We start from the raw sequence: 230686 nt of genomic DNA, 5'->3' as shown, positions 1-230686 counted from the left end.
AAAATTAAGATCAATCTCATCCAGGATCGCAGGCTCTCCCTTAGTAATGCTGCCTGTGGTGGATGAAATAATAAGATTGATGGCATTCAAATTATCGCTGTTTATTCTAAATGTCCCCTCGGAACTCTCTGCCACGCATACGTCTGCTTCGTTGCACAGCACAAACAGATCCACCTTAAACTCTCTGAGAGTGTTGGACATATTCAGCATGTAGATAATAAGCGCAAGGCACATCGCAAAAGCCGATATAAATACCACCGCAAAAACTACACCCTTATTCAAACCTTTTTTCATAAAAATCTCCCTTTTGAAGTACTCCCCTCACTTCGAAAAGCCGGAAAATCCGGTATAGAAACCCATAGCTAATTCTTAATGCTATGGCAATAATAATGTGATTACATATAAGACAGGCTGATGAAGCAGATAGATGAAAAGTGAATGCCTGCCAAGCCATGAAAGCGGCTTAACATTAATATGAAAAATCTGTAATTTAAAATACGACCTTAGAATTCCATAAAGGAAATATCCTGCCATGAAAAGGAAAAACCATGGCATAAGTGAAAAATAATCGGATGAATAAAATCCGTCCTGCATAAAGCCAAGGTAGGTCAGGTATGAACGTCCCATTCCGTCAGCTCCGCCGCCCTGATAAAGTGATGCCGGCAGATCAAACTTAATAAAGGCAAGCTTAAGTACTCCGTAATTGATTCCCTTGGTAAGTGCAAATAAAAGAGCGCTTATCATAAATCCAAATGCACTTACATTCTTATCGGGCTTATACTTATGCTCTCTGCTCTGGGCCGGAGTAAGACCATTAATCTTGTCATAGATTTTCAGATAAGCTCCCATCAGCATCATGGATGATCCAAGAAGTGTCAGCACTCCAAAATGCACCGGTGCTTCTGGAAGAAAAATCTCTGTAATGCAGGTCACTATAACTCCAAACAGGAACACGATCGCACCATTTCTAAGGGGCGACCTGGCAAAGTGCATACAAAATCCAGCCAGCAAAATAAATGTCCAACAGATACTTTGCTGCCAGAAATGTGCTCCCGCACTGACGTACCATTCCATGTCGAAACCCTTGATATACTTAAGGTCCCAGCAAAAATGGTACAGAACCATGCTTATAATTGTAAATCCTCTTAATGTATCTATAGTTGCTAGTCGTTTTTTCATACCCAACTATTATACGTTATTTGTAAAAAATTTGCTCGGATAAATTATCCTTTTTTATACTTAAATACCGCTTCTTTTGCTCCGGCACTCTTTAGTTTCCTGACAATCCTGTTATAGGTCTTCTTGTTTTTGCATACAATGGTGATCTTAGCACCTTTCTTGATGCCCTTGAAACTGCCGCTTCCAACGGATTTCAGATTCTTTCCATTGATTGTTATTTTGCCAAGGTTCTTACACCCGTTAAAAGCGTTCTTTCCTATTTTCTCTACATTTGAGCCTATTGAAACCTTTGTAAGCTTTTTATTCTTTTTGTAGGCAGAGCTCTCAATCTTAGTTACTTTGTAGGTTTTGCCATCTATCACAACGCTGTCGGGAATTACGACAGACTTTGTCTTAGTGCCGGCACCTTTGACTGAAACAGCATCCCCTGACTGGACTTCATACTTTACGTTTTTAACAGTCTGAAGGCTTCCTGTCAGATCTTCTTCCTCATCTTTTAACCAGTCTGCCACATCTATCCTTGTCAGCTTTATGGACTTTCTTAGCCCTGTAGGAAAAAATCTGTATTCATTTCCGTCTTTATCTACGTACACGCCGGGCAGATACAGATTCATATCCGCAGGTACATCAATAGGCGCATAAATGTACTTAATGCTATTGCAACCCCTGATACCGATATCCTGACCTGATATGTGCTTAGAATTAAAAGACTTAAAACTGCAACCGGACAGATCCAACGTTTCAAGTGATTTACAGCCTTCACACATTGCATACATATATGTCATGCTGGAAAAATCAAGGCCCTTTAAATTAAGTTCCTTTAAATTCGGGCATGAAAGCACAAGGCATTCTATACCTGTAACAGGATTTGATGCCTTTCCCTTTATGTCAAAATCGCCCCAGGTTATTTTCTTTAAGCTCTCATTATAGGAAAGAAGATGCTGCGAGCAGGATATGATCTCATAGCTTACTCCCGTTAAGTCAATCTCCTCAAAATCACACCTGGTGAAGGTATGGCTACCTGTTATGGAAACACCTCTCTCAAAAGAAAGCTTTTTAACATTAGTGATCTGGCACCTGTTAGCAATTTCCGTAACATAATCCACACCATTTATAGTGGCCATACTTGGAATAACCAAATTCGTAACAGCAGGTCCTTTGTACTTTGTTAAACTTATTGCTTTTTTGGTATTTCTTCCCACTCCATAACTTTTAAGACTATATGTAAAATCATTCTGCCAGGTAGTATCATCAGGCGGATTAAGGATTGCTTCTGCCTCTTCTGAATTATCTTCGGAGTATAACAAAATACTCTCTGTAAGATTTGCAGGTAAATAGTCGTATTCATTGCCATCTTCATCAACAAAGGTTCCGGGAAGCTGATACTTACCTGCTGCAGGTACATTGATGGGCGCATAAATATACTTGAGATTCTTACAATCCTTTAGCCCAATATTTGTAAAAATAGCATCGTCAATTCTTAAATTTGAAAAATCGACACCGCTGAAATTAACCAATTCAAGCCCCGTACATCCGGAACATAAATTTGATATTTCTACAAAATTACTGATATCAAAAGAACTAAAATCAAATTCCTTTAGATTTGGACAAAATGCCACCATATATTCGGAAGATTTAACAGGGTTACCAGGATAACCTTTAATATCAAAATCGCCCCAGGTTATCTTCTTAAGCTTCTTATTGTAGGAAAGAAAGTGCTGCATTCCCTGTATAATTCTGTTATTTACACCTGTGAAGTCTATCTCCTCGAATTCACTTTTGGTAAATGTCCAGTCTTTGGTTATCGTTACGCCTCTTTGAAATGACAGCTTCCTAACACCTGAAATGTAGCAATAATCGCCAATGCAGGTGTAATATGTATCATCATCAATAGTGAAACTTGAAGGAATTTCAACATCCCCGCCATCTCCAAGATAGCTTGTAATAGTAATTTTATTATTTTGAGGATTGTTTTCCTTTGTCAGAGAATAGGTATATTTGCTTAGAGGCCCGATTCTACTAATAGTAATCAGCTTTGATGTTACGCCGTCATCCCCGTAAGGCATCCTGGTATAGCTATTTCCGGAGCCGTCAACGTATTTCCATGGTCTGTTTGGAAGTGTCCACTTATAATATGTGGCATCCTTAAGTCCAGTGGGAGTCCATATTTTCTCAAGTCTGTTACAGCCATCTGTAGCCTGCCAATAGCCGTTCTGTCTTCCGCTTGCATTAGTAAGATCAAAGGTAGAAAGATTCAGTTCCTTAAGGTTCCTGCAGTTATTAAACATGAGGGCAAAGGTTTTAAGAGAAGTAGTATCAAATGCGCGAAGATCAAGGCTTTCAATACTTGTACATGCAGAAAACATGTAATCCATGTTTGTAACCTTAGAGGTATCTACACCTGTAAAATCAATAGTTTTAAGATTTTCACAACCGGAAAACATGCTTTTCATAGTAGTCATGCGTGAAGTATCTGCCCCGGCAAAGCCAAATGCTTCCAGACTTTTGGCGCTGCTAAAAGTAACTCCGTCAGCAATTTTTACGCCTCGTTCAAACTTGATGCTCTTTACTGCAGATTCTACATTAAAGCCTTCGACTACGGTGGCGTATGTCTTGCCATCAATTACAGCTTCAGATGGTATCCTGATTTCCTCAGCTTTCCCAATATACTTATAAATACTTATTTCATGAGTTTCTTCGTCAAGATCATAATTGTATTGTGAGTACCAGTTAGGATCGGCATTACCGGAGGCTGCAACATCCATGCTATTTCCCGGTAACAGCCAAAAAGAAATAATGATCATTATGATCGCATTTATAATTGTATAAGAAAACGAATTGGTACTTTTCATAAAATCCTCTGCTATACAAATCACATCTCAGCGCATATATACATTATTGTAGCACATTATGATTTTTAAAGATATTTAATGAAAAGGTATTTTCTATGAAATTAATCTAAAATAGCCGGAAGAGCTTATTTGTTTTCAGCTCTCCCGGCTATTAAAAATTTTCCTGCTATTCAATCTGACCTGTCAGTTTATCAAATCACTTCGATAGCTTTCTTCGGGCACTTCTCTGCGCAAAGTCCGCAGTGTGTGCACTTTTCCTGATCGATTGTAGCTACATTGTTCTCGACGGTAATAGCACCGGAAGGACAATTCTTCTCGCAGATGTGACATGCGATACAACCAACCTTACAGTATTTGTTAACTGCCTGGCCCATATCCTGGGACTTGCATCGTACAGATTCTGTAGCGTCATAAGGAATGAGGTCAATAAGGTGACGGGGACAGATCTCTGCACATTTACCGCAGGCTTTACATGCATCTTTGTCTACTACTGCGATTCCGTTAACTACGTGGATCGCGTCAAACTGACATACACTTACGCAGCTTCCGCCGCCAAGGCATCCGAAGGTACAGGTCTTGGGACCTGCGCCGGGAACCTGATTGATAACACGGCAATCATCTGCGCCAAAATATTCATATCTCTGGGTTGCCTGCTCGCAGTCGCCGCCACAGTGTACATAAGCAACCATGCGCTTTGCTTCGCCGGCATCAACACCCATAATCTCAGAAATTCTTGCTGCTACCGGAGGTCCTCCTACAGGACACTGGCTTACTGCAGCCTCTCCTTTTGCTATAGCAGCCGCACATCCTGAACATCCGGGGAATCCGCATCCACCACAGTTGTTGCCAGGAAGTGCTTCCAAAATAGCCTGTTCTTTCTCATCTACATCTACATGCAGCTTCATGTCAGCCACGCCGAGGATTATTCCTATGATTATTCCGACGCCTGCAACCACTGCTGTAGCAATGAGTACACCACTAATCATAATTGTCTCCTTTTAAAATGAAGTTCTGCTCTCACTTCGTTCGCCAGAACACGTTCGAACCAAATTCGAAAATACCTCATTAGGTTCTCTCAGCTCTGCTCCAAGCTCATCTTAGTGCAGAAAAACCGGTGAATGCTATTGCCATAAGCGCTGATGCAAGAAGTACCGTAGGCATTCCGCGGAAGGGCTTAGGAATATCATTGAACTCGATTTTTTCACGAATACCTGCAAGAATTACGATGGCAATTGTGAAACCAACTGCTGTAGCAAAACCGCAGATTGTACTCTCAAGCAAGCTGTATCCGTCAGTTACGTTGTTAAGTGCAACACCAAGCACCGCACAGTTGGTTGTGATCAGCGGAAGGTAAACACCCAGTGACTGATACAGAGAAACAACGAACTTTTTAAGGAACATCTCAACAAACTGAACCAGCATGGCAATGACCATGATGAAAACGATGGTCTGCAGGAAAGAAAGATCCAGCGGATGCAGTATGAATTTATAGATTGCATTAGTTACAAGGGATGCCAGCGAGATAACAAACACGCAGGCCATACCCATACCAAAAGCCGTCTCAGTTTTCCTGGAAACTCCAAGGAAAGGACAAAGTCCAAGGAACTGACTAAGTACTACGTTGTTAACAAGTGAGGCGGTTATCATGATGGACAAAAGTCCTACTATTGTATTTGTCATTTGTTCTCCTCCTTACTGTTAACCGGCACAGGTTCTTTATCTGCTGCTTTGAAATCAGGCTTAATTGTCTCTTTTGCTTCAAGAGCTGCCTTTTCTTTTGCAAGAAGCTCTTCCTTAACCTTGTGGGGATCCTTTATCTCTACATCGCTGCAGCATCCGCCAACGCCGAATTTGGAAGTATCCTTGCCCTTTTTCTCAAGGTTGAATTTTACCTGGTTCATAATTGCGATCAGCACTGCCAGCACAATGAACGCACCTGCCTGCTGAATGAAAATACGAATCGGCTGATACTGTGAAAAGAAGTATCCAACCGGTCCGGGAACAACTGAGCCTTCACCGAATATCTGAACATCGAACATTGTGCCGCCGCCTATAAGCTCACGGAAAAGTCCGATAACAGTTATCGCACAGGTAAAGCCCAGGCCCATTCCGATTCCATCAAAGAAGGAAGGAATGATGTTGTTCTTGGAAGCGTATGCCTCGGCACGACCAAAGATGATACAGTTAACAACTATAAGCGGAATGTACACGCCAAGTGCTTCGTACATCTTGGGAACGTAAGCCTGCATAACAAGCTGAACCAGTGTAACGAATGATGCGATTACTACTATAAATGAAGGAATTCGAACCGTGTCCGGAATAACCTTTCTAAGTAGTGATATAACCGCATTACTGAGTGCAAGTACAAATGTAGTTGCAAGTCCCATTGTGAGACCGTTTATCGCCGACGTTGTGACCGCAAGTGTAGGACACATACCAATCATGAGTACCAGCGTCGGATTCTCTACGATAAGTCCGTTAAAAAATCTTTCTGCAGGAGTATCCTGTTTAAAACCAAGGGCTCCTTTTCTTTCTTCACTCATCAGTGCCCCTCCTTACTGTAATGCAGCCTGAAAATATTCAACAGCTGCGTTTACGCCGTATGTAACGGCTTTTGATGTAATAGTTGCTCCGGAGATTGCTTCGATCTCGCTGTCGGATGAAGCTGCATTCTTGGTTACTGAGAAAACAGTTGCAGGTTTTCCGGCAAACTGAGGAACTATTACCTTCTCGGCATTCATTCCAAGTCCGGGAGTCTCGTTAATGGATATCAAAGATATACCGTTAACTGATGACTCATTGGTTATACCAACGGTGAATACGATCTTGTCGCCGTAGCCGCCGCTTGTAACCTGGATTACATAGCCAAGTGCGTTTCCTGATGCATCAACTGCCTTTTTTACACTGGTAAGCTCTATCTTGCCATAGTCAGCACCTGATAAAACCTGGGCAGCCACCGCTTCATCGAGAGCTTCGTCTGTGAAATCCGCTGCATCCGGGAAAACCGCCTGATTAGCTTTTACCTGTGCAAGCCTCTCCTGCTCCACAATAGGATCCTTTGTCACCTGGTATACGAAGCCAAGTGAAACTCCGGCTACCAATGTGATAACGAAGAGAACCAGTGCATTTTTTATCAGAGTTTTAACGTCTCTCATGCTTTCTCCTCCTTCTTCGGTGCCGGTTTGATTCCGAATGCTCTCGGAATTGTGTACTTTTCAATAAGCGGAACGATCAGGTTGCCAATGATGATGGCATAGGATACGCCCTCTGCGGAAGCGCCGAATACACGGAAGATTCCGGTGAGGACTCCGAGGAATACACCGTAAATGTATTTTCCTTTGGTGGTTATAGGGCTTGTTACATAGTCGGTTGCCATGAAAAATGCACCGAGCATAAGTCCGCCACCTGCAAGCTGAGCTGAGATGTAGGTTCCGTTAAGTCCGTGTCCTCCAAAGAGGATGATGAAGATAACGAAGGAAACGATGTATGTTCCGGGAATTTTGAGATCGATGATACCAAGCATTATAAGAATGCAGGCACCGATCACGATTGCGATCATGGAAGTCTCACCGATGGTTCCGGGGATCTTACCGATGATCATATCGATAACCATAACGTCTTCGCCGTTTTTAAGTGCTGTAAGAGGTGTAGCTGATGTATAGACATCAGTTGTGAAGTTGGTCATCAGTGCCGGGAATGAGATCAGAAGGAAACATCTTGCTGCAAGAGCAGGGTTCATGAAGTTCTGACCAAGTCCGCCAAAGAGCATTTTTACAACAAGGATTGCAAAGATGCCACCGATGATGGGAAGCCACCAGGGTGCTGTGCATGGAAGGTTCATTCCAAGCAGAAGTCCTGTGACAACCGCAGAAAAATCACCTATGGTGACCTTTTTATTCATTAATTTCTCATAGATAAATTCGGTAGCGACTGTTGAGCCGACTGAGATCAAAAGTATGATCAGTGCATCGATACCGAAGTTGTAGACGCCAAAGCCGGCTGCGGGAAGAAGCGCTATAACCACCCACATCATAATGTTGGAGGATGTGACGCCGCTTCTGACATGCGGATTTGACGATACTTTCATCATATCGCTCATTGTTACTCTCCCTTTCTTTTACTTCTTCCGTTTGCCAAGCTGAATCTTACGCATACCCTTGATGAGCTGCGTGAGCTGTCGTCTGGCCGGACATATAAAGCTGCAGCATCCGCATTCGCAGCACTCCATACCGTACTGAGCAAGGAATCTCTCCTCCTGACCATTCTCAACCGCATCTGCGAGATTCTTGGGAATGAGTCTCTCGGGACAAACTTCCACGCACTTTGCACAGTTGATGCAAGCGCTGGGTTCCATTGCAGAAACCGCATCCTCTGTAAGACAGGTAAGAGCTGAAGCTGTCTTGGTAGTAGGAACATCAAGATCAAACAGAGCAAATCCCATCATGGGACCACCTGAAATGATCTTGGCAGGTGACTTTACAAAACCACCGGCATCCTCAAGGAGTTCTCTGTAATTGGTACCGATGCGAACCTTGTAGTTCCTGGGATCCACAACCGCATCACCGGTAATGGTTACGATTCTCTCCATGAGAGGTCTGCCCTCAGTAACTGCCCTGTATACAGCACAAAGAGTATCAACGTTATCAACGATACATCCTGCATCTGCGGGAAGCATTGATGAATTGATCTCTCTCTTGGTGCAGGCATAAATGAGCATACGCTCAGCACCCTCGGGATACTTGGTCTGAAGCGCTTTGACCATTATCTTGTCGTCGTCCTTGGTAAGCTCGCGGAATTTTGCGATACAGTCGGGCTTGTTGTCCTCAATGGCGAGAATTCCTCTGGCATTGGGGAAAAGCGAAACCGCAACTCTAAGGCCGCCCAGTACGAGCTCAGGCTCCTCGATCATTCGACGATAATCGCTGGTCAGATAGGGTTCGCACTCAGAACAGTTCGCGATAACATATTCAATTTTCTCCGGTTCCTTGGGTGAAAGCTTCACTGCTGTAGGGAACCCGGCGCCGCCCATTCCGACTACGCCTGCTTCTCGTATGAGATCGATTTTTTCCTGAGTGGTGAGTTCTTCAAGAGGTTTTACGGGCAGCATTGGAGCTTCCTCGTAGAGACCGTCATTTTCTACGATAATGCTGTCGCACATCGCCCCCGTAGCCAGTCTCCTTTTTTCAATCCCCTTGACAGTTCCTGATACCGATGCATAGATCGGCGCTGAGACAAATCCTCCCGCTTCGGCAATCTTCTGCCCTACCAGCACATGGTCCCCCTTTTGGACGATCGGCTTTGCAGGTGCCCCGATATGCTGAGATACCGGATAGACAAGATCACCTTTCGGCAGGACTTCCTTGATGGGCTTATCCTTGGAAAGCTCTTTGCCTTCGTAAGGATGCACTCCGCCAACAAAAGTTAATTTAGCCATTTCCTACCTCTTCCTTTCGTAAAGAAAATACATAAAAATATTATACACCAAAGTTGATCGATTAGTCAGATTATTCTAGAAAACTTATGGGCAATTTATACATTTTATGTGGTATCATATTAATGTTTTAAGGATTTGAATGAATTGTCAGTTTTTTGCATAAATTTTTTAATGTATTTCTTTGGGGTGTAAGGTATGAAAATCATAGATGAGATCATTAACTTAGACGCAGATTATCCTTTAGAGAGAATATGTAAGGATCAAAAAGACATTCTGTTTTTCGACATCGAGACCACCGGTCTTTCTCCGAAAACCAGCTCCCTCTACCTTATCGGATGTGCTTACCATGGTGGTGACGGCTGGCATCTTCGCCAATTTTTCGCCAATGAAAAAAATGAAGAATTTGAAGTAATAAAATGCTTTATGGGATTTGCGAAGGACTATAAAGCCCTGATTCATTTTAACGGCAATCGCTTCGATCTGCCCTTTATCAAATTCAAATGCGACAAGGTCAATATGACAGATGTCCTTGAGAACATGGAATCTATAGATCTGTACAAGCGAATCAGTCCCTACAAAAATGTTCTTGGAATTCCGGATTGCAAGCAGAAAACCATCGAGCTTTTTCTTGGAATTGACAGAAAAGATGAGTACTCGGGTGGCGAGCTTATAGAAGTTTACAGAGAATACCTGAATAATCCTACAGAGAAAGCTTATAATCTTCTGCTATTGCACAACGCAGATGATGTTCGTGGAATGTTCGCTCTTTTGCCGTCCCTTTACTACTATGATCTTTTTACAGCTCTCTGCGAGCAGAATGTGATTTTGTTTAATACAGAGGCTGATGAATTTCCTCAGGTCAGAAGCGGTTTCCTTATGGATGAAGGTTCGGAAAACGAGGATCCGGATGCTGTGATTGATCTGCCTATCCGTGCCATGAAGGTGCAGGCAAATTATTATAATGATTATGAAGGGAAAACCCGTGAGGAGATAATCATGAAGGTATCTCTTCCGGATTATCTGCCCTCTTCTGTTGGTGGAAGCGTTGATGGCTGTTATTTCAAGGCTGAAGGAAGCAGCGCTTCGATCCGCATGCCGCTTTTGGAAAAAGAGCTTAAGTATTTCTACGATAATTATAAGGATTACTACTATCTGCCAGGGGAAGATCAGGCGCTTCACAAGTCTGTTGCCCAGTTTGTCGAAAAGAGTCACAGGGAGCAGGCAAAGGCATCAAACTGCTATACGAGAAAACCGGGTCAGTATCTGGTTCAGTGGGATGCTGTTTTCTCTCCTGTTTTCAAGGAAAGCTATGAAGATAAAAAGCTCTACTTCGAGCTCACCGATGAGCTGAAGCAGAGCCGTAGTGCAATGAGTTTGTACGCGCTGCATGTTATGGCGCATATAATTGAGAATTGTTAGTTGCGAAGGGCCTGTTCGATATCTGCGATCAGGTCTTTTTTATCTTCAAGGCCACAGGAAATTCTGATAAGGCCAGCGGGAATTCCTGCTGCATTAAGCTGTTCGTCTGTCATCTGACGATGTGTTGATGTAGCCGGGTTCAGGCAACAGGTTCTTGCATCAGCAACATGAGTTTCAATTGCGCAGATTTTCAGCTTGCCCATGAATGCTTCCGCAGCTTCTCTTCCGCCTGCGATTTCAAAGGATACAACACCGCATCCGCCATTTCCCATATATTTCATAGCTCTGTCATAGTAAGGATCAGACTTAAGTCCGGGATAGTTGACCTTAACTACCTTCTCGTGCTGTTCAAGAAACTCAGCAACAGCCTGACCGTTCTCTACGTGCTTGGGCATTCTTACATGAAGTGACTCAAGACCAAGGTTCAGATAAAAGGCATTCTGAGGTGACTGGATGCTACCAAGATCTCTCATAAGCTGTGATGTAGCCTTGGTTATAAATGCACCTTCTTTTCCGAACTTTTCAGCATAAACGATACCATGATAGGATTCATCTGGAGTTGTAAGTCCGGGGAATTTATCTGCGTGTGCCATCCAGTCAAATTTTCCCGAGTCTACGATAGCACCGCCCACTGCTACGCCGTGTCCGTCCATATACTTGGTTGTTGAATGTGTAACGATATCTGCTCCCCACTCGATAGGTCTGCAATTAACAGGTGTAGGGAATGTGTTATCGATGATAAGCGGAACACCGTGGTCGTGAGCTGCCTTTGCAAATCTCTCTATATCAAGAACTGTAAGTGCGGGATTAGCGATGGTCTCACCAAATACTGCTCTGGTGTTATCCTTGAATGCAGCTGCAAGCTCTTCCTCTGTTGCATCAGGAGATACAAAAGTGGTCTCAATTCCCATCTTTGCCATTGTTACTGCAAGAAGGTTAAAGGTTCCGCCATAGATAGAGCTTGATGCTACGACGTGACTTCCTGCTTCGCAGATATTGAAAAGTGCAAAGAAGTTGGCTGCCTGACCTGAAGATGTAAGCATAGCTGCGCTGCCGCCCTCAAGCTCAGCAATTTTTGCTGCAACATAGTCATTTGTAGGGTTCTGAAGTCTTGTGTAGAAATAGCCAGAAGCCTCCAGATCAAAAAGTTTTCCCATATCGCTGCTGGTAGCATATTTAAAAGTGGTAGACTGTACTATCGGAATCTGTCTGGGCTCACCGTTTCCGGGTGTATAACCGCCCTGCACGCATTTGGTATCCATAGAATAATTACTCATTATCTAAATCCCTCCCTTGTTTAGTTTCAAAAATAAGCACTGCATTAGCACTATTCTATTACAAAGCTTCCCATAATTAAAGGAATAATTGTATAGGGAACGATTATTATTTTCTCAAAAACTTCTCATCTGCTTCATATTCATCACTGACAAAACGTTCAACTGTCATATGAAGATCATATTTTTCACGAAGAGCTGCCAGCTGTCCCATCATCGGGGATGCATGATGTGCATCAATCGCAGCCTGATCCGTCCAGGAATCTATGAGCAGAACTGTCTCAGGATCATCTAAAGGCTGAAAGTACTGGTAACGAAGATTACCTTCCTCGTTTCTTATTGCAGCCGCTATTCCCGACGATTCCATCTCCTGGACAAATGCACGGGCATTTCCATCTTTTCCTTTGTAATAGAGATTAACTGTTATCATATGATTCTTCTATCCCTCCATTTTCCGCTCCTGAAACGCCATATATCAAGAGCTGCCTTTATACACCAATCCAGCACCATTGCAAGAGCTATTCCGATAACACCCATTCCCATCCATAAAGCCAGAATGAACGACAGGACTGTCCTGCATACAACTGTGGCAAATATTGATGCCCACATTGTAAATTTTACATCGCCTGCTGCCCGAAGACCGGATGAAAGCGGTCCGGAAAAGGGCTGTACCAATGCAGAAAACAGATTATGTATAGCAACTATAATAAGAATCAAACGCTTAGTCTCGTCCGAGAGATTATATAAAGTAAGCAAAATCGGAGTCAGCGCCATTACTATCACATTCCAGATGGTCGCCAGTAAAAGCGACAACCTCGTGAGCTTTTTAATATTCCACTCAGCCGCCTCATAGTCACCTGCTCCTACGCACTGCCCGACCACAGTGATAAACACAGTTCCCATTGACATGCCCATACATGCAGCCAGTGACCAGAATGTCTGTCCTGTTGTATTTGCTGCTATCTGCGAGGTACCAAAGGTTGCAGTAAGCATACCAAGGACAACCTTGGCCACCTGAAAAAGTGTATTTTCTATAGAATTTGGAATAGCCACCCCCAATATGCGACCTGCCATAGCTGTGTTAAGTCGAAGTGATTCTTTAATTCTAATACTGATTCTCGGAGTGCTAAGCGCTTTAAGTTTTCTAAGAAGCTCATCAGATGCCCCTGTCTCAAGGCAAAGCGCCGTCATGATAACTGCTGCCACATACCATGAAATCGTAGTCGGCCATGCAACTCCGGCAGCACCGGCTTTCAGTACAAATATACCTATTGCATTTCCTACAACGTTAACCAGATTTGCTATAAACGAAACCCACATGGTCACTCTGGTCTGACCCATTGCGCGAAAAACTGCAGTACCTGCATTATAGATAGCATTTGCAGGAAAAGACCAGGCCACGATCCACATGTATGTCTTGCAGGCTGCCATAGTATCTGCTTCTGCCTTAGGATACATTGTCTGAAGAAGTGATGATCCGAAAATGAGCATGATCACCATACATACTAAAGAAAGTACTCCGCCTATAAAGAATATCTGTGATGCGGAAACATCAGCATTATCCTTTTCCTTACTTCCTATGTATTGTGATACAACTACCGATCCTCCGGCAGAAATGGCGGTAAACAGGTATATAAATATGGTGTATACCATTGTATCAAGTCCTACACCGGCAACCACAGCTTCTCCTGCATAGCTGACCATCATCGTATCCGCCAGTCCCACCACCATCTGCAATAGCTGCTCTATAAGTAGTGGCACGATCATGGCTTTTAACGCTGCATTATCAAAACGTTTACGATCATCAGGTAAATATTCTTTTGGTTCTATTATTTTCCCCAGCATAGTCATTCTTTATTTTTGCGGCTCCCTATACTTAATTATGATTTTATTATTGCAAAATACCGTACTTTTCTCAAGCCACATATCGTAGTACGCTGCTGAGAAAAATTGAGCAGATAACTTGAAAGATTCCCTTCACTATTATAAAATCGCAGATGTACAGATTTCTGTTTTTCTGAGGAAAAACAAAAACCTATAGTGAATTAAACGAATATAAATATAGAGGTGCATTTATGGCAATTTTGAAATTAAAGGCTCCTACAAAGGATTATCTTTGGGGCGGCAACAGACTTGTAAATGAATATGGTAAAGAGTCCGCAGGTGCGGTAACTGCTGAGAGCTGGGAGCTGTCATGTTTTCCCGGAAGTGAATCTGTGATTGAAAACGGCGAGTTTGCAGGCAAGACTCTGACACAGTATATAGAAGAAAACGGAAAAGAAGTTCTTGGAACCAATTGTGAAAAGTTCGAGGACTTCCCCATTCTTATAAAACTCATTGATGCAAAAAAGGACCTGTCACTTCAGGTACACCCTTCCGATGAATATGCAAGAGTACATGAAAATCAGTATGGGAAAACTGAAATGTGGTACATCCTCGATGCTGAGGAAGGTGCATTTTTATATTATGGTTTCAACAGAGAAGTTTCTAAAGAAGAGTTCGCTAGAAGAATCGAAAACGAGACACTAACTGAAGTTTTAAATCCTGTTTATGTAAAAAAGGGTGATGTTGTTTTCATCGAATCAGGTACTCTTCACGCAATAGGCGCAGGAATTCTCCTTGCAGAGATTCAGCAGAATTCTAACGTAACCTACAGAGTATATGATTACGGAAGACGTGATAAGGATGGTAATCTTCGTGAGCTCCATGTTGAAAAGGCCCTTGATGTTACAGATACTGATCCGGCTCCCAGGATTCCAAGACCTGAGCCTCACATCGGTCAGTGCAAATATTTCACCGTTGATAAGGTGGCACTCTCCGGCTCTCTTACAGATACCTTAAGCGGTGAGGTTACAGCTGAGAGCTTCCTCCACATATTGGTTCTCGAGGGTGAAGGCGTTATTACAAACGGGAATGACAAAGTAGATTATAAAAAGGGTGACAGTCTCCTGCTTCCTGCAGGCAGCGGTCGCTACGAGATAAAAGGTCAGCTTGAAGCAGTGATGACCTACGAATAATTCATACACAGCGTAAAGGAAAAAAGTATGTATCAGGGTTCCAACAAAACAGCTCTTAGCTCGCAGAAAAGTATAGCCCAGGGTTTTACAGAGTTAATGCATGAAAAAGAATATTCCAAGATCAGTATAAGCGAGATCTGTCAGCGCTCCGGCGTGTCCAGACAGACCTTCTATACTCTGTTTGAATCCAAGGAAAACATCGTAATTTTTATCCTTGCAAAAAGCCATGACTTTAAGCCGGACAAAGACTGCGAATGTCAGGGGCCTCCTACTCTTGCGCAGCTGGCTGAAGGATTTACGAAATACATTTTATCTAAAAAGGAAATCCTCGAGCTGCTTGTAAAAAACAATATCATCTACATGATGATGTGGTCTTTGTACAAATCCTTTACTGAATGTAATGATCCAAAAGATGAGTATGATAAAATCATTTCCAACATGACTGCGGATTTTATTGCAGCAGGTCTTACGACCATTGCAAAGCACTATGTAATGAACAGCGATAAGATATCGGAAGAACAACTTAAACAACTTATATATGATCTTTTTAACGGTTCTTATTTCCCGACTGAAAAGAAGTAATATAAACTCCTGTCACATATCAATAACTGAATGTGCAGGAGTTTTTTCTATATATACACATATAAATTTATATATTTTTTATTTGAACTCTGACCGCTAAAGGTCAAAAATTATAGTATGAGAAATTATTGCCTAAAATTCTTCTTAATTACATATAGCATACTGATACTGCTCTTTTCATCGGTGCTGAAAGTCAGCGCAGATGGCGATAGCGAGCGTCAATATCGCATTCTTTTCATATCCTCATACGGTTTTTCCAATCCTGCAGTTCCATCGCAGCTTCAGGGTTTTGAGGACGGACTTGGACAGGTTAATGTCGATATCAGTTATGAATTCATGGATGCGGATAAATACTATGGCGGACTTGATCTTATGAATTTTGATAAATATATCAGGTACAAGGTGTATTCAATTCGCTCTTTTGATCTGTTGGTCGTGGCAGACGACTCTGCCCTGCGATATGCCATCAACAATAGGAACGAGTTATTCCCGGATACGCCGATGGTTTTCATGGGAATAAACAACAGAACAGAGGCAATCACAGCTTCTGCAATGAAAAACGCCACCGGTATCGCCGAGAATCTTGATTTTGAAGGCAATTATGAGCTTATGAAGGAGCTTTTCCCTGACAGAACACATCTGTATGTGATAGTGGACTCTACTATCGCAGGGTTGGCCGATTATGTTGAGTTTATGAAATTCAGGGATGCACATCCCGAAATGAAAAGCACTGTCATCAATGCATCATCATATACCAGGAATGGACTCCGGGAACTTTTGGGAACTTTTGAATCAGATGACATAATACTCTTCCTGGATTTTTCACTGGATGGTGAGAAAAATGCTTATTCTCTGCAGAACGCGGCAGAATTCATCTCCGAGTATGCTCCGGATATACCCATAATCAGGCTTACTTCCACTGATATAGGATATGGAGTACTTGGCGGAATATCCTACTCTTATTATGATGCCGGTAAAATGGCCGGTGAGATTTCCGCCAAGATACTTTCAGGCGAAAGTGCCGACAGTATACCTCTTGTTACTTCTGCTGTCACTGCTACATATTTTGAACAGCACTCCATGGATAAGTTTGACTTAAAAAATTCACAACTTCCGAAAGGTGCAACAATTATAAATGAGCATCAGACCTTTGCGAAATTTTATCGTGAAAACAAACTTATCAGTAACCTGATGATTGTAATATTGCTTCTTTTGATTGTCATAATTGTTCTTCTTAATATCGCTAATAACAAACGCAAAAAGTTGATAAAGATGGACTTCATGACACAAATGCCCAACAGAAAAAAGATCATGGAGGATATCGTTCAGGCGGTTACTGCGTCAACACCTTATGGAATAATAATGCTCGATGTAGACCGCTTCAAGAGCATAAATGATACCTATGGTCATAAAGTAGGGGATGAAGTGATCGTAGCTGTTGCAGAAAAGTTAAAAAAGCTTTCAAAGAAAAAGCTGTCCTTCGCAAGACTTGGTGGAGATGAGTTCTCCGGAATTTTTATGGAACCTTCTGAAGACAAAGCCCGCAAGATATGCGAATCAATCATAAAGAGTGTAAAAGATCCAATAAAGACTTCCGCCGGTGACCTTAAGATCACTGTCAGCATAGGCTGTGCAATGTATCCACTTGACACAAAGAATTCCAAGGACGTCATGGAATGTGCAGATAAAGCACTATATGAGACTAAGGAAAACGGCAGAAACGGATATACATTATTTGACAGCATAAATAAGTCCGGCTGAGTTTCGACTGTAGTACCCCGTATCAAACAATTCTTCCTCAATATTGTCCAGTGTGATAGTAATGGGCTGTAACAGGTATGATGATACTACTCTCACACCGTTGTCGTAATCAGTGGTATTGTAATCGCAGGGAAAATCCCAGTTCGACGTATCAATAAGATCCGCATCAGGTTTACTTCCTGATAAAATGGCTAATCCAAGATCGGCAGTAACAACAGATTCATTATCCATAGCCTTGAATACTGTCATGCTCTGGACTCCATCAAAAATATTATAAATATTGGCAATATCGCCATCCTGCCCGGTTAACACAACCGGGTTTTTCTCTGAGTAATCTGCTTCCAGTGCTCTTGCTGCGCCAAGGGCAGTTGAGTCATTGGCACAAAGCACCGCATCGAGAATAGTCCCACTTGGATAATAGGAATTAAGAATAATCTGAAGCCTTTGCTGGGCTAAATCTGTCGACCACTGAGCAGTGGAGGTCTCGTAAAAACCGGTCTGGTTAGACATTACGTTCAAAGTCCCTGAATCAATATAAGGCTTAAGTGTGTCCATGGCACCGCCATAGAAGAACCTGGCATTATTATCCACCGGATCGCCTGAAACAAATTCAATATTAAAGGATTTTTCTGCAGAATCCAGTGACAGAGCATCTATCACATAGTTGGCCTGAAGGACGCCTACCTGATAATTGTCGAAAGAGACATAATAATCCACAGCTTCTGTATCCATTAGGAGTCTGTCATATGCAATTATCTTTATGTTTGCCTCAGCTGCTTCATCAAGAATATCTGATAAGGCGGCACCATCCACAGCAGTGATTACCAAAAGATCCGCACCGCTGTTTATCATATCGCGAAGGTCGTTTACCTGTGTATCTATCAGATTATTGGCATAACGCAGTATGACTTCACAGTCATTTTTTTCAAACTGTTCTTTTAAGAATAATCCGTCACGATTCCAGCGTTCAAGCAGCATATCAGGCATGGAAATACCCACTACTGTCCTGCCGTCATCAGAATGTGTATCTTCTATTTTAACCTTCTGTGTATCGTTCCGGCCAACATCTGTATTAGTTTTTTTCGAGCTGCATCCTGCTATGATCAGGAAAAACAGTAATGAAATTGCAAATAACCTCTTAGTTTTCATCATAGCGTTATGTATCCTCAAATTGGTCACTTAAATCTCAACTTCATCCTCTTCAGGCAGATGTACTTTGGAGATAACTACAATTGTATCCCCTGCTCGTAGTTTAACCTGCCCTTTTGGGACAACTGATTTGCTGCCTCTTTTTATTGACAATAATATGGTCTGTCTCGGGAAATTCAGGTCCTTAATAAATTTATCACACCAGGGATGAGTATCTCCCAAAGTAACTTCCTTAAGGTGCATGGGCACATCATTTTTGATGGCCTGAGCACCAATAATTATCTTATCTCCCGCTTCGAGAACTATGCTTCCGTTTGGAATAATCACGTTGCCCTGACGTTGTATCATTGCAATAATTGCACTATGGGGAAGGTCGATATCTCTTATTTTTTTATCTACCCATTTATCATTCATTGAGAGCTGAACCTTGATAAAATGCATATCAATACTCTTTGAATAATCTCCCATGTGCTTTAATTTGGTGTACTGTTCAACGAATCCTGCGGAAATAATACCTGTAGGTATGGCTACAATTCCCACCCCAAGGAACGCCAGCAGAATTCCAAAAACCTTTCCAAGAAAGGTTATAGGATATATATCTCCATACCCTACTGTCAGCAGCGTGGATGCCGCCCACCAGATTCCGGAGAATGCATTTTCAAAAACCTCGGGCTGTGCTTCATGCTCTAATGAATACATGCAAAGACTAGCTGCCAGCATCATAATTGCAATTATGAAAACCGATGACAGAAGCTGCTGTGCTTTGCTTTTGATAACTTCAGTGATTACATTAAGTGAGTCATAGTATGCATTGATCTTGAAAAGTCTGAAGATCCTCGCCACTCTGAACATTCGAAATGCCGCTGCGCCTGCAGGGAAAAACACCGGCAAATAGAATGGTAAAAAGCTGAGAAGATCTATGATTCCAAAGAACGAAATGACATATCGTAAAACTGCCACTCCCTCTGATTTATCAGGGAAAAGGCATTTTGACGTAATAAGCCTTAGAACATAATCAATTGCAAAAAAGAATACGGTGACATTTTCTATCATGTCAAAGACTTTTCCACAACCGGCATTTAGTTCTGAAAAAGTCGCTAAAAACGCCACCGTAAGATTCAAAATCAGGGCGATAGTTCCAACAATGTCATAGATAACGCTTGGCCAATCGCCCAAATATCCAACAGAAACTATTTTAAAAAGCTTCTGCCTAAATTCATCAAAACTTATTTTCTTTTCAGACATATTCCCCAACCCCAACTAAACATTTATTTATCCGAAACATCAAATACAATGGCTTCTTCAGGACTTATCGGCTTACTGAAGTAGTAACCCTGAATGATATCGGCCTTGAATTCCCTGAGTTTTTCATACTGCCACTTTTCCTCGACACCTTCGATGATCATCAGCTTATCAAGATCGTGTACCAGCTGGATGACATCTCTGATAAATGAATCCTTGCCCCCAACAAGGTACGCATCAACAAGGGATTTATCGAGTTTTACCACGTCCACAGGAATGTATGTAAGATATCCAAGTGAAGAATAGCCGGTACCAAAATCATCCATAAGTATCTTAATTCCAAGTGCTTTGAGCTGTGCAAAAAGACTCTCCGCCTTCTCGGTTTTTTCAAGGAAAAGACTTTCCGTAACCTCTATCTCAACGAACTGTCCTGATATATTATACTCCTCTAGCAGCTCTTTTAAAAACTCAACATATCCGATATCGCTGAGCTGGTTACTTGAGTAGTTAATGGAAACAGGATAAAGCATGTATCCTGCATCTCTCCATGCCGCCAGCTGCTTGATAACAAGCTCTGTAGTGATTCTTCCGATTCTGGCAATCCAGCCACTTGCCTCAGCTATAGGAATAAATACGCCGGGATACATTCCTTCAGCCTTCATTCTGACAAGAGCCTCAAAGCCACAAAGCTTCTTGGTCTCTGTATTGATCTGAGGCTGATATACCATGTAGAATCCGTCATTATCCATAGCATCGAGGATTTTGGCCTTAACCTTGTTCTCCTCGCGAACCTTTTTCTTCATGTCATCGGAGTACAGGAATGCCTTATTTCTGCCTCTCTGCTTAGCCTCGTACATAGCTATCTCAGCATTTATGATGTGCTGATCAGGGGTTGTCACGCCGTCGGATAATGATACGCCCATACTACAGGACATGATTATGGTCTCATCACCCATGCTTATGGGATTTCTGAATATTTTCATTATCTCCTGAATAGTGGAACTATCCTCTGTCACACGCTCACCTGAGAGCATCATAAGGAATTCGTCACCGCCGTATCTTGCCAGCATCCAGTCTCTGGTTTTGGCAAGGTTTTCAAGCTCATAAGACAAGTGCTTTAAAACTTCATCCGCAACCTGATGGCCATAGGTTTCGTTGACATCTTTGAAGTTATCAATGTCCACCATTATTATCGAGAATACCTTATCGGGAATCGCATGTCTTCTCAGATATTCTACTGCGGTTCTTCTGTTAAGAATATCCAGGAAATCGTCATGCTCTGCCTGATAGATAAGTCTTTTCTGGGATTTTTCAAGTTCTTCCTTGGATGCAAGAAGCTCTCTGTTGGATTCTCTGCCAAGGAAAACCGTGGCATTTACTGACTGCAAAAGCATTATCATCGCAAGGAAAATAAGTCCTGCTGAAGGAAGAATTGCTCCATACACATCAATGAATGAAACGGGCTTATTGATGATTATGGTCTCTTCCGGAAGCATCTTCTCTGTGATGCCGTATCTGGCCATAACGTTGTAATCAAACTCCGTTATACTTGGAGTCTTCAGGGCCATGTGAATCCTGCTGATATCGGCGCCATCAAGAACCTTTACCATGGTCTCACCGGCATTTTTTGCCTGCTGATAGAATGACATACCAATCGATCCAAGAACACCGTCACCCACTGCATCTTCGTAGCAGCGAACTATAGGCGCATTGGAATACTCCTTGAAGAAATTGGTCATCTCATACTTAGTATGTGTGATTCCATCCGCATCAGAAAAGCAGGTCATGTAAATAATAATCGCATCATCCGGCACTTGCTTAATGACCTCAATGAGCTGTTCCTTAGTGTAGTTTGTGACATTTATCGTCTCAAATTCGTATCCGGTAAGCCTGGACATAATGATGGTAAATCTTGCACCATCAGTTTTTCCTGCGGCTGATTCATCAAAAAAGCCCACGTATTTTGTGCGATTAGGGAAAATCTTCCTGGTCAGCTTCAGAGTTTCTTCAAGATAATCATTTTCGTAAAAGCCTGTAATATTACTGCGGGTACATGCTTTTTTTGCCAGAGTCAGATTATTTGCACCTATGAAAACAATGGGAATATCGCCGAATATCTTTTTTCCGTAATCACACATAAACTCCAGAGCTTCATCGTCCACAGCTATTACACCATCGTACTTCTTACCGTTTTCCATTCTTGATACAAAGAAATTGTAAAAAGCGCTCTGATCCTCACTTGTTCTGTAGTTTTTGGCGTCCATAAATATGACGTCGTACTCAACGCCATTGGGATACAAAGAGTCGTGGAAACCTTCTATTTGGTTGGCATAAGTGTAGTATTGGGAATTATACGAGCAGAATAAAAGCACCCTGTGTCTTACGTCCTCCACATACTGGAAGGCAGGGTCCTCGGTCTTTTTCCCTTTATTGATGACCATGATTTGCAGAAAAATCACGGCCAAGATAAGGCAAACAACACTAAGGACGAGCCATACAGTCCTCAGTGTTCTGAAAACCGCCGTTTTTTTCATGCTTTTCTGCTCCGTTAAACGATTATAATACTCTTTAATCATAGCATTAAAAGGGCATTTGCATTATTAATTTAGTCTTTTATACATATAGAAACTAGAAAGAAATTCTTAAAAAAAAATAAATACCGGTCACAAGCCTTTGATGCTTCTGCTGTGACCGATATTTATTAAATTTCTATTAAATCGTAAATGGATTATAGAATCTGCTTCCGTCGTAGTAAGTAAAAATAAGTGCAGCTGCAGAAAATGCCACTATGAATATCAAAACTGCAAAATCGGCGGCTGTTAGCTTTTTCCTGGAGTACCAGGTTCTCGTCTTTTTCTTGCCAAAACCTCTAAGCTCCATGGCATTACTTACCACATCTATTCTCTCCATGGATGAAAACAGGAGCGGAAAAATTATGGCCGCAGTGTTTTTTATTCTGGATAACAGTTTTCCCTTGGAACTCATCTCGATTCCGCGGGCTTCCTGAGCGTTCCTGATTCTGTGAAACTCATCCTGTATGTCCGGAATGTATCTTAGGGTAATCTCCAGCGCGTATGAAATCTTGTAAGGCACTCCCACACCGTTAAGGCTTGAGGCCAGTTCGCTGGGATCAGTGGTTGTAAGGAATATGAACACCGATGGAATAACCGTAAAGTATTTCATCAATACGTTTAGCTCATAAAAAAGCTGCTGTTTTGTGACGGTGTAATTTCCAAACAGATGAAAAAGGTCGCTCCTGCTGTCGTAAATCCTGCAGCCCTCGTAAGGTGCAAAGAAGAAAATGCAGGTAAGGTTAATTACCATAAAAAACATGACCGCTGTGAAAATGGCGCTTACCTGTTTCCATTTTATTTTGGCACTTAAGTAAATCGAGATGCCCAAAACCAGCATTATGGCAAGGATTCTGGTGTCAAAGGTAAGGGCACTTGTAAGGCACCATATCAGGAAAAATACGAGCTTGGTAAAGCCGCTGAGCTTATGCACAAAGGTGTCTTTTTTCTCATAGGATATCAGTCTGTTCATGGCTGACCTCCTCTCCCGGCTCTCTCATGATCAATGAATCTGGCTGCAAATTCTGAAGGTGTATCTATGCCGCATTTAAGAGAAAGGTCATAGAGTGATGTTTTCTTAAGATATGCCTTGTCACAAATGGCTTCATCAGTCAGAACCTCTGAAGGAAGTGCATTCATAAGGAGCTGTCCGTCTGTCAGAACCAGCGTCCTGTCAGTATACTCAAGCATCAGATGCATGTCGTGAGTGATCATCATGATAGTCTTACCCATGTCATCGCGAAGCTTAACAAGGAATTCCATGATCTCTGTATAGTGGCTGTAATCCTGGCCGGCTGTAGGTTCATCAAGAATTATCAGCTCAGGACTAAGTACCAGAATTGATGCAATGGATACACGCTTTTTCTGTCCAAAAGAAAGGGCTGAAACAGGCCAGTTTCTAAAGGGATAAAGTCCGCAGATTTTCAATGCATCATTTACTTTTTCCTTGATGACATCTTCCGAAACTCCCCTGGCAATAAGGCCTAGTGCCACTTCATCAAATATCATAGGCTTACTTATCATCTGATTTGGGCTTTGCATAACATAGCCGATTTTCTCGCCAATTTCTTTGATGGAAAGACAGGACATATCTTCGCCGTTAAAGAGGATATTTCCGCTCTGTGGTTTGTAGAAGCCGCAGATTAGAGAAGCTAGTGTAGATTTTCCTGCGCCGTTTCGACCTACAAGGGAGATCATCTCTCCTCTTTTTATCTCGAAATTAACGTCCTTCAGAATCTGTCTTCCATCCTCATAGCCAAAGCTTAAGTTATTTACACTCAAAAGTGTTTCGGAAGAGCTCTGCTGCTGATGTTTTGGAACCGAGTGGTACCAGTTCTTCACCTGATCCTTATATTTTGTTACATCCATAGACTCTATGTGCTGCGGATGAGTATCTGCGCTAAGCTCACAACCAGCTGCTTTCAGCGCAGCTATATAGAGCGGTTCGCGGATTCCGTGCTGAGGTAGAAGCCCTGTGCACAGAAGTTCATCGGGATGCATATCAGCAATTATCTCGCCGTCTCCCATAAGGATCACTCTGTCCACATCGCGGTAAAGCACATCTTCTATGCGGTGTTCAATAATGACAACCGTCATATCCTCGCGCTTCATGATCTCATCAATAAGAGCTATGGTGCGCTTTCCGGTGGCAGGATCAAGATTGGCCAAAGGCTCGTCAAATAAAAGGATTTTTACATCACATGCCATAACACCGCCAAGGGATACTCTCTGCTTTTGTCCGCCTGAAAGTTCTCCCGGAGCGTGATTTAGAAAGCTTTGTAAGTCAAGCTTTTCAGCAACCTCATGAACTTTGTCAAATATCTTGTCCTGAGGGATGTTGTCGTTTTCAAGAGCAAAAGCTATGTCCTCGCCCACAGTAAGGGCTATAAACTGCCCATCAGTGTCCTGAAGCACTGTGCCCACTATCTGTGACATGCCAAAAACTCCGAGTTCACTGGGAGTCTTCCCGTCAACCCGGAGTGTTCCGCTCATCTCGCCTGTAAAAGAACAGGGTATCAGCGCATTCAGGCAATGTGCCAATGTGGACTTACCCGAGCCAGATTGTCCTGCAATGAGGATTTTCTCACCCGGGTAAATCTTTAAATTGATGTTTTTAAGTGTAGGTTTTTCCTGCACTCTGTACTTGAATGTTACATCTGAAAACTCGATGATTGGGGTCTTTTCCAAAAAATCAATCCTCCGCCTTGAGGCCTGATGACTTACCTGCAATCTTAGAATATGCTGCAAGAAGGATAGTTCCGAGGATTGCGATAATTACGATGTTACCGATAAATGCAAGGGCGCCCTGAGCGAATACCTTGTTTGCAGGCTCTGCATAAACGAGGATATCAAGAACCGGAGCAAGACCAATCCATGCTACAGCGTTTGCAACTACCTGAACTACGTTAAAAAGAATAATGCTATTCTTAACACTGAAGCCGCCCTCTTCTATTGCGAACTTCTTGGAAAAGAGACCGATTGCTACACCAACAACAGCTTCAGGGAATACCCAGCTCCACCAAACTGATCCATAGAAAAATGCATCGCCGAGAGCGTGTCCGAGAATACCTGCAACACCACCTACGATAGGTCCGAAAACAGCAGAAATGAATGCAAGGATTGCCATTCTGGGCTGAAGTGCTGTGTTAGGAACAATAAAAAATGGAACCTGTACTGTCGTAAGAACGACGAACAATGCAGTTCCAATACCTAATGCTACAACTTCTCTGATACCAAACTTTAATTTCATACCAAATTTCCTCCATATTTTAAGTAAAAATTTTAGTTCCCCATAGAAGGTATTATACACCTAACCTTGAAAGTATTGCACTTCAATCTACATGTATTTCAAACATAAATAATCCACTCAGCTGACGCTTTCGCTCAGGCTAAAAAAAGCATCGCCCAACTATATTGGATAGCTGGGCGACGTAAACGACTCAATTTATTTTGTTAATAGTTGTTATGGAGTAAAAAGCTAATTATTTAATTAGCAAATGTGTGCTCGTGATAGAGGGCTGGTGTGTTAGCCTTCGATCATTATAAGCTTCTTCTCAGGAACTTTAGGCTGTTCCTTCTTAGGAATCTCAAGACTCAAAACACCATGTCTGAAGGCTGCCTTGATATCTTCCTCGGTAAGATTCTCGCCAACGTAGAAGCTTCTCTGCATTGATCCGCTGTAACGTTCCTGTCTGATGAGTTTACCCTTGTGGTCCTTCTCATCCTTATCAAGTCCCTTAGCAGCGCTGACTGTGAGGTATCCCTTATCAAGCTCAAGTGAGATCTCTTCCTTCTTAAATCCGGGAAGGTCTATATCTACTTCGTAGTGATCCTCGTTGTCATGTACATCCGTCTTCATAAGTCTGTCAGCATGTCTGCCGTACAGCTTCCTCTCGGTGTTATCAAAGTCATTAAACATCGGGAAATCAAACCAATTATCAAATAAGTTCTCTTCAAAAATACTAGGCATCAACATAATAATTACCTCCTTATGACTATATATTTTTGTATTTGAGCATCGGAACCGGAGTCATTACTTTGTTATTTGCTCCCTTTATTTCTGTTCCCTTGTTCTATAACTGTTATAACACTTGTTAGCACTCTTGTCAAGTGAGTGCTAATTATTTTTTATAAAAAATGCAGGCACACGAGAAAGGCCTGCATTTATGCGCGTTACTTCATACCGGATAGTCTCTCTTCAAATTGAGCATAGAAGCTCTCTTCCACATTGTAGGGCTTTATGAAAAACTCCTGCAGAATTCGCATGTTTATAGACTTAAGTTCCTCCTCCGGCATTTCCGGGGCTTTGTCAGAGATTTCTTTTAAAAAGTAGTGCCACTTATCTATGTAGGCTTCATAGCTTGATAGCTCTGGTGTATCCAGCCATTTCTTAATCTTTATCTTGGTCTGCCTCTCCTTATGGCATTCATGAATCTGAAGGAAATATTTGTGGGTGTTATCTTCAAATATTCTGCCTAAAGGGAAGAGTCTGCAGATACCTGGTCTGTGCGGATGAATACTGCATCTCCCCTCTCTGTTAAGGAAAGTGCACTTCTCGTCACCGTCCATCTTTAGGCATGGAAGAATGATTCCATCTGCTACTCTAAGTTCCAGATTTTCAGAAAGTAATATTTCAAAGCTTTTACCAAGACCCTTTTCAAGTCTGTAAACATCATAAGGATCAAGAGTTATGGAATCTCCCATACCACAACAGCATGCATGGCAACCACTGCAGTCATCCACACCGAGTTTTGCCATATCGCCTATATCGTAAAGCTTGCCGTCTGAAATTTTCTCTAAATCAACATCTCTTATCATGTATTAACCTCTCGGAAAATCATCGTGGACCAATCCTCTGTCATCACCATAATCGTCAAAAGGATCATCCATATCTTCTGCGTCTCCCATCTGAGATGCATATTTCGGATCCATAAGAATAGCCCTAAAAAGGCCATGGCATCCCTCTGAGCAGTCGCGCCAGGTATCATCAAAATTCCCGGTATACCAGGGATCTGCCACATCTCCGCTTCTATCGGCAAACTCCAGCATCTTGTATACCTTATTTTCAGGATCTCCACTGAAGAGCCTATTAAGATCTCTGATATTTGCACTGTCCATCCCGATTATGAAATCGAACTTGTCATAATCTGTCCGTGATGTAAGTCTTGCTCTTTTTTCAGAAACTCCCAGCTCATTGTCCGGAGTTCCGATTCCGTACTCCCTAAGCTTAGCCCTCGCCGGCGGATAGACAGGACTTCCCTGTCCGTTCCATATTTCGTCAGTGTGTGTCGCTGACGACTCTATATGGAAAAACTCATCCAAATGCTGCTTATGCACAATGTCTTTCATAATAAATTCTGCCATTGTTGATCGACAGATATTGCCATGGCAGACGAATAAAATCTTAATCATTGCTCTAAGGCCCTCTGTTTCTGCGGTTTCCCGCATTTCATATTTTTGTTGTTTTGTGGTTTACACCGCATAAGATGGCATATCTTGGTGTAAAGTAGTCAGCAAAAAGGGTAAAAAACAGGGTAAATTTCCAAAGCTTACCCTCACTGTTTGTGCGCATTTTGAATAAAAAAGCTTGACTTAGCCATTGTATTTGTTAATGTATAGCTAGGAGCAAAGCTCTAGGTGCGCTGACACCTTAAAAATCTGATAGTTTAGCTACACATATCGGGTAGCAAGTTGGCAGGCAACAGAAAAAACTGCAGTTTCAGTCGCACAAGTCGGGCGGCAAGTTGGCAGACAACAGAAAAATCAGCGTTATCTTTTGGCTATATATTTACAACAATTATCAGTGCGCATATAATAACAGTGATCAGGTTGCAGAAACTTGCGATGCCTGCGACCGGAAGAAGGACCAATGGGCCCTTCTTTTTTATTATAACGAAAAGACATCCCATATCTGGAATGTCCTTCTAACAAGAACGCCGGACCGGACAGCTTAACATCTGCCTTACATCCTCATGCAGTTTGCGACGATTTACCTCGCTTATATAACCATATCATGAATTATCCCAAAGCAAAAGTACATCATTCTCCATTTTCATTATCATTTTCATACTCGATATCTATAATGTTCTCTATAAGCCCAACAACAGCATCATTAAGTTGCATCGCATTCTGACTTGTGATGACGGGCTTACCGGTTTCTGCCTCAATATTCTTTCTGGCATCTCCAGCAATCTGTCCGCCTCTTTTTGCTATCGTTTTGTTTTCATCAAGTCCCTGCGGATTATGTACTTTAGTTAGCTCAGTAGTAGTTGCTTCTGCCAACATATTTAATGCAAGCTCAAGAGTACTCATGTTATCTCTTAGGTTTTCTTTTTTGAGTCCCTTAAGATTCTTATACTGCCTTGTTGACATGCCTGACCAGGCTCTGGTAACTTCATCTGTCAAAATAGCAAACTCTTTTCCCTGCTTAACACCATGACCTTTCCACTGATCCGTTAGCTCTTTTCTTGCACGAATTGTCTGAAGTCTTTGATTAATCCAGTCTGCGTCATATCCAAGTCTTGCATATGTTTCCAAAGCGCGATCTATCGTAAGCTCAGGGTCTATCGTCTCCTCTATTCTTTCACGGCCAACCTGTGCAAGCCACATCTTAAATGGTTCAGCCTTCTTGGAAGGAATTGACTGGATAATTCTTAGAAGTTGTTCAGTATTTGCTACATCAGTAAATCGCTTTCTCCCATCTTTAGCAGTCATTTTCAAAGCGTGACAATTTGTCACGCTTTCATTTCCTTCTTCTTTCAGTCTTTGCTTTAGTTTCCTCCAATATGTAGTCGGATCCTTACTTTCAGTTAAAACACCCGCCACATCAACTATTGAGAAATACCACTCCTCTTCATCTTCTACCCATGCGGTTCTAATAGGTTGATTTTCAAATAATTGTACTTTATCTGTCATCATCGTTGTCCCCATTTTTCTCTACATTTTTACTTCCCACCAGTTTTTCCATTTCGATTTTATACGCCATCAATCTCAAAAGATAATCTGGCATTTTCCTATTTCCCAATTCCCAATCCTGCAGTGTACGATACGGAATTTCAAAATACGCACAAAACTCTTTTCTCGACATTCCAGTACTGTTTCTTAATTCTATCAAATAATCTCTGCTATCCATGCAAGTCACCCCGTTCATTCAATGCCTTTATACTCATTGCGTATTATCAGTATACGCATACGCGATGCGTACTGTCAATAAAATAATGTCGATCAACTATACAGTCAACCGACATTTTTATTATTGTTGTTTACCCGATTACCCTAACGACAAGTTGCAATTCAAAATATTAGATAATCAAAGCACTTTCTAAAAAAACAAAAAGGGTAAATCGAGGGTAAACATTATAATCTCTTAATAGAATGTTCTCACCACACGGCTTTGCTACATTTTGTTAGTACTATGCCGTGGCAGACAAATAAAATTCTTATCATCTTAATAAAAAACCTCTATTCTCACGTATTTACTGGCTTTAAGCCTATTTTTGTCCAACGTATTTTTCTCATTTTCGTGGCAATCCTTGGCAATATTTGGCAAAGTTTGACCGGCAAAAGGTGCAAATCAGGGTGCAAAATCACTTGCATTGCACTGCCAAATATTTTATTTCCCAAGTACCCTCATAAATATAGCAAATCCCTATTTTTTTCTGCTTTGTTTCTTTGCTTCTTTGGCAACAACCTTTATACTCTTCATATACTCTTCTTCAACAGGCGAAAGGGTTGTCTCCTGGTATTTCCTGTATTCTTCCTTTGCTTTACTAAGAGCCTTTTCATGACTAACTTTCCCTGGTCCACTTAATAGTTTTCTATTTCCAGAAGTCAATATCGAATCAAGTTGATCAACATAATCACTCATGTACATAGGTTTATGCTCTATTGCATTAATCTCCGCCAAGTCAAAATAACCGGATACAAGATTATTTAAAATTTTTAGTTCATCCTCTTTCAGATAATTCTTTGCGATTCCAATATCCTTAAGTGCGGGCAACTCACCCGCAAATGAAGTTAATCCCATAAATGGCTTTTCAGCATCTGCTCTTTCATAAATCACTTCAGCTGCTGTATGACCATGTGCTGCATAGTGTAATTTATTCTGAACAATTTTGAAGAATTGGATTGACTCGTCACTTCTTGGATTGTAATCCACGCTGGTTGCATAAAGATCTAGAACCTGCCTATAAAGAACTTTTTCCGATGAACGGATATCTCTGATTCTATCTAATAGTTCTTTCCAATAATTCCCACCGCCATTACCTTTCAGGCGCTCATCGTCCATTGCAAATCCTTTAATGATATACTCCTTTAGTACAGAATTTGCCCAAATTCGGAACTGTGTACCGCGCTTAGATTTAACCCTATATCCAACAGAAATAATAACATCCAGATTAAAATACTCTATATCTCTTTCAACTTTTCTTCCACCTTCGATTTGAACTGTTGCAAAAAATGCAACAGTTGCCTCTCTAACCAACTCTCCCTCTTTAAAAATCTTATTTATATGTCTTGAGATTGTTGATTTATCTCTCTGAAACAATTCTGCCATTTGATCGATAGTAAGCCATACTGTTTCATTTTGAAGATTTACATTAAGTTTCGTTAAGCCATCATCTGTTTGGTAGATGATAACTTCCCCATATTCATTCACTATATGAATACCTCCAACTAATATGTTTAAACAAATAAAAAAGTCTTTATCATCAAAACAAACTCATCTGTCCGTTCATGATTTTATAGTAGCCATGCTCTATCCTCTCATTACCCTCATGCGTCATTATTTCGAAGTTTGAAAGGTTCTGTGCCTTTATAACAAGCTTGATAACGCAATCAAAGCAGCCGACAACATCACTCTTATTGATATCTGACAGGCAAATCAACTGTACATTGAAGTGCTTTGCTATATCAAACATCGGCTTCAAAAGATGCGCTGAGGTTATTTTTCCAAAAGGATTATCAAGGATCAGCACACTCCCCACGTTTTTGCTGACAAGCCCTGCTGATGACCTGGTATAATTCATGAGTGTCAGTACCACTGAGAAAAATACCACAAATTTCTCAGCACCAGAACTCTGTGTCAGTGTCTCCTCCCAACCCTTGTATACAGAGTTTGCACTGTTCATATCAATCTTATAGACCCTGATCTTTATGGATTCCTGGCGTATGTACTTATGAAGAAGCCTTTCACTTGAGACTAAAGCTCTGGCGCGCTTCTGGATCTGCTTTTCATCAGCGCCGCTTCGAAGGAGCTCTTTTATCTCATTAGCCCCCTGCTCAATCTCAGTCTTTATCGAAACCCTTGATGCTTCCTCAGATATCTCTTTTTCCTCAGGAAGATCCATCTTTACCATCTGCGTCTGAGGCTTGCCCGCAAAAATATGAGCCTTTGAACTGGCTGCTATCATACGAAGGTCAAGATACATCCTCTTCCCCTGATTCATACACTGGTCTACGATGTCATTAAAGTCGTTCTCAATTTCTCTTAGATCAGTCTCAATCCTGCTGTTAATCTTCTCTATGGAAGCTGTCATTGTACTGATGCTCTCACTGACCGTATAAAGCCGGTCTCCCTTCATCCCTGAATCATCAAGCATCTCACCGATGGCAGCAAGTTTATTCACTATTTCAGAAAGTGCTATGTCTTTAAACTCATCTACTGTTGTTCTTATGTTGCTCTTAAGCTTTTCTTTCTGATCCTGGAAGGTTTTCTCTACATGGATGAGATTTTCATGTATAGACTCCCACTGAACATCCGGTCTTTCGGAAAGAGTAACTGTCTTTATTATGTTTCCAAACTGAATAGGCTTTAAGACGTCTCCTACTCGATCAAAGATTCTCTCCAATGAATGCTTTTCTTGCTCGAGTGAATCTTTCCTTTCGTTTAACTGCTTTATCTCCTGTTTGGCGGCCTTTACTCTGGCTTTGAAATCCTCTCCTATCTCATTTTGTGGAAGAGCTACACCGTCAAAATCTTCAAGTGCTTTCCCAGCTGCATCATATCTCTGCTTGGCAGATGCCTCTTTCACATTACATTCTCCAAATATGGACCTGGCATTCTCCATTTTCTCTGAAGCTGCTCTCACTGCATCCTTGGCATTCTTGAGGGCTTCAGATGAAAAATGGACCGCTTCATATTCGGCCTTTTCACACTCATAATCACCAAGTTCTTTTTCATATTCAGCTTTGTCCTGCTGCGATTTATTAAGGCTGACTCTGAGATTATCCAGACTTTCACTGAGACTCCCCAGAAGAGTCTGGTACTGAGAGTAGAGTTCTTCCAATGATCCTTCAACGATTTCTGCTTCCTTTGCACTACCCGTATTCTCTAAAACTGTGCGGACGCGATCCAAGTGATCAGCCTGCTGCTTACGTTCATTTTCAAATGATGTCAGCTCATCCTGGCACTTAGCCACCGTATCACATACCTTTTTATATGAGCTTTCTGCATCTTTCAGGGCAACATATGCTTTCTGTGCTTTTGTATACCACTCATTTTCCTTGGCAAGCATTATACTGAGTTCAGCAAATGACTCAAGCCACACGGTAAGGTCATGCAAACGCTTTTCTTCACGATTCAGATCATCCTTAAGGGCATCAATTTTTTCCTTTATCCTCCCCTGTTCTTCTTCCAGTTCTTTCCTTCGGCCCTCTAAAGAAAATATTTTCTCATGTAGCCCGGCAATAGCTTTTTCCTGTAACGAGCTCCAGTCCTCAGAATAATCAAACTTTTCTACGAGTTTCTTCTCTTCCTCACTGTCCCGCAGCCTTTCGTTAAGACGCTGCAACTTTTCCTCTTTGACTCTTATTTCATCTTCCAATCTGCCATAATAACCTGATCTGTCAGCAAAATATTCTTTGTCATAAGCAGCCAGGTGAGAAGCACTTTCCATGTTCCCTGACATAAGAGAATTCACCTGTTCCATAGTAAAAAGCGGAACAGAGGCAGGGAGCCACTCCACATTCCCCGCCGCCAGAAGCTTTTCCATATCTTTTTCATTATTGAAAAGAAGTGAAAATGCAAATTCCGGGTGTCGCTCCATAATATCCTTGGCTTTTTCCTGCGAAATGGCAGCATTTTCTAAAAGACCTGTAATATATTCTTCACCGGTCTGACACCCCACTCCTGTGGACACCACATATTTCATGATATCCGGCAGAATATGAACATGACCTTCTTTCGCTGCCGTAAGCCTTTCTTCCAAAGACTGCTTGTCCTGCCCATGCTTTCTGATCTTTGCGCCGGTCATTTCTATTTCTTCCTGCAGTACACTTTTTAGACGACCGGAAAAAATAGTGCTATTTTCAAGGCTATATTTGCTGCAGATATGTATAAGTGAATCCAATAGTGTTCTGTATTCTGAAAGCGCATCCTCTGCGGCTTTCTTCTCTTCTGACAACCTGCCAAGTTTAAGCTTTACATCAGCCAGTTCATCAGGGATTTCATTTTTCCTGTCATCCATAGCATTTATTTCATTTTGGATTTTTGCTATGGAGACGGCAGTTTGCTCACGATTAGCATCCTGCTTAATCCGCACATCTTCTATATCTTTTTCAGAGTAGAATCCGTCCAGCATTCTTACCGCTTCGATTTTTAATGCATTAACTTTGGCATCAGTATTATCTTTTGAAGCACTCAGATTGGCAGTAAACTGCGCATGTTTCTCCTTCGCATCACTCCATAGCTTTTCAGACTTTACCATTTCATCTTTACTATCATTGAGCTCATCATTTTTACTCTGAATCTGTTCATCCTTTTGGGCAATACTCTGTGACAGGTTTTCGCTTTCACTTTTGGCCTTCAACTGGCAAGAGTATTTCAGCTTTGCTACAGTTTCCGCATCCTTAGAATTGTTTTCTTTTTCCTCAATAAGTTTCTTATATGCCGTTATCTGGCTGTCAGCCTCTAAAATCTGCCTGTAGAGCCTTGCTGATTGCAGTATTTCTTCAGCATGCTTTTTTACTCTTGTTTCTTCCCTGGATTGATCGAGAGCTTCTTTTGCATCCGAAAGAGCATTAGCAGCTTCCTCATATTCACCACTGGCTTCGTAGTATTCTTTGGATTTTTCCTCATGTTCTATATGTCTGATCTTGGAATCTACACTATGGATCTCCTTTGCAGTTCCATATATACTTTCATCTATGGTCCCGATTTTCCTGCCAATGGAAGCCTTAAAACCACAGACCTCACCTATACTATCCGATAATTTTTCCCCCGCATTATAAAGATTGTCGCTCATCTCCCCAAGCTCTGATAAATCTGTAATCAACCTTCTGTTAGTATCTCTTTCCCTGATGACAACTTCTTTTTCTGAGATTCTTTTTGCATAGTTGATAAGCATGGTTTCAAGGGATGAATCCATCCCGTTTGAAGCCACACTTTTCATTTTATTCTCAATGGCCGGAATAAAGAATTTGGCGATCAGTTTGTCAGATGTTTTTGCATCATCAAAATACTGGTTCAGTCCACCTTCATCCTTGTTGAGAGCCTCTATTACCGTCTCCCACTCAGATCTGTAAATGCCATATTCGGAAAGCTCTTTCGTCCATTTAGTACTTTCATCGGATGAATAAACTTCCAGAATACCTCTACTGGCCTTAGCCTTTTCCCTTACATAGGCAAAAGGTGCAGGTACATACTTCCCGTTCTCATTTTTGGAAAGCTCCAAAGCCGCTATACTGTAGGAAGAATAACTGTTTTCATAAACAGTCTTAAAGGTGTAGTACCTGATGCTATTTCCCCTCAGGCTCTCATCAGTGTTCTCGCTGGCACTTCCGGCTATGGCAATACCTGTCAATAGCTTGTCATCACTTCCGTCCAGATTCCATTCTATAAGTACAAAAGAATGATCTCCAGGGCGGCCAAAATAATCCTCAATATGTCTTCCACCTGCCATTGCCCTGGGGTGCACAGGCTGCATCATAAGCTGTACCAGGACTGTCTTACCGCCACCATTATTCAGGTTAAACAGTGAATTAAGCGCCTCTCCCTTATCTGAGGAAAGATCATATAATTCATCAGGGATAAAACGGTTGCCATCATTATAGTTAAAGTTTACAATCCTGATCTTATTTATCTGCGGCATGTTTGTCCCCCTCAATCCATGAGTTTATCATCTGAACACGCTCTTTCCTGAGAACATATGGCATAAGATCCTTTGTTTTCTTAGTAGGAGCCACTCTTCCATCATCGCCCTCTACAAAAAGATCATCTGCCCGAAGCTTAAGAATAATTTTATTTACAACACCATAACGGTCATCTACTCTTCTGCTTGTCGGATCCCCTTCCTTTTTACCGAGCCAGTCCTCAGCCAGCATGTAAAAGCTCTCACTGAAGTCTTCTGCCTTATCCTCACCATCTACGCCCTTCTGAGTTACGCTAAGACAGTGATCGGTAAACTCCTTTATAAGCTCTTCTTTTGTGATGAAGTCTCTGACAAGTGCCTCTGAGCCCTCACCCTTGAAGAATATATACAAAATGTAAATAGCAAGATAATTTAGCAGATACAGGTCCCTCGTCCTTACATCATTGCCTGCCTTGATATCAGACCTGTAATCAATATTGTTTTTAAGAAACAGATCATTGTCCTGGGTTGGGACCATATATATTCTGTTCTGTGCAGGCATTATTTCAAATCCAAGTTCTGCACCCATCTGATCGAGTTCATCCCTTGCTTCCGGATCCTCTACAAAGCTCCATAATACGCTGTTTTCATCGCGGTCAATCCAGCCTTTTTTCATAAGCTCATGATAAAGCTTAAGCGCATTTTTATTCATCGTTCTACCTCAACTGTAAAATTAGTCATTTCTATTGTCACCTGCGTTTCCCCATCATCCACAGTAAACTCGCATTTCTGATCAGATGTAAAAAATGTTATTTTCTTCATGTTCAGATAATTCTGTGGCATATTGCTAAGAACCCAGAGAAGGTCGAACTCGCCAAGTGGTTCTTTAGCAAACAAACTCTCATCGCCATGGAGCGCCTCAAAATCAATCTCTCTTTTCTGATATATGGTCATAAGTGTATTAGGAAGAGCGCTTTCCTTATTCCATTTCATAAGTTCATCCATTGAAAGCGTCCTTATGAACTTCTTTATCTCAAAAGAGCTTTCTTTCTGAAGAAATGCAAAAAACGCTGTGCATATCTCCATGTATATTTCATTTCTTTTCCTGCCCAGTTCCTCAGCTTTTATGTCAGCATCATCTATGCTGAGCCCCTTGTCTTCTTCCTCATTACTTATGGTTCCGCAGGCTGCATAGAAGTTTTCTATACTGAATTTCTTATCAAACTCCGGACTGAGTAGCGGCTCCATGATTGTATATACTGCATCCCCCAGTCCATCTCCCATTTTTCGGAGTTTCACCATAATGTCCTGCTCAAAGTTCATACGTTCAAAGCTTTTTATAACAAAGCTGTCCCGCAGCATCTGCTTATAGCTTTCCGAAACAGAGCTTTTGGCATTAATAAGGGACCGCTGCTCCAATATGGTAATATCCAGATTCTTATTGATCTCATTAAGAGATTTCAGATTTTTCCTGGCTTCTTCAGTATCAGCACCATTTTCAAGTGCGCTCCTTATGGCCTCTGCCTCCTTGCGGGCATTCTTCTGAATCTCTTCCAGTTCCTTCTGCTCATCATACATAAGGTTTCTGAACTGGCCCACTATTCTCTCGTATTCATCAACTGTTATCTTTGCAATGTTTTCCCGGCATCGCATTATGAAATCATCCATGCTGTGACTCATGTTTCGGAGCCTTGCAACCAGCTCCCTGCTCTGGGAAAGTGCCTCGGAATAATTCTTACGCTTCATGTATTCCTGCATCTTAAAGCGGGTTACAGAATAATCCAGTTCAGACTCTATTTCTTTAGACCTGTAAAGGAAGTCAAAAACATCATCTGTCAGATGATAAGAACCCTTTTCCTCATTGACAAGGCGAATTGGCATCTTCTTAAAGCTTTCTGAATCTGCGTAAAAAGTATTATATTCAATGAGCTTTCCGTTATTCTGAAGAACATTTACAACAATAAAACCGGCAAGTTTATAAGTGTCAATTTCATATTCTTCAGGAACAATCTGAATTATGCTGTCAAGAAATCCTGCAATATCCTTAAGTGTACAGGACTGTCTGTCACTCAAAGTACGTTCCTTGATATACAAAAGAACAGCAACTACTAGGTTGTTTATATAATCATAATCTCCACCGAACATCTTCTTTATATCATCCGGATAGCTTGTAACAGTGATACTCCTGACGATATCAATAAACTTCATTCTGTTCTGAAAATCCGAAAGCATCTCTTTTATGTCAGAACGAAGCATCAATCTTCACCTCCATTTCATTACGGATACAGTCTCTCATCAGCTCGTGACTCGCTGTGGTCGACTAGCAACCTTCTTCCAAATACTTGTATGATATTATCTCCTGTGGAATAAGCTTATTATTCTCAAATATGTCCGATAGAAGGTTCCTTTCATCATCGGAGAACTCATTGATAAGATCATCGAAACGCATGCCCTGCTTCTTGGAAGACGGACTATCCTCCAGTTCAATATTCTTTGCTCTTTCTATCATTTTCTTATATCCGGGCACGAATAAAGATATATCAAGCCTGTCATTGGCATCTTTAGTCCTTCTGAATATGTCAAAGCCCTCTCTGTCAATGTCTCCCCAGTACAGGAATTTCACATCAGGCTCACCCATGAATTTAACATACTCTTCAAGTGCTCCTGTTCTGTCAGAAACCTTGTTACCTTCGCCATAAACAACTCCATCAATTGGTATCCCAAACAGGCCTTTTACGCCGTCCTCAAACATACGCCTTCGGATATTAAACCAGATATCCTTATTCTCGCAGATTAAAAGCATCATGTGCTCCTTTCTGACCGGAATATAATCATGAAAGCAGTACTCGGGGGTATCATAGAATCTCAGCTCCGACTCTGTAATCTGCAGCTTTCGTAAAAGAGCTTTGACCATGCTGTCATCAAGCGTTTTTTCATGTCCAAATATCTCAAAGGAACGCTCTTTCCTGGATACAAAAATCTCGTCCTTATCCACGAACAAGAAGGCACTAAGCCCTTCGATAACAGCTCTGTTCCTTTGAAATTCCATTGGGTTAGCCGACAGATAACCGCTCTGCAGTAACAGAGGATGGAGCCTCTTTATTTCATCGATGGCGTCCTTATCAGCCTCTTCTTTTATCAAAATCCTGTATTTTTTATATAACGGATAGCATATATTGCCGTTTTTGCCTGACGACTTGACCGGTTTAATAATCTCTTCCATTATCATTTCTGAAATCTGTTCATACGCACTCTGTTCATCCATTATGCTTATTTTCATAATAGTTTTAATCTCTTCCAATGTTATTGTTTTCTTACCATGCCCCAGTAACTTTTCCTTGATATTCAAAACTCCCCTCCAAAAATAATTACTCTTCTACATCATCTATAAACTGCATGACTTCGATCTGCTTTTCCTCTGATAAAGCCGCAAATCTCTGATAATACTCCATCAGCCTTTTTCTATTGCTATCACCGTTTTCATACAAAAGTTCGCTAACATCAACTTTGTATAACTCGGCAAATTGTACCAATTCATTCGCTGTTACTTGTCTCTTACCAGTTTCAATAGCACTGAGCGTGGGTCTCGACATTTGCATACTCTCTGCAGCAACAGCTTGATGCATATGTATATTATTTCTTGCTTCTCTTAGCCTTTTTCCCAAATTGTTCATTCGACAAACCTTTTTCCCAAAACTATGGTTGACAATACTTTTTTATGATAACATTCTACGAAAGCGCCCCCAAATACCATTCCAAGACTTTTGTTGGAATTCTGCCGTGGCATTCTTATATTTGTCAATATCGCTTTCTGAAATATCTAAATACTCATGAACAATCCATCAATGCTATTAAGTTAAGAGCCTTCGAGCATCTTGGCTTTCTAAATTAGCGAAAAAACCGCCAGGCGCCTATATTGACATAATCCCTGTATTTGATATTATCTAATTGAGCTGACCACAACGGTCTTTGGTTCACCGAACGGCAGGGAATATTACCCTGCCACGTTTATTTCATGGATCATATTATGAGTAAAAGTTTTACAAAAAGAGGGCCACTTTTCCTTTTACAGAAAAGTTGTCCTCTTCGTTTTTTCGTTAAGATTATCTTAACCTAATAGCATTGAACAATCCATCCGCTTTTATTTTTTTTCAAATAATTATAAGCTCTCCATCTTTGATTTGATTCACAGTTTTAAAACTGCAATAACTTCCTCGCCGTCCATTTCCCCAGTTTCCTTGAAGCCAAAAGAACTATATAAAGAAGCAGCTACTTTGTTTTCCGGTTCATATGAAAGCCAGCAATAATCAGCTTCACCACAAGGTTTTGTGCTAATAAAATCCAAAGCCAGCTTTATTGCTTCTCGTCCGTATCCTTTGCCCTGATACTGTTTATCGATCATCAAACGCCAAAGATTATAATTACCATAAGCAATCTCTGGTGCATCCTGCCAATAATCATCGCTGTCAAATCCAATCATTAGAAAACCGACCGGTATCTCTCCATCATAGATACCAAAAGGGAACGCGTATCCGTTTCCAGTAATTGCTGTATAAGCCTCAATGATGCTGATATCATTAGCTGCCACAAAACTTTTCTGATTATCTGATACCTGTAAGTTCAACAATTCCCAGACATTTTTCCCATTGACTTTTTCTAATCTCAACATATTATTATCCCGATAGTTTCCTCTTTACATAACTAAACAACAATATATATTGTACTAGTAACGAGAGGGCACTGCAATTAAATAATTGCCGGAAACATGCTGTTTTATGCCATTTAAAGCCTTATAAATAATTTAGAGGCTGCCCTAACAGGACAGCCTCTTCAAATATGTCATATTCTCTTTTTACTTATACCTTTAATAAACGTCTTCTTAAGCTCGTTGGGCTTATAGAAAAATTGCTGTTCGCCCTTGCTTAAGCGTTTTTCATCCCTTTTGATTTGAAGAAGATCGATAGTACACAAAAAATCTGCAGCCTGCAGGAGACGATATTTTTGTGGCTCTGCTTTTCTAAATACAACATTTGATAACTGAATAGAGAAAATGGCATTAAGAATTGAGCCAAGCTCTCTCTGACCATTATCATAATAAACGATTACCTTATCATATTCATTAAGATAATCCATATGCTCAGCAAGCATAGCATTTATAGCCTTTCCAAGTTTACCAGATAGCTGAACTCTGTCATTTGCTTCTTTTCTCTTGATGACCACGGTGCAAAAATTTATAGGGCACCTCATTACAAAATTGAACATTCTATAAATCAGCTGCCTTCTTTCATCTAAAGAATAATCTTTGAAAATTCCTTCCTTACGAATAACTGGGCCAGTATGAATATACTCAATATCCAATCCTGATTCTTTAACGCTATTTTCAAGCTTAATTGTATTCTCTGTAATATCATTAGCTTGATCATGGAAAACAAATGTCACCAGATAATAATCTCTTATGTCCCTTGTTTCTCCAAAATCACCTGACTCATCAATAAAAATGCTAAGTTCTTTCATAGTCATTAACTCCAAAAAAAATGACGGGAAATTCTTCCCGCCTGCGGTGATCCAAAGAGCTTTCGCTCAGATCACTATTATAGTACCATAAATCGGCTATATTTTCAACAAATTTAAATAGAATCAAATACTATTCATTAAGCATAGATACTACGTGCCTTAGTAGTAAGTTCGGTAGTATCTCTCTTTTTATCTGCCATAGCCTGCTAAACTTTGCCCCATTATGCAAAAGCTTGCATTATCATCCCTTCGGAGTGCCATGACAGACGAATAGTATGCGTATCATTGCTCTTTCCTCCTATCTGGATATAACAAATCTCTCCATGCTCAAAAATCTACTACAACTGCCTGAAATAAATAACGTTATTGTCTGGATTGTAAAAGCTCATATTTACAGCACACCAATGGCATTATTCTTTTTGGTTCCGTCATTATAGATAGTCAGCTGTGTCCCTTCTGAGAAAATAACTGATGAGTGTCATCATTGCTGTTATTTTCTACCCCCAGCAGCCTTTTATAAAAATCTGCCAGTCTCCGTACATCGTTTGTCAGCAGGCACACTTTCCCAATGATCATGATTTACAACCTCTCATTAACACCATCAAATAAATCCCGCATATGGTATATGCTTTATCAGACACTCTGCGGCATCTTCGATATCTTCAGGATCAAGTTCTTCTCCTTCATGCGCACTACACTCAAATTCGTCAACTATGTTCTCAATCAGCACCATATCAATGAACAGCTGTAGCTTAGAAACTTCCTCGTCAGAAATATCAGTCTCGCTCCTGTATCCGTTCAGTACTGTGTCAAAATAGCCTTTCATCCCATCCATGCGTTTTCTGGGATCCGGCTCATTTTGAAACCATCCGGTTCCGTGGATCCAGAGATTAGCCAGATCAAACATGTACCAGCAATACATACAGTTATCAAAATCAAATACCGTGATGTCGCCGGTATTCATATCAATATGGTAATTTCCATCACTAAAATCAAAATGCACAAGTCCATAAACACTCTCATTCACAGTAAGCTTGTGAAAATCTTCCAGGCGCTCTCCGATCGCTATTTTGAGATCCTTATATTCATCAGGTATCACTTTTTCGATATACCCCTGATTGTATTTATCAAAAAACTCCGTTCTTTTGTTCACGGGCTTATATACCTTCGAAAGTCTGTGAATTGCGCCAAGCGTTTTACCCGTGTTGTAGAAGTACTCATCAAGTGGTGCCCCTTCTCTGTACCTGTATCCATTATCTGAAATCAGCATTCCTTTAGCAAAAGAAAACAGCATTACGAAGCACTCTTTTCCATCCTCAGTGAAAGACTCAACAAGATTTTGGTTTAAAGAAGAAATCACATCCGCCACAGGAGCTCCTGCTTCTGCAAGATAATGAACAAACTCTGCCTCTGCAAAATAATCATTCTTTTTTCTGTCACCAAGCACTGAAAAACGCAAAACATATTCCGGTATTCCGTTTCTTTTGCAAATATAAATCTGATTCCTTCCGCCTTCATGGCCAGGGACTCTACTTAGTTCATATTCTTTTAGGCCATACAGATTCTTTGCATTGCCAAGAAATTTGTCCAATATTAACTCTCCTTTCGCAGATTTTGGTCCAGGGGGACGGGTTCATTTCTCATAACAACACTTGTATGTGGATACGGTATCTCGATACCTGCATGTTCAAGAGCCTCGAATACTCTTGTATTTATGTCGTCCTTTAAAACCTCTGTAGCTGTACCCGGTTTATAATACACAGTTACTTTCATGTTAAGTGAGCTATCATCTATGGCTATGAAATAAACGGGAGCGTATATCATTTCACCGTTTTTTGACTTTTTGCCGGGATAAGAATATGGGCTCTCCTCTATGGCATCAAAAATAACCTGCTTGGCTTTCTTGATGTCAGTTTTATAATCTACAGGGAAACTAAACTGCACGGATCTTGGAACATAATCATAACTGTAATTCTTTATTGTTTCGGTATTTATGACACTGTTTGGAATCATCAACACGATTGTATCTATCAATCGAAGTTCTATATGACGCATAGTGATTCTTTCAACTATACCTGATGTCCCGTCTGCTAGTTCAATCCTGTCCCCAAGATCAAAAGGCTTATAAACACTTATCTGAATACCTGCAAGAATATCCTTTATTACATCCTGCGCAGCGAAGCCTACTACAGCAGCCAAAACAGCAGCACTTCCAAGTAGTGAGTGCCCTATTTTGTCTCCGCCAAGAGGAATTACAATAAATATAATAATAATGGCAAGCTTGACCAGACTCTCTGCAAACTGAAGATGTATCTTTTTACCTTTCTTTTTTTCTATGGCCGCAAAGATCTTTTTACTGATTTTTAAACATATCCAGCCAATAAGAAAATAGAACCCCAAAATCAAAACTGTAATCAAAATAACTATGATCATAGACCAAATAAACGTACCGGGATTCTCAGACATATACTGAACTATCTCATCTTTATGGCTTTCCAAAATATTATTTATTAAAGTGTTCATTTTAATTCCTCATAACTGACTTTTTTGAATATGGCTCCCATGTCTTTTTATTCAGAAGCCATTTCAGCACAAGAAAAAAGATCACCAACTGAACAACCAAAACTAAAATCATATTAAATTCCTCCCTCATAAAAACAATATGGGTAAATTTTACACCATTAACAAAACCTAAAATATAAAAATATTATAAACTATTCTCTTTTGCTTAGCATTTCTCTTACCTTCATCGCAAGATTATTCTCCTCAGGTGAAATTCCTAAAGCACAATCTCCGGCGTAGATCATCCTGTAATATGCGCCAAATACAACTTCAAGGTCACCTCTGACATCCTCCGGCGCTTTTTCCAGATAATCAGATAAAAGACCACGGTCTTCGAAATCATCCTCTGCCTTTTTCTTAATGATCTTCTTTATGGCTTCAACATCCATGAAAAGCTTTTTCTCCGGGGTTCCATACTTATATTTAAATCCGGTTATGGCCGAGTTCCCTGCAACCAGCAGTATCAAAAGAAGAACAATGCTAAGCGCGACAGGCCATGCTATCTTAAATATACTTACAGCCAGCTTCTCTTCCACTACTTCGACGTCTTCTCCCACCTCCAATGACGCATCCACTTCAGGAATTGCAGGAAGTTCCATTTCAGGATATTCAAAGCTGTAAGCATCTGCTATCTCTATTTCAGGCTCTTCCTTTGCTTTTCTGTGCCATGTGTGATCAATTGCTGTACTGTACGCACTCGTTGGCTCAAATGGAACCCATCCTACATTTTTTAAATATGCTTCAGGCCAGATATGAGCATTATTGCTGCTGACCACATATTCATCCTGAGCATCAAAGGGAAATGCATATCTGTAGCCAACACATGCTCTTGCAGGAATCCCTAAAAGCCGCAGCAGCATTATCATAGAAGCAGTGTAATGAACACAGTACCCCTGCTCCGTCTCGAACAAAAATCTGTCCGCTATGTCACTCATGCCTTCAGAAGTACTCATATCCGAATCAGGGTTATGTCCACCGACCGCATTTGTACTGTAGGTATACTGCCTCAGATAACCTTCGACTGCTTTACATTTATCGTATTCATTAGCCGCAGCCGATGTGATCTCGTCAGCAAGCTTAATCATTCTGTCACTGGCACCATCTGTTTCTAAGCAATATGAATACTCAGCTCTGTTATTATGCTGCCCACCTAAGGTCTCGCCTTCAACATAAGACATGCCATCTGCATTTATCTCAGTAATAATCTCATCAAACTCCTGCCTGTCAACAAATCTGTCAAAATGTGTTCCATATAGCTCATTCACATATTCACAGGCTACATCATAGGTAAATTCTAAATTTGAAACATCACTCTCACTATCTCTAAAAAGTCCAATAAGGTAGGGACTACCATAATCAATATCGATAAATCTCGAACTCAGACTGTATCCTTTTTTATGTTTGGACTTACCGGTACCGCCATCAACGATACCATCTTTATTGCTGACCTCAAATGAATTCCCCGGCACTATCTCATCTGTGGTATCGAGATATGCATACTCAATATCTATGTGTGATAGCTGCGAAAAAAGTCCCGCCATTTCTTTATTTACGCCTTTGTCATACAGGAACTTTATGAAGCTTACAAGCTGCTTTTTATCTGCGCCCCGACCGCCCTGAAGGTACACAGTACGACGCATTTTCATATTAACTGTGCTTTCATCATCGGTATAAAAATAAAAAGGCTTCTCTTCTGTTCTCAGAATAAGCTGATCCTTCTCTGATTTTGCAAGACTGTTACCTGTGACATTTAGTGAACTGTAGCCGGCAACATATGAGCCTTCGCCAAAGGAAAAGGACAGGTAATACGCCACATCATCCGCGGCGTTCCTTACGTTCTTTACAAGTCTCTCTCCTGCATTAACAACAGGAGTCCAGTCAATTGGCGCATCTCCCATAGGTATCGCAAGAACTATAATTCCCAATAAAGCGAAATAGTAAAAAGGAAAAGCTTCCTCCTTCCATGCATAGATAAGCTTTTGAACTGCAGCCAGAGTCATTACGACAAGACAGATAAAAAGCAGTTTATCCGTGTAATTTTTCCCTCTAAATGCTCTCCACACAAAGCGCAAAAGCAATGCTGCCACATTCAAAACAAAACTTCCCCATAGAAGCACATACTCTCTTTTCCACATAAAAACAAAAACTATTCTCAAAATGGCAGCCACAATTACCGCCACATCAAGGTAAGGCCATGCCTCCATATCCCTTAGAAGCAAATATAAAAGCATTGACGGAAGGAGCGGAAAAACAGATGCTGCGCTACTATTTACGAATATTCCAAAGAGATACTCAAGCACAGTAAAAAATGCGAAAAACGAAAATACAGACATGACAAAGAAGCCTCTATCAAGGTCTACTGTGTCGCCCTTTAGAAGCAGAAAAATCTCTGTAGATATTATGACCAGAGAGAGCACAAAAAGATGAATCTTTAATTCATCCGCAAATAACGTAGTTATCTTCTCCCGGCCCCGGATCTTCTCTGATGATGATCCTTGTGTCGTAAGCATAACTGCTACTCCTTTGATCCTCTGCCATATTCATGATCTCATCAAATTCTTTTTTTGATCTGTAAAAAATACCATCTGCAACTTTACCGTAAAACTCCAAAAAACTATCATAGGAATCCACTGTGGTGGTGACGATTGCTCCTGAAGGATATATCAGCCTCACAGGAACACCCTGTTCCCCGAAGTGCCATGCAGCAGATACGGCAAACTCAAGGAAGTAATCCCTCTTTTTCAAAAACTCCGTATCCTGCTCCCTCTCGGGAACATCTGCAGCCTGCATCAAAATAGTAACCCGTCTTTTCTCAATTTTGTCAGGAACTCTGGACATAAGAGTTCCAAGCCTTGCAGATACCTTCCAGTTGATCGCGGCAGGTGCGTCTCCCCTCTGATAAGGTCTAAAATCGCTTCCTGGCGTATCTTCATAGATCCTGTTACTCTTAAGTCCCGTACTGTTTATGAGATTCTCAAGTTCCAAAACAGGATTTGCCACATCAGTTATCTGAGGACTGACAACAGCCCTGAAGGTATATGGGATATCAAATTCAGCAGTAAAAATATTAAAGGGATCCGTAAAAGCAACGCGTCTTATTCCCACATCATAGGAGCCTGCATATTTGCAGCTGATTCCCGAATTCAGTTCTTTCTTTTCATGGATATCGAGAGATAGTTTCTGACCGTCTTCTATCTCATAGAGATTGCACCTGTCGTCAAAAACAAACATGCGCATTTTATGAATCGGGAGAAATCCCGCGTTTTCTATGGTGGCACGATAATTATGGTCTTCACCTTTGGTTAGTTTATGAACTTCTATTTCCTGGAAAATACGTAAGAATTTGTAATTTAGAAAAATATATAATGCCGAAAAAGGCACAAGAAATAATACCGCATAGAGCAATGCATAAGAAACCGGGCCTCCGTAAAAACTGGCAAATACAATGCTCGCTGCGACAACAAGTAGATGTATGATCACACCCTTTTTATTCACAGTAATATTCATGGCACCTTCACTTGTTCAAGAATCTTCCTGACAAAATCTTCCTTGGTTATACGACTGAGTCTTGCCTCAGCTGAAAGCATTAGTCTGTGAGGTATAGTAAGTCCTGCAGCCCCTGCAATATCCTCAGGGATGCAGTAATTCCTGTCATTTATATATGCTATTGCCTGTGCGCATCTTAGCATGGAAAGCAGAGCTCTCGGGGATGCTCCGCATGAAATCTCAGCCTTGTTCCTTGTTGCTTCAACAATACTTACAGCATATGCTCTGAGGTTCTCATGGATAGATACCTTTTCCACTTCTTTTTTCATGGCAATAACTTCATCCCCCGTAAGTACAGGATGAGTCTCCTCATGAAGTTCTCCCTCAAGGAAACGTCTCGCCATATCCTCAGAAGCCGTGGCATCCGGATATCCAACAGAAAGCCTCATCATGAACCTGTCCATCTGGGACTCTGGAAGCGGATAGGTTCCTGCCATTTCTGCGGGATTCTGAGTTCCTATCACCATAAAAGGCTCAGGGACCGGAATCTCTTTACCATCAATTGTAACCCTGTGCTCCTCCATAACTTCAAGAAGCGCAGACTGAGTCTTAGGGGATGTTCTGTTAAGCTCATCAGCAAGAATAATGTTATTTACTACTGGTCCTGGAATGACCGAAAAATTACCATCAGCAGGGCTATAGACAGAAAGTCCCGTAATATCTGATGGCGTAGTATCAGGGGTACACTGAATCCTGGAAAAAGAAACAGATAGCGAATCAGCAAGCGCTTTTGCAAGAGATGTTTTACCAACACCCGGTACATCTTCAAGCAAAACATGACCGCCGGCTAAAACTGATATGATGATCTTTTCGATCACATCACCTTTACCGACAATTCGCTGCTCCATGCTATCTTTAAGTCTCTTTGCCTTCTCGTTCATAAGTTCCCCATCCTTTTCCCAAAAAAGCTTCAATATTCAAATATCATCTATAAACCGGCTTCTGATTCTTCAGCTCCTCGTAGATCATCCTGTAGTTATCATATCTGACTCTGGAGATCTCACCATTTTCCAAAGCGGTCTTCACTCCGCAATCAGGCTCAGCAATATGACTGCATCCGCCGAATCTGCAAAACGGTTCATAGGGCTCAAATTCAGGATAATACTGAGGAAGCTCTTCTGCTGTGATATCTTTTAATGCAAGAGATGTAAATCCAGGTGTATCCAGGATGTAGGTCTTTTCCTTATCATCGGAAAGTGCCGATACGAAAAACATCTCTGAATGCCTTGTGGTATTTCTTCCTCTTGCAATTTTCCTGCTAAGTTCTCCAGTCTCCATCTCAGCTTCAGGATGAAGCTTATTTAGAAGAGATGACTTGCCAACACCGCTGGGGCCTGCCACAACCGATGTTTTACCACGGAGCTTCTCGCAAAGCACATCCAGTCCAGCCCCTTCATGAACGCTTATGAAAATTACTTCATAGCCGCATTTTTCGTATGCATCCATAAGCTCCTGCTGTTCCTCTTTGGTGGCAATATCCTGCTTATTAAAACAGATAATTACAGGCAGATTATTGCGTCTCATCTGAATAAGGAACTTATCAAGTACATTATAGTTGGGATCCGGTTTTACTATTGCAAACAGAACAACCGCCTGGTCGACATTAGCGACCGGCGGTCTTATAAGCATGTTACGGCGAGGCAAAATCTCAGTGATATTGCCAATTCCACCTTCCTCATCAATTATCTCAATATTTACATCATCCCCAACGAGAGGCTTGATACCGTCTTTTCTGAAAATACCCTTCGCTTTGCATTCATATACGCGCTCGCTTCCGGTATTCACATAATAAAAGCCGGCTATTCCTTTTACAATTCTCCCCTGCATCAATTCTCCTGAGTAAATGTAACTGCTCTTGTTACTGTGTATTCCTGCGTTGTTCCCTCGATGATATTACCTTCAGCATCGGTAGTTGCGGGAGTAGACGCCAAATACTTAAATGTTATAACACCTGTAGGAGACGTAAGTCCTGTTCTGCTGACTCCTGCTATCGGGAAAGAAGCAGTCTCAGTATCAAGAAGAGATGTTCCATCAGCTGTTACGAAAGATACATGAACGCTGATACCGTCAGTGTAATTCTGACCTTCCGTAGGAGCTGCAATGTCTCCTGAAAAAGCGTATGTTGTAGGACTTGAAGGTCCCTTTGATTTTTCCATATTGATCTTGGTGCCCTTCTCAAGAGTTGCACCAACAGGCTGGCTCTGAGCTGTGATGGTATCAACAGGATACTGTTCGTTATTAACATCAACTATGGTGCCCTGCTCAAGTCCTGCTTCAGCAAGAGCAGCGATTGCTTCATCAACTGAAAGGCCAACAAGATTAGGCATAGCTACCTGATTGGACTCTACTGTCTCCTCAGACGAAGCCTGCTCTGATGAGTCGCTTGCCTCAGTACTTGCACTGTTGGAAGCAGCTGAATTGCTCTCTCCACCTGTGCTTACAGTAATTGTAACTGTTGAACCGCTCTCAGCGAACTCCCCTGCTTCAGGCGACTGTGAAATAACAGTATTCTTAGAAGCTGTGCTGGTCTCATCATCAACCTTGGCAACCTGGAAGCCTTTACTGTTAAGAATAGATACAGCCTGAGCATAAGACATATTGCCGCTTACCACGTCAGGAACTTCTATTCCGTCAACATCATCGCCCTCCTGATAATCACCTTCAAAAATTGTAACAGCGGGATTATCATCAGATCCGAATATACCAATTCCCTTTCCGACAAGGAAAATTACAATTATTCCAACAAGCACTGCTGCAACAATAGCAAGGCCAATGGTAATCTTCTCCATTCGGTTACCATAGGCTCCGGAACGTCTGTCATACTCGTCCTCGTCATCATCATAATCGCCATTGTCATAGCCTCTTGAAGAACCGCGTCTCTTCTGCTGCTCATACTCGCGCATTACATCAGCATTAAGTCGCATCTGCTCTGTATCGGACATTCCTCCAATACTCTTTTGCTCTGCTTCTGTAGCAACTCTGGTAGCGCTCTCTTCATCAGGATCTACGAGATTAACAAAATCATCATCCGGTGTAATAAGTGATCTCTTAAGGTCTGTAATAAGCTCTGCAGCGTTCTGATATCTTCTGTCAGGGCTTTTCTGACAGCACTTCATTACAATTTTCTCAACACTTATCGGTATATCTTCATTAAAAGTAACCGGTGTGGGAAGGTCCTCCTGAATATGCTTAATTGCTATCGCAACAGTGGTATCTCCGTTAAAAGGAAGACGTCCTGTAAGCATCTCAAAAAGAGTGATACCAAGTGAGTAAATATCACTTTTGGCATCTGAATAACCGCCTCTTGCCTGCTCAGGTGATGTGTAATGAACAGATCCCATAACGTTGGAAGTGATGGTGTTACTGGTGGCAGCCTTGGCAATACCAAAGTCTGTAACCTTAACCTTACCTTCCTTGGAAATGATGATGTTTTGAGGCTTGATATCACGATGGATTATGTGATTATTATGTGCAGCCTCAAGTCCCATAGCTACCTGTATGGCAATGCTGACAGCTTCCTTAACCGTAAGTCTTGATTTTTTCTCGATATATCTCTTGAGAGTGATGCCGTCAACAAGCTCCATTACTATGTAATGGATACCATTCTCATCACCTACATCATAGACATTAACAATATTGGGATGCATAAGGCCTGCTGCGGCCTGGGCTTCAACGCGGAATTTGGATACGAAATTATCGTTCTCCGAAAACTCCTGCTTCAGAACCTTAACAGCAACCGGTCTGTTCAATTTATGATCTTTTGCTCTATAAACATCGGACATGCCACCGGTTCCTATTTTCTCAAGGATCTCGTAGCGATCTCCGATCATCATTCCTATTTTTATCATTCAGCTCCTCCGTCAGCAAATGGTTCTATCAAGATAACGGCAATGTTGTCTTTACCGCCATGCTGGTTAGCCATATCAACCAACTTCTGTGCCTTCTCTATTATGTCTCTCTGCCCACTGACTATCATGCGAATCTCCTCGTCCTCGAGCATATTTGTAAGCCCATCAGAACACATGAGCACAATATCCCCCTTCTCGAGTTCGACATTAAAGAAATCCACATCAACACTATCATCCGCACCGATAGCACGGGTAATGATGTTCTTCTCAGAATGAGATCTGGCCTCATCCGGATCGAGTCCGCCGGCACGCACCATCTCCTGAACCAGTGAATGATCTCTGGTTATCTGTCTGATACTCTCTCCGATAACATAGAGTCTGGAATCACCTACATTAGCAACCTGTAAATACCTACCCATAACAGTGGCTGCTACAACTGTAGTCCCCATTCCGTAAAGATGCTCATCTTCAGCTGCTTTGATTCTGAGCTTCTGATTTGCCTTCTTGATTGCATTTTCCAAAATACGTACTGGGTTCTGTTCAAGAGACCTTTCAATCTCCTCTACCATGGTATTTACCGTATATTTAGATGCGTAATCCCCGGCGTTGTGTCCACCCATTCCATCCGCAACAATAAATACGTTAGAGAGATTGCCGATTCGTCTCTCGGAGGTAAACACGTAGTCTTGATTAAGTTTTCGTTTCTGACCTACGTCAGTTATTGAAAATGTTTTTAGCAAGGATGCCTCCGATAAATATTTTTTTGGCATATATGTTGGTAAGATTTCGTCAAAAATCAATCTATGCCAATTAAAAAATATACCACAAATATCAATATATTACAAATTTTCTTCGCTCCGGTCGTTGCTAAACCCTCGCCCCCGCGTTCGCGGGGGCTCAAGATCAAATCCCATTTTCGGTATTAAAAAATACGAGGTAGAATAAATTCTACCTCGTATTTTTTAATAGCGAGAGGGGGATTCGAACCCTCGACACCGCGGGTATGAACCGCGTGCTCTAGCCAACTGAGCTATCTCGCCATATTCAGTTCTGTCGGCTTCTCTCGTCGACCGACTAGGCTAGTATATATCTATAAGCACTATGTTGTCAACAAGAAATTTTAAAATTTTTTATTTTATTTTTTTCAGGTCGTTACTGCTCACACCCTACGGTGTGAACAGTAACTTCACGCCTCATAAGAGGCGTGAAAATCAAAGTGCAACGATTGCACAACCGATTAAAAGTAGTACTACAGCTATAATAAGCATTACTACTCCGCCTGCTTTTGTACCTACTTCTCCTGCGAAGAATTCATCTGCATGTGCATCGGAAGGTTCATCGGGATTGTAGGATACATCCACTTCTTCGCCGACCTCTTTGGATGTCATGGAAATAATTTTCTTAAGCTCATAGTCTGTACCGCCAACGTTATAGGTAACATCAAGCCTGTAGGTCTTTGTCTCATGATAGCCCAGGCCACTCTTTTTCTTGTGCTTTAGGATTTTAACATCAACGTTCGAAATTTTGCCCCTGGTCTTTCCTGTTCTGCGACTGATCTGAACTCGACTCTTGGGAAGCTTAATTACAAATGTGTACAGTGCAATACAAAGAAATACGATGCCTAAAATAATGAATGCTGCTCCTGTCATAATGAATCCTCCTTTTCAAACTCTTCACTTTGCCTTTTGTAACAGTCATTTCCCTCTTATCTTAACAGATTTAGCCAGACCTGCCTTTTGTATAAGCTTCTTTGTCTTTTTGAAATTCTTCTTATTTGCTTTTATTGTGATAACGGCTTTTTTATTTGTGCTCTTGAAAGCATTTTTACCAACCTCTGTAAGTGTACCCTTTATCGAATAGGTTTTTAGATTTTTTGTGCTCTTAAAGGTATTTGATCCAATGCTTGTGACATACTTGCCAAGGGTCATGGATGTAATTTTCTTATTTGACTTGAAAACACCATCACCTATTGAAACCACTCTGTAGGTTATGCCCTTTGCTTTTATGGTATTAGGAACCACGACCTTTTTCTTCTTGCCCTTGTAAGAGATCAGAGACACCTTATTTGAAGACAATGTTTCGAAGGTCATGTTCTCAACAGTGTCGCCGTTTTTATCTACCGAAATCACAGAAATAAGTAGGGCTCCGCTTGGGCTCTTACTGGTCTCTGTGATGGTCTCTGAGCCGTCGCCATTCTTCTGACTCTCAGAATTACCTCCGCCGTTATCCTGGCTGCCGGGATTATTGCCTGATGTAGCATTTCCGAGGGTATAATCAACTACTGCAACCGCGCCTTTTACGGTGAGCTTAGCTCTGTATTTGCCATCAGCGATAGGCGGAGCAAAAATCTCAGGATAAGAGGTACCATCTCGACCAATGTAGGTAACATTTCCATCCCAAATAGAAAGTCCTGTCACAGCATTAAAATCATTAACTCCTACAAGCTTTGCGTTGGCACTTCCTGCCATACCAGGAGTCGCAATGTCCGGAGGTTCAATACTCATCTTTACCTGATAGTTTTTATTTGCCAGCGTACAGTTTGTGTGATTTGTGCATGTAGCGATAATTGTGTTTCCACTCGCAGAATACGAAAAGCTATGATGATGCTTCTCCCATTTTGCATATAGTGTTATATCTTCGCCCAATGCGTTGGCGAAATTCCACTTATTCCCATATCTGTCGTACCAACCCGTGAAATTATAGTTAGTCTTGGTTGGATTTGCAGGTGCCGTCACCTTCTCACCTGTATAGATAGTTTGGGAAGGAACTGCGGTCCCGCCATCACTGTTAAAGGTAACTGTATGAATCTCATAATTAAGTGCTATTACAGCTTCACTACCTCGCATTCCAATTGCATAGCTGCTATTATCTGCAATAAAGTTGGTAGATGTACCTCTTCCACTTAATCCGCTTGTTATGACAACAGGATTAAAGGATGTGGGTGTAGTCTGTGTAGTTACACCTATTTTTGCACCACTCTTAAGCGCACTTGTAACGATTATCTTCTTATCACTTCCCAATAGTACATTGCATTTAGAATTGGATGAGGATGAAGGGTTGTTTTCAATTACAGCTGAGCCGCCTATCCTGAGTGCAGTGTTATTATTAGTAGGTGTGACATATATACCTCGCTGTTGGCATTCGCTAATACTTCCTCCTGTCATGGTCATGGTTCCGCCAGCCAGGTATACTCCGCCGTTACATCTACAAATGGTACCGCCTGTCATATTGAAATTACCTGTTACAACAACTATTCCGCCCGAGGATCCCAGCAGCACATTGGAATCATGAATTGATCCACCTGACATGTTAAAGGTTCCACCTGCGACTTTAACGGCACACATAGCACCGGTTGTATTGTTTTTAATTTCTCCCTTTGTAAAATTAACCGTTCCTGCTGAATTGATCCCAAAATCACAATTGGAGATAACAGTGCCATTCACATTAAGTGTCCCTCCTGCATACACATGGACTCCGGAGCTTTTCTCAGTATCATGATTCATCATGATATTAGTCACACTTCCCCCATTAAGATTCGCCACTCCTCCGCTTTGAACCTTTATGCCATAACATGTACTTTGTGAAATTGTCCCGCCATTCATATTAAAGGTGCCATAGACATCAACTCCGGCATGGTAGCCGCTTCTTTCTGTATTATGACAATTAATAGTACTTTCATTGGTCATAGTACATGTACCGGAGCCTTCTATTTTTATCCCTCTGTCAGGTGCATTAAGAATTTTCAGGTTCTTTGCATTTAGCTTTCCTCTAACGCAAATTACCTGGTTTACAAGGTTAGGGTTAAATTCACAATTGATATCATTGTAATTTATTGAAAGGTCATTGATAGTTACATTTGCTGCAGTATCTACAAGAATAGAATTCCTAAAATAGCTGCTATTATATCCTGAAGGCAAAGATTCCCAACTTTCTTTATCTACAGCACTCATCATCTTACAGTTCCCATTAATTGTGACATTACCGGACTTAATGATAAGCGTAGCCTTCTGATCAAAACTCCCCGTAATATTTATGGTGCAGTCCTGATCTACTATCATTGTGCTCTGACCATCAAAGGTTTTGGTAAGAGCCTTGGCAGAAATTCCGGGCATCAAAAATATTCCCACAATAATGGAAAGCGCTATAAAAATATTTAAATGGATTTTCCTATCACCCATAATCCCATCTCCGATAGCTGCTGCGAAAATGTCCATAAAAAGCAGAAGCCGATATATTTTTGACAGGCATATAAAAATGAATATACCTATCAAAAAATATATCGGCTTAAATAACTGAAATCATTATGTTTTTGCTTAAAAGTACCTCACCAAGTGTCTGGGGTTACATTCTATCGGGAGCGCTGAAGCCAAGAAGATCAATTCCTGTCTCCAGTACTTTAAGTGTTACGTTAAGAAGTGCGATATAACCGCTCTTCTTTTCCTCATCGGGTTCTGTGAGGATCTTAGTTGAGTGATAGAAGCTGTTAAGTGCATTTGACAGCTCATAAATATATGCGCAGATTCTGTTAGGCATAAGGTCTCTTGCAGCACTCTCTACTGCATCTGCAAATCTTGTAAGAAGAAGCATAAGATTCTTCTCATCTGCGGACTCCGCGTTTCTAAGAAGAGCAGCCTTAACATCTCCGCCTTTCTTCTCATACTTAGCAAGGATGGACTTGATACGCACCATTGTGTAAAGGATGTACGGACCTGTGTCTCCCTCGAAGGAAGTGAATTTATCAATATCGAAAATATAATCCTTTGAAGGCTGGTTGGACAGATCACCATACTTGATGGCAGCAAGTGCAACCTTGTGGGCTGTATCCTTTGCCTCGTTGTCATCGATGTCCTGATTGCCTTCTTTGATACGGCTGTACATCTGCTCATCAATCTCAGCAATAAGCTTCTCAAGACGCATTACACCGCCCTCTCTTGTCTTGAAGGGCTTACCGTCCTTGCCGTTCATGGTACCAAAGCCTACGAAATGAAGCTCTGTCTCGGGAAGAACCAGCTTGGTCTTTCTCGCACAGCGGAATACCTGTGTGAAGTAAAGCTCCTGTCTCTTATCTACAACATAGATGAGACCGTCGGGCTTAAACTCTTCCATACGCTGCTGAATAGTAGCAAGGTCTGTTGTATTGTAAAGAGATGCTCCGTCTGACTTAAGGATCATGCAGGGCGGAATCTCCTTGGTATCTGTCTCCTCTGCAACATCAACAACAAGTGCACCCTGACTCTCATGAGCATAGCCGTGCTGTTTCATGTAATCAACCATTCCGGGGATTACTTCATGAACATCTGACTCGCCTCTCCAAAGATCGAAGTTTACATTAAGATTCTTATAGTTCTTCTTAAGGTCATTAACTGACACATTCATGATGTGGTGCCACAAAGCGCGGTAACCCTTATCGCCATCCTGAAGGAGCTTTGTAGCTTCCATGGCCTCAGCCTTAAATGCCTCATCCTCTTTAGACTTAGCACTTGCTGCGGGATAAATCTCTTCAAGCTCACTGATAGTAAAGGGAGCTTCCTTGGGGAACTGTCCCTTGTGATCTTTATCAAAATAAGGAAGATCCGGCTGACGGTGCTTAAGCTCTGTGATGATAAGTCCCATCTGAAGACCCCAGTCACCAAGATGAATATCGCCGGTAATCTTATATCCAGCATACTTAAGAATTCTCTTAATACTCTCACCTATAACTGCTGAGCGAAGATGTCCTACATGAAGAGGCTTTGCAACGTTAGGTCCGCCATAGTCGATCATAAACTCAGGCGCATGAAGGGGTGTTGCAACACCGAAATGATGCTCGTGAAGCATCTTTACAATATAACCTCTTACAAAATCCTCGCTGACTTTGAGATTGAGGAATCCGGGTTTTACAGATTCTACTGATGAAAAGATCTCGCTGCCTTCAAGCTTAGCAGCAACATCATCAGCTATCATAAACGGTGCCTTACCATATTTTTTTGCACCGGCCATAGCGCCGTTACACTGGTATTCGCAAAGATCAGGTCTGTTTGAAAGAGTAACCTTTCCAAGCTCTGCATCATAGCCTGCTGCCTCAAATGCAGCTGACACCTCTTTTGAAATTAACTCTAAAATTTTCTCCAATTAATTATCCTCCTATTTACCTCAAACATTTATATCACTTTGCAACATACTCTGCAAGGAGCTTATAGGTGTTCTTAATTCCATCGATATGAGTTCTCTCATAGCCGTGGCTTGCTCTGGTGCCGGGTCCGATAGCGCCATGTCTTACATCAAAGCCTGCAACCAGTGCGGGATCTGCATCTGTTCCATAGTGAGGAGTGAAAATATCAGCCACATAATCAGCACCAGATTTTTCTCCTGCTGCCTCAAGCTCTCTTATCATATCAACATTGTAAGGGAAGCGGCTGTCCATGCAGAAAACAGAAACCTTGTGCTCTGAGCTTGTCTGCTCAGGTCCGATACATGCGATATCAAGCGCAAGGAAATCCTTTACATCCTCAGGAATAAATGATCCGCCATGGCCAATCTCTTCATAGAAAGAAATGTAAATATAAACCTTACGGTTAAGCTCAATCTTACCTTCCTTAACATCATGAAGAAGCTCCATAAGAATAGCAAGCAGTGCCTTATCGTCTATAAAGTGTGACTTGATATAACCGTTTGCGTATGTGAATCTGGGCTCAACAGCAACGTAGTCACCGATTTCTATTCCAAGCTTTCTTACATCATCTGCGCTCTTTACATCCTCATCGAGAACTACAAATGAGTTGCAGTCAAAAGAAGGAACTTCCTTATTAAGCTCATCCTCTGTAACATGAACCGATGCATTTTTTCTCTGAACGCAGCCTGTGATAACCTTGCCGCTTCTGGTGTGAATCCGTACATTCTCACGCTCTGTATGATATGCGTAAAGACCACCCACCTTGTAAACCTTGATGGTGCCATCCTCATTTATATGGCGAACCATCATTCCAATGGTATCGCCGTGGGCTGTGATAAGGAGAGGATTCCCCTCGCCCCCGATCTCAGCGATTATACCACCTTTATTTAAGGTAGAAGTTTTAAATCCAAGTTCTTCTATTTCTTTTACAAGATAATCCTGAAGCTCGTGATACTGACCTGTCACAGAATCTATTGACAGTTCTTTTTCAAGCTCATCAAGAAAACGTTTCTCATTAAGTTCGTAGCTCATTTCAAACACCTCACAATTATATTAAAGACAAGTCTGATTATAACACAAAGAAATTCCTAAAATACAGAACAGACAAACTAAAATCGAATAACGAGCATAATTATGGAGCCATCAGATTACTGATGGCTCCGTTTTTTATTCAATTCAAAATGACATATAGTAAAAGGCGCTTGGATCGACCGCATCTCCATATACACCAAATACCATGGCATAGAAAAGAATAGCCAGTGTAAAAACAACTCTGAATGCTCTGCCCTGCTCATTTAGCCACTGATCCACGCGAAGGTCTCTCTTTGCAGTTACATAATCCATACCAAATAAAATCGGAAGTGCCAGCATGAGTATCACTAACTCCTGCATATCAAGTCCCAGCGAAAACAGCTTATCCATATCAGACAGTATCCAGAAATCAGGCACTGTAAACATCTGCTTAATGTATAAAAAAGCTGCTGTTGCTGTATCTGCTCTAAAGAAAATCCATGCAAAATCCACCAGAATAAAAGTCGAGGCCGCCCGAAGGAATCTGCTTCCAAAAGGTAATTCGTTTGAATTCTTTTTAAGAAGTCCATGATCTCTAAGTAAATTCTCTACAATAACATAAATGCCATGAAGCCCTCCCCAGATCAGAAATGAAATGCCATTACCATGCCAGATACCGCTGACAATAAATGTAAGAAACAGATTTAAACACTTTCTGATTTTTCCTTTTCTGTTTCCTCCAAGAGAAATATATACATAGTCTCTTAGCCATGAGCTTAGGGAAATATGCCACTTCCTCCAAAACTCTGAGACAGAGACTGAAAGATATGGTGCTTTAAAGTTATTAATTATCTCGATTCCAAAAAGTCCTGCGACGCCAAGGGCAATATGTGAATATCCCATAAAGTCGCAGTAGAGCTGGAATCCGAAGCTGGCCGCTCCTATAATAAGAGCCACCGTTCCGAATCTGTAATACTCAGAAAAAATAAGATCCGTCACCTTCAAAAGTCTGTCTGCAATTACCAGCTTTACAAACATTCCATATATTATGACTATGGCGTAGTCACAGATTCTGCTGGGATCAAACAGTTCGCTCCTACCCATCTTATCAAGCTTTTTAAACTGCGGAATAAGGTTACCACCCCGCTCTATAGGACCTGATGTAAGTGTAGGGAAAAAGCACAGATACAAAAGCACGTAGATAGGATTTTTCTCAGCCTCTGTTTTTCCTCTATAGATATCAGTAAGATAGGACACAGCTTCCAAAACAAAGAAGGAAATTCCTATTGGTGCAAAGCCCTTAAGCCCTGTGAACTTAAAGGATAAAAGCATTCCTACCAATATGATTATGGATATTCCAAAAATTATTTTTCCTGATGTATCTGCTCTTTTCCTATCAAGTACCCTTGAAATCAGATAGGTAAAAATCGCCACCAAAGGCAGTACAAAAAGAACCTTAGTGCCGCTACAACAGTAAATGCCGAAACTTACAAGCAAAAGAAACGGACTCCTAAATCCCGATGGCATAATAAATATTAGAATTATTACAGCAATAATAAGCGGATATAAAACCGCATACGGAATAAGCATCATTATTCTCCAAGTGTATCGTAATTTATTTTATCTCTGAAAAGCTCTGTATTACTAAGATAGACATCTATACCAACTGCATCTGTCACATCATCAAGCTCATCATCATAGACCATAACGTTAAGCCCGTTTACAGCCTTTATATAGTTATCACCCCATAAATAGATACCGTCATTGTCATTCTCTGTAGGTGCGCTATCTGCAAATTCATCATTGCCTTTGTGCCTGTTTACGGAAAGACCGGCATTTTCAAATTTATGGGTAAAAGCATATACAGTTTCATCACCGGAATTATATAGAACTTTTCCGTGATCAAGTATCAGCGTCCCGCCCTTTTCATAGAACTCATCATAGTCCCCGAATTTATCAAGGATTCCTTTTATCAGAGCTTCATCTCCTGCTTTGTAATTACCTGAAAGAGTAAAAACTATAACAAAATCTTCCACATTACCTGCTACCGCATTGGACCATTCGGAAATGTCATTTGACAGGTCAAAACTCTGCTTTAGGAAATGCTTACTATATGCCAGAAGGTCCTTATCCCAGTTTTCGTAAGCAGGGTCTCCTCTGTGATTTCCCACATCATAGCTTTCCAAAAGGTACTGCCCGATATAATTCGTGATCTTTTCTGCGCCGTAGTAGTTGCAATGATTTAAATCCCTACTCTGATCTGTCTGCGGATCAAAACCGATCTCATCAAGCATGTAATCAAAATCAAGGAACGGCACTCCGTTTTCTTTTGCTATATCGCCAACGGTATTTTGCTGCGCCATTGAAATCTCAGGTGCAGGATATGGTGTATGGAAAAGAACAAGCTGAATCTTCTCTTTTTTACAGAGCTTAATAAGCTTATTTAGATATTTTTCTCCCACGTCACTAAGCTTCTCTCTTCTGTCTGTGGTGACAATAGAAATTTCTTCGTCGGGAGTGGAATACAGCGGCTCAAGATCCGTATTCACATAGGGCATGCTGATAATAAAATCATCCTTACTTAAGTCCTTATATCTCTCATGTTCCAAAGGCCATTTTAAAACAAGCTGCGCACCTTCTGTTTTTATGGGCAGCTTAAAATCTCTGATCTGACTAAGTGCCAGGTCAAGGTAATTTAGTGAAAATCTAACAGATGAATCATTGATGGTACTTCCAGCATATTCCGTATCAGGTTCAGAAATACTGTCATCCGGAATAAATGCAGTCTCAACCATAATGACCTTTGGCTTTTGATATTTCAGAAATTCTTTTATGGTAAAGTACATGATATCAACGGGCTGAGAATTGCCTGCAATTGTATAGGCAGCTATTCCGTAATCCTCCCACAGATTACGACCAAGAAGCTGACCTGCGTGACTGCTTCCTGCAAACAGCACCTCAGTATTTTTAGCATAGCCCTCGTAGACACTGTATAGTCTGGGCTCCCCCGGCGTTCCCTTAACAGTTAGAGCATTGAGGAGTCCCGTGGAAATGACCGCAAAAATAAGAAGGAATGCGATCAGTTCCAATAACCTCTTCCTTTTCATACCTATCTCCCAAAAACAATTAGTCTTTCTTTTCTGCAAGTCGCTGCAATCTTGAAAACTCGCAGCCGCAAAAATCCTGCCTGTATAAGTCAAACTTATGAGACAGTTCTATGGATCTTTTATATCCTTCTTTTTTCTTAAAATCAGATGGCAAAAAATGTGTATTATATTTCTGCGCCATCTCATTACCGATTCTGTTTAGCCTGTCGGCATCCTTAAGAGGCGATATTGTAAGTGTTGTTGTAAAAAAATCAAACCCCTTATCCGCTGCTACTTTGGCACTTTCTTCAAGTCTAAGCTCAAAGCATTTGGTACAACGATCTCCGCCTTCGGGGCAGCTCTCTAAGCCTTTAACAGCATCAAGGAAATCCTTTACCACATAATCGCCTTCAATAATATCAATCTTCCTTGCGGAAGCATCGGAATTCATACCCTCAAAATTCCCTGTTTCCACCTGCCTGTTATACTCAGCAATAAGGCGCTTCTCCTCCTCTACACGCTTTCTGTATTCAGGCTCATTCATGATATTGGGATTATAGTAAAATACCGTAATATCAAAAAACTGCCTGAGATACTCAAGACAATAGGACGAGCAGGGTGCACAGCAGGCATGCAAAAGAAGACTCGGTATCCTGCCATCTTTTTGAAATTCATCTATTTTCTTTTCAAGCTCTTTAGCGTAATTTACTTTATTCATTCTCTTTTTTCATATATACTCATAATAATGATTTTTAAGTTTCCATACAAAATTACTATATCACAAACCACTAAATCTTGCTTTGATTCTTTGAAAATCACAAGATTGTGTGTACCAAAAACATTACTTTCGGGAGAGTTTGCCATGAATTTCAGAAAAGCCACAGAAAAAGACATACCTCAGATGCATGAATTACTAAGACAGGTCAATTTGGTTCATCACATCGGAAGACCTGATCTTTTCAAAAAGGCCAATAAATATAATGATGATGAGCTTAAAGAGATTCTTAAGGATGATACAAGACCAATTTTTGCGGCAACAGATGATAACGACGTAATGCTGGGCTATGCCTTCTGCGTCCACCAGCAGCATATAAACGATCAGCTCCTTACGGATGTCAAGACGCTGTATATCGATGATCTGTGTGTTGATGAAAATGCCAGAGGTCAGCACGTAGGAAAAAGCCTATACGAATATGTCCTTTCCTGGGCAAAAGAAAATGGCTATTACAACGTAACCTTAAATGTGTGGAACTGCAATGAGAGTGCAATGAAATTTTATGAAGCACTTGGCATGAAGCCCTACAAGGTAGGAATGGAACAGATACTTTAAGAAAATGGAGCAGACTCTTAAAAAGAATCTGCTCCATCTTTTTGTCTTTAATCCGCAGGAATAAGCTGGATATCAAGATCCACCATTCCGGATATACCGGGCACTTTTCCCGTATTTGAATATTGCCAGTAAGAGAAATAATAAGGTGTCTGAGGTTTCTCCTCGTAATCGGCATACCAAATGGGATAGTCCATAAGCTGGCTAAGATCAAGCTTGTAGGCTTCCCACAGCATATTGCAGTAGATCATGGGCTTATATCCCGCATCCTCGATCATCTTGCAAAATGCAAGGGTATTCTCAGTAAACTGCTCCGCTGATACATAATCAGTTCTTGCATTGGCATCAAGAACGCTCTCGGGATCATAAACAACAGGCAGATCGATGTCGTAGTCTTCTATGGCATCAAGCACCAGCTGCGCTTCCTCTTTGGCTTCGTCTGTATTTATAGCCTGTGAGAAAATGTAAACTCCCACATCAAGGCCTGCATCCTGGGCTGCTTCTATATACTGTCTGTAATTATTATCTTCCCTCAGATGTCCTTCTTCACCGTAGCCTCTGTAGCCAACTCTGATGATTACAAAATCAATCCCTGATTCCTTAACGGCATCAAAATCTATCTCGCCGTCGTGATGTGATACATCAATTCCAAGGCGGTATCTGTAGCTTTTATCACCTTCGTATTTGATGTATCTGCCGTTTTCTTTAAAACAGTCAAGGATATAGTCGTGCTTCCTGATATCAGGATTAATTTCCACCTGATACTGTTCCTGATAGGCATCAACAAATTCCAAAATCTCAGGTTCGTCTGTCCTTGCCTGAGCTCCCATAGCGATATCATCATCCTTTGGAGGCTTCTCACCTTCATTGCCATCGGAAGCTTCATTTGCATTATCATTTTGCACTGGTGCTTCAGCATTTAAAGTATCATCCTTGCTGGCATCAGCATCTGCCTTATCAGCTTCGCCATCAGACTCACCGGCTCCCGCAGCATCTGCATTTTCTTCATCAGTAGCAGTTTTGTCCTCTTCCGGCTCTTCTTCCTCTGTGACATCTTCATCCAAAGTAATGGGCTTTTCTATATCCTTTTTGGGAGTAACCACAAATGGATTCTGAATCTCAGGAGCTTCTCTTTGCTCCGCTGTTCCGTCCTTAATAACGCCCTGTGAATCACCCTTTATGATATCCTCTGTCTTGACCGCGAGGCTGTCTCTGATATCCTTTTCCTGCTCCTCTACTTCTACCTCTGCCACATCCTGAGTTTTTCTTTTTGCCTTTGTGTGTTCAAAAACACCAATCCCTATACCCAATATTATCAGTACAAGTATGAGACCGACATAAATTGTAAAAAGACTCTTTTTCACATTCATTTCCAGATGTCCCCCCATATCTCATTGCACAGATTAACAAGGTACTCTTTGGAGAATGCAGAATCCTGAGCTGTAATCTCATTACTTGCTGCCATATCTTCGGTGTAATCAGAAAGTGGATAAACCGTTACATTTTCAGGGCCGCTCTGAACATGGCATACAACTGCCTGAACTGAGTAATCGGATACAGCAATGTCGCCATTTTCATCCCTTGAAAGTGTTACACCCGCCATTCCACCAAGCATTCTGTTTGCTGTTCCATCTCCTGTTCCCGATGTCCAGTTAACAAAATTGCCAAGGGAGTAGTAAACAAGCATATCTCCGTCGCAGTGATTATTGGTGATTCCATCACTGTCATCTGTAATAAATTCTATAGGTTCTATTACATGAGGATGGGTTCCGAGAACGAGGTCAGCACCATTTTCTCTGAAAACATCCGTCCACTTCTTCTGGCTCTTATCTATTCCAAGGTTATACTCAGTTCCCCAATGAGGACATACAACTGTGAAATCTGCATTATCTTCAGCGTACTTAAGATCTGCTACAACCTTGCTCTCATCAAGGGTATCAACTATATGGGGCATATCGGAGGGAGCTGATATGCCGTTTGTTCCAAAGGTGTAATTCAAAATCGCAATCCTGATACCATTCTTTTCAATGATATCTATATCCTCATACTCATCCTCAGTTTCGTTTATTCCGACAACTGTTATCTCAGGATGATTTTCCTCCCAATAATTTGTGGTATTCAGGATTCCTTTTTTGCCCTTATCAAGTGCATGGTTTGTGGCATGACAGATTACATCAAAGCCCGCATTTACAAGAGCATCACCTATGGCATATGGAGCATTAAAAGCAGGATATCCGGAAACGCCAAGCTCCTCGCCGCCAATAATAACTTCCTGGTTAACCATAGCGATATCGGCTGCACTTATCTCGCCTTTAGTATGCTCGAAAATAAAGTCGAAGTTGTAGTCGCCATTTGAGTTTTTAGCTGCTTCCTCTACAGGTGTATGAAGGAGAATATCTCCCACCATGAGAAGAGTTACACTATCCTGGGAAATTGCAGCAGCTTCTTCCTCCGCATCTTCTATGACATAGGAGGCCTCGTCATTATTATCCGCTTTATCCTCACTGTCAAAGAGGTCTTTTACAGAATCAAGAGGTGACTTTTTGCCTGCATCCATAGGAGCTTCATTCATGGCATCGCCTGTCATGGCACCATTAACCTCTGACTCTGAAATATCAAAGGAAGGCTCGTATGTCGCACTGCTATCCTCAGTAGCTTCTGTTTCATAAGCTGCATCATCCGACAATTCAGCACTTTCCGTCTCGTATGTCGCCTCTTCTTCCCAGGCTGCAGTTTCTGTTTCCTCTGCGGTAGCTGCCTCCTGATATGTGGCTGACTCCATGGTGGATGTGTTCTTAAGTCCAACGGTCCTTATTACGCCGTAAGCGCCTGCTGCCACCAATGCAAATACTGCTGCCTTTGTGGCAAAGCCCGTAACAAACTTAAGGATCTTAGCAGCATCCGGCTTTTCCTTTTTATCGCCGCCGGAGTTCTTATCTCCTGCATCCTGCTCCGCCTGACTGCTATCCTTAAATATAGGTCCCTGATCTGCTGCCTTCGCCTGCTCTTCAATATTCTTAAGGATTCGGCTTCGCATCTCGTCTGAGACTTCGATGTGGTCCATGATTTCATTATACTTACTCAAAATCGTACGCCTCCTTCAGAATATTTTTCAGCTGCTGTCTGCCTCTGTTCAGGTCAGATCTGACAGTAGACTCGTTCCTTTTAAGAATCTTCGCTATATCTTTTGCCTGATACCCCTCCTCGTAAAAAAGATGAATTACTTCCCTATATTTGTCAGGGAGCTGTTTTACCGCATCCCAGATAAAGCCCAGGTCTTCCTTATTCTCAGCTACAAGCTCTTCTGAAAGCTCGTCTGCTTTTCTGATATTAATATAATCAATCTTATTTTTACTGAGATTGGCTGCTACTGTAAGGAGCCATGCCTTCTCGTGCTTTTCATTTTCAAATGCAGGTGTGGTTTTGATGTATCTGATGAGGGTTTCCTGAAGAATATCCTCAGCATCACTCATGTTGTGAAGATATGAATATGCCAGCCTCAGAATCGCATTGCCGTATTTATCAAGATATTTTCCGGCGTTCTGCGCTGCTTCCTCACTGCTAATGGTGTCGGTTTTGGTACTTTCAAAAGAGTCCTCTGCCATAAAAAGAATATGGCCTATCCTCTTTTTCAGATTAACTGCTGCCATTTTCAGTGTGTAGCTTGCGGCATCTATGATCTCAAATATGACATTTCTATGCAGTACGCATGTCCCCATGTTAAGTCTCCCCTAAGGAAAGGCAGCTTTTCCCCGTAGCTGCCCTTCCGTATAATTCCACTGCATAGTATACCATATTCTTTAATGTTATTCAGAGCTCCGCATATCATATATCAGGATCTTTTAGCCATCATTCTTACCAGCTGGTTGAACTCATCCCTGTACTCATCTCTTGTGGAGAGCTTCTTGTAGTTATCAAGGATGTCATCATAGGTTGCTGTTCCCTTGAACTCGCTGTCACCAAGGATCATTGCAAACTCTGCTACCATTCCGGCAAATCTGATGTTCTCGCTGCCTTCTGTGTCGTAAGCGCTGTCGTTTACTACGATAGAGAAAAGCTTGGACTTATCAGCATCGGGCTCCTTGTAGCGAACACTTACTGTTGCATACTCGTCGCTGAACTCTGTAGCACATGTATCAACATTCTGTTTTCCATTCTGGTACTTAAGCGAAATCTCACTCTTGCTGCCTACAGGGATGATCTCATAAAGAGCTACTACGCTGTGGCCTGCTCCGATCTCGCCGCCATCCTTTGTATCATCATTAAAATCAGCATCATCCATAAGTCTGTTTTCATAGCCGATAAGTCTATAAGCATTTACTCTTCCGGGATTGAACTCTACCTGGTACTTAACATCCTTTGCAATTGTTATAAGTGTTGATCCCATCTCATCTACAAGAACCTTTTTGCCCTCATAGAAGCTGTCGATGTAGGAATAGTTACCGTTACCGCAGTCAGCCAGCTTCTCAAGTCTGTCATCCTTATAATTGCCATCGCCAAAGCCAAGAACTGATAAGAAAACACCATCATCCTTTTTGCCTTCGATGAAACGCTCAAGTTCTGCAGGGCTTGAAATACCTACATTAAGGTCACCGTCTGTTGCAAGGATTACTCTGTTGATTCCATTCTCGATGTAGTTGTCTTTAGCGATCTCATAAGCCTTCTGAATACCTGCTTCACCATTTGTGCAGCCATCAGCTACAAGGCTGTCGATGGCCTTCTTGAGCTTTTTCTTATTGGACATGCTCTCACCTGAAAGAACCACCTTCTCGCAGCCTGAATAGGTTACGATTGAGATTGTTCCTTTGTCAGGAAGATTATCAACCAGTTCCTTGAAACTCTTCTGTAAAAGAGGAAGCTTGTTCTCATCGCTCATGGAGCCTGATACGTCAATAAGGAATACCAGGTTACTCATGGGTGCTTCTTCAAGGTCTATTTCTCTTGTTTTCATGCCCACAAACATAAGCTCATGATCTTCGTTCCAAGGACACTTTGAGATCTCGGTTGTGATACCGAACTTCTCGCCTGCTCCCGGGTTATTCAGATTATATGAAAAGTAGTTGATGAACTCCTCAGGTCTTACTGCCTGGGTATCTATCTCATTAAGTGTGTATCCGTCTTCTATCATTCTGCGGATATTGGTGTAGGATGCTGTATCAACATCTGCCGCAAAGGTTGAAAGAGGATTGGTTGCTACAAGGTTGTATCCGTTCTCTTCAGGCTTGTCATAGGATTCTGTGTTAGGCTCTGTGTAAAAATAATCAGGATAGCAGCCATAAACATCTGCGCATTCCTCGGCATCTTCGTAGACAAAGGTCTCCTCGTTATTGTTGCCAAAAATATTTTTGGAGCTGTTTACAGGTACATAGGAATCTGAAGGCTCTGCTTCTGTGCAGGCATATTCATCGACATTTCCATCATAGCTCTGTGTTGTTGTCTCAGAAGCTGTAGCCGGGCTCTCTGTAGCAGCGGTGTCAGATGCATTTCCGCAGCCATAAAGGCTTCCTGTCAAAACTGTTCCACATAAAATAACCGGTGCAAATCTCATTTTTCTACTCATAACTTTCTCCCTCCGTTTAGAGCTTTATTTTTGCTGTTCTACTCTATATACAGATGGGCATCGAAAAATGTTGCACCGGTTTTAAAATTTTTTTGATTTTTTGTTTTCTGCGAAAACACGCGGCTTTTAGGGCTTTTATTTATCCTTTCTTGAATTTGAAGGTGGCTTTTTTAGCTCCTGCCTTCTTAATAAGCTTAACTACTCTGTCGTAGGTCTTCTTATCCTTACAGATAACAGTGATCTTGGCTTTGCTGCTTATTCCGCTAAAGCTCTTTGAGCCTACGCTCTTTAAGTTATTGCCGTTAATAGTTATCTTCTTAAGGTTCTCACAACCACTAAAGGCACCTGCGCCGATCTTCTTAATGCTTGAACTGATCTTTACGGTCTTAAGATTCTTGCATTTTTTGTAGGCGTTCTTTTGAATCTCAGTTACCGCATAGCTCTCACCATCATAAGAGACATCACCTATTGTTACCGACTTAACCTTCTTATTGTTATTCTTGGTAACCTTGGCTGTGCCATCCTCTGAGAGCTTAAAATCGCTATCGCCAACTGTAAGCTTTCCTTCCGGGGGAAGCTCTGCAGCTTTATCCTCCTGCTGTCCCTTCTCCTGCAGCTCCTGATTACTCTGGTCACTGCTATGACTCTGATCATCTGACTTATTCTTATCATCTTCAGGTGCCGGCTGAGGCTGAGGTTCTGGCTGCGGCTGTGGTTCAGGCTGAGACTGTGGCTCAGGCTCCGGTTCAGGTTCGGGCTCAGGATCAGGAAGCTTAGTCCAGTGCGCATACAGGGTATGATCTGCAGTATTAGTCACTTTTGTTCTTGTCGTAACCTGGCTTCCTGCATCTGCCTGGGTGAACCATCCATCAAAGCTGTATCCTTCTCTTTCAGGAGCCTCCACGTTACTAAAGACATCACTGTACTTTGCATTATAGGTGACTGTGCCTTCAGAAATAACACCTCTTCCATCATTTGCATCAAACGAAACGTTATAGCTTGCAGCTGTCCACTTGGCATATAGATTATGTGAAACGTTGGATGTAACCTTGGTATCTGCTGTTACCTCGGTAGTATATTTATCATCAGTAAACCATCCGCCAAATTCATAGCCTGTTCTTGTAAGGCTTTCCGGAAGATTCTCGTATTTTCCGCCACGGGTTACTCTTATGGAGGAATCACCTGTAGCAGACTTTAAATATACGGTGTAAGTATTGTTGCCACTTCCCGATGTCCAATGTGCATAAACAGTAGCAGGTCCGGTAAATACAGTTGTTTCATCTACTACTGTGCCGCCCTCTGCTTTTGTATACCAGTTATCAAAGGAATAACCGCTAAGACGCATCGATGTGGGCATAATAACAAGCTTGCCCTCATAGGTCAGGGTTCTGTCGTATGGAATGTAATAATATGCTGAGTCATTTACCTTATCAAAGGTTATATCAAATACCTTCTTAGCATTTATGTAGCTGAATTCCGTTCCATTAGCCACAGGCGCCTTAAGATATCCAAGATAATCCTTGTGAGTAACGTGAGTGGTGGTCTTTGATTTAAATCCGGGAACTGAATGGTCATGGCTGTTAAAATCTGCTGTTGTGCAGTTAAAATAATCATGAGTCAGATAGAAATAATATGGATGATCCTGAAAAGATTCCGTATCATTCCATGTGGCATCTACTTCGTACAGATCACCCCAGATGTCAACCACGTTCCAGGCATGTCCGCCGCCGTTACCTAGTCCTGCTACGACGTAGGACTCAATTCCTGCTTTCTGCAAAAGAAGCTTAAATGCCTTGGCGTAGCCATCACAAACCGAAGCACCTTCCACCAGGGCTCCATAAGCAGTATGGCCATAGTGATAACCAAGGTTGTTATCGGATACATTGTGGTCGTACTCTACATTATTTAAAAGTGCATCATGAAGCGCAAGCTCCTTAGAAAAATCATCTCCGGTAGGATTAGCCTTGGCATATATTACGTCGCGGGCTGCCTTAAGCTCAGTCTCCATCTTGGTAACTTCAGCTCTTGAATATCTTTCTACTGTAAAATAAAGATAGTAATCGTACTTAACTACCTGCTGAGCACTGTTTCTTGTGGTGAGTTTACAAATGCTTGGTCTGAAAAGTGTTGCCTCAAGCTCTTCAGGGTGGTCATATTCCAGAGCCCTTGTAAAAGAAGTATAGTCATAGCTAAGAGCCTTCTCACCGCTATAAATAAGTCTTCCATACTCTTTTAGAATGGTTCCTGTCAACGTGCCATCAGGAACTGTATTCATGTTAGCTTTGGATGCCTCATAAAATGCCTTATAGCAAAGCTTATCATCTTCATTTAACTGATTATAATAATAGAAGTCATAAACATTGACCTTAGCATTAAATGTAGCAGGAGCAGGTGACACGGAAAACTCACCCTCATTAGAATCCTCCGTAACTACAATCTCAAGCTCTTTAGTAGCCTCTAATTTAAGCAGGTCCCCTGTTGGATTTGTAACACTTAATTCCTCCGCATCAGCGCTTAATTTCGCCGCGGGAGAAATCACAAGTCCCAGGGAAAAAGCCAGAGAAAATAATAAACCTTTAACACATTTCTTCATTAAAAAAATTCCTCAAAAATAAAAATCACTCTCTTAATAAATCACATATTTATCCACAATATACAATTATACATTAATATTTGATTCGCCGTCAAGCTCGGCTCCCGTCAGCTTATCACCGTCGTAAGTCAGCTTAAGAGAAAAGAAAGGCTGATCAGGGTCACTGATAAGCTTTAAAAATATCAGATCGCCTTCCCAGAGATTCAGCTTACGTACATCCTCCATTGGAACCCAATCAAGAGTACCCTCATCGCAATCCTTTAATGTGCCCTCAAAATCATCCGATGTAAAAAGGCACATATACTCTGTGATATCTCCTGCACAGAAGGTCACAATCGCTCTAAACCTTGCTGATCTGAGAGTCAGTCCCGTCTCTTCAAGGACTTCTCTTTTTACGCAGTCATCAGGGCTCTCACCCTTTTCAAGATGACCTCCCGGGGCTATCCACTTGCCCACATTTATATCGTTCTTTTTCTTAACACGATGAAGCATTAAATATTTTCCTTCATGCTCGATGTAACAAAGAGTTGTGATTTCCATTTTGATCTCCTATAAAAAACGCCACAGACAGTTTAACTATACTATCTGTGGCAACAATAAACAAATCAAAAACTTATAAGTCCAAGAACAGATGCAACTGAACTGAACAGAATAATTATTACGAAGAGTGGACAAAGGTATTTGATCATAAATCCAAATATCGCTCTGCGTCTGAAGGGATGTCCATTCTGCATAACCTCTTCATCAATCTTACTAAGTCCCATGTGATAAACAACCAGAATACAGGTCGCAAATGCTGCAATAGGCATCATCACAGAGTTTGTAAGGAAATCAAAGAAATCAAGGAACTGCATACCAAATATAGTCACATTAGCAAGAGGACCGTTTCCAAGTGATGAAAGACTTCCAAGTATGATCATGACAACTGCCATTACAACTGTGCCCTTTCTTCTGCTCCATCCAAACTCATCGGAAAAAGTAGAAACGCAGCTCTCTGTAAGAGCGATGGCACTTGTTACAGCTGCAAAAAGTACAAGGGCAAAGAAAAGAACTCCTATATATTTTCCAAAGCCCATGCTTGCAAAAATCTTAGGCATGGTAATGAACATAAGTGAAGGGCCTGCCTTAAGTGTCTCCGGATCGCCACCTGAAAAAGCAAATACAGCAGGGATGATCATAAGGCTGGCAAGTATAGCGATGGCAGTATCGAAGAATTCCACCTGTCTTGTTGAGTCCTCAATGCTTACCTCATCTTTTACATAAGAACCAAAGGTAATAAGGATACCCATGGCAATTGAAAGTGAGTAAAACATCTGTCCCATGGCAGAAACCACTGTCATCCATGAGAAGTTCTGCATGTTAGGTACAAGCATGTACTTAACGCCTTCAAGAGCTCCGGGACGTGTAACGGAATACACGCAGATAACAATTGCCAATACCACAAGTATAGGCATCATGAATTTTGATACTCTCTCAATACCGTTTCTAACACCCATGAAAATAACTATTAGAACCATGAGCATGAAAACAATAAACCAAATCTCAGCTTCTGCACCGTTTGAGATAAAGTCCACAAAAAATGTGTCAGTAGCAATGTCCTTCGCTTCACTTCTGAAGTACTCAAATAAGTATTTGCAAACCCACCCGCCGATAACCGAGTAGTAAGGTACGATCAGCATAGGGATTATAGCATTCATCCATCCGCCAAGTCGCATTGCATTAGTTCCGCCAAGGGATCTGAATGCACTTACAGGACTCTTTTTCGTAGTGCGTCCTATGGCTGTCTCAGCGATGATCATTGTGTAACCAAAAGTAAGTGCAAGAACTATATATACGAGAAGGAAAATTCCTCCGCCATATTTTGCACAAAGATAAGGGAATCTCCAAATATTTCCCAAACCTACAGATGCTCCCGCAGCAGCGAGCACAAAACCAATTTTTCCTGAAAATGAGCTGCGATGTTCGTGTTCCAAAATCAAATGTCCTCCTGTCAAAAACAATATCGGATAACATTATATCAGATAGCGTTTCTTTTTCATAGAAAAATATAGTTTAGTATATATTTCAAAGAAAAAGAGGGCTTCGCTCATTATCTAAAGCAAATACCCTCTCTTTTTATCACTTAGTTTCTATTGTCACGAGAATATACTAAGCATTTTAATTGTCTTTAATTACTTGGTAATCTTTGAACCATTGTCTCTCTTACCCTTTAAGAGCTTGGTGTAAGAAGAAAGCACTTTCTTCGGAGCCTTGAAGGATGCACCCTTCTTAATCTTCTTAAATGCCTTGGAACCAACCTTCTTTACCTTGTTGCCTTTGAAGGTAACCTTCTTAAGCTTGGAGCAGTTATAGAATGCTTTTTTGCCAATCTTAGTCACATTCTTACCTATTGCAGCCTTGGTAAGACTCTTGCAGCCCGAAAATGCATTATCGCCAATCTCAGTTATGCTGCTGCCTATTGTAAGGCTCTTTATAGCACTTCCCTTAAAGGCGTTATTTGCTATCTTTGTAACAGCGTAGCTCTTACCACCGATAGTAACATTAGCAGGGATACTGAAGTTACCTGTTGCAGTACTTGCTCTCGAAAGAGTTGCATTTTCTCCATCAATCTTATAAGTTGCGTTGTTTAATGTAACCTCTGTCTCTGCTACAGGATCCTCAACCTTTTGGGTTTCTTCCTGCTTCTTAGCAGATTCTTCCTGTTTGTTCTGCTCTGAAGTTTCTGAAGCCTGCTTCTTAAACTTGAATTTAAGAGGAGTGTAATATCCGTCACCATCATTTTCAGCAAATTTTTTTGCTTTTTCATTCAGTTCAAGAGCAAATTCATCTCCACAATCACAGGTATCAAGCTGACTGATTATAAGTTTATTATTCTTAATCGCAACTGCGATATCATACTTATCATCGTTTGAATTTAAATTGTAGAATACCAAATTGCCTTCAGAAACTTTCTGATCTGAAAAGGAAATCTGCTCAGGTAAACCATAATTTCCCCTATCTGATGCTAATACGAGCGTATCATACAGAAACAATGCATAAGCGTACTGTGTGTCGTTATTAAGATTAAATAAAAAATCACCTTTATTAAAATCGATTGATAATTCACCCATGTTATATGATGACAGTTCATACATATATATGTATACTGTGCTATAATACTCGCTTCCAGCCTCATCTAAAGCTTGCTTTTCGTCCCCTGTCAATTCCAAAGTCCAACCAGTTGAATCAGTAAGGGCATAAAGTTCACTGAATACATAGTAATTATCGTACTTTGTTACAGTAAAATCATACTTATTATCCCTATCCATATCGAAAGACATCTCTACAACCTGACTGCCGGAAGAAGTATATTTTTTAACTTGTGAGCCTATCCTGCCTGCATCGGCTGCGGCATTTAAGGCATTTACAATTCTCTCTGCGATTACTTTTTCCTCATCGCTTTTATACTCTACATCACCCACAGTTAAGTCTAAAGTACACTCGCCCTGATCCTTGGATTTTGCAAGTTTATAACTATAGTTGAAGCTTTCACCATTATTTACACCGATGGGCGACATGGGTAAAGTTATACAATCTTCTCCCTCTCGTGGAATTATGGTTATATTAACCCACGGCATTTTATTTTTTCCATTATCCGTAAAAGCACTCACCGTAACCTTACAGCTATAGGCTTTACCACTCTGAAAAACTCTTGTTGGCGCCATCTGCTTGTTTTCGTTATATGTAGCACCTTCATAAAACCTGAATTCAAAATCCACAACATATGTAAATTTTCCAGACTTTTTCGCACATCTGGCTTCAATCCTGTCATTATAAGGTGTATATGTTACAGTAGTATCAGTGGTGCCCTTTACCACCCTCTCTACATAGGACTGAGGCATTTCCCCGCTCTTGAATTTATAAAGAGACATTGTAATTTCATTTCTATTTGCATCTATAACCACCCCATCATCTGCTGCATATGCCCTGATTCCCACAGTGCAAAATAGCAGCATAAACACTAATGACAAATACAACGACAATTTTCTTAACATAACCCTTCCTCCTAACTAATTCACTTAATTAATTTTGGAACCTGAATCCCTCTTACCCTTCAAAAGCTTGGTGTAAGAAGAAAGCACTTTCTTCGGAACCTTGAATGATGCCCCTTTCTTTATCTTCTTGAAGGCCTTGGAACCAACCTTCTTTACCTTGTTGCCTTTGAAGGTAACCTTCTTAAGCTTAGAGCAGTTATAGAATGCTTTTTTGCCAATCTTAGTCACATTCTTACCTATTGTAGCCTTGGTAAGACTCTTGCAGCCCGAAAATGCATTATCGCCAATCTCAGTTATGCTGCTGCCTATTGTAATACTCTTGATTGCACTTCCCTTGAAGGCATTATTTGCTATCTTTGTAACAGCGTAGCTCTTACCACCGATAGTAACATTTGCAGGAACACTGAAATTCCCTGCTGCAGTGGTTGCTGCTGTAACAGTAGCATTTTCACCATCAATCTTGTAGGTTGCATTGTTTATGGTAACTTCTGTTTCAGCTACAGGCTCTTCAACTTTCTTCTGTTCTTCCTGCTTATTGGGCGTTTCAACGGGTTCATCTGCAGGTTTTTCTTCAGGTTTTTCAACGCTTAAAACAAAGGTCAAAGGATTAAAATACTGCATTCCTTTATTGTCATAGTCTTTTGCTGCATGACTGTTTATCTTAAGTTCTACACTGCCTTTGCAACTACAGGTATCAAGTTTTTTAAATTCAAGACCTATACTCTTCCTGGTAATGCCGACGTCATATTTTCCATCATTATTTAAATCAACCTTTATAGGCAGACTGTTCTTTATATCTGTGGTTTCTTTATCAAATCGGATCTTATCAACATTATTAAGTGTATTAACAACACGTTCTCCTTCTATAGGTGCAAAATGATCGGAGCTGATGAAGGTAAAGTTTTCTTCGCTGAGATCCATAGTGTAAGCCCCTTCACACATTGGTGATCTTGTGTTATCAGGAACAGTGAAGGTAAAATAGAAGAATATTTGATAATTCTCATTTTCATATATTTCCTTGGCATCAAAAACAAGGAATCTGTTATCCTGATCACAGAACTTAAGTGTACAATGATCCCATATTTCAGAGTCTCCAACCGGGTAGCCCCATTCATCTAATTTACGTGTCTGAGCAATAATTTGGATTCTGCCGGTATAAGTCTGACCTGCTTGAAGCGTATCTATTTTATTTCCATTTTCTCCATAAAAATATTCTGTGTCTTTTCCCACACTAAGATCTAAATAAACTGTACATGTCCCTTCCAGTCCATTTTCCTTATAATCCACTTTAATAGATTTGCCCAGTTCAGTATTACCGGCAATCAGATCGTTTATTCGCATACCTTCCTGAGGCTTAAGTAGTGGCAAAGTCACAACCTTATTAACAAAATCCACCTTAAGCTTATCTCCTTCTGCGGCGTGAGTGGTAACAGAAACTGTCGCGAATAACATAAAGAACGATAACAAGAACATTAGTGAAAACTTTTTCAAACCAGACATATTATAATACCCCCTTTTCCAATATGAATTATAGCCGAAAAAGAAGGGCAAAAAGACACGAATTATGAACAGATTCGTGCATAATCCGTACTTGACAAGATCTATTTTTCATGATTTTTTATATATCTAATTATCAATATGTATTTTGAGTTGAAAATTTGCCTATAAAACACATTATTTATTTATAATTTTAGTCAAAGTGACACCTGAGAACAATAGTCCTTAAAAATATCATTTATGTAGGCTTTATTCAGTCCTTCTCCTATGATAATAAGAACATTTTTGCTGCTGACAATGGGTGTAATGCTAAGCTCTTTTTCAGTGGCATTAAGCTCTGCCTGAGAGTTCTCACCGGTTTTTACAAAGCCCTTTATTCTGATTACGTGTCCTGCCTTTTCATCCTTAAACAGAGATGTAGCTGTTTCTCTAAGCTTATCCTCAGGCATCGCCACATCAAAATAAAACAGAGGATTATACTGCTCATCTTCTATAGGAAGCTTTACATAGGAGGCGTGTCTGTATCCGGCTTTTTCTATGTTTTCAAAATCAGAATCTGTCAGGTCAGAAAAGCTTTTAGCAATGAAGTGTTTTTCCGGCGAAAACCAAAATTCGTCCTTATCGCCTATAGACTCATTAGCAGGAGCTTTGGATTTACCGGAGCATCCAAGTCCAAACTCAGCCATGATCTCATTTATTTTGCCCATGACATTTTGGGCATCAGTATCCTGTGAAAGCTTACTGAGAACTATTTTCCCTGCGCTGGCGATCTCAGACATGAACAGATATCTTGATACACCAGAAAGCTCGCTTACACTCTTAGCATCCACGATAGAGATAACGTTGCCAATCTCATACCATCTATCAAGGGGTTCATCGTAGAGTACGTCAAAGAATTCATCCACGTCATAGATTCCCGAAGGCTCGATTATCACTCTGTCGTAGCCGCTCATACCCATGGAGATTAGCTTGGTTCTAAAGCGCCTTCTGTGAGCCTCTTTTCCATCGCCGCCCACTATCATCTCCAGATTGCAGTTATCTCCATAAAGGTCCTGAAGCAGCACCATATCTACATTCACTGCGCCGTAGTCATTTTCTATGATGCAGATTTTCTCACCCTTATTAAGAATATACCTGGCATATTCCCTTATGAAAGTAGTTTTCCCTGATCCGAGAAAACCTGTTACCAAATCTATTTTTACCATCAGATGCTCTCCAGTACTCTCATTACATTTTCGCTAGCAAACTTATCAAGAACTGAGGAAGACAGCCCCTTCTTTGAAAGAATATCAAATAAAAGCTCCATTTCCTCAGGATGCTTTATCTCGATGTCGCCGTGTATCCCGTCAAAATCCGTTCCAAGAGCTATGATATCTTCACCGCCTATCTTGTACATATGAAGCACGTGAGATGCGATAAATTCAGCTCTGGACTTGGGATCCTCATCTCCTATATTTACAAACTCCGGTGCAAAATTAACTCCTGCTACGCCTCCCTTTGAGGCTATGATTTTTATCATTTCATCAGTCAGATTTCTTTGATGGTCTGTCAGCACTCTGCAGCTCGAGTGAGATGCTATAAAGGGCTTTTTGCAGGTCTTTGCAACGTCAAAGAATCCGCCGTCCGATAAATGTGATACGTCCACAAGAATGCCAAGTCTGTTCATCTCTTCCACTGCTTCAAAGCCAAAGGTTTTAAGCCCCTTTTCCATAATGCTCTTATCTGCAGAGTTGGGATATCCAAGACAGTTCTCACCGTTCCAGGTAAGTCCGATGGCACGAACGCCGTCGTCATAGACACTTCTTAGCTTATCAAGACTTCCGTTTAAAAATCTTCCATCCTCCAGGGTAAGCATGGCTGATGCTTTGCCTGCTGCCTTGTTTTTCCTGACATCATCTGCACTTAATGCAATCGCTATTGAATCTGAATGCTTCTCTACCTGTGAATAGAGAATGCTTTTAAGCTCGCTGTAATACTCATCATCAGAGGGAATCTCTCTGGTAAATCCCGCCTGCTTTTTAGTCTCCTCATCAAGCTCCGGTATAAAAAACACAGCAAAAAATTGCAGCAGCTGACCTGCCTTGATCATATTTGAAATGCTCTGCATTCCCTGACCCTCAAAGAGCCTCTCCTCCCCTTCAAAAAAGGCTTTCATCAAAGTATCGCAGTGCATATCCGCATACGCTCTCATACGCTCCTCCATCTGGTTATATTAAATTAGTTTGATTTGGTTATGTTTATAATACCAATTTTGGAATATATTATTACCTAACCTACACAACTTCTATAATACTACATCACTTCAGTAGGAACATCACAATAAAAAAGGAAAAACATCATGAATTTTGAAGAAATTACAGCCCAGAGCAGACAGGCAGTTACAGAAATACTTGAAGCAGCTAACCTTAAGAAAGGTTCCATTTTTGTCATCGGTTGCTCATCCAGCGAAGTCCTTGGCGATCAGATCGGTACCGCCACAAACGTGGATGTGGCAAATGCCGTATATGACGGAATAATCCCCGTACTTAAAGAACACGGAATATATGCAGCTGCCCAGTGCTGCGAGCATCTAAACAGAGCTCTTGTAGTTGAGCGAAAGACTATGGAAAAATATGACTTTGAGCAGGTAAATGCCATCCCTCAGCCAAATCACGCAGGCGGTGCCCTGGGAACAGTATGCTATCAGAGATTCGATGATCCGGTTCTTGTTGAAAGCCTTAACTACAAGGCAGATGCAGGAATTGATATTGGCGGTACCATGATAGGAATGCACATGCACAGCGTCGTAGTACCCATGCGCATCTCTCTTCGTAAGATTGGCGCAGCGCCTATAATCTGTGCCCGTCACAGGCCCAAATATGTAGGTGGTCAGAGAGCCATCTATGATGAAAATCTCATGTGAAAATTAAAGAAGGGTGCAACCTTCAAGGTACCTAAGAAAGTGCTCTCCTCTTACACCAAACTTCTTAAAGGTAAGAGAGACAACGGATTGAAGGTTACTAAGTAATACTTTAAACATGTGCTGAAAGGGTCATTTAAAAATGGAGACTGCAATTTGCAGTCTCCATTTGCTTTGTATATAATAGGATGCTATAATATATAAAACTATTGTATATTATTGATATTTATATCGCAACATTTCCAGGAGGAACCAAATGACCATAAAACAGATGCGTGAGATTAAGGAAACCAGGGGATACAGCTATAGCCAACTCTCAGAATATACAGGAGTGCCATCTATCACACTCCAGAAGATTTTTACAGGCAAAACCAAGAATCCTCGTAAGGCTACTTTGGATGCTATAGAACGGGTTCTTTCAGGCAATGAAGCTACTTATCAGGGCAAAGCTTATGAGTATGGTTCGTCAGGATTTAGCGGAAATACCGGCGATACTTTATTTGATCTACAAAATACTAATAGCTCCATGCTGATGGAGGGAACTCCTGCTTTTAGCTCTGATGAAACAACAAATGGCGACAATACTTTAAGGCAGCCCACACCCGAAGGTATAAAATATGGAAGTCCCTATAAGAAACAGGGAGAATTTACTCTTGAAGACTACTATGCTCTTCCTGATGAGCAGAGAGTTGAGCTTATTGATGGAGTGTTCTATGACATGCCATCACCTAGAATTGTTCACCAGGATATCTCCTATGTAATTCATTCCGCCATAGCTGATTTCATTAAGAAAAACAAAGGAAAGTGTAAGGCATTTTCTGCACCAGTTGATGTACAGATAGACTGCGACGATAAGACTATGGTTCAGCCCGATGTTCTGGTTATCTGTGACAGAAGTAAAATAAAGGTTTTTGGCGTATATGGTGCCCCGGACTTTCTTGTGGAAATACTTTCAAAATCCACCAGAAAAAAGGATATGACAATCAAGCTTGCAAAATATGAGGAAGCAGGTGTGCGTGAATATTGGATAATTGATCCGCATAAAAAGTGCCTGATAAAATATAACTTTATGGATGAGGATTTTATTCCTGAAATAATGCCTCTTAAAGGGGAAGCGCCTGTTGCTATCTATGATGGTAAGCTTAAAATTAGTTTGGATGAAATAGCAGCTTCCATCGAAGAATTTGGTGAATGAGAATAAATCTGAAAAAGCAGCAGCGAAGTTCATCGCTGCTGCTTCTCATTTCATTATATCTTTGCAATATCTACAAGCTCTAAAGTGTCTTCTTTATATGCATCCTCCAAGCTTGTTACAAGTGCTCTTGCTGTATCAAGGGCTGTAATTACATTAACGCCTGTCTCGATTGCTGTGCGGCGGATCAGGAATCCGTCACGGGTCTTGTCTCGTCCCTGAGTAGGTGTGTCGATTACAAGGTCTATTCTGTGTCCAAGGATAAGGTCGATGACTGTAGGTGATTCCTGACTGATACGGTTGACCTTACGGGCTTTTACTCCATTCTCATTAAGGGTATCTGCTGTGGAACGTGTAGCGTAAATTATATAGCCAAGCTTTTCAAAGCGTCTTGCTATATCAATTACTTCACCCTTATCAGAATCCTTAACGGTGATGATCATCTGCTTATGCTTGGGAAGCTTTATGCCTGCTCCAAGGAAAGCCTTATAAAGAGCTTCACTGTAGGATTTGCTAATACCAAGACACTCACCTGTACTCTTCATCTCAGGTCCAAGGCTTATCTCCGCTCCTCTGATCTTTTCAAAGGAGAATACCGGCATCTTGATGGCGATGTGCTCAGCTTCAGGCTGAAGTCCCGGTGTGTAGCCAAGGTCTGTGAGCTTTTTGCCCATCATTACCTGCGCTGCCAGATCTACAATCGGAATACCTGTAACCTTACTGATGTAAGGAACAGTTCTTGATGATCTGGGGTTAGCCTCGATGATGTAAACCTCATCTCCCACTGCTATAAACTGTACATTTATAAGTCCGATTACATGAAGAGCCTTTGCAAGTCTCTCTGTATAATCAGCGATAGTCTGCTTAACCTTATCGGAAAGTGACTGCGCAGGATAAACAGAGATTGAGTCACCTGAGTGAATACCTGATCTCTCGATATGCTCCATGATACCGGGGATAACGATGTTCTCTCCGTCGCAAACCGCATCAACTTCAGTCTCAACACCCTGAAGATATTTATCTACCAGGATGGGGTGATCCTGAGCAATTCTGTTGATGATGTTAATGAACTCTTCGATCTCCTGATCGGAAAGTGCTATCTGCATGCCCTGTCCGCCAAGTACGTATGAAGGTCTTACAAGTACGGGATAGCCAAGTCTGTTAGCTACTTCCTTTGCTTCCTCCGCGGTGTAAACAGTAGCACCCTCTGCGCGTTTAATTCCTGTCTCTTCAAGGATTCTGTCAAAGATCTCTCTATCCTCAGCAGCATCAACATCCTCTGCTTTGGTTCCGTAGATCTTAACACCCATTTTCATAAGGTCCTGAGTGAGCTTGATTGCTGTCTGTCCGCCGAACTGAACCACAGCTCCGTCGGGCTTTTCAAGTCTTACTATATTCTCGACATCCTCAGGTGTAAGAGGCTCAAAGTAAAGCTTATCTGCTATATCAAAGTCAGTTGAAACTGTCTCAGGGTTGTTGTTGATGATGATGGTCTCATAGCCTTCTTTTTCAAAAGCCCATGTAGCATGAACTGAGCAATAGTCGAACTCGATACCCTGACCGATTCTGATAGGGCCTGAACCGAGAACCAGGATCTTCTTTTTGCCTGATCCCTCTCCTGCTGCTTCATTCTCCTCATCACTGTCTCCGTAAACTGAGTAGTAGTAAGGAGTCTCAGCTGCGAACTCTGCGGCGCAGGTATCAACCAGCTTGTAGGCAGCCTTAATTCCATAGAAATCTCTAAGACCTTTGATGGTCTCTACCGAGAATCTTGTAAGTCTGCTTATTACTTTATCCGGATACTCAAGTCTCTTAGCCTTAAGAAGAGTGTCATAGCTTATGATCTTCTTAGCTTCTTCGAATTCAGGTACGTTTTCTTCAGAGACCTTATGTCTTGCTATGGTGCTCTTTTCACCGAGTCTTAAAAGCTTAAGCTCCATCTTTACCAGTGTGTGGATCTTGTCGATGAACCAGTGGTCGATCATTGTGATCTCGTGGATCTCATCATGGCTCATGCCGCGGCGAAGTGCCTCAGCGATAACCCATATTCTCTGGTCATCCACAACTGTAAGACGATCTTTTAATTCATCATCATCAAGATCTGAAAAATCGTAGCTTGTAAGGCAGTCCACATGCTGCTCCAGTGAACGGATTGCCTTCATCATTGCACCTTCAAAATTGGTGCAGATACTCATTACCTCACCGGTAGCCTTCATCTGAGTTGTAAGGGTACGCTTAGCTGTAATGAATTTATCAAAAGGAAGTCTCGGGAACTTCACTACACAGTAATCCAGTGTGGGCTCAAAGCTTGCGTAGGTCTTTCCTGTGATGGCATTCTTGATCTCATCAAGGGTATAGCCCAGGGCTATCTTTGCTGCAACCTTGGCAATGGGATAACCTGTTGCCTTAGATGCAAGAGCTGATGAACGGCTAACTCTGGGGTTAACCTCGATTACACAGTACTCAAAACTTGTGGGATGAAGCGCAAACTGTACGTTACATCCACCTGTGATCTGCAGCTCGTCGATGATGTTAAGAGCTGCGCTTCTTAGCATCTGATACTCTTTATCGGTAAGTGTCTGAGAAGGTGCAACTACGATACTGTCACCGGTGTGAACTCCGACAGGGTCGATGTTCTCCATGTTGCAGACTGTGATGCAGTTACCTGCACTGTCTCGCATTACCTCGTACTCTATTTCCTTCCAGCCTGCGATGCAGCGCTCAACAAGAACCTCGTTTGCTCTTGAAAGTCTGAGTCCGTTTTCAAGGATTTCCTCACACTCTAATCTGTTGTGAGCGATACCGCCGCCTGATCCGCCAAGAGTAAATGCAGGACGAAGAACTACAGGGTATCCGATTTTTTCTGCAAAAGCTACACCGTCATCTACGTTATGTACTACAAGAGATGCTGCACAGGGCTCGCCGATCTTCTCCATGGTATCCTTGAATTCCTGGCGGTCCTCAGCTTTCTTGATGGTCTCTGCTGTTGTACCAAGAAGCTTTACTCCGTGTGATGCAAGGAATCCTGATTCTGCAAGTTCCATACCAAGGTTAAGTCCTGCCTGTCCACCAAGGGTAGGAAGCACGCTGTCGGGCTTTTCCTTTTCAATGATCTGCTCAAGTACTTTCACTGTGAGGGGCTCGATATAAACCTCATCAGCGATATCTTTATCTGTCATAATGGTTGCAGGGTTGGAGTTAACAAGGACAACCTCAATGCCCTCCTCCTTAAGGGAACGGCAGGCCTGAGTTCCTGCATAGTCGAACTCCGCTGCCTGTCCGATTACAATCGGTCCCGAACCTATAACCAAAACTTTTTTCACATCTTTATTCTTTGGCATGTTATATCCTTTCCAAAAATATTTACCCTCATCCGGCGCTACGCGCCACCTTCTCCCTCTAAGGGAGAAGGCTTTTATTTGCGCATCATATCAATAAACCTATCAAACAAATATCCGCTGTCCTGGGGGCCGCAGCAGGCTTCCGGATGGAACTGAACTGTGAAAATATTTTTGCCCACATATTTAAGACCTTCGTTAGTTCCGTCATTTACATTGACGAAGGCCGGTACAGCGATGCTCTTATCAAGCGTATCTGTATTTACAACATAACCGTGGTTCTGTGATGATATGTAAACTCTTCCGGTTTCAAGATCCTTAACGGGATGATTACCGCCGCGGTGTCCGTATTTCATCTTGTAGGTATCAGCACCTGTAGCAAGGGCCATAAGCTGATGTCCAAGGCAGATTGCAAAAATCGGCACATCTGATGCGTAAAGCTTCTTGATCTGTTCAATGACTCCCGTGCACTCCTTGGGATCACCGGGGCCGTTACTAAGCATGATTCCATCGGGCTTATCCTTAAGAATCTCCTCAGCGGTTGTATCCTGAGGATAAACTGTAACGTCGCATCCTCTTGCTGCAAGGGATGCTGCGATATTGTCCTTTGCACCCACATCAAGAAGTGCAACCTTTAGTCCTTTTCCGTTAAGCTCTCTTACAAGGCTGGGACGCTTTTCTCTCTTGGAAAGGTCACCCTTAAGTGATGCCTCAAAGTCTTCTTTTTTGAAAACAGCGCTTCCTGAAAGAGGTCCGTTATCACTGAGGTCTTTGCTTCCTGCGATGAACTTTTTCTCTTTGCAGGATACCTTCTCAACAACCTTACCTGTGTTATATGCCTTGAGCTTCGGGATGATCTCGTCCACGTTGTAGTTCTCATTAGTGGTGATCATGCCGTTCATTGTTCCTTTTTCACGAAGGATGCGAACAAGTTTCCTGGTGTCTATTCTCTCAATTCCGGGAATGTCATATTCTTCAAGGAATTCCTGAATTGTCTCATCACATCTGAAATTAGATGCAACATCGGACAGTTCTCTTACTATCACGCCGTCAAGCCAGATTCGCTCTGACTCCATGTCGTCTTTACACACGCCGTAATTACCGATAAGCGGATAAGTCATGCAGACAGCCTGTCCTGCATAGGATGGATCTGTAAATACTTCAGTATAGCCTGCCATGGAAGTGTTAAAAACGATCTCGCTTATAACTTCCTTTTTGGCGCCTATGGCATGCCCCTTAAAAACAGTGCCATCCTCCAAAATCAAAAATGCTTTCATTCGCTCCTCCTATAATTAGCCCTCATCCGGCGCTACGCGCCACCTTCTCCCAGGGGGAGAAGGCTTTTCTCATCTGCTTTCCCCCTCTGAGGGAAGGCTTTTCTCATCTGCCTTCCCCCTCTGAGGGAAAGCTTTTCTCATCTGCTTTTCCCCTCTGAGGGAAGGCTTTTCTCATCTGCCTTCCCCCTCTGGGGGAAGGTGTCAGACGAAGTCTGACGGATGAGGGTCTTATTTGTAGTACTTCACACCACTCTCAAATATCTTCATATCCTGCTCACCGAAGATATTTACTGCTACGCCGTCGCCGCGACGCTCTGAGTGACACATCTTACCAAGACATCTTCCGTCCGGTGATGTGATACCTTCAACAGCCATGTAAGAACCGTTGATGTTCCAAAGGTTATCAAGATGTACCTGTCCATCGGGATCGCAGTACTGAGTTGCAATCTGTCCGTTCTCAAAGAGCTTCTTAAGAACGTCTGTAGGTGCTACGAAACGTCCCTCACCGTGTGAAGCGGGATTGGTGTAAACACCGCCAAGCTCAGCGCCCTGCATCCAGGGTGACTTGTTACTTACAACCTTGAGGTAAGCCATGGTTGAGATATGGCGTCCGATTGTATTGAAGGTAAGTGTAGGACTATCCGGTGTCTGACCGGTAACTTCGCCGTTAGGTACAAGGCCAAGCTTGATCATAGCCTGGAATCCGTTACAGATACCAAGTGCAAGACCGTCTCTGTTCTGAAGAAGGTCGTTAACTGCTTCCTTGATGCTCTCGTTCTGGAAGGCTGTTGCAAAGAACTTAGCACTTCCGTCAGGCTCATCACCTGCAGAGAAGCCGCCGGGGAACATGATGATCTGTGCCTGTTCGATTGACTTCTTGAACTCAGCAACAGACTCTACGATGTCCTGTGCGTTTCTGTTTCTGAAAATCTTAACTATTGTATCAGCGCCTGCTCTCTCAAAAGCCTGAGCTGAATCGTATTCACAGTTACTGCCGGGGAATACAGGTATGAAGACTGTAGGCTTTGCAACCTTGTTCTTGCATACATAAACCTCGGAAGCCTTGTATTCTTTTGTAAGTGCGCCGTCATCAAAGATGCTCTTTTTATCTGCGCTATCTGTATCATCCTCGGAAACAGGTGCAACTGAAGGAAATACTTTTTCAAGCTTGTTCTTCCAGTTTGCAAGTGCATCCTCTTCAGAGATCACTACATCGCCAATAGTGAACTTGCCATCATCTGTTACAACACCGATCTCTCTTGCTTCTCTGAGAGCAAGTACATCGCCTGCCTTATCTGCAGGAACCTCAAGAAGGATGTTACCGATTCTGTTGGTGAAGAGGTCTTCATTCTTTACACAGCCTGCGATTTTTACACCAAAGCCGTTACCAAATGCCATGCGGCTGATTGCTGCTGCGACGCCGTAGCAGTCGATAGCGTAAGCTGCTTTTACATAGCCCTTCTGCATGAGGTCGTGGATCTCATCATAGCGAGCCATAACCTTTTCATAATCAGGAAGGTCAAACTCATCTCTGTCGATAGGAAGCTCGATGAGCATATCTCCTGCTGCCTTCAGCTCAGGTGTGATTACATCCTTACCCTTTGCAACATCTACTGCGAAGGAAACAAGTGTAGGCGGAACGTTGATCTCGCCTGATGCTCTCTTTTCATCACCTTCGTAGAAGAAGGAGCCTGACATTGAATCCTTACCGCCGATTGAAGCGATACCGAATCTCAGCTGAGCTTCAAAGGATCCAAGAAGTGCTGTGAGAGGCTGACTCCATCTGGTCTTGTCAGCTGTCATTCTCTGGAAGTACTCCTGGAATGTAAGGTGGAGGTTCTTGTAGTCACCACCAGTAGCCACGATTCTTGCAACTGACTCTGTTACTGCGTAAGCTGCGCCGTGATAAGGGCTCCACTTTGAAAGATAAGGATCAAAGCCGTAAGCCATCATTGTAACTGTATCTGTCTTGCCGCCAAGAACAGGAAGTTTTGCAACCATAGCCTGTGTCTCTGTCAGCTGATATTTTCCGCCGTATGGCATTGTAACTGTGCCTGCACCGATAGATGAATCGAACATCTCAACAAGGCCCTTCTGTGAGCAGACATTCAAATCTTCCATCTCGGCAAGCCATGCCTTTTTAACATCATTCTCTGCAAGGGCCTTGGCTGCACCCTCACTTGCGATTTTATCTAAATAGTTATCTTCCTTGGAGGGAATGAGAACTTCAACTTCTGTCTCCTGGTGAGCTCCGTTGGTATCAAGGAAAGAACGCTTGATATCTACGATTTTCTTACCTCTCCACTTAAGGACAAGTCTGGGCTCCTCTGTAACAACTGCAACCTTAACTGCTTCAAGGTTCTCTTCTGCTGCGTACTCAAGGAACTTATCAACCTGAGAAGGATCAACAACAACTGCCATTCTCTCCTGTGACTCAGAGATTGCAAGCTCTGTTCCATCAAGACCTGCGTACTTCTTCGGAACCTTATCAAGATCAACATCGAGACCGTCTGCCAGCTCACCGATAGCAACGGATACGCCGCCGGCACCAAAGTCGTTACACTTCTTAATAAGCTCAGAAACCTCAGGTCTTCTGAAAAGTCTCTGCAATTTACGCTCTGTAGGAGCATTACCCTTCTGAACCTCTGCGCCGCAGGTAAGGATTGAATCTGCTGTATGAGCCTTGGATGAACCTGTAGCACCGCCGCAGCCATCACGTCCTGTACGTCCGCCAAGAAGAACGATGATATCTCCGGGATCTGAGCTCTCACGGATTACGTGTTCCTGAGGAGCAGCACCCATAACCGCACCGATCTCCATACGCTTTGCAGCGTAGTCGGGATGATAAACTTCTTTTACATAGCCTGTTGCAAGACCAATCTGGTTACCATAGCTTGAATAACCTGCTGCTGCGCCGCGAACAAGCTTCTTCTGTGAAAGCTTACCGTTAAGAGTATCAGCAACGGGAACTGTGGGATCAGCCGCACCTGTTACACGCATTGCCTGATATACATAACCTCTTCCTGAAAGGGGATCTCTGATAGCACCGCCAAGACATGTAGCAGCGCCACCGAAGGGCTCGATCTCAGTAGGATGGTTGTGAGTTTCGTTTTTGAAAAATACAAGCCAGTTCTCTTTTACAGGGCCGTTACCGTAGTCAACATCTACAGGAACAACTACTGTGCAGGCATTGTTCTCCTCAGACTCTTCCATGTCTGTGAGCTTACCATCTTTTTTCAGCTTCTTCATACCCATAAGAGCGATGTCCATAAGTGAAATGAACTTCTCGCTGCGCTTTGCGGGATCTGCGTAAACATCCTCTCTTGCGCTAAGATACTTATCATAGGAAGCCTTGATAGGCGCCTGATAAAAGCCCTCGTCGAAGCTTACACTCTTAAGCTCTGTGCCGAAGGTTGTATGACGGCAATGGTCAGACCAGTATGTATCAAGAACGCGAATCTCTGTCATTGAAGGATCGCGCTTTTCATCATTATGGAAGTACTGCTGAATCCACTTGAAATCGTTGAAGGTCATGGCAAGACCGAATGACTCGTAGAGCTTTTTAAGCTCATCCTCAGCCATATCCTTAAAGCCATCAAGAATCTTTACATCCTCAGGCTCATCAAATACATCCACAAGTGTCTCGGGCTTTGCTTCATCTGCGATTCTGGAATCAACAGGGTTCATGGTGTAATCCTGAATCTGCTTAAGCTCAGCATCTGTGATATCGCCGATAAGCATATATGTAACTGCAGTGCGGATAACAGGCTCCTCGTCACCCTTTATAAAGCGAACGCACTGAACAGCAGAGTCAGCTCTCTGGTCGAACTGTCCGGGAAGTGCCTCAACGCTGAATACTTTTGCTCCTTCCGGAATCTCGATCTCCTCACGATAAAGGATATCAACAGGGGGCTCAGAAAAAACTGTGGTGCATGCCTTTTCAAAGACCTCATCGGAAACATTCTCCACATCATAGCGGATGAATTCCCTTACCTTGGACACGCTCTTAATACCGAGATAGCTTTTGATCTCGCTCTTAAGTTCCTTTGCCTTTCCGGCATAGGGTGCCTTCTTTTCAACATAGATTCGTCTGACTTTGCTCATAAATCTCCTCCTATATTAACGCCAGTCTATAATTAACTTAGTCCGTTCGGATACGGATACAGTAACGGACCAAAATACGGTCGCTAACTGTAACCAGCTCCAGTTTTAAAAATGTATAAAAGAAATGCCTCAAGAAAAATCTCGAAGCATCAATTACCACCGGGCATTAAGCCCTCCAATATATACAAAAGCTCACGGTCAACCGCGGCCTCGCTAACACCGATAGTTTTAGCGGAAACTTTAAGACCCTCAACCACATACATGAGATTGCGGGCACATCCATAGGGATCAGCACAGATGAATTCACCTGCACGAACACCATTTTCAATTAATGTCTGAACAATCTGGATACCGGCTTCGAACTGTTTGCGAAGCGGATTGTCTCCAGCTGTTATATCTTTTTCTGCGAAATATTCATAAGAAGCAAGAACAAGACTCTTCTTGCGAAGAATCTCCTTTTTCTGCTCTTTCAAGAAAAGAGCCAGCATATCGCCGGCAGTAGCGTCTCCTGTGAGCGCTTTTGAGATAGCTTCATCATCGTCATCATCGGGTTCATCAGACAGTACGGCAAGGAAAATCTCCTCAGTGGATGAGAAATAGAGATAAAGGCCTCCACGGCTGATGTCACAAGCTTCCACGACATCCTTCATGGTGACGTTCTTAAATCCCTTTTCTGAAAATACCTCACGGGCTTTTTTCAGAATGTATTTTCTTTTCTGAGCAGACTTCTCACTCATTCAAAAGCTCCCGTTAATTAGTAAGACATCGTTCCCCAAAAATGAATCAGATCATCCATTTTAAAAACCAGTGCGTACAGGACTCCGGTGTAAACACCCTCTGCCCAAACAGTACCCTTGGTCATTCCCTCCAGAATGTATCTGGAAAGCAGTCCCGCAAGATCGTCCATATCGGTTATCTCAGCATTCTCAATGAACTTAAGCTCATCCTTATAATTGGTGATATGATTTCTTGAATACACATAGTGATAATTGCGATTCATCATACCGGTCTGCTGAGCCTGCTTGACGAAACTAAGAAGCGTCGAATCATAAACAGGAAATGGCATAGAATTGGACAATTCGCTGTTGGAATAGCTCTCTGCCACCTGCTGCTTGGTGTGTTCCTTAAGCCAGTCAATGTAAGGTGCAAGTGTTGCCACATCGTCCTTGTATCTGGCTAAAATATCCTCTACACTGTTTTCGCCGTCTTTTCCTTCAAACATGTAACCGCCCCCTCGCATTTAGTCGAAAATGTTTCCTAAATTCAAAGAAAAATCCCTTGGAACACTTTATCTCAATGAATTATAACATAAGAGATAAAAAAGTGAAGATGGCAAATTGTTCAATTAATAGTTTTATGAAATGCAGGTTGCTGACATATTTGTGCACATGGGTTTCCAGAACAAAAATGTCCTTTTTATAATAGAAATAAAGAATAAGAAGGGCATCTCAGCCCTTCTTAAACTTAAACTTCGCCTTCTTTGCGCCTGCCTTTTTGAACAACCTCACAAGCTTATTGTAAGCCTTCTTATCTTTACATACGATAGTGATCTTGGCTCCGTTTTTTATCCCCTTAAAGCTACCCTTACCGATGCTCTTAAGGTTATTACCATATACAGTAATATTGGAAAGTTTTTTGCATCCATTAAAAGCTTTTTCGCCTATGCTCTCGATGTTTGATCCTATTGTTGCTTTCTTAAGCTTCTTATTGTTCTTATAGGCGTTTTTGTTGATCCTTGTGATTCTAAAGCTGTTGTTTCCATAAGAAACATATTCTCCTGTATTAACAGAAGCAGAATTCTTATTTGTAGCTGCCGTTATGGTCGCGGTACCTGACTCTGAAAGCTCATATTCATTGCCGCCCTGCACTACTATGCCATCCTCAGGAAGGTTATCAGCTTCACTGTAATCATCTACAATGTCATAATATTTCAGATTATCAGGCTCAGCTGCGGCAGGATTTTCTCCGGTTCCATTGCCACCGGACTTACCGGTCTCCTGCTCAGGATCTTCCTCTATTACCTTCCAGACAGCATACAGATGTATGTAATTATTTGTATATACGTGTGTGGACAATCCATTTGTACTCAAATCCCTGGTCCATCCGATGAACTCAGAACCATCCCTTACAGGAACCTCCTGTGAGGCCAAGTCTATAATTGTACCATCTTCTACCTGTGTATACCTTGTTTCTCTTCCATCACTAAAGTGTCCTCCCAGTGCATCATATGAAACAGTATATGTCCTTCTGCTTTCTTCATGGCCTTCGTGACCTTTATCCTCCTTCTCCTTAGATTCCTCTGTTCCTTTAGAGCCTTCTGTTTCTTTGGATTCTCCTATCTCTTTGGATTCTTCTGTCTCTTCTGACTCTTTAGGTGTTTGCGTTAATTTTGAGTAGAAATAGTATCTTTCCTCTTTATCGAAAACACTATCACGGCTAAAGGTCTCATCTGAATTGTAGCTTGCTGTCCAGCCTTCAAATTTATAACCGGTCAAAGCAGGCTCAGTTACTTTGTCAAAGGCTTCTCCAAAAGTACTTCCCAATGCTACCGTCAAGGTCTGTAATGACGGTGTGCCTGTTGAAGAAAAGAAATAGAGATTTACTTGCTTTTGACTCCACTTAGCATAAAAATCCGTATCTTTTCTAATTGTTGTACCAAGTATATAAGATTCGCTCTCTCCTTCTCTCCAGCCAACGAAAGTAAATCCATATCTTTCAGGCTTTGGTAATTCGTAATATGTGCCTTCAACAACCTTGATTTCCTCAGTCTTTTCATCGTAATCATAGTGCAAGGTGATCGTACAATTACTCTGAGTGAATTTAGCATAGAAATTGTATGAATCTATACTATCAATGACTGTATTGCGGGACAGCACATTTTCATTATCATTAATTGCTGTGTCAGTCCATCCTTCAAACTTATAGCCTGCCTTGGAAGGTTTTGTGACCCTGTCAAAAGCTTCTCCAAAGGTACTTCCAAAATTCACGCTAATTGACTGATATGATGGCGTTCCTATTGTAGAATTAAAATGGAGGTAAACCTTTTTAGGACTCCATACTGCATAAAAATCTGTATCCTTATAAATCCTTATACCTGATGTATAAGAAGATCCGGTATCCCCATCTCTTCTCCAACCAACGAAACTGTATCCATATCTTTCAGGCTTGGGCAATGTGTAATATGTGCCTTCACCAAACGCAATATTCTCAGTCTTATCATCATAATTGTAGCGCAGGGTCACTACACATGTTTTTTTCCAGATTGCATACAAAGTCGTATCACCGGTTACTTTATAACTTGTGAGACCACTTGTTGCATCTTTTGAAGTATTCCAACCGGTAAAGCTATATCCACTTTTTGAAGGCTTTTCATGGGTTCCCACGGTAATGTAGGTATCATACTCTGAATTCTGCTTATCGGAGGTTTGACCATTTTTATAGGCTCCTCCATTGGCGTCATAGGTTACGGTATATGTATTCTTTTTCCAATGTGCATAAAAATACAAAGGTTTTGTTGAATCTATGACTGTATCAGGAGAAATAGCTTCATCAGAATCAAAGCTTTTATACCATCCGACTAACGTATGCCCCGCTTTAGTATAATCGGAAGCCAGCCTCATAGCATCGCCATAGGTTTTTCCAAAATTTGTACTTCTAACAGTTTTGCTTCCATCATCTTTATAAAAATATGCACTTACCTCAACAGGCTTCCACTGGGCATAAATATCCAGATTCGCACTTACAACTGTATTTTTATCAACTACACTTCCTCCACTTATTGAATTTGTCCAACCGCTTAAGTCGTAGCCATATCTGTAAAGAGTCGGAAGCTCCCCGATTGTACTTCCTTTAGCAATCTTCTTTATCTCTGTCTTATTATCATAATTATAATGTAGGGTAACTGTACGTAAATCTGACTGATCCGTTACAGCATCCTCTACATTATCTCCACCATTCCAGTGAGCATAAACAGTTATATCAGAATTAATAATTGTATTAGCTGTTACAACTGTTCCTCCGTCCTTTTCCGTATACCAGTTATTAAAGGAACATCTACTTAATGACATATTCTTAGGCATTTCGACAATTTTGCCCTCGTAAGTATAAGTGTATCTGTAAGGAAGATAATAATATGCACCTTTCTTAACCCCATCAAAATCTACTCTGTAGGCCTTTTTAATATTATTGTATGAATACCTGGTTCCATTAGCCAAAGGAGGATTAAGATATCCCATATGTTTACTATTCCTCAGATGTTTGGAAAGAGCATTATTAAATCCCGGAATGGAATAGTTATAGTGTGCAAAAGTATCTGTAGTACAATTAAAGTACTGGTGCGTCAGCAGGTAATTATATGGGTAACTATTATTATAATTACCATCATCCCATGTTGTATCAACTTCATAATAATCGCTGCCAAGTTTAACAACATTCCAGGCATGTCCTTCACCGGAACCAGTAACTCCAGAAACAACGTGAGTCTCTATTCCGGCTTTGTCCATAAGCATTTTAAATGCTGTGGCGTATCCCTGGCACACAGGCAGTTTTTCAACAAGTGCACCATACGCGGTATATTTTAGATATTTATTTGTTTCATCATAGTTATATTCAACAGCATCAATAAGGGCATCATGAATTGCAAGTTCCTTAGAAGCATCCTCGCCGGAAAGACTTAAACTGTTGTATAAGGAGTTACATGCACGCTTGAGGTCAGACTCCATCTGAGCAACCTGATTACCTGTATAATTTGAACCAGGTGTATTGTACATATAAAAACTATAATGCGACACCCCTCCGGAGTAGGCTGTAACAGTGCTGTATTTTTGCGAAAAAAGTATGGTCTCCAGTTCTTCCGGATGATCATACCATAAAGCGTGAATAATTGTTGACCAGTCTGGTCTTTCAAGGCTTTTTATCCCCGAATAAAAAAGTACTGCATCGCCTGCTTTATCAGTGCTAAATTCGCCAGTGATAGGACTTTTGTTTTGTCTGCAAAGTTCGAGTATTCCATCGTAATAAATCTTATCAATTTCAGTAAGCTGTTTATAATAAAAGCTGTTATTATCTGAGCTTCCTGAATATACTGGTTTCAATTCGAAACCGGCATTCATCAATTCATCAAATTCTTCTTCAGAAATCTCTATCTCATCCACCTGAGGCTCTTTAACAACAGGCATATCCCCTGCAGGCAGAGACTCGATATAATTTTCCAGTGAAATCTCATCGATAGAATCATCTATAGAAGCTGTATCAAAAGCATTTTCATAAGAAGATGCGCTTACGCTGTAAGACGCAGGCATAAACAAAGCACAGCATGCAGCCACTAAAAATGTACGACAAAGACCGGTTTTCATTTTAAATAACTACCTCTCATAAATAAATCATAATTTAATCACCATTTTCAACAGTATCACTTTATATGATTTTATACAAGTCTTATTTAACATTCCTTGAAAAATTTGCTAGACATAGTGTTTTTGCGCTATACTTGTTGCTAACATATTTGTGAATAAGATTTTTGATTGCACTGTATGTATGAAATAAGAGTTTTGATTTGGGGATTTAATAATGAAGTATTTTCTTTTATATATAAAACAAACGCTTAGATTTGTATTAAAGCCGCTGTCATTTGTACCGGCAGTCGTAATGATGATAGTGATTTTCAACTTTTCAGATCAGACTGCAGATAACAGCTCGGCTCTTAGCTATAAAGTGGGCGTTGAGGTGCTGACAGTTACAAATGATGTGCTGGATAAGGGCTGGTCCCTCACAAGGATCAGACAGATGAGTGAAGAATATCAGCATTATATAAGGAAAGCCGCTCACTTTACGGAGTACCTGATATTGGCAATAACGGTAGCTTTTCCGCTTTATGTGTACGGACTACGCGGCATTCCTCTTGTAATTGTGGCAGGGATGATATGCGCTGGTTATGCCTGTCTTGATGAATATCACCAGAGCTTCATTGATGGCAGATCACCATCCAAAAAGGACGTCGTGATCGACAGCTGCGGGGCGCTTGTCGGAATAATAATAACAAGAATAGTCAGCTGGACCGGAATGATGACCATCTTCCATCCTCTGATGTATAAAGAAGGGGAAAGACATTGAGATCTGTCTTTCCCCTTTTGGTTGTATTCTTATTTACATGTTTGGTGTGCCAAATACATATCGGTATATAGATAACGACATGTGAAATTACCTGACCGTTATAATTGCAATCCCGTGAGCCGGAAGTGTTAAGTTATCTCCTTCTAAAGCGGCTGTTTCCTCTCCTGTAAGTAAGAGGCCTGAAAGAGTCCTGAACCCGTCTGTTCTCTCATCTAAAGAGAGGTCTTCTGTCACCGTCTCATTTGAATTATTCAATGCGATTAGTATTTTATCATCAGCTTCCTTCATGCATACACCAAAATCATCAGTGGAAAGCTTATCGAGTATTGTTATTTTACCGCGAGCGATTTCAGGGAACATATTCCTTAGTCTGACTGCATTTCTATAGTAGTTATAGATAGAATAGGGATCTTTTTCCTGATCTTCTAAACTGCCGTTAGTCATCTCGATTTTTTCCATATCAGAAGGTCCCTTGCACATTCCATCTGCTGTCTGGTCCATAGTCCACTGCATAGGAGCTCGCTTATTCTCATCTTTTCCTGAGCCCTTCATACCAATCTCTTCGCCGTAGTAGATAAAGGCATTACCATTCATCATGAGGTTCAGAGCACCGGCAAGCTTAATCGAATCCGATGCGCCTTTTCCCACATAGTAGCCTGCACTTCTGGCCATATCGTGATTTGTATAGAAAGGTGCGTTGACGTAGGTCTCACTTATTCCTGAATAGAGCTCATCTTCTTTTACAAGCTCTTCAAAGAATTTGGCGGGAGCCATCTTGCCCTTGGCGCATTTCACAATCTTGCCTTCGCTTCCTGAGAAATCAAAGTCAAAGAGTGAATCAATTCCGCTTCCATAATACTGGGAATACTCAGAGGAGTTGGCCCAGGCTTCGCCTACTATGTAAGCATCAGGATTCTCAGCATAAACAGCGTCACAGAATACTTTGAGCTCGTCTGTGCTTTTACCTGTGTTATCTGTGGTATAAGAAGTAACCGCATCCATTCTGAAGCCATCGCAGCCAAGGTCAAGCCAGAACTTAGCGATATCAGCAAATTCCTTCTGAACAGCTTCGTTATCAAGATTAAGATCAGGCATTTCTGACCAGAACCTGGACTCATAGAACCATTCTGTTCCGCTTATTCTTGTATAGCCTGTCTGCTCTTCCTTTGAGAAATTGTAGTAGCCGTAATAAGGACACTCTGCAGTATCAGGTTCTGTTCCATCAGGAAGGTTTTTCAGATAATCAACAGCCTCCTTGAACCAGGGATGCTGAGAAGATGTGTGGTTCATAACCATGTCGTTGATGACTTTTATTCCGCGGCTGTGGGCTTCCTCGAGGAGTTTTTTGTAGTCGTCGATCGTGCCATACTGTGGGTCGATATCACAGTAATCTGTCACGTCATATTTATGATAAGTAGGTGATGGACAAACCGGCATCAGCCAGATCATATTGCAGCCAAGGTCTGTTTCTGTGGCATCATTACCATCATTCACATAGTCCAGCTTATCAATTACTCCCTGAAGGTCACCTATGCCATCCCCGTCACTGTCATAGAATGAATATACGAATATCTCATAAGTGGTTCTGTACTTGTCATCTATTACATTAAGAGCGCGCTGTGAGTTAATTTCATCCATTTGGGAAATGGCTGCTGCCCGGTCCGGTTCTGATGCCTTCCGGCTATCTATTGCCTGTTCTGACGTCTCAGTTGTCTCCTGACTATCAGCTTCGGTTGTTTCCTGACTGTCAGCTTTGGTTGCCTCCTGATTGTCAGCTTCGGTTGCCTCCTGATTGTCAGCTTCGGCTATTTCCTGAATGTCAGCTTCGGTTGTCTCCTGATTGTCAGCTTCAGTTGTCTCCTGATTTTCCGGCGCTGCCTGGTCTGCTTCTGTTGCTACTGACTTATCTGTATTATCAGGTCCACTTTTCCCTGCGCAACCTGTAGCTGTTGCTATTATTAAAGCCATTGCGGCTGCCCCTGCCGCAAATTGATTTTTCCTGAACATTTCCATATCCTCCTTTTGTTCCCTGCCTTACTTACGGGGATAGATAGTGTTTCTCTGTTTCATCCACGTTATCTAAGCCATTTTTCCGCTCTTTCCTACGGGGATGAATAGCGTTTTTCTGTTTCATCCACGTAATCTGGTCCATATTTCCTGCTTCTCTTACGGGGATAAATAGTAATTACCACTTCATCCACGTAATGCATCCTAAATGCAGCTGACAATTATCCAATTGTAATAAAACTGAACAGTTCTCGCGCAGAGAAATTTCCTATTTTCCTCAAAATAGTGGCGCGGAATTCCCTTTAATACTCTCCTGAACCGTTTTCAAGCAGAGAAAATTCCTTTTTTCCCCAAAATAGTGGCGTGAAAACTCTTTTGAGCAATCTCATTACCTGTGACTGCGCAGAGAAATCTACTATTTTCCTCAAAATAGTGGCGCAGCCACCTCTTGCCCTCTCTGGTATCAAACGTACTGAATTCTTCATACCCAATGCGCTGGTCAGCTTTCCTGATCTTGCCTTGGTGATTATTCTAATTACTAACTTTCCATTTAAAAATATTATCACACATTAACCTCAATACATAGCAAAAAACGTTTTCCATAAAACACTATCGCAGAAAACACCCGTACAAATCTGGGATAGAGCAAGCTCCATCAACCATATATCCCACAACTGTCTAGTACACATTAGAATTGTCCACTCACTTTTACAGCTTACTATGGAGCGCGGAATAATATATAATAGAAAGCGAAATATCATTTATCAACAACCATGCACTACTCGTTAATAGCCACGAACTATTCAACAATAACCACGCACTACTCGTTGATAGCCACGAACTATTCACCACACACTATTCGTTAGATTCATAAATATTATGGGGGAAAATAATTATGCCAATTCTAGGTGCTTTCATGGTTCCACATCCACCAATCATGCTTCCTGAAGTCGGAAACGGCGAGGAGAAAAAAATAAGTGCTACAACTGCTGCATATGAAAAAGTAGCTGATGAAATCGCTGAGCTTAAGCCTGAGACAATCATCATCTCAAGCCCGCACAGTGTGATGTATGCTGACTATTTTCATATTTCACCCGGTGAGTCTGCTTACGGAGATATGTCCAGATTCCAGGCAGGGGAAGTATCTTTTGATGCAGAATATGACACTGAGCTTGTGGATGCGATATGCAGAATAGCTGAGGATGGCGGTCCTGATGCACTAAGCCATAATAGCTCAGCTGAGGATGGCGATCCTGATGTAACAGGGCAAAACGCTACCAATGCAGATGATGAAAATGGCAATGCTTCGTCAAAATCAAAAAGAGAAGGTCACGGTGGCACTGCGCCATCTGAATTCCCGGCAGGCACCATGGGCGAGCGCGATCCCAATCTCGATCACGGAACCCTGATTCCTCTATATTATATTTGCAAAAAATACCAGGATTTTAAAATCATAAGAATCGGTCTCTCCGGTCTGCCACTGGCTCTCCACTATCAGATGGGTCAGATCATTCAGCAGGCAATAAAGGAAACCGGAAGAAAAGTTGTCTATATCGCAAGCGGCGATCTGTCCCACAAAATGAAAGAAGACGGCCCTTACGGCTTTGCTAAGGAAGGTCCTGAATATGATGAGCGAATCATGGATGTTTGCGGAAGCGGCGACTTTAAAAAGCTCTTTGAATTCGATGATGATTTCTGCTCAAAGGCTGCTGAGTGCGGCCACCGCTCCTTTGTGATGATGGCAGGGGCTCTGGATGGTCTGTCTGTAAAAGCAGAAAAGCTCTCGCATGAAGCAACCTTCGGTGTTGGTTATGGAATATGCCGCTTTGAAGTTGGCGGCCTTGATGAGAGCAGACACTTCCTGGATATATGGAGAAAAGAAAAGCTTGAAGAACTTCAAAAAAGACAGGCAACCTCTGACCCTTATGTTAAGCTTGCCCGCTACTCTCTAGAGAGCTATGTAACTGGTGGTAAGACAATTCACAAAAAAGACCTCACAGGTGATGAATGGAAGGATCTCCCTGATGAGCTTTTTAATACCAAAGCAGGAGCCTTTGTTTCTATTCATAAAAACGGAGCTCTGCGTGGATGTATCGGAACTATAAGTGCGACCTGCGACTGTGTCGCTGAGGAAATTCTCCAAAATGCCATAAGTGCAGGTACAGCTGATCCAAGATTCAACATGATAACCGCCGATGAGCTTCCCTGGCTTGAGATAAATGTAGATGTAATGGGCATTCCTGAACCAATCTCATCCACCGACCTTTTGGATGTAAAAAAATACGGCGTTATCGTTACCAGCGGAACAAAGCGGGGTCTTCTCCTTCCCAATCTTGACGGCGTTGACAGCGTAAATCAGCAGATTAACATAGCTTGTCAAAAAGCAGGAATTCCCGCAGGAGAAGAAATCTATCTTGAGCGCTTTGAAGTTGTAAGGCATATTTGATTATTGAAAAATCTATCTTGAACGCTTCGAGATTGTAAGGCATATTTGATTATTGAAAAATCCATCTTGAACGCTTCGAGGATGTACATCGCCTCTGATAAATTCGATTTTTTTAATGTACAATCGATATTATTACAAGGAGCTGCCATGCCGGTTTGTGAAGTATGTCATCATCACTGCAATCTAAATGAAGGAAATCTTGGGCTGTGCCGTGCAAGGATTTGCAAGGAGGGCGAAATTGTGTGCGCCAATTATGGCTATATCACTTCTATTGCTCTTGATCCAATAGAGAAAAAGCCCCTGAACAGATTCCATCCCGGCTCCAATATCATGTCAGTTGGAAGCTATGGCTGCAACCTTCGCTGCCCATTTTGCCAGAATCACAGCATCTCTTATGGGTATGAGATGACATCTCCGGTGAATAGAATTCTTGATGGTGAAGATAAAAACTCAAGTTCAAATGATGCAGACAAGCACATAAGCGAAAACAGCGAGAATTTTATTCCCCGCCCCGACATTCCCTTACGATATGGCACGCCTTCTGAGCTTGTTTCCCTTGCGCTCTCCTGTACAGACTCAGGGAATATCGGCATTGCTTTTACCTATAATGAGCCACTTGTGGGCTATGAATTTGTGAGGGATACTGCGAAGCTTGCCCACGAATCCGGGCTTTTGAACGTCCTCGTGTCCAACGGCGATGCATCAAAAAAGGTATGCGATGAACTGCTGCCTCATATCGATGCCATGAACATTGACCTCAAGGGCTTTACAGATGATTACTATGAAAAAATATTAAAGGGTAACAGGCAGATGGTTATGGACTTCATAGAAATGTCCGCACCTGCCTGCCACCTTGAACTAACTACACTTATCGTGCCCGGCTTTAACGATACTGATGAAGAAATCGATAAGCTCTCATCCTGGATCAGCGAACTTAACTCAGGAAAAGGATTAGAGATTCCTCTCCATATCAGCAGATTTTTCCCGCGCTTTAATCTGACTGACAGAGATGCCACGGATGTTGACCTGATCTACCATCTCGCTGATGTCGCCGGAAAAAATCTGAAGTATGTCTATACAGGAAATTGTTGAGATATTCTCTGAGATTTCTGAAAGCGCGCCAGCATTTGTGGCAGAAGGCAGTTTTACATCACTCCCGCAGGCGCAGACATAGATCAGCCCTGTCACCAGAAACATCCCCAAAAATCTTTTTAGTCTAAACTTCTTCATGCCGCTGCCTCCCTTCAATTTGCCTACCATCACGCTACTGCTCCTCTAGTTTGCCTGCCATCATGCCAAAACTCCCTTCAATTTTCCTGCCATCATGGAACAGAAAAATGCCAAAACATCGATAGCTACAATGGTTGAACCAACAGGAGTGCCAGCGAGGATTGAAATCATAATTCCCACAAATGCGCATACCACAGAGATAATTGCAGAGCAAATCGTCACTTTGAAAAAACTCCGGTAAATGCTCATGGCTGATAAGGCAGGAAAGATTACCAGTGCTGATATCAAAAGCGATCCCACAAGGTTCATGGCAAGCACAATGATAACCGCGATCATAACAGCGATCACCGTATTATATTTTCCTGCGGCCGTTCCGGTAGCTGTTGCAAAATTCTCATCAAAGGTCACGGCAAAAATCTTGTTGTATAAAAGAACGAAAGCTCCAATCACAACGACAGACAAAACAGCGCAGACCACAACTTCGCCAAGTGTCAGAGTGAGTATCGATGTGGAGCCAAAAAGTGTGCTGCACACATCTCCCGTCAGATTCGATGATGTGGAAAAAATGTTCATAAGAAGATAGCCAAAAGCCAGTGCTCCCACAGAAATCATGGCAATAGCGGCATCACCCTTAATCTTTGCATTCTGCCCGGTTCGTAAAAGAAGCACAGCGCAGACTACTGTCACAGGTAAAATAAGCGCCATCTGGTTCGCCATTTTAAGAACGCTGGCAATAGCCATGGCCCCGAATGCCACATGGGATAAACCGTCTCCTATATATGAAAACCTTTTAAGCACCAGCGTCACCCCAAGGAGAGATGATGACAGCGCAATCAGTATTCCCACAATAATCGCATATCTCACAAAGGGATATTGCAGATAAAAGAAAATCTTATCAAGCATAGCTTTTCACCTCTCTAAATGCTGGTTCTGTCTGACTAAGCCCTGTTCCCAGCTCAATTCCGGAAGCAGGAAAACCTTTATCACTCTTTATATACTCAGCCTTAGTTCCAAAGAAAACATCTTTCCCGATATGCAAGATATGGGTCGAATACTCCAGTGCTGCACCTATGTCATGGGATATCATTATGACTGTTATCCCTGAGTCATTCAGTTCTTTTATTGTTTCGTACATCTGCTGTGTCACCACAGGGTCAAGGCCCGCCACCGGCTCATCAAGAAGCAGCAGCTTTTTGGTTGCACATAAAGCTCTAGCAAGCAGAACCCTTTGCTGCTGTCCACCGGAAAGCTCTCTGTAACAGCGATTTTTAAAATCAGAAATTCCCATAAGCTCCATATTTTTAGTAGCAAGTGCCTTTTCCTTTTTCCCATAAAAAGGCTTAAGCCCCATGCTGCTCTGGCACCCGGAAAGTACTATCTCCCTCACAGAAGCAGGAAAATCCTTCTGCACCTGCGTCTGCTGCGGGAGATAACCGATCTCATCAGGCTTTAAGCCATCACTGACAGAAATCTCCCCACTTATGGGTTTTTGTAAATGAAGAAGCGTCTTCATAAGGGTAGTTTTTCCGGAGCCGTTCTCCCCTACGATGCTAAGATAATCCCCCTCGTTTACAGAAAAATTCAAATTCTCAATAACTCTGCACCCGTCATATCCAAGTGAGAGATTTTTCACAGTCAGTAATGGCATGAGTCCTCCTTCCGTGCCTAATTAAGCGCCACTTTTAAAACCTCAAGATTGTTTTTCATGATCCCAAGATAAGATGCACCACCTGCAACATCCTTTGAGGTTGTGGATTGCATTGAATCCATTGTTAAAATATTCTGATCCTTACCCTCTGTGCTGCTCTTTATGGTCTCTGCGATTCTGTGGTCAGCACCTTCGATGGTCATGATGTTTTTTAGAGAAAGTTCATCCACTTTTCCTGCAAGAAAAGCGATGGTCTCAAAGCTTGCCTCCGTCTCTGCCGAGCATCCAACAAAGGCCGCATAATAAATTAAGTTGTAGTCATCAACCAGGTATCTGAATGGGAATCTGTCTCCAAAAACAAGAGTATTCGCAGTTCCGTCCTTTACCACTTTCTCATATTCGGTATCAAGACTCTTAAGTTCAGCTATATAATTGTCCGCATTCTCGGCATATACAGCCGTATTATCAGGATCAATCATGATGATGGCATCCCTTATAGCCTCGCAAAGCTTCTCAGAATTCCTGAGAGAAAGCCAGACATGCTCATCATATTCAGGCTCTTCTTCTCCCTCTTCTCCCTCTTCGCCTTCTTCCTCGGCTTCCATACCTTCAACCACTTCCTCTTCCTTGACATCATCCCCAAGGACATCAAGGAGATTTATGACCACCATATTTTCATTTGTAGCTTCCTTCAAGGCATCCTCTACCCACTCATCAGACTCGCCGCCTACATAGATGAAAAGATCACAGGTTGCGACCTTAAGAATATCTTCCGCGGTTGGCTGATAGCTGTGAAGATCAACGCCGTTATCAAGAAGCATGGTAACCTCTGCATTTGCCGGATTATCCCCAAGAATCTCGTTTACCCAGTCATACTCAGGAAAAATCGTTGTCACTATGCTGATGGAATCATCTGCTCCCGCAGCAGCAGAAAGGGGCACTTCTTCAGATTCAATTGAATCTGTCAAAACCTCCGGAACTTCAGGATTTTCTCCCGCACTTTCACCGCAAGCGCTAAGAGCCCATACCATGACAATTGCAGCACAAAAAACAGAAATATTCCTTTTCATAATATTCCTCCACAAGTTTATATATTTAGTTTTTTAGTTAGGAAAAAAAAGATAAAAAGAGTGTCTTTAATTATTTAGACGTACCTTTTGCCTAACAAGAGTAGGCACGGCAAAGATGCGGAACGAATCCGCATGAAACTCTGATATTGAAAAAACAACTAAAAGCGCAGCCGCAAGAATTATCAGACCTGTTCCGATCTGATTAACAAAATTCTCGCTCTGAGCGATCATCTGACAGATAGGACATTCATCCCCGCTACAATCATGACCAAGCTCAGCTGCTACAAAAAATGAAGAAAGAAGCACAGCAAGAAGAAGCACTGCGCAGATAATAAGCGAAATGCCTTTTTCACGACTTTTGAAATTGTCATTGTTACTTACAAAGCTCATGTTCTGTCCTTCCTCAAAATCTTCTCCATGGTATTCGATAAAAAGTGAATTGTCAAATTTAATATCTCACAAGCAAATCGGCAGCCCTTAGGGACTGCCGATTTTAACACATTTACGTCGCTATGTTCTTCAATTATCTAAAAACAAAATCTCTAATAATTCCAAAGCACTCCCTAACCATGTTGTTGGGAATGTACTGGGGCTGCATGTAGGCTGCGATGCCGCAGACATCTGCATCTGTGAGTTTTCTTGCGATGTGGACTCCCCTGAAAACATGGAAACCGTTGGTTACAATGCCGATTTTTAAACCACTTATATTATCTTCACCAATAATCGCAAATGCATTTTCTATGTTCTGACCGGTGGTCGTGGAATCCGTTTCAGCTATAATCCTACTCTCATCTACACCAAGGGAAATCAGGTAATCTTTTCCTCCCTGGCCCTCGGAAATGCTCTCGTTACTGCCCTGAGTTCCTGTGGTGATGCAAATGGTTCCGGGATTTTCCTCAAGATATTCAGCTGCCTTCTGAAGTCTGTATCTGTAGATTACGCTTGGACCATAGTCACGCATCTGGGCTCCAAGAACCACTATGTAATCCAGATTTTCCTCACCCTTATCGAAAAAATGAGACAATATGGCAGCTTCGCAGATGATAAACACAGAAAGTGATACGCCAAGCACCGCATAAACAATATATCTAAGGAGTGCCGGAACTCTGCTCCATCTGTTTTTCCCTGCAAAGAAATAGCAGGCAGCAAAAAACGCCGCGCCTGCTACCCAGATGCTGAAAGAAAATGTTCCGCTGTGAACAAGAAACACCATAGCGGAATAAAGCAGACACAGCGCTGATAACATTGCCCATACAATGCGAATCTTTGGTTCAAAGAGGGACTTCATTTATTTGCCCTCCAGATCCGCAACTCTTACGGGCTCGCCGTTTAGAAGGATATATCCCGGCGGAAGCTTGGATGCATCAGTCATGGATGTGTAGTGCCCCTCACTGTGAACATGGGGCATTGAACCTGAAGTATTGAAAATGGACTTGCGATTAAAAGTATCATAAGTCCCTGATTCTCTATGATCATGAGGCATTGCGCCGGAATCATTCTTAGCAGATTTCCTGTTGAAGGTGTCGTAGGAACCGGATGCCCTGTGTGAGTGCGGCATTGAAGAAGACTCCCATCTTCCCGTCTGCGCATAACCGCTTCCCTTCGTCTGTCTGCTGCCCTGTGAAGCACTGCCACTCTGCATCGATCTACTTGCCTGAGCTGCTCTTGCGGCCTGCTCCTGTACATTTCGTGAAATCTCAGAAACGCTTTTCCCCCCAAGAGGACCGCCCTTCTGATTAAGCTTCTTCTTCGCTGTTTTACCAAACGCCAGCAATATAAATAACCATATGACTAAGCCAATAAGTTCTTCCATACATCCTCCTGATATATCTGGTTACGCCCCATCTAGCGCCCGGGCCGTAATATAAATCGGACCTTACAATTCTTACATAAACTATACATAATTATAAGCCATATTCCCTTTAAAATGGCGGAAAATATTAAATTTTTAAGAACAGTTCTTCCATAATCTTGTGCGCACATAGTGATTATTAGATAATGATTATATATTGTTTCTACCGTATGCGATTTAGTTGAGGAATAAAGCATGGATAGATACACATTCGATGAAAAAACTCAGACAGCCTACGAGCGGTTGCAGAATTCTATAGCGATTTTCCAGTTTCTGGATGATGGCATTGTTCCCATTGTAATATCTGACGGATATTGTGAAATGTTCGGCTTTAAAAATCAGGAGGAGGCTTATGCTGACCTTAACAAGGACATTTTCATAAATGTTCATCCGGAGGATGCCGCAAAAATCCTTGAAGAATCCAAGCTTGCTGCCAAGACTAATGGAAAATACGAGATTCTGTATCGTGCTTCCGTAAATAATAAACCGGGTCACAAGTTTATCCGTGCTGCAGGAAAATATGTGTATTTGGAGAATGATGTAAGCCTGATACACGTATGCTACATGGATGAAGGTGCCGAGGCCAGCCAGAAAATCACTGATCTTCAGGATTCTGTAACCTGGCTTCTAAATAATATGCCCGCCATGTCTTTTTCAAAGGATATAAATACAGGAAAATATCTTGCCTGCAATCAGGCTTTTGCCAATTATGCCCATAAAGAGACACCCGCAGGAGTTGTCGGGCTTACGGATTTTGAGATTTTTGATCCTGATACTGCCAGCCATTTTGTGGAGGATGATCAAAAGGCTTTTAAGATGGATAAGCCTTACATTTTCTATGAGGATGTCCCGGATGCGGCAGGCAATCAGCGAAGGTTCCAGACCACAAAGCTGAAATTCATTGATGAAACAGGAAGAGAGTGTCTCCTTGGTCTTTGCCAGGATGTTACGGATGCCATGATCATCAAGCAGGAATATGCCGAAAAGCTTGCCAAAGAGCACACCAATGCCAATATTGACGCTCTTACAGGTATAAAAAACAGAAGTGCATACCTTGAAGTAGAAAAAGGAATGAACCTGCTGATCAGTGACCACAAGCAAAATGACTTTGCAATTACAATATTTGATGTGAACGACCTGAAAAAAGTCAACGATACTTTAGGGCACAAAGCCGGTGATGAATATATCTGCAGCGCCTGCAAGATAATATGTGACATATTTAAGCACAGCCCTGTTTTCCGTATTGGCGGCGATGAATTTGTAGCAATATCCGATAATGATGACTATGAGCACATCGATGAGCTTATTGATATTTTCGAAGAAAGGAATTTCAATTCACAGCAATCAGGAGATATTGTAATAGCCTGCGGTATGGAGAAATTCGACAAAGAAAGCGACGAAAACGTAGTGTCAGTATTTAACAGAGCTGATGATAAAATGTACGCCCAGAAAAAGAAGCTTAAAGGCGAACAGTAATTTAAACAACAAAAACCTCTTAGCCATTTCGGTTAAGAGGTTTTCTTTAGCAGAGGAAGAGGGATTCGAACCCCCATGAACGGTTTTGGAGACCGCAATACTAGCCGTTGTATGATTCCTCTACATGAGACACTAAGTGTCGTCAACGAATGAAATTATAACACAGCATTTTGTGGAATGTAAATACTTTTTTATAAAAAATTATCACAAAATCCTTTTAGGCATAAAGTCCAGGTAATCCCCGGAAACAAGGCTGTACTCCACGCCCTTCACATTGCCAAGAAGGCTGTCGTGAAAACGCTCTTTTCCGTGACAGTGGGCATAGATCACCTGCTCAGCGCCGTAGGCTCTTGCCATATAGGTGAATCTGCTCTCTGTCTCCCCAATCTCTGTGGGAGGATAATGCAGGAACATAATGAATTTCTCAAAGCCGTCTGCTCTCGCTGCTTCAAATGAATTCTTCAGTCTCTTGGCTTCTCTCTCAATCAGCATATCCGCATGCTGTCTGGTATCAAGGCCCTCGTAGCAGTAGCCCTTGGTTCCGACAATGGCGTAGTCTTCATAGGGATAGTAATTATTCTGCAAAAAATAGAGCCTGTCCTTATACATATCGTTTAGGCGCTGGGTTTTCTTGGCACTCCAGAAATTATCATGGTTGCCGCGAATAAGGATTTTCCTGCCGGGGAGATTCTCTATAAAAAGAAGATCCTGCTCACAGTTTTCAAGCCCCTTCCCCCAGCTGTGATCTCCCACAAGCACAAGGGTGTCCTCATCTGTCATTATTTTGTTGCAGTTCTTTTCTACTTTTCTCTCATGCCCTCTCCAGACCTTACCAAAAACATCCATGGTCTTGTCCGACTGATAAGCAAGATGAAGATCGCCTAGCGCAAATAAAGCCATACTAATAAACCTTTCCGAAAAATCCAGTCTCTTTAAGAAGTATATCAAAAAATCTCATGTCATGTTCCATTAAAAATCTGATATACTGTTTGAGATATTTTCCGGATTAAAACCGGATGCATTTAGATTTTCCATACATTATTACATCAAGGAAAAAGACATGAAAAAATCCACTATAAAAACACTTTTATTTACGGCATGCACCGCTATCACGCTATCACTTCCTATAAATGCTCTCGCGGAGGAAACCACTGAAGCTCCCGCCGACCTTCAAGGCACTACCGAAACCGCAAACGACAGCGAAGGCCTCCCCGATGCCTCCGAAATCCACGGCATCTATGTAAGCGCCTTTGTGGCAGGCACAAAAAGCATGATGGACGAGATCGTAACAAATATTGACGATACTAACATAAACGCAGTTGTCATTGATGTGAAAAATGATGATGGAAATGTGGTCTTCGATATGGATTCAGAGCTTATAGATGAGCTGGGCGTTGAAAACATCCTCGTAAAGGACATGACGGGACTGATTGATGAACTCCATAGTCACGGTATATATGTGATTGCAAGATGCGTTGCTTTCAGAGATCCCTTTATTGACGAAGTTAAGCCTGAATGGGTAATCCACGCTGCCTCCGGTGAAATCTATGAAGACGGCAAGGGCTTTACCTGGATGGATCCCACCAATGAAGAGGTGAAAGCTTATCTCATCGAAGTGGCAAAGGGCTGCAAAAAGGCAGGCTTTGACGAAGTTCAATATGACTATGTAAGATACGGCACAGGAATACAGGAGGAAGACATCAATCTTAACGGCTATGGCAGAAGGCATTCCATTCTTAAGTTCGTAAAGGAAGCATCCGCCACTTTGAAAAAAGAAAACATTCCTCTGTCTCTGGACGTATTCGGAACAATCATCAATTCCAAGGTGGACAGGGATATCGTCGGTCAGGAGTACTCTCAGCTCTCAATGTATGCTGATTACCTCTCTCCCATGATCTACCCCTCACACTACTACGACAACACCCTGGGCCTGGATCATCCGGATCTGTACCCTTACGAAGCCATAGATGCTGCCATGAAGCTCTCCGATGCCGAGCTTAAGGTAGTTAATCCCAAGGGCACAAGAACTCAGGCAAGCGTACGCCCCTGGCTTCAGGGCTTTACCGCATCCTACCTTAAGCACTATAAAAACTACGGAGCAGATGAGATAAAGGCCCAGATAAAAGCCGTAAACGACAATGGCGTAAGCTCCTGGATAATATGGAATCCATCCTGTAAATATCCCTGGGAAGCATTTAAATAAATCAAGGATCTGCCGGCATGACTGATATCATCACAATCAGTCAAAGCCGGCACTTTTTATAAAAAGCAAGAATTCATATAATTATGGTTCATTTTAATATAGAGGAAACTCCCCGCAGATAATAAGATTATTAGTGGGTAAATGCAAGCAAAAAGCTTGCTGTCAGAGAATATAAAGGGGTTCTTTGACAACTTTGGGAGGTAAAAAATGAATAATCTAATCTACGTGGTGTACCTTATCCTGCCTGTAGTTTTGCTTTGGGGAGCAAAGCCGACAAAAAGAGGAGAATGGAACACCGAATTCTTGTCCCTTGAGCAGACAAAAGCTCTTCAGGGATTTCTTGCACTGTGCATCATGCTTCATCACATCAGCCAGAAAAGATGCGCATCCTGGATATGGCCACAGAACCGTATAATCCACGGTCTTGATATTTTTGTGGACATGGGCTATCTACTGGTTGGCGTATTCCTCTTCTTCAACGGATATGGTGTTTACAAAAGCTTTCATTCAAAAGAAAACTATTTAAAGGGCTTCTTCTCAAGAAGGGTTCTGCCTGTTATCCTGTCCTTCTACACAACAGGACTTATCTTCTTTGTAGCAAGACTTCTTCTCAAAGAAAAAATGGATACACAGCTTAAGATTTTTTATCTTACAGGAATCAAGCTCTGCAATCCCAATACATGGTACGTGATCGTGCTTCCGTTCTTCTACATGGCATTCTATTTTGCCTTCAGATTCATCAAAAAGGACGGCCTTGCAACTGCTGTAACCTGCGGCTTCGTATTTGCTTACATGCTCTATGGCACAACCATCGATCACAACGATTTCTGGATCCGAGGTCAGTGGTGGTACAACTGTGTTCACCTTTTTGCTGTCGGAATAATCTTTGCAAAGTTTGAAAATAAGATCATACCTCATCTTAAAAAGTTCTACTGGGTATATCTGATCCTGGCACTGGTACTGATGATTCCTATGATCAATTTCTCAAACGGCATTTGCAACACATTCTCATACTATGGTGAGAACTGGGGCGCTCCTGATACAGTATTCAGACGCCGCGTATGCCTTGCATCACAGATGCTGCCTACCTGCAACTTCGTATTCTGCATTCTACTCCTTGGCATGAAGCTCAAAATTGGCAATAAGTTCATCAAGTTCATGGGCACGATTACCCTTGAGTTCTACCTTATCCATGGACTTTTTGTAGAGCTCTTCACCTACGAATTTGACGGAAAAGCAAAGGGAATCTATCCCATCAAGAACCTTCTTGCGTATGTAGTTGTTGTTTTTGTTCTTGGTCTTCCTTCAGCTATTCTACTTAAGAAGCTGCACAATCTTATACTTGGAAAAAATAAAAGCAATAAAAAAATAGCGGTTTCAAAAGCAGCTTGAAAAGAATAAGATATAGATAAAAAATGCGCCGGAGTGACATTCCCTTAAGTCATTCCGGCGTTTATCTTGAGTGTTTCATTCCTGATTTTTTCTTATACATTCGCTCGTCAGCAAGAAGGTAAACAGAATTCCAATCACTTCCGTTTGTCTCATGTCTGTAGGCAAATCCCGCTGCAGCGCTTCTCTCCATGGACGGGTCCTTTTTATTCATCTCTAAAAGGGCACCATCCAGCCTCTGAATAAGCTCATCCGCCATATCGAGATCATCGCCCCTTAATATGGATACAAATTCATCTCCGCCAATTCTTGCGATAAATCCGCTCTTTCCAAAGCACCCTGTAAAAGCTTCCGTAAATTCTGACAAGTACTTATCTCCTACCAGATGTCCTTTGGTATCGTTTACAGATTTTAAGCCGTTTAGATCGATACTTACAACGCAGTAATCCTCGTCAGTTTTTCCAAGGTCAGTTAAATATTTTTCATATCTTGATCTGTTTGGGATTCCCGTCAGGTCGTCCTCATAGGCAAGTCTTGCCAGCGATTGATGCTCAACTTTACTTGCATAGGAATCAGAAATGTAGATTCTGTAGTTAACAAGGGTAGCAAATACCATACATATGGCGCCCAGAGGAACAGCCTTCTTTGAAAGCATAATCTGTTCTGATATTCCGGCAACCTCCAGGTAGTAGAAAAATACATTAAAGAAAAAGGACAGCGCCAGAACAGTTTCTCCAGCCAGCTGTATGATCTGAGAATTGGTAATGCGATGATTTATGCTGTCTCTTACAAGGTACACTATCATCAGAACACACATTGCAAGCGCATTGATCTGATATACCATAAGCATCCTGTTGATATGAACAAGGCCCATAAAATGAATAGCTATAAGTGATAGTGATATTACGGTCCCTGATACCGAGAAAAATAAAAAAACCTTATCCTTCAAATAATCCTGCATACATCCCATGACCATATACATCAATGGAACAAGCAGATAAAGGGAAATGTACTCTATCTCCGTCTGGTGACCTCCGGTATCAAGGAAAATATCCATAAGCCTGAACTGTGTGAGGAACCATACTCCAAGCATTATGTAAAGAAGCGATGAATAAATCTGCATGTCCATCTCAGGAAGATCACTTCTAAATCCGATGGAAATTGCAAAAAACATAAGACCAAATATCATCAAAAATGCTGATGTCATAAACACAAACATATTACTGTAGACAGCGTATAAAAGCACATCCATATATTCACCTATAACAGGTGATTCGTAGAAATTATATGCGCTGTCTTCAGATACCAGATACTCAATAATTATAACTGAAGCCTCGGCACCTCCGCAGGATGGCAGGTTTAAAAAAGTATCCTCACATCCTATGAATTCATTGATTTCATACAGATCAAAATTGTGCTCACCAACAAGCTTACCGTTGCAGGTAACTCTCCAGGCGCTGAACCTGCTTTCAAACAAAAGCGTTGGCGCAGTATAAATGCCAAGTCCCTCCACCTTATTTTCAAGGACAATATGATCTCCTTTTTGAGTTGCAGAGCCAATAAGCCTTCGAAGTGCAGGAAGGCTTACATCCGTAAATTCCACGTCATTGTACCTGACATCCCATCCGTCAGATAAAACACTGACCTTTTCGATGCCGGATGGGCTCATCCAAAAATGACCTATCAACGTTAGCAGCAGGAATGATATGAAAGAGATTGTAAGGAAAAGTATTTTTCTACGCATGGTGTTTCTCCTTCATTTCATACATTCTTGTATCAGCCAGATAATAAATATCTTCAAAACTCCCACCCTGCAGTTCATTACTGTAGGCATAGCCAGTAGATGCAGACAGGGTAAACCGCTCTCCTTTCTGATTAAATGCAGCCAGATTTTTCTCAAGTGCGCGTATACACTTATCACAGATGTCAGCAGCAGGATTATCAAAGATAACCAAAAACTCATCTCCTCCGGTCCTGCCTATGATGCTTGCTCCAATGAAAGATTCTCTCAAAATATCCGCGAAGGCTTTGATCATCTTATCCCCTTCAAGATGTCCAAGGGTATCATTCACATATTTTAATTTATCCAGATCAAGACTCACTACAGCATAAGGATTCTCCATGGCTGCATGATACTGTGAACACTTTGCCCTGTTTGCAAGACCAGTCAAAGCATCAGTATAGGCAAGGCCCTCAAGCTGCGCCTTAACCCTTTCTGCATTCATATGGTCGATTCCATTGAGGAAATAGTAAATATACAGGCATATTATGAAAAACAGCATCCCCAGGTCGAGATAATCGATATTGGCAAAAATGCTCTCTCCGCCAAACGTTCCCTTGAATCTGCTTATGTTGTATCTGATAATCTCCAAAATTCCAAAGACCATTATTATAACGAAACCCAAAAGGAGGTAATTACCCGGCTCAAGACCTGTATAAGTATCCGATTTAGCTTTCTCATTATGCTTTTTTATCATTCCCGCTATCAATGATGGCATAATGACCATTATATCCACTACGCCGAGAAATTGAGTAGGGATCACAAACATCTCAATATGCGCAAGCTTTAATACGTGCAGTAAAATAAAACATGTTGGCATGAGAATATTTATAGCCAGTATTATACGCTGCCTTGTGGTCTCAATCTCAGGGTGAGACGAGTATAAAAGCACGCTGAATGCCAGCGGTATGAAAAATAATACGATGTATTCCAGGATTGAAAAATAATAGTTCTTATCACTGATAAAACAGAATATGTCATTATATGCATAGCAGTACACACCAAGCTGCAATGACACAAGAGCACTGAGGAATGTAGAAAGATCTGTTTTTTTATAAAGGAACATGAAAACTCCAAGAGCAAACAAAAGACAGGAATAGATAAAAAAGAATCCGCCTATAAAAATCGTAAGCCTGTGGTATTGTAAGAAATTGTGGACAAGCTCCCGCTTCGTTCCAAAATAGATTGGATATATACCATTGAAGGTGTTTTTTTCAGGAATAGTATAAGAAATGGATAATTCATGAGGGACTGTGCCATCCTCTAAGGCTATCATGTTGTACTTTTTAGGCACAAACTCTCCCGCATCGCTGTATTCTTTTCCATAGGAATACACCGGCTCTCCATCTATACATACGTCCACCGAAGCCAGACTGTTTTTAAACATGATAGTGGGAGCAATGATATTCGTGGCAGGAGTCGTGTTTATAATCGTAATGACTTCACCCTTGTAGGTGTCCCCAACAGAAAAATCTGCCAAAGTAACGTCTTTATAGATTTTATCCCCACACTGAACAGACCAGCCCGAGCTAAGCTGGCTATAATGCATGGTTCTTTCTGAATTAAGCAGGTCGCTTCCGAAAATAAGTAAAACTGTAGCAACGAAAGTCATGAGTATCGAAAGCACCATAATTTTTCTTTTCATAGATGCTTTTTTCATGAAAAACTGCCTAAACCTTCCTGTGTAAAACTACTTCAGTAGCTTTCTAAGATATTTACGAACTCCCATAAGGGCAAAACCAAGGATATTCTCGCTTTGTTTTTCTGATTTATAAGCACGCCACTGCTGCGGAGGAACTTTCAGGGTTCCATCGGGAGTGATGAGTTCACTCTCCTTCATTCCCGCTCCGTATATATCATCAAAGGGGCTTGCTTCTATGAGCACATCATCGCCGGTAGCAAGAAGTGCCCCTGCAAACTCTTCATCGCAAAGAGCCCGCATGTAAGCTCCCCGGAAAATAATCTCCTTAAAAGCTGCTCTCCATTTAGTCTCGTCATAATTCTTAATGTTACGCCCAGCCTTCTTACACTTCTGAGGATCCGGCTCTTCCATGATAATCTTATAGGAGTCAAAATCGCCAAAAAGGAGGGCCTGCTCGGATATTATGTACTGTTCCAACGTGGCGTATGTGCGTCCGTTTATTGTAATGGGCTTACCTGCATGCCAGCTTGACAGGATGCTGTTGTCACTGCCGCTGGTATCATGCCAGAAGCACACATACCTGTGGGAGTTGCCCTGTTCTTCTTCAGAAATAAGCCAGTTAATGTCATAGAGGTTCCAGTATTTAAGGTCATCCTGATTGAAAGTGGTTTCGGCTTCATCTTCAGCCTGATTTTCAGAAGCTTCTATTTTCCCTTCGGTTGCCTCTTCTTCCTCAGAAGATGTTTCTGACGCCTTCTGTACTTCCTCAGAATCAGCTTTCTCTATCTCTTCCATCTCAGGAGCAGATTCTTCTGCAGCCTGCTCTTCAACTTCCTCAGCAGTTTCCTTTACAGCCTGCTCCTCTGAATTCTCTTCGCTTTCAGCTACTTCATCAACTTCTTCAACCTCTTCTACAGTCTCCTCAGCTGCCTTAGCCTTCTTTACAGGCTTCTTCTTTGGAACAGCAGCCTTGATTTCCTCAGAGTAAGACTTAAGGCACAAATCATCGGGTACAACCCAGCATATATCATCAAAAGCATCGGGGTTCTTTTTTACATAATCGCAGACAGTGGCAACAGCTACCTTGGCGGCACGCTCCACAGGATAGCCCAGTTCCCCTGTAGAAATCGAGCAGAAAGCGAGCCTTCGAATTTTGTTTTCAGCTGCCAGCTCCAGTGCACTTGTATAGCAGGAACGCAGAAGTTCCTTTTCGCCTGCGGTACCACCCATCCACACAGGACCAACAGAATGAATGATATAATCGCAAGGAAGCTCATAACCGTAGGTCAGCCTTGAATCACCGGTTTCACATCCATTGAGTCTTCTGCACTCAGTTCTTAGCTGCGGGCCTGCAGCTCTGTGAATCAGACCATCGATACCACCTCCACCAAGAAGCGAATTATTTGCGCAATTAACAATGGCATCAAACTCCGTAACCTTGGTTATGTCATCCTTAACAACTCGAATCATCTTATCCCCCTTAAGTCGGTTGTATTAACGTAATATCATATAAACTTATTGAAATACTATTCTTATTATATACTAAAAAACGTTTTTACTACTTTTTCAAAGAATTAATTTTTTATAAAGCAAAAAATATAAAAGGCGGTAATCCCCACGGACTACCGCCAAAAAATCTCACCTTCTTTTATAAATTATGCAACGCATTATTCATAGCTATATTCACTTTTTCGTTCATACTGTCCGTAATTTGCTCCGAAAGCATATCCAGGATTCTACTGCTTCCCTTGGAAAAAGTCATAGCCGATGATTGGTCCTGCAGACTATTTTTCGCATCATCTTTGTGGTCAAACTCATATCTTGACCTCATTCCATCACTAAGGGTGCGCATTGCCTGCATTGAATCATAGGTCTTTGCGAAAACATCACCAAATTCCTCTTTCGCTTTGGAAACATTTTCACTGTTAGTGCCAGAACTCTTGGATATAGACTCCGGATTCAGGTACAGATCTGTCAACCTGCCCATAGAAGCAGCTAAATTGTAGCTCATAGGCGCCTCCCTTCGAAATCCTTTTCTATAAAATATTTTATCACATCTACAAAATTTATATCGGCAGCTACAGTCGATTTAATAATTTTTTAATCAAAATTTATAAAAACAATTCTTTTAACAGAGCATCAGTTTACAGTACATCAGAGCTTTACAAGGCTAAGCACTTCTGATAACTTAAAAAAAAGATGTATGAAAATAGTTGTTTTCCTGAGCATTTTTGCCTAATACCGATTGAAAGGGTTATATGAAAATACAGAACATAATCGTAAATGAAGAAGCCATGAAAACTCCCGGTGCTATCCTTGTGGGTCTTATGCATGGCAATATAAGTGATTCCAAATTTGAGAGATCAATGAACGAGCTTGAAGCTCTGACCGGTGCCTGCGATCTTGAGGTTAAGGGGACTATTACCCAGACACTTCCTCACCCTGAACACGGCACCTTTATCGGCAGCGGTAAGGTTGAGGAGCTTAAGAACCTGATAAATATGCTTGATGCCGATATTGTCATCTTTGGAGATACACTCTCTCCTATTCAGATCAGGAATCTGGAGAACATTCTGGATACTGAGGTAATAGACCGCACTGGTCTTATTCTTCAGATTTTTGCAAAAAGAGCAAGAACCAGAGAATCCAGAATGCAGGTAGAGTACGCCCAGCTGCAATTCATGCTTCCGAGACTTGCCGGCATGCGTACAGAGCTCAGCAGGCAGGGTGGAGGCAGCGGCAGACTCTCCAACAAGGGTGCCGGCGAGAAAAAGCTGGAGCTGGACAGACGTCGCATCGAGAAAAGAATGGCGGAGCTTCGAAGAGAGCTTGAAGCAGTCGAAAGAGAACGCGATACCCAGCGCTCCAAGAGAATGTCCGGAGATATTCCAAGGATTTCTCTTGTAGGCTATACAAACGCAGGTAAATCAACTCTCCTGAACGCTATGCTTACAAAAAGCCACGCCGATAACGCAGAGAGCAAGATGGTTCTGCAGAAGGACATGCTTTTTGCAACCCTGGATACTACAGTAAGGCGAATCGACATGCCGGGACATAAGCCTTTTCTTTTATCTGACACCGTTGGATTCATAGATGAGCTTCCCACCACTTTGGTAAAAGCATTCCGCTCCACTCTTTCAGAAGCGGTATATGCGGATCTTTTGGTAGAGGTTATAGATTTCTCAGATCCCGACTATCTGAATCAGATTGAGGTCACTGAGAAGACTCTCAGAGATATAGGTGCTGGCGAAATTCCGATAATTTATGTTTTCAATAAGGCAGATGTTGTAATCGGCAATTCAGAGCATGCTGCCATGACCATACCTCATGTGCGAAATGACAGAATCTATATGTCAGCCGAGAACATGATAGGTCTTGAGGAACTGATAACGCTCATGGAAAAAACCCTTGAGGGTGAGCGAATAAATGCTGAATTCCTTATCCCCTATTCAGACGGTCAGGCCCTCCACGATATCTCAACCCGCTCAGATGTGATCGAGACTGAGTACACCGAAGAGGGCACTCATCTTACAGTTAAATGCAGCAAGAAGATGATCATTGATTATATGTCCTATACCATTTAGGTTCCATATACATTTAACCCATAAATCAGACATCTCTATTTTTTATCCGGGACTTCCTGAGGAACTCTGCTATAGGTTGATACCAGAAGGTTGATACTTTTGGCAAGGTCCTCGGAAAGGAAGTTTGGTGTAAGTCTCCATTGCCAGTTACCCTCAGAAGTTCCCGGCGTATTTATTCTCGCTTCTTTTCCTTTACAGAGATAATCCTGCAAAGGAACAATACACAGATCCGCCACTGAACGGTATGCTTCTCTTATGATATCCCTCACAAAAGCGCCATAATCCGTATTCATAGAATTGATATAGCGCCTTGTAAAATCACGTTCTCCTTCATTTATCTCCTGAACCCAGGCAAAGGTAGGCGTATTGTCATGGGTTCCTGTATATACGACACTGTTTTTGGTATGTCTGTGGTTCACATAGATGCTGTCCCAGCTGGTAAAGCCGTACTGAAGAACCTTCATACCCGGAAGTCCCGTGTCCTCTAAAAGCTTCACATTCTCTTCTGTGGTATTTCCAAGATCTTCTGCGATCATATTCAGTTCACCAAATTTCTTTTTAAGGGTCTTAAACAGATCCATTCCGGGGCCTTTTTCCTGCTTGCCCTTCTCTGCTGTCTCATTCCCATAAGGCACAGCGTAATACTCTGCAAAGCCATGGAAATGATCGATTCTTATCACATCAAACAGCTCTCTGTTTCTCTCTATTCTCTTAACCCACCATGAATAGTCGTCCTTCTTTAGGCTATCCCAGTCATATATGGGATTACCCCAAAGCTGTCCCGTGGGCGAAAAAGCATCCGGAGGACATCCTGCCACAACAGTGGGTACCAGATCCTTATCCATCATGAATACTTCCGGATGTGACCAGCTGTCAGCGCTGTCCATCGCAACATAAAATGGCATATCACCAATTATCTTTACTTTATGAGCATGGGCATACTTCTTAAGCTTCTCCCACTGCTCCTCGAACTTATATTGAATGAAAAAGATAAATTCTATTTCATCCTTCTGATCCTTTTTAACCTTATCAAGAGCTTTCTTATCTCTGGCTTTAAGGTCATCCGGCCAGTCAAGCCAGGATTTGCCCTCCTGAAGGTCCTTTATAACACTAAATAGAGCATAGTCCTCAAGCCAGAAGCTCTCCTTCTTCTTAAATGCCTTAAAATCATCCGGAATTGCCTCTTTAAAGCGTTCAAACGCTTTTCTTAGAACAATTCCCCTATTCTCATAAAGCTTGCCGTAATCGACCTTTTCCTGGTCATTTCCAAAGTCCGTACCATTTACATCATCCCATGTAAGAAGGCCTTCTTCTATCAGTGTCTCTAATGATATAAAATATGAATTTCCCGCAAAAGCAGAAAATGGCTGATAAGGTGAATTGCCAAATCCCGTGGGTCCCAAAGGCAGAACCTGCCAATATCCCTGAGCTGCCTTTTCAAGGAAATCCACAAATTCATAAGCCTCTCTTGAAAAGCAACCTATTCCAAATTTAGAAGCCAGTGAAAACACAGGCATCAATATTCCACTTTCTCTGTTCATACCATTCCTCCTCAATAAGTCATAATGAACACAGTCATATCAAGATGTCACATAAATACGTTGTGCCCACATGAATTTTACACATATTACTATACCATAATTTGTGCAAAAACACATTTTTATAATCTGTATAACGCAAAAAGAGCATCACCGAAGTGACGCTCTTTTGCTAATTTATGAGTGGAATATTGAATTATTCATTCTCTTCCTTTTTTCTTCTGCCTATAGCCATAAGTGATACTGCTGCGCCGGCTGCGAAGACAAGAACAAGTACTCTTGCAGTATTTGTATTATCCTCTGTGCCACCACGTCTAGCACCAAGTACCTGAGCTTCTTCAGCTGCAGGAGCTTCAGGCTCTCTCTTAACACCAAGTACAGAAGGCTGAGGTGTTGAACCACCATCATCATCGTCAGGATCATCCTCTACGTTGCTGTTGGGAACTTTCTTCTCATCATCATCGTCGTCAGGATCATCATCTGTCTTCTTTTTCTTATCATCCTTATCAGGAACTTCTGTATCATTTGTTACAGTAAGTGTACCTTCAACGGTTGTGATCTCGTAGTTGCCTATATCTGTCTTAGGCTGTCCTTCTACTGTTCCATCATAAAGGGTGTAACTAAATGTGTTAGCTACTGTACCGGGATCTGTAATTGTACCTGTTACGTTGAAGTTTGCACCTTCGCCATGTACAAATCCGGTCTTCTCACCAACTTCTGAAGCTGTAACTGTCTTCTCTGTAAGAGGTGTTCCATCGTAAACCTTGCTTGCAGAACCGGATGTAAGAACAACTTCTCTCTTAAGAACGTGGAGATAACCAATAACCTCGGTAGGATCTGCCTCTACCTGAGTGTTCTCTGTGTTAGTCTCACCTGTAGCCTCATTGTTATTTGCATCTTCTGCAGGAGCATTAGCCTCATCATCAGCATTTAATGACTTAGGAAGCTGAACATCAGTCTTGTCGCCTTCCCTGACAACCTTGATCTGGAACTCATCACTTACATCATAGTTCTTGCCATCCATCTGCAATGTAACTGCAAGACCCTTTGTATGAAGAAGAATAGGATAATCACCTACTACAGTTCCATGACCACCTGTGAGGTAAAGTCCGCTAACTGTTACAGTCATCTTGTCAGTAACTTCCTTAACAACAGGATCAATAGCGATCTTCTTTTCTTCCTCTGCAGCTGATGCCTTGATCTTCAGGCTGCCAAGAATGCTGTCAACAGCACTTCCGATACCCTGTGTAAGATTTCCTAACAGACCTGCGTTCTTAGCTGCATTCTTGATAACGTCTGTGTTTACAGTAACGTCAACATTCATGTTAGCCTTCTGGTCAACACCGCTGTAGTAAACGTAAGTATCTACACCCTGTTCCTGCTTCTCAGTTGTAAGCTTAATGACAATCTCAAATCTCTCACTACGCTGAGTAATCTCAAGAGTACCCTCTGTCTTTGTGATTGAGTAGTTCTCAAAGTCTGTGTTCTCTTTTGCAGCGTAAGTGAATGCGTTAGCACTTGTACCTTTAACTGTCTGAGATCCTGTGAAGGTATATATTGCACCTTCTTCACCAACCCAGCCATCTTCTACAAGGAGCTCACCATCTTTTCCTGTAAGAACCTTTCTTTCAGCATTTGTAAGAGGCTGAGCATTAAACTCTCTTTTAAGGTCATCAGATGTAAGTGTTACAGGTTTAGGTGTAATTGTGAATGCACCATCGTGTACTCTGATCTTTGTAAATGTATCATTTACGATATATTTTCCGTCCTCTGTAGTTGAGGCATCAATCACAAACTTCTCACCGGTAACCTTATTTACAAGAGTAACCTTTGTTACCTTCTTGTTTTTCACTCCTGTTGCAGGATTCTGTCTAACGTTTGTTATACCCTCGTTATTTACTGAAGCCTCAACAGTAATGTTATAGTCCTTAGCAAGAGTGCTGTTAATGTCATAAGAACCTGTTACAGAATTCTGCTTGATACCATTGTATACAGCGGAATCTGTATCTGCATAAACATCAAGCTCTGTATCAAAGTCTGCTCTCTTGTAATATACATTAAGCACTACCTGCTTTGTAGTAGTTGTCTTAATTGTATCTTCCCACCAGTTAGCTTCACCCTTATCAACAAGTGTATACTCAACATTATTCTTGGTCTTTGTAAGAGGTCTCTGCTCAGGTTTAACTGATACCTTAACCCCGGTCTTGCTTACATATACAGGACCGCAAATAAGTGAATCGAAGTAATCTGATGTAAACTCACCCTTGTCATTGTATGAAGTATCAGCGGGCTGCTCATGTCTATACTCGTATGTTCCATCAGCTTTCTGATAATAGTAGTTGATATAGTACTTCTTGTATCCACCAACTATCTCATATACTGCATAGAATTCCTGGTCACCTTCTACTGGGGTATCCTTGATCCAATTTCTTGAATAGGTCTTGCCATCAGCTGCTTTCCAGCCAACGAACTCTTTAATTACATTTCCATCAGCATCCTTCTTAGGTTCAGGATCATCGATTGTGTATGTCTTGTCGCCATATTTCTGCTGAACCTTTGCAGAAACATTATCTCCAAGAAGAGCATGCTTTCCTTCGTCATCAGCTTCATCGAAATACTTGGTTGTGTACTCTACATCAACCCACTGTGCGTAGAAATCCATTTCATGAACAAGCAGTAATGAATCATCATTATCTACTTCAGGATCCTTGTACTTATCACCTGTACCATCTGCTTTAGTTGTCCAACCTACAAATTTCTTACCTGCAGGAGCTTTAGTAAATGTATCAGCATATTCCTGAACATCGTATGAGTTACCACTCCATAAACCTGTAACTTCTACAGGCTCTTCTGTACAGCCATCAAAGTTTGCATGGTATGTAACTGATATCTGAGCGTTCTCGATATATCCGTCAATGTGATAAGCCTTAGCAGGATTATCATTATCATATGTGTTACCTGCTGTGTTCTTATATACGTACCACTTTATATCGCTAAGTTCTGCAGGTCTTGTAGTCTTTCCGGACGCATCTTTCTTAACTCGTACATTACTAAGATATGACTCAAGATCCTCATTTATTGTTGTGCTATCAATAGACTTGATAAGTGTATTGATAATACCACTCATGGAAGGATCCCATAAGTTGTGGTGACTATCAATCTTAGACTTGATATCACTCTCATAGTTCGAAAGTGAATCAAGCGCGTACAGGTCTACAGCAGTACCCTTCCACTTCTCGTAAGTGTAGGCTGCACTATTCTTGCTGGGGAAGTACTCACTTACATCCTGCTCAGTAGAATCTTCAGGAATTGTTTTATTGGGAAGAAGCACATAAAAAGCTACATTTGCTGTAGTTGTTGAGTAATATACATTAAGTACGTTCTTTGTCTTATCAGCATCAGCAGGATCAAGAACTAATTTGCTTCCTTCTGCATTTGTATCAAGTGTATATTCTATTCCGTTATAAGTAACTGTTGTGTCAAATACAGGCTCAAACTTCTTGCCTTCAGCTGCAGTACCAAATTTTTCTTTTACAGTCTTATCACCGAGAATCTTAACCTTAGTAGTATCTTCAGATGAAAGAGTATATATAGGTGCAGCAGAATATTTTCCGGGTGTGCCTGCAAAAACGTTTATTGTATACTCAACGTCTTCAGCAAACTCTTTAAACTCAAAGTTATAGTCGAAACCGAATACATCCTGGTTGTATGCATGAGCATTTACACAATCCTCATATGCTCTTGTATTAAGTGCTTCAGATTCCTCACGTGTAATATAATCGTTGCAGTATTTTTTACCCTGATATTCAAACTCGAAATAAATATAATCCTTGGTTGTAACAGTTAATCCTCTGCTACGAAGATCAAGTCTCTTCTCAACACGATGAAGATCCTGCTCATCAACAGCTCTGTCATTCATGTCATACCATGTTCCGTTGATGTTCACACGTGCATTCTTAACATCATCGATGTTTATATCTGTGAATCCAAGATCAATGTGGTGTGTTGTTTGATACTTCACAAAACTGGAATCCTTCTCATAAACGAAGAGAAGCTCAGTATCTTCATTTATAAAGTATCTCTTATAGAAAGGATCTACATATAATACTGAAAGCCCGAATAAATGACCCCTCTTAATCTCACTGAATTCTTTTTTATCATTACCCTTAACATAATATGCAGTCTTGAACTTATAGCCATGATAAATGGGAGCCACATCACTTGCGCTCATTTTATCCTGGAAAAGTCTCCACTCGATAGCTATATTTCTAACGCTCTCGTAATCGTTAATATCTTTACCATTTACATCCACTGCGTGGATCTTAAATGTATCAGTAGCCTCTCCTAAAAAAGTTTCATGATAAAGAGTTACTGTATAAATAGAGAAATGCTCTGCATCGAATACAACTTCCTGAGCTGTCTCAGAAGCAGCATCTGCAACCTTATTAGCATCAGAAAGATCATCTGTTACATGATAAACAGCAAGGCTTACATCCTTATCTGCTGCTTCTTCAATCTTAGAGAATCTAACTTCTACAGTACCATCCTCAGGCTGTACATAGCCATCATAGCTCTCTGAATAGATATTGATATCATAAGAGAATGTCTGTGATACTTCTGCAGTCTCACCAAGCTCTTCGTCAATTGTTTCCTTAACCTGTTCCTCTTCGGAATTGTCAAGTTTCTTAATATCAAGAGTTGCATCATCGGGAAGAACTTCAGGATCAGCATAAAGAGATACGAGAATACCATCTATCTCCTTTGAAGCCTTGAATTCCTTAACTCTCTCTTCCTCCTTGGCAGGTGCCTCTTCTGTAGAAGATGTGTCTGCTGCGTTAGATGCGATCTCTTCTGTGGGAAGCTCTGCATCGGGATTCTCCTCTGTAGGTGTCTCCTCTGCAGGAGTCTCATCTGCAGGTGTCTCCTCAGCAGGTGTCTCTTCCTGAGCATCACCTGTCTCTTCTGTGGAGCCTTCGCCTGCAGCATCAGAAGCTTCCTCAGTTGAGCCCTCATCTGCTGTATCTACAGCTTCCTCAGTAGCAGGAGCATTGTCATCTGAAGCTGTCTCGTCAGCAGGAGTCTCCTCAACTACTTCTGCAGCCTCTTCTACAACTGTCTCCTCTTCCTTCTCCTCTTCAGCAGGTGTCTCTGCTTCAGTGTCAGACGGAGCTGTTTCTTCAACAGTCTCTTCGTTTGTGCCTTCTGCTGCTTCAAGAGTCTCTTCAGTAATCTCAGTTACTTCAGAAGCTCTGGCACCGATACTGTTGTAATCGGACGCAAATGTTGATGTAAGAACAACAGCTGCGAGCAGTCCGGCGAGTTTTCTTGCAATACTCTTCCTCATATTCCCTCCATAAAATATAAAAAAATTATAAAATTTTTGACAAACTTACCTTATAAGTATATGAACTAATTTTTCATTTTGCACTACCAAAAATGAAGAAATTTCTTCAAAATTCGTACTTGACAAGTAATAATTTCCATGAAACGCAGAAACCGTCTGGGTTTTCAGCCCAGGCGGCTCCAAAATTTTATTTGTCTAACTTTTGTTAAATTTTGTATTTTTTATCTTACAATTCCTTAAGTACAGCACAAAGATACTCAAAAGTTCTTCCGGCGGATGCCACACTTAATTTTTCACCGGTGGAATGGATGTCCTGCATGTCCGGTCCGATGGATACACAATCAAGATTTTCAATCTTTTCAGAGAATAATCCGCACTCTAATCCGGCATGAATCGCTTCTACTTTCATGTCCTTTTTATAGAGCTTCTTATATACATCCACCATCTTGTCGCGAAGAACAGAATCCTTGCGATAAGCCCATCCCGGATACTCTCCTGAAGTCTCGTGGATTCCATCAAAGCTTTCGATGATGATCTCCATTTTACGAAGAAGCGCTTCTTTTGCAGGTGCGATTGAACTTCTGACCGAGTAATCCAGAATGAATGCCTCATCTACGACGCCGGCACCGGTGCTTGCAGCATCTTTTCCTTCAACCGCTCCTGATTTATTTGCAACAATCTTGAGAATTCCAAGATTAAGTGATGTCTCAACAAGTCCATCGATAGAATCGCTCATGGCCTGAACTCCAAAAGGCATTGCACAAATACATCTTGCGAGTTCAATAACCTGAGTGCATGGAATGATTCCTGAGATAACTTCTCTCTTTTCATGAACCTCAGTGTATGCATCCACGCTGGAATCAAGGTTAACAGAAGCCATATGTGATACATCTGTCTTTTCAGGCGGAAGACTGCTGTCAAACACTTCCTCTACCACAATTGAAAGATCAGGATCTCTGCTTCCAAGTTCTTTTTTCAGATCTTCTTCTACTTTATATGCTATATGAGAAAGCTTTCCGTAAAGTGAGAAAAATGAAACATCCGGTCCAACTATATTTCCATGGGTCTGTGATGCAAGGCCCATAAGCAAAAGCTCAGCTTCGCAGTCTGTTGCGATAGCATTGTCTGCAACACCACCATTTAAGCTTATAAGTCCGATTTCAAGGGTATCTGTGATCTCAAGAAGAAGTCTTCCCATGATGTTATTGGCATTACCTCTGCCCTTGACTATCATCTCACCGGAATGACCGCCCTTAAGACCTTTTACATGGATTTTAACCTTAATACCACTTCTGTTCTCTCTTGTAAGAGGAAGATATCCATGGAAACGTGCGCCGCCTGCGCAGCTGACAATCATTGCACCTTCTTCTTCGTTATCAATATTGATAAGTCTCTTGCCTTCGATATCGTGGCAATCAAGTGCAAAAGCTCCATCCATACCAACTTCTTCATTTGTAGTAATTATAACTTCAAGAGGCGGATGAGGAATCTTATCGCTATCAAGAATTGCAAGGCAGTAAGCAACAGCTATTCCATCATCACCGCCAAGGCTTGTTCCCTCAGCCCAGATAAACTCTCCGTCAGTCTTAAGCTTAAGGGGATCCTTGGTCATATCGATCTTCGCCCCCTTTTCCTTAACAGCGACCATATCCATATGTCCCTGAAGGATAACGGGCTCATGATCCTCATAGCCCTTTGTGCCGGGCTTTTTGATCACTACATTGTATTCCTTGTCCTGGCGCACATAGAGGTTCCTGTCCTTTGCAAACTTAACCAGGAAATTACTGATTTTCTTAACGTTATATGATCCATGGGGAATATTACATATCTCCTCGAACCATTTAAATACTTCTGAGGGTTTTAATTTTTCAAGTGCCATATTTATGTCCTTTCTATATAAAGATTAGCCATCATTTAATCAAATACATTCTACCACATTTATGTTCAAGCTCAACTAAGCTCGTAAAAAACTCACCCTGTGCTCTAATCAAAAAAACGGTACATATCTTCAAAATGATATGTACCGCCTATATATTTATGTTTTTATATTTATAGAACAAACAGTTTCAAAAGCTCAAAACTTATTTGCCATCTTCTGAGATTGCATTCTCAATCTCGTCGATAACAGAATCCCCAGAACCGGGCTCTATGGTCTTTACGAGTTCGCAGCGAACCGTTACACGACTTGCACCGCCTATAGTACAGGTAAATACTGTGAAATCCCACTCACCTTCATCCATCTTGTCCACTTCATAGGTGCCGATGGTCTCGGTATAGGTCACTTCGTAGTAGTATTGTCTGCCGTCAATATCAGTTACTATAACTGTATCGCCACTGTTAAGCTGGTTGAGCTTACCAAAATGTCTCTGATAGTTATGACCTGCTACGATAAGATCATTCGTATAAACAGAACCTTTATATCTGCAGGGTGAAGTCCTGGCATTCTCGGAAGACCATTCACTCTGGATTGGAAGTCTGATATCAATTGCAGGTATCGTTATGATACCGATAAAGGACTGTCCGTTTACATCCACAGCCTTCATCTCTCCTGTGGGTGTTGCATCTGCAGGCACGTTCGTTATCTGCGCATCTACGCCTTCTAACAGGTTCGCAGCACTCACACCGGCTGAAAGATCCTCGTCACGATTATATGCAAAAATATAAAACGCCAGTGCAAAGCACACGAGTCCAAGTAATATGGAAACCTTACCTCTAGTAATCATTTATGACCGCCTTCCCGGGTAAACAATACTCCCGAAACAATTCAAAACAGGTCCCCCAAAACTTATCCCCTATTTTCATATAACGAGCCAAACTGTCAAGTTATCTCCCAATTATAATTTTATGCCTTACTGTTTTTTCCTTCTCTTCTCACTTCTGATTCCACGAATTATGAGAATCAGTCCAATGATAGCAAGAACCGGAATCGGCCACCAAAGCTGACCTGTCTGAGGAAGTCTTCTTGCACCAAGAACCGCAGGAAGCTCTCCAAGGAACTCTCTTACTGCGCCAAGAACTGAAGGAGTCTCACCACTCCTGTTTGTGCCTTCTACCTGACCGCTTTCGGAATTACCGCCGCCACCGCTCTCAATCTCATCCTTATGTCCGTCGACGTGTTCACCTTCCTCGTCTCCACCGCCACCTTCTTCATCTTTTTTGGTGTTAACGATTACAAAGCTTGTTTCGTTCTGTGAGTAGGATACTGAATAATTCTTCTCGTCAACTTCCTCTTCTACAGTGAACTTGTGTCCTTTCTCACATTTCCATTCATACTGCCAGTTGTTACTGTTATCAAGAGTAACTGTCTCATACAACTCGCCGTCACGATAAATCTTTACTGTAATTGACTTGGGTCTCTTCATAACTGATCCCGAATCAACCCACTGCTTGTAAACCTTAAATTCCTCAGGATCACCTTCAAGCTTACTTGCTTCACGCTTAGGAATTACAACGACGTCATAAGAAGCGTTCTGCCAGGTACCATCCCAATCATTGCTTCCTGTCTCATCCAGCATAACAGGACCGGGAACAGCTGCAAGAACATCATAATAAACATAACGAACACCATTTATTTCTACAGGATCACTGTATCCATAATAAAGACCTGTATCAACGGTACCGAGCTTTGCGAATCCATCATCTCCTGAAGTTGCTTCAGCATAGGGAGTTACATCATTCTCCTTAACATACTTAAGAACCTTATCTGTAATAGTAGTCCACTGGTCATGGGTTGAAATTGATGTCATATCCTCAATCTCAAGACCAAGCTCTGAAAAAGGATCAGCCACAGTGAAATCACCATGCTTATCTATGGAAGCAAGCTTAAATACATGTGCCTTAACACCTGCCATTTTGCCATAGCCTTCATACTCATAATAAACGCTAAAGGTACCCTTTTTATCCGGATCAAGATATCCGCCGGAGCCGGCAGAGGAAGTCTCTGAGCTCACATCGCTTTGAGCATTAACGCCTGTAGGCAAAAGCAACATTGCAACAGTACTGACAGCTGCTATGCTGCATAATATTTTCCTAAGCTTTTTTGTCGTTTTCATAACATAATACCTCAATTACTTCCCTTACTCTTCTCTCCCTTAGCCTTTTTCTTTTTCGGCTTGGAAGTGCTGGCCATGAACCAAATAAACAGGATTAGTATCATCGGCGCTGCTATAAAAGGAGCAACTACAAGATAATTATACCTTGTTGCATCCGCAGGCACGATAAGTTTTGTTTCTTCGTTATAATCAACACGTCTGGCGCGAACCAGAAGTCTGTGTGTATTAACACCATACGGAGTACAGGTAACCAGCGTCACATAATCTTCTCCGGAAGATATTCCCAGTCCGCCTGTCTCTTCAGGCAGGACGATATTGATCTGGTCAACTTCGTATGCAAATGTCTGATCCATTATATGTAGTAAAAATGTATCCCCGACTATCATCTGATCGAGGTCGGAAAACAACTTAGAAGACGGAAGTCCTCTGTGTCCCGATAAAACGGAATGTGAATTTGTGGTTCCTACAGGAAGTGATGTTCCCGGCAGATGTCCGATGCCAACCTGTAAAACTGTCTCATCGACGCCATGGTATATAGGCAAATCCACTCCGATGTTTTCTATCTCAATATGTCCCATGATGCCTGTTCCCGTAGGATCAAGCACTTCATAGTATTCCTTCATTTCTTCATCAGATAAGGCAAAATTGGATCCCTTCTGATAAAGGCTCTCATTGTACTGATAAGCTGCCTGCCAGTATTTCTCATAATCTTCCTTCGACATATTGGCGAGGGCTTCATCATAGCTCGAAATTGCTCTCGACTGGTTCTTCGAATTAATGTAATTACTTACTGACGGGTAGAAAAAAATAGCAAGCCCTGCAATGAAAATTCCCAGGAATATGAGGTTTGTTGCGTTTTTATACCACCTCTTTTGTTTCTTCATTCCGTTCCGTCCATATATCTTTCTAAATCTAAATCTTACTTCTTAACAATTTGATCACTTTTACAAAATACCCGGGCAGGCAGATGAGCCTGCCCGAGAATAATTTTTGTTTCTATATATAGTCCGCAGAAACAAGATTCAATTCAAGTAATTATATTTTGTAATTTGTTTGTATCGTTTTCTTCAAACTTTTTAGATTATTCTGCATCGCCTTTTCTGCGTACTACGAAGAATACAGCAGCTGCTACGATGAGAAGTCCACCAACGATGTAGAAGATTGTTGTACCAATTCCACCTGTTGAAGGAAGTACTACACCGGATTCATTGAGCACGTTAATTGCATCAACTGTATCATCGCCCTTCTTTACTACAGCAGCTGAGATTACCTGTCCCAGAGACTCTCCGGCCTTTGAATCAACCTGAGTCTTAGTAGCTGATTCTACAGTAAATTCAATATCATCAGCAATTTTGTTAAATCCAGCAGGCGCCTCTGTCTCTTCAAGAGTATATACGTCCGCATCTACACCCTTAACTGTTATATTACCTGATTCAGGGGTAACAAGTTCTGTTACATCACCAGTTGCGTACTCATAAACCTGCACACCATCCTCATTAACACCAAGGTCCTTAAATGTAAGAGGTGTTGTCTTCTCTGTATCTTTAGCCTTATAAACCTTGAACTTTGCTCCTGCAAGAGGTGTATTTTCACCAGTATACTTGAAGATATCAAAGCTCCATGTATATGTTCTTGTCCAATCCCATTCTGTATACTGGTTATCACCATATGTTATTCTTGACTGGTTATCGTTACCTGCTCCAAATGCATCAGAGCCTTCGCCGCTGGGAACACCTACTATTGCATTCTCAGTAAGAGTTGCTGAATATTTGATAGTTACAGTAGTATCCTGCGAAACTTTATTGAGGTACTCCTGAGTAAATGCAACGGTAAATGTATCTCCATTTTGTCCGGTTGTAAGCACATAATCAGTATCTTTTGCAAGGTTCCCAACAACGATGCTGTCCTCATCAAGATCAAGAGTATCCTTCATCTGATCGTGGAAAACAACATTTCTCTGACCGGGCTTGATAGAAACTGTACTTCTAAAGTTTACAGTCTGATTAATATCTGCATCGTTTCTGTCACCCCACTCAGCAACCCCATTAGCTCTGCTAGTATCTGCTTTAATGCTATCCTCTTCAACCTGCTTCTCACTAGTTGAAGGAACGTTCTTATCCTTAACTGTTGCTGTAGGATTTGAACTGTCGATAGATACAACAGTACCAACTGTACTTGTGAAGTACCAATAACCGTATGCAAGATCAGAGAATACTAAGTCAACTTTCTCAACGCCTTCACCACCAGTTGCTGTCTGCTCAGCTGTTTTAGCAAATCCATAGGGATTCTTTGGTGCTTCGCCATCTACTGCATCGCCATTTACCCAGCCTTTTAACAAAGCAATTGCTCCTGAGGTGAGCTCTCTTTTACCATCTTCATTCGGAGTGTATGCTTTATCTGTAGCATCGATATAACCAGCTGCATTTACCGTGAAAAAATCATTGTCAGGCATATTTTCTGTTCCTGCCCATTTGTATGTTATACCTGATGCATCAGTTGTAGCAGTGTAATCTGATGAAATAGTAGCACTGAAGATTTCATAACCCTGATACTTTTCACCAACTACAGCATCCTTAATTGTTACTGTTCCGGTCGTTGTGTCTGCCTTTGCTGTCATAGCTGTTCCAGCTGTAAGTGTCATGGACAGAGCCATAGCACCGGCAAGAATACCTGTTAATAGTTTCTTAAATCCTTTCATTTATCCCTCTCTCCTTTTCGATTGAATCTTGTCTGTTCTAGACGTTTAGAGTTGCTATATTGAAGTGCAAATGAGCACTTTGTTTTATATGCCTTTCGACATCAAAAACCTTTTGGTTTTGTGGGGATAATTTCTATCCCCACAGTTTTTAAAATTGTTAATCTTCTTCGCGTTTTTTGCGATTTACAAGTCCTGTTCCAACAACTGCTGTAGCAAGCATTACAAGTCCGCCTACTGTGAATGGCATCGTTCCCGTTGAACCGGTATCAGGAAGGACTGTTCTTGATATAAGCTCATTCTGAACAGTAACTACAATTTTCCAAGTCTGATAATCATAACTTATTCTATGTAATTTGTAGTCGTTAACCTGACTGTTCTCTGATATGTTTTCTCCGGGTTTTCCTTCCTTAACGTGATAATCAATATAATACAAGTTCCCGTTGTCTTCGTAATATCTTGGCAGATTACTCCATGTATGTTCCCAATTGCATGAAGGGGTAAGCGCTATTGTTTCTACTACCTGCTCATTCGTATTAATAATACTAGATTCCCCATCTATTTTGATTGGTCCGTTAAGGCTTACACCATCATAGTAGTTTCCGTAACCGGAAATATTCAGATCATCATTTACTGTAACGTAATAAATAAGCGTTGCTGTATAGGTACTTGGGTCATAAGAAATGTCTTCTTTCGCAGGTTCTATAAGCTGTCCTTCTGATTCAAGTTTTATACCGTATTTACTAACAATATTTCCTTTTCGTTCAGCATAAAGCTTATCAATAACCTGGTTAGATGAAAATGACTGGTTACTATCCCAAAGATTAAATCCGGTAATATCAGCAACCCGATTCTTATTAAGTGTATAAATAAACTTGAGCTTTCCACCTTTCGCAATCGAAATATAACTTGCTGCACCTCTTTGGCTAATACTATCTGATTGATAGTAATGATCTGTAAAGGTTACATTACATATTTTCTCATCTGTAGGAACACTACTATATTGCTTATAAAGAGTTACATATATTTGGGACCTGTTAGGATTATCCTCCTTTATGAACTGATTATTATCTACATATCCCCATTCCTTTTCTACACTGATATCAATGTTCTTAGGAAGATCCTTGATATATATTGTCGCTCCTTTAAATAATTCCTCTCCATGGAAATTCTCAGGTACCTTTGCTGTTGTAGAGGACAGATCATTTAGATCAATTAGCACAAAGTAATATGGATCAGCCAGATAATAATCGTCTATTGTCTCTGTTTCAGGGTTATCAGGTGCCTTTGTTTCCTTAAGTCTGTACGCATATCCTGCTTCCAAACCATCCAGTGGATAATATCCATCACTATCTGTAACAAAGTTGTACATAAGCTCATACGTTGTACCATTCCACTTAGATAGCTCAAACTCAGCATTTTCAAGGAAAATATCTTCATTTAGCTTATCGACCTTATACAGATTCACCCCGTCGATATCAGCACTCATCCTTGATCTCTGAATTTCAAAGTTACGTTTGTCACTGGATGATTTATCAGCATAGCCTTCCAAACTTGCAGTATTTTCTGCATCGATGTATAAACCTTCTGTACCATTGAAATTATACTGATATTCAATTATTAAATGCTGTTTGTCCTTGACAGCCATCGTAATAGTCTTGATTCTCTCGTAATTACGATAATAGCCGTCGCTACCAGTCGTCTTATCCTCAAGCCTTGAATCTGTAGTGTATTTATACTCAGTTCCATGCTCCAGCTCAGTAGTCGTACCATCATCATTTACTCTTGTAACCTTGAATGATCCCGGCACTAACGTTGCATCAGCGTATATCTCCTTTTGCTCGTAGGTTGAGTACTTTAATACAAGTGTATCTGTAAAGGCAAGTTCATCACTCTCAGGTAGTAAATCTTCCGCAAACTTATTAATTTCAACTTTATAGGAAACAATATTATCGTTTTCAGGTTTGCTTGATGTCTTCTTAACTATCTGATTCTGGTAAGTAACTTCCTCATAATATGAGTCTTCACTTATGATTTCATTATTTTTATCCTTTAATGAAATCTTATTATCAAATTTCTCAACTATAGGATTGCCTGATTCATCAACTCCCTTCCACTCATATTCGTTATCAATCTGTCCCTTGATGTAGAAATAGAGCTGTTTACCCATAAGTTCCCTAGTCACAGGAATCTTAATCGTAACTACATCATTTTTATCTGTCCCGTCTGTTACTTCAGCAGTAATTACAACATTATTGTAATTAATCTGTGCGCTCTTCTTCGACTCAGTAAGTCCAAATACCTGTGGATTAGATACTCTGATATCACCGGATACTGCAAGTCCATAGTCATCAAGTTTTACTGATCCAGGTAATGTATCTACTATTGTATATTCACCTTCTTCTGAGTTCTTAGGAATATTAACCATGAATCCCCATGATAAAGCACCGTTAATGTCTGTAAAGTTCTTTACATTATGCTCATTACTTGCTTTATCAATATCACCGGTCTGAACTGCAATATCATAGTCATATTTCTTTACATATGGAACTGAGTGTTCATAAGTAGCATCCTTTTTCTTATTATTTATGGTACCGGTATTTTTTATCCTTGCTTCAAACTCGCCATCTGACACTTCATAATATGACTTATATGAAAATGTCAAAGTCTGTCCTGCTGATAAATCTTTATAAAATTTGATAGTATAACCTGTAATTGCGTTTCCGGTATATGTTGGCGTTACCACTGCACTAGGATCAAAATTAGCTCGTAAATATACTTGAAGTTCACTTAGACTTTCCTGTGTAAAATATCCTTTATCCAGCTTATCCTCATATAACCAGTATTTTCTAGAGCCTTCAGTTTTATCTCTGTTTATTGCACCCTGCGCATCCACTATCCAGGTTATTTCAAGAATACTATTTTGCTGATTACCGCCCCCAACTCTTTTGTTAAAGGTTCCCTGCTCCGGGAAAATAACTTCAGTCTTCTTCTCATGTACTTCTTCATTCCCAAGCCATAGCTCTGCTCTATTATTTGCCTTATTCCTATTTCTTGAAAGCCACTCACTTGCAGGTAAATCATATGTAAATATATAGTCACCTGCCGTATATGTGCCATTCGGAAATGTGTATGGTAATCGAAGTCCTGTAGCCTGTGTTCCATTAGGGTATGTTAATGTTACATACCTAACCGTAAGTGCTGTATAACTACTTCCACCTGTTGCCGGATTTACCCAACTATCTCTAACCTGATATCCACTAAGATTCTTTCCATCACTATGTACAACTATCGTCCACTTTACAGTTCCCTCTGTACCATTATATTCGCCGTACTTATCAATTCTGGGATAAGGATTGAACTCAACCCTTCTTTCATGTGTTTTATCATCCGACCCAGATTTGGCATTAGCAGTATTTTTAACTACTATATGCTCATTCTCAGTTATATCTCTGTATTTTAATGTATACTTAAGCTCATACTTATCACCTGCAGAAAGCTTCGGCAAAGTTATAGTGAAATCTTGATAATTGTTAATTCTATATTGATTTTTTACTGATTCTCCATTATAAATAATGTCATTTAATGTACCACCATTTATATAATCCGAATATTTTACTACCGATTGATTACCCTTATAGTTCTGCTTACGTACTTCAATCTTATCATTTAGAGTGACTACATCTGTAGTACCTTTTTTACTACTTACTACAATTGTGTATCTTATCTCATTGTTCGCTTCATTTTTTTCTGCAGTCTTTTTAATAGATAAATCATGCTCTTCTTCAGATTTTTCGACAGGCACGGTTATGACTACATTGTCACTAAACTTAAATACAGCATCATCGCCTTCTTTTTCAATGGTGAATTTTCCATCAAAATAGAAATTGCTTTTAATGTTATGCGTCTCATTTTGCTTTGCAAATGATTCTGTAAAGATAACTGTGAGCTTGCCATCTAAACCAAGAGTGTATGTTCCTACTTCAGCACCGGCAGAATTTTTAACCACTCCGGTCTCTTCCGCAAGAGGCATTACACTTTTAGGTACATATCCCTCAATTGTACGTCCTTCCTTGGTCGTTGAATCGAGAGTTCCTCTTGGAACGGTATAATCCATAAAGAAGCGAAGAATATCACCATTCTTTATGCTGACGTCATCAACATTAGTTTGTTCTTCTCCTGAATCATCAGAACCAATCTCAATCCAGTTTCCATTCTCTTGTTTCTCTATCGTGACCTTATCAATAACAATCTTAACAGATTCATTAGATGCTCCTCTTGTAGCATATAGAATCACTCTCTGTTCACCATCATTTTCTGCAGCATGTACCTTTAATAAAAATACATTTGAAAAAGCTGCATAGGTGTCACGAAAAAACGGCTGCAATCCATTTATAAAAGCAGAATCACCGCTATTTGATGTTTCTTCTTCAGAATTGTTTTCCTCAATCTCCTTGATAATTTCCTCTTTTACATCATCGTTATATGTAATCTTTACCTTATTGTCTTCAGTTACTTCATATTCACCTGTATTATCATCAAGAGTATTTTTTTCAACATCAACAATTCCGTATTCCTCAGGAATGTCAAAATAAATATCCTCAGAAACCTTAGCTTCTTTGGGAAGCTTATAAACAAGTGTAATTCTTACAAGATCACCCTCATTTATTTCATTTTCTTCAACTACTTCCCACTCATCTTCTGTTCCAGTTATATGTCTCTCGAAAATAGTCTCTGTCACATACTCTGCAAGGTCCACAGACTCAGGAATTTCATCGGTGATATCGGAAGCATCTTCTGATTCTTTTACCTTACTATCTGAAGTGTCTGCGGAATCAGATGCAGCGCTCTGTGTCTCGTCAGATGTAGCAACTGCGGCATCCTCAGATGCTGTCTCTGATGTGTCACCTGCAGCTGCAGCATCTTCGCTTGTTGTAGTTGCATCGGCGCTTTCACTGCCCTCTGCAGCTGCTGCATCTTCGCTTGTTGTAGTTGCATCGGCGCTTTCACTGCCCTCTGCAGCTGCTGCATCTGAAGCTGCCTCTGAGCTATCAGCTGCTGTGGCATCTTCATTATCTGATGCTTCGCCGGCATTTTCAGTATTCTCAGCATCTGCATTCTCGCTGCTATCAGCTTCAGTATTTGATGCCGGTAACTCATCCTCAGGAATAGGCTCCCAGAAGCTTGAGCCGTTATCAGCGTTTACATCTGCGCTACCTGCGTTAGCTGTATCCATGACTACACCGATACTCTCAGCGCCGTCCTCCGTCATAGCAGTTGCCGGCTTATTGAGGATATACATAGATACCGTTCCCGTAAGAAGCGCCACACATAACATTATGGACAACCACTTCTTTTTGGTATCATGCCTTCTCAAGTATTTGTCAGCTTTAGTATTTCTTTGTCCCAACATCACTTCATACCACCCATAAATCTTTTAAACATAACAGTTACACACTACTCTTCTAAATTATTCTTCTTAATCTTTTTCTTACTCTGTCTTATCTGAAATCACAATTTTCCGAATACACCAAACGGATAAATTCTGAATACTACCTGTCCGATAAGCTGTTCAGCAGTTACACATCCTACTGTACTTGAACGGGAATCAATTGATTCTGTTCTGTGATCTCCAAGTACAAAATACCTGTTCTCCGGCACCTGATAAGGAAATTCTATCTTGTCTCCCTCACCAACTCCCGTAGCATACTTACTGGGATCTGAAACATAGGGTTCATCAAGCTCCTCACCGTTAACAAAAACGCGGCCGGAATCATCGATATTCACCCAGTCTCCGGGGCTTCCTACAACTCTCTTAACCAGAACCTTATTGTTGTAGTAGAAAGCAATCAGTTCTCCCGGTTCGAAGGTGCTGTAGTTATAAGCTATAACCAGCTGTCCGGTCTCCAGTGTAGGAGTCATGCTGTCTCCCGTAACTTTAAGCACTGTGATGAAAAAGCTTGAGATAAGAACGGAAAGTGCTGCAACCACTACTATGACTATCAGTGAATTCCTTAATGTCCTTGTGTAATCGTGCTTTCTGTACTCTCTGTTCAGCTCTGCCCTGAGTTCATCAAGTGTGGGCTTACTGTCCCGCCTTGCTTCTGCCTCGACCTCTACTGTCACACTATCTGAATTATTTAGTTCTTCTTTTTCGATCTCTATCTGATCAATCTTTTCTTCTGTACTCATACGCTCCACTATTTCTATGTGTTAACATGTACGCACGCACAGACGCGAGCTCTCTAATTATACTAAAATGACCAAGCATCAAAAGTACTGAAAATGAAAACTTTCATTCATAATTCGTACTTGACATAGCCAATCACTTATGCTTGCCGCCTTTTTTCTCAGTGATATTTGTAAACTCTTCCGCTGCTTTTTTTGCCCCGTCAAACACCCCATTTATTGACAAAAGCGCTTCAGCTAAAGATCCGGAGTTCTCAATTTTGGCAAGCTTGTCATCGACTTCAGCCCTTATGGCTGCCTTCTCTCTCTCAAGGCGAGCCCTGAAGCCCTCAAACTCTTTCTCATGCTGCTCATTGATCTCTTTTATCTCACGTTCAAAACGACCCTTAATGCCGTTTATCTCTCTCTCCTGTCTTGCCTTGAGGCCTGCAATATCGCCATTGCATTTAGCTTCATACTCTTCACGCTGCTGGTTAAACTTCGCACGCATCTCTGCCTTTTCTTCATCAAATTTGGCAAGAAGTTCTGCTCTCTCATCAGCCATCTGAGCTATAAGCTGTTCTCTCTCCCTGTCGAAGAGTTCCTGCATTTCTTTTACATGCGCTCTTGCAGCCTCTGTCTCCTCTGAGTACTCAACCATCATCTGGAGAAGCTCTTTTCTGTTAAGTTTTCTAAGTTCTTTCTGTGCCATAAATACTCTCTTTAATACAAATCAGGGTACAAAAAATAGCCCGTTTGCGGCCAAACAGGGCTACGCATCACCAAAGAATGTTATGATACGCCCCTCATATTTCCCAATTCTAAGCGCACCAGCAACTGGCTATCTATTCCCAAAACGGAAACAGACCCTTTAGCTTTGCGTCACTACCTTACGGTAGCTTTGCCCTGCATTCTTCACTTATTATCAAAAAATTCTATTACTATGATTAATGCTTTGTATAATCATAGTAGAACTTTTGAAAATAAAAATCAATACAACGCCGCAACTTAAAACATATTTTTTTACGAAAATTTTACGAAAATTTTATTTATTGTATTTCCGCCTTTTCTTTCTTACAATCTCTTCTCCAACAAGTGCCAGTGTAACCAGTGCTATTCCGCCGATTGTGAAAGGAAGTCTTCCCGATCCGCCTGTTGAAGGAAGTGAGTATGGCTGAATATCATTACGGGTATTGGTTATTGTTAACTCTCCGCTGTTTATTCCGGGGGTATTGTTCTCAGAATATTCTGCGGTGTAGTAAACGGAATTGACTTCAGTGATGTAATAGAGGTACTCGCACTTCTTTGTTACTTTTTCTCCATTCTCCTTCTTTATTTCCACATCACGATATCTGTCCAGTAAATTTCCGGAATCCCACGACCAGGTTCCATCTGCCTTAGGAGTTATTGTAATGGTCTCATGGAAATCCGTATCATCCACCACAGATGCGCTGCTGTCTGCACTTCTGAGGCTATCTGAAGAGATACTGGGATGAAGTTCATCCCATCCATCCATCTGAGTGTTGTCTCTAACCGTAACATTCAGGTCTTTATCAACAGGAATGCTGATTTCCACAAACTGCTCACCACTGGTATCAAACAATGATGAAACATCCATTACATTTCCATTTACTGTGACTGTCGGTAAATGTCCATGTGTACTGAGATTTATTCCATATATAGTGAATTTCAGAGTTGATCCCGCTTTTACAGAGGGGAATCCGGTATAATCCGTTATATTGCCATTATCCCCGCTTCTGTGATCAACATGCACCGTGTAATAGGTTCCTGTTGGCGCATCTGCGTTAACTACATACCTTCTTGCAAGCTTTACCGAAATACTGTTTGGCTTTGTAGCAGCATCAGCATCTACCCAGTTCTTGTTTATTGTGATACTGGTCTTTTTGCTTTCATTTACAAAAGGAATTTCCTGTCCCTGAGTACAAATCATTCCGCCAAGCGCCTGAAAATCTTTCGGTATGTTCAATGGGAATTCCTTCTCATCGCTTGCACTTATGTAGAACAGCAGCTCCTTATCACTCTTTAGGTATCCTGCCGGAGGCGTGATTTCAGCAAGCTTGTAGGCATTGTTAAATACAATATCCGATATAGCCATTAGGCCATCAGCTGCTGAAGTATATTCTTTTACTTCCTCCCAGGTAGTGCCATTCCACTTATAGAGTTTAAATACAGCATTTGCAAGGGCAGCTCCTGTATCCTTATCTTTTTTAAATACATTTATTCCTTTGACATCTGCATTTACGCCTGCTTTATCGATGACGAATTTTGTATCTTCCTGATCATTGTTTCCGGACACTGAAACCCCCTCCAGAGTTGCAGTATTGCTAATTTCAATTTCAGGCCAGATTTCGTCATTGGAAGCTCCTGTAAAAGTAAAGGTATATCTATACTTAACCTTCAGATGCATCTTGTCAGGTATCTTAAATACTATAGTGCCGGTATTTGAATAATGCCTCCAGTAATCCGTATATGCTGAATTTGTCGTTGTCTCATAACTGTATTTTGTTGAATCAAGCTCTTCTTCCCTTTGATTTCCCTGCTCATCAGTTATAACCTGATATACCTTTATGGAGTCATTCAAAAGAGTAACAGCTGATTCCGCAGCACACTGTGCTACAAGATTGTCTGTCAGTGTAAGTGTGTCTCCGTTTGGCAAAAGATCCGATGCATTGGGGTTAATATCAAGACTATACTCAACAGTGTTTCTGGTGCCTTCGATACCTGTAATAGCACTCTTCGTTATGAAGGATTCTGTTTTGGTAATTGTCTGAGTCTGTAAATCCGATACTATTTCGTCATTATCCTCGGTGCCTGCTTTAACCGTGTTAGTAAACACACCTTTTTTGAGTGTTGCGAAATCAAAGTCACCATTTATCTTTGCTCTGACTCTGAGATACATATCTACTGACGAACCGGTCATCTCACCCTTAAGTTTCTGAGGGTTGAAAGACACTCTAATATTTCTGCCATCCTTTTCAAGTTTTCCCTCATAGTTAGCAAGAGTGTTTTCTTCAAGCGGTCTTACATAATTGGTATTCTGGAAGCTTTCATCCTGTCCCAGTTCCAAACCATTAATGGTAATACCACTTTTTGTCACATAGCCATTCTCAATCAGTGTGACATTTTCAGGAAGAGTATCTGTAACAACCAGCTTGTCATATCTGGTATTGAGCGGGATTGTAAATTTGATTATCCAGGTAAGAATTCCCTCGTTAAAAAGTGCATCATCGTAATACTCGTATTGTGACGCTCCGGTTACGCGATTGCCGTCCTTTTTTTCTATCTTAAGCTTATCAAACCCTATGCTATCGCCAATCTCTTTGCCATATACAATTGCATTATTGTAAAATCTGATATCCTCGCTTCCATCGCCTCTGTAACCGTATGAGTAGTATGAAAACTTCACATTGGTGTTCAGATCTCCGTAGAAGTACACTTTAAACCCTTTATAGCCGCTTTTGTTTACTCCATTGCTGCCATTTACTGTGATCTGTTCACCCTTCTCAACTCTGATAGTACCTGCGTAATTTACAGCTGTCAGCGCACTCCTTAAGTTGTTCTCGATAACAGTTAACTGATCCTCTGTTATAACCTGCGCTGAATCACGTATTATATCTTCATAGGTCCAGTATTCAGATTTATTAGCTCCATCATTGTTGTATATCGGGGCAAGGAGTGATACGTTCCACTTAAGTTTTACCCAGTTATCGTTATCCCATTCGTAGCCATCATTCTTTTTGTCAGCATAACTGTTATCAGATATTCCTACCCAGCCCTGATACTCATTTCCCTGCTTATCTACATTTAATATCAATGCCTTATTATAGATACCTGAGTCCCAGGAAACATCATCATTTGTGTAGACATAGCTATATGTGAAAGTATAGGTACTATAATCATCAACCTCAAACTTATAGCCGTCCTTGAGGCTTATAGTGCTACCTTGAGTAAGTGAAGGAGTTACGCCATTACCACCAACTACTGATGTAACCGTTACATTTCCTTCATAGGGCACATACTGTATAGATGAATTCATCTTCTTATCCGATAAAGTAAATCCCTTTAGATTTCTGCCCCTGGTATTAAGCTTTATAGTCCAGGTAACAGTTCTACTGCTCTTATCTGCAGAACCTTTTTTGTATATATCAGGAAACGTTCCTACATATGTAGTATCACACTCCATGGATACTTCCTGATCTTTTCCATACTTTGCATTTGCCTTGTTATGAATTTTAAGAGCACTACCGTTATTAACGATATCGTCCGGAACTACTAGCTTATAAGTAATGGTATAGCTCTCTCCCTTTTTCAGCCCTTTAAGTGACATACTAAACTTATTACCGGAAAAGGTAGGCTGAACAGATACTGAAGAATTTTCTCCCTTCATTACAATAATTTCTTTAATAGCCTCAGCAACGTTTATTTTATTGGTAAGCTCATCGTTCTGTCCGTTATTGCCGGAGTAATCATTAAATACTGTAAGAACATCCTCCAGATTGATTTCATCACCTGACCCTTGGTTAGTTGTAAGTTTGATAGAATAATTTATAGTCTTTGTATTTGCATCAAGTGTGGCATTGCCTTTCTTTTCAATACCCAGATCATAGTTGTAAACTCTGACTATTCTTATATCAAAAGTTGCAGGGCCGCCAAAGTCGTAATGAATAGGTTTTTCATTTTCATTCTCATTAAGATTTGCCTTAGCTGCAAAGAAAAATTTACCCTCAATAGGCTGAGTATCATTCAGTTTTGCAAATTCTTCTTCAAAATCAAATGTGACAATGTCTGTTTTACTATCAATAAAGAACGTACCTACAAAAACATTATTCTTGTTGTAGATGTATCCCTTTATATCATTTTCCACATCAATTTCATGGTCTGCCAGATTATATTTAGGCACCTCACCTGAACTAAGTGTCCCTGCTCCAAGCTTATAAGACATAGTAAAAAGGAGTGTGTCACCATTTCCAACGTCAGCACCGGATGAAATAGGTGTACCTCCACTGTATGTAAATGCATTATCCAGCCAACCGGGTTGAGGATTTTTTGTAACTGAAAGTCCTGTGATCTGCATGCCGGGAACACTTGTATAAGTCGTAAACTCACCGCTGGAGGTATTTCCGGTATTACCTTCCTCGGCATGAGCCACGATTACGAACTGGTTAAAAAAACTTGAAACAAGTCCTCCCTTTGCAAAAGGATTTATAAAGATAGCACGAAAAAAGCGATTAGCAATGCCGGCGGAGTCATTGCTTTTCTTTCCATTACCGGCATTATCATCACTGTTTTCTTCTGTTGAGTCATCACTCTGGATTTTCTCTTTTATTCCCTGCTTGTGTTCATCAGAATACTGAACTTTAACCTTATTATCTTCCGATACTTCTACTGTGCCGTCTGCACCATCGATAGACTTTTCAGTACTCTCAACTGTGCCAAATTTAGAAGGAAGCTCATAGTGGATATCATCACTTGCTGAAGCTTCTTCAGGAAGCTCATACTTAATTGTTATACGGAGGCTGTCACCGGGCATAATCTGATCTTCTGTGATTTCTTCCCATTCACCATCCGGTGTCTGGCGCTCAATAACTGTCTTCGTTACGTATTTTGCAAGATCTACAGACTCGGGGATTTCTACAGTTTTATCAGTCTGTTCCTCTTCCTCAGAAACCTCTTCCTCTACCTTCTCATAAACGAATGTAAGGTTAGTGTCGAGTTTGATTTCCATAACATCTTCAGATTCATCCTCTTCAGTCTCAGGATCATCCTTGGGAACTACTTCGTAGTATTTATATCCATTATCATCAGAAGCAGTGTAAATCATAACCGTTATCTTCTCGATAGCGATCTTCTCTGTTTCTTCTTTATCTTCGTTGTAGTACTCGTAGATTACTTCCTTGAAATTGTAACCATCGATTGTTCTGGCATCATCTTCGAAGATCATGCTGTCCATAAGACTGATCTTCTTCTCATCAGCTATAGCTTCACCGTCTTCATCTTTGAGGAGTTCATCTTCTTCATCAACATAAGAAACTGTAAGCTCTACATCCTGCATAAGCTCATCTTCAATTGCTCCTGCAAGAGTCTCGTCTGTTACTTCTTCATCGAGCATCTCCTCTGTATCTTCTGATGTATCTTCTGATGTATCTTCTGTAGCTTCTTCTGCGTCTTCTTCGCTTGATTCTTCTGTTGCATCTTCTGTAGAATCATCTGTATACTCTTCTGTTGCGTCTTCAGAGGTCTCTTCTTCGTATGTATCTTCCTCGTTTGAATCTTCTGCGGATTCATCAGAGCTGTCCTCGGAATATTCTTCTGAAGCTTCTTCCTCATAAGTATCTTCTGAGCCTTCATCAGAAGTCTCTTCTGTATACTCATCCTCGCTGCCGCCTGCTTCTTCGCTTTCTGATACAGCCTCTTCATCATCGCCTGCGCTGTACATTTCAGCCAGATCAAGATCCTCTGTTTCAAGAACCATACCTATTTCATCAGCGCCTTCTTCTGTAACCGCAGATGCTGCTCTATTCATAGCATAAAGCGTTACTGTGGTAACCAGCATCGCCATTACGAGCATCACAGAGCCCCACCTTTTTGCGAAAGCATGTCTCTTAATATACTCTTCTGCTTTTCTCTGTCCTGAATTCTTTCTTGCCATATCAGGTTCCTCTCTTACTACCAGGGCGTCTTAGGCATTAAAAAGTGCCCTGTCTGAAACCGCGTCAAACAAGGCACACATGATCTATACGTTAACTGCACCACAACGTGCAGGCAGCTGGCTGTCTGCCAGGCTAGCAGACCCTATAGCTTTGCGTCACTATCTTGCGATAGTTTTGCCTTGAATAACTAACATATTCAGTTTCCAAACGCGACGTTTCATTCATAAATCGTATATGAAAATATTTTTCGCGTTTCTACCTAAAATTATGATAAAACATTTGAAAAGAAAAATCAAGTTTTATTTTTAATTTTCAAATATTTTTTCATTTGTGATTACGAGGGTAAATTATATCTACCTACCCTTACAATACTACAGTATAACGAAAGTCCTCTATTTACAATAGATTACAGACTTTTTTCCTAAAGAATTTATGCTTGTTTATACTTTTTATAATTACATTATAAGAATTTCAATTTCCGGGATTTTTGAAAGTCAAAACAGATTTTAAAGAAAAATTTCAAAACAGATCATTCATTGCAGGTAATATACATAGGAATTTCCCATAAAATATAAAAACGCATCATCCCAATACGGGATAATGCGTCTAATTCACATAATAAGTGAAAGTTATGCAATCTTCTGCTTAGCGATCTCTGTAAGAGTCTTGAAGCCTTCTGCATCGTTAACTGCCATCTCAGCGAGCATCTTGCGGTTGATATCAACACCTGCAAGCTTAAGACCATGCATAAGGTTTGAGTAAGACATACCGTTAAGACGAGCTGCTGCATTGATACGTGTGATCCAAAGAGATCTCATATCTCTCTTCTTCTGCTTACGTCCAGCGAATGCAGATGTAAGTGCTCTCATAACTGACTGCTTAGCTACTCTGTACTGCTTTGATCTAGCGCCTCTATAGCCCTTTGCGAGCTTTAAAACTCTCTTATGCTTTTTCTTGGCGTTCATGCCACCTTTAATTCTTGCCATTTTTGTTTCCTCCTAAATTATTCTGGTACTGCTCTTAAACGATAATACTTGGATTAAACGTAAGGCAGAATCTTCTTCATGTTCTTAACATTAGTAGCGTCAACAACTGCTGCCTGTCTAAGAGTTCTCTTCTTCTTTGTTGTCTTCTTTGTAAGAATGTGACGCTTGTACGCCTTGTTACGGATCAGCTTACCTGTGCCTGTTACTTTGAAACGCTTGGCAGCAGATCTGTTTGTTTTCATCTTGTGCTGCATAACTAAATCCTCCTATGCTTGTAAATTATTGCTATAGCCTGTCTAAGACAGCGTAATCATCCATGAATGTTTTTGAACAATTACTTTATATGTAACCTGCTAATGGCAGGAGACATTACTTCTTCTCAGTAAGGAACATGGTCATACTACGTCCCTCAACCTTGGGCTGCTTGTCGATAACAGCAACATCCTCAAGAGCCTTGGCAAAATCTGTAAGAATATGCACACTAGCTCCCATGTGAGCCATCTCACGTCCTCTGAAACGAAGAGTAATCTTAACTCTGTTGCCCTTCTCAAGGAACTTCTTGGCTGCATTAACCTTAGTATTAAGGTCATTTGTATCAATATTGGGTGAAAGTCTGATCTCTTTGATCTCGACATTCTTCTGCTTCTTACGGGCTTCCTTCTCTTTACGAAGCTGTTCATATTTGAACTTACCGTAATCAACTATACGACAAACCGGTGGCTTAGCGTTAGGAGCGATCTTTACAAGATCAACACCGGCTTCATCAGCAAGCTTCCTGGCATCAGCGATAGGCATAACACCAAGCTGCTCATTGTTAACCCCAATTACACGAACTTCTTTGTCTCTGATCTGTTCATTGATGAATAAATCGTTGTTGCTAATTGCTTTGTACCTCCAATAGTAAATAAAAAAGTGGACTCGCTCGGAATCCACTTAATAATCTTCAAAATCATACACAACCATGATCTAAGCTACCCGCAAGTCTGTATACATCGGATATAAAACTCATGTTATGTCTTGAAAATATTAACACCTGCCAGCTTAGCCGCAGGGTGAGAGTGGAAACCTCTGCTTTGTTTTCATACCTGTATAAGATACAATGTAAACTCATGTCTGTCAAGCACTTTTTTACAATGTAATGCTTTTTAGTTCATTCTCAGCGTACGCCAAGTGCCTGCAACTCATCTTCAACCTGTTCGTAGGTCTTAAAAACAATACCGTTCATGCCAAATTCTCTGGCTGCAATGATATTCTTCTCAGTATCATCTATAAATACGCATTCACCAGGAATAAGATCGTACCTCTTGGTAATAAGTTCATAGATTGCTCTGTCAGGCTTAATGATCTTATCTCTGTAACTGAGGATTCCGCCATCAGTCTCATCCAAAAACTCCTGCATGAACATATTGGGTTCAAGGGCCTGTTTGGAAAAATTGGAAAGAACAAGTACCTTGTAGCCCTTTGACTTAAGCTCTTTTATCCATGGAATGGTACGTTCTCTTTTTCTAAGAAGTCCTGTGAGGTCGCTGAATGCACTTCTAAGCTCCTCTTCAATCTCGGGATCGTTCTTTACAAAGCCGTCAATTATTTCCTTTGAATTAAGGACGCCTCTGTCGAACTCGTTCCAGGCCTCGGATCTGACACTGGCATTTCCCATACGCTGAACCATTTCTTCGCTGTAGCCCTTGCTTCTAAGGAAGTCATCCCAGCAAAAATCCACCAGAACTCCGCCTATATCAAAAATTATTGTTGTAATTGCCATAATTTTCCTTCGTCCGTCCAATCACACAGGCGCCATCAGCGCCTATCAAAAACTTACTTCTCGCTGTCTGTATCTTCTGTTGCCGTATCAAATTTCCCGTAAGGGTCAGGTGATGCAACAGTTCTCTTACCTGAAAGAGCAGTATAAACCCAAAGTATGAGCCACACAAGTATCGGTATTGCGACCGTTGCTGCGGCGCAAGCAAGAAATGCACTTCCGGGACCCGTCTTACCGAATAATGCCACCAAAAAGAATACCACATACACCAAAAGAAGCAAAACAATTCCAACCCATGCAATTACGCGCTTTGCAAGCGGTGTCTTCTTATTTTCATTCTCCATAATAATTCTTCTCCATAAAAAGGAATCAACATAATCTACCATAATTATAGAAAAGCCCCGCCGTAATATCAGCGGCGAGGCTATCAGTTACTCTTATTATTTGCTAAGAGGGCTCTCACGATAAATGATATCTTCACGTGAAGGACCATTGGATACCATGGTAATAGGATATCCGATCTCCTTCTCGATGAACTCGATATACTTGCGGCAGTTCTCAGGAAGTTCTTCATAATTCTTGATACCGCGAATATCGCACTTCCATCCGGGAAGAGTCTCATAAACAGGCTTAGCCTTCTCAAGAAGGTGTGTTACAGGGAATTCCTTAGTAACTTCGCCGTCAATATCATAGCCAACGCAAACCGGAATCTCATCAAGATATCCAAGTACATCCAGAACTGTGAAAGCTACATCTGTAGCGCCCTGAAGTCTGCAGCCATATTTGCTGGCTACGCAGTCGTACCATCCCATACGTCTCGGACGACCTGTTGTAGCGCCGTACTCGCCGCCGTCACCGCCGCGTCTTCTAAGCTCATCTGCCTCTTCACCAAAGATCTCTGATGTGAAAGCACCTGCTCCAACTGCTGATGAATATGCTTTGTTAACAACAACGATCTGCTTAATATCGTAAGGAGCGATACCTGCTCCGATTGCACCGTAAGCTGCAAGTGTTGAAGATGATGTAACCATAGGATAAATGCCGTGGTCGGGATCCTTCATGGTTCCAAGCTGTCCCTCAAGAAGAACAGTCTTGTTCTCTTTAATAGCCTTGTCAAGGAAAAGAGAAGTATCTGCAACATAAGGCTTAACCATATCTCTCCACTCATGAAGAGTCTCAAGAAGCTCTGCAGGATCAATCTCAGGCTTGTGATAAAGCTCTTTAAGAAGAATGTTCTTGGTTACAAGAACTCTCTCAACCTTCTCTTTAAGAAGCTCTTCATCAAATAATTCATTTACCTGGAAACCAATCTTTGCATACTTATCTGAATAAAAAGGCGCAATACCTGACTTGGTAGAACCAAATGACTTACCGCCAAGTCTCTCCTCTTCATACTGATCAAACAGGATGTGATAAGGCATCACAAACTGACAACGATCTGAAATTAAAAGATTGGGTGTAGGAACGCCCTTGTCAATAACTGACTGAAGTTCACCGATAAGAACCGGAATATTAAGAGCAACTCCGTTACCAATAATATTTGTTATATGCTGATGGAAAACTCCGGATGGAAGTGTGTGAAGCGCAAATTTGCCATACTGATTTACGATAGTATGACCTGCATTGGCTCCTCCCTGAAAACGTACAACCACATCGGCATTGTCTGCCATCATGTCTGTGATCTTACCTTTTCCTTCATCACCCCAGTTTGCACCAACTACTGCTTTAACCATATTTCCTCCATTCTGTGTTACGCATGGGTTTTTCGCAACGTTACAAACATATCACGAAAATACTTTTTTGACAATGTATTTCCAAAGAGCCTTGGTTGGCTTTGGAAGATAATGAACACCATCTCTTGTTTCTATGGTGACATGCTTCTTTGTATATTTGTACAAATCGATAGTTCTGATTCTGCTGTTTCCCTTGGCATAGTTTCTAAGAGCTTTGTTAAAATGTCCGATTACATTAACGCCAAAATAGTAATCATCTCCCTCTGGGAAATATGCGGGACTTACGGCTCCGATTGTGCAAAGTACAAGATTCTTACCTCTTTTTAATAACTTATTATAGGTCTTCTTGTACACCTTGAAATTACCATAATTATTTGCACCAAGCCAGGAAACAACAGTATCGTAATCATTAAGATCTGTATATTTATAAATCTTTTCAAGATAGCTGTTGGTAGCTCCATCAGCGGTGTAAACCACCATTCCATTTCTGACATAGCCCTCATAGGTTCCGGGAGTTCCTGTGAAAAGATCAACTCCTCGTGAATCACCAAGGAATAATGTTCTTGTAGTCTCGTCGGCAACAGAAAGAATTATCTTCAGCTTTTTGCCGGTCTTTTTCTCTTTAACATTGATTACTGCACGACCCTTCTTAACTGAATGAATCACACCGTTCTTATCAATAGTAGCAACCTTTTTATTTTCAGAAGAAAATTTACATTTGCTGGCATCAATCTGTTTTTTCCCCGAATATATGATGAGCTGCAAATCCTTTCCTAAATCCAGTTTTTTGTAGTATGGCTGATTGCTTTTCTGAACCTTGTACTCCTTGGTCAGGAGCTCTGCACCGTTCAAAGATGAAGCCTCTACATTACCAAGCTGTCTAAAGCCGATAACGTCAGGCTTAATTAGAATTACTGGCACAAGCATAAGTGCCAAAATCAAGAATTTTTTTAAAACCTTTTTCATAATACTAAATATCACTTCCTTTACGTTAAAACATTATACTCTTTTTTCCTGTAAATGGAAGAATAAATACTATTCATCAAATAACGGTGTTGAGAAATATCTCTCTGCTGTATCTGGAAGAACCGTCACAACCGTTTTCCCCTTGCCAAGCTTCTTCGCAAGCTTGATTGCAGCAGCAACATTGGTTCCGCTGGAAATACCGCACATAAGTCCCTCAAGGTGGGCAAGCTTCTGGGCGGTAGTTATTGCATCATCATCCGATACAACACAAATTTCATCATAAATATTCTGATTAAGAATGTCCGGAATTATTCCATCTCCGATACCCATCTGAAGATGTGTACCCACATTTCCTCCTGCAAGGATAGCTGCGTTTTCAGGCTCTGCTGCCCATATCTCGATTGATGGATACTTTTCCTTAAGTACTTCACCTATTCCGGTAAGAGTTCCGCCTGTTCCTATTCCGGAGCAGAAACCATCTACAGGTCCCTCAACCTGCTGAATTATTTCAAGGGCTGTGCCATTCTTATGGGCCATGGTGTTGGCGGGATTCTCAAACTGCTGTGGAACAAATACATTAGGATCCTCTTCCTTCATCTTGAGAGCAGTTTTAAGGCACTCATCGATACATTTTCCGATATCTCCATCATCGTGAATCAGAACAACCTCTGCGCCATAGTGCTTTATGAGTTTCCTGCGCTCCTCACTGACTGAATCAGGCATGATAATAATTGTCTTATAGCCCCTGACTGCACCTACAAGCGCAAGTCCTATACCCTGATTACCGCTGGTTGGTTCAACAATGATAGTGTCTTTATTTATCTTCCCCTGCTTTTCAGCTTCATTTATCATGTTGAGGGCAGTTCTTGTCTTTATTGAGCCGCCTATGTTAGTTCCTTCAAACTTAACCAGAATCTGCGCACTGTCAGAATCCGTCATGTGGTTAAGCCTTACCATAGGAGTATGTCCTACCGCCTCAAGAATATTCTCATATATCATGGAAAAATCGCTCTCCTCCGCATATTTATTCTAAACACACTCACATATTTTATACTATTGATAATCTATCAACAAGAATTTGTTTTATGAGAAGCGGATTCTCTTTTGATTCTAGTGTGGCACAAAAAATCCCTCATCAGATGGTTCTGCACCGATGAGGGATTCATTAGTTTAAATCATCTTGCTACTATTAAATTATCTCATAATTATAAGTAGAGAAATCTGCCTTAAGTGTAATACTTGATCCGTTGTTCTCCCATGTAAAGTTCATAACAGAACCATCCTGTGTGATGCTAAGCTTTGCATCAAATCCGAAAGCAGGATTGGTGTTACGAAGTCTGAGGAGTTCAAGCTGCTTCAGAACTACAGGCTTCTTCATCATCTCTTTGATTGCTTCATTAGAAAGATTTGTACGGTTAATCTCCTTATGTCCGCCTGCGCCTGCTCTCTTAACTGCTTCAAGGTCGTTCTCGCCTGCAAAGAGGTCAAGATACCAAACCTGAGGCTTGCCGGGCATGAACATCTGCACTGCTCTTGCAAAGAGCATCTTCTGCTCATCAGCGCCAAGAGCACTGTAATATGTAGCATTAACCTGATAGTACATATTCTTCTGACCGTGAAGGTTCTTTACAAGTCCGCCTCTTCCAACGATTGTCTGGATGAGACTCTCTATTTCTTCATCAGGAATAAATCCCTTAAGATCAAGAACAGGAATACCATCGTGGCAGCCAAGCATGTTGACTACGCGGATATTTTTATCCATAAGCTCGTTTGCCCATTTAGCTAGAACTTCTCCGCTATGTTTTTCCATAGCATAGATAAGAAGTCCGGGAAGGAAGAAGTCGTAGGTCATATAACCCTTGCCTGCTACCTTCTCATAGATGCCTGCGCTGTAGCTGTCATGAATCTCAGGAAGGAGTCTTACGCCGTTCTTATCAGCGATACCCTTTACTCTCTCAAGGACATCCCATGTATCGGGCTCGTTAAGGAAGTTCTTCTTGCCGGGATCCTTGGGTGCGTATGCAAAAGCATCAAGTCTTACGATTGCTGCGCCGTAGCCTGCAAGAGTCTTTAGTGTATTCTCATAGTGCTCCCAAACAAGATCAGACTTGATATTAAGGTCCATCTGTCCAAGATATTTTCTGCCGTTTGCAAGGAATTCAAGAACCGCTGCGCGATACTCTTCATACTTGCCAAATTCAATTTCCTCGGGCTTTTTGCCTTCATCAAGACCTTCGCATACGAGCTTTGCAATTCTCTCAGCGCTCATATACTGAAGTCTTCCGCCGCCCTGCTCATCTGTAGAAGCTGCAACGCCATGAGCTTCCTTATAATCCTCAACTGCTGCAATAATGTCCTGAGCATCAGGCTTTCTGTACTGAACCTCCTGATAGAAGGTGTTCCAGTAAGGAATTTCTTTTCCGTCAGGCATGCGAACCATGAGGATAGGAAGACCGGGCTTTCTGAAAAACATATCCTTAATAAGGTCTTCTCTGGGCTGAATGTAACCCTCTTCTGTCATCTCGCCGCAGCCATCCCAGAATTTATTCCAGTTGATGAAAAAGTCAGCGTACTTGGACTTTTCACCGTTTTTCAAAAGATCCTGAAACTGAGGTGAAAGAACTGATGCGTGATTCAGAATGAAATCAAGCTTAAGATCGATTCCAAGAGCTCTTAATCTGTCCAGATCTTCCTTAGAGCCAAGTTCCTTATTGATACCATAATCGATAACTGAGAATCCGCGATCAAGGTCGGTATTGTAAATGCTGGGAAGAATATAGAAAGAACTGAAGGTATCCTTAAACTCCTCTTTTTCAAGCACTGTTACAATATCATCAAGAGTACCGCCCATACTGTCGGGATAAGCATTAAGCATAGGTCCGTTATCTACAAATTTATTCATAATTTCTCCTTTAAATCCAAAAATGAAGCCGTTAACTCACTTCACTAAAAAGAACACTTCAAAACGTATTCTTACAGTCCCATAAGGGTCTTGTACTCATCATAGCTGATGATCTCACCCTGCTTACTTACGATGATCTTAGCCTTGTGAGCCTGTGCCATAAGCTTGTTCTGCTCAAGCTCAAGAACCATCATTGTGAAAGGGCTGTCTACCTTACCATCACGAGCTCTGCTTCTTCTGTGCTCAAGAGTCTCCTGAGGTGTGCTGTTAAGAAGGATCGGAATATCAACCTCCTTCATGCAATCTGTGTTACCGTGGGTCCACTCAATGATAAGAACCTGCTTAGCTGACATATCAACTTCGTCATACCAGAGTGTGCTCTCATCTCTGCCCATTCTCTTAAGCCAGAGCTTATCTGCGCCGTTCTTGAAAGCAGCAAGGATAGAATCAACTTCTGCAAAATCTGTCTCATTGGGAGTTCCAAGATATGCATCAAGTCCTTTTTTGCCTGCCTCAAGATAAGTCTCAAACCAGGGATATTCTTTTACATGCTCTGCATTGGCATCATCATTCTGCTCCTGAAAGCCTTTAACTACATCGTAATTCTCAGGGTTCATAGCACCGCCGTCAACCATTCCTCTGATTCCGCACTGTCTGAAAGTATGAAGTCTCTCAGCATCGTTATACATAGGAATTCTGTGAGGATAGTTATCACCTGACATTGTGTAGCTTCCGATTCCGCTCTGCTCAAGCATATATGAAAGAAGTGAAGCAATCTCGGATTTACCTACACCTGATCCTCCGCATACAGTAACAACAGCTCTTCCAAAAGGATTTGCAGCAGTTACCTTTGAGAGCTCTTTAAGGAGCTTAGGGAAAATAGTCTTTGCCTTTGCAATATGGCTCTCGCCAATCTCTATCTTGTCTCCGGGCATATCTCCGTGAGGTATATCAGAAGGAATTGTAAACTCCTTCACACTAAGTGTCTCAACCATTTCATCAGTCACAGGTGTCATTGGACCAATCTTACCAAAAACAGTATTCATCTTTTATTCCTTTCAAAAAAATCCTTGGTTTTAACTTTAACGCAAAAGTTTCTTATATTATGTGCATTTTCGAGTTTTTGACAGCACTTTATTCTCGTGCTATGTTAACAATATAATCAATTTGGAACTTTTGTAAAGTAAAATTTTATGACCGGGTTTTTTCATGATTACAATTAAAGAAATTGCGACACAACTAAATATGAGTACCACTACGGTTTCCAACGTTATTCACGGCAAGACCGGAGAAGTTTCTCCTGCCACGATTAAAATTGTGGAGGATTACTTAAAGAAGGTCGATTATGTTCCAAATATCAATGCAAGAAATCTTGCACAGAACCAATCGAAAATAATCGGCGTTGCCCTGAAGGCCCGTGCTGACAAGTACGAGAATCTTCTTATGGATCCTTTCGTTTCCGAACTCATCGGTGGCATCGAGGAATCCATAAGGAACGCAGGCTACTTTATGATGCTCTATATTTCAAGAGATACCAACGAAATAATGCGTCACGTATCGACCTGGAATGTGGATGGTCTCCTTCTATTCGGTATGATCGACAACGACGGAATCCGTGTCAGTGAGAGGTACAAAAAGCCCATAGTATGCATAGATACATACTCTATAGAAGGTCTTAAGCACTTCATAAATGTAGGTCTGAACGACAGACAGGGCTGCTTTGATATGGTCAACTATATGATAAAACAGGGCCATAAAAAGATAGCATTCCTTTCAGATAACATGCGAGGCGTCGACTATGAACGTTTCTCCGGCTACAAATATGCTCTTGAAGGAAACGGCATACATTATGATGAAAGCTGGTTTTTGCAGATAAAACCCAAAAACGAGGATATAGAAAAATCACTTGATGATATCTGCAAGCGCATTCCGGAATTCGACGGCGTAATGTGCGTATCCGATCTGTATGCGGTACAGCTCATGTGTGCTCTCAAGGACAGAGGCGTAAATGTTCCCGAGGATATTTCCATAGCAGGTTTTGATGATACTCTGCTGGGTCAGCTCCACAGACCTGCTCTTACTACTGTTCACCAGGATGTAAAGCAAAAGGGAATCATGGCCACGGATATCCTGCTTAAAAGAATTAAGGGAGAAAAAACTCCCAAGCAGGTTCAGCTTCCCACAGAGCTAATCATCCGAGACACAGTAAAATGCAGGCTTTAACTATACAATCTATACAATAAAAACTTTAAGAATACCGAAAACGTTTGAGCAATATGTATACAAAACATATTGCTCTTCTTTTTTCACTTTTCAAAAATTTAATAATTTTGCAAAGTCAGTGATGACGGGCTTTTGCGCGTAAGGTGTCTTAAAATCTGATAAGTTTATAAATTTTTTTCTTGATATTATTCCATTAACGTGATATTTTACTTGTAGCATAAAACTTATGCGCAAAAGTAACCACTAACCACTATGCGGGTGGCTAGCAAAGTGCACAACAAGGAGGGTAACATGAAAAAGAAAGTATTATCTATTCTTCTCGCCGGAACAATGGCGCTCAGCATGACAGCATGCGGCGGATCAACCGGCACAACTGACACAGCTGCTGATACAGCAGAGTCAACAGAGACAGCTACAGAGTCCACAGAGGCTGCTGAGTCTACAGAGGCTACTGAGTCTACAGAGGCTGCTGAGTCTACTGCTTCAGCTGGAGCAATCAGACTTCTTAATGGTAAGCCTGAGATCAACGATCAGCTTAAAGAACTCGCTGAGCTTTACAAGTCTGAGACCGGTAATGAAGTTGTTATCGAGACAATCGGTGGCGACACAAGCGCCGGTGATGAGCTCAAGAAAATGTACCAGGCTGACAACATGCCTGACATCTTCGTTATCGAAGCAAACCAGGCTGCTACATGGGACGGAATGCTTGCTGATCTCGCCGGTGAAGAATGGACAGACAAGACAGGCTTCGAGCTTGTTAATGATTCCATGGGAACAATCGGCTTCCCTTATACAGTAGAGGCTACAGCTCTTGGTTACAACGCTGACATCCTTTCACAGGCAGGCGTTGATCCTTCTACTCTTACAAGCCCTGATGCTTGGAAGGCTGCTTGCGAAGCAATCGATGCAAAGAAGGATGAGCTTGGACTTACAGCTGTATTCGCATGGTGCGCAGAGCCCACAAACCTTGGCTGGTCTTCAGGTACACACGTATTTGGTCAGTACCTTGATGCAGGTCTTAAGGCAGACGACACAACATACATCGATCTTCTTAACGACGGCGGTCAGATCGATGAGGCAAGAATGAAGAACTTCGCTGAGTTCGTTGGTATGATGAACCAGTACTCTGACAAGGATCATCTTCTTGTTGACGGAACATATGATGAGCAGGTTGCCGGATTCAAGGAAGGCAAGTTTGCTTTCATCACACAGGGTAACTGGTGTGTAACATCTCCTGATGATGTATCATTCGAAGTTGGTTTTGCTCCTTATGCATTTGAGGATGGCATTAACACAATCATCGCAGGTCCTCCGTCATACTGGGTAGCTTACAAGGACGGCAACGTAGATGCTTCTAAGGCATTCTTCAACTGGTGCGCAGGCGATTCAGCTCAGAACATCCTTGTAAACAAGGCTGGTCTTGTATCTCCTTTCGATGATTGCCAGTATGAAGCAACAAATCCTTTCTATAAGAGCATGAAGAGCTACATCGATGCAGGCAACTACAGCGGATGGCACACAATGCTTAAGAAGGACGGTCTTCAGAACGAGACATGTCAGGTATTTGCAGATTATGCAAAGGGATCAATCGCTGACGCTGATGAGTTCGTTGAGAAGATTTCATCTGTAATCAAGGGTTACTACGCTGAATAATTTATAGTCACTTTTATAAATACCGGGCAGAGCAAATGCTCTGCCCGATTTATCTCGTAATACTAACTGATTTTCAACATATTTTACTTATCAAATTATTTACTTAGCAGAGAACTTTAAATCTATTGACAGGCTTTAGGCCATAAAGGAGATTCTTGCATGAAAACACCATCTTCGACTAAAGGAGCTCTTTCCATACTTTGCCTGATCGCAGGGCTAGGACTACTTATATGGTCTCTCGCTCTGGATTTCACTAAATCGGAAGCTTCTTTCCGTGGCACTACACTTATCCTGGGTATAGTAGGCATAGTTTTAGGATTATACTTCTTCCCCACACTTAAGCATCACCGTACAATTATTAACATTCTTTTCTTATTCCCGCTGCTGTTTGCCTTTTTGGTAACAGTTATCATTCCCCTCTTCCTTGGTATTGGTTATTCCTTTACTGATTGGGACGGAATCAGAGTAAGAAATACTGTTGGACTTACCAATTACACAAGTATGTTTACACAGCCAAGCTTCCTTTGGTCTATATTCCTGACATTCTTGTTCGTTGTATGTAACATGATAATGGTTAACCTGGTAGCATTCCTTCTGGCTCTTCTTTGCACATCAAAGATCAAGGGTCTTGGATTCTTCAGAGCAGCTTACTTCCTGCCTAACCTTATCGGTGGTATCGTACTTGGTTACATATGGCAGTTCATTTTCAGTAACGTTGTTACTAAGGTATTTAACACTCAGTATTCGATGATCGCTGACACAGGAACAGCTTTCCTTGCAGTTATCATAGTTTATATCTGGCAGTACGCCGGATACATAATGCTCATCTACATCACAGGTCTTAATACTATTCCCGGCGATGTACTTGAAGCTTCAGCTATTGACGGAGCAGGTCCCATGCAGACTCTTTTCGAGATAAAGATTCCTATGATCGCTCCTACAATTACAATTTGTACATTCCTTACACTTACAAGTGCATTCAAGCAGTTCGATGTAAACCTTGCACTTACAAATGGTAAGGGATCCGTTGATATTTTTGGAAATTACCTCACAAATGGTACCGAGATGCTTGCTCTTAATATCTATAACACAGCAGTTATTAAGAACAATTACGCACTTGGTCAGGCAAAGGCCGTATTGTTCTTCATCATTTTGGCCTGCGTATCCATTTTACAGGTTCGCATATCTAACAAGAAGGAGGTTGAATTATAATGCATACCAAGGAAAAAACATCCAGCGTAATAATCCGCTTCATCATTGCTATTATAATTGCAGCTTATGTGCTGTTCCCTTTCTTCCTTGTTGTAATCAACTCCTTCAAGGATGCTAATGAGATCACTTCAAATCCTATCGGATTTAACGGCGCATCCTTCAGCAAGCTTATTAGAAACCTTGATGAAGTTATTAACAACTCAAGCTTTACATTCTGGCAGACCTTTGGTTATTCAGCACTTATTACTGTTCTGTCTCTTGGACTTCTTGCTTTGTTCGGAGCCATGGCAGCATGGGTTATCTGCCGTAACAAGACTGTATGGTCAAATGTGATCTACTTCACATTCATCGCATCCATGATCATTCCTTTCCAGGTAGTTATGCTTCCTCTTATCTCTACCTTCAGAGATGTAGGAAAGTTCATCGGTATTCCGATGCTTAAGTCCGTTCCCGGTATCGTATTTGCTTACCTGGGATTCGGTGGTGCCATGACAGTATTCATTCTCGTAGGATTTATTAAGGGAATTCCTTTTGATCTTGAGGAAGCAGCATCAATTGACGGATGCTCACCTGAACAGGTATTTTTCAAGGTTATCTTCCCTCTTCTTACACCTGTTATTACAACAGTAACAATCCTTAACGGAATGTGGATCTGGAACGATTATCTTCTGCCTTCAATGATGCTTGGTCAGAACGGTCCGGTTAAAACACTTCCCGTTGCAGTTCAGGCTTTCGTAGGTTCCTACGTTAAGCAGTGGAACCTGATTCTGGCAGCTGCACTTCTTGCAATCCTGCCTATGATCGTCCTCTTCCTTATCGCTCAGAAGCAGATCATGGAAGGTATGATCGAGGGAGCTGTTAAAGGTTAACTTTCCATTTTAATAAGCCGTCCGGTTTACTACCACCGGGCGGCTTTTATATTACATCTTTTCATTACAGCACATCGCTGTCGATATTCCTAAATTCACAACCTTCCATTTGTTTGCGATAGCGGCAATTGGCTGATACTATCAGCGGGCCACCGCGAAGCCCAAAGGGCATATTCGTCGCATTCCTAAAATGAAGCTTTTTAAGGATGTATCCATCTTCTGTCTCATCATTGACAAAGGGCACTTCCATAAGTCCGCCAAGATCTATGAATTTTGAGAAAAGAAGTCTGCAGATTCTGAGTTTTTCATCATTATCACGGGCTTCTGTATGATAATCATCTATTATCACCATGTATCCCTTTGCTTTTTTCCTAAGGTGGCAAAGCGCATAGCCCATAAGACTACCGGTCCTGGTTCTAAGTACCGACCAGAAAAATCTGGTATCGGGATTATATGAGAACTTCCACCTGTATATGTCAGAAGTATGCATGAAATGGCACATGGACTCTGCCCATAACCTTGAAATCTCAGCATCGGATATGGGCACCATGAACTTTTTGAGCTCCTTTTTGATGTTATCCTTATCCAGCTCACTGTAGCTTATTACAGGGAAAAGCTCCAGTTCTTCATTATCTCCCGGCTTAAGATTTTTTAATGAGCAAAAGCCCCTAAAACCTTTATCCAGTATCTTAGTGATCTTACCCTCACCAAATACGAATCCCCAGGGTGCTGTGGGATAAACGTAGTGACATAGCCAGACTACTTTATTGTATCCGTAATGCAAGAGCCTTGGATATGAATTCTTATTGGGAAGTCCGATGATAAAATCGCACTCCTTATTACCTTCTTCAAATGCTTTGAAAGCCTTGGAATAATGGCCCTTCCCCCTTGCATGCGGCGCAACGGCTCCGTCAACTGCCTGTGCTACATTCATAACTCTTTTATCATATATGAGCTTCATACCGATAAAAGCAGATAGTCCCGCAGGCTTATCATCCTCCCATGTAATTGAGAAAGGCTCTGATACCCTGAATGGATTACCATAATGCTCATTAGCATAAATCTCAGGATCTATTTCTATTTCATCTCCATAGACCTGATTCATTATCCCCATGGCTTCTTCTAATGACTTTCGCTGATTTTCTGTCAGTGAGTCCAAAATGCTCATGTCAATGTCTCCTCAACACTCTTTTCACATATTTAAGAGGATTCCATTCCATGTACTTAAGGTCAATTACTTCATAAGCATCATTGTGGCAATAGGAATGAACTCCATCCCCCTTAGGAGCTCCCTTTACTACTATATCATCTGCAGGAATGCGCCACTTGGCTTTATCTGCAAGAAGGATGCGCTCTTCACTGTAGGGATAAAAATCCATGGCTATTCCATAGGAAGTCTGTTTACTCTCCTGAGCAGCTACATATCTTTTGCCCTCGTAGGTAAGGATATTTCCGCCATTTCTGGATTTAAGATCATACTCCTGAGCGCTGTTGAACTTTACATCCTCTTCGATACTAAAGCCCTTCTCCTCATCGAATCTAATCTCAAATTTCTGGAATCTGCATTCATACTCTTTATAAGGGCTGACCTCACAGGTAAGTATCCTGATACTGTCAGCGGTTTTACTTATAATGGCTGTATCAACGAATTTTCTTCCAAGCTTGAATACTTTTACGGTCTCCCATTTATCAGGGAATACAACCGCCTTGTATAAGCGTATGGAATCATCTGCGCTGGTCTCAGGTATCATATAGGTCTCTCCCCTAAAGTCAAAGACCATAGGGAAGGACATGTGGAAGGGTTCACGAATGATAACTTTGGGTTTGGTCGCACCTGCCACCGTAAGCTCACACACCGCAATCCTTCCAATTACTTTTTTCTTATCAAAGGCTTCCATAAAAAGATAGGAACTGCTATCTCTAGTGTAGATTACAGGATCAGCATACCAGTATCTTTTGCTTGTGGGCACCGCATCAAATTCACCATGCCCTGTGATTCCAAGAAAGGTATCATCGCTGTATTTTCTATAACCTGTCACATACACATCATCAAAGGAAAGAAGCTTCTTTACAATGGTCTTCTTATCCATTTTTGCTATCTTTTTAAGCTTGTTTGTAATACCACTCATTAACGGCTCCAATTATTCTTCATCTTTTTTCATTAAGGCTTCAAGGCCACCCTTGAACATATCCTCAAGGTCTTTTGTAAGCTTAAGCTTAATGGATTTAAACTCAAGTCCTGCCTGTCCAAAGTAGAACTTCAGATAATAGTTAACCATAAATGACGGAGGAAGCTCAACCTCTACTGTCTGCCATTCAGTGTCCATACCTGTAAGTGTGACGGTACGGATGAGATTTCTGTCCATAAATATTGAAAGCGGAAGCTGTGCCATTGCAGGCTGATCCTTTGCTCTCATCACAAGCTCTACAGTGATGGCACCTCTTCTGGCAGTAGTGATGGCAAATGCCTTTGTTTCGCCCTTTTCTGCCTTTAAGTGCTTAGGATCAAGAACCATCTCTTCCTTATCCATAAGAACAGGAACCATACTCTTGAGCATAGCATCATCACCTGCTTCTACAGCCTTTGCAAGCTCCTTATCAAGAGCGGACTCAATACCGAGGCTATGCTTCCAAACGGGAGCCTTAAGAAGGAAATTGCAGATGTTTGCAGCACATCTTACAAGCTCATATCTTGTTACTGTTCCAAGCTTGAGGGCACCGTTAAGGTTATCCTCATTACTGTTGGCACCGGCATCGCTGTTAACCATGTTAAGGTCATTCTGAGCTCTTACCTGTGCAGCAAGATTCTTATAACTGCCCTTCTGGCCTGCTTCGTCGTTACCCATTGCCCACCAGTCAGTCATTACAATACCGTCAAATCCCCACTCACCGCGAAGGATTGTGGTAAGAAGGTCATAGCTGCTGGAGGTATAGATACCATTTACAGGGCCATAAGTGCTCATTACAGCGCGGGCATCACCCTCTCTTACTGCCATCTCAAAGCCCTTAAGATAAATCTCACGAAGGGCACGCTCAGAGATTACAGAGTCTACAAAATGACGCTTAAGCTCCTGAGTGTTGCCGCAGAAGTGCTTGATAACGCCGGTAACATCATATTTGTGCATACCTTTAAGCTGAGCAACAACCATTTTTCCTGTAAGAACAGGATCCTCTGAGAAGTACTCGAAGTTTCTTCCGCCAAGAGGACTTCTGTGGATGTTCATTCCGGGTCCAAGAAGAGCATCGATTCTGTTTCTTCTAAGATCAAGGCCTTCCCATCTGAAAAGCTCTTCGTTTATATCTTCATTAAAAGTACAAGCCAGGCAGGTTCCGTTAGGAAGTGAGAAAGCATGTGTTCCGCAGTCCATTCTGATACCGCTGGGGCCATCGGAGCAGCCGCCTACAGGAATGCCAAAGCCCTTAAGGTTCTCTGTTACGCCGCCGTATGCTCCTGCAATACCGGGGGTAACCTTTGGAGAGCACATACCCTCACCGCGCATCATAGCGCAAAGGTCATCATCTGAAAGCTGTGCAAGGAAATCCTCCATGGAAACCTTACCGTCAGCCACATCCTTAAGCTTATAGCCCTTGTCACCTGTGTATGCTTTAGCCTCTTTAAGGGCATCTTTTCTCTTCTTATTGGGATCTGAGGTTCTTGTGGGAACATCCTCATAGCCCTTTGCAAAAAGTCCGCAGGCTTCTTCGGGAACAAGGCGCTTAAAGTTCTGAACAGGAGCGTATGCTTCCTCACACTTAGCTGTAACCTTGAGCTTCTTAATCTCAAACTCTCCTACAGCCTCGGCGCTTCTTACATCAAAGCCTCCGTAAATGGTATAAGTACCCTCTTCCATTACATAGCAGGACTTATGCTTTGTTTTGCCTGAATCATCATAGGATGACATCCAGTAGTCAGGAACGTTGATCTCCACAGTCTGTGATGCGCCTGCGGGAAGAAGATCAGTCTTGGTAAAGCCCACTAGTACTCTTGCAGCCTTGCCAAGCTTGCCCTGAGGAGCCTGCATGTAAACCTGAACCGCCTGCTTACCTGCTACCTTACCTGTGTTAGTAACTGTAAGAGCCACCTTCACAGCATCCTTATCATATTTAAAGGACTTCTTCTCTATAGAAAACTCTGTATATGAAAGGCCAAATCCGAAGGGATAAAGAACCTTATCCTTAGCAAAGGTCTCAAAATAGCGATATCCTACGTAGATGTCCTCGCTCTGAAAATTCTCCTTCTCGGAGCCGAAGTTCTCGGTTGAAGGATAGTCCTCGATGCGCTCAGCGATGGTGTCTGCAAGATGACCTGAAGGATTAACATCGCCTGTAAGAACGTCAAGAACAGCGTTACCGCCTTCCTGACCGCCCTGCCATACATAGAGTACAGCTGCAGGGTCAAGCTCCTTAACCCATCTCATATCAATGATATTACCAACATTAAGCAGCACTACTGTGCGTTGGAACTTCTTAGAGATCTTAGCAATAGCATCTCTCTCGGTATCTGTAAGGAGGATACTTCCGGGCTCATTTTTGCTGTCCTGATCCTCACCTGCTGTTCTGCCTATGATGAAAATAGCAACCTCGGACTCCTTTGCAGCTTCTGCTACCAGCTTGTCTGTGAGAGGCATCTCCTCCTGGAACCAAGGCTCTGCTGCCCAGCCCACACCTGTATCAAAGGGATGTTCCTTAACGAATTCCTCGTAGGCCTTTCTCACTTTCTTGTTGAGCTTGAATTTCTTAGATTCTTCAAGGGCTTCATAGATTCCAACAACATAGTCTACATTGACCATACCGCCTGAACCTGTTCCGCTCTTGTAATAGTTCATCTGGCTTCTTCCAAAAACTGCTACCTTAGCATTTTTCTCAATCGGAAGTGCACCTCTGTCGTTTTTCAGAAGAACAATACCTTCTGCTGCTGCAGCTCGTGCAGTTTCCGCAAATTTCTTAATATCCCATGTCTTTCCCATATAAAAACTACCTCATTTTCTGTACTTGGTTGTTAGTGCATATTAAATATTATGCAACATAACATACAGAAAATGAAGTAGCGATATTTTACTTTTGATGCTCTTTTTTTGTTATTGCGATGTCCTATTTTTTACCTGTAAAAAATGGGTTCAGATATTAAACGTTAATCTCAGCTGTGAGCCCAAGATCTGCCTTGTTGGCATCGAGAATGGGATTAACAACCTCTGCAAGGAAACGCTCTACCTGGTGTGCACTGCAGCCTGTGTACTTCTTTGGATCCATGCACTCCTTAATCTTATCCTCTGTCATGTGGAAAGCAGGATCCTTTACGATCATATCAAGAAGGTCGTTGTCGAGGCCATCCTTTTTAACGTGGTCGCCGGCTATCATGGAGAGCTCTCTGATCTTCTCGTGAAGCTCCTGGCGGTTGCCGCCAAGTTTAACAGCATCCATCATGATGTTCTCAGTAGCCATGAAGGGAAGCTCTGACATAAGACGCTTCTCGATAACCTTGGGATATACCACAAGACCGTCTGTAACGTTCATGCAAAGATCAAGGATACCATCGATTGCAAGGAAGCCCTCAGCTATTGAAAGTCTCTTATTAGCTGAGTCATCAAGTGTTCTCTCAAACCACTGTGAAATCTCTGTGATCGCAGGGTTAAGTGTGTCTACGATAACATATCTGGAAAGTGAGCAGATTCTCTCACTTCTCATGGGATTTCTCTTGTATGCCATTGCGGATGAACCGATCTGCTTTGCTTCATGAGGCTCCTCAACCTCTTTAAGATGCTGAAGAAGTCTGATATCCTGAGCCATCTTTGTAGCAGATGATGCGATTCCTGCAAGTACGTTAACAACCTTCATATCGATCTTACGGCTGTAGGTCTGGCCTGAAACTGCCATGCAGCCCTTGAAGCCCATCTTCTCAGCAAGCATGGGATCAAGCTTATCAACCTTGGTAAGATCTCCGTCAAAAAGTTCAAGGAAGGAAGCCTGTGTTCCTGTTGTTCCCTTTGATCCAAGAAGCTTCATGTTATCAAGAACATAATCAAGGTCCTCAAGATCGATTGTGAAATCCTGAAGCCACAGGGATGCTCTTTTACCTACTGTGGTAGGCTGAGCAGGCTGAAAGTGTGTAAATCCAAGAGTAGGAAGATCCTTATACTCATCGGCAAACTTTGCAAGACAGCTGATAACGTTAAGAAGCTTTCTTCTAACGAGTTTAAGAGCCTCAGTCATGATGATGATATCTGTGTTATCACCAACATAGCAGCTTGTAGCACCAAGGTGAATGATACCTGCTGCCTTGGGGCACTGCTGTCCGTAAGCATACACATGGCTCATAACATCATGGCGAACTTCCTTTTCTCTGGCTCTTGCGACATCATAGTTGATGTCATCCTGGTGAGATTTAAGTTCATCGATCTGCTCCTGTGTAATATTAAGGCCAAGCTCCTTCTCAATCTCTGCCAGGGCAATCCAAAGCTTTCTCCAGGTTTTGAACTTCATATCCTGTGAAAAGATGTACTGCATCTCCTTACTTGAATAGCGCTCTGAAAGCGGGCTGGTATAACGATCTGTACTCATATGGTCCTCCTTTTAATTAACATATACTACGCTATAACGCGTGACTTCGCTTAGCTCCCGTCACGCTACGTACATTCGGAATCCGCACTAATCGTGCTACTTCCTCATGTACGTTATGTCTTCGAATTCACTCAAAAAAAATTGCCAGCAATTTTTTTGAGTAAACTCTCATCCATCTATCGCTCAAATTCGCCCCTGATATCTTCTTCCGGAGGTGCTACAGGATATTCTCCCGTAAAGCATCCCTTACAGATATCAAACTTATGTCCAACGAGTTCCTCAAGTCTCTCTTCTCTAAGATATCCCAGTGAATCAGCACCGATTATCTCGCATATCTCATCGATGCTTCTATTATATGCTATAAGCTGCTCTCTTGCAGGGACATCTGTTCCAAAATAGCAGGGCCATAAGAATGGCGGTGAGCTGACTCTCATGTGAACCTCTGTAGCTCCTGCATCTCTAAGCATTCTAACGATTCTGTCTGATGTGGTTCCGCGGACGATTGAATCATCGATCATGATAACTCTCTTGCCATCAACCACATGCTTTAGAGCATTTAGTTTAACCTGTACGCTGCTCTCACGGCTCTTTTGTCCGGGCTTAATGAAGGTTCTTCCGATGTACTGGTTTTTAACAAAGGCCTGTCCATAAGGAATTCCCGATTCCATGGAATAGCCAAGGGCTGCGCAGTTACCGGATTCAGGAACACCCACAACAACATCCGCTTCCACCGGTGAATCCTGAGCAAGGAAACGACCTGCTTTAATTCTGGATTCATATACGCTTACGCCGTCAAGAATGCTGTCCGGTCTTGCAAAGTAAATATATTCAAAAATGCAATGACCGCATTTTACGCTGCCAACCATCTGTCTGTTGGACTCAATGCCCTTCTGGGGCGAAATGGTAACAATCTCTCCGGGCTCAACATCTCTGATATACTCTGCTCCGATGGTATCAAGAGCGCAGGTCTCTGATGCCAGGATATAGCAGTTATCTCTTTTTCCTATCACAAGGGGTCTGAAGCCGTTGGGATCTCTTGCTCCGATCAGCTTCCTGGGAGACATGATAACCAGTGAATAAGCACCTTTTATCTTATTCATGGCATTAGCCACAGCACCTTCAACACTTGCTGTATTAAGTCTCTCCCTGGCGATGTGGTAAGCAATAACCTCTGAATCGATGGTGGTCTGGAAAATAGCACCTGTGTAAGCAAGTTCTTCTCGAAGCTCCGGAGCATTAACCAGATTACCGTTATGGGCCATTGCTAAAGTCCCCTTAACGTAATTAAGGACAAGGGGCTGAGCGTTCTCTCTGGTGCTTGAACCTGCCGTCGAATATCTGACGTGTCCTACACCTATATCACCGTGCATTCCCGAAAGAATGTCGTGATTAAACGCTTCATTAACCAGTCCCATGTCCTTATGACTCGTTACTTTTCCTTTGGGTCCCATTGTCTCGCTGACGGCTATACCGCAGCTCTCCTGCCCTCTGTGCTGAAGGGACAATAACCCGTAATAAATTGATTGTGCGACATCACCGCCACCGAAATCATACATTCCGAAGACGCCGCACTCTTCCCCAATCTTGTCACTTTCACTTAAAAAGTAATTTTTCATATTCCTACCTGCTACTATAAGCAATCTTTTGAAACAAGACTTATAGTAACATTACAAGGTCTATGTAAGCAATAATCCATAATAAAAAAATTGCAGCTTATCAGACAATAAATTTTGTGCAATACGCTAAGATTATTTTTATGCTTCACAATCACCATAACCAAAAGCAGGAATTAAGCTTATCAGTACAAATCGTAGGCATCGATTACAAAAAGTGAGAAAAGAGAGTTGGACCATGCAAACCACTCTCTAGTGAATTTTGCGGGATCATCCTTATGGAAGCCCTCATGCATATAGCCTGTGCCTACATCGGTACTAATTAGTTTCTCGATAAGCTCTGCTCTCTCCTCTTTATCATCGCTGGTAAGTCCCTGCATGGACAAAGCGATATGCCAGATATAATCCTTTGGCGTGTGAGGTGAGCCGATTCCCTTTGCGGCAGTTCCTTCATAATAATAAGGATTCATGCTGCTAAGGACAGCTTTTCTTGTTGCCTTATAAATAGCATCATTTCCGGATATTGATGTAAGGAAGGGAATCGACATAAGGCTTGGTACATTGGCATCATCCATAAAATTCACATTGCCAAGACCATCTGTCTCGTAGGCATAGATTGTGTAGCCCTCAGCATCCTTCATCATGCCATACTTTGCTATACCCTCTTCTACCTTTTCTCTTATAGTCTTTGCTCTTTTTCCGATCTCTCCGTCTCCTATTCTCTCAGAGAGCTTTTCAAGGTATCCGAGAACCTCAACAGCAAAGAGATTAGCAGGAATAAGATAGCCATATTTGCAGGCATCATCACTGGGCCTGAAGCCTGACCAGATCATACCGGTAGCAGCTACGGGATTACCCTTTCCTTCAAAGGGAAGGGTGTCTGATTCAGGACAGTTATCTCTCTCAAAATAGTATGCGGATTTATCGGTATGATCCTGCTCTGTCTCCATGGTATCAAGGATTTTACCGATTCCTCGTCTTACTTCCTCATCAAGTACAGACTCATCACCTGTCGCATCCACATACATATAAAGAAGCCTGATAGGATAGCAGATAGAATCCAGCTCGTATTTTCTCTCCCAGTCCCAGGGATTGTCCTCTGTCCTGTCCTTTGCCCAGCATCTGCCGTTTGCTTCTTTATTAAAAGCATTAGCGTAAGGATCGATACAGATCTGCTCAAACTGTTTTCTTATGACACCTTTAACGAGCTCACCGATTGCGCCTGTTTTATCTGTTCCAGCAAAGGGCAGATAGTGGCATACCTGAGCACTGCTGTCGCGAAGCCACATAGCTTCAATGTCACCTGTTATAAGGAAAACTTTGCCATCCTTTGTACACTGCATTGTGGTATCAGCAGTGTTCACAAAGCACTTTTTAAAAGTACTTACAAGCTTGTCGGAGGCGCCTTTTTCCTTAAGTCTTGCTGCAAGTACCTCAGAAAGCCTGTTTATACGTTCCTTTATTTCGTTTTCTCTGGTGATATCTCTTTCAAAGCTCATAATCTCATACCTCTAGATTGTTGGTCTTAGCCCAATCAATAAGTCTGTCAACAGTTGTAAATGCAAGGCCTGTCACTGTGTCTGCACATCCGTAGTAGATAGCTATTCTGCCAGTGGGTGCATCGCAAAGCGCAGCGCAGGGAAATACTACATTGGGTACATCACCGCAAAGCTCGTAGGTCTCTCTGGGTGAAAGAATGTAGAATTTGGATCTGTACTTAACCTTCCAGGGTTCGTCAATATCAAGGATCGCACATCCCATTCTGTAAACAAAGCCGTTACAGGTGTTGATAACGCCGTGGTATATAAGAAGCCATCCCTCATCTGTTTCGATGGGGCAGGGTCCGGGACCAATCTTCGTTGACTGCCATGCAGACTCATCGCCCTTGTAGGTGCCCATTACATATCTGTGGTGTCCCCAGTACTCAAGATCAGGACTCTGGCTGTAGAAAATATCTCCGAAGGGAGTGTGACCGGTGTCGCTGGGTCTTGAAAGCATAGCGTACTTGCCGTTAATTTTTCTTGGAAAAAGTACTCCATTTCTATTGTAAGGAAGGAATGCGTTTTCAAGCTGAACGAATTTCTTAAAGTCGTAGGTATAAGCAATTCCAATCGTAGGTCCGTGGTAGCCGTTGCACCAGGTCAGATAATATCTGTCCTCAATGAAAACAACTCTGGGATCATATCTGTACTCTCTTTTGGCGATCTCTCCATCCTCACACTCAAACTTAACAGGCTCGGGATTGATATCCCAGTGAATTCCATCCTTACTAAAGCCTGCAAACAGATCCATGCTGACTGCCATGGAATCACATCTGAAAACACCTGCAAATCCCCCCTCAAAGGGAACTGCAGCGCTGTTAAACACACTGTTGGATGTGGGAATAGCGTATCTCTCAATAATGGGATTCTCGCTATATCTCCATACCGGTTTGGTCTCCCCCTCCGGGCACTCCTGCCACGGGATATTCTTAAGTTCTTTGCCAATTGCCTTGCTCATAATTCCCTCCACTTTTCTTAAAGATTTATTTGCACTCCCTCAGTGCATCAGCGCATTTGCAAAGGACATCGCTCACTCTGAAAAGCTCGCTCTCTCTGCTGTCAACGCGCCATATTTTCTTATATTGATAAAGCCAGCTCTCAAGGGCTGTTGCCATGTCATCGCATTTACCCTGAATATCCTTTGCTTCTGAAAAAAGCTTTTGTCCAAGCAGGAAAAGTGCTCTGCTCGTAAGCTTTTGTCCCTCTGCAAAAAGTATCAGTCTGGACGTCAGGTAGATGCCTTCTTCGCCAAAATTCTTAGCGATAGCCCTAAGCTCATCCAGCTTTTTATCAATAAGTCCTGCATTTATCTCAGATTTTACGATGTTCAGACTCTCATAAAAACCTTTAAGCTCATCCGGCTTTGATTTGCCATCTAAATGCTCGATGAAAACAACAAACTGCCACCAGTTGTTATCCTCAAGCATTCCAAGGTCCCTGAAAATACCAAGGAGCTGCTCAGTATCATCGCCGTAGTAAAGCCTTGAGATTTTACTGTTGATCACAGCCTCAGGTACAATACCGGACCAGGAAAAAGCTGCTCCGTAGATAAGTCCCGGTATTGAAAAAGCAGGATCCTGCAGGTGTCCAAAGTCGCCCCAGTCGGTATTTAAAACACCCTCCGCATCGTATTTGAAAGCATAGCCGCACATGAGAGATATATTCTTATATGCTGCATCAAGGCGATTTATAAAATGATTCCAACCTTGAACTCCGGGACACAGATACTGTCTGACCGGCACATCATGAAGGATTCTTGTATTGTCTTCTTTCTCCTCCTCGCTGTAGCCCCAGTTTAGACAGATAGCTTCCTTTGGAAGCTGGGATGCCTTCTCTGGGGAGCCCACAATGATGTCGCCCCAGAACATAGGCTTTTTTCCCTTTTCGATGCAGTATTTCATAATCCTGTTTACAAAGTCCACATACATCTGCCCCGTGCCGATCTCTTCCGCCAGCTTTTTGCTCTTTCCTTTTCCAAGGTCAAAGGTCTCGTCAGCGCAGATATTCACATAATCTGTTCTGAAAAGAGGAAGGAATTCATCCAACTCTCTTTTTACAAACTCAAAGGATCTGTCGTCGGTGACATTAAGGGTGTGATGCTGCATCCTGTCTTCCAGAGAAAACTTCTCTTTTCTGGGATCATCAAGCTCGCAAAGATGCTGAAAGCTCTTGGTCCTAAGGACCTTATAGAGATGTCCAAAGGTTGATATGGACGGAATAAGCTCTATATGAAGCTTTGCACAGTAGTCATCAAGCTCTAAGATATCCTCTGCTGTAAGAGGAGTATCGTCCCTGCAAACCTCAGTAAAATTACTGAATAAAAACGAATGCTCAACGTAGAGCTGAAGCTGATTCAGCTTAAAATAGCTGCAAATATCGGCAAGCTTCTTATAGGAAGAAAGCTTACGGATACGGCCTCTTGAGGCATCATGGTAAAATCCTCTGTTTTGGATCTTAGGCCTATCCTTTATATGGCAGGCTTTAATCATATAGCCGCTTAGATTTATGAGCTGCCTAAGGGTCTGAATGGCATAGAGCATTCCTCTGTCTCCGCAGGCCCTTGCCACAATCTCATCCTCTGAAACTGTTAGCTCATACTCTTCATCAGATAGCCCCTCACATCTTTCCATATAAATGCATCCGGTTTTCTTTTCACCCTTTTGAATCTCCACCGGGATTCCTGTCTTATCAAAGATAGTCTCCTTAAGAAGTTTTGCAGCATCATAGTCGGTGGCAGATGCCTTATCTGAAATGATGATCTTTGTGTCAAAACAGAACCTGAAAATACCGCTTTTTGCCGATGCTTCCGCAGGAGCCGGAATTATATAATCAAGTGCTGAGTGTAACGAATTTCTAATAATTTCATTTGCCATTTATCACCTCTGAAACAAAATCACTGGATTTATCATTTTGTTAACATCAATTATCATTTATATACATAATTGTAGTATTTTCACTAATTCAATGTCAATAACCGGTTATTCATTTTCACATGAAGTTCCACCCTAAAAACGTGCATTTTATCGCGTTTTTGCGATATCCTGTTCCAAAATTATCCATAAAACTGATTTTTCCTTGGCTCTTTACATTTTGTTTTATTGTTTACATTTTATTAACATCGTGGTACTTTATATAAAAGAAACATTTGAAAGGTATTTTTATGCGTAAAGTAACAATGCAAACCATTGCAGATGAACTCGGAATTTCCAGAGTTACTGTATGGAAGGTGTTTAACAACCATGAAGGTGTATCCGAAGCTCTTAAGACGGCCGTTCTGAAAAAGGCCGAGCAGCTTGGCTACTTAAAGGGTATTCCCGAGAATTCTGCTCCTCCTGAACCCAAGAATATTGCTCTTGTGGTATCAAGACCAGAATCTTCCACATATTGGACCAGCATCATTCACAACATGGCAGAAGAATTTGCCAGAAATAATTCCAATCTGATCTATACAAGTATAGATCCCATTTTTTCAGATGGGTTCAATCTTCCGGTGGGACTTCGGAACGGATCCTGCGATCTGGCAATTGTAATGAATGTCTATGATGCTGAGATTGTAAGAAGAATAACCGATATCGCAATTCCCAAGGTTTTCCTTGATACTATTCCGGATCTCACTTCTGCTGACATACCGGGAGACCTTATTCTTATCGAAGGTTTTCACACCACATATAACATCACGGAATCCGTTATTAAAAGTGGTGCCAAGACAATCGGTTTCATCGGCGACATACATTACGCATGGACTAACGCAGACAGATTTAAGGGTTTTGGTCAGTGTCTTCTTGATAACAATATTGAGATAAAAAAAGAATTTGTTATGACTGACAGAATCGGTATTTTCTCATACAAGCAGACTTTGTATGATTACCTGGACAGTCTCCCTGAGCTCCCGGATGCTTTTGTTTGCGCCAGTGATTTCATAGCACACTTTGTACACTTCTATCTCACTGAGCACCCTGAGCGCATTCCAAATGGAATAATCGTTACAGGCTTCGATGCCAGTGAAGAATTCGCCAATGTAGAGGGTCTTATCACAACAGCAGATGCCCGCATAGATCTTTTGGGCAAGCGCCTTGCGCAGCAATGTCTCTATCGCATCGCTACCCCGGATGCACCTTATGAGCTCACTTACGTAAGACCGAAGATCATCTACAGAGATTCAAAAATTACAGTTTAATATGAGCATAAGATGAAATTTTGCTGCGAAACACTATCAAGACAGCATGGCATAAGAAAAGCCGGTAGTCACAAATTGTGATTACCGGCTTTAAATATCTTCATTATCTTTTTACTTGCGGGCTGCTTTACGCTCCGGGATATTTCTTTTCAAACTGATCAACCATATCAAGTATCTCAGCTCTGTAAACAGGATACTGTTTTACCAGATCCTGAATCTCATTTTTAGCATTTCCTGCGACAACGTCACGGTTATAATCCATCTGCTTACGAAGCTGCTGTCTCTGTCCCACAAGGGAATGTCTTATCTCAACCTCTTCGTTGTGGTCGATCAGGGCTGCTGCCTGATGAATCCATATCTCAGGATCCTTAATTCTGTACTTCCTGAGAGTGTAGATAAGGTTCTTCTGATGACTGTCAAGGTACTTGGCAGCCTCTGCATATCTTGCTCTCTCCTCTTTTTCAAGCATAAACTTGTTGTAAAGCTGATAGAGCTCCTTGGAGTTCTCAACGCCGTACTTAAGGCACTCGTAATCGATGAGATTCTTATTATTTACATATCTTATCTTAACAGTGTTCTGAATCTGAATAAGTCTTGCAATGGTATTTAGAACAACCTTCTTTTCACGCCTGTATTCCACACGCTTTTGATTGTACATAAGGAAAACAAGGGCACCTATCACTATAAGAAGCATGTAGGCATAGGAAACATCAAGTTTAAATACCACTGACAAAATCGCAAGAATAATGGTAAGAGCAATAATAACGCAGGAACCTATAATGATAATCTTGTGCCAGTACTCTGTGGCCATCTCAATCTCGGCTTTTCTGAATTCGTTAGCCTTGCGCTCACCGTCAAGTCTTCGAAGATCGTTCTTTATCTTTTTACGATACTCCTCCGCTTCCTTAAGAGCATTGGCTCCCCTTAGTACATCTCCCTGAAGCCTCTCCATTCTCTCGAATTCCCGGTCAGTCATTCGGGTTCTGCGCTTATTGAAATTCTTCTGTTTTTCCTCGCTCTCAAGAATCCTGTCTGCGATTCTGTTGATCTCTGCTCTCTGCTCCGGCGGAAGTGCATCAATCTCCTCCATATCACGAAGGTGGGATGTCACCGCCCTGTACTCAAACTGAAGAGAGTCAAGATCACGGCTGGCTTCAGCCATCTGATTGAGACAGTTCTCCACATACTCACGCCTCTGAGCCTGATCGTCCATGTCTATATTTTTCCTGGTATAGACAATGTCGTTCCAGTTCTCCAGTGCGTGCTGTTCCTGTCTCTCGGCGCGATATGTGTCTTTTTTCCTAAATAAATCCAAGAACCCCATTAAAAATCTTCCCCAAAAGTTAACTTCCCCGCTGCAAAAACGGGATATAAATTACTTCACCAGATCGCGATACTCTGCCTTCATATCCTGCGTCAGGCGTTCTACCTCTTCGTAATACTCAGTCATCTTAGCTCCTGTCCTGTACAGTTCAAGACTTCTGAGCTTAATATTGGCACTGCTTGAATCGTAAAGATCATTGGCCTCATCCATGCGCTGCTCAAGCCTTAGAGATAAATTTCTTGCATCCTTGTTCTCCCCGACAAAGGTGATGTATTCTCTCTCGCTCATGGTCATGCGCTTGCTGGCAAGATAGCACATGTAAGACTCTTCATCTCCGCCATCCTCGTATGCCTTCAAAAAGAGCTCCCCAGCTCTGTCGTACATAAAAAGATGAGCATACAGAACACCTTCATTGTGTTCTATTTTGGCTTTGACATTAACATCCATGTCAGGCGTATTTTTGAGTATGGTCTCATACTCATCAAAGGCCTGACTCACATGTCCCTGCTTCATAAGGAATTCCGCTCTGGCCATGCGCTTTTCATATATATCCATGTCAGCATTGCCACGAAGTACCTCTATGGTTTTGTCATAGTCTTCCTTGGTGGTGTAACCCACATAGTCGATTATCATTCCGAAAAAAGAAGCTGCGGAGCACTTGTGAACCACCATTTTTCTAAGCTCGTCAGCGAGCTTTTTTAGTCCAAGCTCCATTTCAATCCAATCGATCAGGTCCATATCAAAGGAATCCGTATCGATCATATATGCATTCTGAACGATGCAGTAGCAAAGCTCCTCAATGGAATAAATCCTTCTGCCTATTTTCTCTAAGTAGAAGGGCCTTATTGCATATCTGCCCGTGCACAGAAGTGGTGCGTTCATACCTTCACCTCCTCTGTCCAGCTAAGACCTGAGCTCTCATAAAGCTCGCCAAAGCCCATATCCTCTATATGAATAACTATTCTCTCTGCTGATGTCATACTTACCTTCATCCTGATCCTGGAGGTTCTTGCGGGCCTTAATGGAATATCCGTAAGCTCTATTCGCTGGATTCTCTTTTCTCCTCCGGTAAGAGGCGTAATCATGATCTCTATATAAGGCTCCTGCTCAAGAATAAGATCAAGGCTTCCGCTTACGTCATACCAGTTTTCACCGGCATCAAGAAGGGCATGATATGCTTCCTTGCCCTGCTTTCTCACCATAAGTCCCACATTGGCCTTAAGCTTATCTGCATCAAGAAGCACGTATTTTGAAAATCTATCGCTCTGTCCAACCTTCTCCCTGGCAGCTATGCTGGCACCCTTACTGAAAAGATTATTGCCCTGGAATACTCTTTTACCACGGCACAAAAACTCAAGGGACTTCTGCGTCCACTGATCCTTGTAGCCATCTCCCAAAAGGAATACCGAGCTTACAATTCTGCCTTCCATAAGTCTTTGAGAAAGTTCTAAGAGCTTATCATCCAGATGCTTTTTCTCCTCAATACGCTCAGCAGGATCCTCTGAAAATCCCGGTCTTGAAAGAGCAAACTCATCATAATTATCCTTATCGATGGTGACAACGATAGGCTGGGTCTTATGATTAAGCTTCATATCATAGACAGTAAGGCTGCCGAAATTGTAGTAATATGCAATAACCGAATGAGTCAGAAGGTCATCGGGCTGATAAAGCATGTAGTTGTAAAGACTGTCCTCATAGCTCTGATAAAAGATATTTTTAACAGGCAGTGACAAAGCTCCCGTTACCTCTGATAAAACCTCTATCATTCTGGCATCCATGGTGGATGTAGTGAAAACAATAGCATCAACCATGGTCATGGACATTTCCATAGACAAAAGAGAAAGGGTTCTTTTCACAAAAAGTGTAAGAAGAGATACCGGATCATAGCCGGTCCCGTTTACTTCTATTCTCTTGCCGTCTCTTGCCTTCTGAATCAGATTATCGACCCTTATTCCGTCCTCATGCTCTATTCTGGAGAGAGCTTCTTTCCCGTAAAACCACTGGTTTACTTCGCGTCTCTTGCACAAAACCGTAGGTATATTGTAAAGCTCGGCTCCTGCCAGCGTGGACAAGGTCTCCGGAAGATCGGAGTCCGACGCAAGGAAACTGATCTGCGAGACATCCTCTCCCAGATCGTATCCAAGCACGTATCTTCTTGTATTTTTTACCCCCCTCAGTAACGACATAACTCTCAAAATCCTTATTTCATCCTGAATAATTTATTAGTCATAAATCTCTTTTTGTAATACTCGGAAAGCAGTCTGTTAACTGTCTCATAGTCCTGCAGAGTCTTACCGATCATAATGTCATTGATGATGGAATATCTGCCGGCGATAACCTCCTGGACGATATCACTCTTGGTGAGCATTCCTGACTCCGTAAGCTTCTCGCTTCGGCCACCATTGCCCTCCTCAGTGATATAGTACTGAAGCTGTTCTCCGAAAAAGAGCACAAACGCTGCCTCATAGATGCCAGGATAAACCTCCTGCATCTCTACTGTGTGGTACTCGTCATCATCCTCAGCGCCGCCCACATAGTGAACTATGCACTTGGTACCTCTTGTTGTTCGATATTCGATGAAGGTCTTATCACAGAACATCTGCATCTTGGGAAGCTCATTGGTATAGTGCGTAAAGAACGCAAAATATATCTTCTTCTCAAGAAGGTCAGAAAGAAATCTCTTGATGATTGTACTGTTTTCCTTAAGATTCTCTCTGTGAGGCTCAGTAAATCTCTTAAGATATGCCATCTTGCAGACATCGTTAAGTTCACATCCCTGATCAGCAAGGACGCCTATGCGCTCAAAAATATAGTTGTCCGTAACCATGCTGTGAACAAAATAATCGTTGGCTTCCTGTGCAAGGAATGCTCTCTCAAGGTCATCCCCGCCGCCGGATCTCATAACGTAACCTCTGAAAATAGAGGTCTTATCTCCGATATGGGCACCTGTATAAAGCATCTGGGTCAGCATCCTGCCTGCAAGGTCATAAGAATCAATGCTAAAGGAAGCTGCTGCCTTCCAAAGGTCTCTCATCTCTCTGAGAGTTCCGTTATAATTCCTTACAAGATATGACAAAAGCTGCTCATCATACTTGGAATTCTTAAAGGCATAAAAAGCTATCAGTGAATTCTCTTCACTGTCCTCAAAGCCCTCCTTGTCCATGAGTCTGCCACACATACGCATGACAATTCTGGGATCCAGCTTGTACATGCCAAATCTCTTGCAAAGCTGATATGCCTTGTCATAATTACCGGACATAACCATCAGTTCAAACATGGCACCGCGCTCTGCGGTTGTAAGCTCGGTGAGATTAACCTCATCCAGATACTCTGAAAGCTGCCTCTCAAAGTCGTTATCATAATAGAATCTGATAAGACACTCTCTAATAAGAGTCCTGCACTTTTTCCTAACCTGTCCGGAGTCCGCAAGCTCTTTATATCTGCCCACATTCTCCATGGTGATGGTATAGGTGCTCTTTTCAAGCTCGCAAAGGAAAAGTTCAAGGCTCTCCTTACCCTTCTGAATAAAAGGCTGAACATACTGACTGATATGTCCCGCAAGCATCAGCTTCTCATTATTAAAAGGAATACCCTCTGCATATCTGTGGTCTTCACCATCCTCCAAGAAAACAGCATAGTCGCTGCCATAGAGAGGCAGAAAAGCTGCGCCGTTAACAAGGGAATATGAGAGTTCCTCTTCTAGCTTATCATAGACCACGATCACCTTCTTCATTCTGGGATCCTTGGTCTTTATCTCATTACTGTAAATTATGCGCATGACCTTTTCACAGTTGCTGGCATCAACCATTCTGTCTGTGATCATGTGCTTATAAAGATAGCCTAAATCTCTGTTTACCCTGCCTCTGTCTATCTGCTCAAGAAGGAACTTCTCGATCTGAATCCTGTAGGTATCAAAAAGATCGGGATACTCTTCCCTGTGCTCATGGACATAGCGGTACAATATGGCATTTTTCTCATATTCAAGGTCGCTCTGGTATGAGAAAAACATAAGTACCATTCGTGAAATCTCGCAGGGCAAAAGTCCATCCTCATCCACGTAAATGGCTGCCATGTAATACTCGAAAAGTCTTGTGATATGAAGCTCGGCATCAACGCCTCTAGCGTACCAGATGAAGGCTTCCTTATCTGTTCTGTTTCCCTTTATCAAAAGAGAGCACACAGCTTCAAGGGACTCTTTATCTCCCTTTAAGTCATAGCATGCCATAAGAAGCTTACACATTCTGTCGTTGTAGCTTCTCTCACGCTGTCCAAGGTAAACTATCTGCTCAATGATGGTGGGCTGAAGGAATCCCTTTTTCACGCCATATTCAAGAACATGAATTTCAAAATCTCCCATCTTGGAAAGCATGGTGGGAGTCTCAGCAATTACTCCAAGGGCCTCTAAATAGATAATGGGGCTTCTGCAGCCGTGCTCAAACTGTTCCTCCAGCATAAGCCATCTGCTGGTGGGGCTGGAGGAATAATTCTCTGATATGTAGAGAAGGAGCCATGCTATACGCCAGTTCCCTGAATTTCTTGAAAAGATGCCCTCTATCCTGCGGGACACCTCATTTATAACATCCTCTTCCCTGCTTATGAGGGTTGTGAGATACAGATAATAGCAATATAAGGTATCATCACCTGTATCCTGATCCTCAAGCATGGGACCAATGGAATCCAAAATCCATTTTCCTTCGGACTCTCTTGATGCTGTGATCAGATACTGGGCTGTATAAAGTCTGAATGCCGGATCCTTGGGATCAAGAGTGTTCATCTTATTTACAAGCTTGCCACTCTCTGTAAGCCACTCCCTGGAACCGATCTTTTTACTTCTAAAATCCTCATAGAGCTTTACAAGGCTGACAGTCAACTTCTTTTTATCCATCATCATGGTAGAAAGATGCCACTTTCCAAGATTGACTCTGACCGTTACAGGAATCTTCACCTCATTGTAGGCAGTCCTTAAAATAATGGCGCCGAAATTATTGCCGTCATGAAGAGCCGCAGCGTCGATATAGAACTTGTAGTAACAGTTATTTCCCAGGAAATCGTGATCTGTCAGTTCTGTTCTGTCAGCAGAAATAAACTCGCCGTCGAAAATGACTTTGAGGTCAGTAAATCCCCATCCGTTCCTTGCGATCATAACTGTATGCTCGGTAACGCCTGCGGGATTATCGATTTCAATCTGTGCTCTGTCGGGAATATATGAAATAGGCTGTTTCTTGCCAATAGAAACAAGAAACTCCTCCATGTTTGCTTCAGACATGGGTATAGCAGAAAGACCTCTGTAGAGGTTCTCATACTCAGTATCATTTTCTGCAAACACTTCAATAAATTCTTTGGAATAGAAAAGCTTTTTAGCTTCATCCCAGTTGGTCTTAGCCAGGTTCACAAAATGGAACATGTTCCTGATGGCACCCATACTGGACATAACGTGGCTGATTTCTACATTAACCACGAAGGGAAGCTGATATTCTCCCTGATTGGAGATGACATTGATATCGCCCTTAATGACATCACCGGGGCACAGACCTGTACCGTCAAAGCGGTAAGCCACTTCGAACTCAGCCCCTGAAAACTGCGCAGTGATGATCTCCATGCGCATTTCAAGAGAGCCCACTATCCCCTGCACCATTCTGTCAGCAGGTCCGTATAGCGTAAAGCTTCCTTCAACCACTTCCCCGGGCTTGATATTAAGTTCAAGACGAGGTATCGAGAAGCTCAGCACTCTCTCGTTATATTCAAATTGTCCCTTTAAAAGACGATCAATTACACTTTTCACGTAGAAAACCCCAAAATAAACATATTCCTAAATATTATAGCATAAGAATTTATTTATTGAGGGATTTTTATGACCGGATTTATTCGATTTCGTTTATGCTCTGTTTTCTGAATTCCGCAGGAGTCATACCGGCATGTTTCCTGAATTTCTTGCCAAAATAATCCACATCGCTGTAGCCCACCATCTGAGCAACTTCGTAGACCTTGTATTTACCGCCGGATAAAAATTCTTTAGCCTTTTTAATTCTGCACTCGTTGAGATAGTAGTTGTAGCCTGTGCCGGTGGTCCTTGTAAAAAGTCTTCCAAGGTATCCGCTGTTATATCCAAACTCTGCTGCCAGCTCCTCCAAAGTAAGTGGCTGCATGTAATTCCTGTCGGTATAGGAAATAATATCATCTATGATGTTTTCAGAGCCCACATGATCATGAAGTCTGTCCATGACCTTTCCCAGAATCTCGTTTACATACTGCATAATCTCATACAGATAAAATCTGCTCTCTATGAACTCAATAATCCCTGCATGGGAGTCAAAAATGTCAGAGAGCTTGGGATACTGCTTGGTGAGTCTGTCTTTTATCTGAAGCAAAAGCTCAGTTATATACAGGCACACATCGGAGCTGTCTATGTCCTGCTCTTTTATGTAGTCGGAAATCTCCTCAAGGATATTTATAAGCTTGGATCTGTTACCATTTATCACCGCATCAAAAATCTGATCCAGATATTTCTTAAGCTCCTGTCTTACATCCTCTTTGGCATTTTTACTTTCCGGAATGATATCGCTGTATTCGTGTGTAAAATGCGCTCCTTCCTCACAGAAAAACCGCCTTTTAGCAAGGGCCTTGGCAGTTTCAAAGGACGCATATATCTCTTCCGGAGAATATGCAATTTTTCCCATGGCAATAAAAAGCATATCCAGGGGACTGCCGGATTCTATAGGCTGCTTTTCATAGTGAGAAATGAAATCCTCAAACCTCGCGATCTGGGCCTTACCCTTTAACAGAATACAGTTATATCCTTCAGCAGGAATCACCTCGTAGCTTCCGCTTTCAAGGAAGGTGCCCAGCATATCCGTAAAGCTGTAGTCCTTTTTATCCACTTCGCCCTTGCCAAGCTTGTTGTGATAGGTTTCGTAAATAACCACCTGATAGGCATTCTGTAAAAGGCCAAGCTCTGACAGTTCTTCCTTTTGTTCTTCGCTGACCTTTGAATCTATATTGTCAAAATAAGTTCCAAGAAGAAGTTCTCTTGCCACGACACCCTTGGCTTTACTCTGCATTTTGCCGGACTTAAGATCCTCTTTTGTATTCTTATCAATTTCCTCTTTTATTCGTTTTACTGTGACATATAATTCATCTTCATCCACAGGCTTTGTGATGTAGTTTGTCACCTTGTTTTTTATGGCTTCCCTTGCATAGGAAAAATCAGAGTAGCCGGAAAGGATAATAAAATATCCCTTAAAGCCCTGCTCTCTTGCCATTTTTATAACGTCCATTCCATGGACTTTTGGCATCTGCATATCCATCACAACCAAAGAAGGCTGCAATTTCGTTATGGCCATCAGCGCCTCTTCGCCGTTTGAGGCATCTCCCACAACAGTAAATCCCAGCTCTTCCCAGTCAATAATGAGCTTAATACCCTCTCTTATGTTTTCCTCATCATCCGCTATAAGTACTGTTTCCACGCGGATTTCCTCCATTTCGTTTCCAAATGATCTACAAACAATTCTAGCATATTAACATTAGATATACTTAAAAATATGAATAGGCTTCTTTCTAAAAAGTAGGAAAAGGCTACGGCCATTTAGACCGCAGCCTCCGCCTTAAAGAGGGTTATTATTCTGCCATAGCAGCATCTTCTGCTGCTGCGCGAAGCTTTGCCTCGTTCTCCTGGAACTCGACGCACTCAGCATAGCCATATTCCTCTGCCTGCTGAATCATATCTGCTACGATAGAATCGAATTCCTCATCAGATGAAGCATAAATAGCCTTCCATGTGTTGTCCTTTACGCAGGTTGATACCTGATCCCAAACAACCTGGAGCTCATCTGAATGAACGCCGCCTGTGTACATTGTTCCGGGTGAAAGAACATAATCATATTTATCAAGGTACTCATCCGGTGTATCTGCTCCGGCAAAATCTCTCCACTTCTGTTCGATTTCAGAACCAGCCTCAGTTGAGAAGCTTGCCCAGTTTCTATAGTTGAAGGTCTCACCGTTACTGTCAGGGTTAGGAGCATCAAGTGCCCATGTTGAATTGTTCATCTTGAAGGAACCGTCATCATAAGTTCCGTCATAGCCGTTACCCATCTCTGTGGAAATATCTGTCTTGCATGCAAGTCCGATGTCTGTGAAGCAGGTCTTTCCGTTCTCATCATAGTACCAGCATACATCCTTGGGACCATACTCAGAAATCATGCGTCCCTCAGGAGTTGAAAGCCAGTTGATGATAGCCATGCAAAGCTCAGGATACTCTGTGTTTGCACCGATTGACCAGATTCTGTTTCCACCGTAAACATTAAGACCATAGCGGATAGGTGTTGCCTCTGAAGGCTTTACAGGGAACATTGCTTTTCCGTTCTCAAGGTGATCAGGTGTGTTGTAAAGAGCTGATCCCATGAAGTTAAATACGTTAAGGAAAGCTGTACCGTTCTGGTAGTCTTCCTGCATTCCGTTAAAGCCCTGTGTCTGTGAATCAGGATCAAGAAGTCCCATCTGATAGAGCTTGTTGTAGAACTTAAGAGCTGTCAGATAAGGTCCGTTCTCCTCAAGTACGGGATGGAAGGTCTGGGTGCCCGGATCGTAAAGTCCAAGACCAAACTCATCATATCCGTAATAAGCTGTTGCTGTTGACTTAACGAACATAACCATGTCGCCGTCCCAGTCATTGAAAAGAGATACACCGTATGTAGGATTGCCGTTATCATCTGTAGGGCAAACCTCTTTCATCTTTGCAAGGCAGTCTACAACGCTGTCAAAATCAGTGAGCTCAGGAGAGCCGATCTCTTCATAAAGGTCATAACGAAGATCCCATGTATACATGAATGAGCCCGGATCCTCTGCTGAACGTGTTACATCAAAACCAAAGCCGTAAAGCTTACCGTCTGAAGAAATTCCCTTATTTTTCTCCAGGGCTGCCTGCATGTTGTCTTTGATGTAAGGGCCATACTCTGTGAGAAGATCATCCTCTTCCCAGTCAAAAAGCATTCCCTTATCAACTGCCTGCTGGTAGTCATCTCCGTCCTGTCCCCAGATAACAAGGTCGCCCAGGTTACCGGACTCCATACGTGTGTCATAGACACCGTCGTTTTCAGGAATGATGTTCAGCTTAACATTGAATTTATCAAGCATAATCTTGCCAAACCAGCCTGTCTGCTCACCTGAGTAGTTTGCCAGCTGATCATAAACATCCAGTGTAACTGTCTCCTTAGGAATGATGTCAGTTAAGTCTGCCTCTAAATCCCCTGAAGCATCAGCTGCATCACCTGCATCCTCGCTGCTTTCAGCCTCATCTGCAGCTGCTTCTTCAGTTTCTGCTTCCTCAGTTGCAGCTTCAGTTTCTTCTGCGGTTTCTTCAACCACCTCTTCTGCGTCGTCAGCGTCCGCAGTATCTGTTGTCACAGTTCCTGCCGGATTGCTGGTACCACAGGCTGCCATTGACATAGTCATAGTCGATGCCATCAGTAGTGCTAAAACTTTCTTTGATTTCATTTCACTAACCTCCCTTTACTTGTTTTTGTTATATGTTTTTACTTCAAACGCTTCGAAGCAAAATCATCACTTAAAGTAGTGAATGTATTTCAATGTCCTGGCAGAACCAGAATACATATATGTTGTGTGAAGCTGCGTGTAAAAACGTTGGTTCTTAAGTGGTGTTCTTTACCACTTTAGAACCACTACGTTTTTAATCGAGCGAAAGCGTCAGCAGAACACAATATGTATGTATTATTGGTTCGACAGGGCATGAAATACAGCTCAGCCTTTCACAGCCCCGATCATTATGCCCTTCTCGAAGTAGCGTTGCATGAAAGGATATACTAACAGGATCGGAATGATTGTTACCATTGCTATTGTGTATTTGATTACCTTACCGTTAAGTGCTGAATCCAGCACACTCTTACTGATTCCTGATGTACTTCCCGCGCTCATAAGTGCTGCCAGGTTACTGGTGGTATTAAGGTAGATGTACAGTCTGTGCTGCAATGTATAGAGCTGCGGCGCTGACTGCATCAGGATCAGCGAATCCTGGAATGAGTTCCAATGACCTACCGCACCAAAAATTGCTATGGTTGCCAGAATTGGTTTTGACAGCGGCAAAATTATGGTCCAGAAAATCTTCAAATGAGATGCCCCGTCAAGGGCTGCACTTTCCTGAAGCTCTCCCGGAATTGCAGACTCTATGTAGGTTTTCACCAGGATAATGTTGTAAGGAGCAACGATACCCGGAATGATGTATGCCCAGAATTTGTTGGTAAGACCAAGCATAGCCATGTTCAGATACCAGGGAATAATTCCTGCATTAAAGTACATGGTGATTACCAGAAATCTATACCAAAAACTTCTCCCCCACATGTCCTGCTGAGTAACCAGATATCCCACAAAGGCTGATGCAAGCACCATTAGAAGTGTTCCCAGAACGGTTCTTGCAAGAGTTACTCCAAAGGATCCAAACAGGTCATTAACCTGCAAAAGACGGATGTAGTTTTCAAAATGTATTCCTCTTGGAACGAAATTTATAAGGCCCTTCCGCACCAGTTCATTGTCACTTATGGTGTTTATGAAAAGGTAATAGAACGGGAATATACATACCAGGGTAAAGACTGCGAAAACAAAGTAGTTTATCACATTAAAAACTATGTCAGAGGGCTTTTGCCTGATAGCACTTTTGTGCTTTTTCATGTACTCCCTCTCAGCTTTCGCCTCTCTTTTTGCTATTTCAGATACGCTCATTTTTCTCCCCTCTTATACAATGGTCTCTCCGCGGAGAACCTTACTGATCGTATTGGCTACATACAAAAGCGTCACACTTATTACCGACTTAAGCATTCCCACCACGGTAGACAGCGGAATTGCGCCTTTGACGATACCCATTTTATAAACGTAAAGATCAAGCACCATGATCTGTGAAGTATTGGATGAATTCTCAAATACCAGATACTGATCCATACCGTTTGACAAAATGCCTGCAACCGCCATAAGCAGAAGTACATAAAAGGTAGGCATAAGTCCCGGTACTGTTACGTGCCACATCTTCTGGAATCTTCCTGCACCGTCAACGGTAGCCGCTTCATAGAGCTGCTGGTCGATACCTGAAATTCCAGCGATGTAGATGATTGCGCTCCATCCAAGACCCTTCCACAATCCCCAGCAAAGCATCTTAATCCATGTATGGGAGCCGCTCATAAGAAAGTTTTTCCCCTCAGTCCAGATTCCAAGATTGATCATCAAAGAACTGATAAATCCGTCTGTTGAAAAAATACAGAAGGCAATAGCAAAAACAAGAACCCAGCTTATGAAATTCGGTATTGTTGTAAAGGTCTGAACGAATCTTCTGAATCTGCTGTTTTTTATCTCTGAAAGGAAAATCGCAAAAGCCATCGGCATCCAGCTTGTAGCAATTCCAAGGCCGCTCATTGCCAGGGTGTTCTTCATTACATTTATGATGTCTCTTGTAGTGGATTTATTTCGAACCAGCTGAGCGAACCATTTAAATCCCACAAAGCTGTCCATGGAAAGCGTGTCACCTGCTTTGTAATCAAAGAAGGCATATCTCCATCCCCAAAGTGGCAGGTAGCAAAATACAAATGCCAAAATAATGAAGGGAAGGAACATCAGGAAAAGCTTGAACTTTGTTTCCATTTCAAACTTCTCATCCTTAGATGGCTTTCCGACAAATACAAGCTCAAGTACGGATAAGACCACCATTACCACCAGAAGCACAAGCATTATGTAGTAGAAATTCTGAAACATTGGCTCAACCTTGGAGGGCTTTGTGGTAGCAGCAATCTGAAAATATGCTGACCATATTCCCCACATTGAAATGGCAGAAACAAGAGCTCCAACTGTACTTATAAGATTGCCCATGAACCTGCATTTTTTATTTCCAAGTGAAAGGCATGCACCTATGGCACAGGCCATTATTCCAAGACAAATAAAGAGACTCGATATATTAAGAAGATGCATGGTAGATTCCATGACCCATCCCTTTTTAAAGGCTCTTCCAAAATTCGCTATGAGATTTCCGTAAGAAAAACCTGCTGTAAGAAGCGATGTGCTTCGATTGATAAGTCCGCTTATCCTGGCTACATTAAGCCCCGGAAAAAACAGGATTATCAGAAGAAAAACAGAAATTATCCTATATGGATAGTATACGATTTTCGTAACTTTTTCCTTAGACACTATAACCCCTCCCCTAAACTGACCAGACATCAGTTATCATCTGCTACTAGTAATTCTAGAGTTTAAGAAGGATTTACAGCACCCTCAGAATCCGATTAAAAACACCCTAATTTTTGTACATGAAAATGAAGAGTCATAAAACTGAATCAAGATAGAAAGAAAAGCTATTAAGCATCATATTTGAAATGAATGATAATTTACTTCAATCACACATATAAAGCCGCTACATTTGCTTCAGGCTGAAAACAAACGTAGCGGCTTTGAATTTATAAACGTTATTTATCTTAGGTCTTTGAGTTTTTGAAGATCATGAGCATACAATTCTATATATCCACATTCAGGGCATACATGACAGTCAACCTCACACCTGACTCCTGTATCAAAAATGCTCTTTTTCTTTAGGCTCCGATTTCTATTTTCACGCAGAGAAAATCTAGTTTTCGTCGATTTCCTCTGCTTGAGTACCTCCTATCTAGGCTTGAATATCCCTTCCTGAGCAGAGATAATTCTGTTTTTGACGTTTTCCTCTGCTTGAGTACCTCCTATCAAGGCTTGAATATCCCTTCCTGAGCAGAGAAAATCCAACTTTTGACCATTCCCTCTGCTTGAGCACCTCCTATCAAGGTTTGAAGCCCCTTCCTGCGCAGAGAAAATCCAGTTTTTGACCATTTCCTCTGCTTGAGCACCTCCTATCAAGGATTGAAGCCCCTTTCTGAGCAGAGAAAATGCTTCGCGGTCCCTCAAGGCCTGACTCAAACCTTTCATTAGCGTTTATCAATCAAGAAAATACAATATTTCTAAGCTTCCTGGTAACAGTGCCTGTGCCGTAGTCGACTCTCTGTGTGAGCATCAGCACTGTGCGGCCGCTCTCTGGATCGTTGCAGAAGTAAGGGCCAAGCCAGCCATCCCAGCCGTACTCGCCTTCTCCAACCATGGTTCCGGACTTAGCTGGATTCTTCATGATTCTCATGAGGTTACCGTAGGAAAATCCGCCAAGAGTCTGCCATGAAAACATATCCTGCTGCTGTGCATCTGTGAGCTGAGGACTGGTCATGAATTTCACGGTTCTCTCAGTGAGGATCTCCTTACCTTCGAAGGTTCCGCCATTCATAAGCATTCTTGCAAAGTTAGCATAGTCATCGATAGTTGAGAAAAGTCCTGCTCCGCCTGACTCAAAGGCATTCTTTTTAGCATCATCTCTGATACCTAAGTTATTGCCACTGTAAGGTCTTAAAGTCTCCTCTCCGCAGTGATAAGCTGTAGCATATCTTGAAAGCTTCTCCTCAGGTACAAAGAAACCTGTATCCTTCATATTAAGAGGATCAAAAAGTCTCTCCTTAAGGAAATCACCAAACTTCATTCCGGAAGCCTTCTCAATTACAGCGCCAAGTACATCTGCGCTTGTTCCGTAGCGGAAATGTTCTCCCGGCTGGAAGTTAAGAGGAAGTGTTCCAAGGCGCTCTGCAAACTCCATGGTGCTCATCATGTTATCGCCTGAAAATCTGTCTATCATCTCGTTGTAGAGATCCCCTGTTCCGATTTCAGCAGGGGAATCCGTGAAGGGATAAACAAGGCCTGATGTCATATCAAGAAGGTCTTTAATAAACATGGGACGATCTTCTCTTACAGGTCTTCTCACGCCGCCTTCAACAATATCCTGCTTTTTGAAGCTGTCGATGTAGTTTCCCACAGGCTCATAGGGCTCGATTATTCCATCCTGAATAAGGAGCATGGCCGCAGCAGCGGTTATGGGCTTACTCTGTGAATAGAGCCTTACTATTGTATCTCTCTGAAATTTCCTGTTCTCCTCTATGTTGGCATAACCTGCTTCTGCGTAAAACTTCTCCTCACCGTTTTCAAGAACAAGGTAGTTAAGGCCTGCCAGTTCCTTATCTTCAACTGCCTTATTCATGCAGTCCATTAAAAGTTTCTTCTTATCTCTCATCCTCTTTTCCTCCTCTAAAATTCCGGCTTAAATCTTACCGGATTCGTCAGCTCCCAAATCTTCCTCTCGTTGTTTTATTCCCTTTCCGTCGGGAGGCAGGGCCAGCACAACACTTGTACCCTTTCCTTCCTGGGATCTTATCAAAAGACCATATCCTTCTCCGTAGTAGAGCTTAATCCTTTGATGTATATTGTAAAGTCCGATGCTTCCGGCTCCCTTTTCATCGGTCTCAGACTTCTTGATCTCAAGAGATTTATTCAGTTCATCAACCTCCTTGGGGCTCATTCCAAGGCCGTCATCATTTACGGTAATAAGGAGCTTTCTGTCAGGCTCTTCACCTCTTTCATATTCAACGATCACACTTACATGACCGTTTCTGTCCATATCCTTAAGGCCGTGACTCACCGCATTTTCAACAATCGGCTGCAAAAGAAGCGGCAATATATGGTACTGTTTTGGATCAAAATCCTCAGCAATATAGAAGTTCCAATTTACCTTTTCTCCAAAGCGGAGCCTTTGAATCTGCATGTAGCTATCCACATGCTTAAGCTCATCATCAAGAGTTGATACACTTCTTCCTGTGCTTTCTAGAACATAGTGCATTATCTTTGCAAGGAATTTCACTGAGGTGGCAACATTCTTATCTCCGCCTCTTATTGCCTGCATTCTGATAGCCTCTAAGGTATTATACAAAAAGTGCGGATTTATCTGCTCAGAGAGCATCTTAAATTCCATGTTCTGCTGCATGTTGATAAGCTGCTGCTCGCGAATTTTTGCTTCGTAGTATTTGCCCTCGTTCTCTCGGATTTTTTCCGTAGTAAGCTTAAGATCATTGAAGGTATCTGTAAGCTCATCATCTCCGGAAAGGCTCTCGATGATATCGTAGTCTCCGGTGCTTGCTCTGTGCATGGCTTCTCTTAGTGCCGATACCCTTGCGGTAAAGAACCTGGAATATAGGAAAATAGCTATAACAGGGCCCGCTATCGCAAGAAAAAGAACTATAAGGTAATTCCTCAAAATCGATCTAACGATGTTGTGAGCATCATAGTCGCCTATAAGAACGAAAAATCTGTTATCCGCTTTATATGGAACAAAGCTTGAAACATAGGTAAGGGCAACTTTTCCATCCAACATCATATCCCCGAGATAATTGTAATCATCAGGATCAGCTGTTGCAGCTTCAGGCATCTCTATTCCCTGCTCATCATATTCCGATGCAAAAAATGTGGGATAGCCTGCCAGATTAACAAGCATATAATTGTCCGTTGTTAAAAGTCTGTTTCGCAAATAATTGCTGCTGATAGTAACAACAGCGTAGGCTCTGCTTCCGCTGTTACCAGTGTTAAACCGTCTTACAAGTGTAAGCTCGTAGGCATCCTCATATTCATTAAGCGGAACATGCATGCAGGTGTATGTATCCCAGGCATAAGGGTCTATTCCGCTATACCACTCAAACCTGCTGAAGGGATCATCTGCAGTGCCACTGCCTGCCGCTTTATCGGCATCATCTCCCACGGCTTCATTTCCGCTTGGCCCAACATTTATTACCATATTCCCTGAAGGAATCGCAGGATTGTTGGTATAAACAGCTATGGATGAAATGGCTGCTGTTGTTCTTCGCAACGATGTAAGATCTCTGTTTAGAGAATCAAGCTCGTTTTGCTGTAAGCCTTCAAAGCTGCTTCCCGACAACAAATCTCTGTAGCTCTGCAAAGAAATAATAGGCTCAAGATTGGTATAAAGACTTGAAGTCACATCAAAGAGAATAGATTTAACTCTGGTATTTTCAGCCTTTATCTGTTCCTCATATCTTTGATTCATCTGCCTGACAAGCAGGACCGCTGCAATTATGCCAATGATTGCAATCGGAATTACAATGGCAAAGAAAAGCACATTGTACATCTGTCTGCCGACACTACCCCGGCGCCTCATGGTGACTCCTTTGCTGCCTGCTTTAAGACTTCATATCTCTTTTTGGCATTCTCAATATTTACTTCAAGGAAACTGTCATAATCCAGTCTTGAAAGCGTTCCAAGAAGCTCCTCTTTTAATCTGTAGAACTCATCTTCGCTTTCTGAAAAAACCATCCTCCAGGAATAATCTATTATTGTCTGTTTGCACTGCTCCTGAACCGTTTTTAAATAATCGGGATATTCATCCTGAGCCCACTCGGTTCCCGGGACTACAGTGATCATGTTGTTCTCCTCAAAGTAGCCTATGGGTGTAAGTTCAGTTCGATAGTGTGCTTTCCAGTCATCGGTTATATAAGTTGCAGTTCTATCCCTGTAATCCTGCCACATACCATAGTAATAAGGATTCCCCCGCTCATCTACTTCCTGCTTATCCAGGGGTTTAAAGTTAAACCAGGATACGCCCTCAGTCCAGGTCCCTCCGCCAAACTCTTCAGGCACCTGAAGATCAGGCTTCATATTGATAAAAGCATCAACGCCAAAATCCGTAAGCTTTGGACCGTCCTCCGTCATCTCCCAGGTTAGATTCTCAGGGCCTCTGAAATTTCCTGTGGGAGATCCGCAGCACTCTATTCCCTCAGGAGAATAGAGCCAGTCTACAAAATCAACCAGCCTTTGAGGATCCTTGGTGTTCGAACCTATCATCAGAGAAAAGCTCTGTCTTCCGTCAGGATCATTTCCCCATGTAAGATAGCTGGCATCCTCAACAACTATAGATTCAAAGCCCTTTCCCTGAGCAAGATGGTCGTCTGAATTATATAAAGAGGTTCCCATCCAGGGCCAAAATGTATACAAAACTGCCCCGTCCTTTACCTTTGATGCAACGGTTTCATAGTTCTGATAAGGCGAGTCCGGATCCACCAGTCCCATCTGATTAGCATCAAACAAAAGCTTTACCATTCTGAAATATATGGAGTCCTTATCAGCAATTGACTGGATATCTCCTGTGGCAGGATTTAAAAGGACAAAATCCTGAACATCATAGCCGTAGAGAGCGGTAAGTGCACCTGCATTCTGCATGGCTCCGCCGTCCCAGTCCCTGAAAAGACTAAAGGCATACACATCCTCTCCGGAGTCACTTTTCCCTGCAATATTCTGCATTTCCTTAAGAACAGGAAGTATATTTTCCAAAGTGGAAATCCTGGGATACCCAAGCTGCTTGTACAGATCAAATCTGATGAAAGGAGCATTTGTTGTCTCGTCATAGTCAGAGGGCTCAGAAGCTGCATTTTCCGAAATCTCGCTGGAAATAGCCCACAGGCCGTCAACTCCTGCGTAGGCAGAAGAAGCCTCCATCTGCTTTCTGTATTTTTGCAGATTCTCATGACCCTCCAGATATGAAGTCATATCCAGTACAAGCCCCTCTCTTACCATCTCGGAAAGCCTGCCGTCATCTACGTTTGTCATAATGAGATCGCCCAGCTTTCCTGAAGCTCTCATGGTCTCGTAGGTGGCTTCGCCGTTATGATCCTGATTCTGGGATATGATGTTTAGCTGCATATTGAATTTTTCCCTGACAATATGGGCAAACCATCCCCTCTGAAGTCCCTGGGTATTGGCCTGGGTATCAAAAACATCTATGGTCAGAAACTCAGGATATTTGTTTTCCCCTTCGGTTTTGCCCTGGTCACCAAAAGGCAGCCCACATCCTGTAAGGATGCAGACTGCCATAATTACTGAGACCAGTTGTGATAACTTTTTTCTCATACTCTCTTAAATACGGGAATTGACTCTATAGGTGCTGCCGCTGTAATAACGCAGCCACCGTCGTAGGTCTTTCCGTCACGAATGTCTTCCCATTTTCCTTCGGGAAGATATACTTCTCTCTCAAACTTATTGAGCTCCATGATAGGTGCAACAAGGTACTTATCACCAAACATGTACTCATCATAAACTTCCCAGCTCTTCTTATCCTCAGGGAACTCATAGAAAAGAGTACGAAGAAGAGGTGATCCGTTTTTGCTTGCTTCTTCATAAAGTGACTTGATGTAGGGTTTAAGTTCATGGCGGAGCTTCAGCTGATCCTTCATGATCTTAAAGTTCTCCTCACCATAACTCCAAAGCTCATTGTCCTGACCTGTGTGGAGATAGCCGCCACCAAAATCTCTGTTATCAAGCGGTGGAATATCATAGGGTCCTCTGTCTCCGTGCATACGAAGAACCGGTGAGAACACTGCAAATTCATACCATCTGATAAGAAGCTGTCTGAAATCAGGATCGTTTACATCATCTGTCATGAAGCCGCCGATATCTGTTGTCCACCAGGGAATACCTGCAAGACCCATGTTAAGGCCTGCTGCCAGCTGATCTTTGAATGCCTCGAAGGTACTGGGAACATCTCCTGACCATACCACGTTAGCGTACTTCTGGCTTCCTGCCCATGCAGAGCGAAGAAGGTTAACGATAGGCTTATCGGATTCTTTTTTCATATTCTCAAAGAACAATCTGCTGTAGCACTGAGGATAGATGTTGCTCACTTCAAGTGCGGGTCCAAGATAGTATCTGAGAGAATCAAAATCATACTTAACAAGATCAGGCTCTGAGTTATCAAGCCAGAACATGTCTATGCCAAGATCGTAGTAATTCTTTTTGCAGACATCCCATACGTACTGTCTTGCTTCAGGATTGGTGGCATCAAAAATTGTGCAATCGCCCTGATAGTCGTAGTTCTGGAGGCCGCCTCTCTCATTTTTCAAAAGAAGACCTCTCTCTAACATATCGTAGAAATGTACGCTTCTCTTATCAACAGAAGGCCATACGGAAACAACAACCTTGATACCCATGCTGTGGAGCTCGTCCACCATTGCCTTAGGATCAGGCCAGTAGGTCTCATCAAATACCCAGTCACCCTGAACTGTCCAGTGGAAGAAATCGATAACTATGCAATCAATGGGCACATCATTATCCTTGCAGGCATGTGCAACCTTAAGCACTTCCTCCTGGGTTCTGTAGCGGAGCTTACACTGCCAAAGTCCCATAAGATCCTCAGGGAACTCAGGTGCTCTTCCTGTTACTTCTGTGTAACTCTTAAGAAGCTCCTTGGGTGTATCTGCAACTGTGAGCCAGTAATCCATTTCCTTTGTGGATTCTGCAACCCACTCTGTAAAGTTCATACCAAAGCTTACGCGGCCAACTGCAGGATTGTTCCAAAGGAATCCATAGCCAAAGCTTGAAACCGCGAAAGGAACCGTAATCTGTGAATTCCTCTGCTCCATATTCAGAACGCAGCCCTTAAGATCTGTGTAAGGCTGCTGATACTGTCCCATACCAAATATCTTCTCGCCGTCGTTACTCTCAAACTTAACAGTGAGATGATAGTCACCGCCCACGTGGGGCCTGTAATCTCTGTTTACATATTTAAGACATCTGCTCTCCTTTGACTCTGTTCCGCCGTAGTTACGGAAATACTCTCTAAGGAAAAGAACATCATCCTTATAAAAAGTAATAACTCCCGCAAAGTTCACGGTTGCCTTAATCCTGCCGTTAGTGATCTCGGCAAAAGGTCCGTCCTCTCTGTCTGTAATGGTAACTATAGTCTTTGCTGCAGCTGTCTTCTCTGTAAGAGCCCAGTCGTTGCCTGTAAAATCAGGATACATGGTACTTCTTACGCGAAGTGAATTCTCTCCCCAGCCTTCTATGCGAAGTATCTCACCCTGTCTCTTAGCAACAAGAGCGCCGTTATCATTAGAAAAAATCATTTCATATCCTCCACATTGATTAATGATATAAGATTTCACAATGATATTATTGCATTATTCACCTCTTAAAAACAGTGATTTTTAAACCATTTATAAGTATTTTTTGTACTTTTTATTCCTGACGAAGTGCATCTATGGGATTGAGTCCCGCTGCTCTTCTTGCGGGATAAATTCCAAAGAAAAGGCCGTCTCCTATAGATATAAGAACTACAAGTATGACATCTATTGGTCTTATTACAGGCGGGAAGGACATGAAGTTCTTAACTATTGCAGTAAAGGCAACTCCACCAAGGAATCCGATAAAGCCACCGATAAGAGTAATTACCGCTGATTCCGTAAGGAACTGGATCAAAATGTAGGAGGTTCTTGCACCTAAGGATTTTCTGATACCGATCTCTCTTGTTCGCTCTGTTACCGTAACCGTCATGATATTCATAACGCCGATACCACCTACAATAAGAGAGATTGCTGCAATAAGGGCAACAACCATGGTAACTACATTCAGAATTCTGTTATAGGTATTTGCCATTGAAGCAAAAGACTGAATCTTAACGGCATTCTCACCTCTAAGATCAAGAATGTTCTCAGTTACACTTTTTACTTTAAGAGCAGATTCGTCTGCTGTTCCGGGAGATGTATAGATTTTGAAGCTGGTAAGCTTATCACCCTCCATTCCCAATTTGCTACTAAGGACGGTATAGGGAACATAGGCAGTGTACCAATAATAGCCCTGTTCACCTCTTTTGATAGCTTCGTAGGCTGACTGTATCTCCGCATCAGGGCTTGATGTAATACCAATTACTGTAAAATCGATACTTTTTGCGCCAAGATTAATTGTAAATTCTTTTTCGAGAACATCATAGGTTCCAAAGATCAAAAGCGCATCTCTTTGTGACAAAACGCATACGGCTGATCCCATCTCCACATCATCATCTCTAAAGAATCTACCTGCGTAAAAGCCCGACGTAATTTCGTTGTAAATATCTGTAGTTCCGCCATTAAGTCCTATGTAATAGTCCTGGCCCTTAATATTTACGGTACCGGTGGTACTAAGAGTAATGGTGGCGCCAAGTATATCAGGAACTGCATCCTTAATTGTCTGTATGTTTTCCATTGTGAGATATCTGTCAGTTTTTTTGGGGTCAATATTTATGGTAACACCGCCGGCTGACATATCATCCAGACTGGAATTTACGTAAGCCTTCATTCCGTTACCAATTGACAGTATTGTTATAACTGATGCAATACCTATGATAATTCCCAGCATGGTAAGGAGCGTTCGGCCTTTATTCTGTTTTATACTCGAAAAAGCACTGATAATGTATTCCAACTAATTATCCTCTTATCATGTTATTTCAGTAAAACTTACAAAATCAAAAATGTTTTGGATCTGTCCGTCAGTTTCTTGCAAGGGCATCTATAGGCTTAAGCTTTGCTGCCTTTCTTGCAGGATATATTCCAAAGAAAATTCCTATCATCATTGAAAAAAGTGCAGCTCCTATAACAATTACAGGATCAATAACCGGCTTAAGCTCAAGCAGTATGCAGCCCACATAGGCAACGCTTATTCCAAGGACTATGCCCACAATGCCTCCCATAAGTGAGATAATTGCCGACTCCGCCAAAAACTGTATCATTATCGCTTTTGTTCTAGCACCGATGGATTTTCTTATACCAATTTCTCTTGTTCTCTCTGTGACAGATACCAGCATGATATTCATAACACCGATACCGCCTACAACCAGAGATATACCCGCAACAAGAGACATGAAGGCCGTTATGGCTCCCATAATGGAGTCAACTTCTTCACTGATATCGGACATACTCATATAGTAAACTGCATCCTTGCCTCTAAGTCCCATCATATTCTCAACATATCTGACTACGTCCTTAACTATGGTTACCGGCTGATCGGAGGTCCAGAACATCTCGAAGTCATAATACTCTGAAACATCTATTCCATAAGCTTTGCCATAGGTGGTAAGAGGCATCTCGATCATGCAGGTGTAGTCTTCACCCTCCATGGCCATCATCTGTGCGATCATTTCGCTCCAGTTCTCTTTGATTCCTATGATCTCAAGCTCTACGGATTTGCCTCCCATAGATACTTCTACGGTCTTGCCTATAGCATTGGCAGTGCCAAAAAGATGCACTGCATCATCCTCCATCAAAACGCAAACCCTTGCACCCTGATCAACCTGATTCTCATTAAAGTATGTGCCCTCTTTCAGCTTCGTACCTGTGGAATACTGATAGTCAGCGCCTGCTCCGTATACATAGGCGTCAAAGGCACCCTTGTACCCCGTGGCAATACCCTGGGCAGCTTCGTAAAATGTAGTACCCCTAAGCCCGAAGTTCTCTTCTATGGTTTTGAGGTCCTCACTCGTAAAGCCCCTTTCTGCAACTGTTCTATCAATATATATCTCAGCCACATTTCCGCCGATGGCATCCACTTCATCCGATACATATCTCTCCATTCCGTTACCTATAGTAAGAACGGCAATGACGGATGCAATACCGATTATGATTCCCAGCATGGTAAGACCTGTACGCATCTTATTGCTGCGAATATTTTTCATGGCACTTTCTAAATATTCTAAAATCGTATCCATTATCTATTCCGTCAATTTGCATTTGTTTCTACTACAGCAGTACCTTCTACAAGTGAAGCGGGATCTGTTGTAACAATTCTGTCGCCTTCGCTGACACCTTCCTTAATCTCTGCATCAGTACTTGTTGTAAGTCCAAGAGTTACAGGCTTTCTTACAAGAACGCCGTTTTCAATTACGAACACAAAATCACCCTCGCCGTCTGTTCCGATATATTCATAAGGAACAACAAGAACACCTTCTGCCTTCTCAGTGTGAATCTTATTCCCTGCTTCTACGCCAAGGATAATTGAATCATCTGGATTGGTGATCTTGATCTTTGCATCAACTACAGGAACTCCGCTGGCGTTATTGACAGCCTTTCCTGCAATGTGAACAACCTCGCCTTCATACTGATTAGCGCCGATTGTAATATCAACCTTCTGACCAACCTTGATCTTACCAAGGTCAGACTTGGAAATCTGGATATCAACCCTTACGTTGTCTGTACTTTCAATAGTAAAGAGCTTTGCTCCCTGTGATACAGTTGCGCCATCCTCTGCTGCAAGCTCTGTGATAACACCTGAAAACTCAGCGGTTACTCCGCTTTCAACTTCTTCGATATCTTCGATAGTATCATTGGTCTGAAGCTCCGTAAGCTCTCTCTGAGCATCCAGTGCACTCTTTTCGCCTGATGTGAGCTTACTCATCTCTGCAGATGCCTGCTCGCTAAGGTCAGCCTTCTCTTCATTTAATGCAGTTATCTGATCATTCCAGTCCTTGATCTCGGGGTCATTTTGAAGTGCATACTGAACCTCAGATATTGCATTTGAAATCTCAAGAGACATCTGGTTACCTTCTTCAGAATTCCTCTCATTGGGAGCATTGTTATTCTGTGTCATATCATAGGAATCCGAAACACCGTTCTCATCCACATCCTGTGACACCTTCTGCAGATCTGTCAGGGTTCTGTTCATCCTTGAAGTTTTCTCTGCAATCTTATCATTGAGAGCATCAATCTGAGCTGTTATCTCATCAAGTCTTGTGTTGATGTCATGGATACTTCTACCCTCAAGCACATCGATTGTCTTGTTATTTTTCTCAATACTTCCGCTGTAGCTTCCATTAGCCTGCTGAAGATTAAGCTCAGCAGTCTTCTTGCTGCTCTCTAAAGTCTCTGTATCATAGCTATAGAGAACATCGCCCTTATTTACCCTGTCACCTGTCTCGAGCTTTGGCATCTCAATGGGTGCTGTGAGTTTGGCAAAATAAGACTTAGTTTCATCGGAAGCAACATTTCCGCTTACGGAAACGATAACCTCAATGTCACCCTTTGCTACAATATCTGTTGTAACAGGAGTGGGTGCATTCTTCGCCTTTACATTGGAATAAACCACCCATCCTATAATAAGAACTATTACCGCAAGAACTATCCACTTTACAAACCCCTTCTTCTTTTTACCGGGAGTGTAGCTCTCTGTAATCTCTGTTGTATTCTCCCCTTCTATAGCTGCCTTCTGTTTTTTCTTAAATAAACTCATCTTTCCTCCTCTTTGAAATCTGTATTGATTTCATCGCTGGCAATTTTTCCATCGCTGATTGTTATTATTCTTTTTGCCTGTTTTGCTATGCCCGGGTCGTGTGTGATAAGTATTACCGTTCTGCCCTCTGCATAAAGCTTTTTAATGGTCTGTATGATCTCTCTGCTGGATCCGCTGTCCAGGTTACCTGTAGGCTCATCCGCAAGCAGTATGGGCGGTGCCTGGGCTATGGCCCTTGCTATTGCAACTCTTTGCTGCTGACCACCTGAAAGTTCAGATGGCTTGTGGGTCATTCTTTTTCCAAGGCCCACGTGTTCAAGAGCATTTACCGCCAACTCCCTTCGCTTCTTTTTGGAAACGCCTCTGTAAATAAGCGGAAGCTCCACATTCTCAAGTGCCGTTAGTGACGGTATCAGGTTGAAGCCCTGAAATATAAATCCTATCTCGCGGTTTCTGACATCTGACTGTTCGTCGTCCGTCATGTGGGAAACATCCAATCCATGAAGTAAATATTTCCCACTGGTGGGCGTATCAAGACACCCAAGCATATTCATAAGCGTAGATTTTCCGGAACCGGACTGACCGATTATTGCGACAAACTCGCCTTCTTCTATTGAAAGACTTACATGATCCAAAGCCCTGACTTCATTTTCCCCCGGATTATAAATCTTGCAAATATCCTTTACTTCTACCAGTGCAGGCATGACTCCTCCTATAATCCATGCAATACCGAATAAATATAGAAAATATCGACACTACATTTGTTTTTGAAATTAAAGCTAATACAATAAGAACCTTATACTATAACGATTTAGAATACAAGATGTCTTCATAACTTCTTTCCAAAGTATAAACTATCATTTCTGCCTTAAACACGTTAAAAGCGCACAGATAATGGCGTATTTTACACTGTTTTGGAGGAATTAGGCAAAAATAAACTCCGCGCAGAAAAAATTGCGCGGAGTTTCCAAAAATACATATTATCAGCGAACTACAACAAATGTTTGCGGTGCCAGTGTTATCTGACTTCCAAGAGTAGCTTTTCCGATGGAGTAGATAACTTCACCATCTACTGCAACCGGTGCTGTCTGCTCCTTATTAGAAGGATTGACTGCTATGGTAAGGCTTCCTCTCTTATATACAAAGGCTTTGCCTTTTTCAGAGCAGAGGACCTTGAACTCGGCATCTGCCTGAAGGTCCTCCTCCTTATGTCTGAGAGCAAGGATTCCTTTTACCATGTTAAGAAGTGAATCGGGATCATTCTCCTGGGCTTCAACAGTCGGAGCATCTGCTGCGCTATCTACAGGCAGATACAAACTGTCTTCGCAGCCCTCGGAGAATCCCAGATTCTTGCCCTTTGTCCACTGCATAGGGGTTCTTGAACCGGTACGGAAATATCCGCCTTCCTTGGTGGGAAGCTCAAGATATCTCATTCCGATCTCGTCGCCGTAATACAGGTAAGGAACTCCGGGCATGGTGAACAGGAACGCATAGGCAAGCTTAAGTTCATCAGGTTCCAGCGTATACCTTGGACGGTTGGTGTCGTGATTGCAGGTGAGCATAGAGATGTAGCCTACCCCTTTCGTGTCCTCATACCATTTTAGATATTCATCGAGGAATCGATTGATGTCCCCGTCACCATCTTTTTTAAAGTAGGAATTATCCTCATGTTCTTCCATTCCGAATATAGCGTAGTCACGCATAAGTGTGGAATAACCTCCACCGGGAATATTCAGATAGAAATCCATGTCGTAGCCTGCTCTGAGAGCCAAAGGCGGATTACTCCACTCTGATACCATGGCTGCTTCCGGGAATTCCGCATCCAGCATCTTACGAACATCAAGCCATATTGCACTGGTTCCGGACTTTTTCTCATCATCATGCTTAACAAGTGATGATGCCATATCAACTCTGAAGCCGTCGCATCCATGAGAAAGCCAGAATCTCATAACATCCTTAAGAGCTTCTCTAGTAGCAATTACATCCGGGTGATCCATAGGAAGCTGCCAGGGCTCTTCAGGCTTAAGGAAGCCATAATTAAGTGCCGGCTGGCACTTAAAGAAGTTAAGAGCGTATGTAGCACTTCTCTCACTCTCACCGCCAACATAATTAAGATCAGCTGCTTTCTGGAAGCAGAAGTCAGTCCAGATAAAACGATTGGTGTATTCGTTTTTCTCTGCCTTCTGACTCATCTTAAACCACTCGTGCTCCTCGGAGGTATGACCGGGAACAAGATCTAAAAGAACCTTGATTCCTTTCTTGTGAGCTTCTCCGAAAAGTCTGTAGAGATCGTTATTGCAGCCGTATCTTGGAGCTACCTTCTTGTAATCCCTAACATCATAGCCTGCATCCTTAAAAGGAGAGTCGAAGCAGGGATTTATCCAAAGCGCATTGCATCCAAGATCTTTTATGTAATCAAGTTTATCTATGATTCCGTTAAAATCTCCGATTCCATCCCCATTGGTATCATAGAAGGATTGAGGATAAATCTCATAAAATACTGCATCTTTTAACCATGTTGCTGCCATTTTTAATCCTCACTTTTTCTCACTTAAAAGTTCCTGCTGTCTGTCCATAGCTGCCTTTAAAGGATGGAAGCAGTAAACACTTCTTCCGCCCTCGATAGCAACCTCATCGGGTTTATTCTGTCTGCATTCATCGGTAGCATATGGACACCTGGGTGCAAATTTGCAGCAGGTAAGTGCGTATTCCTTGCTCTCCATATCAGGCATTACAAATTCCTGATTTCACTTATCTCCTACACGAGGAACCGCTTCCATAAGAAGCTCTGTGTAAGGATGAGCAGGATAATCCATCAGCTCTTTTGCAGGTCCATACTCTATAAGGCCGCCTCTGTAAAGAGTTGCGATATAGTCTGATACGTAATAAGCAGTGGACAGATCATGTGTAATGTAAATAAATGAAATATTGTATTTGTCTTTTAGTTCCTTGAAGAGGTTTACTATGTTCATCTTCATGGAAGCATCAATAGCCGCTACAGGCTCATCAGCGATGATAAGCTTGGGTCTTGTAATAAGAGCTCTAGCGATTGATACTCTCTGAAGCTCACCTCCTGAGAACTGTGCCGAGTACTTTCCCTGAACTACAGCAAGAGACATTCCTACGCTCTTAAGCGCTTCGTCAGCCTTCTGTTTTGCCTCCTCCATATTCTTCGCTATTCCAAGCTTCAAAGCGGTGTTGTACAGATATGTATCAACAGCTTTTCTTGGAGAAAAGGATTCGTATGGATTCTGGAAAATAGGCTGTACATCAAGCTTAAACTGCTTGGGATCATAGCCGTTTTTATCGCTGTAGCTTCGTCCGTTAAGGACGATATCTCCACCGTCAGGGGTGTGGAGTTTTAGGATCATTTTACATAATGTAGATTTTCCGCAGCCTGACTCACCTACTATAGACAGAATAACGGGTTTATCTGTGCCTATCTTGAGGGATACGTTATCGACAGCAGTCATCTTTTTACCTCGGAGCATACCTCCGATTCGGAAGACTTTTGAGACTCCCTTAACCTCTAATAAATAATCGTTAGCCATCGATCATTCCACCTCCCTCTTTCAGTAAATGACATGCCGCAAATCTGCCCGGCTTGATCTCCCTGAACTGGGGAACTTCGCTTCTGCACTTGTCAGTTGCGTGGGGGCAACGGGGAGCAAATCTGCATCCCGGCGGCGGATTTTTGAGTTCCGGCGGACGTCCCGGTATTCCTACCTTGGCGCTCTTATCACCAACCTTGGGAAGAGCATTTACAAGCATTGTTGTGTATGGATGAAGCGGATCCTCGAAGATTCCTTCTGTGGGGCCCAGCTCTATCATACTGCCTGAGTACATGATACCCATGCGGTCGGTTATCTGATAATGAACACCCATATCATGGCTTACTATTACCATGGTGTTCTTAAGCTGTTTCTGCAGCTTGGTGAGCATCATGAGGATACCCCTCTGTACCACAACGTCAAGAGCTGTGGTAGGCTCATCTGCAAGAACAACATTAGGTGACATGAAGGTTGCAAGCGCGATGATAACACGCTGTCTCATACCACCTGAAAGCTGGAAGGGGAATGCCTCTAAAATATCGGGAGAAAGACTAAGCTCCTCCAGATAATTGGCTACTCTCTTAAGAGTCTCCTCCTTGGTTTCCTTCTTCCTGTCCTCCTTGGGAATGGAATCCAAAAACTGCTTTTTAAGTCTTGTTATGGGATCCAGAACCGACTGAGCTGCCTGAGGAACATAAGCGATGTTGTTCCACCAGGTTTTTCTTATTTCGCCGGATTTAAAGGAGAACTCTTTACCATCCTTTGTTCCGGAAAGAACTATCTGTCCCTTATCTATCTCAAGGGGCCACTCAATGATGTCGTAGAGTGTCTTAAGAAGGGTAGTTTTTCCGCAGCCGGACTCACCGGCAATTCCGAATATCTCATTATCATTGATCGTGAAATTGAGATCATTTAATACGTGTACGTCTCCATCGATTGTCTTGTACGTGGTAGACAGATTTTCAACTTTAATCATATTTTCACCTACCTCTCTTCATAGCAAGATAATCGTTATAGCCCGTGATAAGAAGGAAAAGACCTATGAACATCACGATAGTTGCCACGATAGGTGATCCGATCCAAAGCCACTGCTTGTTGAATATGGCATTTCTCTCTCTTGCCCACTGAATCATGTTTCCAAGAGAAACAAGGTTCGCGGGAGAAAGACCAAGAACTGCCAATGAAGACTCTGATGCAATAGCAGCCAGGGTTGCATTCATAAAGTTTGAAAGTGACCATGTGAATGCAAAAGGAAGAATCTCAGTTACAACGATCTGAACCGTGCTCTCACCTGAAAACTTGGCTGTCTGAATGAAATCACGCTCTTTTAAGGTAAGGGCCATGGACCTGATCTGTCTGCTGGGCCATGCCCATGCGAACATAGCAAGGACAAGCGCAATCAGAAAAACCGTGGATGAACCCTTCATAAGGGATGTCATCAGGATCAGAATAGGAAGTGAAGGTATAACAACGAAAGTATCTGTTATAACCATAAGTATTCTGTCCAGGATTCCGCCGGAAAATCCGGAAAGAAGTCCAACGAATACACCAACCACTGTTCCTATGGTTGCAACTATAAGTCCGATTACCAGAGAGTTGTGGATAGATTCAACAAGGAGCCACAAAACATCCTGTCCCATGGAAGTGGTTCCAAGGATATGTCCTTTACAGGAACCAAGCTTTGGATCATAGGTATTAAAAGTAAAAGGATCCGCATGGGGAATGAAATAAACCACGAAGCCGATCACTAAGAAAATTGCTGTAATTATCATTCCTGCCTTGAGAGCAAAGTTTGCATTTTTCCATAATCTTTTCATGCGACACCTCCTTATGAATATCTGATACGAGGGTCGATGAAGGGATAAACCAGATCGACAATCAGGGTTGCGGTTGAAATAGCTACGATTGAAATAGTTATACAACCAAGTATCATATTGTAGTCAGACTGCAAAATAGCCTTCTGAATAAGAGTACCAACTCCGGGATATCCAAAGATGATCTCTGTCATGATGGAACCGCCAAACACTCCGCCAAGGCTCATTGCAAGAGCTGTAACCTGAGTAAGAATGGAGTTCTTAAGAACGTATTTTGTTCCGATTACACCTTCGGAAAGTCCACGATAACGAGCATACAAAACGTAGTCCTCTTCTGATGTGGTTGCGGCAAGAGATTTCATGGAGATGATCCACCAGCCTGTACCAACAAGAAGAAGTGAAAGTGCCGGTAATATGGATGATTTTATAAGGGATGCCATGAAGACACCAAAGCCCTGGAAACTATTGATAGTTGTAGTCAGGGGAAACCATCCTAATATGTATGCAAAGAAGATCTGCAGTACCAGTGCTACGAGAAAGTAAGGAATCGGGTAAATACAGATAGCGATTCCTTCCAGAATTTTCGATGATCGTTTGTTTTTCCTGAAGCCTGCAAGAAGTCCTATCATATTACCTATTATCCATGCCAGGATTGTCGCTATCATTGACAGTCCTACGGTATAGGGAAGATATGTAGCAATAATCTTGCCTGCCGGTTCAGGGTAACTCATAAGTGAGGGGCCAAAGTCAAAATGTAAAAGTCCCTTCCATAAAAATGATGTATACTGTTCAGTCAAAGATCCTTCAAGACCAAACTGCAGTCTAAGGGATCTTCTTAAGGATTCCATCTGCTGTGGATCCATAGAACCAGAACGGGCGGAAATCTGTCCGATCATGGATTCAACAGGATCTGACGGAAACATTCTCGGTATAAAGAATATAAATGTAACGCCGATCCAAATGGTCAGCGCCCACGTCGCCAGACGCTTTAAAAAATAAGTTCTGAATTTCACGAAACCACCAACCTTTTTTCTAGAATCAGGGATACAACCTCCCTTGTTTACAAGCTACGTAAAGCCTGTTAAGAACGCACCTGCTCGTTCTTTTAGATAAAGAAGGAGGCGCACCTGCACGCCTCCCTCCACCATTATTAAATATTACTGGGGCTGAAGCTCAGCTACGATGTACTTGAAGCAGCTCCACCACCACCAAGGACCATTGTATGCGTTTTCAGCATTGGGATAATTGCCCCAATATGTGCTGTTCGTAGGAACGAACTTAACGCCTGAATGGAATGAGATGAAAGGCATATCTGTGAACTGAACCTTGATGAATTCCTGAGCGAGCTCATAAGCTTCATCAGAATCAGGAGATACCTTTGCAAGCTTGTGGATAATCTCTGTTGCTTCCTTGTTGTTCCATCTTGAGCCCTGGCCTGAACCAATCTCTCCTAAAGGAACGATGAGGTCAGCATCCCAACCATTGATCTGTGAATAGATATCCTTGGTTATGAAACCTGTCGGCCAGTAACCTGCAATATAGAAGTTACCTGTACCACCGTTAGCATCCCAAGTTGCAGAAGACTCAGAAGAAATGTTGCAGTTGAAACCAAACTTTGTGAGCTGGTCGTATGCAGCCTGAACACCACGTCCTGCCTGTGCTTCTGTGTCTGCAAGGTATGTAAGGTTAATTGTGAAAGGTTCACCATTAAAGTACCAGCCGTCATCCTTCTTCTCAAGACCGGCCTTGATGAAGAGCTTCTCAGCTGCTTCAGGATCATACTTGATGCATCCTACACCAAACATGTCTTCAAGATAAGCATCGTCGCCTGTGATACCAAGCTTCTCTGCCATACGGTTCTTATACTCAGAATCCCAAGGCTTGCATGTTGTGCCATCGCCAAGATCAAGTTCGAAGTTCTCAAACCAGTCGAGCATGGGCTTAGCATAGAGTTCCTGGAAAGCTGATGTGTTACAAAGGATACCAAACGGTGATGACCTTCCGGCACCATCGAAGATATTCATTGAAATCTCATCAAAGTTCATTGCAAGAGCAACGCCCCATCTGAAGTCAGCGCTGTCATAAGGAGCACCCTGTCCCTGTGAGAAAGCGATACCCTTTGAGCAGGGATCGTCTGATGTAGCATAAGGGAATTCGTTATACCATGCGGAGATCTTATCGTTAGAACTCATCATGGATGTAAGAATTTCGGGAGTAACTTCGCAGAGGATATCAACTTCGTTCTGGATCATAGCCATCTGTCTTGTGGTGTCATCACCAACGTAGCGAACCCAAACGTATTTAGCTGCACACTGCTTGCCTGTTACAACACCAACTGTGGTGTTTTCCCAATCCTCACGGCGCTCATAAAGAACCCATTTTCCAAGAGGATCGTAACTCTTAACTGTGTAAGGTCCAGCAACTACAGGATTCTCATCCTTGAAAGTTGAAGGATCATCAACCTGAGAATAGATGTGCTCAGGAACGATTCTAAGATCATTACCCCAGATAGTAACACCCATCTTCAGTGCAAGACGAGGGAAGGATTCCTTTGTCTTGATAACTACTGTGTAGTCATCAGTTGCTTCTACAGATTCAAAGATTGAATTGTAGTAATCACTTGATGAGATACCGGGTGTGTTCATGATCATGTTAAATGTGAAGGCAACGTCCTTAGCTGTAAGGTCTTCGCCGTCTGACCATTTGATACCCTGACGGATCTTAACTGTGTGCTCTGTGAAATCAGCGTTGGATTCAGGCATGCCATCGGCAACCTCACCAAACTGTTCACCCTTGGATGTATCCATTTCCCACATCATTGCTGACATAAGCTGATGGATACCAAATCCGGCCTGAGTACCCTGCATGTAAGTATTGAACTGTCCGGGAACGTCGGTAGGTGACTGAGTCTCAACGATAAGTGTCTCGTTTCTGGGTGTACCAACCTCAGTCATCTCACCTGTAGGAGCTGAACTCTCTGTAGCTTCAGTAGTTTCAGCTGCGTCTGATGAAGTAGCATCTCCCGTTTCCTGTGTTGTCTGTGCTGTGTCGGCTGTTCCATCTGATCCTGTTGTAGCGGGTGCTGTGCTGCCACCGCCGCAGGCCATTAAGGAAACAGTCATCATGGATGCCATAAGAATGGAAACCAATTTCTTCCTCATATAGAAAAACACCTCCTATTATAATAAGTCTTTCTTATATTCTCTGCGTTCATAGGACCTGAACCCCTTTTTACCTTATCCTTTCCTCCCTCCTTTCTTTTCGGTCTTACAAAAGCAGATGAAACCTTTTTAAACCAGTCAGCCCTTTATTCTGACTGTCTTGACTTCGAAGGCTCTGAAATCAAGAGCGAATTCTCCGTCAAATTCTCCGATACTCTCCTGCTGTTCCTCCAGCATATTGCAAAGATCTGCGCTTCCCTTAAGCATTGTCCTTACTGTAGCAGTTGTTGCGGCTCCTGCTGCCTCATAAAGTCTCATGATCACATCGCCGGAACCATCCTCTGCAGGTTTAACTGTATCTATGAAAATATTATTTTTATCTGCCTCTGCTAATGAGAAGCTTTCTGTTTTTCCTTCAAAAACATAAGGCTCTACATTAAGCTCATAGCCCTTTCTTACAACATCACTGTCTATGAAGCTTCCTTCCCATGCAGTAAATGCATAGGTGAATTTGTGATGTCCCTTGTCGGCTCTCATCTCAGGGGATGCAGCACCTCTAAGAAGTGTAAGCTCCAAAGAAGAACCGTTCATGCTGATTCCGTACTTACAATCATTAAGTACCGCTACGCCGCTGCCGCCATCTGTAAGGGCTGTATATCTGTGGTTACAAACCTCAAAACGATCCTTGTCATAAGCTCTGGATCTATGGGTAGGACGCTTTACATAACCAAACTGCATCTCGTTTATACCCTCAGTAGCATAGATCGTTGTGGGGAAGCCCACCTTGAGGAGCCTGTGGAGTTCGTCCCAGTCAACCTCAGTTTCAAATCTTATTCTGTCATCCTCTGCATCAAGAGAAATGATCTGCTTATAGGTAGAATTGCTGATTTTTCCGGTTACCAAAAGCTTTGCACAAAGGCCGCCGTCTTTTATCATCTCTACCTGAATATCTGTTGCACCTTCTATCTCCTGCTCGATGTAGTTGGAATCAATATCCCATGCATCAAAGAGTCTTGGTACATCCTTAAACAGATGGAATCTGTTCATGGGTTCCCCCGCAAACTCTTTTCCGGAAGACTTAAGAACAAAGCTTATAACCTCGCCCTTATCGTTAACTACCGCTCTAACCTTGCTGTTTTCAAGAACGAAATCAGTACCTGTCTTTAATGCTGTAGCCTTGACTTCATCCACTGTCTCATCACAGGGAAGAATTGTAACTGCTCCCATTGAAGGGATTGTTATGCGGGCTACTGTCTTACCGTCAGCTGTCTCTGTCTGAAGAGTTTCACCATCAACTGTTTTAGCACCCTTTGAAAAGCTCTCAGGAAGCTCAACAAGTCTTGTGGTCTCAAAGGAAAGAGTGTTGAACACTGTTACTGCACCGCTATCATCAGCTTCGCAAACAGATGCTGCATATTCCTTCTGCTTATCTGCTGCCTTTTCTCTTACCTTCTCCATACGCTCATTGGATTCAATGTACATCCTTGCGATTCCTGAGCCGGGAAGTATGTCGTGGAACTGGTGAAGAAGTACTTCCTTCCAGAGATCACCTGCTCCGTTAAGGTCGTAGCTTCCGCCCTTTAGAAGTGCTAAGCTTCCAAGGAATTCCATATCTCTGAGAGCAAGCTCTGCTCTTCTGTTATTATTCTTAACCTTAGCCTGAGAGGTGTAGGTACCTCTGTGAGCTGAGAAATAAAGCTCGCCTGTGTAGGTATTAACAGGGCCGCCCTTTTTATCCATGTCCTCAAAGAACTCTACAGGGCCTGCCATCTTAACCTTCGGAGCACCTTCAAGATCCTTTTCTCTAAGGGCATACTCAACATAGTCTCTGCTGGGGCCGCCGCCTCCATCGCCATATCCGTAAGGAAGAAGGAAAGCATCGAGGTCCTGAACCTGGCTTCTGCCCTTCCAAACTTCATCAAGCTGCGTGGGATCTGTTCTGTAGGTGTAGCTTGTAGGTAAGAACGCGGTGATCTTGGTTCCGTCCATTCCTTCCCAGTTGAAGTAGTGGTAAGGGAAAATATCACCTTCGTTGTAGGACCAGAAAATCTTCTGAGTAACAAGATACTTAACATCGCAGCCCTTAAGAATCTGAGGCAGCGCCGCTGTGTATCCAAAGGTATCTGGAAGCCAGAGTACTACGCTGTCTACTCCAAACTCTTCCTTGTAATACTGCTTACCGTAAAGGAGCTGTCTTATAAGTGCTTCGCCGCCGGCCATATTGGTGTCGGGCTCAACCCACATAGCACCTTCTGCAATCCACTGTCCGCCCTTTATAGCTTCCTTGATTCTCTCAAAGAGCTCCGGATAGTATTTTCTGCACATCTCATATGCAGCAGGCTGACTCTGAAGATATTTGTATTCAGGATACTGTTCAATGAGTCTTAGCTGAGCTGCGAAGGTTCTTGCTGTTTTTCTGTAGGTCTCCTGCATAGGCCAGAGCCATGCAAGATCAAGATGCGAATTACCGATTGCATAATACTCAGGCATTGTGGAGCCGTTCTTAGCTTCAAGATAAGGCTTGATTGCTTCTCTTGCCTCACGGTAGCTTGCTATTCTGGCTTCCTTGTCCTGTTCAAAATCAACTATCAGAGAAAACTGCTCAAGAGCTTTTGCAATCTTGGCTGCTCTGAGTGATGTCTGATCCAGGGTTCCAAGAAGCTGATTAAGTGTATCAACGTCCATATAAAGCTGGTAAGCATCCTCGTTCCAAATACCGAAGGTGCTGACACCAAGCGTTCTGCGCTCTCCCTCAACTGCAGGATCCTGATAACTTCCGGGAAGTACCGGTCCTGTAGCACATCCGCCATCAGGAGCTTCCGGTACATAATGTCCTGCGTAGGTCTCCATGAGAATATCAAATTTCTCACCTGGCTTACCATCTGTAGTGAGCACGTTGTCCTCGATATAGTGATGAGGCACCCAAACCCACTCTGCTCTGTGAGTTCCAAAGCTCTTACCGTTTACAAAAAGTGTGCTTTCTCCGCCGGGTACAAGCTTCATTACTATGCGCTTACCTGCTGCACTCTCCGGCAAAGTAATGGTTGAGCGAAACCAGCAATACTCCCAAAGATTACCCCAGGTGAATCCCGGCTCTACAGGAGCAAATGTCAGTGAATCCAATTTATCAAAAGGAAGCTCTTCCATTGTCCTTGCAGCTTCCCATTTGAATTCTCCTATGGGCTCATAGAAATCGTCTTTCAGAGTACGCATCCAATGTGATATTCTGCCTCGCCACTCCGAATGCATTACGTTCATAAAAAATCCTCCCTTAGCTGTCTGCTTAATCTAGTAATTTTGTTTCTATATTGTGGAATGATCTAGAATTGGGATGTGCATTTTAGATATGCACGTGATTAACAGAAATTAACATTTTTAACAATGTTAAAAACGACTCCCCCAACAAAACCTTTTTCATTCCTTCCCCAAAGAGTTTATCTCCAAACTACACAAAAACTGATGTAAAATTACCGGTTTTTTTATCAGTTTTTATAATTATAGTCTCTGCTCCAAGCGAGTGCAACGCGATTTGATAAAAATATCACATACTATTGATTGAAAAATGTTAAAAATTGTTAAATCCGCACAATTATGTTAATCACCCGTCTCCCGGAATATGCATAAACAATACCCTTGCGGGCATTGACACATGTCCAATGTGCATTTTGCACAAAATTTCGTCAACGCTAAATCGATTAAGTTTAGTAATTATGGTGGTACAATAAGTAAAGCAGCGCATAAATGCGCTGCTTTACCGTTTAATTATATCAAATTTATATTAGTGTTATTTCGTATACACTCGCTAAAGTATTTTACATTTTTTTAAACTTTAGCCCTATTTATTTTGCCAGAAGCATCATTATGTCGTTACTTCTCTGAATAAACTTAGTCATTGACTCTGCATCAAGAGGTGCATTCTGGATACGTGCAAGGTCATAGAGCTGCTCACAGATTGTATCTACGTTCTCGCCCTCTCCGTTATCCATCACATATTTAACAAGAGGATGATTTGCGTTGAGGATAAGGGTCTGGCCGCCCATTCCAAGGTCACCCATCATCATTCCGTTAGCAGCATACATCTTCATCATATCCTGCATACGACGTGTATCCTCTGATACAGTGAGCATTGATGAAATCTTCTTATCCTTAAGCTTTTCAACCTTAACAACAAGCTGCTCATTCTTAAGAGCCTTCTTCATCTTCTCACCGATAGTCTTCTCGATCTCCTCGAATTCCTTCTCAGCCTTCTTGGAAGTTTTGCTCTTGAAGGTATCTGTAAGGTCAGCATCGATTCTCTGGAAGCGGATATCCTGGTTCTTGGACTCAAGCTGCTGGATGAAAGGAACATCGATGTTGTGATTAAGTATGAATGCATCCATCTTCTGAGCCTTGAACATGTTGATGTACTGGCTCTGCTGCTGTTCATCGGTTACATAGTAGATGGTACGGGGCTCTTTCTCCTCGTCCTTCTTATCATCAGTCTTGGCATCATCACTTACTGTATTGCCATCAGCGTCTACTACTTCAGCTTCTACTTTGTTACCATTTTCATCCTTAGCTTCTTCAGCTGCTGCAGCTTCCTCAGCATCCTTGTTGATCTGGAGTGCTTCGGGAAGTGTGAGATATTTTCCGTCAAGATTCTTGAAAAGAATATAGTCGTTCATCTTCTCACAGAACTTGTCATCCTTAAGGCAACCATACTTGATGAAAGGAGAAATGTCCTCCCAATATTTGTCATAGTTCTCTTTATCTGTCTTGCAAAGACCTGCAAGCTTCTCAGCTACCTTCTTTGAAATGTAGTCTGAAATCTTCTTAACAAAACCGTCGTTCTGAAGAGCACTTCTTGATACATTAAGAGGCAGATCAGGGCAATCGATCACACCCTTGAGGAGCATCAGATATTCAGGAATAACTTCCTTGATATTATCTGCAATAAATACCTGGTTGTTGTATAACTTGATCGTACCCTCAGCAGATTCAAACTCCATGTTGATCTTAGGGAAGTAAAGAATACCCTTTAAGTTGAAAGGATAATCCATGTTGAGGTGGATCCAGAAAAGGGGCTCCTTGTAGTCGCGGAATACCTTTCTGTAGAATTCCTTGTACTCATCATCTGTGCAATCCTTGGGAGTCTTAGCCCAAAGAGGATGTGTATCATTTACAAGCTGAGGACGTCTCTTGATCTTAAGCTTCTTCTCCTCTTCCTTCTCCTCGGAAGACTCGCCCTCTGCCTTAGCGTCATCTTTTTTCTCAGGCTCGATAACCTCGATTACAACGTCATCATCACGTTTCTCAGATTCCTTAATGGTCTCTGTGCCCTCTTCATTTTCTCTTGAGATATAGATCTCATAAGGCATGAATGAGCAGTATTTCTCAACTACTTCGCGAGCCTTGTACTCGTTGCAGAACTCAAGGCAGTCATCTGATAAGTGAAGAGTGATTGTAGTACCGATCTCTTTCTTATCTCCGTCATCCATCTCGAAATCAGAACCGCCATCACAGGTCCAGTGAACAGATGCAGCATCTGACTTGTATGAAAGAGTATCAATGTCTACATAATCAGATACCATAAAGGTTGAATAGAAACCAAGTCCGAAGTGACCGATGATCTGGTCAGCATTAGCCTTATCCTTGTACTTATTAAGGAAGTCAGTAGCACCGGAGAAAGCCACCTGATTGATGTACTCCTCAACCTCTTCTGCAGTCATACCGATACCGTTATCGATGATCTTAATGGTCTTATCCTTATCGTTAAGAACGATGTCAACACGGGGCTTGTAGCCCTCAGGGAGCTCGTACTCACCCATCATGTCCATCTTCTTGATTTTAGTGATCGCGTCACAAGCGTTTGAAATAACCTCACGATAGAATATGTCGTGGTCAGAATACAGCCACTTTTTGATAATAGGGAACATATTCTCTGAGTTAATTGAAAGATTACCTTTTTTTGCCATAATTATGTGCCTCCATTCCACAAATACGAGTTTAATTCCGCCAGACACAAAAGTCAATATAAAATTAGCACTCATAACAACAGAGTGCTAACAATTGGTTTTTTGTTCATTAATTTGATATAATATGTATGTAATTATATTCAACTTTGTTTGTAATTTAGTTCTTTCATATAGGTGACCGTATGCAAAAGAATTACATTTTGGAAAACAGGAACGAATATTTATTGAATAATTTTGACCGGGCAATAGAGAATGGTTGGATTGAAATATATATCCAGCCTATAGTTCGTTCGTCAAATGGAAAAGTATGTGAAGAAGAAGCCTTGGCACGGTGGGATGATCCGGTATTAGGCGTTCTTAATCCCAAAGATTTTATTCCTGTCCTGGAAGAGGCCGGTGCTGTAAATCGTCTGGATTTGTTCATTCTGGATAAGATTCTGGAAAAGATGCAAAGACAGATTGATAATAATGTTCCGATTGTATCAACATCAATCAATTTTTCCCAACTCGATTTTCAATCTGCAGATATTATAAACATAATAGATAAGAAGGTCTCGAAATCCGGTATTTCAAAAAATCTTATTGCTTTTGAAATCTCTGCAGGTTCTACTGCAATAGAATATCATAAAATAACAGAACACCTTTCAAAATTACAAAAATTGGGATATCGGATTGAGCTTGATGATTATGGTAAAGGTGACATTTCGCTTTTGCTTGCTCAGAAGCTTCATTTTGATACTCTGAAATTCAATATGGATATTGTAAGGCAGATTCCGGATAATGATAACGCCGTTAAAGCACTGTCAAGTCTTGTAAATATGGCCACTTCATATGGAATCGAAACTGTAGCAAAAGGCGTTGAAACCCAAAAGCAAGTGGATTTCTTAAAGGAAGTAGGCTGTTCCAAGCATCAGGGATACTTCTTCTGCAGACCGCAGGCTGTACAACAGTTATTTGATAATTTCAGTGCAAACAAACATTTTTTATGGCTCGAAAGTGCCACAGAATCATATTACTTCGATGCTATTGACAGAATAAATCTCCACCAGACAATCGGCGTAAAAGATATACACGGTCAAACCAGTAAAACCGAAATTATTCCTGCAGCAGTCATGGAATATTATAATGATCAGATAACTATTTTGCGCTGTAATACCACAATGAAAGCGTTTGTATATGATAATTTCCCTGATAATAAGGAGCTGCATACATTCAGTACCGTCACCGGTGATGGTGTACCCGGATCACTTACCTTTAATGCTATAAAAAATTGCATCAATAGTGATGACACGATAATTGTAGACGACAAATTGCCTTCAGGAATAACAGTTCATCTTATGCTCCAAAAAATCGCACATAACTCTGAGACAGGCAAAACCGCCTTTTGGCTTACAATTCTTTCATCAGAGGCATCAGAGAAAAAAATAGATTTTTTATCATTTAATCAAATCATCCGTTCTCTCTCGGAAGATTATATTACTATGTACTTCGTCGATTTAGAGACGAATAATTATGCCGAATATCGTTTTGACGATTCTAATAGCAATGTAACAATTGAAAAAAGAGGTGAGGATTTCTTCTTTGACGCCCAGAATGACACAGAGGGTAAAACCTACGAAGAAGACAGAGAAATGTTTAAAACTCTCTGCACAAAGGAAAATATATTGAAGAACATACATGATAATGGAATGTTCTCTATCACTTACAGAGCCAATGACAGCTACGGCATACGGTATGTTAATTTCAAGGCTGTGCCGGAAACGAATAACAGCAATCATCTGATCATAGGTATATATAACGTCGATCCTCGAATCAAACAACTGCAAGCATATGAGAAAATTAGAGAAGAACGGGCTATTTATTCTCGAATGGCTAATTTATGCGGAAACTTCTATGCTATATATTGCATTGATCTGATTGATGATTCTTTTACTATATACAAAACCACAGAAGGCGAAGCATTTATAGGAGGAAACGCCAAGGGAACCGACTTTTTTGATGAAACCAATCGCAGAATAAAATCTGCCATTTATAAGGATGATTTAGCAGAATTCTTGCGCAAGGTAAATAAAAACAATATCCTCAGCACATTAGAAAATGACGGCATCTTCTCACATATCTACAGACTTATCATTGATGATAAGCCCACTTTCTTTGAACTCAGAGCAGTTCTGTCCAAGGAAAATGATGATTCTAAAATGATTGTCGGACTGATCAACATTGATAATCAGGTAAGAAAGGAAGCCGAATTTACAGAAGCCCTGGCAGACGCTGAAAATCTTGCCACAACCGATGCCCTGACCGGTATAAAGAACAAGCATGCTTATACTGCAGCAGAAACGACTTTAAACAATCAGTTGGCTGAAGGTAATGCTAAGGACTATGCAATCATAGTGTTTGATCTGAATAATTTAAAATATATAAATGATACATTCGGTCATAAAAAGGGTGATGAATATATTAAAAGCGGATGTAAAATAATTTGCGAAACATTCGCTCACAGCCCTGTATTCAGAATTGGCGGTGACGAATTTGTTGCAATTGCCCAAGGTTATGACTATAAGAAAATTGATTATTTGTTAAGTGTATTAGAAGCAAAAAATAATGAAAACCGGGTTAAGGGTGAAGTCACCATCGCAGTGGGGTATGCCCTCGGAGACAAAAGCTCTTCCGTTAACAAAATCTTTGAACAGGCTGACAAGAATATGTATGAATACAAACAAAGATTCAAAAATATATAACCGAAATACATGGACAATGTTCTTATAGAAAAGACCATAGTGTGGAACCTGAAAAGGAACCGCGCTATGGTCTTTTAAATTATTTCTGCATACTTCTGGGTGATACCCCATAAAACTTTTTAAAGCAGTTGGAAAAATAGCTCACATCGCTGTAGCCCACATCCTCTGCAATCTCTGCAAGCTTTTCATCGGTCTCTAAAATCAGTTTTTTCGCCTTGTGCATGCGGTACTGAGTCATGTATTCCTGAAGTGTCATATTCATCTCTGCCTTAAACATGCGCCTGAGATATGTCTGATTTACTAAAAGCGCATCGGAAATATCTGCAATTGAAAGCTGATTGTTGTGGTAATTATTCTCGATGTATTCCTTTGCTGCGACGGCAATGCTATGGGATTTGGAGTCCTCCTTGGACTTTTGGAACTCAATCCTCTTCTCATACATCTCGATTATCTTATCTCTCATGCCCTCTCTTGTGCTGATGGACATAAGCTCTTTTTCGGGAGAAAAACCCTTACCGTAGATTGCTTCTATTGAAAATCCAGATTGTATGATATTGGTCAAAAGGACGCTCACAGCCCCTGACAATATGTTTATATCTGCCATTGGTGAATCGCTCTGAGCCATCCTGTCCCATATCTCTGTAATCGCATCTCTTGCATCATCAGCCTGCAGAGTTTCAAGGTCGCGGTTCAGCCTGAAAACTGCATCCAGCGAAATCTGCTGTTTTACCTTGAATTCACCGTTTTTGCCTGCTGTCACCCTAAGATCAATAAGAGATTCCGTGGTCTTTTCAGAAAGCTTTGAAAGGATTTTCTCATAGAGATCATGTATTCCGCTGTAGCCGTTTTCAGGCTCGCTCATGCAGGTCACCATCTCCATATCCAGCTGGCTCTTGATGATCTGGGACAGATCCACAAATTCATAGCCCTTGTACTGATTTCTTTTTTCTGTGCTGTCAAAGGAAAGCAGTACCACAATATTATTCTCATAGTCGTGAAAAAGTCTGTAATCTCCATCAATCTCAATTCTGCCGCGAAGCATTCTCACAAACATCTGCTCCCAGTTCATTACCTGCTCCACTTCCATGGCGGATTTGTTCATGCTTTTTGCAAGGCTGCAAACTGCAAGAAGAGGATATTTTCCTTTAACACCAAGGTCGTCTATAATCTCATCCTCCGACTGATTCTGGGCAGAATATATGAGTTTGCGAAGCTTTTCCTGCATACCGGCATCTTCCACAGTTCCTTCACTGTCGTCATTCTCCACTGCTTTTCCAATATTGTCCTGGAGTTTAAGAAGACTAAGGATCAGTTCTTCTTTTTCAAAGGGCTTAACTATATAATCGCAGACGCCTATTTTTACTGCTTTTCTTGCGTATTCGAATTCGTTATTGCCCGTGATCAGAATCACCGCCGTGTCGGGATAATTTTTCACTATCTCCTCGGAGAGCTCAAGGCCGTTTAAATAGGGCATGGTGATATCCGTCAGCACCACATCAGGCAAAAACTCCTCCATTTTCTCAAGAGCTTCCCTGCCGTCATGGGCCTCGCAGCATATCTCAAATCCATATGAATTCCAGTCTATACAGCCTCTTAGATATTCCAGAAAAATCGGCATATCATCGACTATCATTATCTTATTCATAAAACTGCTCCTAGTAGCTTTGCAAATTGCATGTAGCATTTAGCTTGCGCCTTATGCCTTGTTTTGTGTCAGAGGAATGCTGACTGTAACAGTTGATCCTTCGCCGTAGGTGCTGTCTACAGTGATCCCGTACTCATCTCCGTAGTAAAGGCGCATTCTGTGGTCAACGCTGTACACGCCAAAATGCTTTTTATCTTCATCCTCAAGAATCTCACCGCTTTCAAGAGTATCCTGCATTTCTTTAAGGCGCTGTTCTTCCATTCCGATTCCGTCATCCCTTACCATGATAACAGCCTTGTCCTCATCGCTAATGACCTTACCAGTAATCTCTATGGTGCCCCAGTTTTCTTTATATTTAAGGCCGTGGTAGATGGCATTTTCCACAAGGGGCTGCAGGGTCATTTTGGGGATGTCCACCTGCATTATGTTTTCATCCACATCAAATCTGTATTTAAACTTATCGCCATACCTCATGACCTGAAGATCCAGATAATCTCTCGTGATCTGTATTTCTCGCTCTACGGTTACTATCTCATCACTACCGGACAGGGAATTCTTGTAGTAATTGGCAAGCTTCTGGGTAACTCTTGCCGCTTCCCTGCTTCTGCTCATCTCGATAAGCATGATGATAATATCCAACGTATTATACAAAAAGTGCGGTTTTACCTGCTCCTGAATAAGGGCTAGCTCGTATTCGCGCTTTTTCTTAGCTTCCTCATCCACCTTGATAAGAAGCTCTCTGTTGCGCTCAGTCATATAGTTAAAAATTCGTCCAAGCTGACCAATTTCATCCCTGGTCTTAAAGTGGAAACGGACGCTCATATCCCCTTCCGCTATCTGCTCTGCGCCATCGTGAAGAACCCTAAGAGGCCTTGTAACCAGCGTTACCGAGATAACGATAGAGATCAAAAGAAGAATAACCGCAATACCCGTTGTGATGCCCATAATAAAGCGAAGCTCTTCACCTGTGACATTGAACTTATTTAGATTGGTGATACCGATAAGACTCCAGTGATAATTGGTCAGTTCCGCTCTTCCGATCAGATAGGTCGCGCCGTCATAATACAAAAGTGCGCTCTCATCACTTGCACCGATCAGTTTTGAAAGCTCGGTATCATGCTCTACTACTCCGTCTCCGAAGGTGATCCTTGCATTTTTTCCATTAAAAACAAACTCAGAGTCCTCTCCCAGAAAAAGTCTGTCCCGAAGTTCCGGGCTTTGCCAGATTTCATCCTCAAAGACATCGCTTATGCAATATCCTTTTCTGTCATAGAGAAAATATGAGCTAATCTCACTTTTGGCAGATTTTACAAGGTTGGGCTTATCCATATTTATAAGGACGTAGCCCATTCCCGAACCTGTGACGGTATTGATAACTCTTTTTCCAAGAGTCACAATCTCTCTGCCCTCGTAGCTCATGGGATTATTTCCAGCATCCATGAGATAAGTTACACCGTTTGTATCCTTAAGCTGCGCAATATAATCGCTGCTTCTGATGTCAGCCTCCATTTTTTCAAGGGCAGGATCAGTAGTTATAAAAAGCCCGGTATCATTTAGGTAAACAATGGAATCTATTCCTCTGTAGATCAGCAAATCCTGGGTCATCTCCGAGAGAATCTTACTTTCCCTGGTGACACTTTTTATGGATCTGTCATTATAGTAATTACTTACAGAAATGGTGAAGTTGTTGGAACAGACCGTACCATTATCAAGCACCGCACCGATTCTGTCAGACATGATCCTGATATTTTCCTGAATCTGTCTGTTACCTCGCTCAAGTGTGGCACGGCTATAAAAGAAAACCATAAGAAGCGCCAGTGTCAACATAGGAATAAGTGCCACAAGCGCTGTAAAAAATGCAATCTTATATTTTAATGAAATATTACGAAAAGGCTTCCGCGATCTACCGTGAAGCCTTTCCATTTCCTTTACTGTCATATCACTCATGACAGTATTATATCACACAAAACTACCCATACCGAATAATAAAGAAGCCTGGGGCCCCAGGCTTCTTATATTCCGGTATGGGTAGTTTTGAATTAACCTTTAACGGCTCCGCCGATAGTCATTGCGTTCTCTACCTGTTCGGAGAAGAGGGTGTAAACGATAATTGCAGGGAAGCTGGCGATAACCATTGTTGCTCCCATGCCGCCCCAGTCGGTTGTGAACTCGCCCTGGAAGAACAGGACACCGAGAGGCAGTGTCTTGAGCTCTGCAATGCTTCCCACAACTACGTTTGCAAGAATGAATTCATTCCATGCATTTAAGAATATGTAAATAACAAGGGTAACTGTTGCCGGTCTTACAAGGGGCTCGATGATGAGGAAAAAGGTCTGGAAAATGTTGGCGCCGTCCATGCAGGCTGCCTCCTCAAGCTCGATCGGTATACCCTTGAAGAATCCGTAGTAAACCATGCAGGCAAATGCAAGGTTAATTGCCACGTAAGGAAAAATCAGGGACCATCTGGTTCCCATCATGTTAAACTGCTGAACTATTTTTACTACAGGAATCATGATTGCCTGTACCGGGATGAACATACCAAGTCCCACAAAAAGTCTTGTGAAGGTCTTAAGCTTCCATACCATTCTGCTGGTCGCATAGGAGAAAAGCAGTGCGCTTACGATTGTAATTGCAACAGTTCCTATGGAAACAATAAGAGAGTTCATAAAGTACAGCGGTACATCATATTTGGTCCAGGCTGTCACATAGTTTTCAAAGTGAAGCGGCCAGGGAAAACCAAAGGGATTAGTTACGAAAATCTCCTGGTTATTTTTAAATGAGTAAAACAGCATCCAAATCAACGGATAAAGGGAAAATGCTGCATAGATCCAGCAAAATGCCACAAAGACATAATGCCAAAATGAACGTTTCTTTTCTTCAAGCATTTCTCTTCCTCCTTGATTTTTCTTCTTCCTTTCCCTGATCCTTGTCACGGAAAATGAAGTTAATGAGAAGCATAACCATCATGCACTCAAGTACCATGACTGTGGCAGCTGCAAGACCGTAGCCGTAATCTGACTTCTTAAACGCTGCATTGTACATCATGTATGTAAGTGTATAAGTGGACTTGTTGGGGCCACCGCCTGTCAAAATATTCATCTCGGTGAAGGCTTTGATACCACCTGTAACAGAGATGATAAGGCAGAACTTGTAAGTCTCAGCAAGAAGCGGAATTGTAATCTTTCTGTGAGCTCTTACATTGGAGCAACCATCGATTTTTGCTGCTTCGTAGTAATCGCTGGGAATTGATTTGATACCTGCTACGATAAGTGCAAACTGGTATCCCATCCACTGCCATGCATTGACAAAGGAGATAACGTAAATAGCCTTATAACGATCTCCAAGCCAGTTCTGTGAGTAGTCAGAACCTGCTGCTTCAAAGAGCTTATTGAGAAGTCCGTTACCATTGAAGATTGATCCCCAAAGCTGGCAAACAACGGTTACTGATAGAATAACGGGAATGAAGTATGCAATGCGCAGGAACTTTCTACCCTTCATCTTTTTATCTGAAATGGTGATCGCAAATACAGTAGCGAACAACATCTGATAGACGGTAATTATGATCGCAAAAATAAGCTGATTGCGATTGGATGTAACGAATACTTTGTCTCCAAAAAGTTTGATGTAGTTTTTAAGGCCTGTAAAAGTAGGCATTGTGAGACCGTTCCAGTCAGTAAAGCTGTAGCCGAATACCTGAACGATCGGAATAAAATCAAATAATATAAATATTGCAAGAGCCGGAGCTATAAAAAGCAAAATGGCAAGCTTGTTGCCCATGTATTTTTTCATAAGAAATCCTCAAGTTAGTTTTAGTAGCTTGTTGTTATGAATGATACGGATTTCTACGCTTCTTCGAAGCTCTCGAAATCCTACGAACATTCGGGATCCGCGCTATCGCGCTACTCCCTCATGTTCGCTCGATTAGTAAAGTCACAGACAACCATGCAAGCATGTTGTCTGTGACCTTCCTAATCTTTAATCGTTCATATCTGCCATAATGTCAGTCATGTCTTCGATGAACTCATCTGCTGAGAACTGACCGGATACAAGCCCCTGTGTCTCAGACTGGATACCATCGTTGAATGTTGAGTTTGTAAGTCCCCATGTGAACTTTGTTGTTGATGTGATTGAAGGAAGTGTATCTGAAAGCTTCTTCATCATTGCAGGATACTCTGAATCAGGCTCTTTACCTGTGTCGATTGCAACAAGAGGATTGTGACGATACATAACCTTTGCCTCACAGTACTTCTCTGTGATGAACTCAGCAACTTCTGCAGCAAGCTCAGGGTTCTGAGAATCAGGATTTACTGCGAAACCTGAGGCACTGCCGCCGCCTGAGAATGCACTCTTACCAGCCTCGTATGAAGCTTCGTCAGCTGCAGGATAGAACATCCAGTCTACGTTGTCGCCAAGGCCCTTTGTAGCATCCTCGATGTACCACTGGCCGTTGATGAACATTGCAGCGTTGCCTGAAAGGAACATTTCTGAAGCCTGGTCGTAGTTGGTTGTTGTTGCATCCTTCTGATAAAGACCTGCCGCAACAAGCTCTTCCATTGTCTTAGCAGCGTCTACATAACCCTGATCTGTGATTGTTGCGCTCTGGTCATCAAGAGCCTTGATGCCGCCCTCAGCGTAACGAGTTGCGATTACGTCATAAGCAGCTGCTGTGTTCCAGCCTTCCTGACCAAAAAGTGCAAGAGGTGTGATGCCTGCTGCTGTGAATGTATCGATGCAGTTCTTTAAGTCATCATATGTCTTAGGAACTTCAAGTCCGTTCTCCTCGAAGAGCTGCTTGTTGTAGTACCAAAGTACATATTCCTGTCCTGAGAAAGGAAATGCGTAGATGTTACCGTCTTCTGCATAAGCAAGATCCTTGTTTGCATCATAGAGCTTATCAAGGAAGCCTGTTGACTGTGCAACATCATTGAGAACCATGATCTGGTTACTCTCACGGAATGTATTAATAAGATCTGTACTAGCCTGATAGATGTCAGGGAGCTGACCTGTAGCTGCAAGAGTCTTAAGTGTCTGTCCATCATCCTGAGCCTGAACGATGAGGTTAAGCTCAACATTGGGATAAGCTTCTGCAAGCTGCTCTACTGCGTAGTCATAAGGAACCTTGGTATCGTCATCAGCATACTGTGTGTAGATGCTAAGTGTTACCTTGTCACCTGACTCAGCAGCCTCTGTTGTCTCTTCTGTTGTCTCCTCAGCAGCTTCCTCTGTGCTCTCCTCAGCAGTAGCCTCAGCTGTCTCCTCGGATGCCTCTGTACTAGCTGTTGAATCAGCGGTCTCTGTAGTTGTAGCAGCACTGTTGCCACATCCAGCAAGAAGACCTGCAGCCATTGTAAGGCTCATCATTGTACTAATTAACTTCTTTTTCATATGTAACCTTCCCTTCTTTAGCGCATTTTTGTCAGATAGTTGCGCCTTCATTTATGTTTGTTACCTGTTTATTATGAAAAAAAAATCCTCATTAAAAAATGAGGATTTCGAAATTTTTTTTGTAATTTTCATTCTGAATTTTAGAATTTATATAATTTACTGATCTTGCACTTCTTTATCTTAGTGCCCTTATGATCGTAGAAAGTACCTTTTACAGTGGTGTTCTTAAGGGTTACCTTCTGTCCTGAATAATTACCTGCATCACCTCCAAGATTACATTTATCTATTGTAACCTTCTTGGCAACGACATTATTTTTCCCTGCGTAATAATATGGATTGAGGATCATGATTGCAAAAAACTGACCATTTCTGTCACCCTTTTTAACACAGGTGATCTTGGTATTTTTGATAGTAATATTCGAGCAGATCTGATCCTTTATAACCTTGCCACCGTTTGTGGTGGGCTCAATGAGGATTCCGCACTGAGGTGCTTTCCCTTTTGCCTTCTTAATAGTGCAGCCATCAATTGTCACATTATCTGCATCTACGATACCGATGTTATTTCTGCCGCTGTTTGATATAGTACATTTCTTAATGGTGATTTTGCTGCAGCCATAGAGATTATCACTGTCATTCATGGTGCCAAGATAAATACCATCAGTAACTGCATCATAAATCTTTACATTCTCAAGCTTTACGTTCTTGGAATCCTTGATGCAGACTGCATGACAGTCCTCGGAATCCTTGCCGTGCTGCTTTTTATCGCCATAAATCTTACCGCCCTTAATGGTGACATTGTGAGCATTTTTGATGGCTATATAATCATAGTACCCTTTGTCGTTGGGCTTAAGCCTTAAAACAGTACTGCCTGTCATATTTAAGGTGACATTATCCTTAAGCTCTATTCCTATCTGAATAGGAGTGGAAATATTGAATTCGCCTGAGTCGAGATTTACAGTACCACCACCTGCTTCCGAAACCTCGCGGATAGCCCTGTTTATCTGCTCTGTGTCATCTTTTCCATCATTAGGGAGCGCGCCATACTCGGATACATTAACATCCAAAGCAGCTCTTACCCTCATGCCGCCCGAAAAAGAAAAGCATAAGCATACAGCTCCTGCTGTCAGTAGTGCCATTTCAAAAATCTTATTTCTTCTCTTCATAGCAAAACCCTCTACTTCCTTAAAACATACTATTTAAAGTGCTTTTGATACACATCAAAAAAGGATGTGGTAGTCATGTTCTCCGAGTAGTTAATTTTTATTTTTTTCCAAAGCTCATTGTTGAATATTCTTGAAAGCCCCGCGGCGTATTCATTGTACTGTTTTCCGAAAACCTCTCGCTTTCTCTCTTCAACAATCCTGACTTTATTAGCCTCAGTCTCTTCACGGTTAAAGGTGCTGACGCACTTAAGGATCACGTATGAATCCTCTGTCTCAACAATTCCGCTGATCTCGCCGTTATCCAGGTTAAAGGCAGCATCCTCCAAAATCGGATCAACCTCTCCCTTACCGAAGGAAACGGTTCCTTCCTCCGCTTCATTGTACTGTTCTATCAGCACGTCAAAATCAGTTCCATCATAAAGCTGCTGAAGGATCTGAGAAGCAGTCGACCTAAGACTGTTTTTCTCTGTAGTATTCATGGGCACTTTCTCGCCCATAGAATCCAGAGTCCAGGTATTTAAAACTATCTGCTCAACAGTGATGGTTCTTGCTTCGTCATCGCTTATCTCAGGATTGATATCGCGAATAATGTAATCGTAAAGTTTGTTTGCTGTGGCATACTCCTGATACATCAAAGCAAGCTGCTCCTGTGTAATACCACCCATTCCAGCAATCTCATCGGCATTTAATGATTCAAAATATTCCGTCGCAGCTTCGTTTGCCTGCTCTTTTTCCGGATCAGTGAGCTCTATCCCTGTGTCCGCTGCAAGAAGATTCATGGCCTTAACCTGTGAAATGGTGGAAAGGCAGTCAGCTTTTATGCTCTCCTCCATGGTCTGGTCGCCTGCTTTTACCGCAAAAATTTCTTCTCCAAGGCCCTGAACATACATGTTCTGTGAGTTCACAAGATATACCAGAAACTCAGATTTCATGCAGGAGCTGTCCTCTATTCTGAAAAGCTCATCATTCAAAAATCCGGTTGTAAAAACCACCTTGGAGCCCTTTAAATTATCGCAGCCGCTAAATGAAAACATACAGGTAATCATAAGACCACAGGCGATAAACTTTTTTATTTTACCCCAAAAACTTCCATATCGTCTCATGTTATCAGCTCATTTTTGCAAGGATGCTTCTGGCAACGCAAAGTCCGTTGGCACTTGCCTGCTGAAGTCCTCTTGTTATTCCTGCACCGTCTCCAATTGCGCGAAGATTCTTAATGCTGGTCTCAAAGTCTTTATTTACAATAACCTTGTTGGAATAGAATTTAACCTCTACGCCATAGAGAAGTGTCTCCTCGGATGCGATTCCGGGAGTTACCTTATCAAGGGCCTGGATCATCTCATCAAGGTCAACCATTATTCTGTGAGGAAATACCAGCGAAAGGTCACCGGGTACTGCATCCTTAAGTGTGGGAATAAGGTTATTTCTGGCAAGACGCTCATCGGTTGTTCTTCTGCCTCTCTTAAAGTCACCATAGGTCTGAACAAGGATTTTGCCATCGCAAAGCATGTTTGCAAGCTCGGCGATCTTCTTACCATATTCGATGGGAGTCTTGAAAGGCTTGGTGAAATTCTTGGATACAAGCAGAGCAAAATTGGTATTGTTGGTCTTATACTCTGCGCTCTTGTATGCATGTCCGTTAACCACTGCAAGGCCGCCTTCATAATATTCTGTAGCCACTTCGCCTGAAGGGTTGGTACAGAAGGTTCTAACCTTGTCATCAAAGGTCTTGGTATGATAAATAAGCTTAGCCTCATAAAGGTTCTCATTAAGGCTCTGCATTACTTCGTCTCTTACTTCTACACGTACGCCTACGTCAACAGTACCGGGCTTGGTCTCAATTCCGATTTTCTCGCACTGAGCTCTGAACCAGTCAGCGCCCTCACGGCCTACAGCTGATACGATCTCTTTTGCATAGATGGTCTCACCGTCAGATGTGCATACACCTGTTGCTGCGCCGTCTTCAACGAGGATTTTCTCAACCATGGTGTTGAATTTAAGCTCTACGCCATTTTCAGAAAGATGCTCCTGAAGCTTACTGTAAATCTTATAGCCCTCTTCTGTTCCAAGGTGTCTGATGGGGCACTCAACCAGCTTCAGATTGGCGTTAATAGCCTTTCTTCTGATATCTCTGATCTGCTCCTCTTTATTTACACCATAAACGCTCTTGTCGGCACCAAAGGAAAGATATATCTCATCGGACTCATTTATAAGCTTAGTAGCCTCATCATAACCGAGAATATCGGGAAGCGTTCCGCCTACATCAGGAGAAAGAGAAAGCTTTCCATCTGAAAAAGCGCCTGCTCCCGCAAAGCCTGTTGTAATTGAACAGGGCTTGCAGCCTACACATTTTCCTGTTGTACGCTTAGGGCACTGTCTTTTCTCTATTGATCTTCCTTTTTCAACTATCATTACCTTCAGGTCCGGGCGCTTGTGAATAAGCTCATAAGCACAGAATATGCCTCCCGGTCCTGCACCAATAATAAGTACGTCTACATTTTTTGTTGCCATATTTTTCCTTCCTCTTTTTATATTCAAAAACAAAATTGTGCTTTCGCATTATACATATATTTTAATGGAATTTCCATGTATTTCCTACTAAAAAAGAAATAAAAAATGGCTGCCGAAAAACTCAGCAGCCACCTTCCATATCTAATATTGTCTGATCAGATTATTACTTGGCAGTTTTCTTTGCCGGTGCTTTCTTAGCTGTGGTCTTCTTAGCCGCAGGCTTCTTTGTTGCAGGCTTCTTTGCAGCAGCCTTCTTAGCAGGTGCAGCAGCCTTTTCCTTGCTTGCGTTCTTTAAGAACTCAGCCTTTCTAAGGTCACCTTCTGCTACGATCTTGCCTGTAAGATAAGCATTTACAACGTCAACCTTACCTTCTGCCACACCGATAATATCCTCTGCAGAAGCATAGATAAGAACATCGCGGTCGAAGTAATCGTAAGGCTCAACATTAACTTTTCCATCCTGAACCTCGATATAAAAAGCGCCTTCGCCCTCACCTGTAACGTTGACCTGAATAGCTGTATGCTCTGATACGCTGCTTACATCAACGCCTGCAAGTGCTTCTCTTACCTTTGAAACAACCTCTTCGTATGTCATTTTTTCATGTCCTCCTCTTAAAGAATTGAATGTGTATTTCCCTCAGCCCTTACGCTGTGATACTGCCAAAATGTTATCACTTAACCGCTAATTTAGCAAATTTTTAAATTCATTTTCTGTCATCGACTGTTGCTGCGATACTGAACAGGTGTCATACCGTACTTTTTCTTGAACAATCTGTTGAAGTGTTCAACGTTCTGATAGCCTGCTGCCTCTGCAACACGCTCAACCTTCATGTTGCCGTTTTTAAGAAGAATACTTGCCTTCTTAAGACGGATCTTCTTAACGTTCTCGCCAAAGGTCATGCCTGATTTTTCCTTAATATATTTGGAAAGATAAGGCTTTGAAAGATAGAACTCCTTAGAGAGATCATCAAGAGTAACTGTCAGGTAATTCTCCTGAATGTAATTAAGGATAGCGCTTATTCTCTCATCCTTGCCATCTGTGCTCTTCTTCACATCATCAAGCTGATTTACAGCTACTGTCAAAGCATTGATGGAGGATCTGATGATATCTTCGTCAATTCCTACACCCCAGAACTTCTTGCCATCGCAGGTGATTCCCACATAGGTGCAGGCCTTTGAAGAAGAACCTCTGCTAAGTGCGTGTTCCTCGTAAACTGTAAGCTCATAGCTTACTCCAAAATACTGCTTAAATGCATTACTTACAGCATCGAGACGACCATTTCCGTTTGCCTCAATAACGTGATCTTTTCCTGCATGAGAAATGGTAACCTCACAAAGAATACCGTTAACCTGCTTAAAGTGAACTTCATTTACCTTAAATACAGATTCGTTGTGAACATACTTATCCTCAAATATCTGATAAATACGTCCGGGTGCCAGCTCAGCATGCTCTCTGTCTGATACATCCTTGATGGTGTAGCTGATGTCAGCCTGCATTTCTTTGGGAACCATCATGCCATAGTTGGTCTTGAGGATGTAGCTTACGCCGCCCTTTCCGGACTGAGAATTGATTCTGATAACATCTCCGTCGTACTCTCTTCCAAGATCCTTGGGGTCGATGGGCAGATAGGGAACGCTCCATATTCCGTTATCTTTTCCTGCGTCATGCCAGGAGAAGCCCTTACTGATGGCATCCTGATGAGAACCTGAGAAGGCTGTGAATACCAGCTGTCCTGCATAGGGCTGTCTCTCAAATATTCTCATTCTTGTAAGACGCTCATAGGTTGCACCGATCTCATTAATTCTGCTGAAATCAAGCTTGGGATCAACGCCATGTGAATACATATTGATGGCAAGAGTAACGATATCAACGTTACCTGTACGCTCACCGTTTCCGAAAAGTGTACCCTCGATGCGGTCTGCTCCTGCAAGGCATCCAAGCTCGGCATCACTTATTCCTGATCCTCTGTCATTGTGAGGATGAAGTGAAAGTGTTACAGCATCGCGATATTTAAGATTCTTGTGAATATACTCAACCTGGGTTGCAAATACGTGAGGCATTGCAATCTCAACAGTTGTAGGAATATTGATGATAACCTTATTTTCCTTTGTAGGCTTCCAAACATCAAGAACTGCGTTGCAGACTTCTACTGCATAGTCAACCTCTGTTCCGGGGAAGCTCTCAGGTGAATACTCAAAAGAGAAGTTTCCTTTGGTCTCTTTTGCAAGCTTATCAAGGAGTTTAGCACCATCAATGGCGATCTGCTTTACGTCCTCTTTGTTCTTTTTAAATACCTGCTCTCTTTGAGCAACGGAAGTGGAATTGTAAAGATGAATGATAGCTCTGGGAGCACCCTTAACAGCCTCAAAGGTTCTCTTAATGATGTGCTCTCTTGCCTGAGTCAGTACCTGCACGGTAACATCATCGGGAATCATGTTCTTCTCGATAAGTGTTCTTGCAAACTCAAACTCTGTCTCAGATGCTGCAGGGAAACCGATCTCGATTTCCTTGAATCCAAGGTTAACAAGCATGGTAAAGAATTCGAGCTTCTCATCAAGGCTCATTGGCTCTATAAGTGCCTGATTACCGTCACGAAGATCAACACTACACCAGATAGGTGGGTGATCAAGATAATCTTTCTTAACCCAGTCGTATGTAACTTTTGGCGGCATAAAGTACTGCCTTTGATACTTCTCGAAGTTCTTCATAATGCTCCTCCTCAGGTGATATTTTTACGTAGCAACTTATGTGCTGATTTGAGATAAAGTCTAAGTTGCCATCTTCCTAATCAGGTAAATCTTTTATCGGTATGTATCAGCATTAAATTTACCCTTGCTTTTCCGTACATAATTAATGCAGTAAATAATTCTAGCATTTATTTGTTGATGTATTTTATTGTACCACTTGAGAGTATTTTAACTAGGGGCATATTTAATCATTTTTATTGATTTATTTTAACATCGACTCTGTTGTCCAATTTTTGTATTACCGCGGCCAACACCTAATTCTCCCTTTCCGCTGCAATTAAACCCTTCAATTTCTTTTCAATACTGCGCTAGGTTCGTTTCTCAGTCTCATCGCAGTAATTTATGCCTTTCAATATTATTCAGTACTGCGCGCGTTTCATATATCGGTCACATCGCAGTAATTTATGCTTCAAATTGCTGCGCACCAATCATCCATGACTCTCCGCGCAGTAATCCTTTCATATACAATACAGCGCGATAATCATAATCCGTCATTCCCGCAGTAAATAGTACTAATCTATACTGCGAATCACCCCTATCCAATACCGTTCGCTGTAATCCTTCAAATAAACCAAGATATAAGAAATATTTTTCACGAATCATCTATCTGATTAAAAATCCAATATCTCAAACACCGAAATGAATGCGAATAAAGTCGTCTATAATTTTGCTGTTAAGAGGCATCTTAGAACTCTCATAAGTAACCAACATATCTCGTCCCAAGCAGATCCCAGAGCTTTCGTAATCCCTGAACTTCCTCAAATTTCTATCTACATATTCCGGCTTATCCAGCATTCCCAAGTGTTCCCAAAATGTTTCTTTTCTTGTTCTTACATCCAGCACCATGAAATCAGGATGTCTATATGAACCGTCATACAAAAGTACCGGGAATTCATATCTATATGGAATTCCTTTCTTGAAAAGTGCATTAGCTATCATCTCTTCCGACTTCGATCTTACACGCTCTCCTCTTGTTGTTATATGCATTGGAACATCATCACCTATTGCCTTTTTCGGATACTTAGTCCTCTGCCACTGCCTGACGAAATCTTCATCAGGAAGATCTACGTAATCAAGCCTATTCTTCAGTTCATCAGGGAATAGAGATAATACTTCCCGCGTTTTATTTGTATAATTCTTGAGAAAATTTGATATTAACGCTAATTCCTCCTCACCCAGCTCAATAAACGTCTTATCATATCTCTTTTGAGCAAGCGAAAGAATAAGTGCTTCTTCTGATTTTGGAATATATTTACCGTTCTTCTCCCCAATATTCCCTTTATAATACTGGAAATATTTCCCCTTTTTAGCGATTCTCATATTCCCATCCGGGGCCTGCTTTATTCGTTCTTTCCTTTTGCTTATCTCGCGTTTCAACTCTTTTTCTCTCGCAATCAACTGCATTAAATAATCATCCATTAATTCTGTAATATCCTTTCTATATTTAGAAAAAATCAATACCTCCTATACTTCAGTTTCAGGCATCAATAAAAAAGCATGCTGAGCAACAGCCATTTCTCCTATTTCATGGCATTGCAAAACACAGTATTCAAATTGATAAACCATATCCCCCGAAAATGTATATCAATCCATTTGAAAAACAGTATGCTGAACGCAAACTGTGTGTCTGAAAGACAACGAATGTGATTAAAACATGTACCGCTAAAAATGTCAAGTTTAAACAGATCATACAAAAACACCCCCTGCTTTTTAAGCAGGAGGTGTCCCTCAAAAATCTTATCAGATATCCTTCTTCCAGAGGCCGTGAAGGTTGCAGAACTCATAAGCTGCAATAGCCTTCTCGCCGTCTGCCAGAACGAACTCAGCGCAGGGCTTATCTGAAGGAGTAAGAGATTTCTGCATAAAGCCCTTGTCTGTCTCGAGCCAAATGTACTGGATGTAATGGTTATCCATCATAGGATGCTCTACTTCGCCAACCTTAACGGTTATCTTGCTTCCATCCACCTCAACAACGGGAACGTGCTTCTCATGAGCGCCGTCTGATGTGCCGGGGATGAGCTCTGTCATGGGATCGCCGCAGCATACGGGTGTGCAGGCTGCCTCATTGATCTTGATTACGAAACTACCACATTTCTCACATTTGTAGAACTTCATAACGAAACCTCCTTTGTTCGTTTGGAATATTAATAATTCTCAGCCTTAAGCTGGAAATATGCCTGTGGATGGTTACATACCGGACAAACCTCCGGAGCAGCAGGACCGATCACGATATGTCCGCAGTTGCTGCACTGCCATACAGCATCGCCGTCACGTGAAAATACGATCTTATCCTCGATATTCTTAAGAAGCTTCTTATAGCGCTCCTCATGCTCCTTCTCGATTGCTGCTACGCTCTCAAAAAGCTCAGCTATCTCGTCAAATCCTTCTTCCTTTGCAGTCTTTGCGAATGAAGGATACATCTCTTTCCACTCATAGCCTTCACCATCAGCTGCAGTCTTGAGGTTCTCTATTGTACTTCCAATGCCTGTCAAAATCTTGTACCAGATCTCTGCATGCTCTTTTTCATTGGCTGCAGTCTCTGCAAAGATATTTGAAATCTGAACAAAACCGTCCTTCTTAGCTTTGG

At 41.9% G+C, this 230686-nt stretch carries 163 protein-coding genes, 2 tRNA genes, 1 pseudogene and 2 riboswitches (2 of these 168 cut by a window edge); of the genes and pseudogenes, 20 read left to right on the top strand and 146 right to left on the bottom strand.

Annotated features, from left to right (window positions below; genetic code table 11):
• From G603_RS0101535 to rsxC, 9 genes are all read right to left on the bottom strand, one after another.
• Positions 1–294: the 5' portion of a hypothetical protein gene (locus G603_RS0101535; RefSeq protein ID WP_026669102.1), read on the bottom strand. 189 nt of this gene lie to the left of the window's left edge; the window shows 294 of its 483 coding nt (coding positions 1–294); the start codon lies at positions 292–294; its stop codon lies beyond the left edge, outside the window.
• A gap of 81 nt (positions 295–375) precedes the next feature.
• Positions 376–1179 carry a heparan-alpha-glucosaminide N-acetyltransferase gene (locus G603_RS0101530; protein WP_026669101.1) on the bottom strand — a complete coding sequence of 268 codons (804 nt, stop codon included), beginning with the start codon at positions 1177–1179 and terminating at the stop codon, positions 376–378.
• Positions 1180–1223: 44 nt separating this feature from the next.
• Positions 1224–4031 carry a leucine-rich repeat protein gene (locus G603_RS0101525; RefSeq protein WP_026669100.1) on the bottom strand — a complete coding sequence of 936 codons (2808 nt, stop codon included), beginning with the start codon at positions 4029–4031 and terminating at the stop codon, positions 1224–1226.
• 191 nt (positions 4032–4222) lie between these two features.
• Entirely contained in the window at positions 4223–5017 is a 795-nt protein-coding gene (locus tag G603_RS0101520) for an RnfABCDGE type electron transport complex subunit B (protein WP_330367493.1), read from the bottom strand.
• Positions 5018–5123: 106 nt separating this feature from the next.
• Entirely contained in the window at positions 5124–5711 is a 588-nt protein-coding gene (locus G603_RS0101515) for an RnfABCDGE type electron transport complex subunit A (RefSeq protein ID WP_026524688.1), read from the bottom strand.
• Complete coding sequence (rsxE, locus tag G603_RS18830) at positions 5708–6574, bottom strand: electron transport complex subunit RsxE (protein ID WP_081667367.1); 867 nt, start codon at positions 6572–6574, stop codon at positions 5708–5710. Before rsxE ends, G603_RS0101515 begins: the two co-directional genes overlap by 4 nt.
• Positions 6575–6586: 12 nt before the next feature.
• Entirely contained in the window at positions 6587–7186 is a 600-nt protein-coding gene (locus tag G603_RS0101505; protein ID WP_026669099.1) for an RnfABCDGE type electron transport complex subunit G, read from the bottom strand.
• Complete coding sequence (locus tag G603_RS0101500) at positions 7183–8130, bottom strand: RnfABCDGE type electron transport complex subunit D (protein ID WP_026524690.1); 948 nt, start codon at positions 8128–8130, stop codon at positions 7183–7185. Before G603_RS0101500 ends, G603_RS0101505 begins: the two co-directional genes overlap by 4 nt.
• Positions 8131–8148: 18 nt before the next feature.
• Positions 8149–9465 carry an electron transport complex subunit RsxC gene (rsxC, locus tag G603_RS0101495; RefSeq protein ID WP_026524691.1) on the bottom strand — a complete coding sequence of 439 codons (1317 nt, stop codon included), beginning with the start codon at positions 9463–9465 and terminating at the stop codon, positions 8149–8151.
• A 195-nt stretch (positions 9466–9660) separates the two neighbouring features.
• On the opposite strand from rsxC, the gene G603_RS0101490 reads away from it, so the two are divergent.
• Positions 9661–10884 carry a ribonuclease H-like domain-containing protein gene (locus G603_RS0101490; protein WP_035791544.1) on the top strand — a complete coding sequence of 408 codons (1224 nt, stop codon included), beginning with the start codon at positions 9661–9663 and terminating at the stop codon, positions 10882–10884.
• Here G603_RS0101490 and G603_RS0101485 read toward each other — a convergent pair.
• The 3 genes from G603_RS0101485 to G603_RS0101475 all read right to left on the bottom strand — a co-directional run bounded on the left by G603_RS0101485 (position 10881) and on the right by G603_RS0101475 (position 14003).
• Positions 10881–12161, bottom strand: coding sequence for an O-acetylhomoserine aminocarboxypropyltransferase/cysteine synthase family protein (locus tag G603_RS0101485; RefSeq protein ID WP_026669097.1), 1281 nt, complete (start codon positions 12159–12161; stop codon positions 10881–10883). The two genes, G603_RS0101490 and G603_RS0101485, sit on opposite strands and share 4 nt — an antisense overlap.
• 106 nt (positions 12162–12267) lie before the next feature.
• Positions 12268–12588, bottom strand: coding sequence for a putative quinol monooxygenase (locus G603_RS0101480; protein ID WP_026669096.1), 321 nt, complete (start codon positions 12586–12588; stop codon positions 12268–12270).
• Positions 12585–14003, bottom strand: a complete 1419-nt coding sequence (locus G603_RS0101475) for an MATE family efflux transporter (protein WP_196808028.1) — start codon at positions 14001–14003, stop codon at positions 12585–12587. Before G603_RS0101475 ends, G603_RS0101480 begins: the two co-directional genes overlap by 4 nt.
• A 230-nt stretch (positions 14004–14233) precedes the next feature.
• On the opposite strand from G603_RS0101475, the gene G603_RS0101470 reads away from it, so the two are divergent.
• The 3 genes from G603_RS0101470 (at position 14234) to G603_RS0101460 (ending at position 17518) form a co-directional block, all read left to right on the top strand.
• Entirely contained in the window at positions 14234–15175 is a 942-nt protein-coding gene (locus tag G603_RS0101470; RefSeq protein WP_026669094.1) for a type I phosphomannose isomerase catalytic subunit, read from the top strand.
• Between the two features lie 27 nt (positions 15176–15202).
• On the top strand, positions 15203–15757 hold the full coding sequence (locus G603_RS0101465; RefSeq protein ID WP_026524697.1) for a TetR/AcrR family transcriptional regulator: 555 nt from the start codon (positions 15203–15205) through the stop codon (positions 15755–15757).
• Positions 15758–15874: 117 nt separating this feature from the next.
• Positions 15875–17518: a diguanylate cyclase domain-containing protein gene (locus G603_RS0101460; RefSeq protein WP_026669093.1), complete on the top strand. Its 1644-nt coding sequence runs from the start codon at positions 15875–15877 to the stop codon at positions 17516–17518.
• Here G603_RS0101460 and G603_RS0101455 read toward each other — a convergent pair.
• The 35 genes from G603_RS0101455 to G603_RS0101270 form a co-directional block, all read right to left on the bottom strand.
• Positions 17489–18670: a substrate-binding domain-containing protein gene (locus tag G603_RS0101455; RefSeq protein ID WP_242834818.1), complete on the bottom strand. Its 1182-nt coding sequence runs from the start codon at positions 18668–18670 to the stop codon at positions 17489–17491. The two genes, G603_RS0101460 and G603_RS0101455, sit on opposite strands and share 30 nt — an antisense overlap.
• A 27-nt stretch (positions 18671–18697) precedes the next feature.
• Positions 18698–19912, bottom strand: a complete 1215-nt coding sequence (locus G603_RS18825) for an ion transporter (protein ID WP_026524700.1) — start codon at positions 19910–19912, stop codon at positions 18698–18700.
• Between the two features lie 23 nt (positions 19913–19935).
• On the bottom strand, positions 19936–22443 hold the full coding sequence (locus G603_RS21195) for an ABC transporter substrate binding protein (protein WP_026669091.1): 2508 nt from the start codon (positions 22441–22443) through the stop codon (positions 19936–19938).
• A gap of 178 nt (positions 22444–22621) precedes the next feature.
• Entirely contained in the window at positions 22622–23452 is an 831-nt protein-coding gene (locus G603_RS0101440; protein WP_026524702.1) for an energy-coupling factor transporter transmembrane component T family protein, read from the bottom strand.
• Complete coding sequence (locus tag G603_RS0101435; RefSeq protein WP_442852361.1) at positions 23449–25176, bottom strand: ABC transporter ATP-binding protein; 1728 nt, start codon at positions 25174–25176, stop codon at positions 23449–23451. Before G603_RS0101435 ends, G603_RS0101440 begins: the two co-directional genes overlap by 4 nt.
• Positions 25172–25729, bottom strand: a complete 558-nt coding sequence (locus G603_RS0101430) for an ECF-type riboflavin transporter substrate-binding protein (RefSeq protein ID WP_026524704.1) — start codon at positions 25727–25729, stop codon at positions 25172–25174. The genes G603_RS0101435 and G603_RS0101430 overlap by 5 nt, the downstream gene beginning before the upstream one ends.
• Positions 25730–26005: 276 nt before the next feature.
• Positions 26006–26455, bottom strand: coding sequence for an Hsp20/alpha crystallin family protein (locus G603_RS0101425; protein WP_026524705.1), 450 nt, complete (start codon positions 26453–26455; stop codon positions 26006–26008).
• A 197-nt stretch (positions 26456–26652) separates the two neighbouring features.
• Entirely contained in the window at positions 26653–27297 is a 645-nt protein-coding gene (locus G603_RS0101420) for a YkgJ family cysteine cluster protein (protein ID WP_026669089.1), read from the bottom strand.
• Positions 27298–27300: 3 nt separating this feature from the next.
• Positions 27301–27891 carry a low molecular weight protein-tyrosine-phosphatase gene (locus G603_RS0101415; protein ID WP_026669088.1) on the bottom strand — a complete coding sequence of 197 codons (591 nt, stop codon included), beginning with the start codon at positions 27889–27891 and terminating at the stop codon, positions 27301–27303.
• Positions 27892–28518: 627 nt separating this feature from the next.
• The gene (locus G603_RS0101405; RefSeq protein WP_026669086.1) at positions 28519–29394 is read right to left on the bottom strand and encodes a BRO family protein; all 876 of its coding nucleotides are present in this window, start codon (positions 29392–29394) and stop codon (positions 28519–28521) included.
• Positions 29384–29611, bottom strand: coding sequence for a helix-turn-helix domain-containing protein (locus tag G603_RS0101400; protein WP_026516141.1), 228 nt, complete (start codon positions 29609–29611; stop codon positions 29384–29386). The genes G603_RS0101405 and G603_RS0101400 overlap by 11 nt, the downstream gene beginning before the upstream one ends.
• 516 nt (positions 29612–30127) lie before the next feature.
• A complete protein-coding gene (locus G603_RS0101395) occupies positions 30128–31135 on the bottom strand; it encodes a virulence RhuM family protein (RefSeq protein ID WP_026524760.1) in 1008 nt (335 codons plus the stop codon).
• 52 nt (positions 31136–31187) lie between these two features.
• Positions 31188–35567, bottom strand: coding sequence for a hypothetical protein (locus G603_RS0101390; protein WP_026669085.1), 4380 nt, complete (start codon positions 35565–35567; stop codon positions 31188–31190).
• Entirely contained in the window at positions 35551–36258 is a 708-nt protein-coding gene (locus tag G603_RS0101385; protein WP_026669084.1) for a DUF6063 family protein, read from the bottom strand. Before G603_RS0101385 ends, G603_RS0101390 begins: the two co-directional genes overlap by 17 nt.
• Positions 36255–37802 (bottom strand): hypothetical protein, encoded by a 1548-nt coding sequence (locus G603_RS0101380; RefSeq protein ID WP_026669083.1) that lies wholly within the window; start codon positions 37800–37802, stop codon positions 36255–36257. The genes G603_RS0101385 and G603_RS0101380 overlap by 4 nt, the downstream gene beginning before the upstream one ends.
• 64 nt (positions 37803–37866) lie before the next feature.
• Positions 37867–38895, bottom strand: coding sequence for a Wadjet anti-phage system protein JetD domain-containing protein (locus G603_RS0101375; RefSeq protein WP_026669082.1), 1029 nt, complete (start codon positions 38893–38895; stop codon positions 37867–37869).
• Positions 38896–38914: 19 nt separating this feature from the next.
• Positions 38915–39220, bottom strand: a complete 306-nt coding sequence (locus G603_RS18815) for a helix-turn-helix domain-containing protein (RefSeq protein WP_035791541.1) — start codon at positions 39218–39220, stop codon at positions 38915–38917.
• A gap of 512 nt (positions 39221–39732) precedes the next feature.
• A complete protein-coding gene (locus G603_RS0101365; protein ID WP_026669081.1) occupies positions 39733–40215 on the bottom strand; it encodes a GNAT family N-acetyltransferase in 483 nt (160 codons plus the stop codon).
• Between the two features lie 170 nt (positions 40216–40385).
• A complete protein-coding gene (locus G603_RS0101360; protein WP_026669080.1) occupies positions 40386–41060 on the bottom strand; it encodes a DUF3800 domain-containing protein in 675 nt (224 codons plus the stop codon).
• Between the two features lie 601 nt (positions 41061–41661).
• On the bottom strand, positions 41662–42651 hold the full coding sequence (locus tag G603_RS18805) for a phosphotransferase enzyme family protein (protein ID WP_051207332.1): 990 nt from the start codon (positions 42649–42651) through the stop codon (positions 41662–41664).
• Between the two features lie 2 nt (positions 42652–42653).
• Complete coding sequence (locus G603_RS0101345) at positions 42654–43583, bottom strand: mechanosensitive ion channel family protein (RefSeq protein ID WP_026669079.1); 930 nt, start codon at positions 43581–43583, stop codon at positions 42654–42656.
• Between the two features lie 191 nt (positions 43584–43774).
• Positions 43775–46132, bottom strand: a complete 2358-nt coding sequence (locus tag G603_RS0101335; protein ID WP_081669781.1) for a transglutaminase-like domain-containing protein — start codon at positions 46130–46132, stop codon at positions 43775–43777.
• Positions 46059–47129, bottom strand: coding sequence for a DUF58 domain-containing protein (locus G603_RS0101330; protein ID WP_026669077.1), 1071 nt, complete (start codon positions 47127–47129; stop codon positions 46059–46061). The genes G603_RS0101335 and G603_RS0101330 overlap by 74 nt, the downstream gene beginning before the upstream one ends.
• Positions 47126–48049: an AAA family ATPase gene (locus tag G603_RS0101325; RefSeq protein ID WP_026669076.1), complete on the bottom strand. Its 924-nt coding sequence runs from the start codon at positions 48047–48049 to the stop codon at positions 47126–47128. The genes G603_RS0101330 and G603_RS0101325 overlap by 4 nt, the downstream gene beginning before the upstream one ends.
• A 43-nt stretch (positions 48050–48092) precedes the next feature.
• A complete protein-coding gene (gene rsgA / locus G603_RS0101320; protein ID WP_026669075.1) occupies positions 48093–48995 on the bottom strand; it encodes a ribosome small subunit-dependent GTPase A in 903 nt (300 codons plus the stop codon).
• The gene (pknB, locus tag G603_RS0101315) at positions 48995–51016 is read right to left on the bottom strand and encodes a Stk1 family PASTA domain-containing Ser/Thr kinase (RefSeq protein ID WP_026669074.1); all 2022 of its coding nucleotides are present in this window, start codon (positions 51014–51016) and stop codon (positions 48995–48997) included. Before pknB ends, rsgA begins: the two co-directional genes overlap by 1 nt.
• On the bottom strand, positions 51013–51756 hold the full coding sequence (locus G603_RS0101310; RefSeq protein ID WP_026525453.1) for a Stp1/IreP family PP2C-type Ser/Thr phosphatase: 744 nt from the start codon (positions 51754–51756) through the stop codon (positions 51013–51015). Before G603_RS0101310 ends, pknB begins: the two co-directional genes overlap by 4 nt.
• Before the next feature lie 226 nt (positions 51757–51982).
• Positions 51983–52056, bottom strand: a tRNA-Met gene (locus G603_RS0101305).
• Positions 52057–52227: 171 nt separating this feature from the next.
• Positions 52228–52665 (bottom strand): DUF3592 domain-containing protein, encoded by a 438-nt coding sequence (locus G603_RS0101300; protein ID WP_026525455.1) that lies wholly within the window; start codon positions 52663–52665, stop codon positions 52228–52230.
• A 45-nt stretch (positions 52666–52710) separates the two neighbouring features.
• A complete protein-coding gene (locus tag G603_RS0101295) occupies positions 52711–55194 on the bottom strand; it encodes an InlB B-repeat-containing protein (protein WP_026669073.1) in 2484 nt (827 codons plus the stop codon).
• Between the two features lie 163 nt (positions 55195–55357).
• Positions 55358–57127 (bottom strand): arginine--tRNA ligase, encoded by a 1770-nt coding sequence (gene argS, locus G603_RS0101290; RefSeq protein WP_026669072.1) that lies wholly within the window; start codon positions 57125–57127, stop codon positions 55358–55360.
• A 34-nt stretch (positions 57128–57161) separates the two neighbouring features.
• Positions 57162–58199: a M42 family metallopeptidase gene (locus G603_RS0101285; protein ID WP_026669071.1), complete on the bottom strand. Its 1038-nt coding sequence runs from the start codon at positions 58197–58199 to the stop codon at positions 57162–57164.
• Positions 58200–58343: 144 nt separating this feature from the next.
• Positions 58344–59675, bottom strand: coding sequence for an MBOAT family O-acyltransferase (locus tag G603_RS18800; protein ID WP_196808027.1), 1332 nt, complete (start codon positions 59673–59675; stop codon positions 58344–58346).
• Between the two features lie 95 nt (positions 59676–59770).
• Positions 59771–61285 carry a hypothetical protein gene (locus G603_RS0101275; protein WP_026669070.1) on the bottom strand — a complete coding sequence of 505 codons (1515 nt, stop codon included), beginning with the start codon at positions 61283–61285 and terminating at the stop codon, positions 59771–59773.
• A gap of 19 nt (positions 61286–61304) precedes the next feature.
• Positions 61305–61982 carry an epoxyqueuosine reductase QueH gene (locus tag G603_RS0101270; protein ID WP_026669069.1) on the bottom strand — a complete coding sequence of 226 codons (678 nt, stop codon included), beginning with the start codon at positions 61980–61982 and terminating at the stop codon, positions 61305–61307.
• Positions 61983–62126: 144 nt separating this feature from the next.
• Between G603_RS0101270 and G603_RS0101260 the strand changes: the two genes are divergently transcribed.
• Positions 62127–62594 carry a GNAT family N-acetyltransferase gene (locus G603_RS0101260; protein ID WP_026525461.1) on the top strand — a complete coding sequence of 156 codons (468 nt, stop codon included), beginning with the start codon at positions 62127–62129 and terminating at the stop codon, positions 62592–62594.
• A gap of 47 nt (positions 62595–62641) precedes the next feature.
• Here G603_RS0101260 and G603_RS22725 read toward each other — a convergent pair whose 3' ends face one another.
• The 11 genes from G603_RS22725 to G603_RS0101205 form a co-directional block, all read right to left on the bottom strand.
• Positions 62642–63961 carry a glycoside hydrolase family 25 protein gene (locus tag G603_RS22725; protein ID WP_051207328.1) on the bottom strand — a complete coding sequence of 440 codons (1320 nt, stop codon included), beginning with the start codon at positions 63959–63961 and terminating at the stop codon, positions 62642–62644.
• Positions 63958–65676 carry a CapA family protein gene (locus G603_RS18790; RefSeq protein ID WP_051207326.1) on the bottom strand — a complete coding sequence of 573 codons (1719 nt, stop codon included), beginning with the start codon at positions 65674–65676 and terminating at the stop codon, positions 63958–63960. The genes G603_RS22725 and G603_RS18790 overlap by 4 nt, the downstream gene beginning before the upstream one ends.
• Positions 65669–66310, bottom strand: coding sequence for an RNA polymerase sigma factor (locus G603_RS0101245; protein ID WP_242834817.1), 642 nt, complete (start codon positions 66308–66310; stop codon positions 65669–65671). The genes G603_RS18790 and G603_RS0101245 overlap by 8 nt, the downstream gene beginning before the upstream one ends.
• Before the next feature lie 113 nt (positions 66311–66423).
• Positions 66424–68151, bottom strand: coding sequence for a vWA domain-containing protein (locus tag G603_RS0101240; RefSeq protein ID WP_026669067.1), 1728 nt, complete (start codon positions 68149–68151; stop codon positions 66424–66426).
• Positions 68152–68290: 139 nt separating this feature from the next.
• Entirely contained in the window at positions 68291–70744 is a 2454-nt protein-coding gene (locus G603_RS0101235; protein ID WP_026669066.1) for an InlB B-repeat-containing protein, read from the bottom strand.
• A gap of 66 nt (positions 70745–70810) precedes the next feature.
• On the bottom strand, positions 70811–71284 hold the full coding sequence (locus G603_RS0101230; protein WP_035791536.1) for an NUDIX hydrolase: 474 nt from the start codon (positions 71282–71284) through the stop codon (positions 70811–70813).
• A gap of 65 nt (positions 71285–71349) precedes the next feature.
• Positions 71350–72720: a sodium-dependent transporter gene (locus tag G603_RS0101225; RefSeq protein WP_026669064.1), complete on the bottom strand. Its 1371-nt coding sequence runs from the start codon at positions 72718–72720 to the stop codon at positions 71350–71352.
• 195 nt (positions 72721–72915) lie between these two features.
• Positions 72916–74778 (bottom strand): leucine-rich repeat domain-containing protein, encoded by a 1863-nt coding sequence (locus tag G603_RS0101220; RefSeq protein ID WP_081669778.1) that lies wholly within the window; start codon positions 74776–74778, stop codon positions 72916–72918.
• 24 nt (positions 74779–74802) lie between these two features.
• A complete protein-coding gene (locus G603_RS0101215; RefSeq protein ID WP_026669062.1) occupies positions 74803–76278 on the bottom strand; it encodes a leucine-rich repeat domain-containing protein in 1476 nt (491 codons plus the stop codon).
• Positions 76279–76472: 194 nt separating this feature from the next.
• A complete protein-coding gene (locus G603_RS0101210; RefSeq protein WP_026669061.1) occupies positions 76473–77480 on the bottom strand; it encodes a GTP-binding protein in 1008 nt (335 codons plus the stop codon).
• Positions 77480–78466 carry a dipeptidase gene (locus G603_RS0101205; protein ID WP_026669060.1) on the bottom strand — a complete coding sequence of 329 codons (987 nt, stop codon included), beginning with the start codon at positions 78464–78466 and terminating at the stop codon, positions 77480–77482. Before G603_RS0101205 ends, G603_RS0101210 begins: the two co-directional genes overlap by 1 nt.
• A gap of 147 nt (positions 78467–78613) precedes the next feature.
• On the opposite strand from G603_RS0101205, the gene G603_RS0101200 reads away from it, so the two are divergent.
• Together G603_RS0101200 and G603_RS0101195 are read left to right on the top strand one after the other, a co-directional pair.
• Positions 78614–79177, top strand: a complete 564-nt coding sequence (locus tag G603_RS0101200; protein WP_026525469.1) for a TIGR01440 family protein — start codon at positions 78614–78616, stop codon at positions 79175–79177.
• A gap of 253 nt (positions 79178–79430) precedes the next feature.
• Positions 79431–80369: a Uma2 family endonuclease gene (locus G603_RS0101195; protein ID WP_035791533.1), complete on the top strand. Its 939-nt coding sequence runs from the start codon at positions 79431–79433 to the stop codon at positions 80367–80369.
• A gap of 53 nt (positions 80370–80422) precedes the next feature.
• On the opposite strand, the gene carB is transcribed toward G603_RS0101195, so the two are convergent.
• From carB to G603_RS0101165, 6 genes are all read right to left on the bottom strand, one after another.
• Positions 80423–83707 (bottom strand): carbamoyl-phosphate synthase large subunit, encoded by a 3285-nt coding sequence (carB, locus tag G603_RS0101190; protein ID WP_026525471.1) that lies wholly within the window; start codon positions 83705–83707, stop codon positions 80423–80425.
• A gap of 74 nt (positions 83708–83781) precedes the next feature.
• Complete coding sequence (locus tag G603_RS0101185) at positions 83782–84981, bottom strand: carbamoyl phosphate synthase small subunit (RefSeq protein WP_026525472.1); 1200 nt, start codon at positions 84979–84981, stop codon at positions 83782–83784.
• 228 nt (positions 84982–85209) lie between these two features.
• Positions 85210–89085 carry a phosphoribosylformylglycinamidine synthase gene (locus G603_RS0101180; RefSeq protein ID WP_026669058.1) on the bottom strand — a complete coding sequence of 1292 codons (3876 nt, stop codon included), beginning with the start codon at positions 89083–89085 and terminating at the stop codon, positions 85210–85212.
• A 149-nt stretch (positions 89086–89234) separates the two neighbouring features.
• Entirely contained in the window at positions 89235–89822 is a 588-nt protein-coding gene (locus G603_RS0101175; RefSeq protein WP_026669057.1) for a TetR/AcrR family transcriptional regulator, read from the bottom strand.
• Positions 89823–89839: 17 nt separating this feature from the next.
• Positions 89840–90307 carry a hypothetical protein gene (locus G603_RS0101170; RefSeq protein WP_026669056.1) on the bottom strand — a complete coding sequence of 156 codons (468 nt, stop codon included), beginning with the start codon at positions 90305–90307 and terminating at the stop codon, positions 89840–89842.
• Positions 90308–90533: 226 nt separating this feature from the next.
• Complete coding sequence (locus tag G603_RS0101165) at positions 90534–94439, bottom strand: InlB B-repeat-containing protein (protein ID WP_026669055.1); 3906 nt, start codon at positions 94437–94439, stop codon at positions 90534–90536.
• 214 nt (positions 94440–94653) lie between these two features.
• Between G603_RS0101165 and G603_RS0101160 the strand changes: the two genes are divergently transcribed.
• Positions 94654–95196, top strand: coding sequence for a VanZ family protein (locus G603_RS0101160; RefSeq protein ID WP_026669054.1), 543 nt, complete (start codon positions 94654–94656; stop codon positions 95194–95196).
• Between the two features lie 87 nt (positions 95197–95283).
• On the opposite strand, the gene G603_RS0101155 is transcribed toward G603_RS0101160, so the two are convergent.
• Both G603_RS0101155 and G603_RS0101145 read right to left on the bottom strand, forming a co-directional pair.
• Positions 95284–97203: an alpha-amylase family glycosyl hydrolase gene (locus G603_RS0101155; protein ID WP_026669053.1), complete on the bottom strand. Its 1920-nt coding sequence runs from the start codon at positions 97201–97203 to the stop codon at positions 95284–95286.
• Between the two features lie 302 nt (positions 97204–97505).
• Positions 97506–97769, bottom strand: coding sequence for a hypothetical protein (locus tag G603_RS0101145; protein ID WP_026669052.1), 264 nt, complete (start codon positions 97767–97769; stop codon positions 97506–97508).
• 329 nt (positions 97770–98098) lie between these two features.
• On the opposite strand from G603_RS0101145, the gene amrA reads away from it, so the two are divergent.
• Together amrA and G603_RS0101135 are read left to right on the top strand one after the other, a co-directional pair.
• Positions 98099–99649 carry an AmmeMemoRadiSam system protein A gene (gene amrA, locus G603_RS0101140; RefSeq protein WP_026669051.1) on the top strand — a complete coding sequence of 517 codons (1551 nt, stop codon included), beginning with the start codon at positions 98099–98101 and terminating at the stop codon, positions 99647–99649.
• Positions 99650–99796: 147 nt separating this feature from the next.
• The gene (locus tag G603_RS0101135) at positions 99797–100741 is read left to right on the top strand and encodes a radical SAM protein (RefSeq protein ID WP_026669050.1); all 945 of its coding nucleotides are present in this window, start codon (positions 99797–99799) and stop codon (positions 100739–100741) included.
• 198 nt (positions 100742–100939) lie between these two features.
• On the opposite strand, the gene G603_RS0101130 is transcribed toward G603_RS0101135, so the two are convergent.
• The 6 genes from G603_RS0101130 to G603_RS0101105 all read right to left on the bottom strand — a co-directional run bounded on the left by G603_RS0101130 (position 100940) and on the right by G603_RS0101105 (position 105410).
• Positions 100940–101782: a metal ABC transporter permease gene (locus G603_RS0101130; protein ID WP_026669049.1), complete on the bottom strand. Its 843-nt coding sequence runs from the start codon at positions 101780–101782 to the stop codon at positions 100940–100942.
• A complete protein-coding gene (locus G603_RS18785) occupies positions 101775–102527 on the bottom strand; it encodes a metal ABC transporter ATP-binding protein (RefSeq protein WP_051207324.1) in 753 nt (250 codons plus the stop codon). The genes G603_RS0101130 and G603_RS18785 overlap by 8 nt, the downstream gene beginning before the upstream one ends.
• A 17-nt stretch (positions 102528–102544) precedes the next feature.
• Complete coding sequence (locus G603_RS0101120; protein ID WP_026669048.1) at positions 102545–103597, bottom strand: metal ABC transporter substrate-binding protein; 1053 nt, start codon at positions 103595–103597, stop codon at positions 102545–102547.
• Between the two features lie 66 nt (positions 103598–103663).
• Positions 103664–103987 (bottom strand): hypothetical protein, encoded by a 324-nt coding sequence (locus tag G603_RS0101115; protein ID WP_026669047.1) that lies wholly within the window; start codon positions 103985–103987, stop codon positions 103664–103666.
• A 133-nt stretch (positions 103988–104120) separates the two neighbouring features.
• The gene (locus tag G603_RS0101110; RefSeq protein ID WP_026669046.1) at positions 104121–104885 is read right to left on the bottom strand and encodes a YdcF family protein; all 765 of its coding nucleotides are present in this window, start codon (positions 104883–104885) and stop codon (positions 104121–104123) included.
• The gene (locus tag G603_RS0101105; RefSeq protein WP_026669045.1) at positions 104886–105410 is read right to left on the bottom strand and encodes a hypothetical protein; all 525 of its coding nucleotides are present in this window, start codon (positions 105408–105410) and stop codon (positions 104886–104888) included.
• Between the two features lie 234 nt (positions 105411–105644).
• Here G603_RS0101105 and G603_RS21185 point away from each other — a divergent pair, with 234 nt between their 5' ends.
• Positions 105645–106925 (top strand): sensor domain-containing diguanylate cyclase, encoded by a 1281-nt coding sequence (locus G603_RS21185; RefSeq protein ID WP_026669044.1) that lies wholly within the window; start codon positions 105645–105647, stop codon positions 106923–106925.
• Between the two features lie 50 nt (positions 106926–106975).
• Here G603_RS21185 and G603_RS22185 read toward each other — a convergent pair.
• Positions 106976–107047 (bottom strand) — tRNA-Trp (locus tag G603_RS22185).
• An 82-nt stretch (positions 107048–107129) separates the two neighbouring features.
• Positions 107130–107825 carry a metallophosphoesterase gene (locus G603_RS0101095; protein ID WP_026669043.1) on the bottom strand — a complete coding sequence of 232 codons (696 nt, stop codon included), beginning with the start codon at positions 107823–107825 and terminating at the stop codon, positions 107130–107132.
• A 160-nt stretch (positions 107826–107985) separates the two neighbouring features.
• Between G603_RS0101095 and G603_RS18775 the strand changes: the two genes are divergently transcribed.
• Entirely contained in the window at positions 107986–109128 is a 1143-nt protein-coding gene (locus tag G603_RS18775) for a putative glycoside hydrolase (RefSeq protein ID WP_035791531.1), read from the top strand.
• A gap of 207 nt (positions 109129–109335) precedes the next feature.
• Positions 109336–110520, top strand: coding sequence for an acyltransferase family protein (locus G603_RS0101085; protein ID WP_026525493.1), 1185 nt, complete (start codon positions 109336–109338; stop codon positions 110518–110520).
• Between the two features lie 61 nt (positions 110521–110581).
• On the opposite strand, the gene G603_RS0101080 is transcribed toward G603_RS0101085, so the two are convergent.
• From G603_RS0101080 to G603_RS0101065, 5 genes and pseudogenes are all read right to left on the bottom strand, one after another.
• A complete protein-coding gene (locus G603_RS0101080) occupies positions 110582–112261 on the bottom strand; it encodes a GGDEF domain-containing protein (RefSeq protein ID WP_026525494.1) in 1680 nt (559 codons plus the stop codon).
• On the bottom strand, positions 112254–113942 hold the full coding sequence (locus G603_RS0101075; protein WP_196808026.1) for a GGDEF domain-containing protein: 1689 nt from the start codon (positions 113940–113942) through the stop codon (positions 112254–112256). Before G603_RS0101075 ends, G603_RS0101080 begins: the two co-directional genes overlap by 8 nt.
• Positions 113943–113987: 45 nt before the next feature.
• Complete coding sequence (locus tag G603_RS23205) at positions 113988–114914, bottom strand: NADAR family protein (protein WP_442852360.1); 927 nt, start codon at positions 114912–114914, stop codon at positions 113988–113990.
• Positions 114912–115409 (bottom strand): annotated as a pseudogene (locus tag G603_RS23200) (macro domain-containing protein); the annotation flags it as partial. The gene G603_RS23205 and the pseudogene G603_RS23200, both read right to left, overlap by 3 nt.
• Before the next feature lie 178 nt (positions 115410–115587).
• Positions 115588–115950, bottom strand: coding sequence for a hypothetical protein (locus tag G603_RS0101065; protein ID WP_026525496.1), 363 nt, complete (start codon positions 115948–115950; stop codon positions 115588–115590).
• A 247-nt stretch (positions 115951–116197) separates the two neighbouring features.
• On the opposite strand from G603_RS0101065, the gene hflX reads away from it, so the two are divergent.
• Positions 116198–117523, top strand: a complete 1326-nt coding sequence (gene hflX, locus G603_RS0101060) for a GTPase HflX (RefSeq protein ID WP_051207322.1) — start codon at positions 116198–116200, stop codon at positions 117521–117523.
• 35 nt (positions 117524–117558) lie between these two features.
• Here hflX and malQ read toward each other — a convergent pair whose 3' ends face one another.
• The 21 genes from malQ to G603_RS0100955 all read right to left on the bottom strand — a co-directional run bounded on the left by malQ (position 117559) and on the right by G603_RS0100955 (position 153383).
• Positions 117559–119064, bottom strand: a complete 1506-nt coding sequence (gene malQ / locus G603_RS0101055) for a 4-alpha-glucanotransferase (protein WP_035791529.1) — start codon at positions 119062–119064, stop codon at positions 117559–117561.
• 193 nt (positions 119065–119257) lie between these two features.
• Positions 119258–124405: a hypothetical protein gene (locus G603_RS21180; RefSeq protein ID WP_026669040.1), complete on the bottom strand. Its 5148-nt coding sequence runs from the start codon at positions 124403–124405 to the stop codon at positions 119258–119260.
• Between the two features lie 226 nt (positions 124406–124631).
• Positions 124632–126284 (bottom strand): aminoacyl-histidine dipeptidase, encoded by a 1653-nt coding sequence (locus tag G603_RS0101045; RefSeq protein ID WP_026669039.1) that lies wholly within the window; start codon positions 126282–126284, stop codon positions 124632–124634.
• Between the two features lie 202 nt (positions 126285–126486).
• Positions 126487–127128, bottom strand: coding sequence for a sortase (locus G603_RS21175; protein ID WP_051207320.1), 642 nt, complete (start codon positions 127126–127128; stop codon positions 126487–126489).
• Between the two features lie 126 nt (positions 127129–127254).
• Positions 127255–128457 carry a Cna B-type domain-containing protein gene (locus tag G603_RS0101035; protein ID WP_026669038.1) on the bottom strand — a complete coding sequence of 401 codons (1203 nt, stop codon included), beginning with the start codon at positions 128455–128457 and terminating at the stop codon, positions 127255–127257.
• Between the two features lie 11 nt (positions 128458–128468).
• Positions 128469–129341, bottom strand: coding sequence for a class C sortase (locus G603_RS0101030; protein WP_026669037.1), 873 nt, complete (start codon positions 129339–129341; stop codon positions 128469–128471).
• 197 nt (positions 129342–129538) lie between these two features.
• Entirely contained in the window at positions 129539–131155 is a 1617-nt protein-coding gene (locus G603_RS0101025; RefSeq protein ID WP_026669036.1) for a SpaA isopeptide-forming pilin-related protein, read from the bottom strand.
• A 157-nt stretch (positions 131156–131312) separates the two neighbouring features.
• Positions 131313–136565, bottom strand: coding sequence for an LPXTG cell wall anchor domain-containing protein (locus G603_RS21170; protein ID WP_051207318.1), 5253 nt, complete (start codon positions 136563–136565; stop codon positions 131313–131315).
• Positions 136566–136663: 98 nt separating this feature from the next.
• Positions 136664–137344, bottom strand: coding sequence for a signal peptidase I (gene lepB, locus G603_RS0101015; RefSeq protein WP_081669774.1), 681 nt, complete (start codon positions 137342–137344; stop codon positions 136664–136666).
• A gap of 133 nt (positions 137345–137477) precedes the next feature.
• Entirely contained in the window at positions 137478–138032 is a 555-nt protein-coding gene (locus G603_RS0101010) for a hypothetical protein (protein ID WP_026669034.1), read from the bottom strand.
• Positions 138033–138149: 117 nt separating this feature from the next.
• Positions 138150–138236, bottom strand: a riboswitch (cyclic di-GMP riboswitch).
• Between the two features lie 129 nt (positions 138237–138365).
• A complete protein-coding gene (locus tag G603_RS0101005; RefSeq protein WP_026669033.1) occupies positions 138366–143990 on the bottom strand; it encodes an LPXTG cell wall anchor domain-containing protein in 5625 nt (1874 codons plus the stop codon).
• 109 nt (positions 143991–144099) lie between these two features.
• Positions 144100–144180, bottom strand: a riboswitch (cyclic di-GMP riboswitch).
• A gap of 440 nt (positions 144181–144620) precedes the next feature.
• Positions 144621–144977, bottom strand: coding sequence for a 50S ribosomal protein L20 (gene rplT, locus G603_RS0101000; RefSeq protein WP_026494947.1), 357 nt, complete (start codon positions 144975–144977; stop codon positions 144621–144623).
• 53 nt (positions 144978–145030) lie between these two features.
• Positions 145031–145231, bottom strand: a complete 201-nt coding sequence (gene rpmI / locus G603_RS0100995; protein WP_026494948.1) for a 50S ribosomal protein L35 — start codon at positions 145229–145231, stop codon at positions 145031–145033.
• Positions 145232–145346: 115 nt separating this feature from the next.
• On the bottom strand, positions 145347–145883 hold the full coding sequence (gene infC, locus G603_RS0100990; protein ID WP_035791611.1) for a translation initiation factor IF-3: 537 nt from the start codon (positions 145881–145883) through the stop codon (positions 145347–145349).
• Between the two features lie 250 nt (positions 145884–146133).
• On the bottom strand, positions 146134–146739 hold the full coding sequence (locus tag G603_RS0100985; protein ID WP_026525507.1) for an HAD family hydrolase: 606 nt from the start codon (positions 146737–146739) through the stop codon (positions 146134–146136).
• A 53-nt stretch (positions 146740–146792) separates the two neighbouring features.
• Positions 146793–147080 carry a hypothetical protein gene (locus G603_RS18750; protein ID WP_051207316.1) on the bottom strand — a complete coding sequence of 96 codons (288 nt, stop codon included), beginning with the start codon at positions 147078–147080 and terminating at the stop codon, positions 146793–146795.
• Between the two features lie 96 nt (positions 147081–147176).
• Positions 147177–148469, bottom strand: coding sequence for an adenylosuccinate synthase (locus tag G603_RS0100975; RefSeq protein WP_026525508.1), 1293 nt, complete (start codon positions 148467–148469; stop codon positions 147177–147179).
• 51 nt (positions 148470–148520) lie between these two features.
• Entirely contained in the window at positions 148521–149435 is a 915-nt protein-coding gene (locus G603_RS0100970) for an Ig-like domain-containing protein (RefSeq protein ID WP_026669031.1), read from the bottom strand.
• 69 nt (positions 149436–149504) lie between these two features.
• On the bottom strand, positions 149505–150434 hold the full coding sequence (gene cysK, locus G603_RS0100965; protein WP_026525510.1) for a cysteine synthase A: 930 nt from the start codon (positions 150432–150434) through the stop codon (positions 149505–149507).
• A 190-nt stretch (positions 150435–150624) separates the two neighbouring features.
• On the bottom strand, positions 150625–152337 hold the full coding sequence (locus tag G603_RS18745; RefSeq protein ID WP_035791527.1) for an alpha-amylase family glycosyl hydrolase: 1713 nt from the start codon (positions 152335–152337) through the stop codon (positions 150625–150627).
• 71 nt (positions 152338–152408) lie between these two features.
• A complete protein-coding gene (locus tag G603_RS0100955; protein WP_330367489.1) occupies positions 152409–153383 on the bottom strand; it encodes a hypothetical protein in 975 nt (324 codons plus the stop codon).
• A gap of 163 nt (positions 153384–153546) precedes the next feature.
• On the opposite strand from G603_RS0100955, the gene G603_RS0100950 reads away from it, so the two are divergent.
• The 4 genes from G603_RS0100950 (at position 153547) to G603_RS0100935 (ending at position 158294) form a co-directional block, all read left to right on the top strand.
• Positions 153547–154560 carry a LacI family DNA-binding transcriptional regulator gene (locus G603_RS0100950; protein ID WP_026525512.1) on the top strand — a complete coding sequence of 338 codons (1014 nt, stop codon included), beginning with the start codon at positions 153547–153549 and terminating at the stop codon, positions 154558–154560.
• Between the two features lie 291 nt (positions 154561–154851).
• The gene (locus G603_RS0100945; RefSeq protein ID WP_026669029.1) at positions 154852–156213 is read left to right on the top strand and encodes an ABC transporter substrate-binding protein; all 1362 of its coding nucleotides are present in this window, start codon (positions 154852–154854) and stop codon (positions 156211–156213) included.
• Between the two features lie 159 nt (positions 156214–156372).
• The gene (locus G603_RS0100940; RefSeq protein ID WP_026525514.1) at positions 156373–157425 is read left to right on the top strand and encodes a carbohydrate ABC transporter permease; all 1053 of its coding nucleotides are present in this window, start codon (positions 156373–156375) and stop codon (positions 157423–157425) included.
• Complete coding sequence (locus G603_RS0100935) at positions 157425–158294, top strand: carbohydrate ABC transporter permease (RefSeq protein WP_026669028.1); 870 nt, start codon at positions 157425–157427, stop codon at positions 158292–158294. Before G603_RS0100940 ends, G603_RS0100935 begins: the two co-directional genes overlap by 1 nt.
• A 64-nt stretch (positions 158295–158358) precedes the next feature.
• On the opposite strand, the gene G603_RS0100930 is transcribed toward G603_RS0100935, so the two are convergent.
• The 8 genes from G603_RS0100930 to G603_RS0100895 all read right to left on the bottom strand — a co-directional run bounded on the left by G603_RS0100930 (position 158359) and on the right by G603_RS0100895 (position 170879).
• Positions 158359–159462 carry a hypothetical protein gene (locus G603_RS0100930; RefSeq protein WP_026525516.1) on the bottom strand — a complete coding sequence of 368 codons (1104 nt, stop codon included), beginning with the start codon at positions 159460–159462 and terminating at the stop codon, positions 158359–158361.
• Position 159463: 1 nt separating this feature from the next.
• Positions 159464–160423: a glucosamine inositolphosphorylceramide transferase family protein gene (locus G603_RS0100925; RefSeq protein WP_026525517.1), complete on the bottom strand. Its 960-nt coding sequence runs from the start codon at positions 160421–160423 to the stop codon at positions 159464–159466.
• 12 nt (positions 160424–160435) lie between these two features.
• Entirely contained in the window at positions 160436–163261 is a 2826-nt protein-coding gene (locus G603_RS0100920; RefSeq protein ID WP_026669027.1) for a glycoside hydrolase family 3 protein, read from the bottom strand.
• 157 nt (positions 163262–163418) lie between these two features.
• A complete protein-coding gene (gene purB / locus G603_RS0100915) occupies positions 163419–164852 on the bottom strand; it encodes an adenylosuccinate lyase (RefSeq protein WP_026669026.1) in 1434 nt (477 codons plus the stop codon).
• Positions 164853–165028: 176 nt separating this feature from the next.
• Positions 165029–166468, bottom strand: a complete 1440-nt coding sequence (purF, locus tag G603_RS0100910; protein ID WP_026669025.1) for an amidophosphoribosyltransferase — start codon at positions 166466–166468, stop codon at positions 165029–165031.
• Positions 166469–166650: 182 nt separating this feature from the next.
• A complete protein-coding gene (locus G603_RS0100905) occupies positions 166651–167964 on the bottom strand; it encodes a glycoside hydrolase family 125 protein (RefSeq protein WP_051207314.1) in 1314 nt (437 codons plus the stop codon).
• A gap of 4 nt (positions 167965–167968) precedes the next feature.
• Complete coding sequence (locus G603_RS0100900; protein WP_026669023.1) at positions 167969–168964, bottom strand: glycoside hydrolase family 130 protein; 996 nt, start codon at positions 168962–168964, stop codon at positions 167969–167971.
• Between the two features lie 25 nt (positions 168965–168989).
• Positions 168990–170879, bottom strand: coding sequence for a beta-N-acetylhexosaminidase (locus G603_RS0100895; RefSeq protein WP_051207313.1), 1890 nt, complete (start codon positions 170877–170879; stop codon positions 168990–168992).
• A gap of 287 nt (positions 170880–171166) precedes the next feature.
• Between G603_RS0100895 and G603_RS0100890 the strand changes: the two genes are divergently transcribed.
• Complete coding sequence (locus tag G603_RS0100890; RefSeq protein ID WP_026669021.1) at positions 171167–172183, top strand: LacI family DNA-binding transcriptional regulator; 1017 nt, start codon at positions 171167–171169, stop codon at positions 172181–172183.
• A gap of 127 nt (positions 172184–172310) precedes the next feature.
• On the opposite strand, the gene G603_RS0100885 is transcribed toward G603_RS0100890, so the two are convergent.
• The 25 genes from G603_RS0100885 to htpG form a co-directional block, all read right to left on the bottom strand.
• Positions 172311–173507, bottom strand: coding sequence for a hypothetical protein (locus G603_RS0100885; protein ID WP_026525525.1), 1197 nt, complete (start codon positions 173505–173507; stop codon positions 172311–172313).
• Between the two features lie 51 nt (positions 173508–173558).
• Positions 173559–174389, bottom strand: a complete 831-nt coding sequence (locus tag G603_RS0100880; protein ID WP_026525526.1) for a hypothetical protein — start codon at positions 174387–174389, stop codon at positions 173559–173561.
• Positions 174386–175693 carry a DUF5716 family protein gene (locus G603_RS0100875; protein WP_155831050.1) on the bottom strand — a complete coding sequence of 436 codons (1308 nt, stop codon included), beginning with the start codon at positions 175691–175693 and terminating at the stop codon, positions 174386–174388. Before G603_RS0100875 ends, G603_RS0100880 begins: the two co-directional genes overlap by 4 nt.
• A gap of 14 nt (positions 175694–175707) precedes the next feature.
• Positions 175708–179289, bottom strand: coding sequence for a DUF5717 family protein (locus G603_RS0100870; protein ID WP_026669020.1), 3582 nt, complete (start codon positions 179287–179289; stop codon positions 175708–175710).
• A 79-nt stretch (positions 179290–179368) separates the two neighbouring features.
• Positions 179369–180970: a response regulator transcription factor gene (locus tag G603_RS0100865; RefSeq protein WP_051207312.1), complete on the bottom strand. Its 1602-nt coding sequence runs from the start codon at positions 180968–180970 to the stop codon at positions 179369–179371.
• Between the two features lie 151 nt (positions 180971–181121).
• Entirely contained in the window at positions 181122–182996 is a 1875-nt protein-coding gene (locus G603_RS0100860) for an extracellular solute-binding protein (RefSeq protein ID WP_026669018.1), read from the bottom strand.
• Between the two features lie 264 nt (positions 182997–183260).
• The gene (locus G603_RS0100855) at positions 183261–184235 is read right to left on the bottom strand and encodes a carbohydrate ABC transporter permease (protein WP_026525531.1); all 975 of its coding nucleotides are present in this window, start codon (positions 184233–184235) and stop codon (positions 183261–183263) included.
• 12 nt (positions 184236–184247) lie between these two features.
• Complete coding sequence (locus tag G603_RS21845; protein ID WP_242834816.1) at positions 184248–185684, bottom strand: ABC transporter permease subunit; 1437 nt, start codon at positions 185682–185684, stop codon at positions 184248–184250.
• Between the two features lie 778 nt (positions 185685–186462).
• Entirely contained in the window at positions 186463–187629 is a 1167-nt protein-coding gene (locus G603_RS0100840; RefSeq protein WP_026669015.1) for a serine hydrolase domain-containing protein, read from the bottom strand.
• Between the two features lie 27 nt (positions 187630–187656).
• Positions 187657–189561 (bottom strand): sensor histidine kinase, encoded by a 1905-nt coding sequence (locus tag G603_RS18730; RefSeq protein ID WP_026669014.1) that lies wholly within the window; start codon positions 189559–189561, stop codon positions 187657–187659.
• Entirely contained in the window at positions 189558–191306 is a 1749-nt protein-coding gene (locus tag G603_RS0100830; RefSeq protein ID WP_026669013.1) for an extracellular solute-binding protein, read from the bottom strand. Before G603_RS0100830 ends, G603_RS18730 begins: the two co-directional genes overlap by 4 nt.
• A complete protein-coding gene (locus G603_RS0100825; protein WP_026669012.1) occupies positions 191303–193297 on the bottom strand; it encodes a glycoside hydrolase family 31 protein in 1995 nt (664 codons plus the stop codon). The genes G603_RS0100830 and G603_RS0100825 overlap by 4 nt, the downstream gene beginning before the upstream one ends.
• Before the next feature lie 112 nt (positions 193298–193409).
• On the bottom strand, positions 193410–194627 hold the full coding sequence (locus tag G603_RS0100820; protein WP_026669011.1) for an ABC transporter permease: 1218 nt from the start codon (positions 194625–194627) through the stop codon (positions 193410–193412).
• 67 nt (positions 194628–194694) lie between these two features.
• Positions 194695–195909, bottom strand: coding sequence for an ABC transporter permease (locus tag G603_RS0100815; protein ID WP_026669010.1), 1215 nt, complete (start codon positions 195907–195909; stop codon positions 194695–194697).
• A gap of 11 nt (positions 195910–195920) precedes the next feature.
• Positions 195921–197426, bottom strand: a complete 1506-nt coding sequence (locus G603_RS0100810) for an efflux RND transporter periplasmic adaptor subunit (RefSeq protein WP_026669009.1) — start codon at positions 197424–197426, stop codon at positions 195921–195923.
• Positions 197423–198130: an ABC transporter ATP-binding protein gene (locus tag G603_RS0100805; protein ID WP_026669008.1), complete on the bottom strand. Its 708-nt coding sequence runs from the start codon at positions 198128–198130 to the stop codon at positions 197423–197425. The genes G603_RS0100810 and G603_RS0100805 overlap by 4 nt, the downstream gene beginning before the upstream one ends.
• 279 nt (positions 198131–198409) lie before the next feature.
• Positions 198410–199954, bottom strand: a complete 1545-nt coding sequence (locus tag G603_RS0100800; RefSeq protein WP_026669007.1) for an alpha-amylase family glycosyl hydrolase — start codon at positions 199952–199954, stop codon at positions 198410–198412.
• Between the two features lie 9 nt (positions 199955–199963).
• Positions 199964–200158 (bottom strand): hypothetical protein, encoded by a 195-nt coding sequence (locus G603_RS21165; protein WP_051207307.1) that lies wholly within the window; start codon positions 200156–200158, stop codon positions 199964–199966.
• A 15-nt stretch (positions 200159–200173) separates the two neighbouring features.
• Entirely contained in the window at positions 200174–200977 is an 804-nt protein-coding gene (locus G603_RS18725; RefSeq protein ID WP_051207305.1) for an ABC transporter ATP-binding protein, read from the bottom strand.
• The gene (locus G603_RS0100790; protein ID WP_026525542.1) at positions 200970–201953 is read right to left on the bottom strand and encodes an ABC transporter ATP-binding protein; all 984 of its coding nucleotides are present in this window, start codon (positions 201951–201953) and stop codon (positions 200970–200972) included. Before G603_RS0100790 ends, G603_RS18725 begins: the two co-directional genes overlap by 8 nt.
• Positions 201954–201957: 4 nt before the next feature.
• Positions 201958–202794: an ABC transporter permease gene (locus tag G603_RS18720; RefSeq protein WP_051198060.1), complete on the bottom strand. Its 837-nt coding sequence runs from the start codon at positions 202792–202794 to the stop codon at positions 201958–201960.
• Between the two features lie 11 nt (positions 202795–202805).
• Positions 202806–203804 carry an ABC transporter permease gene (locus tag G603_RS0100780; RefSeq protein ID WP_026494993.1) on the bottom strand — a complete coding sequence of 333 codons (999 nt, stop codon included), beginning with the start codon at positions 203802–203804 and terminating at the stop codon, positions 202806–202808.
• A 144-nt stretch (positions 203805–203948) separates the two neighbouring features.
• Positions 203949–205952 (bottom strand): ABC transporter substrate-binding protein, encoded by a 2004-nt coding sequence (locus G603_RS0100775; RefSeq protein ID WP_026669006.1) that lies wholly within the window; start codon positions 205950–205952, stop codon positions 203949–203951.
• Between the two features lie 138 nt (positions 205953–206090).
• Positions 206091–209210, bottom strand: a complete 3120-nt coding sequence (locus tag G603_RS0100770; RefSeq protein ID WP_026669005.1) for an alpha-mannosidase — start codon at positions 209208–209210, stop codon at positions 206091–206093.
• A 581-nt stretch (positions 209211–209791) separates the two neighbouring features.
• Complete coding sequence (htpG, locus tag G603_RS0100765) at positions 209792–211909, bottom strand: molecular chaperone HtpG (protein ID WP_026525545.1); 2118 nt, start codon at positions 211907–211909, stop codon at positions 209792–209794.
• A gap of 197 nt (positions 211910–212106) precedes the next feature.
• Here htpG and G603_RS0100760 point away from each other — a divergent pair, with 197 nt between their 5' ends.
• Positions 212107–214647, top strand: coding sequence for a bifunctional diguanylate cyclase/phosphodiesterase (locus G603_RS0100760; protein WP_207637052.1), 2541 nt, complete (start codon positions 212107–212109; stop codon positions 214645–214647).
• A gap of 79 nt (positions 214648–214726) precedes the next feature.
• Here G603_RS0100760 and G603_RS0100755 read toward each other — a convergent pair whose 3' ends face one another.
• From G603_RS0100755 to rbr, 13 genes are all read right to left on the bottom strand, one after another.
• The gene (locus G603_RS0100755; protein WP_035791516.1) at positions 214727–216292 is read right to left on the bottom strand and encodes a response regulator transcription factor; all 1566 of its coding nucleotides are present in this window, start codon (positions 216290–216292) and stop codon (positions 214727–214729) included.
• Between the two features lie 51 nt (positions 216293–216343).
• Entirely contained in the window at positions 216344–218230 is a 1887-nt protein-coding gene (locus tag G603_RS21160) for a sensor histidine kinase (protein WP_051207303.1), read from the bottom strand.
• A 101-nt stretch (positions 218231–218331) separates the two neighbouring features.
• On the bottom strand, positions 218332–219177 hold the full coding sequence (locus G603_RS0100745) for a carbohydrate ABC transporter permease (RefSeq protein WP_026525548.1): 846 nt from the start codon (positions 219175–219177) through the stop codon (positions 218332–218334).
• Positions 219170–220081: a carbohydrate ABC transporter permease gene (locus G603_RS0100740; RefSeq protein WP_026669002.1), complete on the bottom strand. Its 912-nt coding sequence runs from the start codon at positions 220079–220081 to the stop codon at positions 219170–219172. Before G603_RS0100740 ends, G603_RS0100745 begins: the two co-directional genes overlap by 8 nt.
• A gap of 186 nt (positions 220082–220267) precedes the next feature.
• Complete coding sequence (locus G603_RS0100735) at positions 220268–221677, bottom strand: ABC transporter substrate-binding protein (protein ID WP_026525550.1); 1410 nt, start codon at positions 221675–221677, stop codon at positions 220268–220270.
• Positions 221678–221817: 140 nt separating this feature from the next.
• Positions 221818–222840 (bottom strand): right-handed parallel beta-helix repeat-containing protein, encoded by a 1023-nt coding sequence (locus tag G603_RS0100730; RefSeq protein WP_026669001.1) that lies wholly within the window; start codon positions 222838–222840, stop codon positions 221818–221820.
• A 29-nt stretch (positions 222841–222869) separates the two neighbouring features.
• Positions 222870–223943 (bottom strand): peptidylprolyl isomerase, encoded by a 1074-nt coding sequence (locus G603_RS0100725; protein ID WP_051207301.1) that lies wholly within the window; start codon positions 223941–223943, stop codon positions 222870–222872.
• 4 nt (positions 223944–223947) lie between these two features.
• Positions 223948–225351 carry an NAD(P)/FAD-dependent oxidoreductase gene (locus G603_RS0100720; RefSeq protein WP_035791514.1) on the bottom strand — a complete coding sequence of 468 codons (1404 nt, stop codon included), beginning with the start codon at positions 225349–225351 and terminating at the stop codon, positions 223948–223950.
• Between the two features lie 163 nt (positions 225352–225514).
• Complete coding sequence (locus G603_RS0100715) at positions 225515–225946, bottom strand: SCP2 sterol-binding domain-containing protein (RefSeq protein WP_026668998.1); 432 nt, start codon at positions 225944–225946, stop codon at positions 225515–225517.
• Between the two features lie 119 nt (positions 225947–226065).
• Positions 226066–228060, bottom strand: coding sequence for a 2-isopropylmalate synthase (locus G603_RS0100710; RefSeq protein ID WP_026668997.1), 1995 nt, complete (start codon positions 228058–228060; stop codon positions 226066–226068).
• A gap of 666 nt (positions 228061–228726) precedes the next feature.
• Positions 228727–229557 carry a hypothetical protein gene (locus G603_RS0100700; RefSeq protein ID WP_026668996.1) on the bottom strand — a complete coding sequence of 277 codons (831 nt, stop codon included), beginning with the start codon at positions 229555–229557 and terminating at the stop codon, positions 228727–228729.
• A gap of 282 nt (positions 229558–229839) precedes the next feature.
• A complete protein-coding gene (locus G603_RS0100695) occupies positions 229840–230214 on the bottom strand; it encodes a desulfoferrodoxin family protein (RefSeq protein WP_026525558.1) in 375 nt (124 codons plus the stop codon).
• Between the two features lie 29 nt (positions 230215–230243).
• Positions 230244–230686, bottom strand: the 3' portion of a protein-coding gene (rbr, locus tag G603_RS0100690) for a rubrerythrin (protein ID WP_026495011.1). The gene runs 124 nt beyond the window's last position; the window shows 443 of its 567 coding nt (coding positions 125–567); the start codon falls outside the window, past its right edge; the stop codon is at positions 230244–230246.

The sequence above is a fragment of the Butyrivibrio sp. AE3006 genome (genome assembly GCF_000424165.1).
In the GTDB taxonomy this organism is placed as follows: domain Bacteria; phylum Bacillota; class Clostridia; order Lachnospirales; family Lachnospiraceae; genus Butyrivibrio.
Note: the sequence above shows the minus strand (reverse complement) of the source record. Positions and strands in the feature narration are given on the sequence as shown.

Coding starts and splice junctions, on each gene's coding strand:
- G603_RS0101425 (WP_026524705.1), bottom strand. CDS start 26,455: ATGTTGATGCCTAGTATTTTTGAAGAGAACTTATTTGATAATTGGTTT.
- G603_RS0101285 (WP_026669071.1), bottom strand. CDS start 58,199: ATGAGCTACGAACTTAATGAGAAACGTTTTCTTGATGAGCTTGAAAAA.
- G603_RS0100840 (WP_026669015.1), bottom strand. CDS start 187,629: ATGAGAGATAAGAAGAAACTTTTAATGGACTGCATGAATAAGGCAGTT.
- G603_RS0101455 (WP_242834818.1), bottom strand. CDS start 18,670: ATGATGAAAACTAAGAGGTTATTTGCAATTTCATTACTGTTTTTCCTG.
- G603_RS0101105 (WP_026669045.1), bottom strand. CDS start 105,410: ATGGAAGAACTTATTGGCTTAGTCATATGGTTATTTATATTGCTGGCG.
- carB (WP_026525471.1), bottom strand. CDS start 83,707: ATGCCAAAGAATAAAGATGTGAAAAAAGTTTTGGTTATAGGTTCGGGA.
- G603_RS0101470 (WP_026669094.1), top strand. CDS start 14,234: ATGGCAATTTTGAAATTAAAGGCTCCTACAAAGGATTATCTTTGGGGC.
- purF (WP_026669025.1), bottom strand. CDS start 166,468: ATGAAAAATTACTTTTTAAGTGAAAGTGACAAGATTGGGGAAGAGTGC.
- G603_RS0101270 (WP_026669069.1), bottom strand. CDS start 61,982: ATGAATAAAGTAAATTACGCTAAAGAGCTTGAAAAGAAAATAGATGAA.
- G603_RS0101525 (WP_026669100.1), bottom strand. CDS start 4,031: ATGAAAAGTACCAATTCGTTTTCTTATACAATTATAAATGCGATCATA.
- G603_RS0101505 (WP_026669099.1), bottom strand. CDS start 7,186: ATGAGAGACGTTAAAACTCTGATAAAAAATGCACTGGTTCTCTTCGTT.
- rsxC (WP_026524691.1), bottom strand. CDS start 9,465: ATGGCTAAATTAACTTTTGTTGGCGGAGTGCATCCTTACGAAGGCAAA.
- pknB (WP_026669074.1), bottom strand. CDS start 51,016: ATGATAAAAATAGGAATGATGATCGGAGATCGCTACGAGATCCTTGAG.
- G603_RS0101160 (WP_026669054.1), top strand. CDS start 94,654: ATGAAGTATTTTCTTTTATATATAAAACAAACGCTTAGATTTGTATTA.
- G603_RS0100855 (WP_026525531.1), bottom strand. CDS start 184,235: ATGAGCGTATCTGAAATAGCAAAAAGAGAGGCGAAAGCTGAGAGGGAG.
- G603_RS18730 (WP_026669014.1), bottom strand. CDS start 189,561: ATGAGGCGCCGGGGTAGTGTCGGCAGACAGATGTACAATGTGCTTTTC.
- G603_RS0101490 (WP_035791544.1), top strand. CDS start 9,661: ATGAAAATCATAGATGAGATCATTAACTTAGACGCAGATTATCCTTTA.
- G603_RS21170 (WP_051207318.1), bottom strand. CDS start 136,565: ATGTTGGGACAAAGAAATACTAAAGCTGACAAATACTTGAGAAGGCAT.
- G603_RS0101200 (WP_026525469.1), top strand. CDS start 78,614: ATGAATTTTGAAGAAATTACAGCCCAGAGCAGACAGGCAGTTACAGAA.
- G603_RS0100770 (WP_026669005.1), bottom strand. CDS start 209,210: ATGAACGTAATGCATTCGGAGTGGCGAGGCAGAATATCACATTGGATG.
- G603_RS0100790 (WP_026525542.1), bottom strand. CDS start 201,953: ATGATTAAAGTTGAAAATCTGTCTACCACGTACAAGACAATCGATGGA.
- G603_RS0101530 (WP_026669101.1), bottom strand. CDS start 1,179: ATGAAAAAACGACTAGCAACTATAGATACATTAAGAGGATTTACAATT.
- G603_RS0101220 (WP_081669778.1), bottom strand. CDS start 74,778: ATGTTAAGAAAATTGTCGTTGTATTTGTCATTAGTGTTTATGCTGCTA.
- G603_RS0101345 (WP_026669079.1), bottom strand. CDS start 43,583: ATGAACACTTTAATAAATAATATTTTGGAAAGCCATAAAGATGAGATA.
- G603_RS0101430 (WP_026524704.1), bottom strand. CDS start 25,729: ATGAAATTAAAGTTTGGTATCAGAGAAGTTGTAGCATTAGGTATTGGA.
- G603_RS0101025 (WP_026669036.1), bottom strand. CDS start 131,155: ATGAAAGGATTTAAGAAACTATTAACAGGTATTCTTGCCGGTGCTATG.
- G603_RS0101240 (WP_026669067.1), bottom strand. CDS start 68,151: ATGAGTAGAAAAATGAGATTTGCACCGGTTATTTTATGTGGAACAGTT.
- G603_RS0100900 (WP_026669023.1), bottom strand. CDS start 168,964: ATGAGCAAGGCAATTGGCAAAGAACTTAAGAATATCCCGTGGCAGGAG.
- G603_RS0100745 (WP_026525548.1), bottom strand. CDS start 219,177: ATGCTTGAAGAAAAGAAACGTTCATTTTGGCATTATGTCTTTGTGGCA.
- G603_RS0101485 (WP_026669097.1), bottom strand. CDS start 12,161: ATGAGTAATTATTCTATGGATACCAAATGCGTGCAGGGCGGTTATACA.
- G603_RS0101010 (WP_026669034.1), bottom strand. CDS start 138,032: ATGGCACAGAAAGAACTTAGAAAACTTAACAGAAAAGAGCTTCTCCAG.
- G603_RS0100970 (WP_026669031.1), bottom strand. CDS start 149,435: ATGAAAAAGGTTTTAAAAAAATTCTTGATTTTGGCACTTATGCTTGTG.
- G603_RS0101045 (WP_026669039.1), bottom strand. CDS start 126,284: ATGGCACTTGAAAAATTAAAACCCTCAGAAGTATTTAAATGGTTCGAG.
- G603_RS0100925 (WP_026525517.1), bottom strand. CDS start 160,423: ATGAGTGGTATTACAAACAAGCTTAAAAAGATAGCAAAAATGGATAAG.
- G603_RS0101385 (WP_026669084.1), bottom strand. CDS start 36,258: ATGAATAAAAATGCGCTTAAGCTTTATCATGAGCTTATGAAAAAAGGC.
- cysK (WP_026525510.1), bottom strand. CDS start 150,434: ATGATATATGAGAATATTCTTGAGGCGGTAGGACATACTCCTATGGTA.
- G603_RS0100890 (WP_026669021.1), top strand. CDS start 171,167: ATGCGTAAAGTAACAATGCAAACCATTGCAGATGAACTCGGAATTTCC.
- G603_RS0100945 (WP_026669029.1), top strand. CDS start 154,852: ATGAAAAAGAAAGTATTATCTATTCTTCTCGCCGGAACAATGGCGCTC.
- malQ (WP_035791529.1), bottom strand. CDS start 119,064: ATGAACAGAGAAAGTGGAATATTGATGCCTGTGTTTTCACTGGCTTCT.
- G603_RS21180 (WP_026669040.1), bottom strand. CDS start 124,405: ATGAGGAAGAGTATTGCAAGAAAACTCGCCGGACTGCTCGCAGCTGTT.
- G603_RS0101325 (WP_026669076.1), bottom strand. CDS start 48,049: ATGAACGAGAAGGCAAAGAGACTTAAAGATAGCATGGAGCAGCGAATT.
- G603_RS0100875 (WP_155831050.1), bottom strand. CDS start 175,693: ATGTCGTTACTGAGGGGGGTAAAAAATACAAGAAGATACGTGCTTGGA.
- G603_RS0101380 (WP_026669083.1), bottom strand. CDS start 37,802: ATGCTTCGTTCTGACATAAAAGAGATGCTTTCGGATTTTCAGAACAGA.
- G603_RS0101365 (WP_026669081.1), bottom strand. CDS start 40,215: ATGTTGAGATTAGAAAAAGTCAATGGGAAAAATGTCTGGGAATTGTTG.
- G603_RS18785 (WP_051207324.1), bottom strand. CDS start 102,527: ATGCCATTACTGACTGTGAAAAATCTCTCACTTGGATATGACGGGTGC.
- G603_RS0101085 (WP_026525493.1), top strand. CDS start 109,336: ATGAATAATCTAATCTACGTGGTGTACCTTATCCTGCCTGTAGTTTTG.
- G603_RS0101230 (WP_035791536.1), bottom strand. CDS start 71,284: ATGGAAATCACAACTCTTTGTTACATCGAGCATGAAGGAAAATATTTA.
- G603_RS0101195 (WP_035791533.1), top strand. CDS start 79,431: ATGACCATAAAACAGATGCGTGAGATTAAGGAAACCAGGGGATACAGC.
- G603_RS0101205 (WP_026669060.1), bottom strand. CDS start 78,466: ATGAGAGCGTATGCGGATATGCACTGCGATACTTTGATGAAAGCCTTT.
- G603_RS0101400 (WP_026516141.1), bottom strand. CDS start 29,611: ATGGATAGCAGAGATTATTTGATAGAATTAAGAAACAGTACTGGAATG.
- G603_RS0101080 (WP_026525494.1), bottom strand. CDS start 112,261: ATGCGTAGAAAAATACTTTTCCTTACAATCTCTTTCATATCATTCCTG.
- lepB (WP_081669774.1), bottom strand. CDS start 137,344: ATGAGTACAGAAGAAAAGATTGATCAGATAGAGATCGAAAAAGAAGAA.
- G603_RS18750 (WP_051207316.1), bottom strand. CDS start 147,080: ATGGAGAATGAAAATAAGAAGACACCGCTTGCAAAGCGCGTAATTGCA.
- G603_RS0101335 (WP_081669781.1), bottom strand. CDS start 46,132: ATGCTTACGACACAAGGATCATCATCAGAGAAGATCCGGGGCCGGGAG.
- G603_RS0100715 (WP_026668998.1), bottom strand. CDS start 225,946: ATGACATACGAAGAGGTTGTTTCAAAGGTAAGAGAAGCACTTGCAGGC.
- G603_RS0101170 (WP_026669056.1), bottom strand. CDS start 90,307: ATGTTTGAAGGAAAAGACGGCGAAAACAGTGTAGAGGATATTTTAGCC.
- G603_RS0100720 (WP_035791514.1), bottom strand. CDS start 225,351: ATGGCAACAAAAAATGTAGACGTACTTATTATTGGTGCAGGACCGGGA.
- G603_RS0100935 (WP_026669028.1), top strand. CDS start 157,425: ATGCATACCAAGGAAAAAACATCCAGCGTAATAATCCGCTTCATCATT.
- G603_RS0101360 (WP_026669080.1), bottom strand. CDS start 41,060: ATGAAAGAACTTAGCATTTTTATTGATGAGTCAGGTGATTTTGGAGAA.
- G603_RS0101030 (WP_026669037.1), bottom strand. CDS start 129,341: ATGAAGAAACAAAAGAGGTGGTATAAAAACGCAACAAACCTCATATTC.
- G603_RS0101210 (WP_026669061.1), bottom strand. CDS start 77,480: ATGGTAAAAATAGATTTGGTAACAGGTTTTCTCGGATCAGGGAAAACT.
- G603_RS0101110 (WP_026669046.1), bottom strand. CDS start 104,885: ATGAAGTCCCTCTTTGAACCAAAGATTCGCATTGTATGGGCAATGTTA.
- G603_RS0101475 (WP_196808028.1), bottom strand. CDS start 14,003: ATGCTGGGGAAAATAATAGAACCAAAAGAATATTTACCTGATGATCGT.
- G603_RS0101075 (WP_196808026.1), bottom strand. CDS start 113,942: ATGAAAAGAAAAATTATGGTGCTTTCGATACTCATGACTTTCGTTGCT.
- G603_RS0100955 (WP_330367489.1), bottom strand. CDS start 153,383: ATGAATACTGTTTTTGGTAAGATTGGTCCAATGACACCTGTGACTGAT.
- G603_RS0101415 (WP_026669088.1), bottom strand. CDS start 27,891: ATGATTAAGATTTTATTCGTCTGCCATGGCAATATCTGTCGATCAACA.
- G603_RS0101185 (WP_026525472.1), bottom strand. CDS start 84,981: ATGAAAGCATTTTTGATTTTGGAGGATGGCACTGTTTTTAAGGGGCAT.
- G603_RS0101300 (WP_026525455.1), bottom strand. CDS start 52,665: ATGACAGGAGCAGCATTCATTATTTTAGGCATCGTATTTCTTTGTATT.
- G603_RS0101500 (WP_026524690.1), bottom strand. CDS start 8,130: ATGAGCGATATGATGAAAGTATCGTCAAATCCGCATGTCAGAAGCGGC.
- G603_RS0101165 (WP_026669055.1), bottom strand. CDS start 94,439: ATGAAAACCGGTCTTTGTCGTACATTTTTAGTGGCTGCATGCTGTGCT.
- G603_RS0100920 (WP_026669027.1), bottom strand. CDS start 163,261: ATGGGAAAGACATGGGATATTAAGAAATTTGCGGAAACTGCACGAGCT.
- G603_RS21185 (WP_026669044.1), top strand. CDS start 105,645: ATGGATAGATACACATTCGATGAAAAAACTCAGACAGCCTACGAGCGG.
- G603_RS0101130 (WP_026669049.1), bottom strand. CDS start 101,782: ATGCTTGATAAGATTTTCTTTTATCTGCAATATCCCTTTGTGAGATAT.
- G603_RS0100735 (WP_026525550.1), bottom strand. CDS start 221,677: ATGAAAAAGAAGTTAATTAGTACAATGATGAGCCTTACAATGGCTGCA.
- G603_RS0100975 (WP_026525508.1), bottom strand. CDS start 148,469: ATGGTTAAAGCAGTAGTTGGTGCAAACTGGGGTGATGAAGGAAAAGGT.
- G603_RS0101005 (WP_026669033.1), bottom strand. CDS start 143,990: ATGGCAAGAAAGAATTCAGGACAGAGAAAAGCAGAAGAGTATATTAAG.
- G603_RS21165 (WP_051207307.1), bottom strand. CDS start 200,158: ATGCCTGATATGGAGAGCAAGGAATACGCACTTACCTGCTGCAAATTT.
- G603_RS0101440 (WP_026524702.1), bottom strand. CDS start 23,452: ATGAACAGACTGATATCCTATGAGAAAAAAGACACCTTTGTGCATAAG.
- hflX (WP_051207322.1), top strand. CDS start 116,198: ATGAAAATACAGAACATAATCGTAAATGAAGAAGCCATGAAAACTCCC.
- G603_RS0100930 (WP_026525516.1), bottom strand. CDS start 159,462: ATGAGCATTTTGGACTCACTGACAGAAAATCAGCGAAAGTCATTAGAA.
- G603_RS0101420 (WP_026669089.1), bottom strand. CDS start 27,297: ATGATAAGAGATGTTGATTTAGAGAAAATTTCAGACGGCAAGCTTTAC.
- G603_RS21175 (WP_051207320.1), bottom strand. CDS start 127,128: ATGATTACTAGAGGTAAGGTTTCCATATTACTTGGACTCGTGTGCTTT.
- G603_RS0100815 (WP_026669010.1), bottom strand. CDS start 195,909: ATGGATACGATTTTAGAATATTTAGAAAGTGCCATGAAAAATATTCGC.
- G603_RS0100725 (WP_051207301.1), bottom strand. CDS start 223,943: ATGAGACGATATGGAAGTTTTTGGGGTAAAATAAAAAAGTTTATCGCC.
- G603_RS0101390 (WP_026669085.1), bottom strand. CDS start 35,567: ATGCCGCAGATAAATAAGATCAGGATTGTAAACTTTAACTATAATGAT.
- G603_RS0100775 (WP_026669006.1), bottom strand. CDS start 205,952: ATGAGGAAGAAATTGGTTTCCATTCTTATGGCATCCATGATGACTGTT.
- G603_RS0100950 (WP_026525512.1), top strand. CDS start 153,547: ATGATTACAATTAAAGAAATTGCGACACAACTAAATATGAGTACCACT.
- G603_RS0101275 (WP_026669070.1), bottom strand. CDS start 61,285: ATGAAAAGGAAGAGGTTATTGGAACTGATCGCATTCCTTCTTATTTTT.
- G603_RS0100800 (WP_026669007.1), bottom strand. CDS start 199,954: ATGGCAGCAACATGGTTAAAAGATGCAGTATTTTATGAGATTTATCCT.
- G603_RS0100885 (WP_026525525.1), bottom strand. CDS start 173,507: ATGGGGTTCTTGGATTTATTTAGGAAAAAAGACACATATCGCGCCGAG.
- G603_RS0101330 (WP_026669077.1), bottom strand. CDS start 47,129: ATGAATATTACTGTGAATAAAAAGGGTGTGATCATACATCTACTTGTT.
- G603_RS0101180 (WP_026669058.1), bottom strand. CDS start 89,085: ATGAGCAAAGTCAGACGAATCTATGTTGAAAAGAAGGCACCCTATGCC.
- rsgA (WP_026669075.1), bottom strand. CDS start 48,995: ATGCAGGGGAGAATTGTAAAAGGAATAGCCGGCTTTTATTATGTGAAT.
- G603_RS0100825 (WP_026669012.1), bottom strand. CDS start 193,297: ATGATTTTTTCTAATGATAACGGCGCTCTTGTTGCTAAGAGACAGGGT.
- G603_RS0100730 (WP_026669001.1), bottom strand. CDS start 222,840: ATGAAGAGAAGAAATAAGATTTTTGAAATGGCACTACTGACAGCAGGA.
- G603_RS18775 (WP_035791531.1), top strand. CDS start 107,986: ATGAAAAAATCCACTATAAAAACACTTTTATTTACGGCATGCACCGCT.
- G603_RS0101135 (WP_026669050.1), top strand. CDS start 99,797: ATGCCGGTTTGTGAAGTATGTCATCATCACTGCAATCTAAATGAAGGA.
- purB (WP_026669026.1), bottom strand. CDS start 164,852: ATGAGTACAGATCGTTATACCAGCCCGCTTTCAGAGCGCTATTCAAGT.
- G603_RS0101295 (WP_026669073.1), bottom strand. CDS start 55,194: ATGGGTGATAGGAAAATCCATTTAAATATTTTTATAGCGCTTTCCATT.
- rplT (WP_026494947.1), bottom strand. CDS start 144,977: ATGGCAAGAATTAAAGGTGGCATGAACGCCAAGAAAAAGCATAAGAGA.
- G603_RS0101480 (WP_026669096.1), bottom strand. CDS start 12,588: ATGATAACAGTTAATCTCTATTACAAAGGAAAAGATGGAAATGCCCGT.
- G603_RS0100880 (WP_026525526.1), bottom strand. CDS start 174,389: ATGAACGCACCACTTCTGTGCACGGGCAGATATGCAATAAGGCCCTTC.
- G603_RS0101515 (WP_026524688.1), bottom strand. CDS start 5,711: ATGACAAATACAATAGTAGGACTTTTGTCCATCATGATAACCGCCTCA.
- G603_RS0100695 (WP_026525558.1), bottom strand. CDS start 230,214: ATGAAGTTCTACAAATGTGAGAAATGTGGTAGTTTCGTAATCAAGATC.
- G603_RS18825 (WP_026524700.1), bottom strand. CDS start 19,912: ATGTCTGAAAAGAAAATAAGTTTTGATGAATTTAGGCAGAAGCTTTTT.
- G603_RS0101175 (WP_026669057.1), bottom strand. CDS start 89,822: ATGAGTGAGAAGTCTGCTCAGAAAAGAAAATACATTCTGAAAAAAGCC.
- G603_RS18745 (WP_035791527.1), bottom strand. CDS start 152,337: ATGAATAAATTTGTAGATAACGGACCTATGCTTAATGCTTATCCCGAC.
- rsxE (WP_081667367.1), bottom strand. CDS start 6,574: ATGAGTGAAGAAAGAAAAGGAGCCCTTGGTTTTAAACAGGATACTCCT.
- G603_RS0100710 (WP_026668997.1), bottom strand. CDS start 228,060: ATGAAGAACTTCGAGAAGTATCAAAGGCAGTACTTTATGCCGCCAAAA.
- G603_RS21160 (WP_051207303.1), bottom strand. CDS start 218,230: ATGACAGTAAAGGAAATGGAAAGGCTTCACGGTAGATCGCGGAAGCCT.
- G603_RS0101115 (WP_026669047.1), bottom strand. CDS start 103,987: ATGAGCTTTGTAAGTAACAATGACAATTTCAAAAGTCGTGAAAAAGGC.
- amrA (WP_026669051.1), top strand. CDS start 98,099: ATGCCAATTCTAGGTGCTTTCATGGTTCCACATCCACCAATCATGCTT.
- G603_RS22725 (WP_051207328.1), bottom strand. CDS start 63,961: ATGAATGTGAAAAAGAGTCTTTTTACAATTTATGTCGGTCTCATACTT.
- G603_RS0100905 (WP_051207314.1), bottom strand. CDS start 167,964: ATGAGCTTTGAAAGAGATATCACCAGAGAAAACGAAATAAAGGAACGT.
- G603_RS18815 (WP_035791541.1), bottom strand. CDS start 39,220: ATGAACAATTTGGGAAAAAGGCTAAGAGAAGCAAGAAATAATATACAT.
- G603_RS0101405 (WP_026669086.1), bottom strand. CDS start 29,394: ATGACAGATAAAGTACAATTATTTGAAAATCAACCTATTAGAACCGCA.
- G603_RS0101520 (WP_330367493.1), bottom strand. CDS start 5,017: ATGATTAGTGGTGTACTCATTGCTACAGCAGTGGTTGCAGGCGTCGGA.
- G603_RS0101120 (WP_026669048.1), bottom strand. CDS start 103,597: ATGAAAAGGAATATTTCTGTTTTTTGTGCTGCAATTGTCATGGTATGG.
- G603_RS0100860 (WP_026669018.1), bottom strand. CDS start 182,996: ATGAAATCAAAGAAAGTTTTAGCACTACTGATGGCATCGACTATGACT.
- rpmI (WP_026494948.1), bottom strand. CDS start 145,231: ATGCAGCACAAGATGAAAACAAACAGATCTGCTGCCAAGCGTTTCAAA.
- G603_RS0101460 (WP_026669093.1), top strand. CDS start 15,875: ATGAGAAATTATTGCCTAAAATTCTTCTTAATTACATATAGCATACTG.
- G603_RS0100755 (WP_035791516.1), bottom strand. CDS start 216,292: ATGAATAAGATAATGATAGTCGATGATATGCCGATTTTTCTGGAATAT.
- G603_RS0101215 (WP_026669062.1), bottom strand. CDS start 76,278: ATGTCTGGTTTGAAAAAGTTTTCACTAATGTTCTTGTTATCGTTCTTT.
- G603_RS18725 (WP_051207305.1), bottom strand. CDS start 200,977: ATGGCTAACGATTATTTATTAGAGGTTAAGGGAGTCTCAAAAGTCTTC.
- G603_RS18720 (WP_051198060.1), bottom strand. CDS start 202,794: ATGAAAAGATTATGGAAAAATGCAAACTTTGCTCTCAAGGCAGGAATG.
- G603_RS0101035 (WP_026669038.1), bottom strand. CDS start 128,457: ATGAAAACGACAAAAAAGCTTAGGAAAATATTATGCAGCATAGCAGCT.
- G603_RS0100830 (WP_026669013.1), bottom strand. CDS start 191,306: ATGAGAAAAAAGTTATCACAACTGGTCTCAGTAATTATGGCAGTCTGC.
- G603_RS0100810 (WP_026669009.1), bottom strand. CDS start 197,426: ATGAGTTTATTTAAGAAAAAACAGAAGGCAGCTATAGAAGGGGAGAAT.
- G603_RS0101095 (WP_026669043.1), bottom strand. CDS start 107,825: ATGGCTTTATTTGCGCTAGGCGATCTTCATCTTGCTTATCAGTCGGAC.
- G603_RS0101245 (WP_242834817.1), bottom strand. CDS start 66,310: ATGGGGACATGCGTACTGCATAGAAATGTCATATTTGAGATCATAGAT.
- G603_RS0101235 (WP_026669066.1), bottom strand. CDS start 70,744: ATGAAGAAATGTGTTAAAGGTTTATTATTTTCTCTGGCTTTTTCCCTG.
- G603_RS21195 (WP_026669091.1), bottom strand. CDS start 22,443: ATGAAAAAAACGGCGGTTTTCAGAACACTGAGGACTGTATGGCTCGTC.
- G603_RS0101065 (WP_026525496.1), bottom strand. CDS start 115,950: ATGAGCTACAATTTAGCTGCTTCTATGGGCAGGTTGACAGATCTGTAC.
- G603_RS0101155 (WP_026669053.1), bottom strand. CDS start 97,203: ATGTTCAGGAAAAATCAATTTGCGGCAGGGGCAGCCGCAATGGCTTTA.
- G603_RS0100805 (WP_026669008.1), bottom strand. CDS start 198,130: ATGCCTGCACTGGTAGAAGTAAAGGATATTTGCAAGATTTATAATCCG.
- G603_RS0100940 (WP_026525514.1), top strand. CDS start 156,373: ATGAAAACACCATCTTCGACTAAAGGAGCTCTTTCCATACTTTGCCTG.
- G603_RS0101260 (WP_026525461.1), top strand. CDS start 62,127: ATGAATTTCAGAAAAGCCACAGAAAAAGACATACCTCAGATGCATGAA.
- G603_RS0100895 (WP_051207313.1), bottom strand. CDS start 170,879: ATGGCAAATGAAATTATTAGAAATTCGTTACACTCAGCACTTGATTAT.
- G603_RS0101465 (WP_026524697.1), top strand. CDS start 15,203: ATGTATCAGGGTTCCAACAAAACAGCTCTTAGCTCGCAGAAAAGTATA.
- G603_RS0100985 (WP_026525507.1), bottom strand. CDS start 146,739: ATGGCAATTACAACAATAATTTTTGATATAGGCGGAGTTCTGGTGGAT.
- G603_RS0100740 (WP_026669002.1), bottom strand. CDS start 220,081: ATGAAAAAATACATGGGCAACAAGCTTGCCATTTTGCTTTTTATAGCT.